Here is a 165,582-nt window from a genome sequence, read left to right as displayed (position 1 = left end):
TCGATCTGAGCAGCGGTGATCGTTGCCTTACCCGTAGCATCCAGCTGAACGGTGAGGTTCTGGGTTACTACTATTGGAGCCAGGTCGTCCACTATAGTTACAGTTGCAGTTTCAGAAGCTTCGTTGCCATCGGCATCCGTTACAGTAAGCGTTACTGTGTTCTCGCCGATGTTTGAGCAGTCGAAAGCATCTTTATCTATAGCTAGGGTTACAGATCCGCAAACATCCGATGAGCCGTTGTTCACATCTTCTGCCACTATAGTTGCCTTACCAGCTGCATCCAGTTTAACGGTAATGTTTTTGGTCAGGGCTATTGGGGCTATCTTATCCTGTACTGTAACTATAGCTGTGTTGGTAGAAACGTTTCCGTTGTTATCGGTTACAGTTAATGTTACTGTGTTGTCACCGATGTTAGAACAATCAAAAGCCTTTTTGCTCAGGCTCAAGGATTTGATTCCGCAGGCATCTGAACTACCGTTGTCGACAGCATCCGCAGTTATAGTTGCATTACCAGCTGCATCTAACTGAACGTTGATGTTCTGGGTGATAGCAACCGGCGCAACTTTATCTTCCACCGTAACTATAGCTGTAGCAGTGTGCGTGTTGTTATTAACATCGGTTACCGTTAATACAACCTCGCTCTCTCCTACCATGCTGCAGTCAAACGTGGTCTTATCAAGGCTTATCGTTTTAATACTGCAGTTATCAGTAGATCCGTCGTTTACATCAGCTACAGTTATAGTAGTGTTGCCTGTTGCATCGAGTTGAACCGTGATGTTCTTTGCAACTGCTACTGGAGCGATATTATCAACTACTGTTACCGTTGCATCAACAGTTGCTTTGTTACCATTCTTATCCGTTACAGTCAGGGTTACGGTGTTGGCTCCAACGTTACTGCAATCAAATGTAGCTTTAGATAAAGCTAAGGTTACAGCACCACAGGCATCTGAACTACCATTATCTACAGCAGCTGCCGTCAGAGTTGCAACGCCATTGGCATCGAGCTCTATGGTTACATTCTGCGCTTTAGCGATCGGAAGAACCTTGTCCTCTACATTAACAATAGCGGTAGCTGTTGCCACATTGCCGTTGTTGTCGGTAACGGTTAAGGTAATGGTGTTGTCGCCTACATTACTGCAATCAAAAGCGGTTTTGCTTAAGATCATTGATTTGATACCACACGCATCAGAGCTACCGTTGTTGATGTCGGTAGCAGCGATTGTTGCTACACCATTAGCATCTAACTGAACGGTGATGTTTTTGGCAATAGCAACCGGAAGTATTTCGTCTACTATAGTAACTATAGCTGTTGCTTCATGCGCGTTGCCGCTCTTATCTGTTACTGTTAAAGTAACCGAGTTCTCACCTACATTGCTGCAGTCAAAAGCAGTTTTAGAAAGCGTGAGCGTTTTGATTCCGCAATTGTCAGAAGAACCATTATTTACATCTGCTACAGCTATAGTTGCGTTGCCGGAAGCATCTAAGGTTACGGTGATGTTTTTGGCAATTGCTTTTGGTAAAACCTTGTCTTCTATCGTTACGGTAGCTGTTGCGGTACTTTCGTTTCCAGCTGAATCTGTTGCTGTTAAAGTCACAGTGTTGGCTCCGATGTTGCTACAATCAAACGAAGTCTTAGACAGCGCAAGCGTTACTGTGCCACAGATATCCGAAGAGCTGTTGTCTACCATTTCCGGGGTTATAGTTGCAGCACCAGTTGCGTCCAGCTGTACGGTAATGTTCTTTGCTTTTGCCAACGGAGCTGTTACATCTTTGACCGTAACGATAGCTGTTGCTGAAGATGTGTTTCCATTGGCATCTGTTACCGTTAAGGTTACTGTGTTCGGACCAACGTTGTCGCAAGTAAAAGTTGATTTATCTAAACTATAACCGATAGCAGGTATAGAACAATTATCAGTTGAGCCGTTGTTGATCTGAGCAGCCGTTATAGTTGCATTACCTGTTGCATCCAGGTTTACTGTGATGTTCTGTGTTACTACTGATGGCTTTTGCGTGTCTGTAACGGTTACATCAAAACTGATCTCAGAGGTGTTGCCCGCTGCATCCGTCGCTACAAACGTGTTAGTAGTAGCGCCAATCGGGAACAAAGCGCCTGAAGAAAGGCCTGCTGTCTGGGTGATGGTTACATTGTCGCTACTATATTTTACTGAATTGATATAAAGCTTTTGAGCATTTATATCTGATAAGGTAGTATAGTCATTATAGTTTCCGGCATGTTGAAAGCCAACTGCTTTCCCTCCATTAGAGAATTCGCGCACAGCAACTGCCGCTCCATGCTCAGAAGTCATCAACACGATCGGCTGATTTGAACTATAAGTTCTAATTCCACCAACGTTAGCTGCTCCCATAGGTAATGCAAATGAAGTCGGAATACCTTTTAATATAGGATGGCCTGCTTGCGAGGCTACCATCGAATAAGTGAATACGCCATCAATACCATTTGACCTTTTAAGAACTATAATATCGTTCATTGTAGCCATTGAACCTTCTTCATATGCAGACCATTCATTTGTGATATAGGTCTTTCCTTTGTTGACTACAAAATCAACCAGTGCATTCTGACCTGCAATCGGCATCGGTGACATATATGTAGTACCATTGAGGTGAATAACTGCATCGAAACCAGTTAGAGAAGGGTTTGTACCGTTATAGCCGGTTTCATTTGTGGCACTTAATGTTACATTCAAACCAGCATCAGTAAGCGAGTTTACAAGGTTTGTCGTGTTAACATTCATCTCATCCCAGATCAACAACACATTCTTACCTTCACCACCAACACAATTATCAGCAGCAGTTGGAGCAGTATAAGTAACTATTGCACCACATTTATCTGCATCGTTAGACTTTGTGATCGGAGCAACTGTTGCAAATACAGGGGCTGTAACATCTTTTACAATTACCTGCTGCGTTTGGGTGGCAGTGTTTCCGTTCCCATCGTTGTAGGTCCAGGTAATGGTATAAGTACCTTGTTCTAAATATTCTAAAGGATCTGTAGTTGTTCCGGTAACCGTACCTGCGGCATTGTCTGTTGCAGTTGGTGCAATAGCAATTGCTGAGCACTCGCCGGTTATAGTTGGGAGTGTAGCTATAGTAGGTACTGGTTTCTCATTATCTGTTACCGTCACTACCTGCATAGATGTGGCTGTATTACCTGCAGCATCTGTAACCGTCCAGGTTACGGTAGTGTTACCTAATGGGAAAGTAGCTGGTGCATCGTTGGTAGTACTTGCTACCGCACAGTTATCAGCTGTAGTTGCAGTGCCAAGCACAGCTCCTGAAGCCGTATTTTTACCTGCATCGGTATTAACTGTTACTGCTATAGGAGCTGTTATAGTTGGGTTGATCTTATCAGCTACAGTAATTGTTGTGGTTGCAGTACTGCTCCCGCCTGTGCCGTCCGAAACAGTTAACGTTACATTAGTAACACCTGCAGTATACGGTCCGGATGGCGAAACTGTAAATGTTAATATATCTCCATCTATATCCGAAGAGTTATTGTTGAATGCGGACGCTTCAACTACTACCTGGCAATTTGCATCTGCGTCTGCTGTTAGTGGTTTGGCAACAGCAACCGGCGCATCATTTACAGCCACTATAGCTACATTAACTGTCGCTATTTCTGAATCCGAAGCACCATTATTTACTTTATAGGTGAATACATCTGTGCCATTTATGTTAGCTGCAGGCGTATAAGTAAAAGCACCGTTAGCAGTATTAGTTAGCGTAAGCGTACCATTTGTTGGTGCTGTAACTATAGAATAAGTAAGTGCGTTTCCACTCTCGTCGCTACCTGCCAGTTTACCTGTATAAGTAACATCCTCATTGGTAGTAAAATCCCCTGCAGTTGATGTTACCCGAGCAGTTGCCAGGTCCATGTTCTTGAGCGTGCCATGGTTTACGTTTGCAGTTGCGTCGTAAGCAATAGTACCTGTAGTTTCATCAAAACGCCAGTATCCAGCCAGGTCAGTTTCGTTACCATTGAGGGTGTTAGCACCTAACGTTTTAATTTCTTCAACGGTTAAAGCCTTTTTCCAAAGCGACACGTTGTCGATCTGGCCATTTGCAAAACCGCCATCTACGTTCATTAATGTACCAATACGGATAGGTGAGCTGGATGCAGATGAAGACCAATATAATGTACCAGAGCCAACTAAAACGCCGTTGGCATAAATTTCCATTTTACGCTGGCCATTAACATTGCGCCTTACAGCAGCAACGTGAACCCATTCGCCTACTTTATAAGCATCTGTTGTTCCTACCCAGGTCCAGCCGTAGCCATGTTTGTCAATTCCAAAAGTAAATTTCCCATTCGCTGCGGCTAGCCAGTACTGCATATCGCCACCACCTGAAGGTCTATTGAAAAGACCTGCTTCAGCCATAGAATTGGCCTTATACCACATAGAGACAGTAGTTTCAGTCTCAGAACTGAACTGGTTAGAAGCCTGAGAAGGAATTTCTACATAATCGTTAACGCCATCGAATTGCAGGCCATTTAAGTAACCGGCAACAGGTACAGATGGCTTTATAGCTATAGTAAAAACATCTTCCAGCGTTTCAGTTGCAGAGGCCGGAGTAGCACGAATTCTAACAGTATAAGCGGATTTAGTTTCGTAGTCGAATATTCCATTTGCCTTTAGCTCTCCATTCGTAATTGTGAATAGAGCGTTATCGTTATCACCATCACCTGCTACTAAACTAAAGGTTCCATTCGTACTCCCGTCTTCAAAAGAAGCAGACAAAGTGCCTATAACAGCCCCTGCTCTGTTACCTTCTGTAATACTTGAGTTAGATAATTCAATTGAATTTATGATCAGATTAACCGGATAATTAACACATAGATAATTAGACGAAAGACCAGTTATTGTTTGATATGTAATATCTGCAACATTAGCAGATGCAGGATTTATAAATACTCCAGGGCTTTCATATCCAAATAAATAGATGTTTTTATCTGGCCCTAACTGCAGGTCACCAAAAGCATTAGACCTCACCAACTGTCTTGATGCAATAATGTCTGCCTGGGTTCCGGCATTAATAGTATATCTGTTTAAAGAGTTACCACTACTTTCATGAATTGCATACAAATATTTAGAGTCATGCGTAAAATCAACACCGTATGTATTTTCTGTAGTATTTAAGATTTTATTATTTGATATAACTCCCGTTGTTGCGTTAAAATCTAATAAGTTGAGCCTTATATTCGTTGAGTAAAGGCTATAAGCTATTTTGGTTCTGTCAGGGCTTACCTTCACGTGACCCTGCGTGTAAGAGTTTACAGCAGATGGAGCAGCAAACTCATACGTTACAGGTACTGCAGATAAGCCTGTTGTCGATAGCTCAAATACTTTAAAAGCTACCTTACCTGTGCCTACAGTATGACCGGCAAATATTACCCAATAGTTATTACTGTTGCCTTTAACAGCAGTAACCCGAATTGCTTCAAAATCAGTAGCATTATATAAAGGAATTCGTACTTTATCTGCTTTAACCTGTGGTACTGTCATATCCACAACAGAGTAATTACCCAGTAACTTTTCTGCAGAAAAGATAAAATATTCAGATGTACTACCAGGCTTTGGTACTGCTATAGCAGAATTAGTATTGGAAACTAATATCTGAACTACATTTTGCCCATTAGGCATTATACTTCCATCCGCTTTATAAATACTATTTCTTCCAAGAATAAATTGGGTCACCCCGGCATTATCAGAGATAGTTGTAACCGCAGTATTATAAAAGTTTGTAGAGGACGCTCCGTTTACTACTGTAGCCGGACTGGTATCAAAGCTTAAATAAGACAAGTTACCAAAATGCCATTTACTTGCTCTATTTTGACTATAAGCGTTGTTAAAAAGTGCTCCAAGTGTAAGCAAGAGCAACAACAGTTTAAGCCTTGGCAAAGGGTTATATTGCCGAAGAGCTTCCCCTATGCTGAAGGGGGAGTAGAGTTTTCTCATAAGAAGAGGGTAAAGGTTTGGCTATAAATTGAAAATCAGATGCTGATAAAATAACTATTCTTCATAAAGCTGAAGTAGCTAGTAATCATAGTCTTATGTAGAAGTGCAGGAGGCAGATAATTGGGATGGCCTATATTGTTTTTTTCCTAACAAAAAGTAAGTGTTTGAAACACCCAAGCTTAGTCAATTGGAATATAGGTTTTCTTGCTGCAAGTTACATTTAACGATATGTATGTTCTAATATGGATTTGCACTAATTTGTCCTGTTTTGAAAACGGATACAAACTTTTCGAACAAAATTACGTTCGACTTGCACTTTTAAAACATTACAAAATTAGGTACACCATTTTCTAATCCTGCAATACAGCGAGAAAGGATTGTTGTATCTGATAAAGTGACTAAAATCCAGATAATGAATAAAACTTAAAAACCCGCTTACTTAAGTAGTAAGCGGGTTTTTTTACTGAATAACAGACAGAATTTGATAGACAGTTTATCCTCCCTTTTTAGAAAACACATTCTCCTTGTTCCTGGATCTTAATTCCATAATTAAACCTGAAACGATACACTGGTGTGGGTATTCATTTCATTCTATTCTTACAAGTCTAACACAGGAAACTATTTTCACCACCTATGCAACGGATAGCATATAAAAGCGATAGATAACAAAATTTGAATCGTGTTTTGAGGATTATAGGGGGTAATTTCCTTTTTGAACGGGGCAGCCTGTAATAGTGAAAGCCATTTTACAAGATGTAAAATAGCTTTCACTTCAATCATTTTTCACTCTTCTGTTAATGATTCCTATAACAGTTCATCATCTATCAATTCCAGCCACCGCCTAATGCCTGGTACATCGCAACGTGGGCACTTAGTTGTTGCATTTTGGTTTCAATAAGCTCAAACCTTGACTCCAACGCCTCTCGTTGCGTCAGCAGCACCTCCATGTAGTCAGCCCTCGCTGACTTGAACAACTCATTTGAAATGCTGACGGATTGCGTAAGTGCCTGCACCTGCTGAGCTTTCAGACTATAGCTTTTCTCCAGGTTGCTGATATTAGACAACTGATTGGCAACCTCGATATATGCATTTAACACAGTACGCTCATAGTTATAAACAGACTGAAGCTGCTTTGCATTCGCACTATAATAGGTGGCTTTTATTGCGTTCTTATTAATCAACGGAGCAGTCAGATCGCCGGCAATGGAGTAGAGCAACGATTCAGGTGTTTTCAATAAATAAGACGGATCAAATGCCTGAATACCGATTCCGGCCGTTATACCTAACGAAGGATAGAAATTGGCTTTAGCCACCTGCACATCCAGTTTGGCTGCTGCCAGATCCAGTTCCGCCTGCTTGATATCAGGGCGGTTTTCCAGCAGTTGTGCCGGAATTCCAGCCTGTATAGTTACAGGTACCAGATCATTAAAGGTCTGAGCGCTTCTCGTAACAGGTTGCGGGTAGCGGCCTATCAGGAAATTGATCTTGTTCTCCATTTCTGTGATCCGCTGCTGAATGCTATACTGCAAACTTTTAGTGCTCAATACTTGCGCTTCAAATCTACGCACCGCCAGTTCGTTCACCCTGGCAGCTTCTTTCTGGGCCTTCACTATTCCCAACACATTAGTCTGTAACTCAATATTCTGTTTTACAATATCCAGCTGATTATCCAATGCGAGTAATTCGTAGTAAGAATTGGCAACTTCGGCAACCAGGTTGGTAACCATAAAGTTTTTCCCTTCCACAGAAGACAGATACCGCATAACCGCCGATTTCTTTGCATTGCGCAGCTTGTGCCATACGTCTACCTCCCATTTAGCGTAAGCCCCCACCAGGAAATCCGGAAGCGGCTCGGGCATTTCTTTTTCACGGTCGATATTGGTGTTGGCTTCCATGGCACCTATATTAGTGTACCTGGCTACTTTGTCCAGCCCAGTCCCGGCCTTTAGCCCGACAGTTGGTAAATACTCCCCTTTTCTGGCTCTTACTTCATTTTGGGCAATCTGTATTTCCTGTAAAGTAATGTTCAGTTCCTGGTTGTTCTGCAGGGCTGTGTTTATCAGTGCTTTTAGGTTCGGATCAGCAAAATACTCCTGCCATTTAGTGCTTGCCGTGTTGGTGGTATCCTGCGAGTTGTTATAACTCGCAGGTACCTCCGGACTGGCTGATTTTTGTACTAAAGCCGGCACACTACAGGCCGTAAAGGATAGGGAAACGAAAGCTACGCCCACCCATTTTGATAAATTTCTTTTATACATGGCTTTCAATTTCCTCCTGGAGGGCTTTTTCTTTTTTGTGTGAAAAGTCGTCACTTACATAGGCATAATCTTCCGTTAGCGGGGTTTCGTGTTCATCCCTTATTAGGTGTCTGCCATCTGCCATTTTAGCGAATATGTAGTATAAGCCCGGAATGATAACTACCCCGAAAATGGTACCGAATAACATACCTCCTAATGCAGAAGCACCAATGGTCTGGTTACCGATGGCACCTGCACCTGTAGCCACGATCAACGGAATCAAACCGGCAACAAAAGCGAACGAGGTCATCAGGATTGGACGGAAACGTACTTTTGCTCCTTCAATGGCAGCCTCCAGAATAGAGTAGCCCTGCAGGCGCTTCTGAACAGCAAATTCAACTATAAGCACAGCGTTTTTACCTAACAAACCAACCAGCATGATCATACCAACCTGGGCATAAATGTTGTTCTCCAGACCCATCAACTTCAGTAACAGGAACGAACCAAAAATACCGACTGGCAGTGACAGCACTACTGCAAGAGGAATGATAAAGCTCTCGTACTGCGCTGCCAATACAAAGTACACAAACGCCAGTACCACTATAAATACATACAGCGACTCATTTCCTCGGATTGACTCGTCATAAGAAAGGCCTTCCCAGGCAATGTCATACCCTTTTGGTAAGGTCTGAGCGGCAACTTCCTGCACGGCTTTTATAGCATCTGCTGTGGTATAGCCTTTAGCCGGAAGCCCTTGGATAGCTGCTGAATTGTAGAGGTTAAAACGGGTAACTTCGTTAGGTCCCTGCGTTTTCTTCAGTTTCATAAAAGCCGAGTACGGCACCATCTCGCCCGCTTCATTTTTAACAGAAAGGTTTAACACATCAGAAGGCAGCCTTCTGAATTTTGGATCTGACTGCACGTATACTTTAAAGAACTGGTTAAACTTAATGAAGCCCTGCTCATAAGTACTACCTATCAGGATATTCAGGTTCTCCATGGCCTTCCCGATAGATACCCCTTTCTGCATAGCCAATTCGTTATCGATCTCTAATTCATACTGGGGATAATTGGCAGCGAAGAAGGTAAATAAACCGGTAAGCTCTTTACGCTTGGCCAGGTTATCCATAAACTCCTTGTTGATCTTATCAAACTCGTGGTAATCGGTATCGGAGTTTTTATCCAGCAAACGCATCGAGAAACCACCCGAAGAACCGAAGCCCGGAATTGCAGGTGGCTCGAAGAACTCAACCACGGCGCCCAACCCTTTCGATTTCTCTTCCAACTCTTCCATGATCTCCTTCACAGTATGCTCCCGGTCAGACCACGGTTTTAAGTTGATCAGACAGGTACCCGCATTAGATCCGCGTCCTTCGGTCATGATCTCGTAACCAGCCAGCGAAGACACCGATTCAACACCTTCGATTTTAGCACAGATCTTCTGCAGTTTCTGAGATACCTGGTTGGTTGTTTCCAGAGTCGACCCAGGAGGAGTCTGAACTATAGCATAGATGGTACCCTGATCTTCGTTTGGAATGAAACCCGCCGGCAGCATTTTGTTTTCGAAGAAAATACCTACACCAAAAGCCAGCAATATCCCCCAGGTAAGCCACCTTCTGCTAACTATAGTTCGTAACAAGCCTACGTACCTGCCGGTCAGTTCTTCGAACCCGCTGTTAAAACCGTCCAACGCTTTCGTTAACGGGTTTCGCTTCTTCGGCTTGCCATGGTTATTCTTCAGTAACATGGCGCAAAGCACCGGGGTTAATGTAAGAGCGATTACGGCCGAGATAACGATGGAGCTAGCCATGGTAATGGAGAACTGGCGGTAGAAAATACCCACCGGGCCCGACATGAATAAGAGCGGAATAAATACCGCCGTCATTACCAGCGTGATGGCGATGATGGCACCACCGATCTCACGCAGTACTTCTATAGTTGCCTTGTAAGGCGAGAGATTGGTTTCTTCCATCTTAGCGTGCACTGCCTCGACCACCACAATCGCATTATCCACCACAATACCGATAGCCAGTACCAGCGCGAACAAAGTGATCAGGTTGATAGAAAGTCCGAACAGCTGTATTACAAAGAAAGCACCTACCAGCGATACCGGCACCGCCAGGATTGGAATAAGTGTAGAACGCCAGTCACCCAAGAATATGAAAACAACCAGCGCAACAAGTATAAAAGCGTCTCTTAACGTATGAAGTACCTGATCAATGGAAGCATCGAGGAACTGCGACACGTCATAGCTGATCTTGTAGTCCACTCCCGGAGGAAAGGATTCCTTCATCACATCCAGCCTGGCTTTTACATCGGCTATTACATCGCTGGCATTACTGCCATAGTTCTGTTTTAAAACTATAGCTGCCGAAGGCTGGCCATTCAGGTTTGAGTAGATGTCAAAAAACTCACTTCCCAGTTCTACTGTGGCAATATCTTTCAGGCGTATGCTTTCACCTTCGGCATTGGCCCGGATAATAATGCCTTCGTACTCAACCGGTTTGTTGTAGCGGCCTTTGTAAGTAAGCACATATTCCAGCGACTGGGCGGCTATACCAGAGCTTTGACCTAACCTGCCCGGACGGCCAATGATACTTTGCTCCGCTAATGCCTCCATTACTTCTTCCACAGAGATACTATAGGCGCGCATACGATCCGGGTTTAGCCAGACGCGCATTGCGTACCGGCGGCTACCCAATATCTGCGCCCTAGCAACCCCTTTGATTCTTTGAATCTCCGGGATCATTTTCACAGTAGCGTAGTTGAACAGGAACTTCTCGTCAATACTCTTTTCCTTAGAATAGAGGTTGACATACATCAGCATACTTGGCTGAACCGGGGTAATTACAACACCTTCCCGCTGCACTAGTTCGGGCAAAAGCGGCATAACCTGGTCCACCCTTGTTTTCACCCTTACAACTGCATCATTGGGGTCTGTACCTGGTTCAAAAATAATTCTCAGGGTAGCTTCACCAGCACTGGTGGCATCGGATGCTATATAGCGCATTCCCTCCACACCGTTAATGGCCTGCTCCAGGGTAATGAGTGTGGAGTTCACAAGCACATCGGCACTGGCACCTGGGTAAGCGATAAAGATGTTTACCGTTGTGGGCGCAATATCCGGGAACTGGGAAATAGGCAGCTTTTTGATAGCCAGGCCACCTATAAAAACGATCACGACCGATATAACTATAGCAAATACGGGTCGGTGTATAAACTTACTAAACATGTCTTTTGATTTTTGGGGACATTGATTTATTCCGCATACAATTCTAACTGGGAAATAACTTTTCCTGGCTCCACGAATTGGGAGTGAATCTTTTCGTTTTCACGCACCAGTCTCAGGCCTTCCAGCAGGATCTTATCACCCTGGGCTAAACCATGTTGTACCACATAAATGTGTGGCATCTCTGCTCCCACGGTTATCTCTTTCGATTTGATTACATTGTTTTTATCAACCACATAGACATACTTTTTATCAAGCACTTCGAAGGTGGCCTTTTGCGGAATCAGGAGTGCGTTTTTAAGCGGAATGCTCATGCGTACATTTCCGGTTTCACCGTGACGCAACAGCCCGTCCGGGTTAGGGAAAGTAGCTCTGAAAGCGATGTTACCTGTCTCGTTGTTGAAGTTGGCCTCAATGGTTTCTACAACACCCGGATATTTGAACAGCTGGTTATTAGCCATCAGCAGGTTTACCTTCACATCATCATCCTGCTTCTCATTGGTTTGATAATCCAGGTATTCTGCTTCCGGTACGTTATAATAAACCCACATTTTGCTGTTGTCCGATAGTTCGGTCATTAGTTCGCCCTCCTCTACCAGGCTACCCAGTCTTACATGGAAACGGTCGATGATGCCATCGAAAGGCGCTCTGATCTCGGTGAACTGCAGGTGCACATTAGCCAGGGATACGTCTGCTTTCGCTTTATCCAGTTTTGCTTTCGCCATCGCCAGCTCATTGGGGGCTACAATGTTTCTATCGGCAAGGGATTTGGTGTTCTGGTATTCGATCTTTGCGAAGTTGGCTTCCGCCTGGGCTTTCTGCAGCTCGGCTTCGTACAGGTTAGGCATGATCTGGAACAACAGTTGCCCTTTTTTTACAAACTGTCCCTCATCCACAAAAATCTTCTGCAGGTAGCCTTTTTCCTGTGCTCTTAGTTCTATGTGTCTTATTGAATGGACCTGGCTCACGTAATCTTTGGTTATAGTTGTGTCCATTTTAACCGGACTGCTAACCAAAAACGTAGTTTCGTGTTCCTTTTTCTCTTCTCCGTTTGATGGTGTACAGCTTGTGTGGCACACCAGGGCATACATGCCGATAAGCATGAGAATTCTCTTCATGATAGATAAATTTATAAAGGGTTGGTTAATAACTTTTTAAGCGGTGTGTATCTGACCAGACACATCGCTAAAGGAGTAAGTATTTATAAACTATAGAATGAAATTTCTTTCCGGAGGCGGGCTACAGAGAATGGTAATAGCATAAGGCGACGCACAGGCACGAATAGCCCTTATAGCAGCAGATACACCGGAAGCAATTAAGCTCAGGCATATTATGCAACGCAGCCAAACTACCAGTAACAGCAGTCTGCACGAACCCGGAAATTAAAAAATTGAACTTGGTGCTTTAAAAGCAGGGAATTATAGTTGCAGCTGGCCTTGGGACAGGCCTACAGGAGCTTAAGCAACTGAAAAGGTATACTATAGTCTGAAATTCTGGTGCAGGATGTAAGCAGAAAGCTCTTTATCTTTTATGGATGTACCATAATGCAGCAAAAAGTGCTTGTTGAATAACTTAAAATCGGGGATGTAACTATAGACCTGGTTATTACTACTGTCAAATAGCACGGGTAAAAACAATTCATCATTTTCTGAATCATCTTTCTTAACCTGAACTACCTGCAGATCAACTGTTGATTTTTTTAAGTGGTACTGGCCTGGATTAGTAGGAATAGAAGGCAAGCTCTCTGTACCACCATGCGATATTACCGATGCTGCAATAGCGTACCCACCTGCCAGGTTAAAGCAGGTAATTAGCATTAGCAGAAAGAATAATATTCGCTTCACAAATCTATTTTTTGGTGCACAAAATTAGATGTTAATCTAAAAGATGCACCCATATTCACTTATTTATTTTTATCAAAAATATTTTACACAACACCTTTGCCCACTTTACTTACGATCAAGCAATACATAAACACCTGTCAACCAAAAGAATAAACATTTGAAACGAGATTAATATTGGGGTGATCCTTTTCTGAATTATACCAATGTTACTGAGTAAGATATCTACCAACAAATGCAACAGTTTACTGCCTTCCAACAACTTTAAAAAGGCTGTGGTATCAGTCGGGTTATAGTTCAGCTTCAATTATAAGGAGCTTTCTTTTATACAAGTCAGGTTTACCCATATGTCAGAGTAGTCCTTCATCGAACTATACTCCTGCAAAACCAAAAGAACCGCTCCTACCCTTTGGAGGAAGCGGTTCTTTTGGCATTTACTGGTAACATAGCATGGCTTTTCGGCAATTACTGCTGGAGAACCAACATCATCTTTCCTATTACTGCTGTTAAACTATAGTACAGTTGCATTAAAAGTATCGCCTTGAGACACATCGCCTGTCTCGAAGCCTTTTCTAAACCAGCGCACTCGTTGGGCAGAAGTGCCGTGAGTGAAGGAGTCTGGTACCACTCTTCCGGTAGCTTGCTTTTGAAGACGGTCATCGCCAATAGCACTAGCTGCATTCAGGGCCTCTTCCAGGTCGCCGGGTTCCAGGAAGCCGGTTGATCTTTGGGTATGATTGGCCCACACACCGGCATAGAAATCAGCCTGTAGCTCCAACCTTACCATTAGCTTATTAAAGTCTGTTTCAGATAACTGGCCCCGCATGGAGTTTACCTGGTCCATGGTGCCTGTTAGTTTCTGAATATGATGCCCTACCTCATGCCCTACCACGTAGGCCTGTGCAAAGTCTCCTGCTGCACCAAATTTGTTTTCCATTTCGCTAAAAAAGCTCAGATCGATGTATAGTTTTTCATCCCCAGGACAGTAAAATGGTCCAGTAGCTGAAGACGCAAGCCCGCAGGCAGAGTTTACCTGCTCTGAGAATAGTACTAAAGTAGGCTCCCGGTAACCTTGTATTAACTTGTTCCATACGTCTTCAGTATCTGCCAGCACTACCGCTGTCTGGTCGGCCAGCGCCTGCTCTTCCGGGCTTGGCTGGTAGGTGGTAGATTGTGCATACTGTGGCTCACCACCTACAAATTGCTGCAGGAGCGCTAAAGGGTTGGTTCCTGTCAAAAACATAATTATCAATAGCACCGCTACGATTATTAGTCCTACTTTCGAGAAAAGTAGCCGGAACAAAGGTACAAGCAGCATGGGACTGATGCCTCTGCCGCCACCGAAACCGCCTGCTGATTGTCCTCTACGGTCTTCTATATTGCTGCTTTTTCTTCTGCCTTGCCATTTCATAAGATTGCTTTTTAGTGAAGTGACTGTGAGTAGAATTACTTATTTTCCACGCTGCCACTTATAGTTTAAACCTGTTTACGCACAGTATAACGACAGGCGGCTTCACTTGGATGTCTGCTATTTATTCGGCACCCTTACTCCGGTGTGCAGGTGGGTGAGTTGCCCAGACCTTTTGCCCCATCCCGTACGCTGCCTCCATTGCCAATAGTAATTAATTTAGTGAAAATTTTTAGTTCTGGTTTCGGCCGGAATTATGCAGTTAAACTGCTACAGAAAGTGGGAAAACAGTGCAATAAGCCGGGGTTTTGGCAAGAAACAGGAAACAGCTAATTCCCTGCAAAATATTAAAATCAGAAGTGCCCCGCATTTTTGGCAAAAACACTTTAACTTCTCTCTATATATATCGTTTAAGATGCATAGTTTGAATGTTATTGAAGCAACCTCCCTCTATGCAACTAAACATACTGCTTTTTAAAATAATTAAGCGCCTTAAAAAAGTCACACAAAAGGTTTTACCCTTACGTACATATTTACGACCTACTGGCGTGCTTTTATTACTTCCTTTAAATGCAATTGCAGAATCTGAGAAGAGTGAAGTGATAGCGCATGTTATTTATCCAAAATATGTCACCACCTTAGACATTTCAGAGGAATTATACCAGGTCTGCTCAGAATACTGGAAGCCTGAGCGTAGCGTAATTACAGACTACATAGTAGCGGAAATACCAAACGGGCGTCTGCTTACAGATAATGAGAGCAGTATTGCAATTATCACCAAAGACAATAAAGTAGTTGATAATGTATCTCTTAGCCTGCATGATGGTAAGGTAACGCCACAGGAAAACAACAGCATCTTTAAACAACGCATGTTCTCAGAACCTGTATACTTTAAGGGTACTGTGTTCACGATGCTTTCAGGTGGTGCGGGTATAAATAATATAGGACATTGGTTCTTAGATGTCCTTCCGCGCCTGCACCTGTTACAGAAAAGCGGTCTTTACGACGAAGTGGATTGGTTCCTAGTTCCAAGTATGCGCTACAGCTACCAGACAGAGACGTTAGAAATACTAGGCATCCCAAGAGAGAAAATCATAACAGGAGAAGAATATCCACATATTACTTCAGACCGGCTTATTGCTTCTACTGCACCAAGAGGAAATCACTCGCTTGTACCAAAATGGCTGATAGACTATACCCGTAATGCCTTCCTTCCGGTAGTTGCAAATGACCAACAGCAAGTCGAGAATGCCGCTGATCCTTACTTATTTATCAGTAGACGCGATTCGTCGATCAGAAACATACTTAACGAGGAAGAGCTGCAGCAGGTGCTCGGCCAGTATGGGTTCAACACTATCCTGTCCAGCAAGTTATCTATTACAGATAAAATAAAGCTGTTCTCAAAGGCGAAAATTGTGCTTTCTCCTACTGGTGCCGGTTTAATAAGTATGCTCTTTTGCCAACCGGGCACCAAGCTGGTTGAAATCTTTAATGAAGGATTCGTCATTGAGCCTTTCTTTGATATTGCCACAAAACTGAACCTGGACTATGAATATATCATTTGCAAAGCACAGGGTAAGAAGGCTACAAATGCCAAACAAGGCCAGCTGGATCACCTGGTAGTAGAAACAGAAAAGGTTGAACAACTGCTTGAACAAATGATAGAATCAGACTCCCCAGTTAACTCATAGTCTGGTTACCGATTCTGCAGTAGGCAAAATCTTCATAGTATCTAATACATGTAAACTAAAAGGCCATTTTACATCTTGTAAAATGGCCTTTTAGTTTATGAAGCCGACTTCTATAGTTGATCAGCTTATTTAGTGGCAAGTTATCTACTCTAACTACCTGATGTCTGGTAATAGAAACAAACTAGCTTTAACTGAAGGCTATTTTACCCTCCGGTACGATTCACCTCTTCAAGGTTATTGCGACGGCGTTCTTCCACTTTTTGTCCTTTACTGAACTTGTAGCGAAGCGTTAATGCTACGTTGCGCTGCCTGAAATACTGATCGAAATCGTTTACGTTTCCTTCTCCGATTTTAGTGGCAAGTTTCAGGCGCTGGGTTTTAAAGATATCATTCACATTCAGTGTCACATCCAGTTTATCTTCCAGGAAGCTTTTCTTTAGACCGGTATTCACCCACCAGCGCGGCTCTACTACATACAGCGCATAAGCTGCTTTGCTCTGATACGTACCATTCAATTCCATCTTAAAATTGTAGGGCAAGGCAATGTTGTGGTTAGATTGCAACATGTAAAATACTCGGTCATTTACTACGCGCTCCTTATTTACCACTACGCTGTACTCGTTATAGGAAACTGAAAATGTATTCTGCGTATCCCAGTTCTTATGAATCCTGATGGGGGCAATAGCTGTTGCGCTCATGCTTTGGGAGTCGTCGACGTTACCTATTGTGTAAATGGTAGTAGATGTCTCCGTTTCAATGATCGGTATTTCTGCTATTACATCCTGGTGCAACTGGTAATTGAGTATCAGGTTATAGGTTTTCTTGAACACCTGTGTAATTCCGATCGAATGGGTATACTGCGCACGCAACTCCGGGTTCCCGAGCCAATAGGTATAAGGATCACGGTAAGCGAAGAACGGGTTTAACTGCCCATAGTTCGGGCGCTGCACCCGGCGGCTATAGTTATAGTTAATTTCATAGTTATCATTTACCCTCTGTTGCAGGAACAGGCTCGGAAACAGATCCAGGTAATTTCTTTTCTTCACTTCATCAGTGGTGCGTAAATCGCCTTCCGATATAGTTTGCTCTGCACGTAAACCGGCCTGTAATTTTATATTTTTCCCTAATAAACTATTCCAGTTGACATAACCTGCAATTATAGTTTCATCATAAATAAAGTGGTTTGTTCGCGTAGTATCCAGCACAGGGGCGTCGCCGTTATTGAAGTAAAAACGAGAGTCGTTATCAGAGGTAACCTTACTGGCTTTTGCCCCGAATTCTATTTTCCGGCTGTTCGATAAGGGTTTACTGAAATCAACCTTTCCTGAATAAATATCAAAGCCTCCAGGTGTTTCGGTATACAAAAAGTCTTCCCTGACCGGCCTGTCAGTTAACAACGAATCTTCAAAATTATAGAAGTTTGCATAGCCTTTATTTGTGATGCGCACATAGTCCAGATCTGCAGAAAGCGTCGTACCCAGCGTGTCAAACTTACCTGCATAGTGCAGGTTGGAGGTGAAATTCGTGAAGCGGTTCGTATTATAGTTGTTAGCATCTACGTACAGAAAAGGCTGGTTTGGCGCATAGCCCATGTAGGTATCCGTCAGAAAATCTGCATCCAGTTTGTTCGTGCCGTAGTAACCCATAAAACCAACCGAGTGTTTATCGTTCAGGCTATAGTCTGTACCTACCCTCACAAACGGCGGCCCCTGCACTATGCCGTTTCCATCGGCAACCTGGTCAAAATAGATCGTATTTTCGTCTCCTTTAAATACCCTGGTAAACGTGGCATCACGACCGAACACACGTCGCGCTAAATCCAGGTTCAGAAACGAATTCCACTGGCCGGCTTTATAGTTTACAATTGCGGATGTACTATAGCCAAACTGCTTTCCATTATAGTTCGCCCCTGCGGATGCGCTTCCGTTAACCCCGAATAGAGTGTTCTTCTTCAGGTTGATGTTCAGTATTCCGGATGTGCCTTCCGCATCGTATCGGGCAGATGGATTGGTAATGATCTCGATGTTTTTGATATTTTCTGCCGCCATGGATTCCAGCATCGAGCGCAGGTCGCGGGCAGAGAGGTACGTGAGTTTCCCGTCTATCATAACAGTTGCTCCTGCCCTGCCGTTTAACTGAATATTTCCTTCCTGATCGATGAAAACTCCCGGCGAAGTCGCCAGCACATCGTAAGCCGACTTGCCCGCAGCTAAAGCGGTGCCCTCGATACTTACCACCATCTTATCCGCTTCCTGGGTTATAGTTGGTCGCAAGGTCTGTACGTTCACTTCTTTCAGTTGCGTAACAGCCGGACTGAAGCTGATTTTAGGTAAAGTAACTTCCGGTTTCTGTTCGGTTATAGTTACCTGCTTTATAGTTTTGGTCTTATAGCCTATAAAACTGATGATCAGGTCGTAACTCCCCGTTTTTAAACCCGAAAAAGTAAACCGGCCTTGTCCGTCGGTCAGCTTCACATCCGATGATTGAGTGGAGCCACTGTGTAGTAAAGCTACGGTAGCAAACTCTACCGGCTTTGTGGTAAGAGAATCCGTAAGCACACCGGAAATTCTGCCGGTGCCTGCAGTTGTAACCTGTGCTAAACTGACGGTGGAGTTGCTGATGAAAAGGCATAGAATTCCCAGCAAAAGAAGTAATCTTTTTTTCATAGTTTATGAATTAGATGCTGTGTGTATTTAAGGTGTTATGTTCTAAAGACACACGAACAAAGCAGACGTTGCATGTACTTAAACTTTGTGCAGTATTTTTTTTAAGGGTATTCTTTTAACAGCAGATCAAAACCGCACGGGGCAAAAAGGCTGCGGCTAAAACTATTCCTGAATTGCGTAGTTTATATTTAAATCATAAAAGACTGAAACTCCCGGAACAACTATGGAATTTGGAATAACAACCTTCGTAGAAAACACACCAGACCCAACAAATGGTAATTTACTGAGCCCTTATGAGCGCATGAGTAACCTGATGGACGAGATAGAGCTGGCAGACCAGGTCGGTTTGGATGTGTTTGCTGTCGGAGAGCATCACCGCCCTGATTATGTAGTTTCGTCTCCGGCGGTAGTATTAGCGGCAGCGGCTGTAAAAACCAAAAACATAAAGTTATCGAGTGGAGTAACGGTGCTCAGTTCAGACGACCCGGTTCGTGTTTTCCAGGACTTTGCCCATGTGGATCTCCTGTCGAAAGGCAGAGCTGAAATTATGGCGGGCCGGGGTTCCTTCATAGAATCCTTTCCACTTTTCGGGAACGACCTCAAGGATTATGACACCCTGTTCTCAGAAAAATTGGAGCTGCTGATAGCACTGAATAAAAGCGAGAAGATAACCTGGGAAGGCAAACACCGGCCTTCTATTGATAACCGGGGTGTTTACCCAAGACCTTACCAGGATGAATTACCAATCTGGATAGCAGTTGGCGGTACACCGCAGTCTGTGGTACGGGCGGCCACTTATGGTTTGCCTATGGCATTGGCTATTATTGGCGGGGAGCCTGCCCGTTTTGTTCCGTTTACAAACCTCTACAAAGAGACATATAAAAAAGCCGGCCATGATCCTGCCAAATTTCAGCTGGCCATTAATTCACATGGGTTTATTGGAGATGATTCACAGAAAGCGGCAGACGAATACTATGGACCTTATGCGTATGTGATGAGCAAACTCGGGCGCGAACGCGGCTGGTCACCTATGAACCGGCAACATTACGAACAAATGCGGGCAAGGGAAGGATCTCTATTTGTGGGTAGTCCGCAGCAGGTTATAGATAAGATACTTTACAACCATGAGCTGTTTGGCAATACCCGTTTTCTGTTGCACATGAGTGTTGGAACCTTGCCGCATGCCAGCGTTTTGCGGGCGATTGAGCTATTAGGCACTGTGGTAGCGCCTACTGTTAAAAAGGCATTAGAGAAGGCAACATAAGTTGTTGCCTTCATCTTTATAGTTTAAGCCACTCTGATACTACGGTTAAAACTTCGCCTGTAATCTGATGGCCTCCGTTAAATTCGTGATAACCTGGTTTGATGCCTAAGTCTTCCAGGTAAGTTTTAGCTTCGCGGGCATAATGAACCTGCAAGGTGCCATCCTGTGTGCCATGTGCTATAAGTACTCTCAGCTCCTTTAACGAGGCTGGCTCTGCCACCAATGGTCTGATCTCCTGCAGAATTCTTCCGCTGAAAGCCAGTACACCAGTTATAAGACCTGGCTGTGTTAAGCCAATTGTATAGCTCATGATAGCGCCCTGGCTAAATCCACCCAGGTACACCTCATCCAGCTTGTACTTTTCTTTTACCTGTACTATAAATTCCCGGATGGTCTCTCTGCTCTGCGCTTCCTGTTTGGCATTAATCTCAGGTTTCCCAGACGAAAAATCTACCTGGTACCATGCAAAACGACCTTCGCCAAGAACAAACGGACCGCGGGGAGATATTATAGTATAGTCTTCCGGTAAATACTTCGCAAGACTGAACAAGTCCTGCTCGTTGCTACCTACCCCATGTAACAGAATAAGCGCTTTCTGCTTTCCGGTAGTTATAGGTGCCGGCTTTATCAGATAGCTCAGTCCCAGATCTGTGTTCAGGTTATTTTCCGGAGTTTCTATAGTTGCTGCCATAAGTTTATAGTTTAGTATAGTTTAAGAGAAGGCAAATCTTCTCTATCCTATTAATACCGATGTCATGGTAAGCGAACCGCCTACCACTTTGTCGTTAAAGAACGAAACATCATCTTTAGTGCCTTTCAGGCCCAGCGTATAAAGCAACGGCCAGTAATGTTCCGGCGTCGGGATGGCGAGTGCGGCTTCTTTGCCCAGTTGCTCATATTTTATCAGCTTGTCGTGGCTGCCATTACCGATCAGTTCTTTAAACGTGCTATTTATCTGCTTTGCCCAGTCGTAGCCATATTCAGGTTCATTTATTTTGTCCCAGGCTACCATGCGCAGGTTGTGTACCATGTTTCCGCTACCCATAATCAACACGCCTCTTTTGCGAAGGCTGGTCAGTTCTTTTGCCAGCTCATAATGGTACTGCGGGCCTTTGGTATAATCTATACTTAGCTGCAAAACCGGGATGTTGGCTTCCGGGTACATGTGTCGGACAATGGTCCAGGCGCCGTGATCCAGGCCCCAGTCGTGGTCCAGTTCTACTGCTGTAGATTTAATGATGGAGGCTGTTTCTTTAGCCAACTCCGGATTACCCGGGGCATTGTACTGCACATTGAACAGCTCCTGCGGGAAACCGCCAAAATCGTGGATGGTTTGCGGAAAATCCATGGCCGTGATGCGCGTGCCCTTGCTAAGCCAGTGCGCCGAAATTACCAACACAGCTTTAGGTGTCGGGATCTCGCCTGCAAGCTTCTTCCATTTCTGGCTGAATTCGTTATCTAATATGCCATTCATAGGTGAGCCGTGGCCCATAAAAAGTACGGGCATCAGTTTTTCCTGCTCGCCAAGGCTATCTGTAAATTTATTAAAGGCGGTTAAAGTGGTCATACCTACTACTCCTGTTACAAGTGTTTTAATGAACTGCTTTCTTTGCATGTTTTCAGTCCTGTGTTAATTTTCTATAATTAGATCACAAACTATAGTTGTGCGATCCACATACAAAATTACCACACTCAGATTAGTCCCGGAATGACATATGATAAGAAATTGACTTGATCTTTGTCAAGCAGGTCAGAGAGAGATCTGTTTTCGGATGCGGCTGAGGGTTTCAGGTGTTACGCCCAAATAAGAGGCGACCAGGTTTAGGGGCATGCGCTGTAGTATAGTTGGGTATTGCTCCAGGAGGCGGATATACTTTTCTTCGGCTGTAAGCCCGATCGTACTTTCTACCCGTCGCTGCAAAGCAATGTAAGCATTCTGGTAAAGTAACCGGATGTAGGTTTCGTACTTGGGTACACGTGCCAACAAGTGTTCGTGCTGCTCCCTGTCAATCATTAGCAGCTCGGCATCTTCCAGTACTTCGATGTTGAGGGTAGAGGGTTCCTGCGTAAAAAAACTATACAGGTCTGATATCCACCACCCTTCAAACGCAACCTGTATTACATTCTGAGTACCTTTGGCATTGGTCGCATACGAGAAAAGCGCTCCCGACTCCACAAACGTCATCCTGTTACAAACATCACCTTCCTGTAAAAGGAACTGCTTCTTCTTTAACTTTTTAGGCGTGAAAAAACTTTTACAGATAAGAAGTTCTTCATCGGTTGCAGATACTTTTTCGCGGATAGATTGTAAGAGCAACTCGGCCATAAACTATAGTTTGTTTCAGGAAATATAAGCGGATTATTTCTCTAAAGTTACAAAGCAGGGTAAACTAATTCCACTTAAAACTGAAGTGCCTATAGTTAATTCAAAATCCTGAAAACAACTATAGCCTGCCCAACAGATTATTGGGCAGGCTATAGTTATAAAAATATCTATCGTTGACCGATTCTATCAGATCTAATCAAATCTTAAATTTAAAATTGGATTTGCCCTGGCGGCTTTTAGTGCCTGGTAGCTGATCGTTAAAAATGCGATCAGGGCTGCCACTATTCCTGCCACTAAAAACACCCATAGACTTATATCGACACGATAGGCAAAGTCTTCGAGCCAGTTGTGCATCGCATACCAGGCCAGCGGGAAAGCTACCAGTGCAGCCATTATAACCAGCATCAGGAATTCTTTCGAGAGCAGGGCAACAATAGACCCGTTATCAGCACCCAGTACTTTTCTTATTCCGATCTCTTTTTTACGTCGTTCAGCAGCATACGCAGCGAGGCCAAACAATCCCATACAAGCCACAAAAATTGCCAGTCCGGTAAATATCCAGAGCAGGGTCTTAAGCTTGTCCTCCGCTTTATACATTTTCTCGAAATTCTGGTCCATAAAAATGTATTCCAGCGGGTAATCCGGAGAGAATTTAGCCCATACTTTTTTCACCTGGTCAATGGTATTGGCCATATTGGCTGCATCTACTTTCACAGCCACTTTTACGTTTGCACCTGGAAAAATCTGGAGCACTGTCGGATCTACTTTATCATAAAGGCTTTTAAAATGGAAGTCTTTTACCACTCCTATAATTTTACCTTCTTTCATTGAGTCCGGGTTTACATCGTTCCAGATCGGCCAGATAAGTGTTTTGCCCAGCGCATTTTCAGGCGTACCGTAACCCAGTTCTTTCACCGCTGTCTCATTGATCATGTAAGCATGATCGGCATCTGTTTTATACTCCTTCGAAAAAGCCCTTCCGGCTACTAATTTTACATCCAGTGTTTTGATGTAGTCAAAATCTACCATAAGCTGCGTAACGCCGTGGTGCTCTTTTTCCCCGTTCTTTGGTACTATAATGCGGTCTCCGGCCGTGGCATCTCCCGGGAAACCATATCCGATCGAAGCACTTTTAACACCGGGCGCTTTCTGCAGTTCATTTTTAAATGTCTGGTAGTTCTGGAACATGTTATCTCCACGCATCTGGAAAAACATGATCTGCTCCTTATTAAAACCGAGGTCCTTGTTGTGCAGGTACGATACCTGGCGGTAAACTATAGTTGCGCAAACAATCAGGAAAATAGACAAAGCAAATTGCACCACAATTAACCCATGGCGTAACCACTGAATCCTCCCGATTTTACTGTCTACCACTACGGCGCTCTTCAATACTTTTACAGGTTTAAAACCGGAGAGCACCAAGGCCGGGTACAGCCCTGCCAGTACCCCTACCACCAGCGTTAAGGTTAGTAATAATAGGAGTAACAAAGGATCCTGAAACACATTAAAGCTCATCTGCTTTCCGGTAAACCGGTTCAGGCTAGGGAGCACCAGCGAGGTGAGCGCTGCTGAAAAAATAACGCTGATAAGGGTCAGTATAATTGTCTCGCCCAGGAACTGTAGCACCAGTTGGCTGCGGCTGGCTCCTATAGCTTTGCGGACTCCTACTTCCTTAGCGCGCTGCATGGATTTGGCAGTAGCCAGGTTAACGAAGTTAAAGCAGGCAATAAGCAGTATAAATATGGCGATAATGCTCAGTGATTTTACATACGTTATGTTGCCTCTGATCGCCTGGTCATATTTAAAACTGGAGGAGTATAAGTAAATCTCATCCAATGGCTGTATAAAGGGTAGATACTCATATGGAGCATTCTTATCCGGATCAACCTGCTTTGCGACAATGTCTCTTAACTTTGACTGTACGAACTTGTAATCAGCTCCTTCCTTTAGCTTTATGTACGTATAAAACTGCTGCCATCCCCAACCTTTCATTCGCTCCGGAGGAATACCTGCCGCGCTCATCGGAAGTACGAAGTTTACCGGTAGGTGAAATTTACTGTTACTTTCAAATACTCCCTTTACCAGAAGTGTAGTCTTATTAACAGCTATCTCTTTACCAACCGGATCGGTGTTACCGAACACCCGCTCTGAGAACCCCTCTGAAATAACAATGGAAGCGGGATCATCCAGCGCTTTTTCTGGTGATCCATATTTAAAGTTCAGCTGAAAAATATCAAAGAACTGTGGATCCGCAATGAACATACCCGTTTCATAGATCTGTTTATCCCCGACCTCAATCAGCGTTTTGTTTTCAAAAGGCAGCATTAAAATGCGCGCCATCGTCTCTACTTCGGGTATCTCCTGCTCCAGCGTTGTTCCGAACATGGGTGGTACACTTGCAATAAAATCACTACCCGCTTCACCGGTCTGCTGGTTATAAACGCGGTATACCCTGTCTCCTTCCGGCAGAAACTTGTCGTACTGCAACTCATCGTGCACAAACAAGCCAATAAGCAGGCAGGCTGTAAGGCCAAGTGCCAGCCCTGCAATATTTATAAACGCGAAGCCTTTGTAGCGAAACAGGTTACGGTAGGCAGTTGTGAAGTAGTTTCTGAACATGGTAGTGTGCGTTAACTGTCTGGAAATACGTTATAGTTTTATCTTGTAATGGAGATCTTCTGGCATTGTACACACCTGATGCCAAAACAATATATTGCTGTAAATCAGCAAATTAACTACAACCCCTTACTAACTGTGTGCAAAACCGTGCGCTAACCGTGCGAATTCGCACACTCCTTTGCAGACCAAACCTGTAAAACTGGTTCAGATTCAGGTGGTTGTATAAGTGGCATAATTATAGTTTATTTAGCTGTTATAGAACTAAATGTATGCAATTATCAAAAGCTTCTGTACTTGTAGTAGATGATGATACCGATGTGCTGACCGCCGTACGGATGTTGTTAAGACCCCTGGTAAAAGAGATCATCACGGAAAAGAACCCGGAGCAGATTCAGTCGCTGCTGAGTACTAATGCTTTTGATGTGGTGCTGCTGGACATGAACTATAAGAGTGCCTTGAATACCGGCAACGAAGGCTTGTACTGGCTGAAGAAGATAAAAGAGCATCGCCCGCAGACTGCTGTGATCATGATAACGGCATACGGCGACATAGACTTGGCCATCCGCTCACTAAAAGAAGGCGCCCTTGATTTTGTGGTAAAACCCTGGCACAACGAGAAGTTACTGAGCATAATAACAGATGCAGTTGCTACCAAAGGCACCGATAAAAAGGCTCCCCCCCAAACTATAGATAAAACGCTTGCCGGTCCTGAACTGCTCGGCGAGTCAGAAGTGATGCAGGATATTCTGCTCAAGATCAGGAAAGTAGCGCCAACAGATGCCAATATCCTGATACTGGGCGAAAACGGCACTGGCAAAGAGCTCATCGCGAAAGCCATACAACAGCACTCTACCCGTAAAAACAAGCCTTTTGTAAAAGTGGATGTGGGTGCCCTTACCGAGTCGTTGTTCGAGAGTGAGTTGTTTGGTCACAAAAAAGGAGCCTTTACCGATGCCCGCGAAGACCGCGCCGGCCGTTTTGAAGCAGCAGATGGCGGTACTATTTTCCTGGATGAGATAGGCAATATTTCGTTGCACCAGCAGGCCAAATTACTGAGTGTGTTACAGAACAGGCAGGTAATACGATTGGGTTCTAATGAGCCCACCAATATAGATGTACGGCTGCTTTGGGCCACAAACGTACCCTTAAGCGAACTGGCCAATGAATCCCGTTTCCGGAAAGACCTGGTGTACCGCATTAATACAGTAGAGATTATGGTGCCGCCGCTTCGCAAGCGTGGCAATGATATTATACTGTTGGCAAAGCACTTTATGGACGTGTATGCCACCAAATACATGCGTTCTGTGCCGGACCTTTCCAAATCAGCTATCGACAAGTTGATGCACTACCATTACCCGGGCAACGTGCGCGAGCTGCAATACGCCATTGAACGCGCCATTATCATGGGCGACAGCCCTGTGCTGGAAGCCCAGGACATATTGTTCTCCCCTATCGAAAGTGCTCCGGCACCTGAGTCGGCTGTATTACAATCTAACCTGGGTGAACTGGAAAAAGCAACTATAAACCGCGTGCTCGAGAAGCATCATGGCAACCTTACAAAAGCAGCCAAAGAGTTAGGCATTACGCGCACCGCATTGTACCGACGGTTAGGCAAGTATGACATTTAAGACATTCGAAGGTCGGCTTACGCTACGGGTGCTACTGCTCCTGCTCACACTCAGTGCTCCGGCTATAGTTGTGGTAAATGGCTGGGCAGAAGCACTGGTATTTCTGGTTCCTTTGCTGATCTATCAGGTCTACGAACTTATTAGTTTCTCCAAAAAAGCGCAGGACGAATTTAACCAGTTTGTGGAGTCGGTGCATTACCGCGACTTCTCCCGGTTTTTTAACGAAACGCATTCCCCGGTGGAGCTGGAAGTATTGCGAAAAGGCTTTAACGAGATCAACTCCACCTTTAAAGCCCTGAGCAAAGAAAAGGAATCACAGTTTCAGAACCTGCAGCAGGTAATTGCGCTGGTAAACACGGGTATCCTAACGTATGAACTGGAAAGTGGCGAAGTAGTGCTAATGAATGATTCGCTGAAGAAATTACTGCACCTGCCGCACATGCAAACAGTACAGTACCTTGCCAGGCGCGACCAGGAACTGTATGAAGAAGTGCTGAAGCTACAGCCAGGCCACACCAAAATTACCACGGCGCACACTACTTATTTAGAGAAAGCTTCTTTTAAATTACTATTATCTGCAACGGGTTTCCAAAACGAAGGACTCAACTATAAACTGGTAGCTTTCCAGAATGTGAGTGAGGCGCTGGACGAAACAGAATCGCAGGCCTGGCAAAAGCTGCTGAACGTAATGACGCATGAGATAATGAACTCGGTGGCTCCTATCTCGTCGCTGGCCGATACGCTGAAGAACCGACTAAAGGAATCAACTGTACAGGGCATTTCGCACGATGACCTGGAAGACCTGAAGGTGGGTGTTGAAACTATAAAACGCCGCAGCCAGGGACTTTTACGCTTCGCCGAAACCTACCGCAGTCTAAGCAAGATCACCAAACTAAACCTAGAAGCCGTGTATGTGCAGGAGCTTTTCAGCAACTTAAAGCAATTAATGCAGCCTACCCTCGACCAGAAAAACATCCAGCTTAGCATCGCCCTTAAAGACACAACTATAGCGCTGCAAGCCGATACCAATTTACTGGACCAGGTGCTGATAAACTTACTAGTAAATGCGATCGAAGCAGTAAAAGATCAGCCCAATCCGGAGATAACTCTAACGGCTTATACAGATAATGAGAACAAGACAGTTATCAAGGTAATGGATAACGGTACAGGCATGTCGAAAGAGGTTCAGGAAAAGATCTTTATTCCATTTTTCAGCACTAAAAAGCAGGGCAGCGGTATCGGGCTGAGCCTTTGTAAACAGATCGTTTTGCTGCATCGCGGTTCTATACAGGTACAATCCGAAGAGGGAGAAGGCACTGCTTTTTCGTTGCGATTTGGGTAACTACTATAGTTGTCCGGTAACTACGATACTATAGCTTGTATTTTACAACCGAAGCTGGCGTAACTACCCTGATGGTCTGCATGGTTTTCGCGTTCAGCAATTCTACTTTCCCTGCTCTGCGAAGCTGTTCTATGACGGTAATATAGTTCTCCCGGCTATAGTTGGTATTCACGCTATCCAGTTCATAAATCGTCTCCACCGACTTGTATTTATAGCTAGCCGCATTCTCCAGTATCCGATCTGTCAGGTCAGGTAAACTATAGTCTGGAACCAGCTCAAACAAGGCAAGCTGCGACTGCGGAAATTCATTAGCTATAAATGTTGGTATTCCGTCTGGCTGCCATGTACTATAGGGCAAGAGCATCTCTTTAAAACTTCTGTAAGCCCGGCTACATGGAGAAGCAAAAAGCAGGTAATGTTCCGGCTCTTCTATACCCGGCAGGTTTACCTTGAAAAGCAGCGTGTAATGTTCCTGGCTGTTTAACAAGCTGATAAACCTGTCGAGCATGAACTGTTGCCGCCTGGTTTTGCTTTTTTCCTTTCTGCTATAGTTGCCGATGTCCTGCAGCTGCTCCCCGAAAAAAGCATTTATTGCTGCATTTACCTTTTTGCCGCCTACAGCTTTTGTAATATTATCCGGGCGCAGTAGCATAAACAGGTCTGACTGCCGGTTGGCAACAGCTTGCAGTAAAACCTGTGACGTAAAAATACTCTCAAACGGATCCAGGAAAATAAGGGAAGGAGTACCAGTATTTAAATGCTCTGTAAGTTGTGCTTTACTTTCGGCATCAGCAAGCAATACTGGCGGATGAACTAGGTCGCTATAGTTAGGGTGCGTCTGCAGGGCCTCTGCTGCCTGTTCCAGGGCAACTTTGCTTTTGGTGTAAAAGAAGGTCAGCAACTTTTCATTCAGGGTCGGCCTTTTGATAATGCTTTTGAGGTAGTGGAAGGTGTTGTTATTTAGGAATGTAGATACGGTTTGCGCGCCTTGCTCCTCTCCTGCCTGCAAATCCAGGAACAGCATAGTTTCACTGGCTTTCTCTTTGAGTTTACCCAGGCAGCCGGCACTCCGGTTTTCGAAGTATTTACCGAATAGCTCCTCTTTTATTTCCGTAAAACTGCGACTTTCTTTAAAAAAATCGTTGGGTTCTGCTGCAGACATAGGGTAATACTACGTGGCAAACTATAAAGCCACTAATGCGCTTTTAATTCAGGTGTAATGTTTCGCTAACTATAAACCATTAAAATCTATAGTTCTGAAGCTCTTTACGGTTAACAAAACACTAAATTACTTAGTACTTTTTTAAATAAGACTAAAGTCATTAGCTTTTATTTATACACATTTCCGGTTCTGCAGCTCAAGGCATTTTATTTATCCAAACTATAGCACCTGACAGTCAAAGCATTAAAAAAATAAAACATGTTTTAGAAGCTACCAGGCAACAATTGTAACTTTTTTATTGTATATTGTAAATAATAATGAACGCATATGCCGCTTAATATGTAGTAGGTATATCATAACAAAAATCACAATATGAATAACGGAATAGTAAAATTCTACAATGACCTGAAAGGGTTCGGTTTCATTAAAGAGACAAATTCAGATCAGGAGTACTTCGTACATGCCTCAGGCCTTGTAGATGAGATCAGAGAAAACGACGAAGTGGTTTTCGAACTGCAGGAAGGACGTAAAGGCTTAAATGCAGTTAACGTAAAACGCGCTTAGTTTTAACTATAGCTCACCAGGAAAAGCCTTACCCAAGTGGTAAGGCTTTTTTTATGGCTACCGCAGTTAAATCGCTGCATTTAATTAATTGTTAACCAAATACATACAAAGTGAACAGAAAATACCTAGTTGATACCGAAACACACGAATATCTTTGCATCGCTCTTAAAAAAGGACCGGACTGGGTTCCTAATAACCAGGCAGTTTTACCGGGCTTTATGAGTACCCGTACCCCGGAAACCGAAACAGACTCTGTGCTGATCTCCGGCGAGTTTAACGACAATGTATTCTTTGAAAAATGGATACGTAACGGAACAAACGTTCTGTTTCAATACTAACCAACCTTGTGTAAAGTGCTTCGGAATCTTAACCGTTGTTGTTAAGAGTGATCAAAAGCACGGCTGCCCTCCTCTTTCCGGGAAACTATAGTTAGCCGGATGGTCAGCATTATTTTACGTATTAAGCAGCACCCTTCATGAACATGAACGGATCAAAAACGATACAGCAACTTATAGAGCTGAATGATGAACTGGAAAACTATTTCAGAAACACAATTATACCACAGCTTTTTGTTGATGCTAACTTAATACTCCGCAAATTCACGCCGCCGGCCATGAAGCAATTCAGCTTCACTCCTGAGCATATCGGGAGGCCTATGCAGGAGATGGTCAATCACATCCGGTACTCTACTATAGTTGAGAACATCAACTCGGTAATTGAATCCGGAGAGATCTTCGAAAAAGAGATCCAGACAACTGACAGGCGCTGGTTCCAGATGAACATTATCCCCTATCTTATAAAAAAAGAAAACAGGGCGAATGGCGTCATCATCACGTTTGTTGATATCACTGACCGGATGAAAGTGCTCAAGCAACTGGAAAAGTTAAATGCGTCGCACGAAACTTTTATCTATGCTGTTTCACATGATCTGAAAGCGCCTTTGGCAAACATTGAGGGATTGGTGGAACAACTGAAGGTAACATCTGCCGAGCTAATGGCGAATTGCGACGAAGATAATCACGAGCAGGAAATGATCGCTAAGATGCTGGACTCCTCTGTGAATAGAATGCGCACGATCTTAAACGAGTTGTCTGAAATTGCGAAGATCGAAGGTAACTATAAAGAAATAGCTGAAACCGTTTCGTTCGAAGCTATCCTGAATGAAGTAGAGCTAACTATAAAAGATCGTATTGTAAATAGTAATGCCAGCATCACCTATGAACTGGGTGTTGCAACTATAGAAACCTCTCCTAAAAACCTGAGAAGCATCCTCTATAACCTTCTCAGCAATGCTATTAACTACCAGGCACCGGGCCGCCCTCCGGAAATAGTTGTTAAAACTGAGGAAAAAGAAGAATACGTAATGCTCTCGGTGAAGGACAATGGTCTGGGCATAGCTGAAGACAAGATAGACCTTTTATTTGCCCCTTATACACGCTTTACAAAAGATAGAGAAGGTACCGGCATCGGCCTTTACCTTATAAAAAAGCTTGTCGAAAATACGGGCGGCAGTATCTCTGTAAACAGTAAACTAAATCACGGTACCGAGTTTGTCATTTATCTCAAACCTATAGTTCAGGAGTCATAGTTTGTAATCGGACCTGTTTATTGTTCAAGGCATTAGCTTTCAACTACGTGATTTAGAGCCACCACTTACCTCAAAGGCACTATTCAAACTATAATCTATTCTATATCAGGTTATTCCAGTTTTAATATAGCTTCGTGCGTATACTATAAACAGGATAATAGAATATACCTTTTCCTTAAAATATGACTTACAAAAACATTTTATTTTCGCTGATAACAGGATTTTTATTGTTGGCAGCAACACAATCTTTCGCCCAGAACACTCCTACTATAGAAGAGCAGAAAAAAGAACAGGAATTCGCTAAAGAGAAAAAAATACGGGACGAAATACGCTTACAAAATGCCAAAGAATTAAAAGCAGACACAAAAGCAAATGCTAAGATTACTGAGGCGAAAGCGAAGGAAGCAAAACGAATTGATAAGGAGGCATCCTATGCCGCAAAACAGGCAAAACGGGCAGCTGCCATGGAAGCCAAAGCACAACGCAACCGTGCTGATGCAGATAAACAAGCCATAAAATCGGCTAAGGCTAATAAGAAGGCCGGTAACAATTAATTTACCACTACAGTCAAACTATAGTAAGGCGTAGGCGCTAACATAGTTGCCTTTGAAGCTCCAAACCGTGTCTTAGTAGTGAGGACTTATGCTAAACGGATACATTATGGCACATACCCGAAACATCTATTGAATAGTAACATGGTTTACTATGAGCCGGAGCTCTGGAGTGGTGTAGCAACTATACACACGTAACAAACTAAGGTTTAAAAAGCAGTAGAACATTCGGTTAAAAGTCACGGATAATCCGTCAGACATGAAAGAGAAACACGGTCCTGGGATCGCGTTTCTCTTTTGCGTTTATATGGATTTACAGCAGCATCAACGTGCTTTAGCAAAAGCCGTACTACCTGAGAACTATAATCCCAACACAGAAAACAACGAAACGATGGCTAAGAAGAAACCGATCGCAATTTTAGTTCATGGTGGCGCAGGACCGGACTCAGATCACATACATGAAAACAAAAAAGGCTATGAAAAAGGAATACAGGAAGCGGTAGATGCCGGCTATAAAATACTCGAAGATGGCGGCTCAGCAGTAGATGCAGTAGAGGCAGCAGTGAAAACACTGGAAGATAATCCCCTCTTTAATGCCGGCAGAGGATCTGCCCTGAATGCAAGCGGGGAAGTGGAAATGGATGCGGCCATTATGCGAGGTAGCGACCAGGCTTCCGGGGCAGTGGCTCTGGTCCGGAACATCCGCAACCCAGTATCGCTGGCAAAAGCTGTAATGTTGAACACTAAATATAGATTCCTGGGGGATATGGGAGCCCTGGAATATGCCAAGAAAATAGATATCCGGATGGAGCCCTCTTCTTACTTTATAACCGAGCACCAATTCGATGCTTTCTCTAAAAAGCGGGAAGAAGAATTTACAAGCAGTGACAGAATTGGCCTGGACGAACTGAACGCACGCATACATGGCACCGTCGGGGCTGTGGCCCTGGACCGGGAAGGCAACCTGGCAGCAGCAACCTCAACGGGAGGTACTGAAAATAAAAAGATGGGCCGCATTGGCGACAGTTGCCTGATCGGGGTTGGCTGTTATGCTAAAAACAAGACCTGCGCTATATCTGGTACAGGTGATGGCGAAGTGCTGATAAAGAACGTGATTGCCTATGATATTTCAGCGTTAATGGAATACAAAGGACTAACCTTACAAAAAGCCTGCGAAACGGTGGTGCTGGAACGAGTAAAACCGGAAGAAGGCGATGTAGGTGTAATAGGGGTTGATCCGCAGGGAAATATTGCGCTCGTATTTAACAGCGACCGCATGCACAGAGGCTGGAGAACAACCTCTAACCAACGTGGCGTTGAGATCTATAATAAGAAGTAAAAACTACTTGTTCTATAGTTTAAACTATAAGCCCTATAGTTAACCTAAAACCGTAATATCATAACTATATGTTAAGCCGCTCTCTACTGCTGAAGAGCGGCTTTTCTATTTGATTGTTCACCCTGGGTTAGCAGTTTTGCTTCACTCTTCTAAAGTTCTTTCTTCAGCTCGGCGCTAACTATAATCTGCTTATAATCAGCATACTCGCTAAAATAAACAACTGTAAAATCCGGCTATTTGTAGTGAAAACCAACCTGTTAGTATAATTCATTTTTTAAAGTGAGATGCTATTTTTTACTTACAGGTATACTAACATATCTGCCACTTCACTACCCACTAAAACTATGTTAAAGAACCAGTACCTGCTCATGCTGCTTATCCGTCTGTTCCTGGGATATATCTTTTTCTCGGCTGGCATCTGTAAACTCACGCACGGCAACTTCGGGCAACTGATTGGGCCACCGTGGCTGGAAGAAGCACTGGCAAAACATGGCTTGGGATTGTTTGCCAGGATAGTGGCCATTAGCCAGGTAATTTGCGGAACGCTGCTTTTATCGCAACGCTATAGTTTACTTGGGACTGTAATGCTGGTGCCCATGAATGTTGCCATCCTGGCCGTTACCATATCCATGGATTGGCAGGGCACGCCGTATGTAAATGCTGTTTTCCTGTTACTTAACCTGGTGTTGCTTGGCCTGGAACACCGTAAGTTCCTGTTCCTGCTGCAACCTGATAGAGAGCACAAAACCACACCTGCCATTACCGACACGATAGGCCAGCATAACTATAGTTGGATGGGGATCGGGTTTTGTACGCTTACCCTGCTGATGACTTCTGTGAGCTATACCCTAACCAACCTGGCGGCATTGCTGGCATTTATAAGTTTTGCTGTAACTATAGTTCGATCGGGTCTTCTCACCAGACTGGATGCAGCACTTATAGTTCTTCCTTTTGTTGCTATGATCTTACTGACCTTCGGTGATTTGCATGCACAGATACGGATTGCCCTGGTAGTTATAGTTGGCGTAGAAGCCATATTACTGTGTTACCGTTTGTACTTGGGCTCACGCGATAAGACCAGCATAGAAGTAGCTTCAGCTGCTGCTACTAACTAACCTATAGTTGACTAACAGGCTACAGGATAATTCATAAAAGATTATCAGAAACCAGCGCAGTCTGCCGGCGGAATGTTGACGCCACCTGCTTGGTTATAAACCACGGATGCACCGGTATGCCCTACGTAGACCAGGAAACCGGAACCTGCCAGCATTAGCAGCAGTACTATAACCTGCAACAGGGCTGGCTTAAACTTCAGCAACTGAAAACGCAAAGCCAGTTCCAGAGCAGTAGCTCCCGTAAAAATGTAGGCCAGGTTAAAAGCAGCTATTTCGTGATCTTTTAAAACAGTGGGGTCACATAGTTTGCGGGCTACAATACTTTCTGCCAGGCTACCGGTATACACACTAACCCAGGCAGCCAGGAAGCCAATATAAAGCAAATAGGCTCCGGCCCGTTGCCAGAACCCTTGCTGCTGCTCACGCAAAAGTACGGCTACTACCTTTACGATAGTAGCCAGTAATAATATAGCGACAGGGAAGTGTACCGTGAGCGGGTGCCAGACCTCTGTTCGCCAGAAGCTTTGATCGATCATGTTATTCCAGGATACGAACAGCAACTGGTTCTAAACGCTGACCAACTTTGTTTACTTCTACCTCTACCTTCTGGCCTTTCTGTAATTGATCGAACTGAACTGTTTCGCCGTTTCTTGTCAGCGTCGTGTTTTCGTTAAAGTATAGCTCCAGGCGTTTGTTATCATCTGTCTTCACATAGATCTCGGTTTTTGCCGCCTCTACTTCATCAACAGTACCCTGGTAAGTGCCCGATTCCACTACGTCAGTGCCCTGCTGGCAGGCATACATAAATGGCATCAACATGAACAGAAGGGCTAAAATTGCTTTGTAATTTTTCATAGGATTTAAGTTTTTGGTTTCACTCAAATATAGTCAAATTAGTCAAACAGGTTTTAAGTATTTTGATACCATATATTTAACAAGCGATCAGGTTCACCAGGTAAACTATAGTTCAGGATGACTGAGACAACTATAGATTTCTTCATACGATAGTGCCCGATACCATCGGCAGCACAGGTACCGGTATAACCTTGCGAAGCTGATGAGGGTAAAACCTTGTACAGCACTAAAACTATGGAACACACTAAAATAGACAGTACTTACTATACCATAACCCGTGGCGACAGCCCCCTTATAGCTACGGCCATACATAGCGGGCACGAGGTGCGCCACAACATCAGTAACCTGTTTGCACTGGCAGCTGAAGAGCGTCTGCGCGAAGAAGATCCATTTACGGACCATTGGGTTGAAATAACCGATAACCGTATCATAGGGCACAATTCCCGCTTCGAGCTGGACCTGAACCGCTCCCGCGACAAAGCGATCTATATAAAACCCGAAGATGCCTGGGGCTTAAACGTCTGGAAAGATGAGCTTTCGAAAGAGTTTGCTGAAGAATCGCTGGCCCACTACGACAGGTTTTATGCCGACGTAAAACAATTGCTTACAGAAGTACAGCAAAAACACGGCTGCTTTATAGTGTACGACCTGCACAGTTACAACCATAAACGCGATGGCGCTGAAGGTCCGGCCGCTGATCCGCAGCAAAACCCGGAAGTTAACATTGGTACCGGTAACATGGACCGCCGCAAGTGGGCGCCTGTGGTTGATGCTTTTACCAACTCCCTTAAAAGTTATGATTTCCATGGCCGGCAACTGGATGTTCGTGAGAATGTAAAATTTGAAGGCGGCCACTTTATGCGCTGGATACACGACAACTTCGGGGACAACGCCTGTGTGATGAGCATTGAGTTTAAGAAATTCTTTATGGATGAATGGACCGGTAAGCCCGATTACGGACAGGTAGAAGAAATAAAGAAAGCACTGGCCCAAACTATAACACCCGTCCTTGCTGCCATGCACGAAGTGTGCCGGGTACTATAGTTACGGATCAACAAATGGCATGATCGACAGCATTACCGACCATTTTATACAGAAGATCACCAAAAGCCTGCGCCGTGGCAAGCAGGTGCACCGTCGCCTGCCCGGTGGCGGCCTGGTTTACATCGACAGGCCCCTGCCCTTCTTACTGCTCTTCCGCCACCCGGCCGGTAACCCCGACCACGCTACCGCAGACTTTGTAAAAGCATCTGCCTCTTACATTATCGCGCAGGAAGAACAGACACCGGAGCTCACCAGGCTGATTGGCAGCATAGCCGAAGAAATGGCGCATCAGTTTGATGCTTTTCTGATCCTGGAAATAAAAGCTGCACCACAGGCAACTCCCACTACCCCACTTTTCAGAATTCTTGGCCCGAAAGAGCAGTTACCAACAACTATCAGTACCCTGCAGCATGAACTGGAACAGATAAAGATCGGCGGCTTTCATAGTTCTGTAGAAACAGTATCGAACCAGGAATTACTGGAAGGCCCATTAAGCCTTTTCCCGGAAGAAAAGCTAAAGAAACATAGTTACCTGATGCTTGGCCTGGAACTGAAACCGATCTATGTAAACCAGGAAACCGGAACAGCCTACCCCTTATTGCTGCGCACCCTGCGCGAGAAAATTGCTGCCGCGATCAAGAAAACAGTCTTTGATTTTTTATCCGTACAAACATCCCACAAGCCGATCCATTTCCAGTCGCTGGGCAGACAGGCGGTTAACAGATCGGTCTGGAAAATAGACAAGCAGCTCACCAGCATCAGCGATCAGTTCCGGTTCCTGTTGCTGGTAACACCTGTCAATAACAACGAAGCCTGGGCCGAATTCAAAAAATCAAACTATAGCCAGACGCCAACCTTCTTTTACCGCCTGATGCCTGTAGATGCTGACCAGCTGAAACGGAAACTATACAATATCCCGATAGAGAAAGTAGACGACCCTACGCTGGCTTACCTTTTCCGGGACAAACGCCACGAGCTCGACAAGATGCTGACAATGCTTGCTGACCGTAACACACCGGACTTTATGTATAGCAGTATGCAACTGTTTGGTACTGTAGATGACCAGTTACTGAAAGTAGCCGAAGGAATTCTGGCTGCCATTCCTGCCTCCACCCGCGAAGCTGATGTAGAACTGATACCTGTACCCGAATTTGCAGCGCTGGCCGAGCAGGAAATTGCGTTTCTTAAAAAGCAGTATGCCGGAGTAGATTCAGGGGTAGTTGTCAGCGATGATATAGTTGGCCTTATCGTTTCGAAAGGCAGGCTACATGTAGGTACCGATGCAAAGATACCCCGACACCGCGCCCAGGCCTTGATCCAGCACGAAGTAGGCACGCACATACTTACGTACTATAACGGCAAAGCACAACCGCTGCAGCAACTATACATTGGCAGCCCGGGCTACGAAGAGCTACAGGAAGGTCTGGCAGTGTTGAGCGAATGGCTGGTTGGGGGCCTGGACCAGGAAAGAATGCGCATACTGGCAGCGCGGGTAGTTTCGGTTTACCACTTAACCAAAGGCTGCAGCTTTATTGATAATTTCCTGCGACTGAAAGAGACCTATAAATTTGACGAAGAAACGGCCTGGGATATAACGATGCGCGTGCACCGTGGTGGTGGTCTCACCAAAGATGCCGTATACCTGCGGGGCCTCATTCACCTCCTGAACTACCTCAAAGAAGGTAATGCCCTGGAACCACTCCTGATCGGAAAAATACGGCAGGATTACTTACCTATTGTGCAGGAACTCATCTACAGAAATGTGTTGCGGCCGGTGCCCTTAAAGCCGCGCTACCTGCTCGATCCAACTATAAAACCCAAGTTTGAAAAACTAAAAGAAGGCATAACAGTATTTAACTTACTATAGCCAACCACCCTGGCACACTAAACTTAGAAGCACCTCACATGAATATTGGATTCGTAGTTAACGACGTAAATACAGAAAAAGCATCTTACACCACTGTTTTCCTGGCGCAGCGCATGCATAATCTCGGGCATAATGTGTACCTGATGGGCGTGGGCGACCTGGCCTATTACCCCGATGGATATATGGGTGCAACGGCCACACAGGCCGAGGCAAATCACAAGTACAAAACACCGGCTACTTACCTGGAAGCCTTGCAAAGTGACACAGCCACCAGGGTGCGGGTAACTGCTCCTGATCTGGATGTGCTGATGCTCCGCAACGACCCGTCTGCTGAAGGCGAAGGACGCTCGTGGGCGCAGAATGCAGGTATCATTTTCGGCCAGCTAGCGCTGCATCACGGAGTTATTGTGTTAAATGATCCTACTTCGTTATCGGATGCAGCAAATAAAATGTACTTCCAGCACTTTCCAGAGGCAGTAAGGCCACGCACGCTCATTACCCGCGATAAGGAAGAGATAAAGGAATTTTTTAACGAGCAGAATAACAACATCATATTAAAGCCGCTGCAGGGTTCCGGTGGCTCGGGCGTGTTTATGGTAAAGAAGGACGATGCCACTAACCTAAACCAGATTGTGGAAGCGATCAGCAGGGATGGCTACGTAATTGCCCAGGAATATTTAACGGAAGCTACCGAAGGTGATGTGCGCCTTTTTGTAATGAACGGGGAAGCCCTGCAGCATAAAGGAAAGTATTGCGCTATCCGCAGGGTGAGCAGTAAAGACGATATCCGGAGCAACATGCACGCCGGCGGTTCTGCCGTTGCTGCCAAAGTAGATCAGCGCATGCTGGACCTGGTGGAACTGGTAAAACCAAAACTGATTCAGGATGGCATGTTCCTGGTTGGCCTCGATATAGTGGGCGATAAACTGATGGAGATAAACGTGTTTAGCCCGGGTGCTTTGCCCGATGCCAGCGAATTGGAAGGAGTAGACTTTTCAGAACCCATCATTGCCGCATTGGAGAAAAAAGTACACTATAAGAAAACCTACGGTGTACAGGTCGATAACAAAACAATTGCCATGATCTGATCAACTATAGTTTAAACACAAAAGCCACACTGTATTATTCAGCGTGGCTTTTTGCTTAAGAAACAATTACTAATTTAAACACTAACTAAACTTTCACTTTATACTAACTGTAATTGGGGCATATACGATGCACCAACCGGCACTTCATTTCCTTTTATAGTTACCTGGTGCCGTTCAATCTTGTCTATCCTGTCTTTGGCCACTATATACGACCGGTGCACCCGGATAAACTTATCTGTGGGCAGCTGTTCACTCAGTTCGTTAATGGTCATCCGCGACAATAGCTTTTTATCCTGCAACACAAAGGTTACATAGTTGCCGGCAGCTTCCATGTAGAGTATCTCCTCGTAAAAAACCTTTACCTGCTCATAACCGGTCTTCAGGAAAATATAATCTTTTACCGGCGTTGTGGTTCCGCGTAGTTGCAGAAGTTCGTGTGCCTTGTTGCATGCTTTTATAAACCTTGGCAGCGAAAAGGGCTTCAGCAGGTAATCTATCGCGTCGAGCTCAAAACTGGTAACGGCGTGCTCGGTATAGGCAGTTGTAAAGATCACCATCGGTTTTTTCTGAAGGCTAGTCACAAACTCCAGTCCCGATATATCCGGCATCTTTATATCCAGGAAGAGCAGGTCCACAGACTCATTTTGCAGGAATTCCAGCGCCTTAAAAGCATCGGTAAAGCAGGCAACCAACTCTAGATACGGCACCTTGGCAGCGTGCAGGCGCACCACTTCCAGCGCCATCGGTTCATCGTCTATTGCTATTGCTCTCATAAGTTTCAAACTATACCTGCTTTAATTTCACCCTGAAGTTACTTAAAACTATAGATCGTTTCATAATGGAGACACAAGGTATTGCGTCTGTACTTCTCCATCACTTTCTAACCTTCTAACTTCAAAACTTTCTAACTATAGTTAGTTACAAATCAAGGGTGAGGTGCACAAAGAACTCTTCCGGTGTTTCGCGGATGATCAGTTCCTTCTTGCCCGGGTAAAGCAGATCCAGGCGTTGCTTCACATTGCTGAGACCGATGCCCGACTGATCTTTTTCAGGATCCTGCTCCAGCTTCGGGTGCCTGCTGTTATATACGTCGAAATATAGCTTGCTCTGGTCAGTGTGCAGGCTTATTCTTATCCACGATTTTTCTTTCAGGCTGATGCCGTGTTTAAAGGCATTTTCTACAAAAGGGATGAGCAGCATCGGGGCAATATAGCGCTCGGCCAGCACATCTTCTATCCGGGCCTCTATCACAATGTCCGGCGACGTGGACGTACGCAGCAGTTGCAGATCGATGTAGTTGCGCATATACTCTACTTCGCGCGAAAGCAGAATTCTGGGCTGGTGATTTTCGTGCAGCATAAAGCGCATCATGTCGCCCAGCATTTGTATGCCCTGTGCAGTGCGCTCACTGTTTTCCTGCAGGGCAGTACCGTAAAGTGTGTTCAGGGCATTAAACAGGAAGTGCGGGTTTATCTGCGACCTCAGGAAGTCAAGGTTGGCATTCGATCTACCCAGTTCTTTTTTCAGCACATATACTTCTTCGTTACCTTTGGTATGGCGCTTAAATAGCACCCAGGTTACCGGCACCGTTACAGCAAGCTGGAAAAGCGTGTTAAAAAAACTAATGCCAAATGATGAGTCTTCGTGGTAAACAACCGTCATTACTACAAAAGCAATGGGCAGAAAAGCCAGAGCTAGTACAAGCAACGTCCTTAAAATATAAGACCTCAGCGGCTTTTTAGTTTTTAAGGACTTCGGTATCAGGGTGTAAAATGAAATGCAATACAGCAGTAAGGCACTAAGTGAGAAAACAGCCCATACCACTGTAATCTCCTCGCCAACATCCATGATCAGTAACAGGAACACACTTACCATCCAGAACACGAAGGCAGTAAGAGCATCACGGGTTACCATCCTGTATTTAGACTGTATTACCATGGAGTTGGAAAGCAGGTAAAGCCCCGTGAACTTGATTGCAGAATAGAATCCGAACATCAGAAACAACCAGAGGGTATGGCTGAAGCTGATCTGGAAAATCTGGCTATACGTTTCATCTTCTGTTTCAAACCTTGAGAAAAGGTAACCTTTTGTATACGTATCGAAGATGCCGATAAACAGGCTGAGAACGACGAAGGTAAGCAGGGTTATAAAGACATGTAACCATACCTTTTGCTTAGCAATAAAGCCTGGCAGAACTCTAAAGTTTAGCAGCAGAAACGACAGATAGAGCAAACTATAACGTAGCAGTTGAGGCCAGAAATAGTTCTCATAATGTTGGAAGTCATATCCAGCGTCCCGGAAGAGGTGTTCATTCGGGCTGTCGGCGGTGATCAGCGAAAACAGTGCGAAAACAAAGATAGTGGTGGCTGCCCAGAACTCTACCTTATTCCGTTGCAGCGGTTCAGCAATAAAGCTTTTCATTGTCAGATCATTCATGGATCAATGATAAGGGAAAGCGTTGAGACAAAACAGCAAATGTGATGAAAGCCCGGATGTTTGTGACGAATACTTTCTCTCCTGAAACGGAGCTATAAAATATGGTGGTAGAGGCTTTACTGGCTGTGTAAACTATAGGGTCATGGCGCGGGCGTCCTCGCTCGTGTCGAACTATAGTGTGGACCTGGCCTAGTTGGATTACAAATCCAAGCTTATAAAAAGTTACGGATCACAGATTTGCCAGCACCTAATAGAGAGCTCAATTACTCTACTTTCTATAAGGGCATTTAATCGCAACTATAGTTAGTGGTAACCTCCACTTCGCTGGGGCGCCTCCAGGAAAAGTTGTAGAAATATTTTCTGCTCTGTTACTACTGATTTCTGATTTGGATAAGCAGCTAGTCGCCTGTTGGTGGCATAGCCAAAGTGCTCGTAACCCAGGCTCAGGTTTTTGTACAGTTGAACGGTTGCTCTAGGCCTGACGATGCCTATCGAGTTGTTTCCTTTGATCCCGTCAAATGTGTTGAGCCAGAAATGATAATATACAAATGCTATAGTTGCATGGTCGCTTAAAGCCAGCGTGCTTTCTATTTTCCCCTGCAAGCCAGTGTTAAAGGTATAGTTTCGGAAACCAGACACATCCGGGGCCGATCGGGTACTGTTGCCGGCCAGTGGAATGATGCCAAGGTGTGCGTTTGTAAATAAATTTACCCGGTTGCCCAGCTCCAGCATCGAAAAAACTCCTCCACCAAAACCCAGTGCGCCCAATTCAAAATTACGGGTGTTCCAGTAATCGTAATACTGAAAAGCGCCTGTTAAAAGTGATAACCGCCCCAACTGCATGTTACGACCAGCCAGTATGCCGTAGCCTGTTACATTATTTATTCTGCTGGCTATCGTATCTGCTTTCCCTGAACTAAATTCTGCCCTGAACCTGAAAAAGTCGAATGGCTGGCGTTTTACAGGTTCGAAGGGTCTGCCATAGTCCAGCTGCAAACTGAGCATGCTATTGCTTTTGCCTTTGCCGAACACATCGTTTTCCTCGGTGTTCAGGCGGTGCAGCCCTGCAAAAACCGTCAAGTTAAGCGGCTCATTTTCGTAGAGGTCTTCGTCAGTTACCCGGAAGGTTTGCCCCTGCAGCAACCTGTTCAAACCACGCACCGGATTTACGATACCTGCCGCCACTTCGCGTATGGTCCGCTCTCTGCCCCTGGTGCGGTCATCGAGAATATTGGAACTGAGGCGATGCAGGATCTCTCCAAGAGCAGCCCCATTCAGGGGCGTATAGATCATGTCGTTATAAGATGGAAGCGTATTTTCACCGAAATATTCCCAGGTTAAGCTACCTGCTACGGCAAATGGCAATGATTGCCAGTAGGTATACCCATGAGAACGAGCCGTATTAAAGTACAAAGTGCCCTGGTAAGGATGACCTATAAAGTTTATCCCGAATTCGTCTGTGTCCCATTCCGGCTCAGAGCTGAGGTTATGTTTCCAGGTATCGAAGTTTACATAAGCATAATCTGCTTTTGCTACATAGCGGTTATAGCCCATAAACAGCAGGTTAATGGCAGCTACCTCCACGGCAGGTTTCCAGAGTGGAGCTCGTTGGTTACTTACCTGTTCCTGCTCTTTCAAAAGAGACTCCTGTTTGTTCTCAACTATAAAGCCCGGATGGTTAGATGCATTAGCGTTCCGGGTTATAGTTCTGAAGTGTTCCTGCACCAGTTGGCGGCTGCCGGGTGCCGGATCAACTCCTGTGTTAGCTGTCACAGAAATTGCAGATCCGGTAGTAGTTACTGCTTCTGCATGCAGGTGTGTTGTAACCAGGAGGAGACAGAGTATTGTATAGAAGAATTTCATGAGTAAGGGTGCCGGGCGTATCATAATGTTTTTTTGATCGCTTATAGCATGTCATTAAACTTTGGCACTCATACGGAAATAGGTATTAATAGTGACGTTAAACTATAAATTCAGAAAAAAACAGCGTTTTCGATGAATCAGGGCTTATTTTAAAATTATTTCAACTATTTTCTAAGAATTCATAACCTTCTGAAACCCACTGCCGTATAAAAGGATGGCTAAAAGTTGAAAAGTTTTTTATAAACTTATCATATAAAAGAGGCTCCCAGACGGGGAGCCTCTTTTTATTTATACCTACCTGAGTTAAACTATAGCTATCCTCACCCAACGCTTAAGGCGGTTTTGCTTTGGAACATATTCCGGTAAACTATAAAGAGTACAGACAGTGCTACTAATGCAAGGCACAGCCATGCTGTTGTTATTATATCCGAACCTGATGTTAAACTCAGGGCCTTATGCTTGAGAATAATTCCATAGAACGCCCAGATGGTAACTAAACCAACAAATGCATTCCGGCGATTAAGCACCACAAAGATCGTAATACCAGTAGCCACAGCTATCATCAACATAGTCCAGAATTCCGGGGATAAACCGAAGCCGTGCCAGCCATAGCCAACCAGTGTGGCGCTTATGTTTGCGACAGTAGCGATGCAGATCCAGCCAAAATAGATACTCAACGGAAATTGTGTAAACCACCTCGAGGCAGCCGAGCGTTTCGGATTGTAAATTCCAACTGTAAGTTGTATCAGAATAAGCGTCACCAACTGTACCAGCATTAACCCCACCGAAACCAGCAACCATTCATGTACCCAGGCAATTGTCCAGAGGCCGGTGGCCAGGCTGTTGATTATAAACAGGTAGCCCATGCGCGAGATGGCCCGGTTCGCTTCGTGCGTGGCATTTTCTTTAAAGGCTTTTACCAGGTGATATATACAAAAGGCAGCTAGTGCCAGGTAAATCACACCCCAGATCGCAAACGTAATGCCGGCAGGTGTAAACAACGTAAAGTACTTATCCGACACTTCGCCGATGGTCTGGCCGCTCAGCAGTTTAAGTTGCGTTAGCTGCGCCGGCACCAGGTGCAGCAGGAAAAAGATAGCATTACATATGGCCAGGATTCTGATCCGTTTCATCGTGTCTCGGTTTGGGTTACACGCGGTTTACGCAATCAGCAGAAATGTGGTATAAACTCCCTGCCATCAAACCAAAATAGATATAAAATTATAGTTGAGCACGAAGCTTATTCTTCACTTATCTACAACTATAGAACTGAATTACCAGCAGTTATTTCTTTATAACTTTACCAGAGCCGGATATATTTTGGGATATGGTTGGGTTGCCTTTATAGTACAGGTTTCCGCTACCCGAGATCGTTACATCCAGTAAATCCAAAGCAGTTACTTCGCCAGTTCCAGAACCGGAAATATTTACCGTCACATTTTCCGAGCTGAGGTTAAACGTTTCGGCACGCCCGGAGCCTGAAATGTTAATGGTTTGAATTGGTGCCTCGCCCTGCAACACTACTTTCCCGGAACCTGTAACCTGCGTGATGACTTTGTTCGCCATAACATCCAGTACTATTCTTCCGGAGCCATTAACTGCCACGGGCAGGTCGGTGGCTGTAATCGTGTTTTGCCCTTCAATGTGCCCGGACCCGTTCAGGTACAGCGACTCTACTTCCGGAATGGTGATATACACCTCTACGTCTTCGCTTTTTCTTACACATTCCCGGTGGGTGATCTTCCAGGTATTATTGGTAATGCTTGTTTCCAGCTGACTCAGAATGTTGGGTTCACCTTTCACTTCAACTTTCTGATTTGGTCCCTGTGTCAGGTAAACTTTAAAGTCGCCGTTGGCTTCTATCCTGGTAAAAGGCTCCAGGTTCAGGACGCGTGTTTCGATAGTACCCTCGCCTTTGATACAGTTCGTGTCTTCGCAGGCGCTAAACGTAGTTACAGATAAAACAAGTAGTAAAAGTCTCCCCTTTCCCAACCACACTTTCAGATAATTCATTTTCATAGTTTTAATTTAGTTTATGCCTATAAGATACCCGACACCATTAATGGGTTGCATGCAACTAAGAAAAAACAAGAAATAAATTAAATATAGTAGCCTGAATATTTGATAGTTATAGTTATTTCAGCTTTCAAATCCCTCTCTTAATCCGGGCAAATTTGCGTAGCAAACCGGGCTGCTATAGTCTGCTTGTTCGCCAGTTTTAGAGGAAGTGGTATGGGGCTGTTTATAAGTGGGCATAAGCTTCAGGGCCTCCTTCCGGAAGGTTTTGCTGAACTGAAAACGCGGGAAAAGCGGAAGAAGAACCATAGCAGAGGCAAATTCAATTATTGATGTAAACTATAGTCAGGAGGATGTTACGCTGTCCAACGCTTTGATTTCCGACTTGTAAGCGGCAGGCATAATCAACTCTTTCAGCAATTTATCGGCATTAACAAACCGGCTCAGCTTGTATACGCCAAGTACAGGCTTAAGCAACGATGTTTTCCTGAACCCAAGTAGGGTACGCACCTTTTCCGGAACAATAAGTGTCTGCGCTTCCAGTAAAATACGGTACCGGACAACACCCAAATGTTTGCGGTACTGGCTGAACAGGTCAGCAGTGAAGTGACTCTTTTGCAGGTTGTTTTGCAGATGGTCCTCCCGCATAATTACCCAGTCTTTATAGTTGTCGGGCAGGCCTTTTACGCCCATTCGGTAACCAACCCGGTAAAACACTTCAAATACTTCTTCTTTCTCTGTTACTGCCAGTTTGCGTTCAAGCACTTCAAAAGAGCGGATGGAATAATCGATCAGCATGAAAAGTACATCGCGGTACGCCCAGTCGGGAATGCTGCTGCCACGCTTTGCCTCTACGGCTGCATGTATGGTAGCCATGGCATCAATGGCACGCCAGGCTGCCTGCTTTTCTGAAAAGACAATTTTACGGGCATACTCTACAGTGGAGAAAAGCCTGCCCAACGGATCTGCGGGAAGGCGGCCGGTAAAATAAAGCCAGTCAACTGCTTTGTTGAGCGCAAACTCGGCAGAGGCACCGGCAAATATAAAAAGTATCGTATCGCCTTTGCCCCAGATCTGCCGCACCACTGAGTCCTTTTCAACAAAATATTCCATACCAGTTTAACAAATTAGGAGTGGCAAATGTGCGATCCTACTTTTGGGTTTAAGTTGCTTTCCGGCGCACTTGTAGAATCACAACTATAGTTTCAGCAACAAAGCTGCTTTCCCAGCTTTTTCAGGCCTTAGTTTAGTACGAAAATTGGGAAAAGGCCGCTTTCAAAAATAATTTAAGTTTTTTTGACAAATATGTAACCTTGCCTAAACCAGGCCCGTAAAAGAACATGGCTAAAAGTTGAAAAGTTTTTATAAACTTATCATTAAGAAAGGCTTCCAGACGGGAAGCCTTTCTTTTTTTGTGCCTACCTTAACACAGGAATTACACCTCTGAAACAAACCAGACTATAAAAAAGGGCCGTCTTACAAGTTGTAAGACGGCCCTTTCTCTTTCTAATCACGCTACTCCGGATCACTTCATTTTATAGTAGTTCAGGTTGAGGGTGTTTTTGAAGCTTTTTTCGCTTAACGTAAAGTAGCCTTTGTTTTTATCCGAAAACGTAACGGCTTCGCCCTGCGGCTCCAAAACGTAAGGCAATGCAAGCGCATTCTTCTGAAGTGCCTGCTCTATAGTCTCAGAGCCAGTGCGGGTGTAATGCCACAAACCGGAATACGTTTTAACTATAATTCCTTTCCCATCGGCAGAAATTGCTGCGCTTACAACCCCGCTATAGCTCAAAGCACCCACCAGTTCAGCAGTATTTACACCTGTCGTTTTAGGGTCAGCTATTTTATAGATGCGCGATGGATTTTCTCTTTTGGTGATCAGGTAAATGGCTTTGCTTCCGGGGTCTATCAGCATGGCTTCTGCATCGTGAGAACCATCGGCGTAGCGGAATTTTATTGTTTCGAAGCTGGTAACCTTCGTGGCTCCTGCCGCCGGCTCCGGGAATTTATAGATCGTATAGTTGGCGTATACCTGGTTATTGTCTCCAATGTCGGCCAGGTAAATATCCTTGCCCGAAAGCGCCATATCTTCCCAGTCGCGGTTTACGGCACCAACTATAGCTACAGAGGTAGCCGATTCGCCATTATGTTGCAGTAGATGCAGTTGCGATGGATTTCCGCCATCTTCGTGCACCCATAAATAACCTGGATTTGTTTTACTGTCTGCTATGCCCGAGGCTTCGGTTATGGCCGGAACTACCAGTTTACTGACAGGCTCCGTCTCCAAAAAAGGTATTGTGGCTGATGTTTCCTCTTTTTCGCAACTCAGCAAAAGCGGAGATGTAAGTAGCACTATAAACTTTGCTGTATTCTGAAATAAACACCTGCGTAAAAATGTAAAGTCTGTAACCATTCCTTCTCTCCAAACTCAAGTTTACCGGACAAGCCAAAAGACCGCCTTTTTAAAATACTTCCTCTGCTACAAAATCAAATTTAAGAAAGTTCGATTTCAAACACTACAGAAAAGCATTCCCGGAGTCAGGAATAGATAAGGCAATAGCGCAGACAGGCTAGAAGGGCATCCGTAATAAAAATGATAACCCACCTGCAAACTATAGGGATAATAGGAAATAAAAAAAGCCGCTCCAGTAAAAGAGCGGCTTTGATTTGGTTAAAGCTTATAGGGTTTACACCACTACTTCGGGTTCGTACTTGATGGCCGGAGTTGCTACGGGCGTAAGAGTTTTAATAACGCGGGCCGGATTACCGACTGCCACGCTGTTGTCCGGGATGTCTTTCACCACCACAGAGCCGGCGCCGATCTTTACATTATTCCCGATCCGCACTTCGCCGATGATGCACACATTACTACCCAACTCCACATTATTGCCGAGTATAGGTGAACCGGTGTAAGAACCATCATCCAGCCGGATGTTACCGAGCGTAGTAGAGTGCCTGATAAAGCAGTTTTCGCCGATAATGCTGCAGCCGTTTACCACCAGCGCGTGCCCGTGGCCAAGGTAAAGCCCCTTCCCTACTTTTGTCCAGTGCGGTAACTCAATGCACATAAACCACTCCACGAGCAGCTTGTAAAATATAAGGTAAGGCAACCAGAGAATCCTGAAAAATTTGTTGATGGAAGCGGGGCGGGCTAACCGGAAAAGAACCATTACCAATCTTCCCTTCAGGTTCCCTTTGTTCGTTTCCCAATCCTGAAATATATATGAAATCATAAATTTAAGTATGCTATTGCGTTCGGCAATACGAGATACACGCAGCTGCTGTTACGCAATCTTAAAAAGTTAGCACCCGGGTAAAAAGTAAGATTTAGTTCAAGGTTCATTTTCTTTTCTGCAGTACATCACCTATACTTAGCCATGCTTTAGCAAGAGCAGCCTTCAACTTTACATAAATAACACAGAATGAAAACGATAGCACTGATCGCCCATAATAATCGCAAAACCGATCTGTTGAACTGGGTAAAAGAAAACCAGGAATCGCTGCGGGGTTACAGCCTGATCGGGACAACAAATACGGCCAAACTGATAAACGACCTGCTGGACCTGAACATTGAGCCCTTTGGCCATGGCCCGAGCGGAGGCGATATTCTGCTGGCTGCCCGAATTCTGCAGGGTGAGATACACAAGGTCATCTTTTTTATCGATGTAGAAACACCTCACGGCCACGAACACGATATACAGACACTGATTCGTACAGCGGTGATTAATAACATCCCGATTGCGTTAAACCGCGCTTCTGCTGACCTGATTGTACTGAACAATTAACAGCTTATCGTTTGATTTATAGCCGGAACTATAGTTTATAGTTCTGGTGCAGCGGTGGCGGTCTTTACAGCCAGTAATGATCGTAGAAGCTCTTAGGAGGTTTATTGCCGCCGTTCAGTTTATAAAGCAAATAGATCAGGGCACCCAGAATCAAAAATAAAGGCAACATAACTTCCATAACTACAACTATAAATTTAAGTTTCTTCTTCATTAACAGCTGCATTTTCCTGCAGCAACGGTATCGCTTCTTCGTTCCCCTGCTGGTAAGCCAGGTCAAGGGCCGTTAGTCCGCGAATATCCCGTATGGTTTTATCTGCTCCGGCTTCTACCAACAACTTAACCAGCGCATTACGGCCGAACAGTGTCGCAAACATCAGGGCTGTGCCGCCATTGCCATTCTGCAGGTTCAGGTCTGCACCGTGCGCTATCAATAGCTGAGCAATCTCGGGATAGCCTTTAAAACTCACACCCATTAATGCTGTGTTACCACCGCTATCCTGCGCGTTAGGGTCGGCGCCGGCATCTAAGAGCAAACGCGTGGCTTCCAGTTGCTCATCATAGCTGGCTATGATCAAAGGTGTAAAGCCCCTGCCATTGGTAATACTCAGGTCTTCGCCGTCGGCTATGCACTGTTTCAGGTACGCCACATCCCCGTTTCGGGCAGCGTCAAATAACAGGTGTTCCTTACTTGTTGAGTAGAATGTCATAGAGGCATAAGGTTAGATGGATGTATAGTAGCAGGTACGGAACAGGCACAAAAAAGCTGCTGTATCTCCCCCTTCAGATGGCACCTATCGTTCAGGTATAGCCATAGTTACACAACTGCCATATCAGCAGACAAACTATAGTTCAACTATAAAATGGCTGGTAAAACTATAGTTTAGGTTATCTTTGCAGCAGTTTAGCCTGAATTGTTACCTATGGATTTTGTTACCCTGGATTTTGAAACTGCCACACCGCAACGCGACAGCCCCTGCGAGATAGGGTTAACTATAGTTCGGGACCGGCAAATTGTGGAAACAAAATCGTGGCTGATAAAACCGCATTATTACCCGAATTTCAACCATTTTAATATTGCCGTGCACGGCATCCGTCCTGCTGATGTAGCAAACCAGCCTACCTTTGCGCAACTATGGCCGGATATAAAACCCTATATGGAAGGGCAGTTACTGATCGCCCACAATGCCAGCTTCGACTTCAGTGTACTGCGCAAAACCCTGGCCACTTATAACCTGCCGCTACCTCAGGCGCGTTTTGCCTGCAGCCTTAAGTTCTCGCGCAGCATCTGGAAAGGCCTCACCGCTTACGACCTGAAAACGCTCTGCAACATGCACCGCATTCATTTTCTGCACCACAGGGCCGCTTCGGATGCACATGCCTGTGCAGCACTAACCTTAAAAGCCCTGGACCACACCGGCACCAGGCACGAAACAGAGTTCCCTGAAAAAATGCTGAGCCCGATAACCCACCTACGCTAAGGACAAACTATAGCGCCACTATAAATTACGCAGGGTTTTTACTGAGATCTGAGATCAGGCCATCGAGCATGTCCTTGCTGTAGCCAATGCGGCGGGTATAATCCAGGCACAGCTGGTACTCTTTGTCTTCAACTTTGCCATCCTGCAGCACCATCATTACCAGTGTCTGTAGTTCTACTGTTTTCTGCATCCCTTCTTCCGGAACTATAAATGAGAGTGTAGGCAGGTTATCTGCAATCGGACTGGTATCTTCCTCGGTCAAGCCCAGCTGGTCGCCGATCATCACCAGGAAATCACTTTCCAGACTGTCTACAAATCCGTCGGCGGTTGCCACCAGTATCAGGTTCTGGAAAAAAGACAGCTTCTTCTGTTTTGTATTAAGCAGGTTATCTATTGATGTTCCGGTTGCCATACGCGTTAAGTTAGTTTTCTATAGATCAGATTGGTTCTGGGACTGTTCTTTTTCAAATGCATGAAGAAGCAGCCCAGCTCTTAACTAAACGTCCAAACCCCGCTATTGTTTATTTCCCTAACAAACTACAAGCGCACCATTCTGGCTACTCTCCCATTTAAAAGAAAGCGTAATTATAGTCAACCCTGTTTCCGTTACCCCTTCTGCCTTGCCCGTAAGATCAGTTTGTATAGTTCATTCACGATCAGGGGCACAAGTCCCAGCAATACTACCGTTATCCAGCCATTTCTGTCGGGCATATTTAATCTGAAAGCCTTTTGTGTGAAGGGAATGCTGACGAGTAGCAACTGCAGGATCAGCCCAAGTGCAATGGACGCTATTAAATACAGGTTAGAGAAAACCCCCACCTGGAAAATTGATTTGATCGGGCTGCGCATGGCCAGCGCATAATACAGTTGGCAGGCCACCAACGTCAGGAAAGCCATGGTGCGGGCATTCTGTAATGTTTCCAGAGGCACGTTTTTATCGAATGGACTATACCCATGTTCATAGTAACCGTACCAGAACGCAAAGATGGTTAACGCCCCGATCAGAATGCCGCCAAATACAGCTCTGCCACCGGCTCCACCCGCAAAAAAACTTTCCTTGGGGTCTCTTGGCTTTTCCTTCATCACATCGGGGTCGCCGGGGTCCATGCCCAGCGCCACAGCCGGCAACGAGTCTGTCATCAGGTTAATCCAGAGCAGCTGGGTCGCAATAAGCGGCGCTTCCCAACCTATCAGCAAGGTAACGACCATGGCCACCACTTCGCCCAGGTTACAGGTAAGCAGGAAAATAACGGCTTTTTTGATGTTGTTGTAGATGTTGCGCCCCTGTTCTATGGCCGTAACTATAGTTGCAAAGTTGTCATCGGTCAGGATCATGTCCGAGGCGCCTTTTGCCACGTCGGTTCCCGTTATACCCATGGCCACGCCAATGTCAGCGGTGTTCAGCGAAGGTGCATCATTCACGCCATCACCGGTCATCGACACGATATTGCCATGGTCTTTCAGGGCGCGCACGATCTGTACCTTATGCTCCGGCGAAACACGTGCAAACACGCGGTAATTGTTCACATGTCTGTCCAGTTCTTCCTTAGAGAGTTCTTCCAGTTCCTGCCCTGTAATGGCCTGGTCTATGGTATCGGCAATTCCCAGTTCGTGCGCAATGGCAAAGGCAGTGGTTTTATGGTCGCCGGTGATCATAACAGCTGTTATACCGGCCTTTTTTGCTTTTTCTACGGATGTTTTTACCTCCAGCCGGGGCGGATCGATCATGCCAACTAGTCCGATCAGAACCAGGTCCTTTTCCATCTCTTCGGCAGGCACAACAGCGGCTACCGGTTTATAGGCAATACCCAGGGTCCGCAGTGCCTTATCCGACATCCTTTCAGTTGCATCCAGGAATTGGCTTTTATGAACCTCCGTCATAGGCATAACCTGTCCTTCGTGCAGTACATGCGTAGCTATCTTCAGCAGGTTATCAATAGCGCCTTTGGTGTAAACAGTATAGTTGCCATCTTCCTCTACCAGCGTCGACATCAGTTTGCGGTCGGAGTCGAAGGCGAACTCTCCTACCCGACTGTTATTTTCATGTAATTCATGGCGGTCTATTCCCAGGTCATCTCCTAAAACAAGCAAAGCAATTTCGGTTGGGTCGCCGGTTCCTTCCCCGTTGTGGTAAGTAGCATCAGAACAGAGGATCATGGCTTTAGCCAGCAACTGGCCGGTTTCGGTAGGGTTAACCTGGTCCTCCTTGTCTATCGTTACTTCACCGGCCAGGGTAAAATATTTCTGCACTGTCATTTTATTCTGGGTGAGCGTGCCGGTCTTATCGGAGCAGATGATGTTGACAGAGCCCAGTGTTTCGACGGCAGGCAGGCGCCGGATAATGGCGTTGTGCCGCGACATGTTGGTGACCCCGATCGAAAGCACAATGGCAACTATAGCTGCAAGCCCTTCCGGAATGGATGCAACCGCCAGTGATACAGAGAGCAGGAACATTTCAGCCAGGTCGCGGCCCTGCAGCATGGCTACACCAAATATCACCACACAGATACCTATGGCCAGCTTGGCGATCGTTTTGCCCAGTTCATCCAGCCTTATTTCCAGCGGCGTTTTAGCTTCTCCGGTCTGTAGAATGTCTGCTATCTTGCCCACTTCTGTCTGCATGCCGGTACCCACAGCAACGCCCACTCCACGACCATAAGTAACCAACGTAGACATAAAAGCAGAATTGGTCCTGTCGCCGAGCGGTGTCTGTTCATCCGTGCATACCTGTTCTGCGTGCTTACTGCTTGGCACCGATTCACCGGTCAGCGCAGATTCTTCTACCTGCAGGTTTACCGTTTCAATCAATCGCAGGTCTGCGGCAATATACCTGCCGGTTTCCAGTACCAGTATATCGCCGGGCACCACCTCTTCCGAATCGATCTCTTTAACAATACCGTCGCGGCGTACAAGAGCTTTGGGCGTTGCAATTTTCTGCAGGGCTTCTATGGCATTACCTGCCTTCACTTCCTGCACCACCCCAAGCACCGCGTTCAGAATAATAACGACCAGGATGATCACCGCATCGATGTACTCGCCCATAAAAATGGTGATGATCACAGCCGCAAAAAGCACGAAGATCAGCCAGTCGTTAAGTTGCTGCACAAACAACTGCAGCACGCTTTTCTTCTTCTGGCCTTTCAGTTTGTTGGAGCCGTACTTTTCGAGCCTGGTTTGCGCTTCCGTTAAGGTTAACCCTGTTGCCGGATCAACCTTAAACTCCTTGAGTACTTCGTCTACGGACCTGCAAAACCACATACTGCTTAGTTTCTGATAAGAATATGTAAATACCCTGTCACCTTATGGAAAGATATAATTTACGTAAGCCATTCCTCCCGGAGTAAACGTGAACTATAGTTTAACCGCAACTATAAAACTGCCTGCTCAAACTATAGCTGCGCGCTGCTTATTTCTCTTTTGCCGGCGGCGGAGGTGTGATCATGATATGGGCGCTGTGCGAGCCGGGAAACATGATCCAGGGCATCCCTGGAGCTTCGGGTTTAAGAGGCAACCCGGTGCTTTCGGCAGTGGCGTACGGGATGTATACTACGTAGCGCAGGTAGCCATTCTTTACTTCTCCCGTTTTCGGGTCAACATCTTCGTCGGTGGCCGTGTAAACAAAAAGCGAGGTTGGCTGCTTGGGCATGTTGAGCTTACCGCTTTTGGCTTCTGCTTCCCGCATATCAAATATTTCCTGGTGCGCTTTGCCCTGCTTTTTCAACTCGCGGCCACGTGCCATAAACGGGTCCAGGTCTTTGTGGTAGCACGACACGGAAAAGCCTTTCTGTTTCGGATCATCAGCCAGGCAAACCATTTCGTTCGTGCCCTTTCGCAACATGACCATTTCGCCTTTCTGGTTGTACCCATACACCGCAGCACCGGCGCGTTTATCAGCAGGTGCGGCCAGCACCGCAGCTTTTATCTGTACTTCAGTTGTCGGAATGGCAGATTGGCCCATGGCGCAGAAGCCAACTATAGAAAACAAGAGAGTTGCCAGCGTAATTTTCATATCGATACCCGGTTTAGTTTATAGTATACAAGTTGCTCATTTATAATCATTTTGCCTATACGCATACCCGTAAAAAACAGCAAACTATAGTTGATGCTTCGGGCTATAGTTGCAGGCTACTCAAGTATGTGATTCAGGTAAATACTATGCTTTAGTATAGCTGTCCCAATCCCGGGTATTGCTGCTGCATAAACTTTATAGCAGGTTATCTAGTACAATAATTTTCAGCGCGTTAAATAATTATACCGATAGATTACCGGCCCGGACCGGATAAAAATTAAAGCGAAGTAAACTATGAAAAGACTGACACTTTCAGTAGCGGCAACTATAGTTCTGGCTCTTGCCGGAACAGGCTGCAATCAAAGCGCCACCACAACCGAAGAAGGCACGCAAACCACTACCACCGACACCACCAAGACAACGGAACCTGCAGCGCCAACGGCCCAGACTGACAGAAAGCCACTCGAAACCAGGGAAGCGAACGTACCAGACCAGAAACCAACATTCCCGGAACAGAACCGGGCCAGCGGCATTACTTCTGATGCTGCTTTTGATGTAGTGGTACTGGCAAAGAATCTTGAAAATCCGTGGGCAGTAGAGCCACTTCCAAACGGTGATTTACTGGTTACGGAAAAGTCCGGAAGGCTTCGGATGATAACAGCAGCAGGGCAGGTAGGGCAACCTATAACCGGCCTGCCTAAGGTGGACGCCCGCGGCCAGGGAGGTTTGCTCGATGTGGCACTTAGTCCCGGATTTGCTACTGACCGGACCATTTACTGGAGCTTTTCAGAACCGCGCGCAAACGGCAATGCTACCAGTGTGGCAAAAGGCGTGCTTTCAGCCGATAATAAAAGCTTATCCCAAGTAAAGGTTATTTTCCAAGCCAAACCTGCTTACAACGGAGAGATGCACTTTGGTTCACGCCTGGCATTTGGCCCGGATGGCATGTTATATGTTACACTTGGAGAGCGTTCTGATTTAGAGATAAGACCACAGGCACAGCAAATGAACAGCCACATGGGTAAGACGCTCCGCATTACAACCGATGGCAAACCTGCTCCCGACAATCCGTTCATGAACCAGCAGGGCGCCATGCCTGAGATCTGGAGTGTTGGCCACCGTAATGTGCAAGCGTCTGCATTTGATGACCAGGGAAGGTTCTGGATTGTAGAGCACGGCCCTCAGGGAGGTGACGAAGTGAACCTGATCGAAAAAGGCAAGAACTATGGCTGGCCGGTTGTTACCTTCGGCGAAGAATACTCAGGCAAACCAATCCCTAATTCTGTTACAACCAAGCAGGGGTATGTAGATCCTGTATACTACTGGGACCCTGTAATTGCTCCGTCGGGTGCGCAGTTCTATAGCGGCAGCGCTTTCCCGCAGTGGAAGGGCAATTTATTTGTAGGAGGCCTGAAAGACAAAATGCTGGTACGGCTGCAGTTAGAAAACGACCGCGTTACCGGTGAAGAGCATTTACTCACTGACCGCAACCAGCGCATCCGGGATGTACGCCAGGGCCCGGACGGCTCGCTCTTCATAGTTACCGACGAAAAGAACGGGGAACTTTGGAAAGTCTCTCCTAAAAAGTAAACTATAGTTTAATGCATAAAAAGAGCCTCTCAGTTTATAGCTGCGAGGCTCTTTTATTTAAGCTGTTATGGTTACTTGCTTTCAGCAGTGTTTGTACCTGCATCAGCTACCAGTTTCAGGTCGATGGTGAAGTTATCGTAAATGATCTTATCGGCAGCAGTGCCCATCATTCCGGATCTGTATTTAATGTCGTACTTGGTGCGGTCTACTTCGATCAGCGCTGTAGCCTCTGCCGATTTGCCGGTAACTTTTACAGTTGCCGGAAACGTGATTTGGTTTGTGATACCTTTTATAGTCAGGTTACCGGTTACGTTATAGTTCGGCTCCCCTGCTTTTGCTTTGGTCAGGCGACCTACTTTGGTTATGGTAAACGTAGCCTTCGGGTGATTCTCAACAGAGAAGAAGTCATCAGACTTTAAATGGTCGGTCAGTTTCTTGTTCGATTCGGCCCGTGTAATATCCTGCACAACTATAGAGCGCATGTCAATCGTAAAGTTACCGCCTGTTAATTTGTTGCCATTCAGCTGAAGTGCGCCATCTGCCAGGTTTATAGTTCCATAGTGTTCCCCGCCCACTTTTTTAGCATTCCACTTCATGGTGCTTGCCTGGGTGTTCACTTTCAGGTTTGCCGCTGCTACGGCAGTTACGGCAGGTTTGTCGGCAGCATTTTTAGTTGCCGGGGTAAACGAGAACGAGAGCAGCGCAGCCAGCGACAGGGCTCCCAACAGAACAGGATACTTCTTCATAGGAATGGTTTATAGTTTACGTTTTACAATTATACTAAACAGGAACTATAGTTTGTATCAACCGGGGCTATTATAGTTTGCAAAAGGCACACAACTATAACGTTACACAAAACCAGCATTTTCCGAAAAGCCATTTAGTTTTAAACGCCTTAATAGCATTATTTGAGGGTGCCTGTCAGACAGCTCAGAATTTGTATTTAGCCGTGTAAAGGCCTTGTTCTGCAAAAATAAATCAGGCTTTTTACAAATATTCTTATTTTTAGTGGCATTATTCACCTATTTATATAAGATATTAGTTTATTGTAAACTTTTTATTGTATATTGTAAGAAATAATGAACGTATATGCCACTAAACTTGTAGTAGGTATATAATAAATCAAATCACAACATGAATAACGGAACAGTAAAATTCTTCAACGACACTAAAGGTTTTGGTTTCATCAAAGAAGAAAATTCAAATCAGGAGTACTTTGTACACGTAACTGGTTTAGTAAACGAAATCAGAGAGAACGACAAGGTTACTTTTGATCTACAGGAAGGCAAGAGAGGACTGAACGCAGTCAATGTAAAGTTAGCTTAGTCTGGCTTAATACCTAATTATAAAAAGCCTTACGTTTAGTAAGGCTTTTTTATTGTTACCTAAGTGCCCTGGCACTTCCCTCTTTTCGCGGCCCTGGCTGCATCATTGTTATCCAACTTAACCTACCAATTATCATGAACAGAAAATACTTAGTTGACACCACCACGCGCGAGTACATATGTGTAGCCCTAAAAAAAGGCCAGGACTGGATACCAAATAACCAGGATTCATTACCAGGCTTCATGGATTCCCGTACAAACAAAGATGTAGCCGACTTTGAACTGGTAACAGGCGAGTTCAGCGACAATAACTTCTTCGAGAAGTGGATACGCAATGGCACCAATTTCCTGGCTAAGTAATTAGCCGGTTAGCGCCAACGATCACAGGAACAGAATAACAGAAATCAATAATCAAAATATGGGTAGATCACAGGAAACTTTTAGTAAAAAAGAAAAAGAAAAAAAGAAGTTAAGAAAGAGACAGGACAAGGAAGCAAAGAAAGAGGATCGTAAGGCCAACTCTGACAAAGGTAAAGGCCTGGACGAGATGATGGCTTATGTGGATGAGAACGGTAATATCACCGAAACGCCGCCAGATCCGACCAAGAAAAAGAAGGTAATTAAGCAGGAAGATATCCAGATTGGAGTTTCCAGACAGGCAGAAGCTGACCCGGCTGACCTGATCAGAAAAGGAACAGTAACCATGTTTAATACTTCTAAAGGCTATGGTTTTATCAGAGACCACGAAACCCAGGAAAGCATCTTTGTGCACCAGAATGGCCTTGCCAGCGCAATAAAAGAAAACGATAAAGTTTCTTTTGAAGTAGAGAAAGGTTTGAAAGGCCTGAATGCTGTTAAAGTAAAACTTATATAAGCAATACACTGCTGTGCTTAAGGCAAACTTCATAAACTGAAGTTTTACTTTAAGTCACACCCTGACAATAAAAACCAAAGGTATCGGTAAGCATATTCAGATGATGTGTTTACCTGTACCTTTTGTTATTTTATTACCTGCCGGATTCAGCCTTATTACAGGTAACCGCTAAGCTAAGTCTATAGTTGCTGAGATCTAAATGACAAGCCTCTCCATACCCGAGCGGCTTTTTTGTTTTAGTACCCGGGGTAAACTATAGTTTCCTGCTTCCGGGGTATAGTTTAACTGCAGCTTTAACCGCTTGTGCAACTATAGCGCTGGGATTGTTTGCCGCTTTCAAGTACTTTTGGCATTCAAGATTATCAGATACAAAACCCGCAGCCCATGGCCTTTTTAGATGTTTCAGGAATTAATGTGGTAGAAGAAGGCATCGTTATCTTAAAAGACATCAACTTCAGTATGGAGGAGCACCGGAAGATCGCCCTTTCAGGTGAAACCGGTTCTGGTAAAAGTACGCTGCTGCAAACGATAGCCGGCCTGGTACAACCAAGTGCCGGCCAGGTTATGTTCGAGGGTGAAAGAGTTATCGGTCCGCATGATAAGCTGGTGCCCGGCCACCCCGGTATCGCCTATCTGTCGCAGCAGTTCGAGCTGCCACAATTTTTGCGCGTAGAGCAGGTACTCAGCTATGCCAATTCCCTGTCAGCCGAAGAGGCCCGGACCTTGTATGAGGTCTGCCGCATCAGCCATTTAGCAAAACGCAGAACCAACCAGCTTTCCGGTGGCGAAAGGCAGCGCATTGCCCTTGCCCGCCTGCTCAGTTCCTGGCCCAGCCTGCTCCTGCTCGATGAGCCTTACTCAAACCTGGACATGGGGCATAAGCGTATCCTGAAATCTGTTATTCATGACATCAGTGATGAACTTGGAATTACCTGCATCCTCATCTCCCACGACCCGCACGATACGCTTTCCTGGGCCGATGAGATACTGGTTATACAAGATGGCAAACTGATTCAGCAGGGTAATCCGCAGCAGATCTATAAACAGCCGGTAAATGAGTATACCGCTTCGCTTTTCGGGAAATACAATGCTATACCTGCAGATAAATCAAAGGCATTTATTAAACCTGGCGACAATAAAACGAAAGGTAAAGATCTGCTCGTCCGCCCTGAAAACACAACGTTAGTTGCTTCGGGAGGTGTGCCGGGTGTGGTTATGGCAGCGCACTACTTTGGCAGCCACTATGAGCTGGACGTACAGGTTGAAGATGTAACGCTGCTGGTGAAAACAGGCAAAGACGGGTTTAAAGCAGGCGATGCAGTGCAGGTAAAGCTTAGCGATGTGTGGTGGGTGTAGTCTTGAGTTAGAGAGTTAGAGAGTTAGAGAGTTAAAAAGTTGGAAAGTTTAGGAATTGGGGAGTTTTGATTGCCCATAATAAAAAAGGCCTTGCAATGAGCAAGGCCTTTTTTGTATCTGGTGTTAAGCACTCGTGCTTATTCACTCAGCGTAACCATTACAGACTCAGATGCTTCGTTTCCGGCATCATCCAGCGCTGTTACAATAACAGTCCAGTCACCGGGAGCGGCGTTAGCATCTACGTTAATATCAAGGTCAAAATCTGCATTTCTATCGTCGTTCAGGAAGTCTCTGATTGTCATATCAGTAAGCTCTGTATTTGTACCACTTGGGTCCGTAATACTGATCGTAATTTCTTCCAGCCCCTCGTTATCTGTTACAGTACCTTCCAGGTTAATTACGCCACCAGCAGTAACTGCAGCACCTTCAGTAGGTGAAGTGATCGTGATAACAGGGTCGGTAGTATCCAGCGTTACTTCATCATCATCGTCATCGCAGGCAACAAACGCAAAAGAAAAAAGGATCAGGAATGCCCAATTAAGTTTTTTCATAGTAATAAGAATTTAGTGAGAAATATTTTATGCTTTCTTCCACGACAAATGCCATTCGGTCCGCACTTTCATTTCATCTTTAACGGCTGAAATGGTGCAATGTTGTTTACAGAGCCATAATGTATCTGCATTTTATTTATAGCCTCCCCAGTAAACAGCCCGATAAGGCCACTGTTTTTGGTATTGTTTTATGGTTGGAGTTTTACCTACCCCTGCCCCTCCCGGGAGGGGAATTGCGCCTATAGTTGATGTTATAGTTCTATGGTTTAATAGTCCTTTTTTCGCTGGCGCGGGTTTGCAACCCGTGCCTATCTATGGTGTTGAGTTTGTAACGCAACTGACCCGGCAGGGACAAGTATTGTCTGAATCAGGATTTACAGGATTAAAGGATTGGCAGGATTGGTCTTCATGCTATAGTTGGAGGTAAAGTTTTATAGTTGCCGTTGGTCCAACCACCCCTTTATCCCCTCTGAGCTACGCTCGCTAGTTTCAATCTCTCGTTCTCGGTAGTCTAAGACAGGGGGCATTTTACCTACTCCAGTACCAAGTTATTAAGCGACTTAAGAAGCTGATTATGCTTTCTTATAAGTGCTTCTTTCTTACTCCTGCTCCAGCCTTTCAACTGCTTTTCACGGGCTATTGCATCATCAGGCGAATTTAAGCGCTCATAGTAAATTAAGGTATAGCAGTAATAGCGCCCAGCAAATGTTTTCCTGTCTCCACTGTTATGATAGTGTTCATTTAGCCGACGAGCCAAATCGTTTGTTACACCTATGTAGTAAGTGGAGCGGGTGGTATTGGAAGTAATGTAAACAAAGTAGTTGCTGTTGAACATATGCATTCATTTTGAGCAACAAGAACCTCCCGGAAATGGCAGTAGTTCCATTCCCTCCATCAGTAAAAGAACTATACTTACTCAAACGTCATCCCGAGCGCAGCCGAGGGATCTTATGTGCCCATTAAAAGAGAAACAGCAAATGACTTATAAACTCTTTAACCTAATAAATAGTGAAAGTTAATCTTCTTGTTATCTGCTGTATAAGATCCCTCGGCTGCGCTCGGGATGACAAAAAAAAGCTGTTTAATACCGGAATTTACATAACTCCCTCCCCTGTTTTGAGTGTAGAGCCCCTAAATAAAGACGGTGGTTGGAACCGTGACTTTACTCCCTCCCCTGTTTTTAGGGGAGGGTTGGGGTGGGGTTACCTCTCCCACTTCACCTCCGGAAACACCACTTCCAGCTGCCGCTTAATCACTCTATAATTCCCTTTCCAGAAACTTGCCAGATCCGAAACAGTCGTAATCGCTTTCAGATCAGGCGTAAGCAAAGCCAGCTCTACCGTCATCTCTCCTTCATCTACTGTCGGGCTTTCTTCCCAGGCTAGTACATCCTGCAGGCGTATTTCTAGCTTTGGTTGTGCGCCATCGGGTTTGTATTCCAGTTCTATAGTTGATCCATCGGGTAAAGCTATAGTTGCAGGGGCCAGTTCGCCCAGTCTTGCCAGTTTATCTGCATCTAAAAACTTCTGAAAGATTGGTAGCAACTCCAGTTCCATCAGTTCATCGGGGTGCTCGATGTCGTAGAGGTAAGGTTTCAGCCACTCGGCATTTGTCATGAGCAGGGTACTGGTGCTAACGTCGGGCCAGAACTCGGAGGGGCGCCATTTGCGGAGGCTCAGCACGCGGTTTTGCCATTGCGTTACCTCGTGGTTAAAGTCCAGCAGGTGCTCGCCTTCCTGTTTAATAGCTTCGGACATGGCGGATATGCGGTACTTCTCGTCGGGTGGTGGCAGGGGTTTGCTTTGTAGCACTATACTTCCGATACGGGTATCCATAGAAGCCGTAAGTTCTCCGTCGTTTACGTCCCAGGTATAGGTTTCCTGCTGTTTTACGAGCGGGGCCAGGTCGCGCGGGTTTAGTGGTGAGGCCAGGAAAATGCGGCCCGGGTTATCGCCAGTGCCTGCGTGCAGGTGCGCTATCGCCAGCCAGGGTTCGTGCGCCAGGTCATCGCGGTGACCGGCAGAAGCATATTGGCCGCTGGCCAGCTGGAACTGCGCGTTGTTACCGGGACGGGCGTAGGCAATGCGTTCCGGGTAGCAATGCGTCAGCAGCACTCCCGTTTCATATTCATCAAATTTGCCGTTATCAGGCTCTATAGTAAACAGCTGGCGGTACGAGCGGGCAATCTTCTCTATCTTACCGAAACGCTTGCCCTGCCCCTGCTCTTTCCGATATCTTCTGAGTGCTTCAATTCTTAAATTAATGTCGATGCCAGCGTTGCGGTCCAGCGGGTCGCGCTCTTCCAGGATGGCGGCAATATCACTTGCCAGCGCCACCTGGTCGGTTTCTTCGGCTTTGAGTAGCATGTGCGCGATGCGCGGGTGGCAGGGCAGCGCGTGCATTTTTTTGCCGTGCTCGGTAATACGGCCATTCTCCAGCGCCTGCAACTGGTGTAGCATGTCGGTGGCCGATTGCAGGGCAGCTCGTGGTGGTGGGTTCAGCCAGGTAAGGCCACGGATATCCATAATGCCCCACTGCGCCATGTCGAGTACTAGGTTGGACAGGTCGGCTTCCATGATCTCGGGAGTGCGGTGCGGGGCCATGCGCTCCTGCGTGGTTTTGCTCCACATGCGGTAAGCCGTACCCGGGCCCAAACGACCAGCACGACCGGCACGCTGGTCGGCGGCGTCTTTGGAGATGCGCACCGTTTCGAGGCGTGACAAACCGGACTTCGGATCGAAGCGGGAAGTTTTGCCGAAGCCCGTATCCACTACCACCGATACGCCTTCTATAGTTAAGCTGGTCTCGGCTATACTAGTGGCGAGCACTACTTTGCGTTTGCCTTCGCGGTTGGGCATAAGGGCGGCGTACTGCTTGCCGAAGGGCAGCATCCCGAACAGCGGATGGATCATGACGCCGCGCATTTGTTTGCGCAAGATGTCTTCTACTTTCCGGATATCGTTTTCGCCGGGCAGGAACACGAGGATATCCCCTTCCTGCTCCTGCGCTGCCTGCTGCACTACACGGGCCGTCATTTCGGGCAGCATGCGGTCGTCGGCGTCGCCGGTGTAAAAGGTTTCGATGGGGTATTGCCGCCCCATACTTTGCGCCACCGGTGCCTTGAGCATACTGGTAAGCTGGGGCATATCAAGGGTGGCCGACATGACCATAATGCGCAGGTCCGGGCGAAGCGTTTGCTGCGCTTCCCGGCTCAGGGCCATGGCTACATCGGCATGGATGCTGCGCTCATGAAACTCATCAAAGATCACGATGCCCACACCCGTAAGCCCGCGATCACTGTGGATCATGCGGGTTAGGATTCCTTCGGTTACGACCTCGATGCGGGTTTTGTCGGAGATACGGTTCTCGAAACGGATGCGGTAACCGACGGTCTGGCCTACCTCTTCGCCCAGAAGTTGTGCCAGGCGCTCGGCAATGGTTTTGGCCGCCAGGCGACGGGGCTCCAGCATAATAATTTTCTGGCCTGTCAGCCATACTTCATCGAGTATAGCCAGCGGCAGCAAGGTACTTTTACCAGCTCCGGGAGGGGCGTTTACGATCAGCGTGTTCTGCGCTGCCAGGTGCTCCCTAACGGCAGGTATGATTTCCCGAACGGGTAAGTCTATGGTAAATGGGTTGAAGGGCAAGGGAGTAAACTTTTATAGAATGTTATTATCGAACTTTTAGGTTCTATACAAAGATACGAAAGAGAAATAGTGTTAATTTTATTAAAACAATAATCTTCGTTATTTAATGAATAAGAGATGAGAGTATAAAAATTAAAAAAGCCACCGTACTTAGAACACGGTGGCTTTTTTAATTTTTATAAAATGCTAGATATAGTGTCTACTATCCTTCAGATCAATTGTGCCACAATTACATTTCAAGTATTCTTGCCCACTAGGTCTGTCTAGTTTAACGTAACTCTTGCAATTACTACAAAAGATCTCTTCCTCAATTTCTTTCCATTTATCAAAAATAGCTTGTATCTCTTCTTTGGAAAATGTTGATGTTTCATTTTTCCAATGCACACAGAAATTTCGAAAGAAACTATTTTGGTCAAAATCACTAATTAGATTCACTAGTTTATGACTCACTCCAGCACCACCTCTCTTCAAAAATTTTTCGATTCGTGCTTTGAGAGGACCGAAAAAGTCAGAAAGTGTATAAATGTTCTCGATTCTGTAAGGTATTGGAGTTTGCAAATTTTCACATAAAGTGCCTAAGGTCCATTCTAAATAACGACCTAATGTTTGTCCAGCTTTAACAGGATTGTCATCATCTAAATCTTCTTGAATTTCTTCAAAATAACTCCTTGCAATCTTGTACCGTGGTCCATTAGTAAAATCCCAACTGACAAATTTATACCTATTCCAGTTTGGAAAAGCTCTTTGTACTGTATTGAAAAAAATGTCATCATGTGTTAAAACTAACACTTGGAAATCATTAAAATGAGTAGCTAATAGCTGAGATACCTTTGGTCTTTTATAGTTATCAAAACTATTTACTACATCATCAAGAATAAAAAACTTGAAGTCGTTATTAAAGTGTTTAACAGCTGCTAGAAAAATAGATAATCCAAAACTGTTTACTTGTGACTCACTCATGAACTTATATGCTGGAGTTACCTTTTCTGAAACAAATTCTATTTCTAATTCTACCGCCTTATCCCTACCGGTTACTAATTTAAGCTCAGGATTTTTAAGGAATGGGTTACTACCTTCAAGTATGTTGTAGCAAGCAAGTACGTCTGCAGAAATAATATTAAAAGTACTTTGTATGCTGTTTTGAATATACTGAGTTAATTTTTCGTACAGTTTCTCTAAGTTTATTAGCTTATTACTGAGGTAATTGACCTTTTCTTCACTAATAATATGCTCAAAATAGGTGATAAGCAAGGTATGGGAATTATGATAGTCTTCAGCTAGTCGTTTATTTCCTTCATCATCTTCAAGCGACTTAATTTTCTCGTTTACTGTCAATTGAAGTTCTTCACCTTTTAAGATAAGTTCCTCTAAGTCTGATACGAATTCATCTTCGCTAATATTAAGATCAGAAATCTCTAAAAAAGATTTTGATAGAATATCTTTAGCATTTGGAACACTTTCAATAGTCAAATTTACTGTTGAAAATAGGTCCTTGTAAATTTTTAATACTGTTGTACTTGATTCTGTATTTAAGGCTAAACACTTCTGATTAATCGAGTCAAGTTTATTAATTATTTGAGCTGACTGGATATCATAATTGGATTTCTTAGTTCGAAGCTCTGATAGGGCTAAATGCTTAAAGTTTATGTGTTCAAGTAGATTGCCTTCAAAACTTTTATCACAGAGTGGGCAAATATTGGAATTCTCTAATTTGGGAATTACTTCTAGACTTACATTATATAGATCGGATAAAATTAATTTCGTGAGGTTCTCTTCTTCCTTTCTAAGTTCAACAAATTTGGTTTCTAACTCCTGTAAATCAGTCTTCAAAGATGTTATCGGAAAAAAATTATTCAGTTTAATCTGAAATGCGTTCCACTCAGTCAACTCTTTAATTTTTGGATTCCTTTCAACAAGCTTTTTTAACTCACTTCTTACACTTTTGGAATCACTAAAGTTTGTTATAGTTGTTAAACTATGTCTAGAGGCTAAAACATTAAAATATTTAACTATCTCGGTTTCAGATATGTCATCCGAGCCTGTAACTGATTCTAACGTATTTTTATTCTTTTCTAACTCTTCTCTTAAAGAAGATAAATCCGTAGTTAACTTCTTAATTGATGTTAATAGTTGACTCTGTACACTTGTATATTTTTCTAACCCAAAATACTTAGCTATATATTTATACTTTTCGTTTTTGGTCTTATATACAAAATCTTGTAAATCAATATATCTAAGATAATTAGGGTATTTACAGTATGTCTTAAAGAGTTGATGTTCCCCAGAAATCGTAGGTGCTGTAGTTTTTGAATTGTTAAATTCTACTTTAGTAGAGTTTATAGTAGAGTGGGCAAATTCAACTTGTATATATGAATTATTTCCTCCAGATGCTTTATGAGGATAATCTTTCGCAGATACTCCTTCCTTTTTAAGGCTAACTATATCAAAATTTAGAAGCCATTCCCAAGCATTTAGAATGGAGCTTTTCCCTGTTCCATTTCTTCCGTAAATAGATGCTGAAGTATATTGCCCTCCTTTATTGAAATCAATAACTAGAGGTTGTCTAATTCCCCTAAAGTTCTCAATTGTGATTTTCTTAATCTTTAGAGCCATCAGTTCCTTGCAACTTTGATTTTACTTCTTCTCTGATAGCAGCTAATCTACTGTTAAGCTCATTTTCAAAATCTGTACTGTTGAAGCCTTTGTCTGTAAGATAAGGTTCAATGGAAGATATGAAATCTTCTATTTCAGGATCTTCGTCTTTAATTATTTCTAAAAATATTTTCATAGCTTTTCTCCAATAAATGAAAGCTAAATATAGAGAATCTATATATAAATCTGAATGTTACATCAAGAATATTATTCTACCCCGCAGGAACAGCTTGTAGCTCGTGCCTATCCTTTCCACGCAGCTATACCTTCAGCTAAAGTAACAGTACGAGCTACAAGCTCGCACTAGCGCAGAAACACAATAGCGGGGCACTACTAACCAACTAAGCACAGTGTTGAACCTGAAGTAGTGCCGAAGCAGTATAAGCTTTTCATGAGCAGGAAGTATAAATTTCATAACCAGGAAGGGCTATACTTTGTCAGCTTTGCGGTGGTGTACTGGATAGACGTGTTTACGCGGGAAGAGTACTTTGCTATAGTTACCGACAGCCTGGACTACTGCCGCAAGAACAAAGGTATGGAGATCTATGCCTGGTGTATCATGCCCAGCCACGTGCACATCATCTTCAGAGCCAAAGATAATAACCCGAGCGTGCTGCTGAAGGAGCTGAAAACGCATACCTCCAAGCACCTACAGAAAGCCATAACCGAGCACAACCAGGAGAGCCGGAAAGAATGGATGCTCTGGCTCATGGAGCGGGCAGGGTTGAAAAACAGCAACGTAAAGCACCGGCAGTTCTGGCAACAGCACAGTAAACCTATCGAACTATGGAGCGCAGCCGTGATAGGCCAGAAAATTGACTACATTCATAACAATCCCGTGGAAGCTGGCTTTGTGTCGGAGCCGGAGCATTGGAAGTATAGCAGCGCGATAGATTTTAGCGGCAGCAAAGGTGTGCTGGAGATTGATATTGCCTGAATGGAGGAGGCACGAGCTGCAAGCTCGCGCCAGCGGGAGACAGTGTTTGCCAGCCAAATTTAGAATTAACTAACTGGCAACAGCATAAGGCTACAAGCTTGCACCAGCGGGTGAAACAGCCAGGTATATTTTAAGTAGATTAGCATATGAGAAAAGCTGAAACAGAGATCATCAACCACCTGCACTTTCATGAAAAATACCTTGAACTGGTGCGGCAGCGCCGGAAAACGTCTACGGTCCGGTTAGGTTATGTTCTGCCGAACGCCATACAGTTGCCGCTGGTTTTTGGCGATATGCCTTTACCAGAAAAGGCACAGATAGAAAAGCTGGATTTTACCAAATCGTTTGCCGACTTAACCGAGGCTGATGCCCTAACGGATGGTTTTGAGAGCCTGGAAAACCTCCGGGCAGACCTGAAAGTGTTTTATCCGGAAATCACAGCCGAAGACCATTGTACCATCATTTACTTTAAGTTGCTACCCGCGTAAAAATTAAAATGCAGGCGAGTCCCCCGCTGGCGCGAACTTGCAGTTCGTGCCTTTACTTCTCCACACAACTATACCTTCAGCAAGTGTAACCGTAAGTCTCCCGCTGGCATGTATAGTTGTTGCTGCGCTTTGCCGCTGTTCCTTGCAGTTAACCTAAATTGGCAGGTAAACCCGGAAGGTAGTCCCTACATTTTCCTTACTCTCCACCTCTATTTTCCCGTGTGCATTCTCCACAATCTTCTTAACCATGTACAGGCCAATTCCTGTACCTTCCACGTGACTATGGAAGCGCTTGAACATGGTAAAAAGACCGCTCCTCTGCCCTGGTGACATGCCGAGCCCGTTATCGGTGAACGTCAGCACATGGTAGTAGTCGGCCACGTGGCAACTGATCTGAACCCGCGGAACACGATCAGCAGCCTTGTATTTTATAGCATTGGAGAGCAGGTTGTAAATTACGCTCCGCAGGTTCTTGCCGGAGAAGCGGACAGCCGTATCTGGCGCTACATTTATTTCCAGTACGGCCTGCGTGGATCTTATTAAAGGCGCCAGGTCCAGGGTCACTTCTTCGATCACCCCGGCCACGTTCACCAATTCGGTATTGTATTCGTTTTCCTGCTGCAGTTTGGCCACATCCGTCAGGCTGTCTATGGTTTTTTTGAAGCGTTCTACGGAGCCCTTCATCATTTCCAGTATCTCCTGTGTATCACTACTCAGGTTGCCTTCAGCTGCGTACACTTCGGGCAGTAGTGCCAGCAAGCCCTCGATGTTGATGATTGGTGCCTTCAGGTCGTGCGAGGCAGTGTAAATAAAATTATCCAGGTCGTTATTGATGCTGATCAGGTGCCTGTTCTTTACCTCTATAGCCTCCTGGTGCTCCTTCCGGTCGTGCACATCAGTAGCCGTTCCGAACCAACGTGTCACCTTGCCTTCGCTGTCGCGTTGGGGTAGTGCGCGGCTCAGGTGCCAACGGTGGCTGCCATCACGCATCCTCAGCCTGTGCTCTATCTCGTATGGCGTACCTGTCCGCACTGCCTTTTCCCAGGCTTCTATAGTTGGCTGCTCGTCCTCCTCAATAAGCATGCTCTCCCAATGCCAGTTACCATTTGGCAGTTTCGTGGCTCCTGAAAACTCAGAAACCCGTTCGTTATAGTACGTTACATTGCCTTCCGGTGAGGCAATCCACACGATCTGCGGCATGGCGTTGGCCAGGTTCTGCAAGTCCCGGGCGCTTTGCTCAATTTTTTTCCTGGCCTCAACCTGCTCTGTTACATCAAGGGCTACATGTATCACGCCAGTCACTACACCTTCTTCTTTCAGCGGGGTGTAAGACAGGTTTAAATAATGCGGTTCCACGTTCCCCTTTTTCAGTAAATACACCAGCTGCTCGTCTGCGGTGATGGTCTTTCCTGTTTTCAGCACTTCCCTAACGATTTCCAGCACAGGCTGGTCCTTCACCTCGGGCAATGCTTCCACCAGCTTTTTACCGTTCACTTTGTCTGCCGTCTCTCTGCCCATGATCTGCAGCATAGGCGCGTTTACGTTTTCAATCACCATGTCCTCGCCCCACGTTAAGGCAATGGCCACGGGCGCCTGCTCGATCATATTCCGGAATCGCGCCTCGCTTTCCTCTAATCGCTTTTGAACCAGTACCTCTTCTGTTACATCAATCGCGGTATGGTGGATGCCGTATACTTCGCCATCTTTGTTTAAGAGAGGCTTATAGGTATAATTGAAGTAAGCAGATTCTAAGCGGCCGTCTATTTCCAGTTCCGCTTTTTCTTTTACACCAATGTAGGTTTCGCCGCTTGCATACACCTTTTCCAGCAGATCAAGGAATGGTTGCGCCGCTGGTTCTGGCAATGCTTCTCGCAATGGTTTACCTACTATTGTGCTGTCCTTCCCCCAATAGCCCAGCATGATGTTGTTGGCATACTGTAATTTGTTGTCTGAGTTCAGATAAAGGGCAGTGGCGATCGGGGCTTCCTCGATCAGGGTGCGGTAACGCCATTCACTTTCAGCTATCCTTTCGCGCGCCTGGTATAGCTCCGTAACATCCGCCCCGGTGTTAATGACACCGTAAACCTCTCCGGCTGTATTATACAGGGGAGTAAAACTAAAATCAAAGTAAAACGTCCGCAACTCCCCGCCTACTACCAGGTCCAGTTTATGATTTTTAGCCTCGAAAGATTTGCCTGTTCTATAAACGGTTTCCAGCAGCTCGAACACCTGCTGGTTCTCCAGCTCTGGCAACACGTCTTTGTAGGGTTTGCCCACGATGTCGTTGCCTTTACCCAGGCCATCCTTGAGTGCCTGGTTGGCAAACTGGATGCGCATGTCACTGCCAATGTAAACGCCTATAGGGTGGTGCGAGCTTTCAATAAAAGAGCGTAACTGCTGCTCACTTTCCTCTACCTTTTGGCGGGCCAGTACCTGCTCCGTTACGTCATGTGCCACGCAAAATACGCCGCCAGCAACGGTGTCGCCTGGGTTTGCATAATATGGCTGATAGACAAAATTGTAGTAGCAAAGCGTTTCCTGCCCATCCTTTATCAGCTTGGAGGGGTACTCTTTTCCAAAATAAGGCTGGCCTGTCTCACGCACCTGGACCAGTAATTCGGGGAACCCGTGCGCTATAATTTCCGGGATGGATTCAAACAGGGGCTTACCAATGATGTCAGTTGTCCTGCTTAGGAGTTTAAGCATCTCCTCATTGGCGAGCTCTACCGTATTTTCAGGCCCGGTTACAATGTAAACTGCCACAGGCGCCTGCATAAACAAGCTGTACTTTTTTTCAATCTCCCGTATGGCAGTTGCCTTCTTCTCTGCCGTTACTTGCTGCGTTGCCTCCGTTTGTGTGTGCAGGATGTAGCGCACATTGCCTTCCGCGTCTAATACCGGCTTATTACTTATTTTCCAGTACCGCTCTTCAAATTTGCCGTCTGCGTTCAAAGCATCATATCGTACTACTGGTAACTGGTCGGGAATTTTATTCTTCAAAACCTGCATAAAAGACTCCCTTAAGGCAGCAGGACCTGTGGCTGAGCTAGCATTCGGGTTCTCCGGGTAGGCTTCAAAAACACTTTTGCCCACTACCTCGTGTTGCTCCTGCCCCGTAAGGCGTAGCTGTTCGTCGCTGGCAGCCAGTATGGTAAATTGAGGTGGGTTGGGTTGCAGCAACAGGAAGCTGCCTGGCAGGGCATTGAAAACTTGCTGAAAGTCCGGTGCCGGAATACCTTCCCCGACAGAATTAACCTGGTGCATGCTGTAGCTGATAAGTAATGTTGTAAGTTACACAATTACTCAGCAAGATTGTTTACGCTGCTTAACAATGTCAGTTTGGTATCAGAAACTTTATACCTCTGCGTGTTTACCCGTGAGGAGTAATTGCATTGATCTCCTATAGTCTGAATTACTGCCTTAGAAACAGCGGCATGGAGCCCTGTGCCTGGTGCATCATGCCTAGCCACAGGGCACCTTATCTTCCGGTCCGGAGACAATAACCCGACCGTGTTGCTAAAGGAGATGAAAAACTATACATTAAAACAACTATAGCTAGGTATGGACTATAGCGGCGGCAAAGATGTGCTGGAGATTAATCAAGTTTGAAGTAATAAGGCACGAGCTGCAAGCTCGCGCCAGCGGGGCCAGCGGGTCCTGATTGCATACAGTCATCAAAGTTCGACAGCTAACTTTAGTTGTTAACTATGAAACAGTCACCGGAATTGTTAATCCTTACCAAGTGTAAACTCATACAACACCCTGACCGAAGCATCCCAGTCGGGATGGTTTAAACTACGACGAACACCTGCAATTATCTCCCACCCATGCAAACGGTTGATGGCAATACCAGTACCAACAAACCAGTCCGCTTCTTCCAGGTAGGTGCCTGTTACTTCCAGCAGCGGATGCCAGCGCCCGGCTCCATATACGGCTGCAGCATTGTAGAACCAGTCGGCTTTGTCTGCCTGTAGTTCAGTGCCACCACTCAGGTGCAGTTGTGTTTGGCCGAACTGCCGGGCATAGATCAATACAGGTGAATAAGACAATTCATCTTCTTCGGCTACTGCTATATCTGTATCATGTTTGTTAAGCGGAAATTCAACATCCAGGGCAAAAGTGGCCGCATGTTGGGGAGAATTGAAAATACGGATCATGGTTCCCAGTTCCAGGCGGCGCAAGGTGTGATTTCTGTCAGTGCCTTGCAAAAGGTTATTTTCTAACTCCGCAGAAAACTGTATCCAGTCCGTTAGGCCATATTCCAGGTCCAGGCTCAACGAATTACCCACCTGTATGTCGAACTCCGTCCTGTAATAACTTAAGGTTGCCTGCACTTCCCGGCGCTCCTGCAGATACACTGCCTCGGTAAACGCAAACTCCTGGATAGGCTGCCTGAAGCCCTCCTCCTCTTCTTCCTGTTCCTGGGCAACAGCGGTAGCCGTACTACCAGCAAATAGCAACAGGAAAAACAACAGGAACAGGTTGAAGTTCTTCATAGTGTAGCAGCAACAGTTTATACTTGTACCAAAACGATGCCCCTGAAGTTACTTTGCCCTTCTAATACCGAATTGCAGTACTTGCCCGCTGCCGCGAGCTTGTAGCTCATGCCTTTTCTTCTCCACGCAGCTATACCTTCTCCAGCCCAGCATCAAGTATACTACCTTATTGTACACTCCGCACACACCAACTTCGGCTAAGGGCACTCGTACCTATTTATAGCTTACTTCACAAATTAAAGTCCCTGTATATGAACGAAAATACGACTTCGGTTGGCGCTGCTGAACCTCGCTTTGTGGAACGGCTGGCCGAAAAATTAGGCACAGCAGCGAACAGCGCCACTATTTATGGCGAGCCAGTGGAACGGGATGGGGTTACGGTCATTCCTGTAGCAAAAGCTGCTTATGGTTTTGGTGGCGGTGAAGGTAACGGCACAGAAGGAAAAGGAGCTGGCTCTGGGGGAGGCGGCGGCATGGTGTTAACCCCAGTAGGTTATATTGAAATGAAAGACGGAGCTACCCGGTTCCGCACCATCCGCGACCCGCAGACGGTAGTAAAAGTAGTAGCCATCGGCAGCCTGGCTTTATTTCTGACCACAAAGAGCATTGTCAGTATTTTCAAGAACAAGAAGATGGTTAAGCTATTGAAGAAGTAATCTTTCTGCTGCTATAGTTGGGTAGCCAGGGCAGGCGAAATAGAAGTTTTACCAGGTACTGATAAAAACGAACCTACAGCCTGAGAACTATGTTTCTAGATATGGAAACTGCAAATGTGTGCCAGTTCTGTTGACAGGTTTCACTTGCCTTTGTCGGCTTCCACTCTGTCCCCGCCGGCACGAACTTGTAGCCTGTGCCATTTTTTGTCCATACAGCTACACATCCTACACACGTAACCGAACGAGCTAATAGCCCGCACAAGTAGCTGATCAGGCATATGTAGCTAGACTAACTTTTAATCAGCAACCGGTACAGCAGGATGAGTATACTTACAAGGAAAATAGTGGTGTAAATCTCCTTGTTATACCTGGCCAGCCAGTTTGGCAGGAAAATATCAAAATTATCGCGTGTTGAGTCGGAGTATTTTCGGGCAACAACCGTTATAGGGCACATCTTCCGGAAGACCAACAGCACAAGCCCTTCCAGCACCACCAACCCAATGCAGATCCAAACCCATTTATCAATCCGATCCGTGAGCACGGCATAAAGCAGGTAGAACATCACCACATTATAAAAGATCCAGATCAGCGTATGCACCAGTTTTAAGAGCAAAAGCTTCCGCTCATTTGATACCTGATCCTGGAAATATGGTTGTCGGGTTCGCTTCATAGATCAGTATAGTATACGGCATACCCAGCCATCCTGACCTGCATGAAATACCAGCCTGATCTACCAGCAAACAGGAGTTTGGAGCTTTTGTCTTTCCCCCGCTGGCGCGTGCTTTTAGTGCGTGCCTGTTCTCTTCCAGCGATACCACCCGTAGTACTACCAATTCAATTAAATCAGCGGCACTTCCTGTCAATCAAGGCACTAACAAAACCTGTTTCTTTCCAACGCTATAGTTAGCGTTCAGGTCGTTTCAGTTGCCTGCATAACATAGGGCAAAAAGCTCCTATGATCCGTGAATAGCTTGCATGTACTAGAGTTATCATTTCGCTAAAATGTAGCAGTATCCCTAAACTATACGCTGTGTTATACTTCCTTTTACAGTCCCTTTACCCTTTTATGGGGTACGTTCTACTTAGTAATACTACCAGCTAGCCATCTTTAGGATAATCAAAATCCAATTTACTCGTATTAAACTCCTACATCAATTCAACTTCAGTATCTGATTTCAATCTTATTCCCTAATTATAGTTTCACTTAACAGTTTGTAGTATGTTTAAAATTAAGTACACTTCCGCGAATGTAATATGGCCGGCTCTTTTTGCAATGGCTGGTCTTGTAGGCTGTTCTCAGGACGAGGACCTGATGGCAGGCTCGGAGAAAGACCAAACCTCTGTTAGTGCCATTACTTCCGCCACCGCACCAACGAATCTTTCTTTCAGGGCCAACCATTATATCGTGCTCTCTACACAGGAAAAACTGCCAGCCGGTTTAGAAAACAAGCTGGCAACTGCCAATGGTAAGGTTACCTCGCTGTTATCGGGGGCAGGTGTGGCACTGGTATATTCCGAGGACCCTGCCTTTATAACCAAAGCCAGTAAGATCAGCGGTGTGCGCTCTGTAGTGCGCGATTTTAATGCGCAGTGGATAAACCCCAAAGATCAGAAGCTGGTAGCTGTTGAAGCGTACGGTACCCCGCCTGCCAGCGGAGACAACGACCGCTTTTTTGATATGCAATGGGGACATGCTGCTATAAAAGCTTCGGAGGCCTGGAACAAAGGCTATCGTGGCAAAGGTGCCCTGGTTGCTGTACTTGATTCCGGTTTCGATACCGATCATCCGGACCTGGCTGCCAATATTGAAAGTAAGTTAAGCAAGAGTTTTGTAACCGGCGAAGAAGTAGCATACAAACTGAACGACCCGTTCAGCCATGGTACACACACCGCAGGAACTATAGCTGCCGCCGACAATGGTATTGGCACAATCGGTGTTGCGCCGGAAGCAAGGCTGATGCTGGTAAAAGTACTTACTGATGAAGGCTCAGGTGCTTTCTCCTGGATCATGCAGGGTATTTTATATGCTTCAGCCAACGGAGCTGATGTAATCAGTATGAGTATAGGGGCAGCAGTACCACGCAACGGCAGGTTCCTGGATGATAACAATACCCCGGACGACCCTTCAGATGACTTTATAGTAAATGATACCAAAGCTGTTCAGGAACTGTTGGTTGCCCTTAGCCGCATAACAAACTATGCAACGCAGCAAGGCTCCCTTCTGATAGCATCGGCAGGTAATGAAGCTAACAATGGCATGACAGATCAATCGCTGGTTCATCTTCCGTCAGCTGCCGGCAATGTGGTTTCTATCTCTGCTACTACTCCTATCGGTTGGGCACTAAACCCAACTACTACCTTTATGGATAATTTAGCGTCGTACTCCAACTATGGAATTACTGATGTTCATTTTGCAGCTCCCGGTGGCGATGCCCTGTATGAAGGAAATGAAACTGCTACGGTATCCGGTTTAACCCGCCCGGCTTATGTATTTGACCTGGTATTTAGTACTGGTAGCTTAGATAGTTATTACTGGTCGGCGGGTACAAGTATGGCTGCGCCGCATGCTGCCGGAGTGGCCGCGCTTATAGTTGGCAAAAATGGCGGGCAAATAAGTCCTTCCGGTTTACTGGCTAAACTAAGAGCATCTGCCGACGATCTTGGCAAGCCTGGACAGGACCCATATTATGGTTACGGACGTGTAAATGCTGACAGGGCAGTTTCTAACTAACTGGCTTTAGATAAAAGACAAAGAGCCCGGCAGAAATTCCTTTCTGCCGGGCTCTTTGTTTATACGCTAAACTTTAGTATCATCACATATTATAAAGTCCGAAGGGGCTATCCTCAGCAGGCGCCCCTTCAGCAAAACAATTAGATATACTTTACTCCGGGCAACTATATCTACTTCCTGTTTGCCGTCAGGTCGAATTGTATATCAACTTCCGGCAGAATGTGGTGTTCGCCCAGCGCAGGATCGGCGGCATAGGTCATGCCCCATTTGGTTCTGTCCAGCTTAAAGCTTGCCTCCAGTTCCAGGTTGTTTCCTGTAAAGTTGATCCTGGCCGGGAACGTGATCGGGTGTGTCTTCCCAAGCATAGAAAAGTCGCCGGTCACAGTGTAGTTTGCCTCCTCCGATGCGCTGGCAAGTGGTTGTACCTTTGTGATTTTGAACGTGGCCGTTGGGTGCAGCGCCAGGTGAAAGAAGTCCGGGCTCTTGAGGTGCTCGAGCAGCATCGGCTTCACCTCGTCAGGCAAATCGAAGTTCACAATCGTCGCGATCGGAATAGTGAACGTGCCGGACGTTACCTTGCCATCCACCACCTGAATATTCTGGCTTTGCACCTGGAAGGTGCCATCGTGATACAACTCCGGGCTGTAGCCTTTCCACTTCACCACAGACGCGCTCTCCTGCAGGGCATAAATGCTTTGACTCAACTCCTCGTCTTCGCAACCGGTTAAGCAAAAGGTACTAAAAAGAACACACGCAACTAACATTACTTTTTTCATGGTTTTATTTTGTTTGAGTTTTAAATGATTTCGATTGAGTATTTGGATAAGATATAGCATTGAACTTCAGCCGCTGGCGCGAGCTTGCAGCTCGTGCCTTTTGAGGTAGAGCTACGGGGCGGAATACTTCTGTTAGCAAAAGCCGGTGAATCTGCAGGTGTAAACACCCCTCTGCGCTCCCCTCAAGGGGAGAATTCACCAGAATGAAACGACTCTGTCATCAAGTGGAGATTTTTATGAATCAAAGCCTAATGAATCACGATAAGACTAGTGGCTTTCCTCTAAACCGCCTTGTTATTAGGCATCGCTTTTCTGTTTGCCATCGCCAGGGCCAGGGCAAGAACAAAAAACACTGACTCTGTCATCAGCCATTGATTTCCGAAGTCGCCCAGGGCCCCTTCCGAGAAAATGGTAATGGTGCGCGACAGAGCATAGAAGCCCCAGAGCAGGCACAGAAACAGCAAGCCGCTTTGGGTATCGCGCAGCATCAGGTAGATCAGGCTCAGGAAGAGCGTCATACCGACGCCACCATACACCCCGCGTATAGAACTGAAGGCATCGGTATTATTTAGCTGCACATGTACCAGGTCCATCACGGACTGCGGGTTGGCAAATGCCATCACACTAACAGACAGGAGGCTTAGCGCCGAGAGGAGAATAAAGCCTTTGGAGGCCAGGGCAATGGTTCTTTGTGTCTTCATAACAAGTTTTGTTTAAGTTTCTGTTACAAAGATGGGGTACCACGGAAAGACTATTCTTGGTAAATACCAAGATTTCAGATTCTTACTTTATTGAGCAGCTTGCTGAAGTTTGTCGGGTCGATGCCCAGGTAATTGGCCAGGTACTTATGCGGCACCAGATGCAGGATGTGGGGGCTGCGCTGCAGCAATTTCCTGAACCGCTCTTCTGACGAAAAACACTGCAGCTCTACCAGCCGCTCCAGCAATCCTGACAAACTATAGGATAGCCCTGCCCTTATCATTGACTCGATGGCCGGCCTGGTCTGCATCAGCCGTTGCAGTTCCGGGTAAGGCGCTCTCAGAAAGACGGATGGAGCTAAGGTTTCATAGTAGAAACGTGAAGGCTGCTGTAACATAAAGGAATCGAGCACGCCGCCAAAGGATGGGGAATAGGTAAATACCAGCGTCGCTTCCCGGTCCTGGTCATCGAAGTAATATACACGCTGCACCCCATCGGCTACAAAGTACAGGTAATGCTCCACCTCGCCCGCCTGCGTAACAGGCTCCTTCCGTTTGGCCACATGGCGGCTCCAGAGAGCAGCGAACACCTCCCAGTCTTCGTCGGACAAGGGGCGGATGCCGTTAACCAGTTGCTTAAGCTGCTGCAATTCTTTGTCCATAGTTGGGGAGGTTGCTGTTGGATTTTACTGCAAGTTAATGGGAGTTAGGAGGTTTGCAAAGTATGGGTTTAGGATAGATTCGGAGTTGGTGTGGGCTTGCGTTTGTTATTCTATAGTTAACGTAATCCAACCACCCCCAACCCCTCCTTGTTTAAGGCGGGGAGCTTTGGATTGCTCCTCACTTTGTCATCCTGAAAGGATCTTGGTAGAATGGAGGAAAGACCTTTGCTATAGTTCAACAGATAGTTTTATAGCTGGTGTTTTAACCCACCCCTACCCCTCCCGAGAGGAAAATTCCAGCTATAGTTATAGTTGATGCTATAGTTCTATAGTTAGAGTCTTAACACCCCTGTAATCCCATACGAAACATTAATATCCCGGCAGTATAGATCACCACGATAACACTATAATTTACCAGACTAATATTGGTGTATTAAACCGACACATATACGCATGCGGAATAACCAAAGTACTCCAATAAAACCACCTCACCCTTCTCCCTCCATTCTACTGCATTATCCCAGCAAATACGTATAGACCTTAGCCGTAAAACCGACCTGCGGCTGGCTAAGGAACACAGAAGTATAAAAGCATGGCAAAAGACTTTTTGTACGCACACAACAGCATCCTGATTGTGGCAGTTTTGTATGTGTTGATCATGCTGGCCCAGGAAGCCGGCTACCGGATCGGTCGCCATCACCAGCGAAAATCTGATAAAGATGTAAAATCGCAGACCAGCACCATACAGGCGGGCACGTTGGGTTTACTGGCCCTAATACTTGGTTTTGCCTTCAGCATGTCGCTCCAGACCTACAACAGCCGTACCGAAGCAGTCGTTAACGAGGCAAGCGCTATTCGCACGGCCCTTATGCGTACGCACCTGCTCCCCGCTCCTTACGATTCACTTACCCACGTGCAGCTGCAACAGTACGTAGACCTGCGGCTTGCCTTAAGCAACACCAACTATGCCATGGTAAAAGATCAGGAAGCACTCGCCGACAGGACAGAAGCACAGCAGCGCGCCATCTGGGACCAGGCTGTAAAAGCGGCCCGCTTAGACCCAAACCCGGTTACAACAGGCTACTTTGCAACGGCCCTTAACCAGATGGTTGTCGCGCACGACGAACGGAATGCCTTACTGGCCATGCACGTGCCCGAGGTGATCCTGTACCTGCTGTTCATCGTTTTTATAATGGCGGGAGCCCTGATCGGGTATGGTAGTGGGTTGGGACAACGGCGCACCAATCTTCCGTCGGCCTTACTGAGTTTAATGATCTGCCTGGTAGTTTTCATCATCATCGACCTGGACCGCCCCATGCGGGGTATCGTAAAAGTAGACCAGCACAGCCTGGAGCGTCTTAAATCAGATAGGTACCCGTAACAAAAGTAAGAGGCCGATCAAAAAGAATATGGTCTGTTAATTCAGCAGACAGCAGCAAACTATACTCTTGCAAACTTTACCATCAGTAATTTAGCTGGTCAATGTTGGGAGCGCACAGTCACTTCGGGTTATACTAAAACTTTAAGGCTGCGCTGGTTTGTTCTCCCCTTTATTCGCCATCCTAAAGAATCTTTTGAGCAGAAAGTAAGCACACCTGACCTTCGGATCACCAGGTTTCTTGCCTGAAAACAGAGGGTTTTAAAGCACGGGAATGTAGCGCCCTTTAATGATCAGAACACAGGTTTTATAGTTCGAAACACAGCTTATTGCACGTTATCTCAACTTCCCCTAATTGTTTTCAAGCCATTCTATAGTTCAGTTGTATTCGGTGGTAAAAGACCGGTAAGATCATAAACTGCTACTTCCAGGTTCCCTTGTGCCTGCAATCGTAGCGAGAGCCCATCGGGCTTTGGGTCGATGTCCTGCACTGTTACAGTTGCTACAGCGCCTTTCAGTTTCAGTCCTTTCAGTTCAAGCCCCTGCGCCAGTTGAGCATTTACCTTCTCCAGTTCCGCTGCAATGATGGGCTTCAGGTCAACTCGTGCCTTTTCGATGATCTGGTTGTAGGCTACCTTATTTACCAGCACCTGCAGGGCAGTGTTGTAAAATCCACTCGAGGTAGCAGACTCCATTGAGAAATGCTGTACATATACCTCTTGTGTGGCATTATCAAAGTCCAGGGCAACCGATGCGTAAAGATCTACCATGTCCCGTTTCAGTACTGTGCGCAGAATTTTCAGCTGGACACGTAGCTGTACATTATAGTCTCCACCCCTGCTCCCTGTTATGCCTACATTCAATACCTGGGCGTACGGATTTAATGCTGTACCTTCTTCGGGCTCGGGTATATACATGCCGATCAACTGCTGTTGCAGTACACTTTCGAGGGCAGAATATGAAACGGTAAGGGGAATATTCAGTTGTATAGCGTTTTCCATAGAGATGAGTTTAGGAAAGGAATAGCACGTATCAGAAGCAGTTAAGTTACAACTATACAGGTATGTGCTGCTCAAAAGCCTTTAAGCAAGGCTTCTTTCCTCAGGCATTAAACTGCATAAAGGTAAGCAGAGAAGGCTGGCAGGGCAAATTAAAAACGAATGAGGACGCTGTCTATAGTTGGCGTGGCCTGCTCCCCTAACCTCCCTTTCAACAAGTTTCCTTACAGAATGACAATAAATTTTTAACTACTTTTCTTAGAATGAAGTGCTCCGGCCCTAATCTTTCAGAGCCCCGTTCGCTAACTTCAAACTTGCTTTATCTGCAGTCTAAGGTTGTTAGTTTTACTTACTAAAGTTGCTCCTGACTTTATGTAGAACGGCTTCAAGATTTGTAAAAACATATGTAGGTCTACTAATTCAATTGTATAGTTGAAAACGATATGTTAACTGCGAAGCTCAGACTCAATAATTAAATAAGAACAGCCTCTCAAACTAAGGGTTGAGAGGCTGTTTTCCTAAATCAAACTATAGGTATTTAAGGTTACTTGTTGCAACCGCAGTTCCACGAAAAGCCGTTAAATTCTACTGTCACCTGGGCTACGGTTGTTCCTTTCTGGTATTTGGATGCTTTAGGCCCTTTCCCTTTCATGGGGCCGGAAAGCCAGGTGATAGCGCCTGTTTTAGCATTGTAACTATACTTGCCTGTTCCCCCGTCATCCAGCCAGCGGTAAGTGCCATCTTTCTTCAAGGCAAAATAGCCTTTATATTCATTCCGGTAAGCAGGGCTTACGTTCGGGCCGTTCCACACCGACTGGTCGCAGACATACTTGCCGTATACCAGCGCGCCGCCGTACGTTACTTTTTTGGCCGGTGTGGTTTTTACCTGTTTAGAAGCCTGTAATTTATTCCATTTAGCTTTGCCCGACGCTACATCTCCAATATACCGTGCAGCCAGCGCCTTGTCGCCGGCAACAGCTTTCTGGTAAAATGGTTTTGCCTCTGCATCTTTGCCCTGCGCGGCAAGCGAAACAGCCTTCAGATAGTTGGCATACGGGTTTTCCGGGTCTACACTCAGCGAAAGACTGAATCTTGTTTCGGCACTGCTGAATTCACCTTTCTCATAGTACAGAATACCTTGTATGGCTTCCTGGCCGGGAGCAAACATCTGCGTTTCTTTACCGCCAGTAGCATACGAATGCTTTAATTGGGAAATATAAGCATCCAGTCCTGTCGCTATAGTTTCTGGTTTTGCGGGAGCTGCTTCGGCCGGGCGATTGGCTGGTGTAGCTGGTTTCTTAGGTTCGGCAGCAGCCTGGCCAGGCACGTCTTTTTCGTAGCGTGCTTTAAGGGAAGGCTCCAGCTCTATTGCTTTCTGAAAATACTGCTGTGCGAGTTTCGCTTTTTCAGTGTCTTTTTGTTTTAGAAGCGAAACAGCATACTGGTAATTGGCAAAGGCATGCTCCGGATGCGCCCGCACAATACTTGCAAAACTATACTCGGCAGATGAATAGTTACCGGCTTCTAAATAATCCTGTGCATACAAAAAATCGGACCCTATAGACAAGAAACCTGTTTCACTTCCGCCTGTTGCCAGCGAGTGTCTCAGTCGCTTAATGTATGCATCCAGGTCATTGGTTTGCTGTGCATAAAGCTGTGTCATACAAAGCAGTAGTGCACCAACTAATAGCAGTTTTAGTTTATTACCCATTTTAAAATAGTGTCAAATATCTTGCTATAAATATATAATCTTTTTTATAAGAATATAGCTAAATAATAGCCTGCGACTTAAATGAGCTTAATGGGCGAGTTAAAATGAATAACATAGAACGCAAGTGTTTACACTAAACAAATCCAGCAGTTGCCCTAGATCCTCGCCTGGTAGGTATATAGTTGATAATACCTTCCTTGTTTCTCCAACAGTTCTTCGTGGCGGCCCTGTTCTACGATGTGCCCCTGCTCTATTACTAAAATCTGGTCGGCCTGGCGGATGGTGCTGAGGCGGTGTGCGATCACGAAGGTAGTGCGGCCCTGCATCAGGGTCTTTAAGCTGGCTTGTATCAGGCTTTCGCTTTCGGTGTCGAGGTTAGAGGTTGCTTCGTCCAGAATCAGGATGCGTGGGTCGGCCAGGATGGCCCGCGCAATGGCAATGCGCTGTCGCTGTCCTCCCGAAAGTTTCACGCCGCGTTCTCCTATCAACGTATCCAGGCCATCCGGGAAACGGTTGGTAAACTCCAGCACGTGTGCAGCCTGTGCGGCCGCCATCAGTTGGGCTTCAGTAGCGTTAGGGCGCGGGAAAAGGATATTATTGCGTATAGTGCCTTCAAACAGGAAATCGTCCTGCAACACTACGCCCAGTTGACTGCGGTAGCTTTGCAGGGTTATGGTTTGTAAGTCGTGGCCGTCTACAGTTATAGTGCCGCTATCGGGGTTCAGGAACGAGGCTGCCAGTCCGGCTATAGTTGTTTTACCGGAACCGGATGTACCAACCAGTGCCGTAACAGAACCGGCAGGAGCCTGGAAACTGATCTCCTTTACCACATCTTTCCCGGACTCATACGCAAACGAAACGTTATCGAAAACAATGTTGCCATGGATGTTCTCCAATGTCAGCGTGCGGTGTCCGCCATCACTTTCCAGGGGCGTGTTCAATATCTCTTCGGTGCGGTCGAGGCCGGCAAAGGCTTCGGTAAACTGGCTGCCGATGTTACTCATCTGCAGGATAGGCGCGATCATAAAACCAAGGTACAGGGTAAAGGCCAGGAAATCTCCAAAGGTAAGTTCACCCTTCATGATCAGGTAACCGCCAATGCCCATAATGCCCGCCGAAGCAAGGCCAAGCAGCAAGGTAGCGGCACTGGTTACCATACTGGTGGTGGTCAGGCTTTGCTTCACATTCTGGAATAATCGAGTCACGCCATTCTCAAATACTTTTATCTCCTGCTCTTCGGCATTAAATCCTTTTATCACGCGCACGCCGCCCAGTGTCTCGGTCAAACGGCCGGTTACTTCTGCATTTATCACACCGCGCTCCCTGAAAATAGGCCGTATCCTCCCGAACGCTTTTAAAGAGATCACCCCAAAAATAGCTACCGGAATCAGGGCAAAACCCGTCATAAGCGGGCTGATATAAATGAGCAGCACCAGGCAGATAACAGACGTAAGCACACCACCCACCATCTGGGCAAAGCCAGTGCCAACCAGGTTACGCACGCCTTCCACATCGGTCATGATGCGCGACACCAGCTCGCCGGTTTTGGTATTGTCGAAAAACCGGATGGGCAACTGAATGATGTGCCGTTGTACTTTGGCCCGCAACTGCGAGATCAGATGCTGTGCTTCCACACTCAGTATCTGCGTAAGCGCAAACGAAGTAACCGACTGGATAACGATCGCCACTACAATGGCAACTATAAGCCACTTCAGCATGGTAGAATCGTTCTTCGGAATTACATCGTCGATCAGGTATTTACTGGCACCCGGCAACACCAACCCAGCCAAACGGCTTATGATGATGAGCACCAACCCCATGGAAAGGTACTTTTTCCGTGGCCAGATGATGGTTTTAAAGACCTGTGCTAAAGTTACATTCTTGAGTTTTTTGGATTTGGCCATAGTTTATTTTATCCCTTTAAAGGGTTTTAGAGCGATGATGAGGAAGCTTGCTACAGGTATAGTTCAGCAGCCGGGTGCAAGTTAGCGGTTTTATAGTTTGGTTGATGACCGCGTTTGCTTCTGCCTGTATAAATCACCTCCCTTTAAAACTATAGTTTCGGTTGCTCATGCTTTACCCCTGCTCCGGACAACTGTTCTGCTGGGTTAGCCCCAATGCCATCAACCTAAAGAATAATTGCCTTCTCGTCACATACAGATAGCCATTTTTAAATACTCTAGAATTCCTCTAAAATAGCTTTCTCACTAAGTTCGAAATGACAGCGGGAAATCAGAGTCTTTAAGTTGACGGCTTTGGACTTTGCTCTGCCAATACCCTCCGAATAACCCGGCCTGGCATTCCATCTCAAAGCTATAAAAAAGATAAACCTTGCCCTGTTCTTCTGTCGTTAAAAAGAATAAGACAAACAGCTAAGCATATGAACAACAGACACATAACACAAACACTATTAACTATACTGTTAGTAAGTATAGTATTCCTGAGCGGCTGCCGAAGCAGCTCGGCTACGGAAAATACGGGAACAGAAAATAATAGAAGCCTGGCGCCACAACGGGTTGACATCAGGGGACAAATTGTGATGTTGCGCTATCATGAAGGGCAGTATGTAATGGAAGTGGAAGGACGCGCGCCATCGCCAAACTCACGCTACAACCGTGCTTATGTGCTGGTTTTACCAACAACAGAAATTACAGGTCTCGACGGTCAGTCTGTAAATATGAATGAACTGACGCAGGGGCAAAATGTAGCTGTATTATTGCGCGGCCAGGGCGAAGGTGATTTTGTAGGTATGGGTGTAGCCCGTAAAATGTGGCTTGAGGAGTTTTATTAAGCGTGATAGGTAGTGCACCTCTGGGTTGTCGCTAGCAGTAAAGTTATTCACTTGGCTTCCTGATTCGGCAGGTGAAAGTCTCTATCTTTCAACGAACGCAGTCCTTACTTTTCAGTAATTACAAACAGCTATAGCTCATAAAAAAACCAGCCGCTACCTTTCGGAAGCGGCTGGTTTTTTAGCACCTTTTATAGTTATAAGCTGCCTTAGTCGTTGGTGTCGCGGTTGTAATTACGCGGCGAGTTACTGCGTCCTGAATTTTCACTGCTCCTGCCGCCATACGAACCGCTGCCCCTGGAGCCATAGCCACCATAGTTGCCTGATGAGGAGCCATAGTTCTGATTGCCGTACGATCCGCCGCGGTTACTGTCTGAGTAGCCTGCGCCTCCACTATAGTTACGGCTGCCGTAACCACTGTTCATACTGCCATAATCATCTGCAAAACTACTGCCGCTATAGTTCGGAATGCCGCGATCAGAGTGAATAGATGATTCGCCCATACTGCTTCCGTAACGGGAGCTGCGGTCTTCACGGGATCCGGAGTAATCGGATTGATTATTTCTGCTGCCGCTACTGTACTGGTTACTGTTTAAGGTATTGAAACGGTCTGAAGTACCTTCGTAATCAGAGATGCCATACCCCCGGCGTACATTACCGCGCAGCGACCGGTTGTTATCCATGCTGTCGCTTCTGTCCATGCCCTGGTAACTTCTATAATCATCCTGGTAATTGCTGAACCTGTCGCGGTCGTGGCTCATGTTATCGGAGTAACTTCGCTGCTGGTTCCGGTTGTTCTGGCGATAATCTGAATTTCCCCTGAAGCTATTTTCTTCTCTGCTGCGTCTTTCATAGGCATCTCCCATATCGCCTTCGTGGTACGAACGTACCCGGTTGTCCCGGTCCTCGTCGCGGTGGCTTCTGCCGGCACGGTAGCCTCGCTCAAATTCGTCTGTCAAATTTCTGGCGCTATGATAATGTGCATCATCGCGATAGTCTTCATAGCTTCCGTAGTCGTAGCGATCTCTTTCTCGTCTGTCCATAGTTTTTAATTAGGTTTGTTTCCTTTTTAAACGACTGATCTGCTTCCCGGTTATGTTCTTCTTGTTTGCTATAGTGCTATAGTTGCCTTAAGATGATTATCTTGCCACCTACATCCGGCTTTAAACTCCATACCTTGCGCTACTTCTTCCATATCAGCTATAACGGCACCAATTACAAAGGCTGGCAACGTCACCCCTATGGCCTGGGCGTGCAGGAAGTGATAGAAGACGCTCTCTCGAAAATACTGAAAAGACCCGTGGCTATAGTTGGCTGCGGCCGTACCGATGCCGGGGTGCATGCTAGTCAATTCTTTTTCCATCTGGATGTAGCGGAGCCGTGGGAATTTGATATGCTGTTCCGGTTAAATAAGGTGCTGCCCGATGACATCTCCGTTTTTAACATTATACCGATGGATGGCTTGCCACATGCCCGGTTCGATGCCACTGCCAGAAGTTACGATTACTTTATACACACCTACAAAGATTCTTTTCTGAGCAACGGGAGTTCGCTTTATCTGCTCCATAACCTGGAACTGGGAGCTATGAAAGCGGCCACCGCCCTGCTCCTGCGCTATACAGACTTCCGGAATTTCTGCCTTACCCCCGCCGACCAGGAAAGTACGATATGTTATGTAACTGAAGCCCGCTGGCTTACCACAGAAAGTGGCGACAGGCTTCGTTTCCGAATCTCGGCAAACAGGTACCTGAGCCGGATGATCCGTATCATAGTTGGGCAACTGCTGAAAGTTGGTAACGGCACACTAACTGTAGCTGAATTTGAAAGCTACCTTCGCTGCGAATCCGCTCCAAAACACTTAGCTCCCGCTTTCCCGCAGGGCCTCTATCTTTCTAAAGTTACCTATCCCTACCTCGATCTGCCCACCCGTAGTGCCATTTCAACTATAGTTCAAACCCCCGATTCAACTACCTGGCTGGAAGTATAACCTCAAATTACCGCCGGCAATCTGATGTCTGGTAAGCAGTCTGTTTTAAAAAATTCACGACATTAAAACGTGACGGGAGTTGACAACACAAAATACGCATTACTATAGTTACCGCTTTACGCTGTTAAGCAGCAATATTTTAAAAATACAATTATCAAACGCTAAAATTAAATCTAAACTATAGGCTTAAAACGGATTTAAAAATTTTATCTATAGTTTCAAAAACAACCCTCACAGCTCTTTATCAGACATTTACCAGCTTCCACAGCCACGCTGTTAGCGGAAAACGCACCTCTTTTTGCATCAAAACAGATTTTTTAAGTAACCCGCTAATTTAAATTCCGTTATATCTATATCTGAATAAAAATAGTATAAACATTACCTGAGTACGTGAGCGATCTGAAACCCTGACCGGAATGAGGCGTAGCTGAAAGAAATTTGATTTTTGCGCTGTCACAGCTCTTACAGCAAACTTCTACGATCTACTCACAAGTGTATTCAGTAAAACCAAACATCCTTATCAATTAAATATTTTTATGAAAAAGCTATTATTACTGCCTCTGCTTGCTCTATTATCGTTAAGCTCTTGCAACGACGACGAAGGTGAACCAACACCACCACCACCGGTATCTGAAGTAGATGCTGACATGAGAGGCGACTGGACAAACAATTTCCAGAAAAGAGTTTACTATAGCATAAATGATACGATCATGTATCAGGATTCTGTCGATGTGGAAGCTTACTTCAAATTCGACGGAACAAAAATGACTGTTACTTTACCGGGCAGCAACGAAAAAGACGTATGGAACTATAGTTTCCCGGATAAAGATAACCCGAACTACATTCAGCTAACCAAGGGTAGTGTTACCACCGACTGGTTGATAAAAGAAATATCGGATACAGAGATGGTTTGGGAAGATGAAGAAGCCTGGGCTGGTTTCCCATACAATGTGCCAGACAGCGAAAAAACAACATCTAAAAAAGGTGTTTATACTTACAAATTCGTTCGGAATAAATAATCCTGTAACGTAATTAAGGTTAAAACTGAGTAGGTGCGGACGTATAGTCCGCACCTGTTTTGTTTTGGGGCAGTTTCGGTTTAAGTGAACAGCCGGCCCACTAAAAGTTACTCTTTAAAATGCTGGTACTTTTCACGAACTTGCTACCCTACTAAGAGCAATTTACCAGTTACCTATGCACCGTTTTCTGCCCACAAACAAAGCAGCCGACTTACTAAAAACGATACAGCAGTCAGATTTCAGAGCGGAATATGATGCTGAGAAACACCGGCTTACTTTACTGGATGAGCAAGGAAACGACCAGCTTTTTTTCCGGTTACCGCTCACGCTTCCGCCAATATCAAAAGAACCAACTAAGCCGCAGGTAAACTATGTGGTCCTACTAATACAATCCGGCAACTGTGCGCTGGGATATTTTGAGAATGGCGTGAACCGAGATCATAAAGTTTTCAGGTCGTATATGGTGCGCAAAAAGCAGGGAAAAAGTCAGATAAAATACCTGAAAACAAAAGGTAAATCCAGAGCCGGGTCGCGTGTGCGGCTTGGTGAAACAATTGAGTTTTTTGAAAACATAAACGGAAGGCTGCAGGAATACTTTGAAGACCACCAGGTACACCGCATTGCTATCAGCTGTTCTAAAACACTTATCCCCTACCTGTTCAGTTCTAAGGTTGAAACACCATTTGACAAAAACGACCCACGACTCTACAAAATACCCAAACACATACACACCCCTATTTACGAAGTGCTCCTGGATGCCAACAGGTTCCTGCAGCGCGGCGAACTGATTTACGATGAAGCACAGCAACCTCTTGTTGACAACTTATTACAAAAAGCCGGCATTACAGGTATTGAGGAAGAACCCGAAGAAACAGAAAATGCTTTTGAGGAGCACGATGATTTTGAAGAGGATGTACTGGAAGATGATGAGGATATGGATGACGAAATGGAATGGTAGATTACAGCACAACTGAAATCAAAAAAGGCAACTATAAAACTATAGTTGCCTTTTTATTAAAACATTGTTTACTGTTAGTCGCGGCTGTTACTGCGTGCCAGCATAACTACCGCAGCCGTAATTCCGGCTAGAATAGCAACCCTTGCCAGTAACCCTGATTTGTTATGATGCCAGTCGGCTACATAGCCTTTCTCTGCAAAAATGTTAGGTATTTTGCCATGCTTAAAGTCATCAATAACACCTTCCACCACATCTACACGGTCAGCCAGGATAAGTGGCAACCAATGGCTGTATTCATTTTCACTTCTCTTATAAGCCATTCTCCGGATAGCTCCACTCAGGCCTCTCAGCGGTGCAGCCGTACCAAAAACAGCCGTCATGTTAGGTCGTTCTATTGAGTAGAGTACTTCCATATTTACAGGTTGCTGTGTAGGCCGCTCCCAGGTATAGCCTTCGTGCTCCCCGTTGGTCCGCTTTTTCATCGGATAGGTAGGATCATTTTTCGGATCCGCATCAATGCCCCAGCCTTTAATATGTGAGTGGTCGGCAGGGCCTCTGTTATTTTCGAAAGGTATAGTATCTTCCAAAGGTCTTTTATCTTCCATAATAGTTTTCATTAAATTTTGGCTGATGGTGGAATAAGAACCGGCTTAATGCAGTTATCCAGTTTGTTTGAGAACATACGGTACCCCTCGGCAACTTCTTCCAGCGGTAAACGATGTGTGATCAGTGCTTTAGGATTTAAAACGCCATTTTGCACGTGCTCAATCAATCGTGGTAACAAGCGTTTTACCGAAGCCTGGTTCGCCCGTATTGTGAGTCCTTTGTTCAGCACATTGCCGATCGGCACCAGGTTATCGGTTGGGCCATATACCCCAACTATAGATACAATACCACCTTTCTTAACGCAGTTTATAGCCCAGTGCAATGCTGTAGCCGAGCCAGCCTGCAATAGCAGTTTCCGGCCGGTTATGGTTTGCATGGCATTACCAGCTGCTTCGGCACCAACGGCGTCTATACACACATCAGCCCCAAGCGAGTCTGTGGTTTTCTTGGCAAATACGGCCATGTCGCCTATCTCCTCAAAGTTGTAAGCCTCGCATTGTGCGTAGTTGCGTACAAACTCCAGTCGGTACTCTTCCTTATCTATAACAATTACGCGGCCTGCACCGAACAACCACGAACATTTGGCAGCCATAATACCAATCGGGCCGGCACCAAATATCATGACCGTATCTCCTTTTTGTATACCGGCCATTTCAGCAGCCTGGTAACCGGTTGGCACCACGTCAGTCAGCAGCACGGCGTCATCCAGATCCATGCCCGGCGGTATTATAGTTGGGCCTACGTTGGCATACGGAACACGCACATACTCGGCTTGCCCGCCATGGTAACCACCAGCGGTATGCGAGTAACCATAAATAGCACCTACTGCTGTTGCTTCCGGGTTTGCTTCGTGACAGTTACCATACAGTTCCTGTTTACAGAACACGCATTTGCCGCAGGAAATATTGAAAGGCACCAGCACATTATCGCCTACTTTTACCTTTGTCACTTCAGAGCCTACTTCTACTATCTCGCCCACAAATTCGTGCCCGAAGGTGGTTCCCACGCGCGTATCCGGTACGTTGCCATTGTATAAATGCAGATCAGACCCACAGATGCAGGAGCGTAACACCCGAACAATGGCATCTTCCGGATGCAGAATTTCAGGCATTGGTTTTTGGTCAATTCGGACCCTTTTTGGACCCCGGTAGTTCATTGCCAGCATAAGTTTGTTTTCAGTTTATTTGAGACATATACATCGCTTAAAATGCTAAAAATGGCCAGCGTTCTGGTAAACATTGGTCGGAAAGCATACTAATTATGTTTAGGTAGATACTAATCTATAGTATCAAAGTTGCATAAATTGTACTTTTAAAGTAAAACGCTATATTTAAATAGTGGTATGTAAGCGGCTGACTATAGTTTAATTGCACCTGATATGTTTGGTATCCTTCAACTATAAAAAAGGCCCCTGCAGCGCAATGCTCTAGGGGCCTTTTTCATTCTGAGTAGCGTAATGCAATTACTTTTCGGATTGTTTTATCTTATCCAGTTCCTGCAGGTCCTCGTCCGACAATACGATGGATGCCGCTCTGTAATTTTCTTCGAGGTGTTTTACTTTAGAAGTACCGGGAATGAGCAGGATGTTTGGAGAATGGTGCAACAGCCAGCTTAACGCTACCTGGTGCGCCGACGCATCGTACTTTTTACCGATCTCAGTCAGTTTATCGATTGCGCCCACATTGCCCGCATTTATCGGGTTCCATGGAATAAAAGCCATGTCCTGCTCTTGGCAAAACTTCAGTTCTTCTTCCCACTTGGTCCGGAAATCAACGCTGTACTTGTTCTGTACCGATACCACTTTAAAATACTTCTGCGCTTTCCGGATCTGGTCTACCGTAACTTCCGACAGACCGATATGTTTCACCAGGCCTTCTTCCTGCACACGCTGCAGAAATTCGAGGGTTTTCTCGTAAGGTACTTCCGGATCTACCCGATGCAGTTGGTACAGATCTATCCGGTCCTGCTTTAAGCGTTCCAGGCTGCCTTCCAACGCTTTCTGTAAATAATCAGGATCTGCATTAATTGGCCACACGTTTGGCCCGGTACGCGTAAGGCCACCTTTTGTAGCGATAACCAAGTCTTTAGGGTAAGGGTAAAGTGCTTCAGCTATCAGTTCTTCCGATACGTTGGGTCCGTAACTATCGGCGGTATCAATAAAGTTTATGCCTAGCTCTACTGTTCGATGCAGTACTTTTATGGCTTCGTCCTTATCTTTTGGTGGTCCCCAAATTCCCTCACCTGTAATGCGCATGGCGCCAAAGCCCATCCGGTTAACTGTGAGATCATTGCCGATTGTGAATGTCTTGGTAATTGAAGTGTTATCTGCCATAAATATAGTTTGCTGTGGTTACAGAATTTTGAATAGCTATACGAGCCAGTGCAGAAGCTTGTAATAAAGCCACTACGCTGGTTCGTAAACAAACTATACTATACGCGAAAAGTTTTAAACGTATGACTCAGACACGAGAGCGATGCACGTCAGCATCCGCCACGGTTCCCCGGTGTCGGGCAGCATCAATACTCCAGATACCGGACCCGCGTGCGGCCATGTACAGGAACAGGAAACAGTAAAGTACGGCTACCTCTCCCTTATTAAGTATCGGCCATGCGCCCTGCGGGGCATGCGCCATAAAGTAGGCTACTGCCATCTCGCCACTGGCAATAAATGCGGCCCAGCTGGTAAATAAACCAAAAGCGATCAGAAGGCCTCCTACAAACTCAATAATTCCTGCCAGCCCCATCAGCGACGCAATTTCAACAGTATCGCCGCCTCCTGGCCAGCCAAACAATTTTTGAGTGCCGTGCATGGCAAAAAGGAGTCCTGCCACAATGCGAAGTACCGCGTACAGCTGCGGACTGTAATTTCCTAAAACTCTGTTCATCGTTTATTATTTGTAAAGTTTAACACATAAGCTAAGCTATAAAACTCTAATATACTGTTGTTTACACAAAGCCATAAACGTATTACTATATATAAAGTTGAACTTAATTTATGTAAAACATGAGTTATCCTTTACTTGTGATTTGCCGGTTACTAACTGTAGGTAGCGCCCCGTTCTTTCCTACGCTCTCTATCTACAAAATCGTAGTTGATGGTTTCTAATTGTCATCCTGAATGGGGCTAAGAAATCTAATGTATCCTATGGTTGCTTCACACATTATGGTCATTTCGAATGCAATGAGAAATCTGGCTTCTATAGTTCCACTTCTGTCATTTCGAGTGTAGCGAGAAATCTATCTCAGCTTTTTGCTAATTATAGTTGCAACTAGAACCAAGCCTTCCCTTCAAATATCCTTTTATCCTGGGAGCTTTACTTACCTATAGTTCTATAGTTTGCTTTGGTGCCCTCGCGGCCGGGAGGCCCCGTCTTCGGGCATCGCGCGGTGTACATTTGCTTTGCTCCTGCGTCGCAATGCTTTCAGCACCACAAATCTACAAGGCGCTCAACCCGAAGACTGTGATCAGTTCGTTAGCTATAGTTCTTCTGTATTTTGAACCGGTAAACTTCGAGATATATCGTGGCTATAGTTCCGAGGGGACAGGTGAACCTGTCCAGTTCGTAGACTGGAACCATAAAATATAGCTTGAAAATTAGCAAAGGTAGAATTGTCCCACTTGAGGGGACTACAGGGGTGTAGAAACGGAAACTATAGAACGACACCTCAACAATAACTACAGCCGAAATTCCCCTCTCGGGAGGGGCAGGGGTGGGTTAATTGTCAACTATAAAACGGAAACTTCAAACTATAGCAATGGCAGTAAAAACTCCCCGCCTTAGATAAGGAGGGGCTGGGGGTGGTTGGACCACGCTACCTATAAAACATTTAACCAACAACCACATCGGCTTAACCTTCGCTGCTGCTTTGGTCGTACAACTATAAGCCCAATCAAAAATTGGGTACCGAATTTTAATTTTTAACCAAAAGAAAACAAACGATGAGCAACAATAACAGAAACGTACCAGAGGATCCGAATTCTAGAAAAGGTGAAGGTGTGAGCGGTCTGGGCAAAGGCTCGGAAACAAAAGGTGTAGCCGGTGGCGCTGACAACACCCGTGGCGAGAACAAGCCTAGTCGTGAGGGCAGCAGCGGTGGTGCCAAACATGGCAAACAAAACCCGAATCAGAAAAGTCCGCAGGGCTCTAACGCAAACCCGCAAACTACTACCCGCGGAGCCGACAGTACTGATAAGGAATTCCGTAACAACCAGCCAAATGCCAGCACTCTGAAAGGACACAAAAGCAACGAGAATTTAGGCAACGAAAAAGAATAAAATTCTTCTTACCAACAGATCTAAAGGCACGGATACCTCCGTGCCTTTTGTGTTTCTGTCTTTTGTGCTGCAACTATAGCCGGAAGCTTAAGTTTATAGTTATTATCTTTGTATGTAAAGCAATGCATGGCTAAACTATAGCCGTCCACACTTTCAGCACATCAACTCCAAAAAGCACATGAGATTAAAAGGCAACATACAGGATATTAAAGCCAAACGCGACAGCAATAACAGCGGCATTGAGATACACCTGGACAAAATAGAATACATTACCCAGAAGAAAGACGGCAAATATTACCAGCCTTTTGATTTAGTGGTTGATCTTGCAAAACCATTGGTAATAACCGGCGACTGCCTGGCCCGCATCCCGAACAAGCAACTGGAAGAAGGTGAATACGAGTTTGAAGTTTACGATAAAGTAGGCGATGACTATGTGCTGAACCCAGGCAAGGAATTAGCCCTGACGGTAACGTATGATTTTGATGCTGACCTGAATATCCTGACGGAAGTGTACTATACCGTAACTATCGACAACGAGGAATTTAAGCAACTAAAAACTGAGCAGAACAAAGCCCGGAAAACCAAAGGCAGAAAATAGAACTATTGTTGATCTTATAAAAGCAAAAAGGTATGAGCCTGAGCCCATACCTTTTATAGTTGCTGATTAGCTGTGTTGCCTGCCCAGGTAAATGGCATACCCGATAAGGCCTGCGGCTGCAGCAAATAAAATATACTGTTGCTCTTTTACAGTTAAGTTGTTATAAAAATCCAGTCCTTGTTTACCCGGATCTTTCATGATATCTGCCAGTTGAGACGGATTCTGGATCAGACTTTTGAGTGATGTATTTGACAGGTTATTTTCCATTTTTATAGCTTTAAATTCATTTCACTTTAGATACGGTTTGCAGCCCACATAAGATATAACTATAGTTACATTTGCGTTTATTGCTGCTTTTGATTTACTGCTATACTTTATATAAGCCGTTAAAGTTCAGCTAAAAACTACGCAGCAGTTTTATCAATATTTTTGCTGAATGCTGTCGTGAAAACTCAACTAATACTGCCTTTTACTTGTTATGTTGGGAAGCCTGAAAACTATAAGCTATAGTTGGTAAGGATGAACAACTATAAAACCCTGAACTATGGAGAGCCTTCGCTCAAAACATTATAAAAAAGATTTTGTAACCGCTTTCCCCGGCGACGAAAGCGGCAACCTGACACCCCGCCAGACACCCGGCGTTTTATACAGCAAAACCATACCCACGCCTGTAGAAAAAGTAAGCCTGCTGGCTTGGTCTGAGGAACTGGCTGAGGAGCTTGGAATTGCAAAACCAACAACCCAGGAGGAGCTTGACATTTTAGGTGGCAATCAAGTTACCGAAACCATGTATCCATATGCGGCCTGCTATGCCGGACATCAGTTCGGTAGCTGGGCCGGGCAGCTGGGCGATGGCCGGGCCATTACACTTGGCGAATGGGAAACTATAGCCGGCAAAACGGTTGAACTGCAATTAAAAGGTGCCGGACCAACTGCCTATTCACGTCGTGCGGATGGCCGTGCAGTGTTGCGATCGTCGGTGCGTGAGTATTTGATGAGTGAGGCGATGCATTACCTGGGCGTGCCAACTACACGCGCACTTAGCCTGGTAACTACAGGCGAACCGGTTTTGCGCGATATGTTTTACAACGGAAATGCAGCTTACGAGCCCGGCGCTATAGTGATGCGTGTTGCACCAAGCTTCCTGCGTTTCGGGAACTTTGAAATGCTGAATGCCCGCAAGGAAACAAACCACCTGCAGCAACTTGTAGACTGGACTATTGAACGCTATTACCCGCACCTAACCGGCGAGGACAAAGTACTTACCTGGTTTAAAGAAATAGTGGAACGCACGGCCACTTTGATGGTAGAATGGCAGCGCGTAGGTTTTGTACATGGCGTGATGAACACCGATAACATGTCGGTGCTTGGGCTAACGATTGACTATGGCCCCTACTCTTTTGTAGATGATTACGACCCGGACTTTACACCAAACACCACTGACCTTCCGGGCCGACGATACGCGTTTGGCAAGCAGCCATCCATAGCCTACTGGAACCTGGGTTGCCTGGCCGCTGCGCTACTTCCATTGCTAGAGAAAGATGCCTTGTTAGCTGCACTCGAAACATATAAGGAAATCTACTGGAAGAAGTATTACCAGATGATGGGCAAAAAACTGGGCCTCGATAAAGTAACCAACACGGATACGGAGCTGGTAACACAATTCGAGCAAACGCTTGCCGCCGTTAAACCCGATATGACGATCTTTTATCAGTTGCTGATCGACCTTCCTTTGTTCATGGAAAGTGCCGATGAAGTGGCCAGCTATTTTAAGGACAGTTTGTATGATGACCTGACTCCGCAACAAAGCGAGCAGCTTTATAGTCTGATCACAAATTACCTGGAGCGACTGAACAAAAATACCATTACCAGGCAGGCTTCACAGGAGATAATGCGGAAAGCCAACCCACGATTTGTACTCCGAAATTACCTGCTGCACCAGGCCATAGAAGAACTGGAAAAAGGAGAAAACACGCTGTTCCTGAAACTACAGGAAGCCATGAAACAACCTTACTCTGATAAGTTCGACGAGTTCTTCCAGACACGTCCGGAATGGGCCAGCCAGAAAGCAGGTTGCTCCATGCTCTCGTGTAGTTCGTAAATCAAGCCTATAGTTCAAACTATAAAAGCCACATTGATACTTTCGGTGTGGCTTTCTTTTTTAGCTATAGTTTGCCTGGAGCAACTATAGCTCTTCTTCTCTCCTATCTCCTTTAACTATAACCTTAAAAATATTTTTAACCTGGTGCAACCTCTCCATTTATAGTTTGTCCTTAATGTACGAAACTCATCGTATATGCTATTAACTTTTGATACTCCTATGATGAACTATAAACTATGGCAGTGTTCATTTTCAGACGAATTGCTGTTCGAAAACAGACAGCAACGTGGTGTTTCTGTGAACTACAAAAACATAATAATACACACAAGTCACTACAGGACAACACGTTACACAACTGGCACACGAATTGGTATTGGCGTTTCTTAAAAAGATGGGATCAACTATAAACTGCTTATAATAACTAATACAGTTCACAAATAAATCAACCTCTAAAACTATGAAGAAATTACTACTACCACTTTTGCTGCTACTGTTCTCGAACCTGAGCGCGCAGCAGGCAACGATAAAAGGCACCTTACTCGATGGCAACAAAAAGCCTGTCGGTTTTGCCAATGTGCTGTTGTTGCAAGCCAAAGATTCGTCGCTGGTTAAGGGCATGTTATCCGAAGAATCCGGGGCATTCCAGTTTGAGGGAGTTGCTGCCGGAAATTATAGGATTGCAGCCAGCATGGTGGGCTACGCCAAGGTGATGAGCAACGAGATCGCACTAACTGAAACCTCCGGTGCTGTGCAGGTAGGAACGTTAGTGTTAAATGAGAACAGCACCAGCCTGAAAGAAGTAGTAGTGGAAGGACAACGACCACTGATCGAGCAGCACATGGATAAGACCGTGCTGAATGTGGAAAACAGTATCGCGGCGGCAGGCAATACCGCGCTTGAGGTACTGGAAAAAGCACCCGGCGTAACCATAGATCAGAACGATAACATCAGCATGCGCGGCCGTAGCGGTGTGATTGTGATGATCGATGGAAAACAAGTGCCGATGACGGGGGCAGAACTTGCCAATGTGCTGCGCAGCATGTCGGCTAATTCGGTTGATAAGATTGAGCTCATTACCAACCCATCCTCCAAGTACGACGCAGCGGGTAATTCCGGCATCATCGACATTAAACTGAAGCGCGACAAAAGCCTGGGCACCAACGGCAGCATCACCTCTTCTTTTGGTTACGGCGAGAAGTTCAAAACCAACCAAAGCTTACAGCTCAACCATCGGGCTAAAAAACTGAATCTGTTCGGAAGCTACAACTATGTGTACCGCGACGATTTCACCCAGCTGAACATCGACCGCACGTTCTTTGATGAAGACAAGAACTTTGCCGGCAACTATGATCAGCAGAACAGGTTCAACTTCCAGTTTAAAACGCATAACGCACGTGTTGGCGCAGATTATTTCCTGACCCCAAGAACTACTGTAGGCATCGTAGCTAGCGGTTACCTGACCAACATAGACAGAGACAACCTGAACAGAGCAGCAGGACGTAATGCTTCCGGCGTTGCAGATTCCACCTTTATTACAAATGCCATTGCCGGCCACAACCGCCGCAACCACGGTATTAACCTGAACCTGAAACATACCATAGACAGCACCGGTCGCGAACTAACAGCAGACATAGACTACATTGTTTATGACAACACTGACGAACAGGACTTTACCACCAAAATCTACACCCCGGAAGGCAATCTGAAAGGCGTTCCGAACCTGCTATATGGCACCCTGGATGGCAACCTGAGCATCCGGTCTGCCAAGGTGGACTATACACAGCCACTTACCAGCATAGATGGTAAACTGGAGGCCGGTTTTAAAAGCAGTTTGGTAAGTGCCGATAACAACCTGGAGTTTTATAACAGAACCAATGGCGGAAATATATTTGATATTGATAAAAGCAATCACTTCCTGTATGACGAAAACATTAATGCTGCTTACCTGAATACTTCAAAAAAATGGGATAAGATGAGCCTGCAGCTTGGCCTGCGCCTGGAAAACACCAATGCAAAAGGCGAGCAGTTGTCAGAGACAGTAAAAGAAGAAGAACGCAAACTGGACAACAACTATACACAGCTATTTCCGAGTGCATTTGTAGGCTACACGCTAAGCAAAAAGCATGACCTTGGTTTATCCCTGAGCCGCAGAATCAACAGGCCATCGTATAACCAGCTTAACCCGTTCAAGAATTACTTAGACCCAAGCACTTACTCAACAGGTAACCCGTACCTGAATCCGGAGACGTCTTACTCGTTTGAGTTTACGCATACATTTGATCAGCGCATTGTAACCAAACTAAGCTATAGTTACACCTCGGATCCAATCATACAGGTACTGCAGCAGGATTTGTCCAATAAAGAGGAAGGTAAAGAGCCAGCAAAAATTGTAAAGCAATCGTTCGAGAACCTGGACCGTTTTGAATATTATGCTGCTTCAGTTACCATACCTTTTTCAATTGGCAACTGGTTTAACAGCGTTAACAACTTTACGTCGTTTTATGGTGTGTATAGCGGCGACATTGCCAATAATGAGCTTAACAACCAGCAGTTATCCTTTAACATCAACTCTAACAACACATTTAATTTAGCTAAAGGCTGGTCTGCCGAGGCGACCGGTGTTTACAGAACGGCAGAGGCCTATGGATTCCTGGATGTAGAGCCTGTCTGGTTTGCATCGGCAGGAGTGCAGAAACAGCTTTGGGAAAAGAAGGCAAGTATCAAACTTAACGTGAGCGATATCTTTTACACCAACAAAACCAACGGAGCCACCACTATAAACAACTATTCCGAAAACTTCTACCAGGTGCGCGACTCGCGGGTAGCAACGCTAACCTTCAACTATAAATTTGGTAAAGCGCAGGCCTCTGCACCACGACGTAAAACCGGTGGTGCCGAAGAAGAGAAAAACCGGGCCGGAGGCAACTAACAGGACTCAAAAAAATGCTTCAGAACTGTAGCTGGATGAACTGTAAAGTTACCAGCAAAAGTCTGTCGCCAGGACAGGCTACTTAACAAAAGACAGCCCCTGTTTATAGTTGGGCGGTCTTTTGTTTTAAGTTAAACTATAGTTGGCTCACAGCACCAGCTGGTTAAAGAGTTTGGTCAATGTTGCATTGGCATCGGTGGTAAGGCCCGGATGCACCGGCGATGTTTGCACGATGGTGCTGCGTGCCGCTGTCAGCCACCTGAACCGCTCCGCAAGTCCCAGTTGTCCGATTCTGCCCCCTTCTTTCCGGCCACAGCAGATGCGCTCAAAAGCCTGTAAGCGCTCCTGTAATTCCTGCAGATCAATATCGCCGGCAAAGGTACACAGGCGATGTTCGTTTATCGTGTAAAGTGTATGTAGGAAGCCCTGGTCTCGGCAATACAAGATTACGCCTACGTTCAGAAATTCCTCGCGCTCTACCCGGGGTACCACCCGGATTACGGCATACTCAAATAAGTGCTTTTCTTGCATGTTGCGCTTCTTTGGTAAAGGTTTCTGAATGAGCTATCCGGGTATTGATGAAATGTGCGTAAGCCTGTCGGTGCTCCTGGGCAGTTTCAAACGGCGATTCTATAGTTATCAGCCACTCCTCTGGTATCAGCGCAACTATAGCCTGAATGCGTTCCGGTGTAAGAATGGCTTTAAATTCGGCATCAACCATTTCCAGTTCGGTGGCCTGGGGTAACAACACGTGGTCTTTTACCTGCGCAAAAGGGCGCTTGGCCTGCTCCTCCCAATTCTGCCACGCATGATGGAAATACAACGATGCCCCATGATCGATCAACCATAGTTGCTTGTGCCACATCAGCATGTTGGTGTTGCGCGGCGTACGGTCTACGTTGGTTATCAGGCTGTCGAGCCACACTACCTGCGAGGCTGTGGTGGCATCTATCGTTGTAACCAGCGCATCAAAGGTAATGGCCCCGGAAAGGTAATGCAGTCCCAGGTTCAGGCCTTCGCTGGCGCGCAGCAGGTCCTGTATTTCTTCGTCGGGTTCGGTTCGGCCAAAGGCTTCGTTCAACCCTGCAAACACAATTTCGGGTACCCGGAAACCAAGTAAACGGGCAATCTCCCCGGAAATAAGTTCGGCTATGAGTGCCTTTATCCCCTGCCCTGCTCCCCTGAATTTCAGCACGTACATAAACTCGTCGTCGGCCTCCACGATGGCAGGCAGTGAGCCTCCTTCGCGTAATGGCGTCACATACCGGTTTACCTGCACGGTTCGTATCTGTTGTTCTTCAATCATAAAATTTGCACGCTTCCGCTTCTTCCGCAACTAAACGAACGGCAGTAACGCAAGCCCGAATTTAAGGTGAATTTCTGAAAAAGTGGTTGTATAGTTTCCTGTTGCTGATTTATAGTTTACTCTTTTAACAGTCTATAACCCACAGCTGGTTTTCCCAGTTGAAGGATAAAACCGCAATCACCAAACTATAGTTTATGCCGCACATCGTCATAATTTCATCCAGTGTACGCCATGGCCGCAATACGCATTGTGTAGCCCTTTTCTTCCGGAAATTTATACAGGAAAATAATTTAGCCACCACAGAAATCCTGGACCTGAAAGAATATAATTTCCCAATCTTCGAGGAACGGCTGAAATTCCAGAAAGATCCTACCGAAGAAACTATAGCATTTGCTGAAAAGATAAGACATGCGGACGGTGTGATAATTGCAACACCCGAGTATAACGGCGGCTACCCTGCCAGCCTGAAGAATGTAGTAGACCTGCTGTACGAAGAATGGCACCGCAAACCGATCGGATTGGTAACAGTATCGGATGGAAATTTTGGAGGCACACAGGTCATGGCATCGCTGCAATTCACACTATGGAAAATGCGGGCCTGGGTAGTGCCGGCCATGTTTCCCGTGCCAAACGCTGCAGATAACTACGATGAAGCCGGAAACCCTACCGACAAAGAAAGAACAGAGAAACGGGCTAAGAATTTCCTGAATGAAATGCTCTGGTGCATAGAGGCAAAACGCCGGATGGCTATAGCTTCAGAAGTCAATATATCCTGATTTTCAGAAAACTATAGTTTACAAAAACAAGATCCACCCCAGCAATACATAAAGTAGCACCAGGGTGGATCTTAAATAATTTAGCGGTTAATAGCTTAACTGGCCATAACAGTATTTACAGCTTCCAGTGCTCTGATCCGCCACGGGCTGCCTACTATCCAGATGATATCGTTTACCTGGAACCTGAAATCTGACTCCGGATTAAGGATACGCTGGCCTCTGCGTTCGATACCAACTATAAGTCCTTTAGTGCGTTCCCTCACTCCTGACTCCCGTATAGTTGCGCCCAGCAAGGGCGAAGTTTCAGAAATGACAAGTTGCTGTAATTTCACGTCTTCGGCCCGGTCGCGCTCTACCTGCAGATCAGCTTCCGATTGCACAAACTGCCTGAATTTCTCTATCTGCTCATCCGAACCAAAAACATAAATCCGGTCGCCCGGGAAGATTAGTTCCTGCCGCGTAGGCGCCATAATGGTCCGGTCGCCGCGCTCAATAACGGCAATGTTTACGCCATACTTTTCGCGTACCTGCAGTTCAAACAAACTACGGCCCACCACTACCGACTCATGCGACACATCAAAACTGGTCAGGTGCACATCCCAGGGTGTAAGGGTGTGGTGCATTTTGCTCGCCGCCTTTATTTCGCGGGCATTCAGGTTCATCATAAAGCGTTGCTCAATCCGGATATAAAACTTCTGAATCCTTTTAGAGAAAATAGCCAGCACGCCAATTATTGCCAATCCAACAGCTATAGACACCTGCACCGGGAAGAACTGGTTGAGCAGGAAACCGATAAACAGAATCGACAGCCCTATCCGGATGAACTCTATAACGATAAGCAAACTGCGGTAATTACGGTTGGCCCAAAGCCTGCCTAATGCTTCTTTCTGTGGATGATAAACTGCAAACGCCCACAGGAAAGGTGCCATAAAGATAAGCGTAATGGTAGTTGTAACGATATCGCCGTATTGGCCATTTATCACGTTTTCGGTGATGAACGGGTTAAGGTAACGCGCTGCCAGCAATACGATGGCAATGATGATTACCGAGTAAAGCACCAGGTTTACGACATACGAGCGCAGCACAATTTTCCAGTCTGAGGTAGTGTTGATTGCCTGTGCACCTGAGCTATACTCATCCAGCGAACGCTTCCATTTTTCGGGCAACAAACGCTCCAGGAATTTATAAAGCGGTGTAGAAAGCTGGATCATGTACGGCGTTGTAAAGGTGGTGATGGCCGAAACCGCTACCGCTACCGGGTACAGGAAATCGCTGGTCACCTTCAGGGTAAGGCCAAGCGTGGCGATAATGAACGAAAACTCACCAATCTGCGAAACACTCATACCCGACTGCACCGACGTTTTGAGTCCCTGGCCTGCCATTAAGCCGCCTGCTGTAATACTCACCGCTTTACCAACCAGCGTAACTATAGTTATAATAGCAATTGGGCCGGCATAAGTAATGATGGTTTCCGGGTTAATAAGGATACCAACCGACACAAAGAAGATCGCTCCGAACAAGTCCTTTACTGACATGACAAGGTGTTCAATCTTTTCAGCTTTGGTCGTTTCGGCGAGGATTGAACCCATAATGAATGCGCCCAGTGCCGGTGAGAAGCCAACCTGTGCTGCCAGTATCACCATCAGCAGGCAGAGCGCCAGCGACACAATCAGCAGTGTTTCGTCGTTCATCAGTTTGCTGGCCTTTCTTAAGAAAGTAGGTATTAGGAAAATACCAGCCAGGAACCAAACTACCAGGAAAAAGCCCAGTTTCAGTACGGCATTCAGCATCTCGGAACCCGCAAATTGCTGACTCACGGCTAACGTCGAAAGCAATACCATTAACAGTATCGCTACCAGGTCCTCTACTATAAGCACACCAAAAACCAGCCCGGCAAACCGTTGTGACTTTACACCCAGTTCTTCAAAAGCCCTAATGATAATAGTAGTGGATGAAATAGAAAGTATACCACCCAGGAAGATACTATCCATGGTGGACCAGCCGAGCAGCTTTCCGGATAAGTAACCCAGCAACAGCATGACGACGACCTCGACCAGCGCCATGATAGACGAAGCCCCGCCCACTTTAACCAGTTTCTTAAAACTGAACTCCAGCCCGAGGCTGAACAACAGGAAAATTACGCCTATCTCTGCCCAGATCTGTATGTTCTCTATTTCGTGTATCGTTGGGAGAATGGCCACGTGCGGCCCCACAAGTAAGCCGGCAATAATATAGCCCAACACCAGGGGCTGCTTTAATTTTTTAAATATAAGGGTAGTGATACCTGCAGCGCCGAGTATAAGCCCCAGGTCTAAAATAAGGTTTGGAAGGTGTGTCATATAATTAAACAGGCAGCCTCATGGCCGCAGATAATTTTTTATGCTTAAAAAGGATAATTGCTCTCAGAAAATAGGTACCAGTGCACCAGGTTTTATAGTTTGATACCAAAAACCAACAAACTATAGTTGCAGTACGCCCACGAACTATAGTTATCTTTTACATTTCGGAGCTTATTAAGGTGCGTTGGGAAGTAAAGCGATCAGCAGCTGATCTTTGCGCGCCGGATCCTTAAAACTATATCCGGTAAAAGAGGAAAAGGTCGCAGCATTATCCGGTGAGAAATAAAAACTACCTGACTCGGTTCCCAGAGGTTGAAACTTGATCTTACCTGCGAAAGAAGTAGCCGGTGCAGCTTCCAGGTAAGCATAGCTCTCCTGCTGCTGTTTCTCAGATGAGCTGACTTCTGTCCGGGCATACCCAAATACAGTGGTAGGTTTACCAGCCAGGGCACGAATCAGAAAATTGTAGATTCTCACCTCGTGTCCGGGCATCGTAAAAGCCCATAACAACATCACCCACATTAGCGGGTATTTCAGGTAGCCATCTATTCTCTTCTTCAGTTTCAGCATTGTGTGCTACAAAAATATAAACTTTTCCCCTTTACCTGCAAGCCTAATTTCCCAGCAAAGCATAAAAACTGGTTTCTTTATCTATAATTTTCCGGATGCATATTTATTATCCCTAGCTGGTAGGTTGTGCTTACAGCTATAGTTAGTCATTCTATCCTACAGGCTAAATTGAATTATATTGATCAGGGAGGTTAAAGCAAATCAGCTATTCTTAAACCTTTTATTGCATTTAATTCGTACTAAAACAAAGAACGGTATCTGGCTATAAAACTCCGGATATTGTACTGTACATGTAGAACTAAACTCTAAAACGATGAAAAAGATATTAGTAGCAAGTGTGTTTGTACTGGGCTCGCTCGGTATGGTAGCCTGCGATAGAACAAATGATAATACTACCCATGCCGAAGGTGACAACAGCAAGGTGGTAGACCGTGACTCTGTTGCAACAGAATATGAAGTTACTGAAACTGTTGTAGATTACGATACAACAACCCATACTAAAACTGTGGATGCAGATAAAGACCGGGATCATGATAAAAAAGACAAACACTAATTCAGATAAAACTGAATTCAGTTACTAGTTTGTATGAACAAAAAGAGCTGCCTATACAAAGGCAGCTCTTTTTGTTTTTGGATAAAGGTTCCTATAGTTCCAGTCTACCTATAGTTTTACTTCGCTACCGTGCGCTCTATTTCACGCAGGTTCTCCATTTTCTTATTTCTCAGGAAACCATTAATATCTTCGAAGTGCTCCCGTATGCGCTTGTTACCGAATTCAAATACTTTGTTCGCCAAGCCATCCAGGAAATCACGGTCATGCGAAACGAGTATCAGCGTTCCATCGAATGCTTTTAAGGCATCTTTCAGAATATCTTTTGTTTTGATATCGAGGTGGTTGGTAGGCTCATCGAGTATCAGCAAGTTAACCGGTTGCAGCAATAGCCTGATCATAGCCAGTCGGGTCTTCTCCCCTCCTGAAAGTACTTTAACTTTCTTCTCGATCGTATCACCACTGAACATAAACGCACCCAGCAAATCCTTAACACGCGTACGTACATCGCCAATTGCAATTTCGTCTATCGTCTGGAAAACAGTCAGGTCTTCGTCGAGTAACGAGGCCTGGTTCTGCGCAAAATAACCGATCATGCAGTTATGGCCCAGTTGCAGTTTCCCATCAAAATCGATCTCGCCCATGATGGCTTTCACCAGTGTAGATTTACCCTCCCCGTTCTTACCAACAAAAGCGATCTTTTCGCCACGCTCTATAGTTAGCGACGCATCACTAAATACGGTGTGCTCGCCATATTTTTTGGTCAGGCCTTCTGCAATTACAGGGTAGTTACCCGAACGTGGTGCTGGCGGAAATTTAAGGTTTAGCGCAGAAGTATCTACTTCATCTACCTCAATTATCTCCATCTTCTCCAGCATCTTCACCCTTGACTGAACCTGCAGCGTCTTGGAGTAAGTACCTTTAAAGCGGTCTATGAATCCCTGAATATCAGCAATCTCTTTCTGCTGGTCATCATACTGTTTCTGCTGCTGCTCACGGCGCTCTTTGCGTAGCTGCAAATACTGACTATAGTTAACTTTATAGTCGTAAATGCGGCCCATCGTAACCTCAATCGTTCGGTTGGTAATGTTGTCTACAAAAGTCTTATCGTGCGAGATCACAATTACCGCCTTCGCATTGTTCACCAGGAAATCCTCCAGCCACTGGATCGATTCTATGTCCATGTGGTTGGTAGGCTCATCCAGCAATATCAGATCGGGCTTCTGTAAAAGTATCTTGGCCAGCTCAATTCGCATGCGCCAGCCGCCACTAAACTCACTGGTAGGTCTTGTAAAGTCAGCTCTCAGGAAACCCAGGCCAAGTAATGTTTTTTCAACCTCAGCATCAAAGTTTATCTCCTCGATAGAGTAATACTTTTCCCCTAGTTCGGATACCTGCTCGATCAGTTTATAGTAATCGTCAGAGTCGTAATCGGTGCGTGTCTCCAGCTGCGCGTTCAACTCATCCATCTGCTTTTTCATGTCCAGCACCTTAGCAAATGCCTTCGATGCTTCTTCAAACACAGTGCAGTTATCTTCAGTCAGCAGATGCTGCGGCAGGTAGGCAATTATAGCTTCCTTAGGTGCGGATATTTTACCACGCGTAGGCTTGCTAGCGCCTGCAATAATTTTTAACAGTGTAGATTTACCGGCACCATTCTTACCCATCAGGGCAATCCGGTCATTTTCATTGATATTAAAAGAAACGTTGCTAAACAGCGTAGAGCCATTAAACTCCACCGCAACCGCGTCAACTGAGATCATAAATTTATAGTTAAGGCTGCAAAGATAAGGGTTATCTTTCGAATTTTGGTTTACAAACTATAGCCGTAGCCTGTGCTCTTGGGTTTAAGGAAATTGTGTTGCAAAAGGTTTCATCAGTAAGAGTTAGGCTATAGTTGTTTTCTATAATTGTCCGTAATCCCAAGCGGACTCGAGGGACCTTATATGTTCTATAGTTTCACTTTTGTCATCCCGAGTGTTAGCTGTGGGATTTTAATTTGCCTCTCTTTTGTCATTTCGAACGCAGAGAGAAATCTATCTCGGCTTATAGTTTGATTTTTTATTAATTAAACTAAGCCTTCTTTTCAAACATCCTCCTATCCTGGGAGCTTTACTTACCTATTGTTTTATAGTTGGCTTTGGTGCCCTCATGGCCGAGAGGCCCCGTCTTCGGGCATCGCGCGGTGTACATTTCTTTTGTTCGTGCCTCACAATGCCCTTTCAGGCATCAGAAATCTACAAGGCGCTCCACCCAAAGACTGATATCTTTTGCATAGTTGCCAGCATCTATAGTTTGAAACTATAAGCTTCGAGATTGATCGTGGTGATAGTTTCGAGGGAACAGGTAAACCTGTCCTGCTCATGTTATGTAACTATAGAACTATAGTTTAAAAATTAGCAATAGCAGAATTGTCCCCTCGAGGGGACTACAGGGGTGTTAAAACCTCAACTATAAAACTTTATCCCTAACTGTAGCTATAGCCGCAATTCCCTCTCGGGAGGGGCAGGGGTGGGTTAATACAGCAACTAACTTAGCCTAAACCATAGCCGTAATCGAAAGCCCCCGTTTTTAGATAATGAGGGCTGAAAAGGTTGCAGCACCAAAAACTATAGCAATAGATCCACTAACTACAGTAAAAGTTGCATTCTGAAAACCCACTGATCATGTAAACCCCAATCCAGACTAAAAACAATAATCCCCATCATTCTTGGCCTAAACCAGACTGATGGGGATTATTCGCTAATTGTTAACAGTTTTACTCCGTTACCGTATCCAGCTGTTCAAATCGTGAATTTTTGCTTAAAAATTCCGGCACCATACCTTTCATTTTCTTTACAGCCGCCAGTTCTTCACTTTCTTTACTTAAGGTCAGAAGTTCATTTACATCTGCTACAACCTCATTATAAGCATACTCTCTCACTTTCGAGATTTTTATCTTATTGTGGTGCGTAGGAATAGTCGTTTCCTCCTCATTTAGTAATTCTTCATACAGTTTCTCTCCGGGTCTCAACCCTGAGTAAACGATATCAATATCAACATCAGGCACCAAACCTGCTAGCTTGATCATCTTTTTAGCCAGGTTTACGATCTTAACCGGCTCCCCCATATCAAATATAAAGATTTCACCACCTTTGCCCATAGTTCCGGCTTCCAGCACCAGTTGCACTGCTTCCGGGATGGTCATAAAATAGCGGGTAATATCCGGGTGCGTTACTGTAATTGGTCCACCCTTCTGTATCTGTGCCCTGAAACGCGGAATAACGGAACCATTCGAACCTAACACGTTGCCAAAGCGCGTAGTAATAAAACGTGTTTGCTTTCCTTTATTCTCACTGCTTTGTTTCACATCCTTTCCTACGCTATTAAGCGACTGAATATAGATCTCAGCAATTCGTTTGGAAGCCCCCATTATGTTTGTCGGGTTGACGGCCTTATCCGTGGAGATCATTACAAATTTCTCCACATCAAAAGTCATCGATAAGTCAGCCAGGTTTTTAGTCCCCTGAACATTGGTAAGTATAGCTTCTGCTGGATTATTCTCCATCATGGGTACATGCTTATAAGCAGCAGCATGGTACACGAAGTGAGGTGTGTACTCTTTAAAAATTGAGTACATCCTGTTAAAATTCTGGATATCAGCAATACAAAGCTTAAGTTCAGAACCAGGATAAGCTTCTTCCATCTCCAACTGCAACTCATGCAATGGCGACTCCGCCTGGTCGCAGATAATAACCATCTCCGGGTTATAGCTCAGCACTTGCCTTACAATTTCAGAACCTATTGAACCTGCGCCGCCAGTTATTAATACCCTTTTACCTGACAAGTCGCGCGATACTTTCTTATTCTCAATTACAATAGGTGGTCGTTGTAAAAGGTCTTCTATTTTAAGGTCCTGTATCTGATTTAATCTAAGATGTCCAGTCATCCACTCAGCCGTAGGTGGCACAGTCAGCACCTTAATTCCTAGTTCAACACACTTCTCAATTACTTTCTTTTTATCATCCGTTTTAAGATCCTCACTTAAAACAAAAAGCTTATCGATGTGTATGGCTCTATGCAGTTTTTTAATATCCTTGCCACGATATACCCTAACCTGCTGTATCGTTTTATCTACTTTATTAGGATTATCATCTATGAAACCAGCAATAATGTATTTCCCCATTCCGCTTGTTTCGAGCGCCTGCTTTACCAGCAATGAGTAGCCATTTGAACCATAGATCATAACCGTTTCTCTTTCACCTGAAGTACTACGTTTTATGTAGTAGAACAGTGCCTTAGCTCCTATGCGAAGCATAATTAACAGCGAAGAAGAAATAAAGAAGTTAACTAGCAGTACAACAAAGATATTGACTGTCCGCAAATGAAACATCGGTCCCACAATTATAGCAACCGCAGCTCCATAGATTAGGCTCGATGTGAGTACAGCGGTAAATATCCGGAGGATATCCTGTGTACCGGAATAACGGATTAGCCCCGTATGTATACGCATCAGGTAAGACGTACACAGGTATACAAGGCAATATAGGCCTACGTAAATGGTAAAGTGCCCTCTTAAAAGATCAGTAAATTCAAATTGGCGTATTAAAAGAAAGGAAAAGACAAAAGCCCAACTGGCAATTACTTGGTCGATCAACAGAATGATCCATTTAGGTAAAGACTTATTAAGTAAGTATAATTTCATATTAGGGTGAACAGCGCGAAACTAGTAAAAATACTGGAAGGCAAATTTAATCAAAATTTGCACTATGTGAGCATAACGGTCAGTATTACTTTTAATTGTTAGTATTACATTTTCGTTTCACGGCAACTATAATTTTTATAGTAGCTTAATAATTAGCCACTATAAAATAGCAGCTAACTATTTAAGTATCTGGTTTAACAAAATTTCAGGGCCACTATACTGTAAATTCAACGATAAGGTTACAAAAAAGAATTTAAAAGATTTTATGTGCCTGTTACACTGATATAAAGATTTAAATTTAGGATTAAAAAAAGGGCTGTTTTACAGCCCTTTTGATCTATCACCTTAAATTCAAGTTGTCTGTGAGACGTTTGAAAAGCAAGTGTTTATGATCTTTATCACCCTTTCAATTTCAGTCTGTAACAGGTTCGATCCGGAAGGTAAACATAAACCATCTTTAAAAAGCCTTTCGCTTGCACCGTCCCCATAAAATGGTGCATCTTCAAAAACAGGTTGCAAATGCATTGGTTTCCATAAGGGTCTGCTTTCAATATTCTGCTTTTCCAGTGCTAATCTGATATCTTCACGACTTATTCCTGAGTCTTCGTTAACAAGCACTGTTGAGAGCCACCGGTTGGAATAGAAATCTGCAGAAACTTCCTCATGGAAAGAAATGGCTTCATTAGCACCAAAGACAGCTTTATAACTTTCAAAGTTGTTGCGACGCTGCTGCACCCTCTCCTGTAGTACCTCCATTTGCCCACGGCCAATTCCTGCACAGATGTTACTCATACGGTAGTTATAGCCTATATGTGAATGCTGGTAATGTGGCGCATTATCTCGTGCCTGCGTAGCCAGAAAACGGGCTTTTTTAATCCATTCTTCATTAGGAGAAACCAAGGCTCCCCCACCTGAAGTAGTAATGATCTTGTTGCCGTTAAACGACAGTATACTCATGGCACCGAAAGTACCCAGTGGCCTGCCTTTATAGCTTGAACCTAAAGCCTCAGCTGCATCTTCAACCACAGGTATTTCATATTTGTCGGCAACTTCCATAATTGTGTCCATCTCTGCTGGCATACCATACAGGTGCACCACTATAATGGCTTTTGGTTTCTTGCCTTTGCGTATCCTGTCCTGTATCGCAGCCTCCAGGTACTCTGGCGACATATTCCAGGTGCGTTCTTCGCTATCTACAAATACAGGAGTTGCCCCCTGGTAAGCTATAGGGTTAGCAGAAGCAGAGAATGTCATCGACTGGCAGATCACTTCATCACTAGCTTTTACCCCAAGTATGATGAGTGCTAAATGCAGTGCAGCTGTTCCTGAGCTAAGTGCTGCCACATGAACATCATTTCCTAAAAAGCTTTCCAGATCTTTCTCGAAACCATCAACGTTTGGGCCCAGTGGTGCTACCCAGTTGGTATCAAAAGCTTCTTTTACATATTTCTCTTCAGTTCCACCCATGTGTGGGGAAGAAAGCCATATTTTGTTATTCATTCTGATTGCTTTTTATAATTTTTGCCGGGTTACCTACAGCAGTTGAAAAATCCGGAATATCTCTGGTAACGACAGCACCAGCTCCTATCTTACACCATTTCCCAATCTTCAGATTTGGTAATACGATGGCACCGGCGCCAATATGTGTGCCCACACCTACTTGTACATTGCCACACAGTACCGCCCCTGGTGAAATATGTACAAAACTCCCAATTAGGCAGTCATGGTCAATACTTGCACGTGTATTAATAATGGCGTGTTTACCTATATGCGTACTAGCTTGTATAATTGCGCCTTGCATCACAACTGTACCTTCTGCAATGTCTGCAGAGTTTGAGATAGAAGCACTTTGGGCTATGGCTTTACCAAACTGTACCTGAAGTTGATTAGCTATTTTAGATCGTATGTTGTTATCACCAATACTAATGATTACATCTGCATCAAGTTCTTGACCACTATATTTACCTGACACTGCAACGCCATTAAGTTCTTTAACAGCAGGGTTATCATCAAACAAGCCTGTTACAGGCTCAGCCATACTTTTTAGTATATCCATAATAACCTTGGCATGGCCACTTGCTCCGAATAAATACATATTAGTTGCTCCCCTGAAACTTAGGCATGGTTACATTACCGTCCGCACTTATCCCTTCCAATTTAAAAACTTTCTGGATAGTAAGAAATATGATTTTCAAATCCAGCAGAAAGGAAATATTATCCACATACCACACATCATACTTAAACTTCTCCTCCCAACTGATCGCATTTCTGCCATTAACCTGTGCCCACCCGGTTATTCCCGGCCTAACCTCATGCCTCCTACTTTGCACTTCATTATATAGCGGCAGATATTCCACCAGCAAAGGACGAGGACCTATTAAACTCATATCGCCTTTGATCACGTTCAGCAGTTGTGGGATTTCGTCTAAAGATGTTTTGCGGACAAATTTACCTATAGCCGTGAGCCTTTTATCATCCTGAAGTAGATTTCCCTGCGCATCTTTCCGATCGTTCATTGTTTTGAACTTGATGACACGGAAGACCAGCCCATTTTTACCAGGGCGGGGCTGCAGGAAGAATGGCTTGCCGTGGTTTGCAATTGTAAGACACAGGGTTACTATGGCAAAAATGGGCAAGGCAACTATAAAAGCAGTTGTTGCTAAAATGAAATCAACTATAAGCTTAATATGGTTCCGATACATATTCCACTATTCTTTCCTGATCCGTTAGATCGCCCATCTGTTTCCTATATTCTTTCAGAAGCTCTTGCCATACATATTTCTGATCATAACGCTTAATAATTATTTCTCTACTTACATCAGCCATTTGCTGCAATGCTTTGTCATCATTAAGTAAAAAATGTATGGCATCTTCTAAAGCTTCCGAATCTTTCGAAGGTACTATCAGACCATTTTTTCCATGCTCAATTATTTCATTGCAACCATTAATATTACTAACAATACATGGTACGCCCATTGCACCTGCCTGCATCACTACATTTGGAAAACCTTCTCTATAGCTTGGGAAAACAAAAATATCACTTACAGCTAAATATGGTCTTACATCCTCCTGATAATCTGCAAAACATATATTAGGATGATTTAATACAGCATTTTCAGTTTGCTTATTTAAAGCATCTAATTCAGGTTCTAAAGGACCTATTAGAAGTAACTTTAAGTTAGGATTTTGATTAACCAGATTAAGAAAAGCAGACACTAATTCATTAATTCCTTTATCTGAAACAACACGACCAATAAAGCATAATACTTTATCAGTTGAGCTTATTTTTAATTCAGCTTTGAGATTCTCTTTAGCTGTATTATTAATAGAGGAGGGGGCAAAATAGTTAGTATCGATTCCGTTTGAGCTTCCGTTACCTATTACACCAAGTTTACTAGGAGAGCACAAATCGTTATCTAGCATGATCTCCATCATTTTATAGGAATTAGAATAAACATTACAAGCGCAAGCATTCGTAAGCCTTTCAGTCAGCACTAATATTTTCCGCTTAATACCATCAGCTTCTAACAATGGTAATCCTGCAACAGTATGCATACGAACAGGAACTCTTGCCAGCCATGCCGCCAACATCCCTATCAAACCTGCTTTAGGGGTATGCGTATGTACAATCTGGGGCTTCTCCTTTTTAAACAATAGATAAAGCTTACACAGTGATATGAGATCACTAATAGGAGACACTATACGAGTCATATTTATTCCAACAACTCTAATATTCTGTTCCTCAGACACTCTTCTAAGGAGCTCACCTTTTGAAGCCACCCCAACTACCTCATAATGGTTACTCATAAACTTAAGTTGTTTTCCCAGCAGTTTATGTAATGATAGAGGTACTGTCGTGACTCTTATCAATTTCGATTTGGGTAACATAAAGAAAATGTCTAGTTAAGCTAATTTAAGACTTAGATCTTTAACAATAGATTGGTAAAAACTATCTCTCTTCTCATCTAGTTTTTCCTTCGCAAACGGTTTAATTAACTCAATACTTCTTAGAGATTGTTTGTATAGTATTTCCCTATCATTAATGACCTTATTAATTTGCTCAGATAAACTTCTAAAGTCTTTTGCATCATGTAAAAATTCATTATCAATAATATCAGGTATACCACCTACTTTAGATCCCATCACTGGGCATCCAACACTCATTGCTTCTAATAAAGCTCTTGGCATTCCCTCAGTTAATGAAGGCTGAATATATAAACTAAGGGTTGATAAAAAATCAAGAATCTCTTTTCCAGACTCTTTAGGCCCTATAAATTTTATACTTGCTGCTAATTCTAATCTATTTGCCAAATCAATTATCCAAGTATGATCTCCCTTGCCAACAAAATATAGCTCTATCTGGCCTCTCAGATTATTGTTTAATAATGATATCGCTCTTAATAGGACGTCTTGGCCTTTATATTTTGCATCAAATCCACCTATCAACCCAATTTTCACTTTTTGCTGGAAAAAACGTTCCTTGTCAATATCATTATTATCAAATGTTCTTGTTATGTCAACATCTGAAATTGAAGCACTAACCCCATTAGTTGGATAATCTATCTGAAGCTTTTTCTGTGTAACGTAAGAAACGTAACTAGCTCTCTTAACCATCCACCTATTTATAGATTCGAAAATTGAGCTGATAATTTTTCCTTTCAATGAGCCATGAGTAATCATTGCCTCTTTAGCATTTCCAACTTGTTCAACAATAAATGGTTTATTGCTCTTTATACATATAAAACCTGCTATAAAGCTTAAAACGCTTGGCAGTCTTATTAAAATCACATCAGCCTTATGAACCTGCAGATAGATTTGTTTATACAATCTTCTGAAGTTAATCAAAAGGCTTAATGTTGAAGAATATCTTTCTGTTAATTCAAATACTACTGAATTATCATCAAGAGTGGAAATTACTTTCTTATCTTTCTTATTTCTACTTCTCCGTGCAAAGACATGGACTTTCCTAAAATACTTTAAATAGTTTGACCAAACCTTACCAGGAAGTCCACCACCACTATATACTTTGTCAAGTTCTTGAAAGAACGGATGATCATGTACAAATAATAACTTCATATTTCCTTTATTAATCGCGCAGGTACTCCACCAAAAATTGCGTTAGATTTTACATCTTTATTTACGACTGCACCAGCTGCTATAATTGATCTTGTGTTGATTTTAACTCCTCCTAAAATTCTGCAACCACAGGCGATCCACACATCATTACTGATAAGAACACTTTTAGTAGTTACACTATTATACTTTATTGGTAAAGTATAATCACTCCAATTATGATCAGCAGACAATATGGATGTATTGTGTGCAATAGAAACATCATTTCCAATCTTTACTCCACCTGCACCATCTATATAACAGTTTGGATGAATACTAACATTGTCACCAATTTCTATATATTCCCAATATATAAAATTTACGTTCTTGCCAATACGAATATTACTCCCACAGTTCTTTATCAAGCTTTTCAAAATAACATATCTAAGACCTATAAACGGTATTTGCGAGAAGGGACTAACTGTATCCCATATAAATATGCGGAGGAACTTCGGAAGAAACTTCATAACATAGACTAGCAGGTCTATGATGCGCTTGTTCCTGTTAAACTTATCTCTTCCTGTTTGTCGCTCTTTAATTTCTACGTATGTCATGCGTATGAATCTTAACTATAAGATAATAGTAGCTTTTATAGCAATTGATCATTTAGTTAAAAACTGCTATCCTAATTTTAAGTATACTTTCTAAGTGGCAATAGACTAAGTCAATTTCTTTATAGAAAGTTATAAACTAATTAAATTTAAAAAGTCTGATCTATATCTTATTACTTAAGTATCGATGTTTTAAACTTCTTGTTATTATTAAAGAGTTCTGCAAGTTGCTAATAAGAAAACACTTATAAAGTAGGTAAGGACCTAATGTATACCAAAAAAAGCTTCTGACTACAAACAAAAACTCTCCTCTAGCATACATAAGAAAAAATGAAATAAAGCATGCGGCCAATATTGTTCGAGAATGCCTTTTTATAGTAAAAAAGTCAAACTGAACTAATGAATAGCCAATGATCCAAATGAAAATTAAACCGAAATAAGAAAAGTTAATATAGCTTTCAGCAATAAATGAATACCCAAGTCCTCCACCTAAAGCAGCTACATAGGGGTCTATTCTGTGGGTAAGCCAATTGCCATATTCAGCATTTGTTACAGCTGGATGTATTTTATCATCTGTAAAAATGTTAGGAGATACACTTGTTAGAGCCCATAGGTAGCCACTTCCATAATCAAAGTCCCTTTCTTTGGGAACAAGATCAATGGTATAAGCAACAGTATTGGCACTACTACCCATCTCCTGCAATATTCCTAACTCTTTAGTGCTATTTAAGACAGATGTCCAAGCATCATCAGTAATACTATTTCCCTCAATTCGATATATTTTCACGAGGGGGAACAAAAAAAGGAGAACTAGAGCAGCAATCACTGCCTTTTTAAGTTTTAAACGCTTATAGCTTCTATCATATAATAATGCGAGCCCTAACAAAGGCATAGTAGAGGCACCTCTAAAGCCCATCAAAAACAGCATTATTGAGTGCATGAAAATCAAACTGATCCAAATAAACCTTCTCCAACTTCTTTCCTTCACGTCGCACCAGAAAAGAATATAAAGTGAGGGAATATAGAAATTCTTAATTATATTTAAAGAAGCTCCCACACCATATACTTTATCTTGTTCATATATAGAAGAGTACCCCCCACTTAAAGCTACCATTAAAGTGTTAGTAATGAAACTGAACTCTGGAATGACTGCTACAGCAAACAAAATGGCCCCTACTTTTCTAAATGAAGATACTGCATAAAGTTCTTCATACATTTTAGGCACTACAGACATATTTTTTTTGCCTCTGCTGAGTGCAAACAAAGCGCCTAAGTATAAAGCTGATAATGAAAGGGCAATATACAATACTGCAACTTTAGTAACTTCAAAAGTTACTACTTCGTTGAAAAGTTGAAAAGAAGGATTTAAAAGTTTAACAAAGAAGTGTCCAGCATTAAAAATAGTAGCTGCAACTAAAAAAAAATAAAATATTCCTATCGTTCTTCTAGTAAGAGTATAATAACTAACTGTTTGCCAGACAAATTGAGTAACAACTATTAAAGAAAAAGTTAACTCAAAAGTTTCTTGGTTTACAGTATTATGAGTAAATGCGTAAACTAAGATGATAGTTACTATAAATACAACTTGATATACTATTCTCTTAAATATATCAGTTTTCACTATATAAATTAGTTAGGGATGCTAAAGAACTCTTGATGTTATACTCGCTCTCAATCACTCTCACGAGGCATTGTTTTCTAAAGGAAGTTTCATTGGGTTTTGAAGCTATTACAGCCTCTACCCATGCTGATGGCTCTTCAAGGCTCAATGTTGTAAATAATTCAGGAATTTCACGATCTGCTACTGATATCTTATTAGATATTATGCAATTTAATCCTGCCGCCTGAGCCTCTAGTAGGACAACAGGCGAACCTTCATATAGGGATGGCATTATAAAAATAGAAAACACATCTTTCAATAAGAAGGGAATATCATCTCTTAAGCCTATTAGCCTAACGTTATCTTCAAGCTTGTAATCCGATATCTGTTTTCTAACCACTTCCTCAAGTTCACCACCACCCACTAAAACTAAGAAGTAGTTTGAGCTTACTTTATACACTTCTTTGAATATGTCTATCAAAAATTTATGATTTTTTTGATTTGAGAATCTTCCAACATGCCCTATAATAGTGGCATGTTCAGGGATATTATGTTGACAATAGAATTCTTTCTTTTTTAGTTCTGAATCAGAGCTAAATCTTTCAATATCTATACCTAGTTTAATGATTTTGTAGTCATTATTTAAAAACAAAGCTCTCCCTGCCTCAGGTGAGCAAGCAACATTTTTGGTTGAGAACTTATTAATTAAATATCTCATTAAATTAAGATATAAGTTTCTCAAACCTTTCTGATGTAAGTCATCACTACTTGTGTCCAGGTGACTATGTACTATTCTCGTTTTTACTCCGGCCAAGAATGCAATAAAAAGAATCAGACCACTGAAATAATGTACGTGAGAGTGTATATTATTAATTTTTTTTCTCTTGAGAAACAAATATAAATTTATACAGAACTTTATAATATTAATGCTTCCGAGCTCGTTATAATAGATCTTTGAACCTGCTTGCTTAACTACCTCATCATAAGCACCTTCTCCTGTTCGGGTAAGAAGAAAGTCTATTTGTAAATTAGACTCTTCACTATTTAAACAGAGATCCTTCAACCACGTTTCGGCCCCACCTCTATCTAATTTTCCCAGTACATGCACTGATACTATTTTAGTCATTATTTCTTATTTTTAAAATATTTAAATCTTCACTTACCTTATAACTCTAAGAGTTCTAAATATTATAAATGAAGTAAGAATTATCTGCAAAAAAGTAGCAGTGATTGTTGCCATAACAATACCTTGAAGTTCATATTTATCAATTAGCAAAAAACATAATAATACGTTAGTGGCAAACACACAAACATTTATATATGGTTGAACTTTAAATAATCTCATTGCAGTTATACTATAGCCCAAGGCAGAAGCCGGTAATATAAAGACAGAGGATAGCATTATTAAATTAAAAATCTTATAATGTAAAGCAATCTCTTTGCTAAAGAATATTAATAAAAAGCTCTCCCCTAATACTATAAAGCTTAGATAAAGAATAACTCCTACCAGCCAGTTAAATCCTACAAATTTTTTAACTAACCCTACAAAAGACTTTAAATCTCCAATAGCGTAAAAATTACTCAATCTAGGTATAAAAGCTTGACCTACTGCATAGCTAATAAAAGTTCCTAAAACTATCACATATGACAAGGTAGAATATATCCCTTGTTTCTCTGTACCTAGCTTAAATTCTATTATATATTTTGAGAAGTTACCATTAAGAGAAATAATCAATACAACAAGACCTAATGGAAAAGCTTTAACAGCTAGCTGCTTAAGTAGTCTCCATTCAAATCGAAGTACTTTATCTTCGGTGAGTAACGAGGAACAACTACGGTAGTCATAAAGGTAAATGATCAGAACATTTAAAACGACTGCAATGAATAGCCCAATATTAATATCTTTTAAAAGGAATACACCAGTATAAAGAGCAAAAGTGGTTCCAACTCCCTTTAAAATATAAGATTTCGCAACTTCTTCCATTCTTTCCAACGCTTGCTGCTTTGTGTTGAAAATCTCTGAAATTCCTTCTAATATCTTTAGTATAGAGATTAGGTAGAGTAGCATTTTATTCTCCCAATCAAGAAATAGAGAGAGAGCAATTATTGTGGCTATACCTAGCACCGAAGTAATCACTCTAAGCCCCAAATAATGACCAAACTGCCATTCACCATTATTATCTGTAACTTGTATCGCACGTAGCTGTAGGCCAGTGAATAAAAGAACAGGCGCACTAATTGCAAGAGCTATTGTATAGGACCCAAGTTCAAAAGGCTGACAGAACTTTGCTATTAATGAAAGTTGAAGCCATTGGCACATAGCATATACACTGTTACCAATAAACATCCATGACACATTTTTAAGCAGACTTGGCTTATCAGAATTAAGTTTGGTTAAAATATTCCGTGTAGAAGGCAAAATATTATTTTAAAAATATACTCTGGTACCACTTTAGTGATGGGATCAACCCATCTTTCATCGAAAATACAGGTTTATATCCTATGAGGGAAGCGGCTTTATCGATATTTGCTAAACTGTGTTTTACATCCCCTTTCCTCTCTTCACAGTATTGTGCAAGTACATTGGTCTTAGTGATTTCACTTATTTTGTTCCATAGCTGGTTTAAAGTAGTACGTTCCCCGAATGCAATATTTATTACTTCATGCTGTGTTATATTAGTAGCTAACAGTGCTTTCACATTAGCCTGCACCGCATTCTCCACAAATGTAAAATCTCGGCTCGTTTCACCATCCCCATTTATAAAAGGTGCCTCACCTTTTAAAGCTGCTTCTATAAACAAAGGAATTACAGCTGCATAAGGTCCTCTAGGATTCTGCTTTGGGCCGAACACATTAAAGTAGCGAAGACCTATAGTATGAAAGGAATAAGTTTTAGAAAATACTTCCCCATATAACTCATTCACATATTTAGTAATAGCATAAGGAGAAAGCGGCTTCCCAATTTTATCTTCAACTTTAGGTAAACCAGGATGATCACCGTAAGTACTGGAACTTGCCGCATATACCATTCGCTTTACCCCAGCATCACGGGCTGCCAATAGCATATTTATAAAACCACTCACATTTACTTCATTACTGGTAATTGGGTCATTTATTGAACGTGGTACAGAGCCGAGTGCAGCCTGATGGCTCACATAATCTATTCCTTCAAGCGCTTTTCTACAAGTTTCCAAGTCACGAATATCACCTTCTATAAGTTCGAAAGCAGGGTTGCACATAAACTCCTTAATATTAGCAAACGAGCCTGTTGAAAAATTATCCAAAACTTTTACTTTGCCTGCACTATACTTCAATAGATATTCTACAATGTTAGAACCAATAAAACCTGCACCTCCTGTCACTAAGAAATTACAATTGCTAATATTCTGTGAATGATATAATATATTATACACTGTTCCTAATTTAAATTTCGAACTTATCTCTAAGCATCAACAATAAATCAATATAGCTAGCCATTTTAGGGAGCTAGAAGCAACCTATTCAAATCAATTAGTTAACCGGACTTTTTAAAGCTCATTGCTATACCCAAACGTAAAGTTAATATAGCTCTCTGTAGCTTTCTCTTTTCTTACTACTCGAACTGGATTTCCAATCAACAAAGAATTATCTGGAACATCGATATTAACAAATGAGTTTGGTGCAATAAGCACATTAGACCCTATTTTTACTGCTCCAACTATAACAGATCCAGTTCCGATCCAAACATTATTGCCTATTGTTGGATAGCCTTTCAGCTTACCTCTATTTGCCTGACCGATAGTAACTCCATGCGCTATATTACAATTCATTCCTATTTTTGCTTTACCATTTATAATTATAGCACCAAAGTGCCCTATATAGAAGCCCGCACCTATCTCGGTTCCCGCAGGAATTTGAAAGCCATACTTGAAGCTATACTTTCGCCTTAATATTGCATAAAAGAACCATTTGACTGAATACTTATTACACCTAGATTGTTTTCTTAACAGGTAGGTATACCTAAATCCAGGGTATAAGAGCCCCCGAACAAAGCCTCTAATTCCTACTAATCCACCGTAACGATATAAATCAGCTTTAATTATTTCATCCATATTTTCCAAATACCATCAAGCTGAGAGCTTATAATCTTGCATCTACAAAATCCTTAGGTAATATGCCCTTTACATCATAAATCACAGCGTTCTCTTTACAAAGTTTAATTATATTTAAGGCTTTGAATTCGTCGTGAGAAACAGCAAGTATAACTGCATCATGATTCCTGGTGTCATGAAGCACTTTTACTGAATCCCAGCCATATTCACGCTCTACTTCAGCTGGCTCAGCCCATGGATCATAAATTGTGATATTAGTGTCATAATCTTTTAACGTATGTAAGATATCAACAACTTTCGTATTGCGCACATCCGGGCAGTTTTCTTTAAAAGTAATCCCAAGCACCAGAATATTAGCTCCCTTTACAGGAATATCCTTTTTCACCATGAGCTTGATCACTTCATGTGCTACATATTCACCCATACCATCATTAAGTCTACGGCCAGCCAGGATGATCTCCGGGTGGTAACCTACTTCCTGCGCTTTCTGTGCCAAGTAATATGGATCAACGCCAATGCAATGGCCTCCTACTAAACCTGGCTTAAACTTCAAGAAGTTCCATTTGGTACCGGCTGCCTGCAGGACTTCATCAGTATCAATATTAAGGCGGTTAAATATCTTTGCCAGTTCATTTACAAAGGCGATGTTGATGTCGCGCTGTGCATTTTCGATAACCTTGGCTGCCTCTGCTACTTTTATACTTGTTGCCTTATGTGTACCAGCAACAATTACTGATCGGTATAGTTGATCTACTTTCTCAGCTGCTTCAAGAGTTGATCCAGAAGTGATTTTTAAGATCTTAGCAACTGTGTGCTCTTTGTCTCCTGGGTTGATGCGCTCTGGGGAATAACCGGCAAAAAAATCAGTATTAAATTTTAAACCAGAAACTCGTTCCAGTACAGGAACACACTCCTCCTCAGTCACACCAGGGTATACTGTAGATTCATAAATAACTATATCCCCATTCTTCAATACCTTGCCAACCGTTTCACTTGCCTTATAGAGAGGAGTTAAGTCCGGACGGTTATGCTTGTCTACAGGTGTAGGCACCGTGATAATGTAAAAATTACAGTTTGCAATCTTAGCAAGCTCATTAGTACAGTATAAACCAATTGAAGTAGAGCAGTCAGTCGTTAGTACAGCCTTCAGTTTTTCTTCTTCTACCTCCAGTGTGTGGTCTCGTCCTTCACTGAGGTCTTTTATTCTTGTTTCATTTATATCGAAGCCAAACGTTTTAAATTTTTTTGCAAATTCTACTGCCAACGGTAAACCAACGTAGCCTAAACCGATAACAGCTATTTTTGCATCTTCTACTAAAGCTATATTTGACATTTTAGTTATCTATAGTTTGTTATTCCTTAATTGTTAGACTTCGATGCGCATCCCTTTTTTTAGCGTATTTTTCAGAGATGGTTTTCCGAATTCGTTATAGCCATAGCCATACCCGTAGCCATAGGCCTCTTTCATCTCAGCATCATTCAACACGATCATCGGATGGTTAAGCTTTTTGTTCTGATAGATATCATCAACTATGGCTACCTGAGATTTAAACGTATAATTATAACGCACAATGTACACACTGGCATCAATGAGCGGTGCCAGGGTAAAGGCATCTGCTACCTGACCGGCCGGCGACGTATCTAATAAGATATAATCGAACTGCTCACGTAATTCAGCAAGTAAGTGCCCCACCTTTGGACTCATCATCAGCTCAGCCGGGTTAGGCGGAATAGGCCCTGAACCTATAGCATACAATCCTGTTACTTCAGGAGAAGGAATAAGGATATCCTGAATATTGAGCTGCTCATCAATAATATAGTTCGTGATACCTATTTCATTTGATAAGTCCATATCCTGGAGGAGGCGTGGTTTGCGTAGGTCGAAATTAACTAGTACTACCCGCTTACCTGTTAAGGCCAGGCTGGCCCCTAAGTTTATCGTAAAGAAAGTCTTACCCTCGCCACTCATACTAGACGTCACCATGATAACCTTGTTATCTTTTCCTAAGGTAGCAAACTGAAGATTTGTACGGATAAGGCGGAAAAGTTCTGCCACTGTACTACGGCTGTTTTCCGTCACCACCAGTTTCTCAAAGGTATCATTATGGGCTATCTCACCTAAAATTGGTGTATTAGTCGCTTTCTTTACATCCTGCTGGCTCTGTACGCGATCGTTCAGTAGTTCTTTTATGTATATACCTGCAAAAGGAATACCAAGGCCCACCAGGAATGCCAGTAAATAGATCAGCTGTTTTTTTGGCTCAACCGGCGTGTCACCAGAAATGGCAGGATCTATGATACGCGAATTGGCAACAGTAGCAGCTAATGATAAAGCAGATTCTTCTCGTTTCTGTAACAGATAAAGGTATAAGCCTTCCTTTATACTTTGCTGTCGTTTGATCTCGATCAGGTCCTTTTCAATACTAGGCACTTCTTTGATACGCGACTCAAACTGGGCAGAACTGGCCTGCAGGTTACTACGGGTGATCTTAAGCCCATCTTTTATATTGCGCAGGTTCTCCAGGATATTACTCCGAAGATTGCCTAACTGCTCATTAATGTTCTGTACCAATGGGTTTCCCGACTGCGACACACGCAACAGGCGATTGCGCTCTAGCTGCAATTCATTAAACTTCGAGATTAGCCCTAACAAGGTAGGATCCTGAATTGTAAGCGTACTTGGTACCAGCTCATATTCGCTTTCCTGTTTTAACAGGTATCTTTCAATAGATTCGAGCACATCAATCTGGATTGCCCATTCTGATAACTGACGATTATAGTCGCTGGCTTTCTCAAGGTATAGTTTGGCCTCAGAACTCACATCCGTTACACGGTTATCTTTCTTATAACTCTCTACATCCTCTTCCACTAAAGACAACTCTGACGTCAGGTACTTTAACCTTTCATCAATAAACTGAATAGTACTACCTGCAATCAGATTCTTATCTTCCACAGCTTCCTTATTATAGACCTCTACCAGTTTATTTAGTATAGCTACACCCTTAGCTGGAACAGGATCTACAAGACTCAGACTGAGTACACTGGCGTTCTTGTTTACCGGGGCAACAGTTAGTTTCTGGTTATAAGACTCTGCAACTTTTCTAATATCATGAAATTTAACCGTTACTTTCTTATCTTTTACAGCTTTACCGGTTCCGGCTACTACCGTGAAAACCCCGTACAGCGTTTTTATCTGCGCCCCAAATTTATGCTGGCTTAGAGCACCGTCTGCCTCAATCTGGAATTCATTATGATCCTTTGGCTGAATCACTATAGCCTTGTTGAATGCAGATGAGTCTAGTTTGCTTACGATCACTTTCAGCGGTATTGTAGCACCATAGATCTCGGTGCTCTTTACACGCCCATCAACATAGTATGTGGTGTTCAACGACAGTTCCTGCAATACCCTATTCATAAGGCTTTTAGACTTCAGTATCTCGATCTCATTATCGATATTTTTACCTGACTGAAACAGGTTGAGATCATCAAGTACTACATTGTCTGCCAGGGATGGGCCTTTCTTATCATCTTTTATTAGCAAGGTGCTGCTAACACGGTACTGCGGGGTAGTATAGCGCAAGTATACAAAAGCAACTGCACCGGCTGTAATCACACTCAGAACAAAAAGGTACCAGTATTTAAGGTACTTCTGTAGTACCTCTTTTATATTAATCTCTTCTGACTCGAACTGAAAAATTTCTTTTTCTGACATATAAACTGGTACTAAAATAATCTGGTAGCAATAACTATAGCTAATGAAGTAAGTGAAGTGATAATAGCAAGCGTACGTGTATTAGTGCTTGCCTGAACCTGTTTCATTTTATCTGGTTCCACATATACTACATCGTTTTGATGCAGGTAAAAGTAGGGTGAATTCAGCACTTCTTTTTTATTGAGGTCTAACCTGGTAATTGTTCGGGTTCCTGCCTCTTCACGCATTACAATTACATTCTCACGTTTGCCAAAAGGTGTCATATCCCCAGCCATACCCAATGCTTCCAGGATTGATATTTTCTCAGCAGGAACAGTAAAAGTAGACGGCCGGTTCACTTCCCCGATCACGGTCACCTTAAAATTCATATTCCGGATGCTAACCACAGGTGCTTTTAAGTACTTCTGAAGCTCGTTGGCAAGCTTCTCTCTTGCTTCCTGCTTGGTAAGACCCGCTAATAGTACCCTTCCAATAACCGGAAAATTAACATACCCATCCTCATTAACCAGATACCCTTCCAGTTTGCTATCATTCGCTGCCAGCATGCCGCGGTTAAACTGCATGTCAGATTCCGGGCTTTCGCTGCTCACAGTGATGCTAAGTAGGTCATTAGGCTGAATCTTAGAAACAGTAATATTCTTGATTTCCTCCGAGTATGTAGTTTGTTCTTTCAGATCACTGAAATAAGCCAGGTTACGGGTAGGCCCGCAGGAAGAGACCGCTAGGAGCAATGCAAATAAGAATATCCTTAAGTTCATTTATGCAAGGGTGATAAAACAGGGTATAGCACACCAGTGGTACCAAAATCCGTTTCAATGTTAGAACAAGAAAGCAAAGGTAAAATTTTCTACTCTAAAATGTAGCCCTTTCCCTAAAAACTTACAAAATGCAGTTTACTCATAATTAACTTCGGAATGGGTAAAATAGTATATACATATAAAAAGTAAAGCCTGTCAATAGTGAACTGACAGGCTTTACTTTTTATATGTATCTTGCTTTTCTTATCTTCTTATCCTGAAAGGGCTTCTGCGATGGGCTGTAATGTTGTACATAACTTTAATCGTTGCACTTAAGTAGGCATCATTAGATCCGGTTAAAGGACTTACATATCCATAACTGGTATTATCTAAATAATCAGATGTAGTGAAATAAACATTCAGTTCAGGAGCGATAGTTAATTGCTTCGAATATTGGATCTTAATACCCCCACCTACCGGTGTAACAAGTGCTATATCTGGATAATCAGTTGCTTCGGGATATTCAACACCTAGTCTTTCGCTTGATGAAGAGGACTTATAGGCTAATAGTCCAACGCCTGCCTTTACATAAGGAACTAATAGGCGTAAATTACGTGAACGAGTAAACCTTGAACCAACATAGGTATTTGTCAGGTTATAAACTAACGAGGCTGAGGCTTCTACAGCATTGGTCTTAAAGGTGACATCATTAATATTTATATTTTCTCTTGCTCGGGCATCTTCCTTTCCATTAAAGTTCAAATACCCTAAGCGTCCTTCTACACCGAAGTCATGAGAGAATTGATAAAGAGCACCAATACTTAATGTTGGGCCCATACCGTTATTTTTAAGAACACCTACTTTGTCAGCATTCCCCGGATCACCCTCATTTTCACTATTCATGACGGCAATACCTGGCGAAGCAAATACAGTCCAAGATGGTCTGAATTTACGTTTGTAGGCTCCTCTGAATTTAGCACCGCTGTTACCACGCTGTGCTTCAGCTGTAAAAGCAGTTGCCAAACACATAAAAAAGACTGCCGCAAAGAAAGTAAGTCTGAACTTCATCTATTTGGTTAATATTTTATAATCGGTTTAGCTTTTCAATTTTTCACAATTATACATATAAAAATCAATATGTCTTAATTAATTGTGTTAAAAATCATAATTTTCGACTCGAAAGGCTAGTACAAAATAAACAGAAATCACTAAAAAATTATTACAAACACTCCATAACCATAAATGTTTCCATAAGGCATTAGAACGACGAGTTCCTCTCGTTATTACGTTAGCACCTCTTCAATCTTAATTAGTAAATAATCCCGCAGGACTTGTTATCTCATCTACCGCCTGTTTCCACAACATTATCAGTCAAACTCTTTCCTGCTAAAACAGGCTTTTACTGACCCCTGCTAATAATTTAACTACTTAGCAAAGAACCCATTAATTTATCCAGATCTTACCTATAGTTATATAGAAATGTTAGTTTACCTAGAGTTTTAATTTCAATAAACTTCATACTAAAAACCTTACTACTATTACAGCTTTAGATTGAGCATATTCTTTCAGGTTCTGCATTTCTTTATCCTCTGCTTTATAGTTTAAAGTAAGGTTATAATCTGTTTCCCCTATAGCTACGCTTATGTTGATTAAAAACCCCTACTACATTACTGCTAATAAAGTTTATCAGTATATACTAACCACCTTGTTACACAAATAGTATCTACTCTCTTTTACAACTAGGTTAGGGCTTACTACTACTAGTTTTTAAATCCTCCTTCAGAAGCTGAAAAAGCATTCATAATTTATCTTGAAGTTAAACCAAAGTCACTAATTATGGTCAAAGAAAATATTATGAAGCAGGTTGCTACAAAAAGCCGCTTATTAAATCAGAAATACTATTTTTAAGAAGTTTTAATTTGCGGCTCTTACCTAATGCAAATTTCAACTTTTGTTACTAAGTTTTCAAAAATTAACACAATCTAACTAACCATTATGCAATCTACTACCTCTGGAGAGCGCAAGATCAGGCTGAAGTCTCAGTTCAAATATCTTGTGCTTGGTGCAGCTTTTATGTTTGCCTTTGATGCTTCGGCACAGTATGGCTCAAAAGCGCCTGCCAAAAAAGCCTTTATAGATAAGGCGAACATGGACCTGAAAGTAAAGCCAGGCGACGACTTTTATACTTATGCCAATGGCGTATGGCTGCGTAACAACCCGGTTCCTGCTAAAGAAACACGTTGGGGTAGCTTTAACGAACTGCGCGATTTCAACATTAAGGCAGTAAGAACCATATTAAGCGAGTCTGCAGCTAAAAACAATGCAAAATCCGGCTCTGTAGAGAAGCGCGTTGGCGACTTTTATGTAGCCGGTATGGATAGCGCTGCCATAGATAAGCTGGGTTACACACCGATAAAAGCTGACCTTGAGCGCATCAAAACTATAAAAGATGTGAACGGCGTACTGAACGAGGCTGCTTACCTGCGTACTTCCGGTGCTGGTTCGCCAATGTTCGGCTTTTTTGTAGGCCAGGACAGAAAGGATGTGGAGAACATGGTGCCACAGCTTAGCCAAGGCGGTACTACTCTACCTGACCGCGATTACTACCTGAAAGATGATGCCCGTAGCACAAAAATTCAGGATGCCTACAAGAGCTACATTACTACTTTATTTACACTAACAGGTGTAGATAAAGCCACTGCTCAGAAAAACGCGGAAACCATTTTTAATTTAGAGAAGAAACTGGCTGCTGCGCAGATGGCTCGAGTAGAGATGCGCGACCCGTATAAAACGTACAACAAATTCTCTGTTGCCGATTTCAGCAAGACCACTCCGAACATGGACTGGAAATCGCTGATGGCAAAAATGAAAGTGACCGGCCAGGATACTGTACTTGTAAACTCTCCAAAATTCTTCTCTGAGTTAAATGGCTTACTAACCAGCACTCCGGTTGTAGAATGGCAGACCTATCTTCAGTGGAATGTTATGAAATCGGCTGCGCCTTACCTAAGCTCTAATTTTGTGGATGCCAATTTTGCCTACACGCAGGCATTAACAGGTCAGAAAGTACAGACGCCGCGCTGGCAGCGTATGTCTTCGTTAACGGACGGAACTATAGGTGAATTACTGGGCCAGCTATACGTAGAAAAACACTTTAAGCCGGAAGCTAAAGCCCGCATGGACGAGATGATCGCTAACCTGATCAAGGCGTACGAGATCCGCATCAAAGGCTTGGATTGGATGAGTGCTGAGACAAAAGAAAAAGCGTTGGCTAAACTGCATGCTTTCCGTCCTAAAGTAGGTTATCCTAACAAATGGGAAACGTATGAAGGACTGGATATCAGCCGCAATAACTTCTTTGCAAATGTGCGCAACTCTGGTGCCTGGGGTTATACCAAAATGGTGAACCAGTTAGGAAAACCAGTAGACCGTGAGCGCTGGGGAATGACTCCTCCAACTGTGAACGCATACTATAGCCCGGTTATGAACGAAATCGTGTTCCCGGCCGGTATTCTTCAGTTCCCGTTCTTCGACCCGAATGCGGATGATGCAGTGAACTATGGCGGTATTGGTGCGGTGATAGGGCATGAAATTTCACATGGTTTCGACGACTCCGGTAGCCAATACGACAAAGACGGAACGCTACGTAACTGGTGGACTGCAGAAGACTTAGCTAAGTTTAAAGAGAAAGCTACGGAACTGCAGAAGCAATATGATGCCTATACAGTGCTGGATACGATCCATGTAAACGGCAAACTAACTTTAGGTGAGAACATTGGTGACCTAGGTGGCCTGAGTGCTGCTTACGAAGCCTTTAAAATGACCAAGCAGGGTAAATCTAAAAAGAAGATTGACGGATTTACACCTGATCAGCGTTTCTTCCTGGCGTGGGCACAAGTTTGGAGAGCTAACACACTTCCAGAAACTTCTGCGCAGCTGATCTTAACAGACTCCCACTCACCGGGTCAGTACCGCACTATTGGTGCACCTGTTAATATGGATGCCTGGTATAAGGCCTTCAACGTGAAACCTGGCGATAAGCTTTACAAGAAACCTGAAGATAGAATCAGAATCTGGTAAGTATTATCGGATAAACTTTATGCTTATAGAAGCCGCTCGAACTATAGTTTGAGCGGCTTTTTTATTGTCTGAACCATTATTAATTTGGTTTTGTAATTGACATGAGAGAGTTAGGAGTACTTCCCCTACTTTTATATTGTTGGCAACTATAGTTAGCGTAAGTCCAACCACACCCAGCGCCTCCTTGTCTAAGGCGGGGAACTTTAGGTTACTGCTATAGTTTTATCGTTGTGGTTTTAACCCACCCCTACCCCTCCCGAGAGGGGATTTCCGGCTATAGTTGTAGTCGATGGCTGTAGTTCTATAGTTACTGCCTTCACATCCTTATAGTCCCCGCAAGGGGACAATTGCTGCCATTACCAACTTCTAAACTATAGTTCTATAGTTACAGACCACGATCAGGGCAGGTTTACCTGTCCCTTTGAAATTATCACCACGATCAATCTCGAAGCGAGCAGGTTCAAACTATAGAATAATATAGCTATGAGAAACGTATCAGTCTTTGGGTTGAGCGCCTTTGATTTGTTGCGGTGCCTTTAGGCAGCCCGAGGCACGAGGGAAGCAAGAAAGCAGCAGCGCGATGCCCGAAGACGAGGCTTCCCGGCTGTGAGGGCACCAAAGCCAGATTGAAACGATAGGTGAGTAGAGCTCCCAGGTTTGGAAGTGGCTATGGAAGAAAAGGCTTGGTTCGAATAGTAGAGTAGCAACCTTTAAGCCGAAATAGATTTCTCACTCCGTTCGAAATGACAAAAAGGAGAGGTCAAAAACAGAACTCAGATTTCTCCTTTCGTTGAAATACCCAAATTAAGAAACTCATCTAAACCTTCCGCTGAGTTTATAGTTGATAAATCTGTTAAACCGTACACTACAACAATGTCGAATTTATTTTCTCCCCTAACTATAAAAAGTATCACGCTTAAAAACAGAATTGCTGTATCCCCAATGTGCCAGTATTCCAGCGAAGATGGATTTGCGAACGACTGGCATCTGGTGCACTTAGGAAACCGTGCCGTAGGTGGTGCCGGATTGGTAATCGCCGAAGCAACTGCAGTATCGCCGGAAGGCAGAATTACACCGGATGATATTGGTCTTTGGAAAGATGACCATATTGCGATGTGGAAACGCATCAACACTTTTCTAGAGACGCAAGAATCAGTACCGGGTGTACAGTTGGCACATGCCGGGAGGAAAGCCAGCCATAAAAGTCCATGGAAAGGCGGTACCGCTTTAGCTCCTGAAGAAGGTGGCTGGGAAACGGTGGCACCAAGTGCTGTTCCTTTTTCTGATACAGAACCTGCTCCACTTGCTTTGGATAAAGAAGGTATACAGAAAGTAATTTCAGATTTCAGGGCAGCAGCAGTGAGATCGCTGGAAGCTGGTTTTAAAGTAATAGAGATCCATGCAGCCCACGGTTACTTACTCCACGAATTCTATTCCCCGCTAAGTAACAAACGGACAGACGAATACGGAGGCTCTTTCGAGAAACGGATTCGATTATTGCTGGAAGTAACGGAAGCTGTAAAGGAAGTTTGGCCTGCTGATTACCCGCTATTTGTACGCATTTCAGCTACAGACTGGACCGAAGGTGGCTGGACTGGTGAAGATTCTGTAGCGCTGGCAAGAATTCTAAAAGAGAAAGGGGTCGATCTGATCGATTGTTCTACGGGTGGAAATGTGCCGGCTGCTAAAATTCCGGTGGGCCCATTGTACCAGGTGGAGTTTGCTGAGCGTGTAAAAAAAGAAGCAGGTATAATGACCGGAGCTGTTGGCATGATCACGACAGCGCAGGAAGCGGAAACTATAGTTACAACCGGCCAGGCCGACATCGTTTTACTAGCCCGCGAACTTCTACGTGACCCGTACTTTCCGATGCATGCTGCCCTGGAACTTGGCTATGAGCATACCTGGCCATCTCAGTACGAACGGGCAAAGCCTCGCAAAGTATAAACTTTATAAACTATAAATCTAAAAAGGACCGACTAAAATAGGTCCTTTTTAATGAAAATATTAACCTATACTTTATTTCAATTTCTCCAGGCACTTTTGCAGATCTATACCTTTGCCTAGCACTCCTTTAAAAAGATCGCCTTTTTCCTTAATCCGTGCTGGTACATTTTTGATCGTGAAGGCTTCAGGAGTCAAACCTGGTTTTACCTCATCCCAACTGAGTGGCGTAGAAACAGTTGCACCGGGTTTTGGTCGGACGGTATAGGCCGAAGCTATAGTTTGCCCGATGGAGTTCTGCAGGAAGTCTAAATACACCTGCTTGCGTCGCTCTTTCGGGCTGCGTTCCAGGCTGGTGAGTTTTGGTAGCTTTTCGTGCACTAGCTGCGCCACCAGATGCGCAAAGTCACGCGCCTGATCGAAGCTATAGTTGGCGCCGAGCGGGACAAAAATATGCATACCGGTCGCTCCGGATGTTTTACAGTATGTTTCTGCTCCTGCCTTATCCAATACTTCTTTGGTTGCCAGCGCTACTTCTACCACATCATCATAGGTATTCTCCCCCGGGTCTAAATCTATTACCATGTAATCCGGTTTTTCCAGATTGGGGATACGTGAGTTCCAGGGGTTTAGCTGAATGCAGCCCAGGTTGTTCATGTAGGCCAGGGTAGCTTTATTATCGCATACCAAGTACTCTACATCTTCGCCGGTGCTTTCAGCTTTCAGTTTTATAGTTCGTACCCAGTCGGGCGCATGTGTTACGTCTTTCTGGAAAAAGCCGGGCTTTACGATGCCTTCTGGGTTGCGGAAAAGCGACTGCGGCCTGTTCTTCAGGTAAGGCAAAATGAACTCGGCTATAGTTTGGTAGTAATCTATCAGGTCGCCTTTGGTAATCTGCTCATCGGGCCAGTATAGTTTATCCAGGTTGCTGAACTGTACTTCCTGCCCGGCTATAGTTTGGGTAGTCCGGTTTTTATCTTTTGATGTCGCCACTTTCTTTGTTTCCGTTTTCTTTGCTTTTGGTTGATGTTCTGCTTCTTCTACAGCTTCAGTTGTATGGATGGCGTTTTCGCGTACGACGTCAGTTGATTTTTTATCTTCGCGCAATCCCTCGTATATCGCCTGCCGCATAATGCCTTCCTTTGTCCATTCGGCAAAGGTTATTTCGGCTACCAGTTCCGGCTTAACCCAGGTGGCAGGCGCATTTGGCTTTACTTTGCCCACGAACGGCGACTCCGCTTGTACCAGTTTATCAAGTTTTGCCTTCAGTGCTTCCAGCGATTTAATGTTGAAGCCACTACCACTCTGGCCAACATAGGTAAGCTTTCCATTTTCGTACACGCCAAGCAGCAGTGCGCCGATATGTTTCCGCTTGCCTTTTGGTTCTGTAAAACCGGCAATTACGGCTTCCTGACGCATGTGTGTTTTGATCTTGAGCCATTCCGTGCTGCGTTTGCCGGTGCGATATGGACTGTCGGCTTTTTTGGCCATAATGCCTTCCACATTGTTGCGCTGCGCTTCCTTAAAGAAAGCTTTGCCATTCCCTACCACATGATCAGAGTAACGCACCGCCGGCAATTCATCCGCTAGCAATCTTTCCAGGTGCTTTTTACGCTCCAGCAAAGGCAGATCGCGCAGGTCTTCTCCGTTCAGGTAAAGCAGGTCGAACACATAAAAGTACAGATGCTCCGATGGCGTGTTCTGATAATTCTGGAGTTGCTGAAACGTCGCATATCCTTTATCATTCAATACTACAATTTCACCATCCAGCACAGCATCCTGCCCCAACTGCTTTAAACTATCAAGTATGGGTTTGTAAGTTTCGCCATACGATTTGCCGTTTCGCGAGTATAGTTCTATGTTGCCATCCTGCACCTCAGCTACTGCCCTGAAACCATCCCACTTTATCTCATAAATCCAGTCATCGCCATCAAAAGGACCATCGGTGAGCTTCGCCATCATGGGCACAATGTTGTGCGGCATCTTTGACTTCCTGGCAATGGGCTTTGTTTTGGTTGATTTGGTTGAGGCGCTTTTAGATGCAGGCTTTCGGGATGCTGTTTTAGCGATCTTTCCCAGGTGATCTTCACTGTTATATGGTTCTGTCACAGCTTGTTCGTCCTTCTTCTTCACCAGCAACCAGGCTCCTTCCTGGCGGCCTTTCATCTTCACCAGTGAGAAGGCCCCCTGTAGTTTTTCTCCATCCAGCACAAAACTTATGCTACCATTTTCCAGTCCCTGCAATAGCAGCTGCTCCCCTTCTTTGAGGTCATCGGTTTCTACTGAACTATAAAAACCTTCGTCCCAGATATCAACGTGGCCGGCGCCATAGTTGCCTTCCGGTATATTGCCTTCAAAGGTGCGGTACGAATACGGGTGATCTTCTACGTGCATGGCCAGGCGCTTATCTGCCGGGTTCATGGACGGTCCTTTCGGCACTGCCCAGCTTTTAAGCACCCCTTCCATCTCCAGTCTGAAATCGTAATGCAGCGTGGATGCCTGGTGCCGTTGCACTACAAAACGCAGCTGTCCTTTATGTTTCTGTTGCTTTCCTTCCGGTTCAGGTGTTTCGCCGAAATTGCGTTTCTGGTTATACTTCTGTAAGCCCATATCGTGTAGCTATAGTTTATATCTGTTTAGGATGCACGCATGCGTGGCTGATCAGAACTCAGGCTGGCTTTGAGCTGAGCCATCAGGTCCTTTGTTTTGGTTGGGATAGTTTCCACTTTTTTAGCAGCAGGTTTCTTTTTCCCTTTTGCCTTGGCTTCTATCATTTTCATCAGCTTTTCGGTGTAGGTATCGGTATAATCACGAATGTCGAAATCGGAGGTAAACTGATTGATAAGTTCAACAGCCATATCTAACTGCGCCCCGCCGATATCTACTTTATGCGGCAGGTCCAGGTCTTCGGTTTTATTCACTTCTTCCACAAAACGGAGTTTCTGCAGCACCAGCGCATCGCCCAGCGGACGGATGACAGCCAGGTCTTGTTTGCAGCGCATCACCACGGTGGCTATACCAACTTTGCCTGTTTTGCGCATGGCATCACGCAGCAGGCCATAGCCGGTTTTGTTCCCTTTTTCAGGAGTCAGGTAGTAAGGCTTTTTAAAGTAGATCTCGTCTATGTCTTCTTCCTCTACAAAAGAATCCATTTGTATGATAGTGTTCTTTTCGTTTTCTGCCCTTTCCAGTTCTTCGTCGGTCAGCTCCACGTATTTGCCTTCGTATTTATAGGCTTTTACGATCTCGTTGTAAGGCACTTCTTCACCGGTTTTCTCGTTCACGCGTTTGTTCCGTACGCGGGCATGGTTACGGCGGTCGATCAGGTCAAAATCAAGGCGGCGGTCTTTGGTGGCGCTATACATTTTTACCGGGATGTTCACCAGGCCAAAACCCAGCGATCCTTTCCATATTGTTCTCATAGTTTTATAGTTTGCGTTGTGTATCGGTTAGCTGCGACTGTCAAGGTTTTTACCCATATCCGGCACTTGCCGCATAAAGGCCTCCACCTGAGAATCTGAGTAGGGACCATAAGCGTCCGAAATGGTACCTTTCTCGCCTGTGTTCGTTTCCAGCACATAAAGTATAGCCATGTCATCGGGATTACTTTCGCCTTCAAAACGGTAAAAATTCACGATCTTTAGCTGGTCCGGACCGAACTTCAGCGTGCTGTCCATGGTGTGCATCAGGCCATCGTCGCCTACTGTAAAATCAGTTTTATAACCCTCCTTGCGCACATTAGTCAGTACTTTTGTAAGGGTTGTCAGTTCTTCTTTATTCTGCATATCGCCTCTGTTTAAGTTTAATAGACTTTAACGCTAGAAGCTGCTATAGGTATAGCGTTTTGCTATTTTATGGTTTGCTAAGGCGTATTTTTAATACTTTTGCGGGATTCCCGTAAGGAGTTTATAGTTGCTAAACCTGCATTACCTATGCCTGACTTTTTCGAGCTGAAGAAAAATAACACGACGCTGCAAACCGAGCTTTTTGCCGGAATTGCATCCTTTCTGGCAGCATCATATATTATTGTGGTTAACCCAAGCATTTTGAGCGAGGCCGGCCTGCCGTTTTCGGGAGTGCTGACGGCTACTGTGCTGGTCTGCTTTATCAGTAGTGTGGCAATGGGCCTTTATGCCCGAAATCCGGTACTGATCGCGCCCGGCATGGGGCTGAATGCTTTCTTTACTTACTCTGCCGTTATTGGCATGAACATACCGTGGGCTGTTGCGCTGGGAGCTGTGTTCTGGTCTGGTATTGTGTTTCTGCTGCTTTCGGTCTTTAACATCCGCACTTACATCATCAAAGCTATTCCAAAGCCGCTACGTTATGCTATTGCTGCCGGTATTGGCTTGTTTGTTACGCTGATCGGGTTAGCAAATGCACGCTTTATCGTACAAACTCCCGGAACTATAGTTGGCGTAAACGAACTGAGCCCTGCTATACTTACTTTCCTGGCCGGGTTGCTGCTTACGGCTGTACTGCTGGTAAAAAATGTAAAGGGCGGCATCCTGATCGGGATCATCGTCACCACCTTGCTGGCTTACCCGCTGGGTCGCTGGTGGGGCAGCGAAACTATAGTTAATTTCCAAGGTATCTTTTCTGCGCCGGACTTCAGCCTGCTGCTAAAACTCGACCTTATTAATTCGCTGCAGTTTGCGCTGTGGCCCGTTATTTTCGCTTTTGTTTTTACCGATCTGTTTGATAGCCTGTCGACGTTTGTAGGGTTGGCAGAAGCTGCTAACATGGTGGATGAACACGGCGAACCGCTCAATATCAAACGCTCGTTGCTTGTGGATGCTGTGGCTACTACCATTTCTGGCTTGCTGGGCTCCAGTCCGGCTACGGCTTATGTTGAGTCGGCGGTGGGGATTGAAGCGGGTGGCCGAACAGGATTAACAGCAGTGATAGCTGGCATGCTTTTTCTGCCTTTCCTGTTTCTGGCTCCGTTGCTGTCTATGATTCCGGCTATTGCTACGGCTCCGGCGCTGGTGCTGGTTGGGGCATTTATGATCCGTCCGGTTATCCGTATTAACTGGCTGCACCTGAGCGATGCAATTCCTGCTTTCCTGGCGATGGTGCTTATTCCTTTTACTTACTCTATTACGCAGGGCATTATCTGGGGCTTCCTGAGCTATACTTTGCTAAAAGTAGTTGATGGCGAGTACCGGAAGATTCCGATCACACTCTGGATCATAGATGTGTTCTGTATCCTTGCCTTGTTTGTGCACTAGGTCAGGTTACGAATAAACTGCTGCATGCGCTCGTAATGCGAGCCTTTCCAGTACACACGCCAGCAGTGCTGGCACTGGTAAAACTCATGAAAGTATAGCTTTGATTTAGGTGGAAGCTGCTCCTGTACCTTGTCTTTGGCTACCGGAACTATAGCACCATTGCAAACCATACAACGTGTAAAAACTTGGAACTCGCCATTTAAACTATAGTAGCGGATCACTTCCTGTAATTGCTCTTCCGGTTGTTGAGAGCGCAGCCAGTACCCATAAGCTATCGTTTTATGTTTCAGGATGTTTACGCCACGGCTCAGCAGAATCCGGTTTTCGTTTACAGCTATCGTTACAAGTTCTTTTTCGGATAATTCAGCATCAAAAACAGTATCGAAACCCAGTAACCGGAGCAGTCGCGCCAGCTTGCCCAAGTGTACATCCAGCACAAATGTGTATGGAGAACTATAGTTGGGTATCAGGTTTATAGTTGCCTGAAAGCCTTTAGGGTAAACTTCAACTTCGTCGCCGGATTGTAACTTATAAGTAAAGTCAACTGCACTGCTATTCACTACTATAGCATTCACTTCGGGGTGCGGCACACCCATGGCTTCTAGGGCATCTTTCACAGCCGGGCTCTCCACGAAACTATAGTTTATCCAGGTGTCTTTCCTGTGCAGCTCCAGGAAAACGTTAAGCGTAGCGTGGAATTTAAAACGTGCCGTGCCTGCCATAGTTTGTTTGAGTTAAACTATAGATACGTAACCTAACCACGGAATTTAAACTATAATTGCACAATTTTGCCGGAAATTACGTTACAAACCGGATCTGGATATGGCGCAGTATTTGTGTCCAATCCGCCAACTGCCGATAATAAACTATAGTTACAGGCAGTGAATTTAACAGCATACATGAAGCGCGCGCTTTTAAAATTAATCAGACTCATAGTAATCGGCATCCTGGAGCCACTGGCCAGGTTTATGAAGGTAGAGTGGTCAGCCTTCTTCAGGAGCCAGAAACCCAAACTAACTACAGCTTACTGGAAACAGAAATGGGCCAGGCTGCGCACCTTTAACTGGCGCCGCGATCGCAGATCGGTGTTGCGCATTGCTTACCGTTCGGGCCTGTACATGGTGCTTCTTTTCACGTTTTTTTACCTGCTGGTATACATGGGCGCTATGGGTGCCATGCCTTCGCGTAACGAACTGAAATCGGTGCAAAACAATACAGCATCGGAAGTATATGCTGCCGGTGGCGAGCTACTGGGCCGCTATTATATACAGGACCGCACTAATGTTAAATATACTGATATTGCTCCTGCTGCTATACATGCGCTGGTTGCCACCGAAGATGCCCGGTTTTATGAACATGCCGGGGTAGATGTGCGCAGTTTAGGCCGGGTTATAGTTAAATCTATCTTGATGCAGGACCAGAGTGCCGGTGGTGGCAGTACGCTTAGTCAGCAGTTGGCGAAAAATTTGTATCCCCGCAAGAATTTCTGGTTCTGGGATATGCCGGTAAACAAGCTCCGCGAGATCATTATTGCCCGCAAACTGGAAGGTATTTATTCTAAAGAAGAACTGCTGGAACTATACCTGAACACGGTGCCGATGGGAGGAAACCTGTATGGCATCGAGCGGGCTTCGAGTCGTTTCTTCAACAAATCTGCCGCAGACCTGAAAACCGAAGAAGCTGCCGTTTTAATTGGCATGCTGAAAGCTACCACCACCTACAACCCGCGCCTGAATCCCGAAAAGTCGAAAACCAGACGTAATGTAGTGCTGAACCAGATGGTGAAATACGGCTACCTGGAAGCCGGTAAAGCCGAAGATCTGAAAAAGAAACCGCTTAAACTGGATTACACTGTTACGAACCATAACGATGGCATGGCACCCTATTTTCGGGAGCAATTGCGCCAGGAACTGGTGGAATGGGTAGCAACTAAAAAGAAGAAAAACGGTGACCCTTATAACCTATATACCGATGGGCTAAAGATCTATACAACAATAGATGCTGGTATGCAGGAGCACGCCGAGAAAGCTGTTCGCAATAAAATGGCAGCCCTGCAACGTACGTTTGATGCTCACTGGAACGGCCGCAACCCGTGGGGCCGCGGCGCTGGTTTCCTGCAGGAAGCCATGCGCCGTACCGACCGCTACAAAAAAGCAAAGGCCGATGGCAAAACCGATGCTGAGATCATAGAGGCTTTCCGAAAAGAACGCCCAATGATTGTGTTCAGCTGGCAGGGAAACAAACAACGCACCATGTCGCCGATGGATTCGTTGGCCTATTACCATAAATTCCTGAACGCCGGCCTGCTCTCGATGGACCCTTACTCCGGCGAAATAAAAGCCTGGGTAGGTGGAATCAACCACCATGTTTTTAAATATGACCATGTGCGATCCAGGCGCCAGGTAGGCTCTACGTTTAAACCTATAGTTTATGCCGCAGCCTTAGAGCGTGGCGTGGAGCCCTGTACTTGGTTCCCGAACGAGCGCATCACTTACCCGGAGTACGACGACTGGTCACCAAGAAATGCTACTGACCAATACGGTGGCGAATATACCATGCGTGGTGGTTTGGCGCATTCGGTAAACACGGTGTCGGCGCAGGTAATGATGAAGGCTGGTGTAAATAAAGTAGTAGATGTGGCACATCGGTTGGGAATAGAAAGCGATATACCTGAGGTGCCTTCTCTTGCGTTAGGCGTGGCAGATCTGTCGCTGTATGAAATGGTAAATGCTTACGCAACTATAGCTAACCAGGGATATAAAGTTGAGCCAGTCTACATCCGTAAAATAGAAGACCGCAGTGGTAAAGTACTTCATAAACACAGGTCGGATCGGCACGTACGCAGGGCTATTTCAGAGTCTAATGCTGCAATAATGTTGTATTTGATGCAGGGTGTGGTAGAGGAAGGCAGCGCCGCCAAATTACGTTCTCAGTACGGACTGCAGATGGATATTGCCGGTAAAACCGGAACAACCCAGGACAATGCCGATGGCTGGTTTATAGGAATAACGCCTAACCTGGTAACAGGCGTATGGGTGGGTGCCGAAAGCCCGAAAGTACGTTTTAGAACTTTAGCTTTAGGCCAGGGGTCCAGTACTGCTCTACCAATCTGGGGAGATTTTAACAAACAAATTGCGCTCGATCCGGCTTATGTAGGTTATTATAAAAGTCATTTCACAAAGCTGGCACCCTACCTGCAAAACCTGGTAGACTGCCCATCCTTCCGGGAAGAGCCTCCCCACGAGACCTTTTTTGAAAGGCTGTTTGATAACGTAGGCGGAAAGGTAAAAGACACCTTTAAAGACTGGAAGGAAGAACGAAAGAAACGCCGCGAGGAACGCAAACGCGAACGGAAAGAAAAGCGAGGGCAAGATTAAATTACCTGAACCGGGATTAAGGGGGGCGGTTTGAGATATTAGTAATAGTTTTAGTTTTATAGTTGGCGTGGTCCAACCACCCCCAACCCCTCCTTATCTAAGGCGGGGAGCTTTTAAGGTTACTGCTATAGTTGAAGGTATGGTTTCTTTGTTGCTGATTTAACCCACCCCTACCCCTCCCTAGAGGGGAATTGCTGCTATAGTTGTGGTTGATTTATCGTTCTATAGTTACTGCTAGTCATCCCCCTGCCCCCTTCAAAGGGGGACATTCTGCTACTGCTTTTAGAGCTGTCATTTCGACGATAGGAGAAATCTGAGTTTACTATAGTTTAAGCCCACGAGCAGGACAGGTTTACCTGTCCCTTTGAAACTACTACCACGATAAGTCTCGAAGCTTACCTGTTCAAACTATAGTTGCTGGTAGCTATGGGAAACTTCGCAGTCTTTGGGTTGAGCGCCTTGTAGATTTGCGGTGCCGTCAGGCATTGCGAGGGACGAGCAAAGCAAATGTACACCGCGCGATGCCCAAAGACGGGGCCTCCCGGCCGTGAGGGCACCAAAGCTGAAAATGAAACGATAGGTGTGTAGAGCTCTCAGGAGTAGAAGCAGCTATGGCAGGAAAGCTTGGTTCAAGTTTGTAGTGGACTTCAACTATAAGTAGAGATAGATTTCTCTCTTCGTTCGAAATGACAAAAGAGAAGTAAATCAACTATAATCCAGACACTAGCAGGAGCTGCGCACACTGCCAGGTCTAAAGAAATCTTTTATTCTTTATTAATCTCGATTGAAACACTACTTCAACGCATCAAAACTATACTTGGCATTACTCCAGAATTCATCCAACGCAATAATACGGGGCTTAAAGAAGGAAATAAGCTGGGGCCAGTCTTCCTTATTGAAAACGTTTACCTTGGAAATTTCTTTGTAAATCCTGCTTACCGTTCTGCCATCTTCGTCTTCACCGTGCAGTTCCCACTCCCATTTTTCTCCCAACGTTTCATGCAACAGGGTTTTTAGTTCTTCGAACTGCTCAAAGTAAAGTTCCTGTATTTCAGGGTCCGGGTGAGTGAGTTCTATGCTTATTGTTGCCGTTTTCTTTTCGGCGCGCATCCGGAAGTAAACATGCTTTAAGCCCGTTTTATAGTTAGACCAGTTCGTCCGGTATCCGTCTGCCGACAGTTGCGGTGCAATATATTGCCCGAAAGCTGTCCAGAAGGCCTGACGAAGTTGTGAAGCTTGTTCGCGTGTATACATGCAGCAAAATTGGCAATTACTCCCGACAATCAGAAATTTCGGTAGCAACTAACATTTAAATCGGAGCGCCTGACTTACGGGCCATCTCAGCAACTTTAGGCTTCTTTTCAGTTTTAGAATGTAGTAGAATAATTGATCTGGGGCCTACCTCCAGCATTTTACCTGCACTGTATGCTTTACCATTTTCACCTACCTGCCCGGTAGTAGTATCAATCACTTTAATCCATTTGGTGCCATATTTTTCAGAAGGCAGTTTATACTTAAGCGGCTCATGGTGCGCGTTGAAGATCACGTAAAAGTCGTCATCGATCATCTGTTCTCCTTTCGGGCCCACGCTGCGCAACCCGTGACCGTTCATATAAATGCCGAGTGATTTCGCATGATCGTGGTTCCAGTGTTCGTCCGTCATTTCTGTCCCATCCGGCAAAAACCAGGCAATATCTTCTACTCCAAGGCCTTTTATCGGCATCCCCTGGAACCAGCGCCGGCGACAAAAAACCGGGTGCTTTTTACGGAGCGCGATCAATTTACGAGTAAAATCAAGGAATTCGTTATCAGCCTTTTCCCAGTTCAGCCAGGATATTTCGTTGTCCTGGCAATAGGCGTTATTGTTGCCCTGTTGCGTGCGGCTTATCTCATCTCCGGCTACCAGCATAGGTACGCCTTGCGATAAAAAGAGCGTTGTAAGCAGGTTGCGTTTCTGACGCTGCCGTAGTTCAACTATAGCTTTATCATCGGTCGGGCCTTCTGCGCCGCAGTTCCAGGAGCGGTTGTGGCTTTCGCCGTCCTGGTTATTCTCACCATTTGCCTCGTTATGCTTCTCGTTATAAGATACCAAGTCGTTCAGAGTGAAGCCATCGTGGGCAGTTATGAAATTGATACTGGCCGTCGGGCGCCGGTAATCATCCTGATACAGGTCGGAACTTCCGGTAAAGCGATCGGCAAACTCAGCCAGCATACTGTTTTCACCACGCCAGTAATCGCGCATGCAATCCCTGTACTTGCCGTTCCACTCGGTCCAGCCCGGCGGAAAATTACCTACCTGGTAGCCGCCTTCCCCTATATCCCAGGGTTCGGCAATTAATTTTACCTGCGAGATAACCGGGTCCTGGTGAATGATATCAAAAAAAGAGCCCAGCCTGTCGACTTCGTGTAGTTCACGGGCCAGTGTTGAGGCCAGGTCAAAGCGGAAGCCGTCAACGTGCATTTCCAGAATCCAGTAACGCAGGCTGTCCATGATCAAACGAAGCACACTTGGCAAACTCGAATTCAGGGTATTGCCGGTGCCAGTATAGTCCATGTAAAAGCGCTTGTTGTCTTCCGTGAGTCGGTAATAAGATGCATTGTCGATTCCCTTGAACGAAAGTGTCGGCCCCAGATGGTTGCCCTCGGCGGTATGGTTATAAACCACATCCAGAATAACTTCTATTCCCGCTTTATGGAATGCCTTCACCATATTTTTGAACTCTACCACCTGCTCGCCCAATGTGCCACTGCTGCTATAGCGTACATCCGGAGCGAAGAAACCAATAGAATTGTAGCCCCAGTAGTTTGTCAGGCCTTTTTCGGCCAGGTGCCTGTCTTTTATGAAATGGTGAACCGGCATAAGTTCTATGGCTGTTATACCTAGTTCCTGCAGGTACTTTATAGTTACCGGGTGTGCCAGCCCGGCATAAGTGCCGCGAATTTCTTCTGGTATATCGGGATGCAGGTAAGTAAAACCCTTTACATGTGTTTCATAAATAATAGATCTGAAGTAAGGTGTCTTAGGTGGTTTATCACCTTCCCAATCATAGTTAGGATCAATTACTACAGCCTTTGGTATAAAAGGAGCACTATCGGTTTCACTGAAACTCAGGTCCTCTTTCGGGTCCCCTACTTTATAGCCAAATAAGGAATCATGCCACTCTACAGCTCCTGAAATAGCTTTGGCATAAGGGTCGAGGAGCAATTTATTATCATTAAACCGATGCCCGTTTTCAGGCTCGTACGGGCCCTGCACTCTAAAGCCGTATAGTTGACCGGGTCCTACTTCGGGCAGGTAAGTATGCCAGATCTGGTGTGTACGCTCTACCATCTTTATTTTTACCGACTCCTGCTCGCTGGTTATATCATCAAACAGGCAAAGTTCAACGCCTGTAGCATTGTCGGCATAAAGTGCAAAGTTTACTCCTTCTCCGTCCCAGGTAGCGCCCAGAGGATACGGGTTGCCAGGGTATATTGGTATACTCATATAGATCAGCTTATAGAATGAATGCACTCGGATTGTACTTCTGAGTGCCTCTATTATACTTTGTTGCAAACAAATAGTTAAGAAGACTCCAACTATAAAAAAATTGGAAACCCCTGAACGACTTTATTTAAAGAATATGATTTTTCATACATTTCACACGCTCCTCCTACGCTATCCCAATTTAATAACATCCTTCTAACAAGTCTCGGGTTTTACACCCTTAATTTCCAATAATTAACATTTTAGCAAGAATTCAAACATACTTATTCCTTATTATCAGATACTTATAAACCACATACATCTTTAAACTATAGTTGAAACAATATTGTACAAAACATAAACCAACATATATTTTATTTACTTTTTTTTATTCGACTCGTATATAGTTCTAAATATTCAAATTAACTTATTTACGGAAGGGGGAAGTATGGGAACCGTTCGATGTATTCTGCAGAAAAAACGCGGTGATGTTATTTCTGTGAGTCCGGAAACCACCGTTTATAGTGCACTTGAGCTGATGGAAGAAAACCGTATCGGCTCACTTGTAGTGATGAACAACGGCCGTTTTGCAGGTATTGTCACTGAACGGGATTATGCCCGCAAAGTGATCCTGAAAGGCAGGGCGTCAAAAGAAACGCTTGTAAAAGAAATTATGAGCGAGCACCCTGTAACCGTTACTCCCCACACAACCATGGAGCAATGCATGGCCCTCATGACAAGCAAATATATCCGGCACCTGCCGGTTTTCGATAATAACAACCTGGTCGGCATCGTCTCTATCGGTGATATTGTAAGATACATGATAGAAGAGCAGAAGTTCATAATAGAAGAGCTGGAACATTACATTACCGGCCACCAGGAGTAAGTACCAGAATTTATAGTTGCGTGTAGTATAAAACCATAAGCATTATGGACGCTTCAGAAGTAAATAACGCGCCTTTGTGGCCCCTGCTGGTATACGGCGCTATAGTGCTGAGCCTCGTTGGTGCTATACTTGCTATCTCATTTGTGCTGGGTCAGCGTGGTAAAGGCCGTGCCGTAAACGAGCCTTACGAAGGCGGTATAGTTAGCGAAGGCTCCGCGCGCATCCGTTTCTCCTCACAGTTTTACATGGTGGCCATGCTCTTTGTAATTTTTGACGTGGAGACGGTATTTATACTTTCCTGGGCTATAGCTTTCAGAGAACTGGGTTGGTACGGTTATGCCGGTGTGGCCGTGTTTATGGTGATGCTGGTGGTGGTATTGATCTATGAATGGCGCATGGGCGCGCTGGATTTCGGTCCGGATGGGAAAAAGATACTGGCAGCCTATAAGCGCATGCAAAAGCCTGCAGTTTGATTTCCAGCCAGAAAAGTATTTGAAGAAAGACATACTATTCATAGTTCGATTAACGAACACCACGCCACAAATAACCAGTAACGACCCTCACCCAACCCTGATGCACTGACGAAATACGACATAGAAACACCAAACCTCTACGCCTATGAAATGGTGGTTAAGTAAACCGGAAGAACCTGCCAACACCGTGAAGGGCAACAGCTCTTACGAAGAAACCGTGCAGCAAAGTATTATGCTCACCACCGTGCAGGACCTGGTAGCCTGGGGACGCAAAAACTCCATGTGGCCTTTCCATTTTGGGTTGAGTTGTTGTTTTGTAGAGATGGCGACCTCCATGACTCCCAAGTATGACGTGGCGCGTTTTGGTGCAGAAGTTATCCGCGGCACTCCCCGCGAAGCCGATATCATGATCATTGCCGGTACAGTTTTCATTAAGATGGCCCCGATCATTAAGCGCCTGCACGAGCAGATGATGGAACCGAAATGGGTGATCTCAATGGGTTCCTGCGCTAATTCCGGCGGCATGTACGACATCTATAGTGTGGTACAGGGTGTCGATAAATTCTTGCCGGTAGATGTGTACGTGCCAGGTTGCCCACCCCGCCCCGATGCTTTTATGGAAGGCCTGATGCTGCTGGCAGAATCAGTTGGCAAAGAACGAAGACCACTCAGCTGGACCATTGGTGAACAGGGTGTCATCAAACCTGAGAAGATAGAAGTGAAAGCCCGAAAACGCGAGCGATGGGACCAAATGACAGAGTTCAGGTCGCCGGATGAACTATAGTCAGTTTAGGAGTTTGAGAATTTTGGAGTTAAAGAGTTATACAGATATAGTATTTGGAAATGTAGTGACGCAATACGTTGCGTCTCCGCTATGAGACTATAGCTAACCATTTTAATAAGCTCTTATAGTTCAGATAAGTATAAAAGAGTAATAGCAGGATATAATTAAAGTTAGAAAGTTATGCCCAAATATGTAATTGAGCGGGAAGTGCCGGGAGCCGGAAACTTATCAGCAGAAGAATTAAAAAAGATTTCTCAAACTTCTAATGGTGTTCTTCAGAGTATGGGACCACAGATTCAGTGGGTGCATAGTTATGTAACAGGCGATAAAATCTATTGTGTGTACAATGCACCAAACGAAGAAATGGTGCGGGAGCATGCCAAACAAGGCGGGTTCCCTGCTAACTCTGTGAGTGAAGTGAAAGCGATCATAGATCCTGTGACAGCAGAATAATCAACCGACTATAACAATAACTATACTTATCATAATAATGCAACTATAGATTTAGCATGAGTTAATACTTTACTGGTCCCCTCAATTAAAGAACCTGGCCATGGAAAACAACAGCAACACATTATTACAGCTACAGGCACGCTTCGGCGAAGATACCTTCACGCAGCAGACAACCAGAGATGAGATGCTCACGCTTTGGCTGCCGATGGATAAAACTATAGATGTGCTGACGTTCCTGAAAAAAGAAGTGCCAGAGCCTTTTAAGCTGTTATTTGACCTGACGGCTATCGATGAGCGGACCAAGAACCGTGGTACCAACCACATACCTAAATCCACTTTTACGCTTGTTTACCACCTGTTCTCTTTTACCCGCAATGAGTTTATTCGCTTGAAAGTAGCCTTACAGGGAGATTTTCCGACGGCACCAAGTATAAGCAGCCTGTGGGCCAACGCAAACTGGTATGAGCGCGAAGTATACGATATGTTCGGTATTCGCTTCTCCGGCCATCCGCACTTGTCACGCATCCTCATGCCACGCACCTGGGTGGGTCATCCGCTTCGAAAAGAACATCCGGCCCGCGCCACCGAAATGGGGCCATTCCAACTATACGACGACAAAGTAGACCTGGAACAGGCTGCCCTAAAATTCAACCCGGAAGAATGGGGCCTGAAACGCCAGAGCGACGACAGCGATTTCATGTTCCTGAATATCGGCCCGCAACACCCCGGCACGCACGGTGTTTTAAGAATTATACTTCAGCTGGATGGTGAAGACATAGTTGATGCTATTCCGGATATTGGTTTCCACCATAGAGGCGCCGAGAAAATGGGCGAACGGCAGTCATGGCACACTTACATCCCTTATACCGATCGTGTAGATTACCTGGGCGGCGTGATGAACAACCTGGCTTATTTGCAGGGAGTTGAAAAACTGGCAGGTATAGAAGTACCGGAGCGGGTAAAGTATATCCGTGTCATGCTTTGCGAGCTCTTTAGAATTGCCAGCCACCTTGTATGGTACGGCACCTTTGCACAGGACATTGGCCAGCTCTCCCCTGTCTTCTACATGTTTACCGACCGTGAAAAGATATTTGATATCATAGAAGGCATTTGTGGCGGACGCATGCACCCGAACTGGTTTAGGATTGGTGGCGTTGCGCAGGATTTACCAATAGGCTGGGAAAATCTGGTTCAAAGCTTTATCGACTACTTCCCGAAACGCTTGAAGGAATATGATGCGATGGTAATGAAGAACAGCATCTTCAAAGCCCGCACCGTTGGTATCGGCATTTTTACAGCTGAAGAAGCGATAGAATGGGGAGTAACCGGGCCAAACCTTCGCGCGTGTGGCATGGACTGGGATTTCCGTAAAAAGCGTCCCTACTCCGGCTACGAACTATTCGATTTTGAAGTACCCGTTGCCAGCAACGGCGACTGCTACGACCGCGCTATAGTACGCGTAGCCGAGATGCGCCAGAGCCTGCGCATTGTAGAGCAGTGTCTGAAAAACATGCCGGACGGCCCGTTCAAATCAGACCATCCGCTCACCACACCGCCAATTAAGAAGAATACCATGCATGATATCGAAACGCTCATCACGCACTTTTTAGGTGTGAGCTGGGGACCGGTTATACCTGCCGGCGAAGCGATGAGCTGCATAGAAGCAACCAAAGGAGCAAACGGCTATTACCTGACCAGCGATGGCAACACATCGCCGTACCGGGTACGCATCCGGACTCCATCGTTCCCGCACATGCAAATGCTCCCCTACATCAGTAAAGGTTACACCGTAGCCGACCTGCTGTCTATCTTAGGAGCCATGGATTACGTGCTGGCAGACATTGATCGCTGACGCTGTCGCTTAAATTAGAAATTAAAAATTAGGAATTAGAAATGGAAAGGAACACAAGTTAACTATAGTGTACGCTACGTTGCTGGTGCGAGCTTGCAGCTCGTACCGTCTTATCGAAGCTTAAGAACTCACTCCTACACCTGCTTCAGATGATCCAATTTCTAATTTTTAATTTCTAATTCATAATTATACAAAATGTTAACCGCCGAAGAGAAACATCAGATAGACCATGAAATAAGCCTGGTACCGGCGCCTAAAAATGCCTGCATCGAAGCGCTGAAGATCGTGCAGCAAAACCATGGCTGGGTGTCGGATGAAAGTCTGAAGGATGTGGCCGATTATGTGGGGATGTCTTCTGCGGAACTCGACAGCGTGGCAACGTTTTATAACCTGATCTTCCGCAGGCCGGTTGGCCGGCACGTGATCCTGCTCTGCGACAGCATCAGCTGTTATGTGATGGGGTATGAAGGAATTAAAGAGGCATTACACGAAAAACTGAACATACAGTACGGCCAGACTACAGCAGATGGCCGCTTTACTTTGCTACCAAACTGCTGCCTCGGTACCTGCGACTGTGCCCCTGCCCTTATGATAGACAACGACCTGTACCGTAACCTGACGGTGGAACAACTGGATGAGATCCTGAATAAGTATACCTAAAACTTAAAAGCGGGACTATGGAGAAGCCGCTTACCCAACACATTGTACCCGGTCGCGCGCCACTCAGCTTAAAAGAGTATGAGAAGGTGGGCGGATACCAGTCTGTGCGCAAAATTCTGAAGGGAATGACTCCTCAGGAAGTACAGGCACTAGTAAAGGAATCGGACCTGAAAGGCCGTGGCGGAGCTGGTTTTAACACCGGCTTAAAATGGAGCTTTGTCCCGATGGGTGATGATGCTGCCACCCCGAAATACCTGGTAGCCAACGCCGACGAAATGGAACCAGGTACCTTTAAAGACCGCGTGCTACTGGAAGGAAATCCGCACCAGCTGATTGAAGGCATGATCGTAGCCGCTTATGCCATACAGGCAAGTATAAGTTATGTGTTTTTGCGCTGGGCATACAAAGTAGCTGCCCGCGAGATCACAATAGCCATTCAGGAAGCTTACGAAGCCGGTTATTTAGGTCAGAATATACTTGGCTCCGGCTTTAACCTGGACATGCACCTGCACACCGGCGTTGGTCGCTATATGTGTGGCGAGGAAACCGCATTACTTAATGCCCTGGAAGGCAAACGGGCCAACCCGAGGGCAAAGCCGCCTTTCCCGCAGGTAAGCGGTTTGTTCGGGAAGCCAACTATAGTTAACAACGTGGAGACACTTTGTTGTCTGCCTCACATTGTAAACAATGGAGCCGAATGGTTTAAAAAGTTAGGCCTGACCGCTGATGCCGGGACCAAGCTTTTTGGCGTGAGTGGAAGAGTTAAAACACCTGGCTGCTGGGAGCTGCCGATGGGCACCACTATCCGCGAGATCCTGGAAGACTATGCCGGCGGCATGCAGGACGGTTATCTGTTTCGGGGACTATTGCCCGGCGGCGCATCTACAGACTTTTTAGTAGAAGAACACCTGGATTTGCCAATGGATTATCCTTCGATACAGGCAGCAGGTAGCCGTATGGGTACCGGAACGATGATCATACTGGATGACCAGACCTGCCCGGTTGGCTTTACGCTGAATCTGCAACATTTCTTTGCCCAAGAGTCGTGCGGTTTCTGTACGCCTTGCCGCGAAGGTCTGCCCTGGGTCGAGCGAATATTACTAGCTATCGATAAAGGCGAAGGCAAACCCGAACACCTGCTTACACTCGATTTTCATACCAAATACCTTGGTCCCGGCAACACGTTTTGCGCGTTGGCACCCGGCGCTATGGAACCTCTGCAGAGCGCTCTGAAATATTTCAGAGAAGATTTTGAACGGCACATTCACGAACACCACTGTCCCTGGAGCAAAGCAAAAGCATGGCAACCATCTATATAGATAATACCCCTTTTGAGGTACCAACCGGAAAGAACCTATTGGAGGTTTGCCTGTCTTTGGGCCAGGACCTGCCCTACTTCTGCTGGCACCCGGCTATGGGTTCTGTTGGGGCCTGTCGACAATGTGCGGTAAAGGTGTATAAAGATGAGAACGATACCAAAGGCAAGCTCTTTATGTCGTGTATGGAGCAGGTACGCGATGGCATGCGGATATCTATAGTTGACCCCGAAGCCAAGGAATTTCGCGCGCATATCATCGGCTGGCTGATGACCAACCACCCACACGATTGCGCGGTGTGCGACGAAGGCGGCGCCTGCCATCTGCAGGACATGACCGTGATGACCGGCCACAATTATAGAAACTATACGTTTGATAAACGCACGTACATAAACCAGTACCTGGGTCCGTTTCTGAACCACGAAATGAACCGCTGCATACAGTGCTATCGCTGCGTGCGCTATTATAAAGATTATGCCGGCGGAAAGGACCTGGACGTATTTGCAGCCCACAACCATTTATACTTTGGCCGTGCCGAAGACGGTGTGCTGGAAAGTGAGTTCAGCGGAAACCTGGCAGAAGTCTGCCCGACTGGTGTATTCACCGACAAGACCTTAAAGCAACATTATACCCGCAAATGGGACCTGACCATGGCCGCATCGGTGTGCCACCATTGTAGTTTGGGTTGCAACATTACAGCCGGCGAACGCTACGGTACCTTGCGCAACATTACCAACCGCTACAACGGAGAAGTAAACGGCTATTTCCTGTGCGATCGCGGCCGTTTTGGCTACGAGCACGTGAACAGCGTGAGCCGCATCCGCAAATCATTAGTCCGCAGCAACCTACCCGAAGCTACTGATAAATATACCGCTTTGCAGACAGTAGTACAGCTTATGCGCCAGGGCAGGGTAATTGGCATCGGTTCGCCACGGGCATCGCTGGAATCTAACTTTATGCTGAAGACCCTGGTAGGTGAAGACAATTTCCATCACGGGGTATCAGATGCAGAACATGACCTGACAGAACTTTCGCTGAAGATACTAAAGGAAAGCGACGCCCGTACCCCAAGCCTGCGCGAAGTGGAGAAAGCCGATGCCGTATTTATACTTGGCGAAGATCTGACCAACACAGCTCCTATGTTAGCGCTGGCCGTAAGGCAGGCCGTGCGACAGGAACCACTATTAGAACAGGTTTCGGAGGCAAAGATTCCGGTTTGGCAGGATGCGGCTGTACGCGAACTGGTACAATCAGAAAAAGGCCCACTTTTCATAGCAGTTCCTACCGCCACCAAACTGGATGAGTTGGCTACGCAAACTTACTTTGCTGACCCGGATGCTATTGCGCGTTTAGGCTTTGCTGTCGCCAACATCATCTACCCGGAATCGCCAGGCGTAAGAGGTCTGAAAAATAATGACTTGCACCTGGCACAGCAAATTGCAGATGCCTTGATGAAAGCGAAAAACCCGGTTATAATTTCTGGTACATCCAGCGGCAACGAAGCTATAGTAAAGGCAGCAGCTAACATTGCCAATGCCCTGGTGGCAAAAGAGAAATCCGCAGGTATAGTGTTGACCTTACCGACCAGCAACAGCATGGGATTGGCTATGTTAGGCGGCCACCGGTTACAGTCTGCTTTTGAAGCAGTAGAGAACGGTTATGCTGATACCGTAATTATAGTTGAGAGTGATCTGTACCGTCTGGCCAGTGAAGGTGCCGTTACCAACTTCCTGAAGTCCTGCAAAAAAGTGATTGTGCTGGACTACCTGCACAGCCAGACTACCGAACATGCTGATGTATTGTTAGCCGCGGGCGCATTTTCAGAAGCCGATGGCACACTTATCAACAACGAAGGCCGGGCCCAGCGCTTTTACCAGGTATACCCAACTATAGAAGACATACAGGAAAGCTGGCGCTGGCTGGGGGAACTCGGAACTATAGTTGCCCACGATCAGATCAGCTGGTGGCACGGCTATGACGACATTCTGAGTGCAATAGTTAAAGAACATCCTGAAATGAAAGGCATAGAAATGGTGACACCACCATCTGATTTCAGGATTGCCGGGCAAAAGATACCACGTGAACCACACCGCTTCAGCGGCAGAACTGCCATGCGGGCCAACATCAATGTAAGCGAACCAAAACCTGCCGAAGATCCGGATTCACCGCTGTCTTATACCATGGAAGGTTACCGCGGTCAGCCACCTTCTGCCATGATCCCGTTCTTCTGGGCACCGGGCTGGAACTCGAACCAATCTGTTAATAAATACCAGCAGGAAGTAGGCGGGCATCTAAAAGGAGGCGATCCGGGCATCAGATTAATTGAGCCAAAACCTGAACATAAGTTCTCCTACTCTGCAGCTGTGCCGGAGAAATTTGAGCCGATGGACGGACACCTGTTTATACTTCCGTTGCACCACATTTTCGGGTCTGAAGAATTGAGTGCGCAAGCTGCTGCCATACAGGAGCGCATACCTGAACCATACATTGCCATTAACACCGACGATGCGCTGCGCATGAAGCTGGATGAAGGCCAGTTAATGCCATTTGCCATAGACGGAAATCTCTACCAGTTGCCAGTAAAGTTAAGCACAACTATAGCCAGCGGAACCGCCGGCTTACCTGTGGGCTTGCCTGGAGTTAAGTTTGCCGAATTACCTGCCTGGGCCATCCTAAACCGAGAACTGCAATGGAAACCGCAGCACCAAACTACTTTCTGATCATCGGCGGCGTATTGTTCGTGATGCTAAATGTGGCAGCCGCCCTTATTTGGGTGGAACGGCGCATGCTCGCACTCTGGCAGGACCGTTACGGCCCTAACCGCGCTGGTCCGTTTGGCCTGCTCATAGTTGCCGCCGACTCTATCAAACTGTTCTTTAAGCAGGATTGGGTTCCGCCATTTGCTGATAAACCCGTGTTTGTGCTGGCCCCTGCAATCGTTGTGATCAGTGTGCTGCTCAGTTTTGTAGTGATACCATTTGCCCCCGGAATTATAGTTGCTGACCTGAACATTGGCTTGCTGTTTTTCCTGGCGATGTCATCTATGGGTGCCTATAGTATCATCCTCGGTGGCTGGTCATCAAACAACAAATACAGTTTGTTGGGTGCTATGCGTGGGGCCGCTCAAATGATATCCTATGAAGTATTTATGGGTCTGGCGCTGATGGGCGTGGTGCTGATGGCCGGCTCTTTCAACCTCCGCGAGATCGTAGAAGCACAACGGGGTTTATGGTTTTTCATTCCGCAGATCCTCGGCTTTATCATCTTCTTCATCGCCGGCATTGCCGAAACACACCGCTTGCCTTTTGATATTCCGGAAGCAGAAAGTGAGCTGATCGCAGGTTTCCACTCGGAGTATTCGGGCATGAAGTTCGGGATGTTTTTTATCGGGGAATACATGGGCATCACGCTCATTTCCTGCATGCTGGTAACCTTATATTTTGGTGGCTGGCTCGGCCCTGATTTTCTGCCACCTATCGTGTGGTTCATCATCAAAGTAGTCGCCTTTCTGATGATCTTCATCCTGCTCCGCGCATCCATGCCAAGACCAAGATATGACCAGTTAATGGAGTACGGCTGGAAGATATTGCTACCATTGACCTTGGTTAATTTGATGGTAACTGCTGCTGTGTTGCTGTGGTTGGAGAGTTGAATTTTGAATAACTGAATATTGAATGACTGAATAAGTAGCTGTCATTTCGAACAAAGTGAGAAATCTGATACAGCTTATAGTTGAAATAGATCTCTCCTGTCGTCGAGATGACAAAAAAGAACCTAATGCTGGTGCGAGCTTGCAGCTCGTACCGCAATTCAGCTTGTGTAAAAGGTACGAGCTGCAAGCTCGCACCAGCAAGGGACAATAAAAACAAAGTATAAAGAAAGGAGCAGCTATGTTTAGTTTGTTGCGCAGTATGTGGCTTACATTTCTGCATGCATTCCATAAGCGGGACACCATACAATATCCCGAGCAGAAGGCTATACTTCCTACCCGTTGGCGGGGCCGGATCGTGCTGTCACGCGATCCGGATGGTGGCGAACGCTGCGTAGCCTGTAACCTGTGTGCTGCTGCCTGCCCCGTAGACTGCATCTCACTGCAAGCTACCGAAGATGAAACAGGCCGCCGTTATCCTGAGTTTTTCCGCATCAACTTTTCGCGGTGCATTTTCTGTGGTTACTGCGAAGAAGCCTGCCCTACTTACGCCATCCAGCTTGTTCCCGATTTTGAGATGGGAGAATACAATCGCCAGAACCTGGTGTATGAGAAAAAAGACCTGCTGATAAACGGGCAGGGCAAATACCATGGCTACAACTACTATAAGGTAGCGGGCATGGCCATCGGCGGTAAAGATAAAGGCGAAGCCGAAAATGAGCGTCCGCCGGTAGATGTTAAAAGCTTAATACCTTAAGGCCATGGAACTAACATTTTACATAGCGGCAGCAGTTGCCACAGTCGCTACCATCCTAACTATAACACGCTACAACATCATCCATGCGCTGCTCTACCTAGTAGTTTCTTTCCTGGCGGTGGCTGTCGTGTTTTTCACACTGGGTGCGCCGTTCATGGCTGCGCTGGAGATCATTATTTATGCCGGAGCTATAGTTGTACTCATCATTTTCGTGATCATGATGCTGAACCTGACGCATGAAGACGTGGACAAGGAAAAGGCCTGGCTTACTCCCCGGGTTTGGGTTGGTCCGGCTATACTTTCTTTAGTACTGTTGGCTGAGCTGGCATATATCATTTTAGCCCCTGACACACAACCTACCGAAGCACTCGTGGCTGTTGATGCCAGAGTGGTAGGCATGTCGTTGTACGGGCCTTATATGCTGGGTGTGCAGTTGTGTGGCATATTGCTGATGGCCGGTATAGTTGGTGCGTACCACCTGGGTCGCCAGAAGAAAAAAGTGGTGCACAGGTTTTTACAACCAAAAGAAGGAAGGAGCGCCGCCATATGACACCCGCACACATGGAAGCCGCTTTACTGCTGGCTGGCGTACTTTTTATGCTCGGCCTGATCAGCGTACTCATCCGCCGCAACATCATCTTCATGCTCATTTCTGTGGAGATCATGCTGAATGCCGCCGGGCTGGCTTTTATAGTTGCCGGCTCTAAATGGGTGCAGCCCGACGGGCAGGTGATGTTCATTTTTATACTCACCATGGCTGCTGCCGAAGTATCGGTGGGGCTCGCGCTTATACTTCAAATCTATCACCAGCTCAAAACCTTGGACAGTGATGCCGCTAACTTAATGAAAGGATAACCAACTATGGAAAATCTACTCTGGCTTATACCTGCGCTGCCTTTTCTGGGAGCACTGCTGCTGATTGTTCTCGGCACCCGTTTGTCGCGCATGCTAGTAGCTATTCTTGGCGCGAGCAGCGTGGCGGTTTCAGCACTTATTACCATCCTGTTAGGAATAGAATTTCTGCAGACCCGGCCGGAGTTTTACCACCAGGAAGTATGGCAATGGTTTAATGTGGCAGGCTTCACTCCTTCTATTGCTTTCCATGTTGATGCACTGTCTATAGTTTTCGTTTTCGTGATCACATTTGTAGGTGCGCTCATACATTTCTACGCCACCGCTTACATGGCCGACGACCAGGATTATTCCCGCTTTTTTGCCTGTATGAACCTCTTTGTAGGCTCCATGCTTATGCTGGTAATGGCTGATAACCTGCTGCTTTTATATTTAGGCTGGGAAGGGGTAGGTCTGTGCTCGTACCTGCTCATCGGGTTCTGGTACAAAGAGCCGGAAAACGGTTATGCTGCCCGAAAAGCTTTCCTCATTACCCGTGTGGGCGATACCGCTATGGCAATCGGGTCATTCATGCTGTTCCAGGCATTCGGGACATTGCACATCCAGACAATACTGACCGAAGCACCTGAAGCCTGGAGCGTTGGCTCGCAGATGGCCGTTATAGTTGCGCTGTTACTATTAGGTGGCGCAGTAGGTAAATCCGGGCAGTTGCCGCTGCAAACCTGGTTACCCGATGCAATGGCTGGTCCTACACCGGTTTCTGCACTGATACATGCAGCTACTATGGTGACGGCTGGTGTGTACCTGATCGCGCGTATGTATGTTATCTTTGAACTGGCTCCACTGGCACAAACGATTGTGGCTATAGTTGGCGCTGTTACATTGCTTTTGGCTGGCTTCTCGGCCCTAACCCAATACGACCTGAAACGGGTACTTGCCTACTCTACCATCAGCCAGATCGGCTATATGTTTTTAGCCTTGGGAGTTGGTGCCTGGTCGGCAGGCATCTTTCATTTCATGATTCACGGCTTCTTTAAGGCGCTGCTCTTCCTTTGCGCCGGGGCAATCATCATGGCGTTGCACCACGAACAGGACATGCGCAAAATGGGTGGCCTTCGCCATAAAATGCCTGTCGTATACTGGACCTTCCTGATCGGCGCTGCATCGCTGGCGGCCTTGCCACTTATCACTGCGGGTTTCTATAGTAAAGACCAGATTTTGTGGTATGCGCTGGCCGGGGAGAATGGTAGCATCTGGCTATACCTGGCGGGATTGATCGGCGCTTTTATCACATCTATTTATACGTTCCGGATGGTATTCATTACCTTCTTCGGAGAGAGCAAAACGCACTTGGAGCACCCACCGGGCAAAGTCATTACTATCCCGCTTATCATCCTGGCTATACTTTCGCTGGTTGGGGGATTTATAGAGCTGCCACACAACTTTGGGCATGTTACTTTATTCTCTAACCTGATGGCGCCGGTGCTGCCGGCTATAGCAGCCAATGAAGGGCTGGCGGCAAACGAATGGATGTTCCAGTTGGTGGCTGCTATAGTTTCATTGGGTGGTGTTTTCGTAGCGTACCTGTTCTACATTAAAAGTCCGCAGTTGCTGGCAAGTATAGAGCGCTCTGACTTTGCTATGGCGCTGCACCGTTTCTGGCATTCTGGCTGGGGCTTTGATGCGCTGTATGATGCCCTGATCGTGCGGCCGTACGTGTTCATCTCCAAGCTCAACAAGCGCGACTTTATCGACAGCTTTTACACCGGACTTGCCCGTATGGCCGAAGGCTTCCATGTGATGTTCTCTGAAACGCAGAATGGTGTGCTTCGCAACTACGTGGCCGGCATTGTGGTTGGCGCGATCATGATTCTAACTATAAGCCTGTTCCTATGATACTTGTCTGGCTGATTGTGATACTGATGGCTGGTGGACTGCTGGCCTGGCTCTCTAAAAAAATAAACCCGGAATTGCCTCGCTGGGTGGCACTGGCTGCCGTACTGCTCGATCTTATACTTATAGTTTATCTATGGATCAGCACGGAAGCAACAACTGGTTCTGCCTGGCTGATGCGCTATGAAATATCCTGGATTCCGCAATGGGGAGTGAGCTTTAGTCTGGCGCTGGATGGATTAAGTCTGCTGATGTTATTACTGACCTTCTTTCTCGGATTGCTGTCGGTGCTTATCTCCTGGAAAGAGATCAAAGCCAAAGTCGGCTTCTTCCATTTTAATTTGCTGTGGGTTTTGGCCGGTATCGCAGGTGTGTTCCTGACCATGGATTTGTTTCTGTTCTACTTTTTCTGGGAAGTAATGCTGATACCAATGTACTTCCTGATCGGGGTTTGGGGGCATGAGAACCGTACGTACGCAGCTTTCAAATTCTTCCTCTTCACCCAGGCAAGCGGCTTACTCATGCTGCTGGCGATCCTTGGTCTGTACTTTATTCACGGCTCCGAAACAGGCAACTATACTTTTAACTACTTTGAGCTCCTTAATACGCCGCTTGCCCCGGATGCTGCACGCCTGCTGATGTTTGGTTTCCTGGCTGCGTTCCTGGTGAAGTTACCGGTAGTGCCCTTCCATTCGTGGCTGCCCGATGCACACTCACAAGCTCCCACTGCAGGTAGTGTTATACTAGCCGGACTGTTGCTTAAAACCGGGGCTTATGGTCTGCTTAGATTCGTCGTGCCACTCTTCCCGACTGCTGCTGTGGAATTTGCGCCCTGGGCCATGCTGTTAGGTGTGATCGGCATTATTTATGGAGCTATAGTTGCTTACTCGCAAACCGACCTAAAACGATTGGTAGCCTATACTTCTGTGAGCCACATGGGCTTTGTGATACTGGGTGTTTTTGCCTTTAACGAATGGGCATTGCAGGGCGTGGTGATGCAGATGATCGCGCACGGTCTAAGTACCGGTGCGCTGTTCATTTTGGCCGGCTTCCTGTACGAGCGCCTGCATACCCGCGATTTGGCACGGATGGGCGGCTTCTGGTCAAAAGCTCCGAAAATGGGCGTTGTGGCGTTAGTGTTTGTAATGGCAACGCTGGGCCTTCCCGGACTGGGCAATTTTATAGCTGAATTTCTGACCCTGGTTGGCTCGTGGCAGGCAGCTAACTGGCTTACTGTTTTTGCAACTATAGGCATTGTACTGGCAACTGTTTACTCGCTGCGCATCATGCAAAAGGTATTTTACGAACCCGGTCCACGACACGAATCATTCCGCGACCTGAACTTCCGCGAAATGCTGATCGCTGTACCCATGGTGCTTGGTTTACTCTGGTTGGGGCTGTATCCGCAACCGATCATCGATATGGCCAGACCATCAATCACGGAACAACTACAGGCTTACAATATGGAGGAGCCAACTATAGCCGAGCCCAAAACTGTGGTTGAACAGCCGCAATCTGAAGCAACTATAAACACGAACCAACTAGCTATAAATCAGCGTGCATTTTCAAATCTCCAGATCATTCAATCTCCAAACTAAAAGACATGAGCCAGACTGATTTTTTATATCTGATGCCGCTGTTGATCCTCACATTTGCAGTACTTATCTCGATGCTTGTCATAGCAGCATGGCGCAACCATAAGATCATTTATGTCATTACAGCGCTGTCTTTTATAGCTGCTTTTGGGTCGCTGTTTGAGTTGCGCACCACCACAGCTTATGTCATTGAGCCCATGTTTGTGATTGATGGTTTTGGCGTGTTCTATATCGGGATGATCCTGCTGACGTCGCTGCTCGTGAGTATGCTGTCGTACGCTTATTTTGAGCAGCGCGAAGAACGGAAAGAAGAGTATTACCTGTTGCTGGTTCTGGCTACCCTAGGTGCCTGTGTGCTGGTGATCAGTACACATTTTGCCTCGCTTTTTTTGGGTCTGGAAATCCTCAGTATCTCGCTTTACGCACTCATCCCCTACCTACGCACACGTCCCCGCTCCGACGAAGCAGGAATCAAATACCTCATACTAGCTGCTTTTTCATCTGCCTTTATGCTGTTTGGGATGGCGCTGGTTTACTATAGCACAGGCACGATGGTTTTCTCAGGCCTGGCTCAAAGTATAGCCGGTATGCAGGAATTGCCGCTACTCTTACTAACTGGTATCGGCATGATGCTGATCGGGGTTGGTTTTAAGCTGGGCATTGTACCGTTCCATATGTGGACGCCGGATGTGTATGAAGGTGCGCCCGCTCCCGTTACGGCTTTTATCGCTACCGTTTCTAAGGGAGGAGTATTAGGCTTGCTGATCCGTTTTTTCATGGAAGTCGATGGTTTCCGTTATCCGGTGCTGGTTACGATTTTAACTATAGTTGCCATTGCGTCCATGTTTGCCGGTAACCTGCTGGCGCTCATGCAGAAGAACGTAAAACGCATCCTGGCTTATTCTTCAATCTCGCATTTAGGGTATATTTTAGTGGCCTTTATGGCCGGAAACCAAATGGGCGTAGAAGCAATAACCTTTTACCTGGTGGCGTACTTTATTACCAGTGTTGGTGCGTTTGGTGTGGTAGCCATGCTCTCGGATAAAAACAGCGATGCCGAGTTGCTGGAAGACTACAAAGGCCTGCTTTGGCGACGCCCTTGGACAGCTGCTGTGTTCTCGGCTATGTTGCTATCGCTGGCGGGTATTCCGTTAACTGCTGGTTTTGTCGGTAAATTTTACATTATCGCCGCTGGTATAAACGATCAATTATGGCTGCTGGTGGTAATGCTGGTACTCAACAGTGTGATCGGCTTATACTACTACATTAAGATCATAGCCGTCATGTTCCAGCAACCGGAAACGGAACGTGAGCCAATTATACGGTTACGTCCGTCTATTTATGTGGCCAGTGTTGGTACGCTGGCGGTGTTGGCGCTGCTGCTTGTTTATGTTGGTGTTTATCCTACTGGGTTGGTTCAGCTGATTCAGAATGTGTTGGTGAGTGTGCCGGAGATAGTGGCTAAGTAGGATTTACCCCTTCCCAGCCTTCCCCTAAAAACAGGGGAAGGAGTTCTTCTGGACTGCTGTTGTAGCTGTTGTGTTATAGTTGGCCTTGTTCAACCACCCCTTCCCCTCCTTGTCTAAGGCGGGGAGTTTTGATTGCTCCCAGCTCTGTCATCCTGAAAGGATCTCGGTAGAAGTGACAATAAGACTTTGCTATAGATAGAGCTATAGTTCTATAGTTAGTGTTTTAACCCACCCCTACCCCTCCCGAGAGGGGAATTTCGGCTGCTGCCATAGTTGGTGGCTATCGAACTATAGTTTAAGTTCAGGATCAGGACAGGTTTACCTGTCCCCTCGGAATTATTACCACGATAAAGCCAAGCAACTATAGCAGCTCCTTAAACTATAATTTGGCTATCGAACTGATCGCAGTCTTTGGGTTGAGCGCCTTTGCTTTGTTGCGGTGCCGCCAGGCAGCTCGAGCAGAGCGAGGGAAGCAAGAAAGCAGCAGCGCGATGCCCGAAGACGGGGCCTCCCGGCCGTGAGGGCACCAATGCTAACTATAAAACTGTAGGCAAGTAAAGCTCCCAGGATAAAAGTATATTTGAGAGGAAGGCTTGGTTCGAATAGGGAAGTAGCAAACTATAGGCTGAGATAGATTTCTCACAGCTGCGCTGGCTCTTTTCGACTCGCGTCTCAAGAATGTTCGAAATGACAAAAGTAAAACAACAAAAAAGGCTCTTGAAACAAGAGCCTTTTTATCTATTCACCTATACTAAAACTTCTAAACTTTATCTTTCTCCAAACTAAACAAAGCAGCTAATCCCTCTACTAACGCTTCCGACTCACCACGCATACAGGCGGCTTTCAGTTCCAGGGCGGGTAGCTTTACGATCTTGTTGAGAATGTTCTGTGTTAATTTTTCCACTACTTCTCTCTCTGCTTCGCCTAGGTTCTTCATATATCGGTTTAGCTCCTGCTGGCGGATTTCTTCTAGCTTGCTTTTGAACTGCTGCAGGGCTGGCGACATCGCCATTTCGCGGGTCCAGGTGCTGAACTCAACTATAGCTGCTGCGATGATCTGCTGCACTTGTGGGATGGCAGCCATACGCATTTCCAGGGCTTCAGAAGCACGGTTTTTAATGGTATCTACATTGTATACTTCTACACCTGCAATTTCTTCCAGTGTGCTGTCGATGCTACGTGGCATAGACAGGTCCAGGAAGAACTTAGGGGTATTTACACCCTGCTGCGCTATCACTTCTTTACTTATGAAAAAGCAGTCGCCGGGAACAGAGGAGATAACAACATCTGCCTGAGCAATCTCTTCCCACACGTTTTCCCAATACACAGCTATAGCGTTGGTTTTCTCGGCCAGCGCCTGTGCTTTATGATGCGTGCGGTTAACGATAACTACATTGTTTATAGTTGACTTCTGAAAGTTATCACACACATTCGCCCCAATCTCTCCTACACCGATCATCAGCACACGCGGATTAACCAGGTCAGTTATTAGTTCTTCCACTAACTCAACAGTAGCATACGATACCGAAGCAGCGCCATCGAAAAAGGAAGTCTCATTGAAAACCTGCTTGTTGGTAGAGAAGATCGTGTGTAGCAAACGGTGCAAAAAGGGGCCGGCCATGTTTGCTTCTGCAGACCATTGATAAGCTTTCTTTACCTGGTTCAGGATCTGCATATCGCCCACCACCTGCGACTCCAGACCAAGGCCTACATAAAATAAATGCTGAACAGCCAGCTCAGGATCGGTAATATGCTTAAAGTAGGGCGTGATCTTTTTTGTAGATATAAAGCCACGTTCCATCGCGATCAGTTTTATAATCGCCTGGTCCAGCTCTCTCTCAGAGCTATAGTATACTTCCGTGCGGTTACAGGTAGAAAGTACCAGCACATCCTGGGCATCTGTAAACTCCTTGATCTTATCCAGCAAATTGCGGCAACCTATCTCGTTCAGGGCTACTGCTTCGCGCACGTTTATCGGTGCATGTTTGTAAGATAAAGTAAGGGCTTTAAAGTTGTTCTGCATGGTGGTGTTTCAGATTACAATGCAAATGTCTGAAAAGCAATTCAACAGAAACATGACTTATGTCAACTATAGCCATTGATTGATGTCAACTTTATAAAAAAATTATAGCCCGGACTACATTTCTGAAGTCCGGGCTATCTCATTAGTCGTTTTTATGTTGACATCCTGAAAGTATCCTTATAGTTGGTAGGACAAGCTAATCTCCTTTCCACCAGGTTTCTTAACAGAATAATGGTTGTTGTCTCACTTTTAGTACAGTAAGAAACAATAGTTTCATCTATAGTTTAATTCCGCATTTTGGCCAGCTTGGCTGAATCAAGTATAAAAATGCGGCTTCCCTGGCTGTCGATCAGTTTTTCGTCTTTAAAATCTGCTAAGGTTCTGATTACAGTTTCTTTAGATGCGCCAACTATACTAGCCAGGTCTTCGCGGGTAATGCTGATCTGGGTTTTATCGCCGGCCTGTTGCTGGTATTGTTTTTCTACTAGCAGCAAGGCTTCGGCCACACGCTTGCGTACCGAGTTATAAGCTAGTTTCAACAGGCGTTCTTCGCGGTCGGCCAGGTTATCAGAAAGCAGTTTTATAAATTTGTTGGCAATGTCGCGGTTGTGGTTGAGCAGCGTAAAAAAGTCTTCTTTAGGGATGATGTACACTTCAGAGTCTTCCAGCGCTACAGCCGATTCGCGATAAGGTGTTTCCTCCAGCAAGTCGAGGTAACCGATAAAGTCGCCGTCTTTGTAGAGATTGGTAATGTATTCGCGGCCTTCTTCGTTAGCCTTAAAAGTCTTGATCTTGCCTTTGTTCAGGAAATACAAAGCCGTGGTGCGGTAACCCTCCATAAACAGGTGCTGCTTTTTCTTAAACACCGTCACCTTGCGCTTATCCGACAGCAGTTTGTTCAGATCCTCGAAGCCGCGCGCTTCCTGTATAAAACTATCGATGCCTTCAACACTCTTGTTAAACTCTGCCTTCAGTATCTCGTTCTTTTTCAGGCGCATTTCCACCGCATCCAGCAATTCCAGATCGTCAAACGGTTTGGTCAGGTAGTCGTCGGCGCCCAGGTTCATGCCTTTCCGGAAGTCTTCTTTCTCCGATTTTGCAGTCAGGAAAATAAACGGAATACTGGATGTTGCCGGGTTTTTGCTGAGCATGTGCAGCACGCCGTAACCATCCAGTTGAGGCATCATAATGTCGCAGATGATCAGGTCAGGTCGCTCGCTTTTAGCAAGCTCAACGCCTGCTTTTCCGTTCTCAGCTTCGAGCACGCTATAGTTTGCCAGCGAGAGTATTTCGGCTGTATTTTCTCTGATTTCCTGATTATCTTCTATCAGCAATATTTTTTTCATGCGTCGGGTGTTGTGTTTGGCAATGTTATCCTAAAGGTTGTTCCCTCGTTCAGTTCACTAGTATAGTTCAAAGTACCGTCCATAATCTCTACGTAACGGTTCACAATGTTTAATCCAAGGCCGGTTCCCTGTATGTTGGTTACGTTCTGCGCTCTGAAAAAAGGCGTAAACAAATGTATCTTGTCAGCATCCGGTATCCCAATACCTTCATCTTTTACAGTCAGGTTTATTGTACCATCGACTGCTGTATCAATGTAGATCTGCTTGCCTTCGCCGGAGTATTTGCTGGCATTAGAGAGCAGGTTTAGAATGATATTCTTTAGTAACTGTTTATCTAATGTAACTATAGTTTCGGAGCCGGAATGCGTATAATGTATCTTCTGCCCAATCTTTACCAGCCCCTGCATCTCGTCTACAATCTCAGCGGTAAACTCTTTCAGGTCGAAGGTAGTAGGCACATTGTAAATTTTACCTTCCTCTATCCTGCTTATCGACAGGAAGTCGTTGAGTATAGTTGTAAGATTACTTACCGCCGATTTAATGCGCTCTACGTGTTTCTGCCGTTTCTCATCGTCTTCGGTAGTTTTGTATTTCCCAATTAAAGATGCCGAAGAAAGCACCGTGCTCAGCGGCGTACGGAATTCATGCGAAGCTATAGTTACGAACCGCGATTTCAGTTCATGCAGCTCCTTTTCTTTTTGCAGTGCTTTGCGTATCTCAACCTGCGCCTCGTACAGGCTGCGGTTGGTTTCTTCCAGCTTTTTAATGGCTTCACCCAGCTCACGGGTACGCTCCTCCACGCGCTGTTCAAGCTCAGAGTTCAGCTTTTGTATCTCGGCCATGCTTTTGGCATGCTCGATACTATAGCGGATAGAACGCTCTAAACTAAACGGGTCAAACGTACCTTTTACAAGATAATCTGAAGCGCCCACGTGCATGGCCTTTTCGTCAGTTTCGCGATTGCTCTGGCCAGTTAAAAGAATAAATGGCGCCAGGCTTCCCCCTTCCACAGCTTCCGAAATCAGTTCAAGCCCGTCGTGCGCGCCCAGCCTGTAATCTACCAGGTAAACATCATGTTTTTCCTGCCGGATCAACTCCAGCGCTTCACCGAAAGAAGCCGTCCAGTCGAGCACATAGTTGCGCCCCGGAATCTCGTCTATCGTATCCCGGGTAATGATAAAGTCATCTTCATCATCATCAACAAGCAGCACACGGGTTTTTTTGTCAAGCATATTTTAAGTGATAAGTTAGAAAGTTAGAAAGTTGATAATTGAAACTTCTCAATCGGTTAAATCAAAAGGCAACTATGAACTTTCACTTTTTCATAACTCTAAAACTTCTAAACTTTTTAACTTCTAAACTTTCTAACTTTTCGGCAGTTCCACGATCTCAAACCAGTACTTGCTCAGGGTTTTCATGACATCAACCAACGAGCTGAAGGTTACTGGCTTGGTAATAAAAGAGCTTACGCCCAGGTCATATGTGCGCAGGATATCTTCTTCGGCTTTGGATGTAGTGAGCACTACTACCGGAATGATGCGCAGGTGATCTTCGTTCTTTATTTCTTTCAGCGCCTCACGACCATCTTTTTTAGGCATGTTCAGGTCAAGCAGAATCAGGCCCGGAGTCGGGTATTTATCTTTGTCTTCAAACCTGCCTTTGTTATTCAGGTAG

At 45.0% G+C, this 165,582-nt stretch carries 134 protein-coding genes (1 of these 134 cut by a window edge); 54 read left to right on the top strand and 80 right to left on the bottom strand.

Annotated features, from left to right (window positions below; translation table 11 throughout):
- The 6 genes from KYK27_RS13895 to KYK27_RS13870 form a co-directional block, all read right to left on the bottom strand.
- The coding region (locus KYK27_RS13895) for an HYR domain-containing protein (protein ID WP_199110641.1) at positions 1–5,522 on the bottom strand (5,522 nt) is incomplete at its 3' end.
- A gap of 1,277 nt (positions 5,523–6,799) precedes the next feature.
- Positions 6,800–8,233 (bottom strand): TolC family protein, encoded by a 1,434-nt coding sequence (locus KYK27_RS13890; protein WP_199110640.1) that lies wholly within the window; start codon positions 8,231–8,233, stop codon positions 6,800–6,802.
- Positions 8,226–11,444, bottom strand: coding sequence for an efflux RND transporter permease subunit (locus tag KYK27_RS13885; protein ID WP_199110639.1), 3,219 nt, complete (start codon positions 11,442–11,444; stop codon positions 8,226–8,228). Before KYK27_RS13885 ends, KYK27_RS13890 begins: the two co-directional genes overlap by 8 nt.
- Before the next feature lie 26 nt (positions 11,445–11,470).
- Entirely contained in the window at positions 11,471–12,559 is a 1,089-nt protein-coding gene (locus tag KYK27_RS13880) for an efflux RND transporter periplasmic adaptor subunit (RefSeq protein ID WP_199110638.1), read from the bottom strand.
- Between the two features lie 360 nt (positions 12,560–12,919).
- On the bottom strand, positions 12,920–13,285 hold the full coding sequence (locus KYK27_RS13875) for a hypothetical protein (RefSeq protein ID WP_199110637.1): 366 nt from the start codon (positions 13,283–13,285) through the stop codon (positions 12,920–12,922).
- A 508-nt stretch (positions 13,286–13,793) separates the two neighbouring features.
- Positions 13,794–14,693 (bottom strand): neutral zinc metallopeptidase, encoded by a 900-nt coding sequence (locus tag KYK27_RS13870; RefSeq protein ID WP_199110636.1) that lies wholly within the window; start codon positions 14,691–14,693, stop codon positions 13,794–13,796.
- Positions 14,694–15,142: 449 nt separating this feature from the next.
- On the opposite strand from KYK27_RS13870, the gene KYK27_RS13865 reads away from it, so the two are divergent.
- A complete protein-coding gene (locus tag KYK27_RS13865) occupies positions 15,143–16,381 on the top strand; it encodes a glycosyltransferase family 61 protein (protein WP_199110635.1) in 1,239 nt (412 codons plus the stop codon).
- 203 nt (positions 16,382–16,584) lie between these two features.
- On the opposite strand, the gene KYK27_RS13860 is transcribed toward KYK27_RS13865, so the two are convergent.
- Positions 16,585–19,047 (bottom strand): outer membrane beta-barrel protein, encoded by a 2,463-nt coding sequence (locus KYK27_RS13860; protein WP_199110634.1) that lies wholly within the window; start codon positions 19,045–19,047, stop codon positions 16,585–16,587.
- A 223-nt stretch (positions 19,048–19,270) separates the two neighbouring features.
- Here KYK27_RS13860 and KYK27_RS13855 point away from each other — a divergent pair, with 223 nt between their 5' ends.
- Positions 19,271–20,311, top strand: a complete 1,041-nt coding sequence (locus KYK27_RS13855) for an LLM class flavin-dependent oxidoreductase (RefSeq protein WP_199110633.1) — start codon at positions 19,271–19,273, stop codon at positions 20,309–20,311.
- A gap of 16 nt (positions 20,312–20,327) precedes the next feature.
- Here the strand turns inward: KYK27_RS13855 and KYK27_RS13850 are convergent, their stop codons facing one another.
- The 4 genes from KYK27_RS13850 to KYK27_RS13835 all read right to left on the bottom strand — a co-directional run bounded on the left by KYK27_RS13850 (position 20,328) and on the right by KYK27_RS13835 (position 25,256).
- Positions 20,328–21,002: an alpha/beta hydrolase gene (locus tag KYK27_RS13850; protein ID WP_199110632.1), complete on the bottom strand. Its 675-nt coding sequence runs from the start codon at positions 21,000–21,002 to the stop codon at positions 20,328–20,330.
- 42 nt (positions 21,003–21,044) lie between these two features.
- Entirely contained in the window at positions 21,045–21,878 is an 834-nt protein-coding gene (gene ygiD, locus KYK27_RS13845; protein ID WP_199110667.1) for a 4,5-DOPA dioxygenase extradiol, read from the bottom strand.
- Between the two features lie 183 nt (positions 21,879–22,061).
- A complete protein-coding gene (locus KYK27_RS13840; protein ID WP_199110631.1) occupies positions 22,062–22,637 on the bottom strand; it encodes a Crp/Fnr family transcriptional regulator in 576 nt (191 codons plus the stop codon).
- A gap of 192 nt (positions 22,638–22,829) precedes the next feature.
- Positions 22,830–25,256, bottom strand: a complete 2,427-nt coding sequence (locus tag KYK27_RS13835) for an ABC transporter permease (protein WP_199110630.1) — start codon at positions 25,254–25,256, stop codon at positions 22,830–22,832.
- A gap of 269 nt (positions 25,257–25,525) precedes the next feature.
- Here KYK27_RS13835 and KYK27_RS13830 point away from each other — a divergent pair, with 269 nt between their 5' ends.
- Complete coding sequence (locus KYK27_RS13830; protein ID WP_199110629.1) at positions 25,526–26,884, top strand: sigma-54-dependent transcriptional regulator; 1,359 nt, start codon at positions 25,526–25,528, stop codon at positions 26,882–26,884.
- Complete coding sequence (locus KYK27_RS13825) at positions 26,874–28,226, top strand: sensor histidine kinase (protein ID WP_199110628.1); 1,353 nt, start codon at positions 26,874–26,876, stop codon at positions 28,224–28,226. Before KYK27_RS13830 ends, KYK27_RS13825 begins: the two co-directional genes overlap by 11 nt.
- A 28-nt stretch (positions 28,227–28,254) precedes the next feature.
- Here KYK27_RS13825 and KYK27_RS13820 read toward each other — a convergent pair whose 3' ends face one another.
- Entirely contained in the window at positions 28,255–29,388 is a 1,134-nt protein-coding gene (locus KYK27_RS13820) for a hypothetical protein (protein ID WP_199110627.1), read from the bottom strand.
- A gap of 372 nt (positions 29,389–29,760) precedes the next feature.
- On the opposite strand from KYK27_RS13820, the gene KYK27_RS13815 reads away from it, so the two are divergent.
- The 6 genes from KYK27_RS13815 to KYK27_RS13790 all read left to right on the top strand — a co-directional run bounded on the left by KYK27_RS13815 (position 29,761) and on the right by KYK27_RS13790 (position 34,545).
- Positions 29,761–29,952 (top strand): cold-shock protein, encoded by a 192-nt coding sequence (locus KYK27_RS13815; protein WP_199110626.1) that lies wholly within the window; start codon positions 29,761–29,763, stop codon positions 29,950–29,952.
- 110 nt (positions 29,953–30,062) lie between these two features.
- Positions 30,063–30,290 carry a hypothetical protein gene (locus KYK27_RS13810; protein ID WP_199110625.1) on the top strand — a complete coding sequence of 76 codons (228 nt, stop codon included), beginning with the start codon at positions 30,063–30,065 and terminating at the stop codon, positions 30,288–30,290.
- 143 nt (positions 30,291–30,433) lie between these two features.
- The gene (locus KYK27_RS13805) at positions 30,434–31,540 is read left to right on the top strand and encodes a sensor histidine kinase (protein ID WP_233150439.1); all 1,107 of its coding nucleotides are present in this window, start codon (positions 30,434–30,436) and stop codon (positions 31,538–31,540) included.
- A 182-nt stretch (positions 31,541–31,722) separates the two neighbouring features.
- Positions 31,723–32,094 (top strand): hypothetical protein, encoded by a 372-nt coding sequence (locus KYK27_RS13800; protein WP_199110623.1) that lies wholly within the window; start codon positions 31,723–31,725, stop codon positions 32,092–32,094.
- Between the two features lie 256 nt (positions 32,095–32,350).
- On the top strand, positions 32,351–33,430 hold the full coding sequence (locus KYK27_RS13795) for an isoaspartyl peptidase/L-asparaginase family protein (RefSeq protein ID WP_233150438.1): 1,080 nt from the start codon (positions 32,351–32,353) through the stop codon (positions 33,428–33,430).
- Positions 33,431–33,774: 344 nt separating this feature from the next.
- Positions 33,775–34,545 carry a DoxX family membrane protein gene (locus KYK27_RS13790; protein WP_199110622.1) on the top strand — a complete coding sequence of 257 codons (771 nt, stop codon included), beginning with the start codon at positions 33,775–33,777 and terminating at the stop codon, positions 34,543–34,545.
- 44 nt (positions 34,546–34,589) lie between these two features.
- Here the strand turns inward: KYK27_RS13790 and KYK27_RS13785 are convergent, their stop codons facing one another.
- Together KYK27_RS13785 and KYK27_RS13780 are read right to left on the bottom strand one after the other, a co-directional pair.
- Entirely contained in the window at positions 34,590–35,081 is a 492-nt protein-coding gene (locus tag KYK27_RS13785; protein ID WP_233150437.1) for a DUF2231 domain-containing protein, read from the bottom strand.
- Position 35,082: 1 nt separating this feature from the next.
- A complete protein-coding gene (locus KYK27_RS13780; RefSeq protein ID WP_199110621.1) occupies positions 35,083–35,400 on the bottom strand; it encodes a hypothetical protein in 318 nt (105 codons plus the stop codon).
- Between the two features lie 234 nt (positions 35,401–35,634).
- Between KYK27_RS13780 and KYK27_RS13775 the strand changes: the two genes are divergently transcribed.
- From KYK27_RS13775 to KYK27_RS13765, 3 genes are read left to right on the top strand one after another with little or no spacing between them, the layout of a single operon-like run.
- Entirely contained in the window at positions 35,635–36,444 is an 810-nt protein-coding gene (locus tag KYK27_RS13775; RefSeq protein WP_199110620.1) for an N-formylglutamate amidohydrolase, read from the top strand.
- On the top strand, positions 36,410–38,311 hold the full coding sequence (locus tag KYK27_RS13770) for a flavohemoglobin expression-modulating QEGLA motif protein (RefSeq protein WP_246594262.1): 1,902 nt from the start codon (positions 36,410–36,412) through the stop codon (positions 38,309–38,311). Before KYK27_RS13775 ends, KYK27_RS13770 begins: the two co-directional genes overlap by 35 nt.
- 38 nt (positions 38,312–38,349) lie before the next feature.
- Positions 38,350–39,399 carry a glutathione synthetase gene (locus tag KYK27_RS13765; protein WP_199110618.1) on the top strand — a complete coding sequence of 350 codons (1,050 nt, stop codon included), beginning with the start codon at positions 38,350–38,352 and terminating at the stop codon, positions 39,397–39,399.
- Positions 39,400–39,497: 98 nt separating this feature from the next.
- Here KYK27_RS13765 and KYK27_RS13760 read toward each other — a convergent pair whose 3' ends face one another.
- The 8 genes from KYK27_RS13760 to KYK27_RS13725 all read right to left on the bottom strand — a co-directional run bounded on the left by KYK27_RS13760 (position 39,498) and on the right by KYK27_RS13725 (position 48,947).
- Positions 39,498–40,172: a LytR/AlgR family response regulator transcription factor gene (locus KYK27_RS13760; protein WP_199110617.1), complete on the bottom strand. Its 675-nt coding sequence runs from the start codon at positions 40,170–40,172 to the stop codon at positions 39,498–39,500.
- Positions 40,173–40,317: 145 nt separating this feature from the next.
- Complete coding sequence (locus KYK27_RS13755) at positions 40,318–41,835, bottom strand: sensor histidine kinase (RefSeq protein WP_199110616.1); 1,518 nt, start codon at positions 41,833–41,835, stop codon at positions 40,318–40,320.
- Positions 41,836–42,138: 303 nt separating this feature from the next.
- Positions 42,139–43,698, bottom strand: coding sequence for a DUF3943 domain-containing protein (locus tag KYK27_RS13750; protein WP_199110615.1), 1,560 nt, complete (start codon positions 43,696–43,698; stop codon positions 42,139–42,141).
- 320 nt (positions 43,699–44,018) lie between these two features.
- The gene (locus KYK27_RS13745) at positions 44,019–44,831 is read right to left on the bottom strand and encodes a hypothetical protein (protein WP_199110614.1); all 813 of its coding nucleotides are present in this window, start codon (positions 44,829–44,831) and stop codon (positions 44,019–44,021) included.
- 151 nt (positions 44,832–44,982) lie between these two features.
- Positions 44,983–45,717 carry a head GIN domain-containing protein gene (locus tag KYK27_RS13740; protein ID WP_199110613.1) on the bottom strand — a complete coding sequence of 245 codons (735 nt, stop codon included), beginning with the start codon at positions 45,715–45,717 and terminating at the stop codon, positions 44,983–44,985.
- 342 nt (positions 45,718–46,059) lie between these two features.
- On the bottom strand, positions 46,060–46,827 hold the full coding sequence (locus tag KYK27_RS13735) for an oxygenase MpaB family protein (RefSeq protein WP_199110612.1): 768 nt from the start codon (positions 46,825–46,827) through the stop codon (positions 46,060–46,062).
- Between the two features lie 412 nt (positions 46,828–47,239).
- On the bottom strand, positions 47,240–48,067 hold the full coding sequence (locus tag KYK27_RS13730) for a hypothetical protein (protein ID WP_199110611.1): 828 nt from the start codon (positions 48,065–48,067) through the stop codon (positions 47,240–47,242).
- Positions 48,068–48,401: 334 nt separating this feature from the next.
- Positions 48,402–48,947, bottom strand: a complete 546-nt coding sequence (locus KYK27_RS13725) for a serine acetyltransferase (RefSeq protein WP_199110610.1) — start codon at positions 48,945–48,947, stop codon at positions 48,402–48,404.
- 189 nt (positions 48,948–49,136) lie between these two features.
- On the opposite strand from KYK27_RS13725, the gene KYK27_RS13720 reads away from it, so the two are divergent.
- On the top strand, positions 49,137–49,499 hold the full coding sequence (locus KYK27_RS13720) for a methylglyoxal synthase (RefSeq protein WP_199110609.1): 363 nt from the start codon (positions 49,137–49,139) through the stop codon (positions 49,497–49,499).
- A gap of 64 nt (positions 49,500–49,563) precedes the next feature.
- Here KYK27_RS13720 and KYK27_RS13715 read toward each other — a convergent pair whose 3' ends face one another.
- Both KYK27_RS13715 and KYK27_RS13710 read right to left on the bottom strand, forming a co-directional pair.
- A complete protein-coding gene (locus KYK27_RS13715) occupies positions 49,564–49,710 on the bottom strand; it encodes a hypothetical protein (RefSeq protein WP_199110608.1) in 147 nt (48 codons plus the stop codon).
- A complete protein-coding gene (locus KYK27_RS13710; RefSeq protein ID WP_199110607.1) occupies positions 49,694–50,206 on the bottom strand; it encodes an ankyrin repeat domain-containing protein in 513 nt (170 codons plus the stop codon). Before KYK27_RS13710 ends, KYK27_RS13715 begins: the two co-directional genes overlap by 17 nt.
- 213 nt (positions 50,207–50,419) lie before the next feature.
- Here KYK27_RS13710 and KYK27_RS13705 point away from each other — a divergent pair, with 213 nt between their 5' ends.
- Positions 50,420–50,977: a 3'-5' exonuclease gene (locus tag KYK27_RS13705; RefSeq protein WP_199110606.1), complete on the top strand. Its 558-nt coding sequence runs from the start codon at positions 50,420–50,422 to the stop codon at positions 50,975–50,977.
- Between the two features lie 25 nt (positions 50,978–51,002).
- Here KYK27_RS13705 and KYK27_RS13700 read toward each other — a convergent pair whose 3' ends face one another.
- From KYK27_RS13700 to KYK27_RS13690, 3 genes are all read right to left on the bottom strand, one after another.
- Positions 51,003–51,389, bottom strand: a complete 387-nt coding sequence (locus KYK27_RS13700; RefSeq protein ID WP_199110605.1) for a hypothetical protein — start codon at positions 51,387–51,389, stop codon at positions 51,003–51,005.
- A 194-nt stretch (positions 51,390–51,583) separates the two neighbouring features.
- Positions 51,584–54,235 (bottom strand): cation-translocating P-type ATPase, encoded by a 2,652-nt coding sequence (locus tag KYK27_RS13695; protein ID WP_199110604.1) that lies wholly within the window; start codon positions 54,233–54,235, stop codon positions 51,584–51,586.
- 148 nt (positions 54,236–54,383) lie between these two features.
- The gene (locus tag KYK27_RS13690) at positions 54,384–54,986 is read right to left on the bottom strand and encodes a hypothetical protein (RefSeq protein WP_199110603.1); all 603 of its coding nucleotides are present in this window, start codon (positions 54,984–54,986) and stop codon (positions 54,384–54,386) included.
- A gap of 294 nt (positions 54,987–55,280) precedes the next feature.
- Between KYK27_RS13690 and KYK27_RS13685 the strand changes: the two genes are divergently transcribed.
- A complete protein-coding gene (locus KYK27_RS13685) occupies positions 55,281–56,576 on the top strand; it encodes a PQQ-dependent sugar dehydrogenase (protein ID WP_199110602.1) in 1,296 nt (431 codons plus the stop codon).
- Between the two features lie 71 nt (positions 56,577–56,647).
- Here the strand turns inward: KYK27_RS13685 and KYK27_RS13680 are convergent, their stop codons facing one another.
- Positions 56,648–57,322, bottom strand: a complete 675-nt coding sequence (locus KYK27_RS13680; RefSeq protein ID WP_199110601.1) for a YceI family protein — start codon at positions 57,320–57,322, stop codon at positions 56,648–56,650.
- Between the two features lie 388 nt (positions 57,323–57,710).
- Between KYK27_RS13680 and KYK27_RS13675 the strand changes: the two genes are divergently transcribed.
- From KYK27_RS13675 to KYK27_RS13660, 4 genes are all read left to right on the top strand, one after another.
- Positions 57,711–57,902, top strand: a complete 192-nt coding sequence (locus KYK27_RS13675) for a cold-shock protein (protein ID WP_162426032.1) — start codon at positions 57,711–57,713, stop codon at positions 57,900–57,902.
- 134 nt (positions 57,903–58,036) lie between these two features.
- Positions 58,037–58,261, top strand: coding sequence for a hypothetical protein (locus KYK27_RS13670; RefSeq protein WP_199110600.1), 225 nt, complete (start codon positions 58,037–58,039; stop codon positions 58,259–58,261).
- Between the two features lie 58 nt (positions 58,262–58,319).
- A complete protein-coding gene (locus KYK27_RS13665) occupies positions 58,320–58,775 on the top strand; it encodes a cold-shock protein (protein ID WP_199110599.1) in 456 nt (151 codons plus the stop codon).
- Positions 58,776–59,159: 384 nt separating this feature from the next.
- Positions 59,160–60,131: an ABC transporter ATP-binding protein gene (locus KYK27_RS13660; protein WP_199110598.1), complete on the top strand. Its 972-nt coding sequence runs from the start codon at positions 59,160–59,162 to the stop codon at positions 60,129–60,131.
- Between the two features lie 137 nt (positions 60,132–60,268).
- Here the strand turns inward: KYK27_RS13660 and KYK27_RS13655 are convergent, their stop codons facing one another.
- The 5 genes from KYK27_RS13655 to KYK27_RS13635 form a co-directional block, all read right to left on the bottom strand.
- Positions 60,269–60,682, bottom strand: a complete 414-nt coding sequence (locus KYK27_RS13655) for a DUF4625 domain-containing protein (RefSeq protein ID WP_199110597.1) — start codon at positions 60,680–60,682, stop codon at positions 60,269–60,271.
- Between the two features lie 532 nt (positions 60,683–61,214).
- Entirely contained in the window at positions 61,215–61,517 is a 303-nt protein-coding gene (locus tag KYK27_RS13650; protein ID WP_199110596.1) for a GIY-YIG nuclease family protein, read from the bottom strand.
- A gap of 367 nt (positions 61,518–61,884) precedes the next feature.
- Entirely contained in the window at positions 61,885–64,329 is a 2,445-nt protein-coding gene (gene hrpB, locus KYK27_RS13645) for an ATP-dependent helicase HrpB (RefSeq protein WP_199110595.1), read from the bottom strand.
- Between the two features lie 186 nt (positions 64,330–64,515).
- Positions 64,516–66,942, bottom strand: a complete 2,427-nt coding sequence (locus KYK27_RS13640; protein WP_199110594.1) for an AAA family ATPase — start codon at positions 66,940–66,942, stop codon at positions 64,516–64,518.
- Positions 66,926–67,117: a hypothetical protein gene (locus KYK27_RS13635; protein ID WP_199110593.1), complete on the bottom strand. Its 192-nt coding sequence runs from the start codon at positions 67,115–67,117 to the stop codon at positions 66,926–66,928. The genes KYK27_RS13640 and KYK27_RS13635 overlap by 17 nt, the downstream gene beginning before the upstream one ends.
- A 255-nt stretch (positions 67,118–67,372) precedes the next feature.
- Between KYK27_RS13635 and KYK27_RS13630 the strand changes: the two genes are divergently transcribed.
- Entirely contained in the window at positions 67,373–67,918 is a 546-nt protein-coding gene (locus KYK27_RS13630) for an REP-associated tyrosine transposase (protein ID WP_199110592.1), read from the top strand.
- Between the two features lie 146 nt (positions 67,919–68,064).
- A complete protein-coding gene (locus KYK27_RS13625; RefSeq protein WP_199110591.1) occupies positions 68,065–68,406 on the top strand; it encodes an ASCH domain-containing protein in 342 nt (113 codons plus the stop codon).
- Between the two features lie 153 nt (positions 68,407–68,559).
- On the opposite strand, the gene KYK27_RS13620 is transcribed toward KYK27_RS13625, so the two are convergent.
- Both KYK27_RS13620 and KYK27_RS13615 read right to left on the bottom strand, forming a co-directional pair.
- Positions 68,560–71,670: a PAS domain-containing protein gene (locus KYK27_RS13620; RefSeq protein ID WP_199110590.1), complete on the bottom strand. Its 3,111-nt coding sequence runs from the start codon at positions 71,668–71,670 to the stop codon at positions 68,560–68,562.
- A 464-nt stretch (positions 71,671–72,134) separates the two neighbouring features.
- On the bottom strand, positions 72,135–72,902 hold the full coding sequence (locus tag KYK27_RS13615) for a hypothetical protein (RefSeq protein ID WP_199110589.1): 768 nt from the start codon (positions 72,900–72,902) through the stop codon (positions 72,135–72,137).
- Between the two features lie 251 nt (positions 72,903–73,153).
- On the opposite strand from KYK27_RS13615, the gene KYK27_RS13610 reads away from it, so the two are divergent.
- Complete coding sequence (locus KYK27_RS13610) at positions 73,154–73,558, top strand: spore germination protein GerW family protein (RefSeq protein ID WP_199110588.1); 405 nt, start codon at positions 73,154–73,156, stop codon at positions 73,556–73,558.
- Between the two features lie 289 nt (positions 73,559–73,847).
- On the opposite strand, the gene KYK27_RS13605 is transcribed toward KYK27_RS13610, so the two are convergent.
- Both KYK27_RS13605 and KYK27_RS13600 read right to left on the bottom strand, forming a co-directional pair.
- Complete coding sequence (locus tag KYK27_RS13605; RefSeq protein WP_199110587.1) at positions 73,848–74,228, bottom strand: hypothetical protein; 381 nt, start codon at positions 74,226–74,228, stop codon at positions 73,848–73,850.
- Positions 74,182–74,421, bottom strand: coding sequence for a hypothetical protein (locus KYK27_RS13600; protein ID WP_199110586.1), 240 nt, complete (start codon positions 74,419–74,421; stop codon positions 74,182–74,184). The genes KYK27_RS13605 and KYK27_RS13600 overlap by 47 nt, the downstream gene beginning before the upstream one ends.
- 356 nt (positions 74,422–74,777) lie before the next feature.
- On the opposite strand from KYK27_RS13600, the gene KYK27_RS13595 reads away from it, so the two are divergent.
- Positions 74,778–76,289 carry a S8 family peptidase gene (locus KYK27_RS13595; RefSeq protein ID WP_199110585.1) on the top strand — a complete coding sequence of 504 codons (1,512 nt, stop codon included), beginning with the start codon at positions 74,778–74,780 and terminating at the stop codon, positions 76,287–76,289.
- A gap of 170 nt (positions 76,290–76,459) precedes the next feature.
- Here the strand turns inward: KYK27_RS13595 and KYK27_RS13590 are convergent, their stop codons facing one another.
- The 3 genes from KYK27_RS13590 to KYK27_RS13580 all read right to left on the bottom strand — a co-directional run bounded on the left by KYK27_RS13590 (position 76,460) and on the right by KYK27_RS13580 (position 78,425).
- Positions 76,460–77,065 (bottom strand): YceI family protein, encoded by a 606-nt coding sequence (locus tag KYK27_RS13590; RefSeq protein WP_199110584.1) that lies wholly within the window; start codon positions 77,063–77,065, stop codon positions 76,460–76,462.
- 281 nt (positions 77,066–77,346) lie between these two features.
- Complete coding sequence (locus KYK27_RS13585; RefSeq protein ID WP_199110583.1) at positions 77,347–77,766, bottom strand: DUF4345 domain-containing protein; 420 nt, start codon at positions 77,764–77,766, stop codon at positions 77,347–77,349.
- A gap of 74 nt (positions 77,767–77,840) precedes the next feature.
- A complete protein-coding gene (locus KYK27_RS13580; RefSeq protein WP_199110582.1) occupies positions 77,841–78,425 on the bottom strand; it encodes a Crp/Fnr family transcriptional regulator in 585 nt (194 codons plus the stop codon).
- A gap of 592 nt (positions 78,426–79,017) precedes the next feature.
- Between KYK27_RS13580 and KYK27_RS13575 the strand changes: the two genes are divergently transcribed.
- Entirely contained in the window at positions 79,018–79,806 is a 789-nt protein-coding gene (locus KYK27_RS13575) for a hypothetical protein (RefSeq protein ID WP_233150436.1), read from the top strand.
- A 368-nt stretch (positions 79,807–80,174) separates the two neighbouring features.
- On the opposite strand, the gene KYK27_RS13570 is transcribed toward KYK27_RS13575, so the two are convergent.
- The 3 genes from KYK27_RS13570 to KYK27_RS13560 all read right to left on the bottom strand — a co-directional run bounded on the left by KYK27_RS13570 (position 80,175) and on the right by KYK27_RS13560 (position 84,416).
- Positions 80,175–80,804, bottom strand: coding sequence for a DUF4403 family protein (locus KYK27_RS13570; RefSeq protein ID WP_199110581.1), 630 nt, complete (start codon positions 80,802–80,804; stop codon positions 80,175–80,177).
- Between the two features lie 541 nt (positions 80,805–81,345).
- Complete coding sequence (locus KYK27_RS13565; RefSeq protein WP_199110580.1) at positions 81,346–82,464, bottom strand: tetratricopeptide repeat protein; 1,119 nt, start codon at positions 82,462–82,464, stop codon at positions 81,346–81,348.
- Positions 82,465–82,667: 203 nt separating this feature from the next.
- Positions 82,668–84,416 carry an ABC transporter ATP-binding protein gene (locus tag KYK27_RS13560; protein ID WP_199110579.1) on the bottom strand — a complete coding sequence of 583 codons (1,749 nt, stop codon included), beginning with the start codon at positions 84,414–84,416 and terminating at the stop codon, positions 82,668–82,670.
- Between the two features lie 476 nt (positions 84,417–84,892).
- Between KYK27_RS13560 and KYK27_RS13555 the strand changes: the two genes are divergently transcribed.
- Positions 84,893–85,303 (top strand): hypothetical protein, encoded by a 411-nt coding sequence (locus KYK27_RS13555; protein WP_199110578.1) that lies wholly within the window; start codon positions 84,893–84,895, stop codon positions 85,301–85,303.
- Positions 85,304–85,509: 206 nt separating this feature from the next.
- Here the strand turns inward: KYK27_RS13555 and KYK27_RS13550 are convergent, their stop codons facing one another.
- A complete protein-coding gene (locus KYK27_RS13550; RefSeq protein ID WP_199110577.1) occupies positions 85,510–86,343 on the bottom strand; it encodes a hypothetical protein in 834 nt (277 codons plus the stop codon).
- A gap of 92 nt (positions 86,344–86,435) precedes the next feature.
- Between KYK27_RS13550 and truA the strand changes: the two genes are divergently transcribed.
- The 3 genes from truA (at position 86,436) to KYK27_RS13535 (ending at position 89,264) form a co-directional block, all read left to right on the top strand.
- Positions 86,436–87,287 carry a tRNA pseudouridine(38-40) synthase TruA gene (gene truA / locus KYK27_RS13545; RefSeq protein WP_233150435.1) on the top strand — a complete coding sequence of 284 codons (852 nt, stop codon included), beginning with the start codon at positions 86,436–86,438 and terminating at the stop codon, positions 87,285–87,287.
- A gap of 536 nt (positions 87,288–87,823) precedes the next feature.
- Complete coding sequence (locus KYK27_RS13540; protein WP_199110576.1) at positions 87,824–88,306, top strand: hypothetical protein; 483 nt, start codon at positions 87,824–87,826, stop codon at positions 88,304–88,306.
- Positions 88,307–88,481: 175 nt separating this feature from the next.
- The gene (locus KYK27_RS13535) at positions 88,482–89,264 is read left to right on the top strand and encodes a hypothetical protein (RefSeq protein ID WP_199110575.1); all 783 of its coding nucleotides are present in this window, start codon (positions 88,482–88,484) and stop codon (positions 89,262–89,264) included.
- Between the two features lie 74 nt (positions 89,265–89,338).
- Here the strand turns inward: KYK27_RS13535 and KYK27_RS13530 are convergent, their stop codons facing one another.
- The 4 genes from KYK27_RS13530 to KYK27_RS13515 form a co-directional block, all read right to left on the bottom strand.
- Positions 89,339–89,869 carry a hypothetical protein gene (locus KYK27_RS13530; RefSeq protein WP_233150434.1) on the bottom strand — a complete coding sequence of 177 codons (531 nt, stop codon included), beginning with the start codon at positions 89,867–89,869 and terminating at the stop codon, positions 89,339–89,341.
- A gap of 11 nt (positions 89,870–89,880) precedes the next feature.
- Positions 89,881–91,035: a zinc-dependent alcohol dehydrogenase gene (locus tag KYK27_RS13525; protein ID WP_199110574.1), complete on the bottom strand. Its 1,155-nt coding sequence runs from the start codon at positions 91,033–91,035 to the stop codon at positions 89,881–89,883.
- 297 nt (positions 91,036–91,332) lie between these two features.
- Positions 91,333–92,202: an aldo/keto reductase gene (locus KYK27_RS13520; RefSeq protein ID WP_199110573.1), complete on the bottom strand. Its 870-nt coding sequence runs from the start codon at positions 92,200–92,202 to the stop codon at positions 91,333–91,335.
- Between the two features lie 127 nt (positions 92,203–92,329).
- A complete protein-coding gene (locus KYK27_RS13515) occupies positions 92,330–92,755 on the bottom strand; it encodes a DoxX family protein (protein ID WP_199110572.1) in 426 nt (141 codons plus the stop codon).
- 1,055 nt (positions 92,756–93,810) lie between these two features.
- Between KYK27_RS13515 and KYK27_RS13510 the strand changes: the two genes are divergently transcribed.
- Together KYK27_RS13510 and KYK27_RS13505 are read left to right on the top strand one after the other, a co-directional pair.
- Complete coding sequence (locus KYK27_RS13510) at positions 93,811–94,146, top strand: hypothetical protein (protein WP_199110571.1); 336 nt, start codon at positions 93,811–93,813, stop codon at positions 94,144–94,146.
- A gap of 178 nt (positions 94,147–94,324) precedes the next feature.
- The gene (locus KYK27_RS13505; RefSeq protein WP_199110570.1) at positions 94,325–94,744 is read left to right on the top strand and encodes a hypothetical protein; all 420 of its coding nucleotides are present in this window, start codon (positions 94,325–94,327) and stop codon (positions 94,742–94,744) included.
- A 66-nt stretch (positions 94,745–94,810) separates the two neighbouring features.
- Here KYK27_RS13505 and KYK27_RS13500 read toward each other — a convergent pair whose 3' ends face one another.
- On the bottom strand, positions 94,811–95,011 hold the full coding sequence (locus tag KYK27_RS13500; RefSeq protein ID WP_162426005.1) for a hypothetical protein: 201 nt from the start codon (positions 95,009–95,011) through the stop codon (positions 94,811–94,813).
- Between the two features lie 277 nt (positions 95,012–95,288).
- Here KYK27_RS13500 and KYK27_RS13495 point away from each other — a divergent pair, with 277 nt between their 5' ends.
- Together KYK27_RS13495 and KYK27_RS13490 are read left to right on the top strand one after the other, a co-directional pair.
- On the top strand, positions 95,289–96,845 hold the full coding sequence (locus KYK27_RS13495) for a protein adenylyltransferase SelO (RefSeq protein ID WP_199110569.1): 1,557 nt from the start codon (positions 95,289–95,291) through the stop codon (positions 96,843–96,845).
- Between the two features lie 457 nt (positions 96,846–97,302).
- Complete coding sequence (locus KYK27_RS13490) at positions 97,303–99,774, top strand: TonB-dependent receptor (protein ID WP_199110568.1); 2,472 nt, start codon at positions 97,303–97,305, stop codon at positions 99,772–99,774.
- A 147-nt stretch (positions 99,775–99,921) separates the two neighbouring features.
- On the opposite strand, the gene KYK27_RS13485 is transcribed toward KYK27_RS13490, so the two are convergent.
- Together KYK27_RS13485 and KYK27_RS13480 are read right to left on the bottom strand one after the other, a co-directional pair.
- Positions 99,922–100,305 carry a DUF3037 domain-containing protein gene (locus KYK27_RS13485; protein ID WP_199110567.1) on the bottom strand — a complete coding sequence of 128 codons (384 nt, stop codon included), beginning with the start codon at positions 100,303–100,305 and terminating at the stop codon, positions 99,922–99,924.
- The gene (locus KYK27_RS13480) at positions 100,283–101,080 is read right to left on the bottom strand and encodes a HipA family kinase (protein ID WP_199110566.1); all 798 of its coding nucleotides are present in this window, start codon (positions 101,078–101,080) and stop codon (positions 100,283–100,285) included. Before KYK27_RS13480 ends, KYK27_RS13485 begins: the two co-directional genes overlap by 23 nt.
- A 194-nt stretch (positions 101,081–101,274) precedes the next feature.
- Between KYK27_RS13480 and KYK27_RS13475 the strand changes: the two genes are divergently transcribed.
- Positions 101,275–101,856, top strand: coding sequence for an NADPH-dependent FMN reductase (locus KYK27_RS13475; protein ID WP_199110565.1), 582 nt, complete (start codon positions 101,275–101,277; stop codon positions 101,854–101,856).
- Positions 101,857–101,951: 95 nt separating this feature from the next.
- Here KYK27_RS13475 and KYK27_RS13470 read toward each other — a convergent pair whose 3' ends face one another.
- Both KYK27_RS13470 and KYK27_RS13465 read right to left on the bottom strand, forming a co-directional pair.
- Positions 101,952–104,195, bottom strand: a complete 2,244-nt coding sequence (locus KYK27_RS13470) for a cation:proton antiporter (RefSeq protein ID WP_199110564.1) — start codon at positions 104,193–104,195, stop codon at positions 101,952–101,954.
- A 174-nt stretch (positions 104,196–104,369) separates the two neighbouring features.
- Entirely contained in the window at positions 104,370–104,765 is a 396-nt protein-coding gene (locus tag KYK27_RS13465; RefSeq protein ID WP_199110563.1) for a hypothetical protein, read from the bottom strand.
- A 313-nt stretch (positions 104,766–105,078) separates the two neighbouring features.
- Here KYK27_RS13465 and KYK27_RS13460 point away from each other — a divergent pair, with 313 nt between their 5' ends.
- The gene (locus KYK27_RS13460) at positions 105,079–105,318 is read left to right on the top strand and encodes a hypothetical protein (RefSeq protein WP_199110562.1); all 240 of its coding nucleotides are present in this window, start codon (positions 105,079–105,081) and stop codon (positions 105,316–105,318) included.
- Positions 105,319–105,434: 116 nt separating this feature from the next.
- On the opposite strand, the gene KYK27_RS13455 is transcribed toward KYK27_RS13460, so the two are convergent.
- The 17 genes from KYK27_RS13455 to KYK27_RS13375 form a co-directional block, all read right to left on the bottom strand.
- Positions 105,435–107,078: an ABC-F family ATP-binding cassette domain-containing protein gene (locus KYK27_RS13455; RefSeq protein ID WP_199110561.1), complete on the bottom strand. Its 1,644-nt coding sequence runs from the start codon at positions 107,076–107,078 to the stop codon at positions 105,435–105,437.
- Positions 107,079–108,073: 995 nt separating this feature from the next.
- Complete coding sequence (locus KYK27_RS13450) at positions 108,074–109,612, bottom strand: polysaccharide biosynthesis protein (protein WP_233150433.1); 1,539 nt, start codon at positions 109,610–109,612, stop codon at positions 108,074–108,076.
- Positions 109,613–110,350: 738 nt separating this feature from the next.
- Positions 110,351–111,499, bottom strand: coding sequence for a DegT/DnrJ/EryC1/StrS family aminotransferase (locus tag KYK27_RS13445; protein WP_199110559.1), 1,149 nt, complete (start codon positions 111,497–111,499; stop codon positions 110,351–110,353).
- On the bottom strand, positions 111,492–112,094 hold the full coding sequence (locus tag KYK27_RS13440) for an acetyltransferase (RefSeq protein WP_199110558.1): 603 nt from the start codon (positions 112,092–112,094) through the stop codon (positions 111,492–111,494). Before KYK27_RS13440 ends, KYK27_RS13445 begins: the two co-directional genes overlap by 8 nt.
- Before the next feature lies 1 nt (position 112,095).
- A complete protein-coding gene (locus KYK27_RS13435) occupies positions 112,096–112,701 on the bottom strand; it encodes a sugar transferase (RefSeq protein WP_199110557.1) in 606 nt (201 codons plus the stop codon).
- Entirely contained in the window at positions 112,682–113,806 is a 1,125-nt protein-coding gene (locus KYK27_RS13430; protein WP_233150432.1) for a glycosyltransferase family 4 protein, read from the bottom strand. Before KYK27_RS13430 ends, KYK27_RS13435 begins: the two co-directional genes overlap by 20 nt.
- 96 nt (positions 113,807–113,902) lie before the next feature.
- The gene (locus KYK27_RS13425; protein WP_199110555.1) at positions 113,903–115,075 is read right to left on the bottom strand and encodes a glycosyltransferase; all 1,173 of its coding nucleotides are present in this window, start codon (positions 115,073–115,075) and stop codon (positions 113,903–113,905) included.
- The gene (locus KYK27_RS13420) at positions 115,072–115,665 is read right to left on the bottom strand and encodes an acyltransferase (protein WP_199110554.1); all 594 of its coding nucleotides are present in this window, start codon (positions 115,663–115,665) and stop codon (positions 115,072–115,074) included. The genes KYK27_RS13425 and KYK27_RS13420 overlap by 4 nt, the downstream gene beginning before the upstream one ends.
- Positions 115,666–115,825: 160 nt before the next feature.
- Complete coding sequence (gene wzy, locus KYK27_RS13415) at positions 115,826–117,283, bottom strand: O-antigen polysaccharide polymerase Wzy (RefSeq protein WP_199110553.1); 1,458 nt, start codon at positions 117,281–117,283, stop codon at positions 115,826–115,828.
- The gene (locus KYK27_RS13410) at positions 117,273–118,388 is read right to left on the bottom strand and encodes a glycosyltransferase (protein WP_199110552.1); all 1,116 of its coding nucleotides are present in this window, start codon (positions 118,386–118,388) and stop codon (positions 117,273–117,275) included. Before KYK27_RS13410 ends, wzy begins: the two co-directional genes overlap by 11 nt.
- A gap of 33 nt (positions 118,389–118,421) precedes the next feature.
- On the bottom strand, positions 118,422–119,681 hold the full coding sequence (locus KYK27_RS13405) for an oligosaccharide flippase family protein (protein WP_199110551.1): 1,260 nt from the start codon (positions 119,679–119,681) through the stop codon (positions 118,422–118,424).
- A 4-nt stretch (positions 119,682–119,685) separates the two neighbouring features.
- On the bottom strand, positions 119,686–120,675 hold the full coding sequence (locus tag KYK27_RS13400; RefSeq protein ID WP_199110550.1) for an SDR family oxidoreductase: 990 nt from the start codon (positions 120,673–120,675) through the stop codon (positions 119,686–119,688).
- A gap of 114 nt (positions 120,676–120,789) precedes the next feature.
- On the bottom strand, positions 120,790–121,353 hold the full coding sequence (locus KYK27_RS13395; protein ID WP_199110549.1) for a serine O-acetyltransferase: 564 nt from the start codon (positions 121,351–121,353) through the stop codon (positions 120,790–120,792).
- 28 nt (positions 121,354–121,381) lie between these two features.
- Positions 121,382–122,686, bottom strand: a complete 1,305-nt coding sequence (locus KYK27_RS13390; protein ID WP_233150431.1) for a nucleotide sugar dehydrogenase — start codon at positions 122,684–122,686, stop codon at positions 121,382–121,384.
- Positions 122,687–122,719: 33 nt separating this feature from the next.
- Positions 122,720–125,065, bottom strand: a complete 2,346-nt coding sequence (locus KYK27_RS13385; RefSeq protein WP_199110548.1) for a GumC family protein — start codon at positions 125,063–125,065, stop codon at positions 122,720–122,722.
- Positions 125,066–125,076: 11 nt separating this feature from the next.
- On the bottom strand, positions 125,077–125,823 hold the full coding sequence (locus KYK27_RS13380) for a polysaccharide biosynthesis/export family protein (protein WP_199110547.1): 747 nt from the start codon (positions 125,821–125,823) through the stop codon (positions 125,077–125,079).
- A 243-nt stretch (positions 125,824–126,066) separates the two neighbouring features.
- Positions 126,067–126,870: an outer membrane beta-barrel protein gene (locus tag KYK27_RS13375; protein WP_199110546.1), complete on the bottom strand. Its 804-nt coding sequence runs from the start codon at positions 126,868–126,870 to the stop codon at positions 126,067–126,069.
- A gap of 1,080 nt (positions 126,871–127,950) precedes the next feature.
- Here KYK27_RS13375 and KYK27_RS13370 point away from each other — a divergent pair.
- Both KYK27_RS13370 and KYK27_RS13365 read left to right on the top strand, forming a co-directional pair.
- A complete protein-coding gene (locus KYK27_RS13370) occupies positions 127,951–129,882 on the top strand; it encodes a M13 family metallopeptidase (RefSeq protein ID WP_233150448.1) in 1,932 nt (643 codons plus the stop codon).
- Positions 129,883–130,755: 873 nt separating this feature from the next.
- Complete coding sequence (locus tag KYK27_RS13365; protein ID WP_199110545.1) at positions 130,756–131,829, top strand: NADH:flavin oxidoreductase/NADH oxidase; 1,074 nt, start codon at positions 130,756–130,758, stop codon at positions 131,827–131,829.
- A gap of 72 nt (positions 131,830–131,901) precedes the next feature.
- On the opposite strand, the gene ligD is transcribed toward KYK27_RS13365, so the two are convergent.
- From ligD to KYK27_RS13350, 3 genes are read right to left on the bottom strand one after another with little or no spacing between them, the layout of a single operon-like run.
- A complete protein-coding gene (gene ligD, locus KYK27_RS13360; RefSeq protein ID WP_199110544.1) occupies positions 131,902–134,436 on the bottom strand; it encodes a DNA ligase D in 2,535 nt (844 codons plus the stop codon).
- A 26-nt stretch (positions 134,437–134,462) separates the two neighbouring features.
- Positions 134,463–135,248, bottom strand: a complete 786-nt coding sequence (locus tag KYK27_RS13355) for a Ku protein (protein ID WP_199110543.1) — start codon at positions 135,246–135,248, stop codon at positions 134,463–134,465.
- A gap of 27 nt (positions 135,249–135,275) precedes the next feature.
- Positions 135,276–135,611 (bottom strand): hypothetical protein, encoded by a 336-nt coding sequence (locus tag KYK27_RS13350; protein ID WP_199110542.1) that lies wholly within the window; start codon positions 135,609–135,611, stop codon positions 135,276–135,278.
- A 147-nt stretch (positions 135,612–135,758) separates the two neighbouring features.
- On the opposite strand from KYK27_RS13350, the gene KYK27_RS13345 reads away from it, so the two are divergent.
- Positions 135,759–137,057 carry an NCS2 family permease gene (locus tag KYK27_RS13345; protein ID WP_199110541.1) on the top strand — a complete coding sequence of 433 codons (1,299 nt, stop codon included), beginning with the start codon at positions 135,759–135,761 and terminating at the stop codon, positions 137,055–137,057.
- Here the strand turns inward: KYK27_RS13345 and KYK27_RS13340 are convergent.
- Complete coding sequence (locus KYK27_RS13340) at positions 137,054–137,779, bottom strand: Mut7-C RNAse domain-containing protein (RefSeq protein ID WP_199110540.1); 726 nt, start codon at positions 137,777–137,779, stop codon at positions 137,054–137,056. The genes KYK27_RS13345 and KYK27_RS13340 overlap by 4 nt on opposite strands.
- Before the next feature lie 159 nt (positions 137,780–137,938).
- Between KYK27_RS13340 and KYK27_RS13335 the strand changes: the two genes are divergently transcribed.
- Positions 137,939–140,434 (top strand): penicillin-binding protein 1A, encoded by a 2,496-nt coding sequence (locus KYK27_RS13335; RefSeq protein WP_317195931.1) that lies wholly within the window; start codon positions 137,939–137,941, stop codon positions 140,432–140,434.
- Positions 140,435–141,226: 792 nt separating this feature from the next.
- Here the strand turns inward: KYK27_RS13335 and KYK27_RS13330 are convergent.
- The gene (locus KYK27_RS13330; RefSeq protein ID WP_199110539.1) at positions 141,227–141,688 is read right to left on the bottom strand and encodes a DUF4268 domain-containing protein; all 462 of its coding nucleotides are present in this window, start codon (positions 141,686–141,688) and stop codon (positions 141,227–141,229) included.
- A 55-nt stretch (positions 141,689–141,743) separates the two neighbouring features.
- On the bottom strand, positions 141,744–143,921 hold the full coding sequence (gene glgX, locus KYK27_RS13325) for a glycogen debranching protein GlgX (protein ID WP_199110538.1): 2,178 nt from the start codon (positions 143,919–143,921) through the stop codon (positions 141,744–141,746).
- Between the two features lie 427 nt (positions 143,922–144,348).
- On the opposite strand from glgX, the gene KYK27_RS13320 reads away from it, so the two are divergent.
- The 15 genes from KYK27_RS13320 to KYK27_RS13250 all read left to right on the top strand — a co-directional run bounded on the left by KYK27_RS13320 (position 144,349) and on the right by KYK27_RS13250 (position 160,539).
- A complete protein-coding gene (locus tag KYK27_RS13320; protein ID WP_199110537.1) occupies positions 144,349–144,786 on the top strand; it encodes a CBS domain-containing protein in 438 nt (145 codons plus the stop codon).
- Between the two features lie 44 nt (positions 144,787–144,830).
- A complete protein-coding gene (locus tag KYK27_RS13315) occupies positions 144,831–145,259 on the top strand; it encodes an NADH-quinone oxidoreductase subunit A (RefSeq protein ID WP_199110536.1) in 429 nt (142 codons plus the stop codon).
- 145 nt (positions 145,260–145,404) lie between these two features.
- Entirely contained in the window at positions 145,405–146,043 is a 639-nt protein-coding gene (locus KYK27_RS13310) for an NADH-quinone oxidoreductase subunit B (protein WP_199110535.1), read from the top strand.
- Between the two features lie 180 nt (positions 146,044–146,223).
- Positions 146,224–146,496, top strand: coding sequence for a DUF4242 domain-containing protein (locus tag KYK27_RS13305; protein ID WP_199110534.1), 273 nt, complete (start codon positions 146,224–146,226; stop codon positions 146,494–146,496).
- A 100-nt stretch (positions 146,497–146,596) separates the two neighbouring features.
- On the top strand, positions 146,597–148,348 hold the full coding sequence (nuoC, locus tag KYK27_RS13300) for an NADH-quinone oxidoreductase subunit C/D (protein ID WP_199110533.1): 1,752 nt from the start codon (positions 146,597–146,599) through the stop codon (positions 148,346–148,348).
- A gap of 195 nt (positions 148,349–148,543) precedes the next feature.
- Positions 148,544–149,008: an NADH-quinone oxidoreductase subunit NuoE gene (gene nuoE, locus KYK27_RS13295; protein ID WP_199110532.1), complete on the top strand. Its 465-nt coding sequence runs from the start codon at positions 148,544–148,546 to the stop codon at positions 149,006–149,008.
- A gap of 17 nt (positions 149,009–149,025) precedes the next feature.
- Positions 149,026–150,327, top strand: coding sequence for an NADH-quinone oxidoreductase subunit NuoF (nuoF, locus tag KYK27_RS13290; RefSeq protein WP_199110531.1), 1,302 nt, complete (start codon positions 149,026–149,028; stop codon positions 150,325–150,327).
- A complete protein-coding gene (gene nuoG / locus KYK27_RS13285; protein ID WP_199110530.1) occupies positions 150,309–153,044 on the top strand; it encodes an NADH-quinone oxidoreductase subunit NuoG in 2,736 nt (911 codons plus the stop codon). Before nuoF ends, nuoG begins: the two co-directional genes overlap by 19 nt.
- The gene (nuoH, locus tag KYK27_RS13280; RefSeq protein ID WP_199110529.1) at positions 153,014–153,976 is read left to right on the top strand and encodes an NADH-quinone oxidoreductase subunit NuoH; all 963 of its coding nucleotides are present in this window, start codon (positions 153,014–153,016) and stop codon (positions 153,974–153,976) included. The genes nuoG and nuoH overlap by 31 nt, the downstream gene beginning before the upstream one ends.
- Positions 153,977–154,214: 238 nt before the next feature.
- Complete coding sequence (gene nuoI, locus KYK27_RS13275; protein ID WP_185197304.1) at positions 154,215–154,730, top strand: NADH-quinone oxidoreductase subunit NuoI; 516 nt, start codon at positions 154,215–154,217, stop codon at positions 154,728–154,730.
- A gap of 4 nt (positions 154,731–154,734) precedes the next feature.
- On the top strand, positions 154,735–155,280 hold the full coding sequence (gene nuoJ, locus KYK27_RS13270) for an NADH-quinone oxidoreductase subunit J (protein ID WP_199110528.1): 546 nt from the start codon (positions 154,735–154,737) through the stop codon (positions 155,278–155,280).
- Positions 155,281–155,291: 11 nt separating this feature from the next.
- A complete protein-coding gene (gene nuoK, locus KYK27_RS13265; RefSeq protein ID WP_163914097.1) occupies positions 155,292–155,585 on the top strand; it encodes an NADH-quinone oxidoreductase subunit NuoK in 294 nt (97 codons plus the stop codon).
- Positions 155,586–155,591: 6 nt separating this feature from the next.
- Entirely contained in the window at positions 155,592–157,478 is a 1,887-nt protein-coding gene (gene nuoL / locus KYK27_RS13260) for an NADH-quinone oxidoreductase subunit L (protein WP_199110527.1), read from the top strand.
- The gene (nuoM, locus tag KYK27_RS13255) at positions 157,475–159,073 is read left to right on the top strand and encodes an NADH-quinone oxidoreductase subunit M (RefSeq protein ID WP_199110526.1); all 1,599 of its coding nucleotides are present in this window, start codon (positions 157,475–157,477) and stop codon (positions 159,071–159,073) included. Before nuoL ends, nuoM begins: the two co-directional genes overlap by 4 nt.
- Before the next feature lie 5 nt (positions 159,074–159,078).
- A complete protein-coding gene (locus tag KYK27_RS13250; protein ID WP_199110525.1) occupies positions 159,079–160,539 on the top strand; it encodes an NADH-quinone oxidoreductase subunit N in 1,461 nt (486 codons plus the stop codon).
- Positions 160,540–161,299: 760 nt separating this feature from the next.
- On the opposite strand, the gene hemA is transcribed toward KYK27_RS13250, so the two are convergent.
- From hemA to KYK27_RS13230, 4 genes are all read right to left on the bottom strand, one after another.
- On the bottom strand, positions 161,300–162,562 hold the full coding sequence (hemA, locus tag KYK27_RS13245; RefSeq protein ID WP_199110524.1) for a glutamyl-tRNA reductase: 1,263 nt from the start codon (positions 162,560–162,562) through the stop codon (positions 161,300–161,302).
- A gap of 284 nt (positions 162,563–162,846) precedes the next feature.
- Entirely contained in the window at positions 162,847–163,908 is a 1,062-nt protein-coding gene (locus KYK27_RS13240) for a response regulator (protein ID WP_199110523.1), read from the bottom strand.
- Entirely contained in the window at positions 163,905–165,140 is a 1,236-nt protein-coding gene (locus KYK27_RS13235) for an ATP-binding protein (protein WP_199110522.1), read from the bottom strand. The genes KYK27_RS13240 and KYK27_RS13235 overlap by 4 nt, the downstream gene beginning before the upstream one ends.
- Positions 165,141–165,272: 132 nt before the next feature.
- Positions 165,273–165,582, bottom strand: partial view of a response regulator gene (locus tag KYK27_RS13230; RefSeq protein ID WP_199110521.1) — the 3' portion only. It continues 137 nt past the right edge of the window; the window shows 310 of its 447 coding nt (coding positions 138–447); the start codon falls outside the window, past its right edge; the stop codon is at positions 165,273–165,275.

Origin of the sequence: Pontibacter populi (assembly GCF_019336435.1) — a bacterium.
GTDB lineage: Bacteria > Bacteroidota > Bacteroidia > Cytophagales > Hymenobacteraceae > Pontibacter > Pontibacter humidus.
This window is presented reverse-complemented; position numbering and strand designations above follow the sequence as displayed.

Excerpts from the sequence above, each read along its gene's own strand:
- KYK27_RS13890 (WP_199110640.1), bottom strand. The coding sequence starts at position 8,233 with ATGTATAAAAGAAATTTATCAAAATGGGTGGGCGTAGCTTTCGTTTCC.
- KYK27_RS13885 (WP_199110639.1), bottom strand. The coding sequence starts at position 11,444 with ATGTTTAGTAAGTTTATACACCGACCCGTATTTGCTATAGTTATATCG.
- KYK27_RS13880 (WP_199110638.1), bottom strand. The coding sequence starts at position 12,559 with ATGAAGAGAATTCTCATGCTTATCGGCATGTATGCCCTGGTGTGCCAC.
- KYK27_RS13870 (WP_199110636.1), bottom strand. The coding sequence starts at position 14,693 with ATGAAATGGCAAGGCAGAAGAAAAAGCAGCAATATAGAAGACCGTAGA.
- KYK27_RS13865 (WP_199110635.1), top strand. The coding sequence starts at position 15,143 with ATGCAACTAAACATACTGCTTTTTAAAATAATTAAGCGCCTTAAAAAA.
- KYK27_RS13860 (WP_199110634.1), bottom strand. The coding sequence starts at position 19,047 with ATGAAAAAAAGATTACTTCTTTTGCTGGGAATTCTATGCCTTTTCATC.
- KYK27_RS13855 (WP_199110633.1), top strand. The coding sequence starts at position 19,271 with ATGGAATTTGGAATAACAACCTTCGTAGAAAACACACCAGACCCAACA.
- KYK27_RS13850 (WP_199110632.1), bottom strand. The coding sequence starts at position 21,002 with ATGGCAGCAACTATAGAAACTCCGGAAAATAACCTGAACACAGATCTG.
- ygiD (WP_199110667.1), bottom strand. The coding sequence starts at position 21,878 with ATGACCACTTTAACCGCCTTTAATAAATTTACAGATAGCCTTGGCGAG.
- KYK27_RS13840 (WP_199110631.1), bottom strand. The coding sequence starts at position 22,637 with ATGGCCGAGTTGCTCTTACAATCTATCCGCGAAAAAGTATCTGCAACC.
- KYK27_RS13835 (WP_199110630.1), bottom strand. The coding sequence starts at position 25,256 with ATGTTCAGAAACTACTTCACAACTGCCTACCGTAACCTGTTTCGCTAC.
- KYK27_RS13830 (WP_199110629.1), top strand. The coding sequence starts at position 25,526 with ATGCAATTATCAAAAGCTTCTGTACTTGTAGTAGATGATGATACCGAT.
- KYK27_RS13825 (WP_199110628.1), top strand. The coding sequence starts at position 26,874 with ATGACATTTAAGACATTCGAAGGTCGGCTTACGCTACGGGTGCTACTG.
- KYK27_RS13820 (WP_199110627.1), bottom strand. The coding sequence starts at position 29,388 with ATGTCTGCAGCAGAACCCAACGATTTTTTTAAAGAAAGTCGCAGTTTT.
- KYK27_RS13815 (WP_199110626.1), top strand. The coding sequence starts at position 29,761 with ATGAATAACGGAATAGTAAAATTCTACAATGACCTGAAAGGGTTCGGT.
- KYK27_RS13805 (WP_233150439.1), top strand. The coding sequence starts at position 30,434 with ATGAACGGATCAAAAACGATACAGCAACTTATAGAGCTGAATGATGAA.
- KYK27_RS13800 (WP_199110623.1), top strand. The coding sequence starts at position 31,723 with ATGACTTACAAAAACATTTTATTTTCGCTGATAACAGGATTTTTATTG.
- KYK27_RS13795 (WP_233150438.1), top strand. The coding sequence starts at position 32,351 with ATGAAAGAGAAACACGGTCCTGGGATCGCGTTTCTCTTTTGCGTTTAT.
- KYK27_RS13790 (WP_199110622.1), top strand. The coding sequence starts at position 33,775 with ATGTTAAAGAACCAGTACCTGCTCATGCTGCTTATCCGTCTGTTCCTG.
- KYK27_RS13785 (WP_233150437.1), bottom strand. The coding sequence starts at position 35,081 with ATGATCGATCAAAGCTTCTGGCGAACAGAGGTCTGGCACCCGCTCACG.
- KYK27_RS13780 (WP_199110621.1), bottom strand. The coding sequence starts at position 35,400 with ATGAAAAATTACAAAGCAATTTTAGCCCTTCTGTTCATGTTGATGCCA.
- KYK27_RS13775 (WP_199110620.1), top strand. The coding sequence starts at position 35,635 with ATGGAACACACTAAAATAGACAGTACTTACTATACCATAACCCGTGGC.
- KYK27_RS13765 (WP_199110618.1), top strand. The coding sequence starts at position 38,350 with ATGAATATTGGATTCGTAGTTAACGACGTAAATACAGAAAAAGCATCT.
- KYK27_RS13760 (WP_199110617.1), bottom strand. The coding sequence starts at position 40,172 with ATGAGAGCAATAGCAATAGACGATGAACCGATGGCGCTGGAAGTGGTG.
- KYK27_RS13755 (WP_199110616.1), bottom strand. The coding sequence starts at position 41,835 with ATGAATGATCTGACAATGAAAAGCTTTATTGCTGAACCGCTGCAACGG.
- KYK27_RS13750 (WP_199110615.1), bottom strand. The coding sequence starts at position 43,698 with ATGAAATTCTTCTATACAATACTCTGTCTCCTCCTGGTTACAACACAC.
- KYK27_RS13745 (WP_199110614.1), bottom strand. The coding sequence starts at position 44,831 with ATGAAACGGATCAGAATCCTGGCCATATGTAATGCTATCTTTTTCCTG.
- KYK27_RS13740 (WP_199110613.1), bottom strand. The coding sequence starts at position 45,717 with ATGAAAATGAATTATCTGAAAGTGTGGTTGGGAAAGGGGAGACTTTTA.
- KYK27_RS13735 (WP_199110612.1), bottom strand. The coding sequence starts at position 46,827 with ATGGAATATTTTGTTGAAAAGGACTCAGTGGTGCGGCAGATCTGGGGC.
- KYK27_RS13725 (WP_199110610.1), bottom strand. The coding sequence starts at position 48,947 with ATGATTTCATATATATTTCAGGATTGGGAAACGAACAAAGGGAACCTG.
- KYK27_RS13720 (WP_199110609.1), top strand. The coding sequence starts at position 49,137 with ATGAAAACGATAGCACTGATCGCCCATAATAATCGCAAAACCGATCTG.
- KYK27_RS13715 (WP_199110608.1), bottom strand. The coding sequence starts at position 49,710 with ATGAAGAAGAAACTTAAATTTATAGTTGTAGTTATGGAAGTTATGTTG.
- KYK27_RS13710 (WP_199110607.1), bottom strand. The coding sequence starts at position 50,206 with ATGACATTCTACTCAACAAGTAAGGAACACCTGTTATTTGACGCTGCC.
- KYK27_RS13705 (WP_199110606.1), top strand. The coding sequence starts at position 50,420 with ATGGATTTTGTTACCCTGGATTTTGAAACTGCCACACCGCAACGCGAC.
- KYK27_RS13700 (WP_199110605.1), bottom strand. The coding sequence starts at position 51,389 with ATGGCAACCGGAACATCAATAGATAACCTGCTTAATACAAAACAGAAG.
- KYK27_RS13695 (WP_199110604.1), bottom strand. The coding sequence starts at position 54,235 with ATGTGGTTTTGCAGGTCCGTAGACGAAGTACTCAAGGAGTTTAAGGTT.
- KYK27_RS13690 (WP_199110603.1), bottom strand. The coding sequence starts at position 54,986 with ATGAAAATTACGCTGGCAACTCTCTTGTTTTCTATAGTTGGCTTCTGC.
- KYK27_RS13685 (WP_199110602.1), top strand. The coding sequence starts at position 55,281 with ATGAAAAGACTGACACTTTCAGTAGCGGCAACTATAGTTCTGGCTCTT.
- KYK27_RS13680 (WP_199110601.1), bottom strand. The coding sequence starts at position 57,322 with ATGAAGAAGTATCCTGTTCTGTTGGGAGCCCTGTCGCTGGCTGCGCTG.
- KYK27_RS13675 (WP_162426032.1), top strand. The coding sequence starts at position 57,711 with ATGAATAACGGAACAGTAAAATTCTTCAACGACACTAAAGGTTTTGGT.
- KYK27_RS13670 (WP_199110600.1), top strand. The coding sequence starts at position 58,037 with ATGAACAGAAAATACTTAGTTGACACCACCACGCGCGAGTACATATGT.
- KYK27_RS13665 (WP_199110599.1), top strand. The coding sequence starts at position 58,320 with ATGGGTAGATCACAGGAAACTTTTAGTAAAAAAGAAAAAGAAAAAAAG.
- KYK27_RS13660 (WP_199110598.1), top strand. The coding sequence starts at position 59,160 with ATGGCCTTTTTAGATGTTTCAGGAATTAATGTGGTAGAAGAAGGCATC.
- KYK27_RS13655 (WP_199110597.1), bottom strand. The coding sequence starts at position 60,682 with ATGAAAAAACTTAATTGGGCATTCCTGATCCTTTTTTCTTTTGCGTTT.
- KYK27_RS13650 (WP_199110596.1), bottom strand. The coding sequence starts at position 61,517 with ATGTTCAACAGCAACTACTTTGTTTACATTACTTCCAATACCACCCGC.
- KYK27_RS13640 (WP_199110594.1), bottom strand. The coding sequence starts at position 66,942 with ATGGCTCTAAAGATTAAGAAAATCACAATTGAGAACTTTAGGGGAATT.
- KYK27_RS13635 (WP_199110593.1), bottom strand. The coding sequence starts at position 67,117 with ATGAAAATATTTTTAGAAATAATTAAAGACGAAGATCCTGAAATAGAA.
- KYK27_RS13630 (WP_199110592.1), top strand. The coding sequence starts at position 67,373 with ATGAGCAGGAAGTATAAATTTCATAACCAGGAAGGGCTATACTTTGTC.
- KYK27_RS13625 (WP_199110591.1), top strand. The coding sequence starts at position 68,065 with ATGAGAAAAGCTGAAACAGAGATCATCAACCACCTGCACTTTCATGAA.
- KYK27_RS13620 (WP_199110590.1), bottom strand. The coding sequence starts at position 71,670 with ATGCACCAGGTTAATTCTGTCGGGGAAGGTATTCCGGCACCGGACTTT.
- KYK27_RS13615 (WP_199110589.1), bottom strand. The coding sequence starts at position 72,902 with ATGAAGAACTTCAACCTGTTCCTGTTGTTTTTCCTGTTGCTATTTGCT.
- KYK27_RS13610 (WP_199110588.1), top strand. The coding sequence starts at position 73,154 with ATGAACGAAAATACGACTTCGGTTGGCGCTGCTGAACCTCGCTTTGTG.
- KYK27_RS13605 (WP_199110587.1), bottom strand. The coding sequence starts at position 74,228 with ATGAAGCGAACCCGACAACCATATTTCCAGGATCAGGTATCAAATGAG.
- KYK27_RS13595 (WP_199110585.1), top strand. The coding sequence starts at position 74,778 with ATGTTTAAAATTAAGTACACTTCCGCGAATGTAATATGGCCGGCTCTT.
- KYK27_RS13590 (WP_199110584.1), bottom strand. The coding sequence starts at position 77,065 with ATGAAAAAAGTAATGTTAGTTGCGTGTGTTCTTTTTAGTACCTTTTGC.
- KYK27_RS13585 (WP_199110583.1), bottom strand. The coding sequence starts at position 77,766 with ATGAAGACACAAAGAACCATTGCCCTGGCCTCCAAAGGCTTTATTCTC.
- KYK27_RS13580 (WP_199110582.1), bottom strand. The coding sequence starts at position 78,425 with ATGGACAAAGAATTGCAGCAGCTTAAGCAACTGGTTAACGGCATCCGC.
- KYK27_RS13575 (WP_233150436.1), top strand. The coding sequence starts at position 79,018 with ATGGCAAAAGACTTTTTGTACGCACACAACAGCATCCTGATTGTGGCA.
- KYK27_RS13570 (WP_199110581.1), bottom strand. The coding sequence starts at position 80,804 with ATGGAAAACGCTATACAACTGAATATTCCCCTTACCGTTTCATATTCT.
- KYK27_RS13565 (WP_199110580.1), bottom strand. The coding sequence starts at position 82,464 with ATGACACAGCTTTATGCACAGCAAACCAATGACCTGGATGCATACATT.
- KYK27_RS13560 (WP_199110579.1), bottom strand. The coding sequence starts at position 84,416 with ATGGCCAAATCCAAAAAACTCAAGAATGTAACTTTAGCACAGGTCTTT.
- KYK27_RS13555 (WP_199110578.1), top strand. The coding sequence starts at position 84,893 with ATGAACAACAGACACATAACACAAACACTATTAACTATACTGTTAGTA.
- KYK27_RS13550 (WP_199110577.1), bottom strand. The coding sequence starts at position 86,343 with ATGGACAGACGAGAAAGAGATCGCTACGACTACGGAAGCTATGAAGAC.
- truA (WP_233150435.1), top strand. The coding sequence starts at position 86,436 with ATGATTATCTTGCCACCTACATCCGGCTTTAAACTCCATACCTTGCGC.
- KYK27_RS13540 (WP_199110576.1), top strand. The coding sequence starts at position 87,824 with ATGAAAAAGCTATTATTACTGCCTCTGCTTGCTCTATTATCGTTAAGC.
- KYK27_RS13535 (WP_199110575.1), top strand. The coding sequence starts at position 88,482 with ATGCACCGTTTTCTGCCCACAAACAAAGCAGCCGACTTACTAAAAACG.
- KYK27_RS13530 (WP_233150434.1), bottom strand. The coding sequence starts at position 89,869 with ATGGAAGATAAAAGACCTTTGGAAGATACTATACCTTTCGAAAATAAC.
- KYK27_RS13525 (WP_199110574.1), bottom strand. The coding sequence starts at position 91,035 with ATGCTGGCAATGAACTACCGGGGTCCAAAAAGGGTCCGAATTGACCAA.
- KYK27_RS13520 (WP_199110573.1), bottom strand. The coding sequence starts at position 92,202 with ATGGCAGATAACACTTCAATTACCAAGACATTCACAATCGGCAATGAT.
- KYK27_RS13515 (WP_199110572.1), bottom strand. The coding sequence starts at position 92,755 with ATGAACAGAGTTTTAGGAAATTACAGTCCGCAGCTGTACGCGGTACTT.
- KYK27_RS13510 (WP_199110571.1), top strand. The coding sequence starts at position 93,811 with ATGAGCAACAATAACAGAAACGTACCAGAGGATCCGAATTCTAGAAAA.
- KYK27_RS13505 (WP_199110570.1), top strand. The coding sequence starts at position 94,325 with ATGAGATTAAAAGGCAACATACAGGATATTAAAGCCAAACGCGACAGC.
- KYK27_RS13500 (WP_162426005.1), bottom strand. The coding sequence starts at position 95,011 with ATGGAAAATAACCTGTCAAATACATCACTCAAAAGTCTGATCCAGAAT.
- KYK27_RS13495 (WP_199110569.1), top strand. The coding sequence starts at position 95,289 with ATGGAGAGCCTTCGCTCAAAACATTATAAAAAAGATTTTGTAACCGCT.
- KYK27_RS13490 (WP_199110568.1), top strand. The coding sequence starts at position 97,303 with ATGAAGAAATTACTACTACCACTTTTGCTGCTACTGTTCTCGAACCTG.
- KYK27_RS13485 (WP_199110567.1), bottom strand. The coding sequence starts at position 100,305 with ATGCAAGAAAAGCACTTATTTGAGTATGCCGTAATCCGGGTGGTACCC.
- KYK27_RS13480 (WP_199110566.1), bottom strand. The coding sequence starts at position 101,080 with ATGATTGAAGAACAACAGATACGAACCGTGCAGGTAAACCGGTATGTG.
- KYK27_RS13475 (WP_199110565.1), top strand. The coding sequence starts at position 101,275 with ATGCCGCACATCGTCATAATTTCATCCAGTGTACGCCATGGCCGCAAT.
- KYK27_RS13470 (WP_199110564.1), bottom strand. The coding sequence starts at position 104,195 with ATGACACACCTTCCAAACCTTATTTTAGACCTGGGGCTTATACTCGGC.
- KYK27_RS13465 (WP_199110563.1), bottom strand. The coding sequence starts at position 104,765 with ATGCTGAAACTGAAGAAGAGAATAGATGGCTACCTGAAATACCCGCTA.
- KYK27_RS13460 (WP_199110562.1), top strand. The coding sequence starts at position 105,079 with ATGAAAAAGATATTAGTAGCAAGTGTGTTTGTACTGGGCTCGCTCGGT.
- KYK27_RS13455 (WP_199110561.1), bottom strand. The coding sequence starts at position 107,078 with ATGATCTCAGTTGACGCGGTTGCGGTGGAGTTTAATGGCTCTACGCTG.
- KYK27_RS13450 (WP_233150433.1), bottom strand. The coding sequence starts at position 109,612 with ATGCTTCGCATAGGAGCTAAGGCACTGTTCTACTACATAAAACGTAGT.
- KYK27_RS13445 (WP_199110559.1), bottom strand. The coding sequence starts at position 111,499 with ATGAATAACAAAATATGGCTTTCTTCCCCACACATGGGTGGAACTGAA.
- KYK27_RS13440 (WP_199110558.1), bottom strand. The coding sequence starts at position 112,094 with ATGTATTTATTCGGAGCAAGTGGCCATGCCAAGGTTATTATGGATATA.
- KYK27_RS13435 (WP_199110557.1), bottom strand. The coding sequence starts at position 112,701 with ATGTATCGGAACCATATTAAGCTTATAGTTGATTTCATTTTAGCAACA.
- KYK27_RS13430 (WP_233150432.1), bottom strand. The coding sequence starts at position 113,806 with ATGAGTAACCATTATGAGGTAGTTGGGGTGGCTTCAAAAGGTGAGCTC.
- KYK27_RS13425 (WP_199110555.1), bottom strand. The coding sequence starts at position 115,075 with ATGAAGTTATTATTTGTACATGATCATCCGTTCTTTCAAGAACTTGAC.
- KYK27_RS13420 (WP_199110554.1), bottom strand. The coding sequence starts at position 115,665 with ATGACATACGTAGAAATTAAAGAGCGACAAACAGGAAGAGATAAGTTT.
- KYK27_RS13410 (WP_199110552.1), bottom strand. The coding sequence starts at position 118,388 with ATGACTAAAATAGTATCAGTGCATGTACTGGGAAAATTAGATAGAGGT.
- KYK27_RS13395 (WP_199110549.1), bottom strand. The coding sequence starts at position 121,353 with ATGGATGAAATAATTAAAGCTGATTTATATCGTTACGGTGGATTAGTA.
- KYK27_RS13390 (WP_233150431.1), bottom strand. The coding sequence starts at position 122,686 with ATGTCAAATATAGCTTTAGTAGAAGATGCAAAAATAGCTGTTATCGGT.
- KYK27_RS13385 (WP_199110548.1), bottom strand. The coding sequence starts at position 125,065 with ATGTCAGAAAAAGAAATTTTTCAGTTCGAGTCAGAAGAGATTAATATA.
- KYK27_RS13380 (WP_199110547.1), bottom strand. The coding sequence starts at position 125,823 with ATGAACTTAAGGATATTCTTATTTGCATTGCTCCTAGCGGTCTCTTCC.
- KYK27_RS13375 (WP_199110546.1), bottom strand. The coding sequence starts at position 126,870 with ATGAAGTTCAGACTTACTTTCTTTGCGGCAGTCTTTTTTATGTGTTTG.
- KYK27_RS13370 (WP_233150448.1), top strand. The coding sequence starts at position 127,951 with ATGGACCTGAAAGTAAAGCCAGGCGACGACTTTTATACTTATGCCAAT.
- KYK27_RS13365 (WP_199110545.1), top strand. The coding sequence starts at position 130,756 with ATGTCGAATTTATTTTCTCCCCTAACTATAAAAAGTATCACGCTTAAA.
- ligD (WP_199110544.1), bottom strand. The coding sequence starts at position 134,436 with ATGGGCTTACAGAAGTATAACCAGAAACGCAATTTCGGCGAAACACCT.
- KYK27_RS13355 (WP_199110543.1), bottom strand. The coding sequence starts at position 135,248 with ATGAGAACAATATGGAAAGGATCGCTGGGTTTTGGCCTGGTGAACATC.
- KYK27_RS13350 (WP_199110542.1), bottom strand. The coding sequence starts at position 135,611 with ATGCAGAATAAAGAAGAACTGACAACCCTTACAAAAGTACTGACTAAT.
- KYK27_RS13345 (WP_199110541.1), top strand. The coding sequence starts at position 135,759 with ATGCCTGACTTTTTCGAGCTGAAGAAAAATAACACGACGCTGCAAACC.
- KYK27_RS13340 (WP_199110540.1), bottom strand. The coding sequence starts at position 137,779 with ATGGCAGGCACGGCACGTTTTAAATTCCACGCTACGCTTAACGTTTTC.
- KYK27_RS13330 (WP_199110539.1), bottom strand. The coding sequence starts at position 141,688 with ATGTATACACGCGAACAAGCTTCACAACTTCGTCAGGCCTTCTGGACA.
- glgX (WP_199110538.1), bottom strand. The coding sequence starts at position 143,921 with ATGAGTATACCAATATACCCTGGCAACCCGTATCCTCTGGGCGCTACC.
- KYK27_RS13320 (WP_199110537.1), top strand. The coding sequence starts at position 144,349 with ATGGGAACCGTTCGATGTATTCTGCAGAAAAAACGCGGTGATGTTATT.
- KYK27_RS13315 (WP_199110536.1), top strand. The coding sequence starts at position 144,831 with ATGGACGCTTCAGAAGTAAATAACGCGCCTTTGTGGCCCCTGCTGGTA.
- KYK27_RS13310 (WP_199110535.1), top strand. The coding sequence starts at position 145,405 with ATGAAATGGTGGTTAAGTAAACCGGAAGAACCTGCCAACACCGTGAAG.
- KYK27_RS13305 (WP_199110534.1), top strand. The coding sequence starts at position 146,224 with ATGCCCAAATATGTAATTGAGCGGGAAGTGCCGGGAGCCGGAAACTTA.
- nuoC (WP_199110533.1), top strand. The coding sequence starts at position 146,597 with ATGGAAAACAACAGCAACACATTATTACAGCTACAGGCACGCTTCGGC.
- nuoE (WP_199110532.1), top strand. The coding sequence starts at position 148,544 with ATGTTAACCGCCGAAGAGAAACATCAGATAGACCATGAAATAAGCCTG.
- nuoF (WP_199110531.1), top strand. The coding sequence starts at position 149,026 with ATGGAGAAGCCGCTTACCCAACACATTGTACCCGGTCGCGCGCCACTC.
- nuoG (WP_199110530.1), top strand. The coding sequence starts at position 150,309 with ATGGCAACCATCTATATAGATAATACCCCTTTTGAGGTACCAACCGGA.
- nuoH (WP_199110529.1), top strand. The coding sequence starts at position 153,014 with ATGGAAACCGCAGCACCAAACTACTTTCTGATCATCGGCGGCGTATTG.
- nuoI (WP_185197304.1), top strand. The coding sequence starts at position 154,215 with ATGTTTAGTTTGTTGCGCAGTATGTGGCTTACATTTCTGCATGCATTC.
- nuoJ (WP_199110528.1), top strand. The coding sequence starts at position 154,735 with ATGGAACTAACATTTTACATAGCGGCAGCAGTTGCCACAGTCGCTACC.
- nuoK (WP_163914097.1), top strand. The coding sequence starts at position 155,292 with ATGGAAGCCGCTTTACTGCTGGCTGGCGTACTTTTTATGCTCGGCCTG.
- nuoL (WP_199110527.1), top strand. The coding sequence starts at position 155,592 with ATGGAAAATCTACTCTGGCTTATACCTGCGCTGCCTTTTCTGGGAGCA.
- nuoM (WP_199110526.1), top strand. The coding sequence starts at position 157,475 with ATGATACTTGTCTGGCTGATTGTGATACTGATGGCTGGTGGACTGCTG.
- KYK27_RS13250 (WP_199110525.1), top strand. The coding sequence starts at position 159,079 with ATGAGCCAGACTGATTTTTTATATCTGATGCCGCTGTTGATCCTCACA.
- hemA (WP_199110524.1), bottom strand. The coding sequence starts at position 162,562 with ATGCAGAACAACTTTAAAGCCCTTACTTTATCTTACAAACATGCACCG.
- KYK27_RS13240 (WP_199110523.1), bottom strand. The coding sequence starts at position 163,908 with ATGAAAAAAATATTGCTGATAGAAGATAATCAGGAAATCAGAGAAAAT.
- KYK27_RS13235 (WP_199110522.1), bottom strand. The coding sequence starts at position 165,140 with ATGCTTGACAAAAAAACCCGTGTGCTGCTTGTTGATGATGATGAAGAT.